This is a genomic window from Demequina subtropica (genome assembly GCF_000971235.1).
Classification (GTDB): domain Bacteria; phylum Actinomycetota; class Actinomycetes; order Actinomycetales; family Demequinaceae; genus Demequina; species Demequina subtropica.
Genome location: NZ_BBMB01000002.1, coordinates 1 through 227162, shown reverse-complemented (window position 1 = coordinate 227162; position 227162 = coordinate 1). Strand labels below are relative to the sequence as shown.

General features: G+C 71.9%; 208 protein-coding genes, 4 tRNA genes and 1 pseudogene (1 of these 213 running past the window's edge). 79 read left to right on the top strand and 134 right to left on the bottom strand.

Annotation, left to right across the window (positions count from 1 at the left end):
- Positions 1-26, bottom strand: partial view of a biotin--[acetyl-CoA-carboxylase] ligase gene (locus AOM06_RS02380; RefSeq protein WP_082105238.1) — the beginning only. Its footprint begins 817 nt before the window's first position; 26 of the gene's 843 nt are visible here — the first part of the coding sequence; its start codon is at positions 24-26; its stop codon lies beyond the left edge, outside the window.
- A 49-nt stretch (positions 27-75) separates the two neighbouring features.
- Between AOM06_RS02380 and AOM06_RS02375 the strand changes: the two genes are divergently transcribed.
- From AOM06_RS02375 to AOM06_RS02345, 7 genes are all read left to right on the top strand, one after another.
- The gene (locus tag AOM06_RS02375; protein ID WP_062302134.1) at positions 76-1656 is read left to right on the top strand and encodes an acyl-CoA carboxylase subunit beta; all 1581 of its coding nucleotides are present in this window, start codon (positions 76-78) and stop codon (positions 1654-1656) included.
- Complete coding sequence (locus tag AOM06_RS02370) at positions 1653-1898, top strand: acyl-CoA carboxylase epsilon subunit (RefSeq protein ID WP_228372819.1); 246 nt, start codon at positions 1653-1655, stop codon at positions 1896-1898. The genes AOM06_RS02375 and AOM06_RS02370 overlap by 4 nt, the downstream gene beginning before the upstream one ends.
- A 1-nt stretch (position 1899) precedes the next feature.
- Positions 1900-2526: a SanA/YdcF family protein gene (locus tag AOM06_RS02365; RefSeq protein WP_062302132.1), complete on the top strand. Its 627-nt coding sequence runs from the start codon at positions 1900-1902 to the stop codon at positions 2524-2526.
- Positions 2527-2533: 7 nt separating this feature from the next.
- Positions 2534-3145 (top strand): SanA/YdcF family protein, encoded by a 612-nt coding sequence (locus AOM06_RS02360; RefSeq protein WP_062302129.1) that lies wholly within the window; start codon positions 2534-2536, stop codon positions 3143-3145.
- Positions 3146-3217: 72 nt separating this feature from the next.
- Positions 3218-3439: a FeoA family protein gene (locus AOM06_RS02355; protein WP_062302127.1), complete on the top strand. Its 222-nt coding sequence runs from the start codon at positions 3218-3220 to the stop codon at positions 3437-3439.
- Positions 3436-5319 carry a ferrous iron transporter B gene (gene feoB / locus AOM06_RS02350; RefSeq protein WP_062302124.1) on the top strand — a complete coding sequence of 628 codons (1884 nt, stop codon included), beginning with the start codon at positions 3436-3438 and terminating at the stop codon, positions 5317-5319. Before AOM06_RS02355 ends, feoB begins: the two co-directional genes overlap by 4 nt.
- Positions 5316-5528, top strand: coding sequence for a hypothetical protein (locus AOM06_RS02345; RefSeq protein ID WP_062302120.1), 213 nt, complete (start codon positions 5316-5318; stop codon positions 5526-5528). The genes feoB and AOM06_RS02345 overlap by 4 nt, the downstream gene beginning before the upstream one ends.
- Before the next feature lie 7 nt (positions 5529-5535).
- On the opposite strand, the gene AOM06_RS02340 is transcribed toward AOM06_RS02345, so the two are convergent.
- Positions 5536-5985, bottom strand: coding sequence for a MarR family winged helix-turn-helix transcriptional regulator (locus tag AOM06_RS02340; RefSeq protein WP_062302116.1), 450 nt, complete (start codon positions 5983-5985; stop codon positions 5536-5538).
- Positions 5986-6141: 156 nt separating this feature from the next.
- Complete coding sequence (locus AOM06_RS02335; RefSeq protein WP_062302113.1) at positions 6142-6594, bottom strand: MarR family winged helix-turn-helix transcriptional regulator; 453 nt, start codon at positions 6592-6594, stop codon at positions 6142-6144.
- Between the two features lie 128 nt (positions 6595-6722).
- On the opposite strand from AOM06_RS02335, the gene AOM06_RS02330 reads away from it, so the two are divergent.
- From AOM06_RS02330 to AOM06_RS02290, 9 genes are all read left to right on the top strand, one after another.
- Positions 6723-8336, top strand: a complete 1614-nt coding sequence (locus tag AOM06_RS02330; protein WP_062302110.1) for an MFS transporter — start codon at positions 6723-6725, stop codon at positions 8334-8336.
- Between the two features lie 100 nt (positions 8337-8436).
- On the top strand, positions 8437-9075 hold the full coding sequence (locus AOM06_RS02325; protein ID WP_062302106.1) for a Maf family protein: 639 nt from the start codon (positions 8437-8439) through the stop codon (positions 9073-9075).
- A gap of 183 nt (positions 9076-9258) precedes the next feature.
- A complete protein-coding gene (locus AOM06_RS02320; protein WP_156163542.1) occupies positions 9259-11052 on the top strand; it encodes an acetyl/propionyl/methylcrotonyl-CoA carboxylase subunit alpha in 1794 nt (597 codons plus the stop codon).
- A 187-nt stretch (positions 11053-11239) separates the two neighbouring features.
- Positions 11240-12103 (top strand): iron uptake transporter permease EfeU, encoded by an 864-nt coding sequence (gene efeU / locus AOM06_RS02315; RefSeq protein ID WP_062302103.1) that lies wholly within the window; start codon positions 11240-11242, stop codon positions 12101-12103.
- A 47-nt stretch (positions 12104-12150) separates the two neighbouring features.
- On the top strand, positions 12151-13314 hold the full coding sequence (gene efeO, locus AOM06_RS02310) for an iron uptake system protein EfeO (protein WP_062302100.1): 1164 nt from the start codon (positions 12151-12153) through the stop codon (positions 13312-13314).
- A 10-nt stretch (positions 13315-13324) separates the two neighbouring features.
- Positions 13325-14677 carry an iron uptake transporter deferrochelatase/peroxidase subunit gene (efeB, locus tag AOM06_RS02305; RefSeq protein WP_062302097.1) on the top strand — a complete coding sequence of 451 codons (1353 nt, stop codon included), beginning with the start codon at positions 13325-13327 and terminating at the stop codon, positions 14675-14677.
- Between the two features lie 227 nt (positions 14678-14904).
- Positions 14905-15771 carry a hypothetical protein gene (locus AOM06_RS02300; protein ID WP_062302093.1) on the top strand — a complete coding sequence of 289 codons (867 nt, stop codon included), beginning with the start codon at positions 14905-14907 and terminating at the stop codon, positions 15769-15771.
- Positions 15772-15806: 35 nt separating this feature from the next.
- A complete protein-coding gene (locus AOM06_RS02295) occupies positions 15807-16370 on the top strand; it encodes a hypothetical protein (RefSeq protein WP_062302091.1) in 564 nt (187 codons plus the stop codon).
- Positions 16367-17053 (top strand): S8 family serine peptidase, encoded by a 687-nt coding sequence (locus tag AOM06_RS02290; protein WP_062302087.1) that lies wholly within the window; start codon positions 16367-16369, stop codon positions 17051-17053. Before AOM06_RS02295 ends, AOM06_RS02290 begins: the two co-directional genes overlap by 4 nt.
- Before the next feature lie 5 nt (positions 17054-17058).
- Here AOM06_RS02290 and AOM06_RS02285 read toward each other — a convergent pair whose 3' ends face one another.
- Entirely contained in the window at positions 17059-18444 is a 1386-nt protein-coding gene (locus tag AOM06_RS02285; protein WP_062302084.1) for an NAD(P)H-quinone dehydrogenase, read from the bottom strand.
- Positions 18445-18538: 94 nt separating this feature from the next.
- On the opposite strand from AOM06_RS02285, the gene AOM06_RS02280 reads away from it, so the two are divergent.
- A complete protein-coding gene (locus AOM06_RS02280) occupies positions 18539-19336 on the top strand; it encodes a purine-nucleoside phosphorylase (protein ID WP_062302081.1) in 798 nt (265 codons plus the stop codon).
- The gene (locus AOM06_RS02275; protein WP_062302078.1) at positions 19336-21042 is read left to right on the top strand and encodes a phospho-sugar mutase; all 1707 of its coding nucleotides are present in this window, start codon (positions 19336-19338) and stop codon (positions 21040-21042) included. Before AOM06_RS02280 ends, AOM06_RS02275 begins: the two co-directional genes overlap by 1 nt.
- A 240-nt stretch (positions 21043-21282) precedes the next feature.
- Here AOM06_RS02275 and deoC read toward each other — a convergent pair whose 3' ends face one another.
- The 10 genes from deoC to AOM06_RS02225 form a co-directional block, all read right to left on the bottom strand.
- Positions 21283-21954, bottom strand: coding sequence for a deoxyribose-phosphate aldolase (deoC, locus tag AOM06_RS02270; protein WP_062302074.1), 672 nt, complete (start codon positions 21952-21954; stop codon positions 21283-21285).
- A gap of 80 nt (positions 21955-22034) precedes the next feature.
- Positions 22035-23105 (bottom strand): adenosine deaminase, encoded by a 1071-nt coding sequence (locus tag AOM06_RS02265; protein WP_062302071.1) that lies wholly within the window; start codon positions 23103-23105, stop codon positions 22035-22037.
- Between the two features lie 49 nt (positions 23106-23154).
- Positions 23155-24129 (bottom strand): hypothetical protein, encoded by a 975-nt coding sequence (locus tag AOM06_RS02260; protein WP_062302068.1) that lies wholly within the window; start codon positions 24127-24129, stop codon positions 23155-23157.
- Positions 24129-25442, bottom strand: coding sequence for a thymidine phosphorylase (locus AOM06_RS02255; RefSeq protein ID WP_062302065.1), 1314 nt, complete (start codon positions 25440-25442; stop codon positions 24129-24131). Before AOM06_RS02255 ends, AOM06_RS02260 begins: the two co-directional genes overlap by 1 nt.
- Positions 25443-25838 carry a cytidine deaminase gene (locus AOM06_RS02250; RefSeq protein WP_062302062.1) on the bottom strand — a complete coding sequence of 132 codons (396 nt, stop codon included), beginning with the start codon at positions 25836-25838 and terminating at the stop codon, positions 25443-25445.
- 4 nt (positions 25839-25842) lie between these two features.
- Complete coding sequence (locus AOM06_RS02245; RefSeq protein ID WP_062302058.1) at positions 25843-27132, bottom strand: ABC transporter permease; 1290 nt, start codon at positions 27130-27132, stop codon at positions 25843-25845.
- Positions 27129-28355, bottom strand: coding sequence for an ABC transporter permease (locus AOM06_RS02240; RefSeq protein WP_062302055.1), 1227 nt, complete (start codon positions 28353-28355; stop codon positions 27129-27131). Before AOM06_RS02240 ends, AOM06_RS02245 begins: the two co-directional genes overlap by 4 nt.
- A complete protein-coding gene (locus tag AOM06_RS02235) occupies positions 28352-29866 on the bottom strand; it encodes an ABC transporter ATP-binding protein (protein ID WP_062302052.1) in 1515 nt (504 codons plus the stop codon). Before AOM06_RS02235 ends, AOM06_RS02240 begins: the two co-directional genes overlap by 4 nt.
- A 107-nt stretch (positions 29867-29973) precedes the next feature.
- Positions 29974-31077: a BMP family lipoprotein gene (locus tag AOM06_RS02230; RefSeq protein ID WP_062302049.1), complete on the bottom strand. Its 1104-nt coding sequence runs from the start codon at positions 31075-31077 to the stop codon at positions 29974-29976.
- A gap of 123 nt (positions 31078-31200) precedes the next feature.
- A complete protein-coding gene (locus AOM06_RS02225) occupies positions 31201-32289 on the bottom strand; it encodes a mannose-1-phosphate guanylyltransferase (RefSeq protein ID WP_062302045.1) in 1089 nt (362 codons plus the stop codon).
- Positions 32290-32378: 89 nt separating this feature from the next.
- Here AOM06_RS02225 and sdhC point away from each other — a divergent pair, with 89 nt between their 5' ends.
- The 5 genes from sdhC (at position 32379) to AOM06_RS02200 (ending at position 36654) form a co-directional block, all read left to right on the top strand.
- On the top strand, positions 32379-32714 hold the full coding sequence (sdhC, locus tag AOM06_RS02220) for a succinate dehydrogenase, cytochrome b556 subunit (protein ID WP_062302042.1): 336 nt from the start codon (positions 32379-32381) through the stop codon (positions 32712-32714).
- Entirely contained in the window at positions 32714-33184 is a 471-nt protein-coding gene (locus AOM06_RS02215) for a succinate dehydrogenase hydrophobic membrane anchor subunit (RefSeq protein ID WP_062302039.1), read from the top strand. Before sdhC ends, AOM06_RS02215 begins: the two co-directional genes overlap by 1 nt.
- Positions 33181-34950, top strand: coding sequence for a succinate dehydrogenase flavoprotein subunit (sdhA, locus tag AOM06_RS02210; protein ID WP_062302037.1), 1770 nt, complete (start codon positions 33181-33183; stop codon positions 34948-34950). The genes AOM06_RS02215 and sdhA overlap by 4 nt, the downstream gene beginning before the upstream one ends.
- Complete coding sequence (locus AOM06_RS02205) at positions 34950-35714, top strand: succinate dehydrogenase iron-sulfur subunit (protein ID WP_062302036.1); 765 nt, start codon at positions 34950-34952, stop codon at positions 35712-35714. Before sdhA ends, AOM06_RS02205 begins: the two co-directional genes overlap by 1 nt.
- A 157-nt stretch (positions 35715-35871) precedes the next feature.
- Positions 35872-36654: a class I SAM-dependent methyltransferase gene (locus tag AOM06_RS02200; protein ID WP_228372817.1), complete on the top strand. Its 783-nt coding sequence runs from the start codon at positions 35872-35874 to the stop codon at positions 36652-36654.
- 96 nt (positions 36655-36750) lie between these two features.
- Here the strand turns inward: AOM06_RS02200 and AOM06_RS02195 are convergent, their stop codons facing one another.
- The 6 genes from AOM06_RS02195 to sigE form a co-directional block, all read right to left on the bottom strand.
- Positions 36751-37773 carry a YihY/virulence factor BrkB family protein gene (locus tag AOM06_RS02195; protein WP_062302035.1) on the bottom strand — a complete coding sequence of 341 codons (1023 nt, stop codon included), beginning with the start codon at positions 37771-37773 and terminating at the stop codon, positions 36751-36753.
- A gap of 16 nt (positions 37774-37789) precedes the next feature.
- Entirely contained in the window at positions 37790-38797 is a 1008-nt protein-coding gene (trpS, locus tag AOM06_RS02190) for a tryptophan--tRNA ligase (RefSeq protein ID WP_082105237.1), read from the bottom strand.
- Positions 38798-38885: 88 nt separating this feature from the next.
- A complete protein-coding gene (locus AOM06_RS02185) occupies positions 38886-39212 on the bottom strand; it encodes a twin-arginine translocase TatA/TatE family subunit (protein ID WP_062302030.1) in 327 nt (108 codons plus the stop codon).
- Positions 39213-39216: 4 nt separating this feature from the next.
- On the bottom strand, positions 39217-40731 hold the full coding sequence (locus AOM06_RS02180; RefSeq protein ID WP_062302027.1) for a S1C family serine protease: 1515 nt from the start codon (positions 40729-40731) through the stop codon (positions 39217-39219).
- 21 nt (positions 40732-40752) lie between these two features.
- Entirely contained in the window at positions 40753-41595 is an 843-nt protein-coding gene (locus tag AOM06_RS02175) for an anti-sigma factor family protein (protein ID WP_062302024.1), read from the bottom strand.
- A complete protein-coding gene (gene sigE, locus AOM06_RS02170) occupies positions 41592-42179 on the bottom strand; it encodes an RNA polymerase sigma factor SigE (RefSeq protein ID WP_062302020.1) in 588 nt (195 codons plus the stop codon). The genes AOM06_RS02175 and sigE overlap by 4 nt, the downstream gene beginning before the upstream one ends.
- A gap of 116 nt (positions 42180-42295) precedes the next feature.
- Between sigE and AOM06_RS02165 the strand changes: the two genes are divergently transcribed.
- A complete protein-coding gene (locus AOM06_RS02165) occupies positions 42296-42925 on the top strand; it encodes an O-methyltransferase (protein ID WP_062302017.1) in 630 nt (209 codons plus the stop codon).
- 64 nt (positions 42926-42989) lie between these two features.
- On the opposite strand, the gene AOM06_RS14305 is transcribed toward AOM06_RS02165, so the two are convergent.
- The 3 genes from AOM06_RS14305 to dapE form a co-directional block, all read right to left on the bottom strand.
- Positions 42990-43157 carry a DUF3117 domain-containing protein gene (locus AOM06_RS14305; protein ID WP_082096586.1) on the bottom strand — a complete coding sequence of 56 codons (168 nt, stop codon included), beginning with the start codon at positions 43155-43157 and terminating at the stop codon, positions 42990-42992.
- 109 nt (positions 43158-43266) lie between these two features.
- Positions 43267-43992 (bottom strand): LOG family protein, encoded by a 726-nt coding sequence (locus AOM06_RS02160; protein WP_062302013.1) that lies wholly within the window; start codon positions 43990-43992, stop codon positions 43267-43269.
- A 9-nt stretch (positions 43993-44001) separates the two neighbouring features.
- Positions 44002-45093, bottom strand: a complete 1092-nt coding sequence (dapE, locus tag AOM06_RS02155; RefSeq protein WP_062302010.1) for a succinyl-diaminopimelate desuccinylase — start codon at positions 45091-45093, stop codon at positions 44002-44004.
- A 145-nt stretch (positions 45094-45238) separates the two neighbouring features.
- Here dapE and dapD point away from each other — a divergent pair, with 145 nt between their 5' ends.
- Both dapD and AOM06_RS02145 read left to right on the top strand, forming a co-directional pair.
- On the top strand, positions 45239-46186 hold the full coding sequence (dapD, locus tag AOM06_RS02150) for a 2,3,4,5-tetrahydropyridine-2,6-dicarboxylate N-succinyltransferase (protein WP_062302006.1): 948 nt from the start codon (positions 45239-45241) through the stop codon (positions 46184-46186).
- Between the two features lies 1 nt (position 46187).
- The gene (locus tag AOM06_RS02145; protein WP_062302003.1) at positions 46188-47063 is read left to right on the top strand and encodes a hypothetical protein; all 876 of its coding nucleotides are present in this window, start codon (positions 46188-46190) and stop codon (positions 47061-47063) included.
- On the opposite strand, the gene AOM06_RS02140 is transcribed toward AOM06_RS02145, so the two are convergent.
- The 8 genes from AOM06_RS02140 to AOM06_RS02105 all read right to left on the bottom strand — a co-directional run bounded on the left by AOM06_RS02140 (position 47054) and on the right by AOM06_RS02105 (position 55903).
- On the bottom strand, positions 47054-47347 hold the full coding sequence (locus AOM06_RS02140; protein ID WP_062302000.1) for a 2TM domain-containing protein: 294 nt from the start codon (positions 47345-47347) through the stop codon (positions 47054-47056). The genes AOM06_RS02145 and AOM06_RS02140 overlap by 10 nt on opposite strands.
- 47 nt (positions 47348-47394) lie before the next feature.
- Positions 47395-48693 (bottom strand): citrate synthase, encoded by a 1299-nt coding sequence (locus AOM06_RS02135; protein WP_062301997.1) that lies wholly within the window; start codon positions 48691-48693, stop codon positions 47395-47397.
- Between the two features lie 52 nt (positions 48694-48745).
- Entirely contained in the window at positions 48746-49855 is a 1110-nt protein-coding gene (gene dapC / locus AOM06_RS02130; protein WP_062301993.1) for a succinyldiaminopimelate transaminase, read from the bottom strand.
- 9 nt (positions 49856-49864) lie between these two features.
- Positions 49865-50185, bottom strand: coding sequence for a ferredoxin (gene fdxA, locus AOM06_RS02125; protein ID WP_042215085.1), 321 nt, complete (start codon positions 50183-50185; stop codon positions 49865-49867).
- A 108-nt stretch (positions 50186-50293) separates the two neighbouring features.
- Positions 50294-52465 carry a VanW family protein gene (locus tag AOM06_RS02120; RefSeq protein WP_062301989.1) on the bottom strand — a complete coding sequence of 724 codons (2172 nt, stop codon included), beginning with the start codon at positions 52463-52465 and terminating at the stop codon, positions 50294-50296.
- Positions 52462-52821, bottom strand: coding sequence for a hypothetical protein (locus AOM06_RS02115; RefSeq protein WP_062301986.1), 360 nt, complete (start codon positions 52819-52821; stop codon positions 52462-52464). Before AOM06_RS02115 ends, AOM06_RS02120 begins: the two co-directional genes overlap by 4 nt.
- Positions 52822-52844: 23 nt before the next feature.
- Positions 52845-54746 carry a translational GTPase TypA gene (gene typA, locus AOM06_RS02110; RefSeq protein ID WP_062301982.1) on the bottom strand — a complete coding sequence of 634 codons (1902 nt, stop codon included), beginning with the start codon at positions 54744-54746 and terminating at the stop codon, positions 52845-52847.
- Between the two features lie 77 nt (positions 54747-54823).
- On the bottom strand, positions 54824-55903 hold the full coding sequence (locus AOM06_RS02105; RefSeq protein ID WP_082105236.1) for an EamA family transporter: 1080 nt from the start codon (positions 55901-55903) through the stop codon (positions 54824-54826).
- A 39-nt stretch (positions 55904-55942) separates the two neighbouring features.
- On the opposite strand from AOM06_RS02105, the gene AOM06_RS02100 reads away from it, so the two are divergent.
- Both AOM06_RS02100 and AOM06_RS02095 read left to right on the top strand, forming a co-directional pair.
- Positions 55943-56476, top strand: coding sequence for a CGNR zinc finger domain-containing protein (locus AOM06_RS02100; protein ID WP_062301979.1), 534 nt, complete (start codon positions 55943-55945; stop codon positions 56474-56476).
- Positions 56477-56516: 40 nt separating this feature from the next.
- Positions 56517-57110, top strand: coding sequence for a hypothetical protein (locus AOM06_RS02095; protein WP_062301976.1), 594 nt, complete (start codon positions 56517-56519; stop codon positions 57108-57110).
- Positions 57111-57113: 3 nt separating this feature from the next.
- On the opposite strand, the gene AOM06_RS02090 is transcribed toward AOM06_RS02095, so the two are convergent.
- A complete protein-coding gene (locus AOM06_RS02090) occupies positions 57114-58550 on the bottom strand; it encodes a helix-turn-helix domain-containing protein (protein ID WP_062301972.1) in 1437 nt (478 codons plus the stop codon).
- A 134-nt stretch (positions 58551-58684) separates the two neighbouring features.
- Between AOM06_RS02090 and AOM06_RS02085 the strand changes: the two genes are divergently transcribed.
- Positions 58685-60538, top strand: a complete 1854-nt coding sequence (locus AOM06_RS02085; RefSeq protein WP_062301969.1) for a phosphoenolpyruvate carboxykinase (GTP) — start codon at positions 58685-58687, stop codon at positions 60536-60538.
- A 61-nt stretch (positions 60539-60599) separates the two neighbouring features.
- Here AOM06_RS02085 and AOM06_RS02080 read toward each other — a convergent pair whose 3' ends face one another.
- From AOM06_RS02080 to AOM06_RS02055, 6 genes are read right to left on the bottom strand one after another with little or no spacing between them, the layout of a single operon-like run.
- Positions 60600-62318, bottom strand: coding sequence for an amidase (locus AOM06_RS02080; RefSeq protein ID WP_062301967.1), 1719 nt, complete (start codon positions 62316-62318; stop codon positions 60600-60602).
- Entirely contained in the window at positions 62315-63355 is a 1041-nt protein-coding gene (locus AOM06_RS02075; protein WP_062301964.1) for an agmatine deiminase family protein, read from the bottom strand. Before AOM06_RS02075 ends, AOM06_RS02080 begins: the two co-directional genes overlap by 4 nt.
- A gap of 45 nt (positions 63356-63400) precedes the next feature.
- Positions 63401-63766 (bottom strand): Rid family hydrolase, encoded by a 366-nt coding sequence (locus tag AOM06_RS02070; RefSeq protein ID WP_062301961.1) that lies wholly within the window; start codon positions 63764-63766, stop codon positions 63401-63403.
- The gene (locus tag AOM06_RS02065; RefSeq protein WP_062301958.1) at positions 63763-64506 is read right to left on the bottom strand and encodes a class I SAM-dependent methyltransferase; all 744 of its coding nucleotides are present in this window, start codon (positions 64504-64506) and stop codon (positions 63763-63765) included. Before AOM06_RS02065 ends, AOM06_RS02070 begins: the two co-directional genes overlap by 4 nt.
- Positions 64507-64545: 39 nt before the next feature.
- On the bottom strand, positions 64546-64899 hold the full coding sequence (locus AOM06_RS02060) for a zinc ribbon domain-containing protein YjdM (protein ID WP_062301956.1): 354 nt from the start codon (positions 64897-64899) through the stop codon (positions 64546-64548).
- A gap of 9 nt (positions 64900-64908) precedes the next feature.
- Positions 64909-65724 (bottom strand): GNAT family N-acetyltransferase, encoded by an 816-nt coding sequence (locus tag AOM06_RS02055; protein WP_062301954.1) that lies wholly within the window; start codon positions 65722-65724, stop codon positions 64909-64911.
- A 235-nt stretch (positions 65725-65959) separates the two neighbouring features.
- Here AOM06_RS02055 and AOM06_RS02050 point away from each other — a divergent pair, with 235 nt between their 5' ends.
- Positions 65960-66298 (top strand): hypothetical protein, encoded by a 339-nt coding sequence (locus AOM06_RS02050; RefSeq protein ID WP_062301951.1) that lies wholly within the window; start codon positions 65960-65962, stop codon positions 66296-66298.
- A 303-nt stretch (positions 66299-66601) separates the two neighbouring features.
- Here AOM06_RS02050 and AOM06_RS02045 read toward each other — a convergent pair whose 3' ends face one another.
- The 4 genes from AOM06_RS02045 to AOM06_RS02025 all read right to left on the bottom strand — a co-directional run bounded on the left by AOM06_RS02045 (position 66602) and on the right by AOM06_RS02025 (position 69652).
- Positions 66602-66988 (bottom strand): hypothetical protein, encoded by a 387-nt coding sequence (locus tag AOM06_RS02045; protein ID WP_062301948.1) that lies wholly within the window; start codon positions 66986-66988, stop codon positions 66602-66604.
- A gap of 849 nt (positions 66989-67837) precedes the next feature.
- A complete protein-coding gene (locus AOM06_RS02035; RefSeq protein ID WP_062301942.1) occupies positions 67838-68191 on the bottom strand; it encodes a HepT-like ribonuclease domain-containing protein in 354 nt (117 codons plus the stop codon).
- Positions 68188-68517: a nucleotidyltransferase family protein gene (locus AOM06_RS02030; RefSeq protein WP_062301940.1), complete on the bottom strand. Its 330-nt coding sequence runs from the start codon at positions 68515-68517 to the stop codon at positions 68188-68190. The genes AOM06_RS02035 and AOM06_RS02030 overlap by 4 nt, the downstream gene beginning before the upstream one ends.
- Before the next feature lie 199 nt (positions 68518-68716).
- Complete coding sequence (locus tag AOM06_RS02025; RefSeq protein ID WP_062301937.1) at positions 68717-69652, bottom strand: aldo/keto reductase; 936 nt, start codon at positions 69650-69652, stop codon at positions 68717-68719.
- Between the two features lie 84 nt (positions 69653-69736).
- Between AOM06_RS02025 and AOM06_RS02020 the strand changes: the two genes are divergently transcribed.
- Positions 69737-70333: a TetR family transcriptional regulator gene (locus AOM06_RS02020; RefSeq protein ID WP_062301934.1), complete on the top strand. Its 597-nt coding sequence runs from the start codon at positions 69737-69739 to the stop codon at positions 70331-70333.
- A gap of 114 nt (positions 70334-70447) precedes the next feature.
- On the opposite strand, the gene ychF is transcribed toward AOM06_RS02020, so the two are convergent.
- Entirely contained in the window at positions 70448-71533 is a 1086-nt protein-coding gene (gene ychF / locus AOM06_RS02015; protein ID WP_062301932.1) for a redox-regulated ATPase YchF, read from the bottom strand.
- A gap of 105 nt (positions 71534-71638) precedes the next feature.
- Between ychF and AOM06_RS14680 the strand changes: the two genes are divergently transcribed.
- On the top strand, positions 71639-71794 hold the full coding sequence (locus tag AOM06_RS14680) for a hypothetical protein (RefSeq protein ID WP_156163540.1): 156 nt from the start codon (positions 71639-71641) through the stop codon (positions 71792-71794).
- A 143-nt stretch (positions 71795-71937) separates the two neighbouring features.
- On the opposite strand, the gene AOM06_RS02010 is transcribed toward AOM06_RS14680, so the two are convergent.
- The 4 genes from AOM06_RS02010 to AOM06_RS01995 all read right to left on the bottom strand — a co-directional run bounded on the left by AOM06_RS02010 (position 71938) and on the right by AOM06_RS01995 (position 77381).
- Complete coding sequence (locus AOM06_RS02010) at positions 71938-73671, bottom strand: dipeptide ABC transporter ATP-binding protein (protein WP_062301929.1); 1734 nt, start codon at positions 73669-73671, stop codon at positions 71938-71940.
- Positions 73668-74606, bottom strand: a complete 939-nt coding sequence (locus AOM06_RS02005) for an ABC transporter permease (RefSeq protein WP_062301926.1) — start codon at positions 74604-74606, stop codon at positions 73668-73670. The genes AOM06_RS02010 and AOM06_RS02005 overlap by 4 nt, the downstream gene beginning before the upstream one ends.
- Positions 74599-75525: an ABC transporter permease gene (locus AOM06_RS02000; RefSeq protein WP_062301924.1), complete on the bottom strand. Its 927-nt coding sequence runs from the start codon at positions 75523-75525 to the stop codon at positions 74599-74601. Before AOM06_RS02000 ends, AOM06_RS02005 begins: the two co-directional genes overlap by 8 nt.
- Positions 75526-75722: 197 nt before the next feature.
- Complete coding sequence (locus AOM06_RS01995; protein WP_082105235.1) at positions 75723-77381, bottom strand: peptide ABC transporter substrate-binding protein; 1659 nt, start codon at positions 77379-77381, stop codon at positions 75723-75725.
- Between the two features lie 285 nt (positions 77382-77666).
- Here AOM06_RS01995 and AOM06_RS01990 point away from each other — a divergent pair, with 285 nt between their 5' ends.
- Entirely contained in the window at positions 77667-78917 is a 1251-nt protein-coding gene (locus AOM06_RS01990; RefSeq protein ID WP_062301921.1) for a DNA recombination protein RmuC, read from the top strand.
- 12 nt (positions 78918-78929) lie between these two features.
- On the opposite strand, the gene AOM06_RS01985 is transcribed toward AOM06_RS01990, so the two are convergent.
- Positions 78930-79913 (bottom strand): 4-hydroxy-3-methylbut-2-enyl diphosphate reductase, encoded by a 984-nt coding sequence (locus AOM06_RS01985; RefSeq protein ID WP_062301918.1) that lies wholly within the window; start codon positions 79911-79913, stop codon positions 78930-78932.
- 31 nt (positions 79914-79944) lie between these two features.
- Between AOM06_RS01985 and xseA the strand changes: the two genes are divergently transcribed.
- Complete coding sequence (xseA, locus tag AOM06_RS01980) at positions 79945-81180, top strand: exodeoxyribonuclease VII large subunit (RefSeq protein WP_228372816.1); 1236 nt, start codon at positions 79945-79947, stop codon at positions 81178-81180.
- Positions 81181-81195: 15 nt separating this feature from the next.
- On the opposite strand, the gene AOM06_RS01975 is transcribed toward xseA, so the two are convergent.
- Positions 81196-81783: a hypothetical protein gene (locus AOM06_RS01975; protein WP_062301913.1), complete on the bottom strand. Its 588-nt coding sequence runs from the start codon at positions 81781-81783 to the stop codon at positions 81196-81198.
- 121 nt (positions 81784-81904) lie between these two features.
- Here AOM06_RS01975 and AOM06_RS01970 point away from each other — a divergent pair, with 121 nt between their 5' ends.
- The 4 genes from AOM06_RS01970 (at position 81905) to AOM06_RS01955 (ending at position 85966) form a co-directional block, all read left to right on the top strand.
- Positions 81905-82189 carry an exodeoxyribonuclease VII small subunit gene (locus AOM06_RS01970; protein WP_062302242.1) on the top strand — a complete coding sequence of 95 codons (285 nt, stop codon included), beginning with the start codon at positions 81905-81907 and terminating at the stop codon, positions 82187-82189.
- Entirely contained in the window at positions 82186-83103 is a 918-nt protein-coding gene (locus tag AOM06_RS01965; RefSeq protein WP_062301910.1) for a carbohydrate kinase family protein, read from the top strand. Before AOM06_RS01970 ends, AOM06_RS01965 begins: the two co-directional genes overlap by 4 nt.
- 30 nt (positions 83104-83133) lie before the next feature.
- Positions 83134-84522, top strand: a complete 1389-nt coding sequence (locus AOM06_RS01960) for a class II fumarate hydratase (RefSeq protein WP_062301908.1) — start codon at positions 83134-83136, stop codon at positions 84520-84522.
- Positions 84523-84652: 130 nt separating this feature from the next.
- Positions 84653-85966, top strand: a complete 1314-nt coding sequence (locus AOM06_RS01955; protein WP_062301905.1) for an NAD(P)/FAD-dependent oxidoreductase — start codon at positions 84653-84655, stop codon at positions 85964-85966.
- 201 nt (positions 85967-86167) lie between these two features.
- On the opposite strand, the gene AOM06_RS01950 is transcribed toward AOM06_RS01955, so the two are convergent.
- The 5 genes from AOM06_RS01950 to hemE form a co-directional block, all read right to left on the bottom strand.
- Positions 86168-86647, bottom strand: coding sequence for a hypothetical protein (locus AOM06_RS01950; RefSeq protein WP_062301903.1), 480 nt, complete (start codon positions 86645-86647; stop codon positions 86168-86170).
- Between the two features lie 241 nt (positions 86648-86888).
- On the bottom strand, positions 86889-88058 hold the full coding sequence (locus tag AOM06_RS01945; protein ID WP_062301901.1) for a ferrochelatase: 1170 nt from the start codon (positions 88056-88058) through the stop codon (positions 86889-86891).
- A complete protein-coding gene (hemQ, locus tag AOM06_RS01940) occupies positions 88055-88729 on the bottom strand; it encodes a hydrogen peroxide-dependent heme synthase (protein ID WP_174447459.1) in 675 nt (224 codons plus the stop codon). Before hemQ ends, AOM06_RS01945 begins: the two co-directional genes overlap by 4 nt.
- Before the next feature lie 47 nt (positions 88730-88776).
- Positions 88777-90057, bottom strand: a complete 1281-nt coding sequence (locus AOM06_RS01935; protein WP_062301897.1) for a protoporphyrinogen/coproporphyrinogen oxidase — start codon at positions 90055-90057, stop codon at positions 88777-88779.
- Entirely contained in the window at positions 90050-91135 is a 1086-nt protein-coding gene (gene hemE / locus AOM06_RS01930) for a uroporphyrinogen decarboxylase (protein WP_062301896.1), read from the bottom strand. The genes AOM06_RS01935 and hemE overlap by 8 nt, the downstream gene beginning before the upstream one ends.
- Before the next feature lie 45 nt (positions 91136-91180).
- Here hemE and AOM06_RS01925 point away from each other — a divergent pair, with 45 nt between their 5' ends.
- From AOM06_RS01925 to AOM06_RS01905, 5 genes are all read left to right on the top strand, one after another.
- Positions 91181-92485, top strand: a complete 1305-nt coding sequence (locus tag AOM06_RS01925) for a glutamyl-tRNA reductase (protein ID WP_062301895.1) — start codon at positions 91181-91183, stop codon at positions 92483-92485.
- A gap of 123 nt (positions 92486-92608) precedes the next feature.
- Complete coding sequence (locus AOM06_RS01920; RefSeq protein ID WP_062301892.1) at positions 92609-93604, top strand: FecCD family ABC transporter permease; 996 nt, start codon at positions 92609-92611, stop codon at positions 93602-93604.
- Positions 93601-94632 (top strand): FecCD family ABC transporter permease, encoded by a 1032-nt coding sequence (locus AOM06_RS01915; RefSeq protein ID WP_062301890.1) that lies wholly within the window; start codon positions 93601-93603, stop codon positions 94630-94632. The genes AOM06_RS01920 and AOM06_RS01915 overlap by 4 nt, the downstream gene beginning before the upstream one ends.
- Positions 94629-95423 carry an ABC transporter ATP-binding protein gene (locus AOM06_RS01910; RefSeq protein WP_062301887.1) on the top strand — a complete coding sequence of 265 codons (795 nt, stop codon included), beginning with the start codon at positions 94629-94631 and terminating at the stop codon, positions 95421-95423. Before AOM06_RS01915 ends, AOM06_RS01910 begins: the two co-directional genes overlap by 4 nt.
- 89 nt (positions 95424-95512) lie before the next feature.
- Positions 95513-96625 carry an ABC transporter substrate-binding protein gene (locus AOM06_RS01905; protein WP_062301885.1) on the top strand — a complete coding sequence of 371 codons (1113 nt, stop codon included), beginning with the start codon at positions 95513-95515 and terminating at the stop codon, positions 96623-96625.
- Between the two features lie 304 nt (positions 96626-96929).
- Here AOM06_RS01905 and phoH2 read toward each other — a convergent pair whose 3' ends face one another.
- Both phoH2 and AOM06_RS01895 read right to left on the bottom strand, forming a co-directional pair.
- Positions 96930-98288 carry an RNA 5'-3' helicase PhoH2 gene (gene phoH2, locus AOM06_RS01900; RefSeq protein ID WP_062302239.1) on the bottom strand — a complete coding sequence of 453 codons (1359 nt, stop codon included), beginning with the start codon at positions 98286-98288 and terminating at the stop codon, positions 96930-96932.
- Positions 98289-98646: 358 nt separating this feature from the next.
- Positions 98647-99411 (bottom strand): isoprenyl transferase, encoded by a 765-nt coding sequence (locus AOM06_RS01895; RefSeq protein ID WP_062301882.1) that lies wholly within the window; start codon positions 99409-99411, stop codon positions 98647-98649.
- A gap of 75 nt (positions 99412-99486) precedes the next feature.
- Between AOM06_RS01895 and trhA the strand changes: the two genes are divergently transcribed.
- Complete coding sequence (gene trhA, locus AOM06_RS01890; protein ID WP_062301879.1) at positions 99487-100143, top strand: PAQR family membrane homeostasis protein TrhA; 657 nt, start codon at positions 99487-99489, stop codon at positions 100141-100143.
- On the opposite strand, the gene AOM06_RS14895 is transcribed toward trhA, so the two are convergent.
- A complete protein-coding gene (locus tag AOM06_RS14895; RefSeq protein WP_169747707.1) occupies positions 100078-100374 on the bottom strand; it encodes a hypothetical protein in 297 nt (98 codons plus the stop codon). The two genes, trhA and AOM06_RS14895, sit on opposite strands and share 66 nt — an antisense overlap.
- Here AOM06_RS14895 and AOM06_RS01880 point away from each other — a divergent pair.
- Together AOM06_RS01880 and greA are read left to right on the top strand one after the other, a co-directional pair.
- Complete coding sequence (locus AOM06_RS01880) at positions 100367-100756, top strand: DUF4307 domain-containing protein (protein WP_062301874.1); 390 nt, start codon at positions 100367-100369, stop codon at positions 100754-100756. The genes AOM06_RS14895 and AOM06_RS01880 overlap by 8 nt on opposite strands.
- Before the next feature lie 87 nt (positions 100757-100843).
- Positions 100844-101326 carry a transcription elongation factor GreA gene (greA, locus tag AOM06_RS01875; protein ID WP_062301871.1) on the top strand — a complete coding sequence of 161 codons (483 nt, stop codon included), beginning with the start codon at positions 100844-100846 and terminating at the stop codon, positions 101324-101326.
- Positions 101327-101383: 57 nt separating this feature from the next.
- On the opposite strand, the gene rlmC is transcribed toward greA, so the two are convergent.
- The gene (gene rlmC, locus AOM06_RS01870; protein WP_062301869.1) at positions 101384-102541 is read right to left on the bottom strand and encodes a 23S rRNA (uracil(747)-C(5))-methyltransferase RlmC; all 1158 of its coding nucleotides are present in this window, start codon (positions 102539-102541) and stop codon (positions 101384-101386) included.
- 26 nt (positions 102542-102567) lie between these two features.
- Complete coding sequence (locus AOM06_RS01865; RefSeq protein WP_169747706.1) at positions 102568-103824, bottom strand: AI-2E family transporter; 1257 nt, start codon at positions 103822-103824, stop codon at positions 102568-102570.
- 94 nt (positions 103825-103918) lie between these two features.
- On the opposite strand from AOM06_RS01865, the gene msrA reads away from it, so the two are divergent.
- Positions 103919-104563 (top strand): peptide-methionine (S)-S-oxide reductase MsrA, encoded by a 645-nt coding sequence (gene msrA / locus AOM06_RS01860; protein WP_062301864.1) that lies wholly within the window; start codon positions 103919-103921, stop codon positions 104561-104563.
- Between the two features lie 49 nt (positions 104564-104612).
- Here msrA and AOM06_RS01855 read toward each other — a convergent pair whose 3' ends face one another.
- Entirely contained in the window at positions 104613-104963 is a 351-nt protein-coding gene (locus AOM06_RS01855; RefSeq protein ID WP_062301861.1) for a winged helix-turn-helix transcriptional regulator, read from the bottom strand.
- A 121-nt stretch (positions 104964-105084) separates the two neighbouring features.
- Here AOM06_RS01855 and AOM06_RS01850 point away from each other — a divergent pair, with 121 nt between their 5' ends.
- Positions 105085-105513: a hypothetical protein gene (locus tag AOM06_RS01850; protein WP_062301859.1), complete on the top strand. Its 429-nt coding sequence runs from the start codon at positions 105085-105087 to the stop codon at positions 105511-105513.
- A gap of 66 nt (positions 105514-105579) precedes the next feature.
- Here the strand turns inward: AOM06_RS01850 and AOM06_RS01845 are convergent, their stop codons facing one another.
- Positions 105580-106407, bottom strand: a complete 828-nt coding sequence (locus AOM06_RS01845; RefSeq protein ID WP_082105230.1) for a Bax inhibitor-1/YccA family protein — start codon at positions 106405-106407, stop codon at positions 105580-105582.
- A gap of 299 nt (positions 106408-106706) precedes the next feature.
- On the opposite strand from AOM06_RS01845, the gene AOM06_RS01840 reads away from it, so the two are divergent.
- From AOM06_RS01840 to AOM06_RS01815, 6 genes and pseudogenes are all read left to right on the top strand, one after another.
- Positions 106707-107468 carry a DeoR/GlpR family DNA-binding transcription regulator gene (locus AOM06_RS01840; protein WP_062301852.1) on the top strand — a complete coding sequence of 254 codons (762 nt, stop codon included), beginning with the start codon at positions 106707-106709 and terminating at the stop codon, positions 107466-107468.
- Positions 107465-108415 (top strand): 1-phosphofructokinase, encoded by a 951-nt coding sequence (pfkB, locus tag AOM06_RS01835; protein WP_062301848.1) that lies wholly within the window; start codon positions 107465-107467, stop codon positions 108413-108415. The genes AOM06_RS01840 and pfkB overlap by 4 nt, the downstream gene beginning before the upstream one ends.
- Positions 108416-108434: 19 nt before the next feature.
- Positions 108435-110513: pseudogene (locus AOM06_RS15215) on the top strand (PTS fructose transporter subunit IIABC).
- Positions 110514-110538: 25 nt separating this feature from the next.
- Positions 110539-110814: an HPr family phosphocarrier protein gene (locus AOM06_RS01825; protein ID WP_062301844.1), complete on the top strand. Its 276-nt coding sequence runs from the start codon at positions 110539-110541 to the stop codon at positions 110812-110814.
- Between the two features lies 1 nt (position 110815).
- On the top strand, positions 110816-112495 hold the full coding sequence (ptsP, locus tag AOM06_RS01820) for a phosphoenolpyruvate--protein phosphotransferase (RefSeq protein ID WP_062301840.1): 1680 nt from the start codon (positions 110816-110818) through the stop codon (positions 112493-112495).
- 69 nt (positions 112496-112564) lie between these two features.
- Positions 112565-113428 (top strand): methylenetetrahydrofolate reductase, encoded by an 864-nt coding sequence (locus AOM06_RS01815; protein ID WP_062301837.1) that lies wholly within the window; start codon positions 112565-112567, stop codon positions 113426-113428.
- Here the strand turns inward: AOM06_RS01815 and AOM06_RS01810 are convergent.
- From AOM06_RS01810 to AOM06_RS01740, 15 genes are all read right to left on the bottom strand, one after another.
- The gene (locus AOM06_RS01810) at positions 113425-114180 is read right to left on the bottom strand and encodes an ABC transporter permease (RefSeq protein ID WP_062301834.1); all 756 of its coding nucleotides are present in this window, start codon (positions 114178-114180) and stop codon (positions 113425-113427) included. The two genes, AOM06_RS01815 and AOM06_RS01810, sit on opposite strands and share 4 nt — an antisense overlap.
- Positions 114177-114938, bottom strand: a complete 762-nt coding sequence (locus AOM06_RS01805; RefSeq protein WP_062301831.1) for an ABC transporter ATP-binding protein — start codon at positions 114936-114938, stop codon at positions 114177-114179. Before AOM06_RS01805 ends, AOM06_RS01810 begins: the two co-directional genes overlap by 4 nt.
- Positions 114935-115294 (bottom strand): DUF1048 domain-containing protein, encoded by a 360-nt coding sequence (locus AOM06_RS01800; protein ID WP_062301828.1) that lies wholly within the window; start codon positions 115292-115294, stop codon positions 114935-114937. The genes AOM06_RS01805 and AOM06_RS01800 overlap by 4 nt, the downstream gene beginning before the upstream one ends.
- 2 nt (positions 115295-115296) lie before the next feature.
- The gene (locus tag AOM06_RS01795) at positions 115297-115626 is read right to left on the bottom strand and encodes a PadR family transcriptional regulator (protein WP_062301825.1); all 330 of its coding nucleotides are present in this window, start codon (positions 115624-115626) and stop codon (positions 115297-115299) included.
- 291 nt (positions 115627-115917) lie between these two features.
- Positions 115918-116457, bottom strand: coding sequence for a YaeQ family protein (locus tag AOM06_RS01790; RefSeq protein ID WP_062301822.1), 540 nt, complete (start codon positions 116455-116457; stop codon positions 115918-115920).
- Between the two features lie 16 nt (positions 116458-116473).
- Positions 116474-116547: transfer RNA gene (locus AOM06_RS01785), tRNA-Leu, on the bottom strand.
- 18 nt (positions 116548-116565) lie between these two features.
- Positions 116566-117519, bottom strand: a complete 954-nt coding sequence (locus AOM06_RS01780) for a Ppx/GppA phosphatase family protein (protein ID WP_062301818.1) — start codon at positions 117517-117519, stop codon at positions 116566-116568.
- Positions 117520-117528: 9 nt separating this feature from the next.
- Positions 117529-118047 carry a DUF501 domain-containing protein gene (locus tag AOM06_RS01775; RefSeq protein ID WP_062301815.1) on the bottom strand — a complete coding sequence of 173 codons (519 nt, stop codon included), beginning with the start codon at positions 118045-118047 and terminating at the stop codon, positions 117529-117531.
- Between the two features lie 9 nt (positions 118048-118056).
- On the bottom strand, positions 118057-118713 hold the full coding sequence (locus tag AOM06_RS01770) for an FtsB family cell division protein (RefSeq protein ID WP_228372815.1): 657 nt from the start codon (positions 118711-118713) through the stop codon (positions 118057-118059).
- Between the two features lie 130 nt (positions 118714-118843).
- A complete protein-coding gene (eno, locus tag AOM06_RS01765; protein WP_062301814.1) occupies positions 118844-120124 on the bottom strand; it encodes a phosphopyruvate hydratase in 1281 nt (426 codons plus the stop codon).
- A gap of 77 nt (positions 120125-120201) precedes the next feature.
- A complete protein-coding gene (locus AOM06_RS01760) occupies positions 120202-120861 on the bottom strand; it encodes a nucleoside triphosphate pyrophosphohydrolase (protein WP_228372814.1) in 660 nt (219 codons plus the stop codon).
- A complete protein-coding gene (locus tag AOM06_RS01755) occupies positions 120854-121465 on the bottom strand; it encodes a hypothetical protein (protein ID WP_156163539.1) in 612 nt (203 codons plus the stop codon). The genes AOM06_RS01760 and AOM06_RS01755 overlap by 8 nt, the downstream gene beginning before the upstream one ends.
- A 10-nt stretch (positions 121466-121475) precedes the next feature.
- Positions 121476-124964: a transcription-repair coupling factor gene (mfd, locus tag AOM06_RS01750; RefSeq protein WP_062301811.1), complete on the bottom strand. Its 3489-nt coding sequence runs from the start codon at positions 124962-124964 to the stop codon at positions 121476-121478.
- 183 nt (positions 124965-125147) lie between these two features.
- Positions 125148-125861, bottom strand: a complete 714-nt coding sequence (gene mtnN / locus AOM06_RS01745) for a 5'-methylthioadenosine/S-adenosylhomocysteine nucleosidase (RefSeq protein WP_062301809.1) — start codon at positions 125859-125861, stop codon at positions 125148-125150.
- The gene (locus tag AOM06_RS01740) at positions 125861-126331 is read right to left on the bottom strand and encodes an S-ribosylhomocysteine lyase (protein WP_439644713.1); all 471 of its coding nucleotides are present in this window, start codon (positions 126329-126331) and stop codon (positions 125861-125863) included. The genes mtnN and AOM06_RS01740 overlap by 1 nt, the downstream gene beginning before the upstream one ends.
- 72 nt (positions 126332-126403) lie before the next feature.
- Between AOM06_RS01740 and AOM06_RS01735 the strand changes: the two genes are divergently transcribed.
- From AOM06_RS01735 to AOM06_RS01710, 6 genes are all read left to right on the top strand, one after another.
- Entirely contained in the window at positions 126404-127879 is a 1476-nt protein-coding gene (locus tag AOM06_RS01735; protein ID WP_062301808.1) for an adenosylhomocysteinase, read from the top strand.
- On the top strand, positions 127876-129180 hold the full coding sequence (locus tag AOM06_RS01730) for an amidohydrolase family protein (protein ID WP_062301805.1): 1305 nt from the start codon (positions 127876-127878) through the stop codon (positions 129178-129180). The genes AOM06_RS01735 and AOM06_RS01730 overlap by 4 nt, the downstream gene beginning before the upstream one ends.
- On the top strand, positions 129177-129602 hold the full coding sequence (locus AOM06_RS01725; RefSeq protein ID WP_062301803.1) for a cupin domain-containing protein: 426 nt from the start codon (positions 129177-129179) through the stop codon (positions 129600-129602). Before AOM06_RS01730 ends, AOM06_RS01725 begins: the two co-directional genes overlap by 4 nt.
- A 134-nt stretch (positions 129603-129736) precedes the next feature.
- Positions 129737-130615, top strand: a complete 879-nt coding sequence (locus AOM06_RS01720) for an ABC transporter substrate-binding protein (RefSeq protein ID WP_062301802.1) — start codon at positions 129737-129739, stop codon at positions 130613-130615.
- Between the two features lie 33 nt (positions 130616-130648).
- Positions 130649-131497 carry an amino acid ABC transporter permease gene (locus AOM06_RS01715; RefSeq protein WP_062302228.1) on the top strand — a complete coding sequence of 283 codons (849 nt, stop codon included), beginning with the start codon at positions 130649-130651 and terminating at the stop codon, positions 131495-131497.
- Entirely contained in the window at positions 131494-132246 is a 753-nt protein-coding gene (locus AOM06_RS01710; protein ID WP_062301799.1) for an amino acid ABC transporter ATP-binding protein, read from the top strand. The genes AOM06_RS01715 and AOM06_RS01710 overlap by 4 nt, the downstream gene beginning before the upstream one ends.
- A 113-nt stretch (positions 132247-132359) precedes the next feature.
- On the opposite strand, the gene AOM06_RS01705 is transcribed toward AOM06_RS01710, so the two are convergent.
- Both AOM06_RS01705 and AOM06_RS01700 read right to left on the bottom strand, forming a co-directional pair.
- A complete protein-coding gene (locus AOM06_RS01705; RefSeq protein WP_062301795.1) occupies positions 132360-134879 on the bottom strand; it encodes a glycoside hydrolase family 65 protein in 2520 nt (839 codons plus the stop codon).
- Positions 134876-135628, bottom strand: coding sequence for an HAD family hydrolase (locus AOM06_RS01700; RefSeq protein ID WP_228372813.1), 753 nt, complete (start codon positions 135626-135628; stop codon positions 134876-134878). The genes AOM06_RS01705 and AOM06_RS01700 overlap by 4 nt, the downstream gene beginning before the upstream one ends.
- 197 nt (positions 135629-135825) lie before the next feature.
- Between AOM06_RS01700 and AOM06_RS01695 the strand changes: the two genes are divergently transcribed.
- Positions 135826-136446 carry a hypothetical protein gene (locus AOM06_RS01695; RefSeq protein WP_062301793.1) on the top strand — a complete coding sequence of 207 codons (621 nt, stop codon included), beginning with the start codon at positions 135826-135828 and terminating at the stop codon, positions 136444-136446.
- A gap of 213 nt (positions 136447-136659) precedes the next feature.
- On the opposite strand, the gene pth is transcribed toward AOM06_RS01695, so the two are convergent.
- Both pth and AOM06_RS01685 read right to left on the bottom strand, forming a co-directional pair.
- Complete coding sequence (gene pth, locus AOM06_RS01690) at positions 136660-137232, bottom strand: aminoacyl-tRNA hydrolase (protein ID WP_062301792.1); 573 nt, start codon at positions 137230-137232, stop codon at positions 136660-136662.
- A gap of 83 nt (positions 137233-137315) precedes the next feature.
- Positions 137316-137909 carry a 50S ribosomal protein L25/general stress protein Ctc gene (locus AOM06_RS01685; protein ID WP_062301788.1) on the bottom strand — a complete coding sequence of 198 codons (594 nt, stop codon included), beginning with the start codon at positions 137907-137909 and terminating at the stop codon, positions 137316-137318.
- Positions 137910-138084: 175 nt separating this feature from the next.
- On the opposite strand from AOM06_RS01685, the gene AOM06_RS14675 reads away from it, so the two are divergent.
- Positions 138085-138876 carry a DUF1206 domain-containing protein gene (locus tag AOM06_RS14675; protein ID WP_062301785.1) on the top strand — a complete coding sequence of 264 codons (792 nt, stop codon included), beginning with the start codon at positions 138085-138087 and terminating at the stop codon, positions 138874-138876.
- Between the two features lie 13 nt (positions 138877-138889).
- Here the strand turns inward: AOM06_RS14675 and AOM06_RS01675 are convergent, their stop codons facing one another.
- Both AOM06_RS01675 and AOM06_RS01670 read right to left on the bottom strand, forming a co-directional pair.
- Positions 138890-139942, bottom strand: coding sequence for a glycosyltransferase family protein (locus AOM06_RS01675; RefSeq protein WP_062301781.1), 1053 nt, complete (start codon positions 139940-139942; stop codon positions 138890-138892).
- Positions 139942-142437 carry a sodium-translocating pyrophosphatase gene (locus AOM06_RS01670; RefSeq protein WP_082105227.1) on the bottom strand — a complete coding sequence of 832 codons (2496 nt, stop codon included), beginning with the start codon at positions 142435-142437 and terminating at the stop codon, positions 139942-139944. The genes AOM06_RS01675 and AOM06_RS01670 overlap by 1 nt, the downstream gene beginning before the upstream one ends.
- Before the next feature lie 223 nt (positions 142438-142660).
- Between AOM06_RS01670 and AOM06_RS01665 the strand changes: the two genes are divergently transcribed.
- Positions 142661-143200 carry a sigma-70 family RNA polymerase sigma factor gene (locus tag AOM06_RS01665; RefSeq protein WP_062301777.1) on the top strand — a complete coding sequence of 180 codons (540 nt, stop codon included), beginning with the start codon at positions 142661-142663 and terminating at the stop codon, positions 143198-143200.
- On the top strand, positions 143197-144540 hold the full coding sequence (locus tag AOM06_RS01660; protein ID WP_062301772.1) for a hypothetical protein: 1344 nt from the start codon (positions 143197-143199) through the stop codon (positions 144538-144540). The genes AOM06_RS01665 and AOM06_RS01660 overlap by 4 nt, the downstream gene beginning before the upstream one ends.
- A gap of 84 nt (positions 144541-144624) precedes the next feature.
- On the opposite strand, the gene AOM06_RS01655 is transcribed toward AOM06_RS01660, so the two are convergent.
- The 3 genes from AOM06_RS01655 to AOM06_RS01645 all read right to left on the bottom strand — a co-directional run bounded on the left by AOM06_RS01655 (position 144625) and on the right by AOM06_RS01645 (position 147370).
- Positions 144625-145605, bottom strand: a complete 981-nt coding sequence (locus tag AOM06_RS01655; protein ID WP_062301768.1) for a ribose-phosphate diphosphokinase — start codon at positions 145603-145605, stop codon at positions 144625-144627.
- A complete protein-coding gene (glmU, locus tag AOM06_RS01650) occupies positions 145602-147188 on the bottom strand; it encodes a bifunctional UDP-N-acetylglucosamine diphosphorylase/glucosamine-1-phosphate N-acetyltransferase GlmU (RefSeq protein ID WP_082105226.1) in 1587 nt (528 codons plus the stop codon). The genes AOM06_RS01655 and glmU overlap by 4 nt, the downstream gene beginning before the upstream one ends.
- Before the next feature lie 110 nt (positions 147189-147298).
- Positions 147299-147370 (bottom strand) — tRNA-Gln (locus AOM06_RS01645).
- Positions 147371-147478: 108 nt separating this feature from the next.
- On the opposite strand from AOM06_RS01645, the gene AOM06_RS01640 reads away from it, so the two are divergent.
- Both AOM06_RS01640 and mscL read left to right on the top strand, forming a co-directional pair.
- On the top strand, positions 147479-148075 hold the full coding sequence (locus AOM06_RS01640; RefSeq protein ID WP_062301760.1) for a TetR/AcrR family transcriptional regulator: 597 nt from the start codon (positions 147479-147481) through the stop codon (positions 148073-148075).
- A 106-nt stretch (positions 148076-148181) separates the two neighbouring features.
- Complete coding sequence (gene mscL / locus AOM06_RS01635) at positions 148182-148577, top strand: large conductance mechanosensitive channel protein MscL (protein WP_062301758.1); 396 nt, start codon at positions 148182-148184, stop codon at positions 148575-148577.
- A gap of 10 nt (positions 148578-148587) precedes the next feature.
- Here mscL and AOM06_RS01630 read toward each other — a convergent pair whose 3' ends face one another.
- The 6 genes from AOM06_RS01630 to AOM06_RS01605 form a co-directional block, all read right to left on the bottom strand.
- Positions 148588-149520 (bottom strand): 4-(cytidine 5'-diphospho)-2-C-methyl-D-erythritol kinase, encoded by a 933-nt coding sequence (locus AOM06_RS01630; protein ID WP_062301755.1) that lies wholly within the window; start codon positions 149518-149520, stop codon positions 148588-148590.
- Positions 149517-150374, bottom strand: coding sequence for a 16S rRNA (adenine(1518)-N(6)/adenine(1519)-N(6))-dimethyltransferase RsmA (gene rsmA, locus AOM06_RS01625; protein WP_228372812.1), 858 nt, complete (start codon positions 150372-150374; stop codon positions 149517-149519). The genes AOM06_RS01630 and rsmA overlap by 4 nt, the downstream gene beginning before the upstream one ends.
- 5 nt (positions 150375-150379) lie before the next feature.
- Positions 150380-151123, bottom strand: coding sequence for an aggregation-promoting factor C-terminal-like domain-containing protein (locus AOM06_RS01620; protein WP_062301751.1), 744 nt, complete (start codon positions 151121-151123; stop codon positions 150380-150382).
- Positions 151124-151334: 211 nt separating this feature from the next.
- Positions 151335-152183 carry a TatD family hydrolase gene (locus tag AOM06_RS01615; protein ID WP_062301748.1) on the bottom strand — a complete coding sequence of 283 codons (849 nt, stop codon included), beginning with the start codon at positions 152181-152183 and terminating at the stop codon, positions 151335-151337.
- Between the two features lie 3 nt (positions 152184-152186).
- Positions 152187-153974, bottom strand: coding sequence for a methionine--tRNA ligase (gene metG, locus AOM06_RS01610; protein ID WP_062301744.1), 1788 nt, complete (start codon positions 153972-153974; stop codon positions 152187-152189).
- Positions 153975-154012: 38 nt separating this feature from the next.
- Positions 154013-154909: a M15 family metallopeptidase gene (locus AOM06_RS01605; protein WP_156163537.1), complete on the bottom strand. Its 897-nt coding sequence runs from the start codon at positions 154907-154909 to the stop codon at positions 154013-154015.
- A 260-nt stretch (positions 154910-155169) separates the two neighbouring features.
- Here AOM06_RS01605 and AOM06_RS01600 point away from each other — a divergent pair, with 260 nt between their 5' ends.
- A complete protein-coding gene (locus AOM06_RS01600) occupies positions 155170-156783 on the top strand; it encodes a DUF7937 domain-containing protein (protein WP_062301739.1) in 1614 nt (537 codons plus the stop codon).
- Here AOM06_RS01600 and rsmI read toward each other — a convergent pair.
- From rsmI to AOM06_RS01585, 3 genes are read right to left on the bottom strand one after another with little or no spacing between them, the layout of a single operon-like run.
- Positions 156780-157622, bottom strand: coding sequence for a 16S rRNA (cytidine(1402)-2'-O)-methyltransferase (gene rsmI / locus AOM06_RS01595; protein ID WP_062301738.1), 843 nt, complete (start codon positions 157620-157622; stop codon positions 156780-156782). The genes AOM06_RS01600 and rsmI overlap by 4 nt on opposite strands.
- A 40-nt stretch (positions 157623-157662) precedes the next feature.
- On the bottom strand, positions 157663-162591 hold the full coding sequence (locus AOM06_RS01590) for a VWA domain-containing protein (protein ID WP_062301737.1): 4929 nt from the start codon (positions 162589-162591) through the stop codon (positions 157663-157665).
- Position 162592: 1 nt separating this feature from the next.
- Positions 162593-163948 (bottom strand): PASTA domain-containing protein, encoded by a 1356-nt coding sequence (locus AOM06_RS01585; protein ID WP_156163536.1) that lies wholly within the window; start codon positions 163946-163948, stop codon positions 162593-162595.
- 140 nt (positions 163949-164088) lie between these two features.
- Between AOM06_RS01585 and AOM06_RS01580 the strand changes: the two genes are divergently transcribed.
- Positions 164089-165606, top strand: a complete 1518-nt coding sequence (locus AOM06_RS01580) for a dolichyl-phosphate-mannose--protein mannosyltransferase (RefSeq protein WP_062301730.1) — start codon at positions 164089-164091, stop codon at positions 165604-165606.
- Between the two features lie 4 nt (positions 165607-165610).
- Here AOM06_RS01580 and AOM06_RS01575 read toward each other — a convergent pair whose 3' ends face one another.
- Positions 165611-166054, bottom strand: coding sequence for an Lrp/AsnC family transcriptional regulator (locus AOM06_RS01575; protein ID WP_062301726.1), 444 nt, complete (start codon positions 166052-166054; stop codon positions 165611-165613).
- Between the two features lie 211 nt (positions 166055-166265).
- Here AOM06_RS01575 and AOM06_RS01570 point away from each other — a divergent pair, with 211 nt between their 5' ends.
- Complete coding sequence (locus AOM06_RS01570; protein WP_062301722.1) at positions 166266-166862, top strand: HdeD family acid-resistance protein; 597 nt, start codon at positions 166266-166268, stop codon at positions 166860-166862.
- Positions 166859-168058, top strand: a complete 1200-nt coding sequence (locus AOM06_RS01565; protein WP_062301718.1) for an AI-2E family transporter — start codon at positions 166859-166861, stop codon at positions 168056-168058. Before AOM06_RS01570 ends, AOM06_RS01565 begins: the two co-directional genes overlap by 4 nt.
- A gap of 49 nt (positions 168059-168107) precedes the next feature.
- Here AOM06_RS01565 and AOM06_RS01560 read toward each other — a convergent pair whose 3' ends face one another.
- Positions 168108-169055, bottom strand: a complete 948-nt coding sequence (locus tag AOM06_RS01560; protein ID WP_062301715.1) for an FKBP-type peptidyl-prolyl cis-trans isomerase — start codon at positions 169053-169055, stop codon at positions 168108-168110.
- Positions 169056-169248: 193 nt separating this feature from the next.
- Positions 169249-169983: an SDR family NAD(P)-dependent oxidoreductase gene (locus AOM06_RS01555; RefSeq protein ID WP_062301711.1), complete on the bottom strand. Its 735-nt coding sequence runs from the start codon at positions 169981-169983 to the stop codon at positions 169249-169251.
- Between the two features lie 230 nt (positions 169984-170213).
- On the opposite strand from AOM06_RS01555, the gene AOM06_RS01550 reads away from it, so the two are divergent.
- Complete coding sequence (locus AOM06_RS01550) at positions 170214-170948, top strand: TSUP family transporter (protein ID WP_062301707.1); 735 nt, start codon at positions 170214-170216, stop codon at positions 170946-170948.
- Positions 170949-170977: 29 nt separating this feature from the next.
- Positions 170978-172534 carry a MocR-like pyridoxine biosynthesis transcription factor PdxR gene (gene pdxR, locus AOM06_RS01545; protein ID WP_062301704.1) on the top strand — a complete coding sequence of 519 codons (1557 nt, stop codon included), beginning with the start codon at positions 170978-170980 and terminating at the stop codon, positions 172532-172534.
- A gap of 152 nt (positions 172535-172686) precedes the next feature.
- On the opposite strand, the gene AOM06_RS01540 is transcribed toward pdxR, so the two are convergent.
- The 11 genes from AOM06_RS01540 to AOM06_RS01490 all read right to left on the bottom strand — a co-directional run bounded on the left by AOM06_RS01540 (position 172687) and on the right by AOM06_RS01490 (position 188048).
- A complete protein-coding gene (locus AOM06_RS01540; protein WP_062301701.1) occupies positions 172687-174054 on the bottom strand; it encodes an aspartate aminotransferase family protein in 1368 nt (455 codons plus the stop codon).
- A 25-nt stretch (positions 174055-174079) separates the two neighbouring features.
- Positions 174080-175750, bottom strand: a complete 1671-nt coding sequence (locus AOM06_RS01535; RefSeq protein WP_062301697.1) for an amidohydrolase — start codon at positions 175748-175750, stop codon at positions 174080-174082.
- Positions 175751-175769: 19 nt separating this feature from the next.
- Positions 175770-176819 carry an ABC transporter ATP-binding protein gene (locus AOM06_RS01530; RefSeq protein WP_062301693.1) on the bottom strand — a complete coding sequence of 350 codons (1050 nt, stop codon included), beginning with the start codon at positions 176817-176819 and terminating at the stop codon, positions 175770-175772.
- Positions 176816-177823, bottom strand: a complete 1008-nt coding sequence (locus AOM06_RS01525; RefSeq protein ID WP_062301690.1) for an ABC transporter ATP-binding protein — start codon at positions 177821-177823, stop codon at positions 176816-176818. The genes AOM06_RS01530 and AOM06_RS01525 overlap by 4 nt, the downstream gene beginning before the upstream one ends.
- 84 nt (positions 177824-177907) lie before the next feature.
- Entirely contained in the window at positions 177908-179488 is a 1581-nt protein-coding gene (locus AOM06_RS01520) for an ABC transporter substrate-binding protein (RefSeq protein ID WP_062301686.1), read from the bottom strand.
- Between the two features lie 43 nt (positions 179489-179531).
- A complete protein-coding gene (locus AOM06_RS01515) occupies positions 179532-180488 on the bottom strand; it encodes an ABC transporter permease (protein ID WP_062301682.1) in 957 nt (318 codons plus the stop codon).
- Positions 180485-181429, bottom strand: coding sequence for an ABC transporter permease (locus AOM06_RS01510; RefSeq protein WP_062301679.1), 945 nt, complete (start codon positions 181427-181429; stop codon positions 180485-180487). The genes AOM06_RS01515 and AOM06_RS01510 overlap by 4 nt, the downstream gene beginning before the upstream one ends.
- 274 nt (positions 181430-181703) lie before the next feature.
- Positions 181704-183179, bottom strand: a complete 1476-nt coding sequence (locus tag AOM06_RS01505; RefSeq protein WP_062301676.1) for an MFS transporter — start codon at positions 183177-183179, stop codon at positions 181704-181706.
- A 196-nt stretch (positions 183180-183375) separates the two neighbouring features.
- Positions 183376-184605: an MFS transporter gene (locus AOM06_RS01500; protein WP_228372811.1), complete on the bottom strand. Its 1230-nt coding sequence runs from the start codon at positions 184603-184605 to the stop codon at positions 183376-183378.
- 226 nt (positions 184606-184831) lie between these two features.
- The gene (locus tag AOM06_RS01495; protein ID WP_062302217.1) at positions 184832-185623 is read right to left on the bottom strand and encodes a transglutaminase-like domain-containing protein; all 792 of its coding nucleotides are present in this window, start codon (positions 185621-185623) and stop codon (positions 184832-184834) included.
- Between the two features lie 64 nt (positions 185624-185687).
- Complete coding sequence (locus AOM06_RS01490; RefSeq protein ID WP_062301669.1) at positions 185688-188048, bottom strand: AAA family ATPase; 2361 nt, start codon at positions 188046-188048, stop codon at positions 185688-185690.
- A 99-nt stretch (positions 188049-188147) separates the two neighbouring features.
- On the opposite strand from AOM06_RS01490, the gene AOM06_RS01485 reads away from it, so the two are divergent.
- The 3 genes from AOM06_RS01485 (at position 188148) to AOM06_RS01475 (ending at position 191566) form a co-directional block, all read left to right on the top strand.
- Positions 188148-188993: a Sir2 family NAD-dependent protein deacetylase gene (locus AOM06_RS01485; RefSeq protein WP_062301666.1), complete on the top strand. Its 846-nt coding sequence runs from the start codon at positions 188148-188150 to the stop codon at positions 188991-188993.
- A 183-nt stretch (positions 188994-189176) separates the two neighbouring features.
- Positions 189177-190271: a fascin domain-containing protein gene (locus tag AOM06_RS01480; RefSeq protein ID WP_156163534.1), complete on the top strand. Its 1095-nt coding sequence runs from the start codon at positions 189177-189179 to the stop codon at positions 190269-190271.
- Between the two features lie 572 nt (positions 190272-190843).
- Positions 190844-191566 carry a hypothetical protein gene (locus tag AOM06_RS01475; protein WP_062301660.1) on the top strand — a complete coding sequence of 241 codons (723 nt, stop codon included), beginning with the start codon at positions 190844-190846 and terminating at the stop codon, positions 191564-191566.
- Positions 191567-191577: 11 nt separating this feature from the next.
- Here AOM06_RS01475 and AOM06_RS01470 read toward each other — a convergent pair whose 3' ends face one another.
- The 3 genes from AOM06_RS01470 to AOM06_RS01460 form a co-directional block, all read right to left on the bottom strand.
- Positions 191578-192414: a hypothetical protein gene (locus tag AOM06_RS01470; protein WP_156163533.1), complete on the bottom strand. Its 837-nt coding sequence runs from the start codon at positions 192412-192414 to the stop codon at positions 191578-191580.
- 159 nt (positions 192415-192573) lie between these two features.
- Positions 192574-192649, bottom strand: a tRNA-Ala gene (locus AOM06_RS01465).
- 59 nt (positions 192650-192708) lie between these two features.
- The gene (locus AOM06_RS01460) at positions 192709-194169 is read right to left on the bottom strand and encodes a glycoside hydrolase family 43 protein (protein WP_062301654.1); all 1461 of its coding nucleotides are present in this window, start codon (positions 194167-194169) and stop codon (positions 192709-192711) included.
- A gap of 220 nt (positions 194170-194389) precedes the next feature.
- On the opposite strand from AOM06_RS01460, the gene AOM06_RS01455 reads away from it, so the two are divergent.
- Positions 194390-196600, top strand: coding sequence for a glycoside hydrolase domain-containing protein (locus AOM06_RS01455; protein ID WP_062301650.1), 2211 nt, complete (start codon positions 194390-194392; stop codon positions 196598-196600).
- A 10-nt stretch (positions 196601-196610) separates the two neighbouring features.
- The gene (locus tag AOM06_RS01450) at positions 196611-197945 is read left to right on the top strand and encodes a glycosyltransferase (RefSeq protein WP_062301646.1); all 1335 of its coding nucleotides are present in this window, start codon (positions 196611-196613) and stop codon (positions 197943-197945) included.
- Between the two features lie 63 nt (positions 197946-198008).
- Here AOM06_RS01450 and AOM06_RS01445 read toward each other — a convergent pair whose 3' ends face one another.
- The 4 genes from AOM06_RS01445 to AOM06_RS01430 form a co-directional block, all read right to left on the bottom strand.
- A complete protein-coding gene (locus tag AOM06_RS01445) occupies positions 198009-199901 on the bottom strand; it encodes a pectate lyase-like domain-containing protein (protein WP_062301642.1) in 1893 nt (630 codons plus the stop codon).
- 285 nt (positions 199902-200186) lie between these two features.
- Positions 200187-201131 (bottom strand): hypothetical protein, encoded by a 945-nt coding sequence (locus AOM06_RS01440; protein WP_062301639.1) that lies wholly within the window; start codon positions 201129-201131, stop codon positions 200187-200189.
- Positions 201132-201183: 52 nt separating this feature from the next.
- Positions 201184-201762, bottom strand: coding sequence for a GNAT family N-acetyltransferase (locus tag AOM06_RS01435; RefSeq protein WP_228372810.1), 579 nt, complete (start codon positions 201760-201762; stop codon positions 201184-201186).
- Positions 201762-202994, bottom strand: a complete 1233-nt coding sequence (locus tag AOM06_RS01430; protein ID WP_062301638.1) for a molybdopterin molybdotransferase MoeA — start codon at positions 202992-202994, stop codon at positions 201762-201764. Before AOM06_RS01430 ends, AOM06_RS01435 begins: the two co-directional genes overlap by 1 nt.
- 67 nt (positions 202995-203061) lie before the next feature.
- Here AOM06_RS01430 and AOM06_RS01425 point away from each other — a divergent pair, with 67 nt between their 5' ends.
- Together AOM06_RS01425 and AOM06_RS01420 are read left to right on the top strand one after the other, a co-directional pair.
- Positions 203062-203691 (top strand): 5-formyltetrahydrofolate cyclo-ligase, encoded by a 630-nt coding sequence (locus tag AOM06_RS01425; RefSeq protein WP_062301637.1) that lies wholly within the window; start codon positions 203062-203064, stop codon positions 203689-203691.
- A 10-nt stretch (positions 203692-203701) separates the two neighbouring features.
- Positions 203702-203908, top strand: coding sequence for an FmdB family zinc ribbon protein (locus AOM06_RS01420; protein WP_062302211.1), 207 nt, complete (start codon positions 203702-203704; stop codon positions 203906-203908).
- Positions 203909-203944: 36 nt separating this feature from the next.
- Here AOM06_RS01420 and AOM06_RS01415 read toward each other — a convergent pair whose 3' ends face one another.
- The 19 genes from AOM06_RS01415 to AOM06_RS01325 all read right to left on the bottom strand — a co-directional run bounded on the left by AOM06_RS01415 (position 203945) and on the right by AOM06_RS01325 (position 227082).
- The gene (locus AOM06_RS01415) at positions 203945-208111 is read right to left on the bottom strand and encodes a PDDEXK-like endonuclease domain-containing protein (protein ID WP_062301634.1); all 4167 of its coding nucleotides are present in this window, start codon (positions 208109-208111) and stop codon (positions 203945-203947) included.
- A 242-nt stretch (positions 208112-208353) separates the two neighbouring features.
- Positions 208354-209694, bottom strand: coding sequence for an MFS transporter (locus tag AOM06_RS01410; protein WP_062301631.1), 1341 nt, complete (start codon positions 209692-209694; stop codon positions 208354-208356).
- Between the two features lie 157 nt (positions 209695-209851).
- Positions 209852-211147: an MFS transporter gene (locus tag AOM06_RS01405; protein ID WP_062301627.1), complete on the bottom strand. Its 1296-nt coding sequence runs from the start codon at positions 211145-211147 to the stop codon at positions 209852-209854.
- Positions 211148-211352: 205 nt separating this feature from the next.
- The gene (locus tag AOM06_RS01400) at positions 211353-212369 is read right to left on the bottom strand and encodes an amidohydrolase family protein (RefSeq protein ID WP_062301624.1); all 1017 of its coding nucleotides are present in this window, start codon (positions 212367-212369) and stop codon (positions 211353-211355) included.
- Positions 212366-213265, bottom strand: coding sequence for an NAD(P)-dependent oxidoreductase (locus AOM06_RS01395; protein WP_062301620.1), 900 nt, complete (start codon positions 213263-213265; stop codon positions 212366-212368). The genes AOM06_RS01400 and AOM06_RS01395 overlap by 4 nt, the downstream gene beginning before the upstream one ends.
- Positions 213262-214281 (bottom strand): VOC family protein, encoded by a 1020-nt coding sequence (locus tag AOM06_RS01390; protein WP_082105222.1) that lies wholly within the window; start codon positions 214279-214281, stop codon positions 213262-213264. Before AOM06_RS01390 ends, AOM06_RS01395 begins: the two co-directional genes overlap by 4 nt.
- Positions 214282-214311: 30 nt before the next feature.
- Positions 214312-215364, bottom strand: a complete 1053-nt coding sequence (locus AOM06_RS01385) for a PrpF domain-containing protein (protein WP_062301616.1) — start codon at positions 215362-215364, stop codon at positions 214312-214314.
- Entirely contained in the window at positions 215361-216056 is a 696-nt protein-coding gene (locus AOM06_RS01380) for a 4-carboxy-4-hydroxy-2-oxoadipate aldolase/oxaloacetate decarboxylase (protein ID WP_062301612.1), read from the bottom strand. The genes AOM06_RS01385 and AOM06_RS01380 overlap by 4 nt, the downstream gene beginning before the upstream one ends.
- Position 216057: 1 nt before the next feature.
- Positions 216058-216951: an ABC transporter ATP-binding protein gene (locus tag AOM06_RS01375; RefSeq protein ID WP_082105221.1), complete on the bottom strand. Its 894-nt coding sequence runs from the start codon at positions 216949-216951 to the stop codon at positions 216058-216060.
- 2 nt (positions 216952-216953) lie between these two features.
- Positions 216954-217733: an ABC transporter permease gene (locus AOM06_RS01370; protein WP_062301609.1), complete on the bottom strand. Its 780-nt coding sequence runs from the start codon at positions 217731-217733 to the stop codon at positions 216954-216956.
- Positions 217730-218569: an ABC transporter permease gene (locus AOM06_RS01365; RefSeq protein WP_082105220.1), complete on the bottom strand. Its 840-nt coding sequence runs from the start codon at positions 218567-218569 to the stop codon at positions 217730-217732. Before AOM06_RS01365 ends, AOM06_RS01370 begins: the two co-directional genes overlap by 4 nt.
- Positions 218570-218682: 113 nt before the next feature.
- The gene (locus tag AOM06_RS01360) at positions 218683-219705 is read right to left on the bottom strand and encodes an ABC transporter substrate-binding protein (protein WP_062301605.1); all 1023 of its coding nucleotides are present in this window, start codon (positions 219703-219705) and stop codon (positions 218683-218685) included.
- Between the two features lie 143 nt (positions 219706-219848).
- Positions 219849-220475, bottom strand: a complete 627-nt coding sequence (locus tag AOM06_RS01355; protein WP_062301602.1) for a GntR family transcriptional regulator — start codon at positions 220473-220475, stop codon at positions 219849-219851.
- Positions 220476-220607: 132 nt separating this feature from the next.
- Positions 220608-221924, bottom strand: coding sequence for an ROK family transcriptional regulator (locus tag AOM06_RS01350; protein WP_062301599.1), 1317 nt, complete (start codon positions 221922-221924; stop codon positions 220608-220610).
- 36 nt (positions 221925-221960) lie between these two features.
- Complete coding sequence (locus AOM06_RS01345) at positions 221961-223112, bottom strand: FAD-dependent oxidoreductase (protein WP_062301595.1); 1152 nt, start codon at positions 223110-223112, stop codon at positions 221961-221963.
- A gap of 6 nt (positions 223113-223118) precedes the next feature.
- Positions 223119-225422, bottom strand: coding sequence for a heavy metal translocating P-type ATPase (locus AOM06_RS01340; protein WP_062301591.1), 2304 nt, complete (start codon positions 225420-225422; stop codon positions 223119-223121).
- A gap of 46 nt (positions 225423-225468) precedes the next feature.
- On the bottom strand, positions 225469-225843 hold the full coding sequence (locus AOM06_RS01335) for a hypothetical protein (RefSeq protein ID WP_156163532.1): 375 nt from the start codon (positions 225841-225843) through the stop codon (positions 225469-225471).
- 45 nt (positions 225844-225888) lie between these two features.
- Positions 225889-225964: transfer RNA gene (locus AOM06_RS01330), tRNA-Arg, on the bottom strand.
- Between the two features lie 131 nt (positions 225965-226095).
- Complete coding sequence (locus tag AOM06_RS01325; protein WP_062301585.1) at positions 226096-227082, bottom strand: aldo/keto reductase; 987 nt, start codon at positions 227080-227082, stop codon at positions 226096-226098.
- Positions 227083-227162 lie beyond the last annotated feature (80 nt).

The window sequence follows — 227162 nt, the reverse complement described above, 5'->3', positions numbered from 1 at the left end:
ACCGCATCGGCTCCGGGGGTGCTCACCGGGCTAGGCTAGCGGCCAGTCCTACCCCCAAGGAGAACAGTGTCACCGATGAGGCCCGGCAAGACGACCGCGTCCGCGCTCGCGGACCTGCGCAAGAAGGTCGACGCCGCCGTCACCGCTCCCGAGGCCACGGCGCAGGAGAAGCAGCACGCGCGCGGGAAGAAGACCGCCCGCGAGCGCATCGAGCTGCTGCTCGACGAGGGCTCGTTCACCGAGCTCGACCGCCTCTCGCGGCACCGCAGCCGCAACTTCGGGCTCGACCGGAACCGTCCCTACGGCGACGGCGTGGTGACCGGCTACGGCACCATCGACGGCCGCCAGGTCGCGGTCTACTCGCAGGACTTCACGGTCTTCGGGGGCTCGCTGGGCGAGGTCCACGGCCAGAAGATCGCCAAGATCCAGGACTTCGCGCTGCGCACCGGCGTGCCGCTCATCGGCATCTCGGACGGTGGCGGCGCGCGCATCCAGGAGGGCGTCGCGGCGCTCACCCAGTTCGCGGAGATCTTCCGTCGCAACGTCGCCGCGTCGGGCGTGATCCCGCAGATCTCGATCATCCTCGGCCCCTCCGCGGGCGGCGCGGTGTACTCCCCCGCCCTGACCGACTTCATCGTCATGGCCGACGGCACGTCGCAGATGTTCATCACCGGGCCCGACGTCATCAAGTCGGTGACCGGCGAGAGCGTGACGTTCGAGGACCTGGGCGGCGGCCAGGCGCACAACGTCAAGTCCGGCGTCGCGCACTACCTCGCCCAGGACGAGGACGATGCGATCGAGTACGTGCAGCACCTGCTCCAGTTCCTGCCGCAGAACAACCTCACCGACGCGCCGTCGTGGGAGTCGGAGGCCGACCTCGAGCCGACGGACGAGGACCTCGCGCTCGACAGCCTGGTCCCCGACAGCGACAACCAGCCGTACGACATGAACACGCTCATCGAGGCGATCGTCGACGACGGCGAGTTCCTCGAGATCCAGCCGCTGTTCGCACCCAACGTCGTGGTCGGCTTCGGCCACGTCGAGGGCCACTCGGTGGGCATCGTCGCCAACCAGCCGATGCAGATGGCCGGCACGCTCGACATCAACGCCTCGGAGAAGGCCGCGCGCTTCGTGCGCACGTGCGACGCCTTCAACATCCCGATCATCACCCTGGTCGACGTCCCCGGGTTCCTGCCCGGCGTGAGCCAGGAGCACCAGGGCATCATCCGCCGCGGCGCGAAGCTCATCTACGCGTACGCCGAGGCGACGGTGCCGCTCGTCACGGTCATCACGCGCAAGGCCTACGGCGGCGCCTACATCGTCATGGCCTCCAAGCAGCTCGGCGCCGACGTCAACCTCGCGTGGCCCACCGCGCAGATCGCGGTCATGGGCGCGGGCGGGGCGGTCAACATCCTCCACCGCCGCACGCTCGCGGACGTCGAGGCCAAGGGCGGCGATGTCGAGGGCGAGCGCCAGGCGCTCGTCGACGACTACGAGGACCGCATCGTCAACCCGTACGACGCCGCCGACCGCGGCTACGTCGACGCGGTGGTCGAGCCGTCCGAGACGCGTGCCCAGATCGTCAAGGCGCTGCGCGCGCTGCGCACCAAGCGCGCCGCGCTGCCCCCCAAGAAGCACGGGAACATCCCGCTGTGACGGTGGACGATGCGGGGGCGGGCCAGGCCGCGGGGCTGAGGGTGCTGCGAGGCACGCCCGACGAGGCCGAGCTGGCCGCGCTCGTCGCGGCTGCCGCCGCGATGGCCTCGAGCGCCGCGGATGCGGAGGACCCGGCGAGCCCCCGCTCGGCGTGGATGGACCGCTCGCGCACGCTGCGCGGGCACCACGGCCCGCTCCCCCTCGGCCGCGGCGACGGCGCGTGGCGCCACTCGCTGCGCTGACATGGCCCGCACCCGGATCGATGCGCGGCATCGGTGGAAGATCGCGGCGCTCGTCGCGATCCCGAGCCTGCTCGCCCTTCCCTGGGTGCTCGTGACCGCGGAGACGTCGGCGGCCGTGCGCCCGGCCGCCGCGGAGGGCTTCGCGCACGCGGACGCGGCGCTCGTGCTCGGGGCGCGGGTGTACGCCGACGGCTCGCCGTCGCCCTACCTGCTCGACCGCGTGACCGTCGGAGTCGAGCTCTACCAGGCGGGGCTGGTCGACGGCCTGCTCATGAGCGGGGACGGCGACGACTCGTCGGGCCATGGCGAGACCGCGGTCATGCGCGCGCTCGCCGAGTCCATGGGCGTGCCCTCCGAGGCGATCGTCGAGGATCCGCTAGGGCTCGACACGTACTCGTCCTGCTTGCGTGCGCGCGACGCGTTCGACGTCGGCTCCGTGATCGTCGCGACGCAGCAGTTCCATCAGGCCCGCGCCGTGTGGCTGTGCGAGCAGGCGGGCCTCGACGCGCAGGGCGCCTATCCCGCTCCGACGCCGACGCGCCACACTCTCATGGGGCACGTCCGCGAGGTCCCCGCGATCGCGAAGTCGATGCTGGACCTGGCGCGCGGCCGGGTGCCCCAGGGGTGAGCGCATCGTGACCCGTCTGCTCCCCCTCGCCGCCGCGGGCCTCGCCGCCCTCGCCGGACCTCAGCTGTTCGCGCGCGCCTCCGCGGCGGGCGCGATGCACCCCGTCGCGTCGCCGCGGTTCCGCGCCGCCGATGCCGCGCTCGTGCTCGGGGCGCGCGTGTTCCCGGACGGGCGGCCCTCGCGCGCGCTGCGCCAGCGCGTGGAGACCGGCGCCGCGCTCTTCCACCGCGGCGTGGTGCCGCGCCTGGTGCTCACGGGTGCCGCCGACAACCGCGAGGGGCTCGACGAGACCGAGGCGATGGAGCGCACCGCGCTCGGGCTCGGGGTGCCCGCCGAGGCGATCGTCCGAGACGGCTCGGGACACGACACCCGTGCCTCGGCACGGAACGCGCGCGACGCGCTGGGGCTCGCCAGCGTGATCGTGTGCACCCAGGAGTTTCACGTGCCGCGCGCCATGTGGCTGTGCCGCAGCGTGGGCCTCGGCGCTCAGGGCGCGTTCCCGCCGGTGCTCGCGCACCGCGACACCGCGCTCGGCTACGCGCGCGAGCTGCCCGCGACGTGGAAGGCGGCGCTCGAGATCGCGCGCGACAGCGTGGCACCGGGCGATGCGCCTCGCTGAGCACCCCACGCCGGAGAGATCCGGGACCTAGGGACTTAGGGAAGCCTCACCTTGCGGAATTAGCATCGAGGTGTGCTGCTCACCATGCTCGAGCCCGGGGCCGTCGCCCGCATCCGCGCGATCAGCGCGGACGCCGCCGTGGCGCTGCGCCTGCGCGAGATGGGCCTGCGCCCGGGCACCCGCGTCCGGTTGGCCGGACGCGGCGCGGCGGGCGCCAGGGTGGTCGCCATCGGCGCGACCCGCATCGCGATCGACCGCGGCACGTCCGGGCTGATCGAGGTGGAGCCCGCATGAGCGCCGCCGTCGACACCGCGACCGTCCTCCTGGTCGGCAACCCCAACGTCGGCAAGTCGACGCTGTTCAACCACGTCACGGGCGCGCGGCAACGGGTGGTGAACGCGCCCGGCACCACGGTGGCGCTCACCGAGGGGACGTGGCGCGTGGACGGCGTCGACGTCACGCTCGTCGACCTGCCCGGCACCTACTCGCTGATCGCACGCTCGCCCGACGAGCAGGTCGCCGCCGACGCGGTGACACAGCCGGGCCAGGACCTCGCCGTGGTCGCGCTCGACGCCACCGCGCTCAGCCGCTCGCTCTACCTCCTGGGCCAGGTCGCACGGGCCGGACGGCCCATCGTGGCCTCGCTCACCATGACCGACCTCGCCCGGGCGCGCGGGCTCGGCCCGGACACCGCCGCGCTCGCCGCCGCGCTCGGCGTGCCCGTGGTCGAGGTCGACGGGCGCACGGGCGCCGGCACGCGCGCGCTGGCCGACGCGATCGCCGCGGCGCTGAGGACTCATCCGCGGGTCGCCGGGATCGTGCCGCGCGCCGCCGATCACGAGCTGGGAGACGAGCTCACCCACGCCCAGGAGCTCTTCGACTGGATCGAGGGGATCGCCGACGCCGCGCTTCCCGTCGCCGAGGTCCGGGAGTCGTGGTCCGACCGCGTCGACAAGGTCCTGCTCAACCCGTGGGCGGGGATCCCGGCGTTCCTCGCCGTCATCTGGGCCGTCTTCCAGCTCACCACCGCCGTCGCGGCCCCGCTCATGGACGGCGCGGCCGCCCTCGTCGACGGCCCCGTGACCACCGCGACCACGTGGCTGCTGAGCGCGCTTCATGCGCCGGCGTGGCTCGAGTCGTTCGCCGTCGGCGGGATCGTCGCCGGAGTCGGCGCCGTGGCCTCGTTCATCCCGCTCATGGCCATCATGTTCGCGTCGGTCACCGTGCTCGAGTCGAGCGGCTACCTCGCGCGCGTCGCGGTGGTCGCCGACCGGGCGATGCGCGCGGCCGGTCTCGACGGCCGCGCCATGCTCCCGCTCATCGTCGGGTTCGGCTGCAACGTGCCGGCGCTGTCCGCCACCGCCGTGCTTCCCCACGCGCGACAGCGGCTGCTCACCGGCCTCATGGTGCCGCTCACCAGCTGCACCGCGCGGCTCACCGTCTACCTCCTGCTCGCGGAGACGTTCTTCCCGCGGCACGCCGGCACCGTGGTGTTCGCCATGTACGTCGTGTCGATCGCGCTCGTGGTGCTGTTCGGGCTGGCAGCACGGCGCACCGTGCTGCGCGACGCGCGTCCCGAGCCGCTCATCATCGTGCTTCCCGACTACCAGCGCCCGCACCTGCGCACCCTCGGGCTGGGCGTGTGGGCCCGCACCGTGTCGTTCGTGCGCAAGGCCGGCAGCGTCATCATGGTCGCGATCGCGGTGCTGTGGGTCCTCCAGGCGATCCCGGTGCGCGGCGGGCACGACCTCGCTGACGTGCCGATCGAGGACTCCGCCTACGGCGCGACGGCGATGGCGGTCGCGCCCGTGCTCGCGCCGCTGGGGCTCGACGACTGGCACATCGCGGCATCGCTGGTCTCCGGTGTGGCGGCCAAGGAGGTGACCGTCGGCGCTCTCGCGCAGTCGTATGCGCTCGAGGACCCGGGCACGGGTTCCGCGCCGGCGCTCGAGGACCAGGTCCGCGCCACGGTCGAGGCCTCTTCGGGCGGCGAGGCAGGCGCCGCGGGTCTCGCGTTCATGGTCTTCGTCCTCGCCTACCTGCCCTGCATGGCGACGCTCGCGGAGCAGCGACGGCTCTACGGCTGGCGCTGGACGGCCGGTGCGGCCGCGGCTCAGCTCACGATGGCGTACGTCCTCGCCACCGCGGTGTTCCAGGTGGGGAGGCTCGTGTGAGCGGCGTGCTGGGCGCGGTCATGGAGCGCCTCGCGGCAGGCGAGACGCCGCGGGCCGCAGCGCGCGCCCTGCGCATCCCCGTCGACCTCGCCGAGGCGGCGGCAGCCGAGGGCGAGCGCCTCGGCATCGTCATCCGCGCCGGAGCGGCGTGCGGCACCTGCGCGCCGGGCCGTTCGGTCGCGTGCGCGGGCTGCCCGTTCGCCCGCTGAGCGCCGCTCAGACGGTGGCGCGGGATGCCGCGAGGCCCGCGGTCATCGTCTCGAGCGCGCCGCGGATCTGCGCGAGCTGCGCGTCGTCGAGCGCGGCGAGCTGCGCACGGCGCTGCACACGCGCGGTGCCCACGACCTCCTGGGCGAGCTCGCGGCCCTCGGCGGTCAGCGACAGACGCCGGATACGGCGGTCGTCGGGGTCCTCGTGCCGGTTGAAGATCCCGCGCTGGACCATGCGCTGGACGATGCCCGTCGCGACGGAGGGGTGGACGCCCACCGCGTCCGCGAGGTCCGTCGTGGTGCACCCGTCCTCGGCGTAGAGGATCACGAGCGCGCGGAACTGGTGGAGCGTGAGGCCCATGTGGGACACGGTCTCGGCGAGCGAGGGCACGGATTTGCGCAGGAACACGACCAGCGCCTCACACGCCTCTTCAAGAAGCTCGTCGCGATCGCTCATCGTGCACCCCCAGACGCCGCATCCCCTCGGCGATTCTCACTATAGACGGGCTGGCCAGGCAGTTTGCGCGGCCGTTGTCGAACACACGCCTATTTCACACGTATCAATGATATGCGGAGCGAGGAGGATTCTGCCGGGCGGCGCGCGGATGCGACCTCAGCCGTCACGGCCGTCGACCCGCGCCGCGCCGTCCGCGACGATGGTCGCGAGGATCTCGCGCAGCTGCCCGATCTGCGCGTCGCTCAGCGCGGCGAGATGCGCCACGAAGCCGCGCTCCGCCTCCCGGGTCACCTCGTCGACGAGCGCGACTCCCGAGGCCGTGAGGGAGAGCAGGCGCACCCGTGCATCGTCCGGGGAGGCGCCGCGCTCGATCCAGCCGCGGTCCACCAGGCGCTGGACCACCCCGCTCGCGATGTTGGGCTTGACGCCGAGCACCTCGGCCGCCTCCGCGGTGGGCACGCCGGACGAGCCGTGGAGGAACACCAGCAGGTGGAACTGGACCGGCGTGAGCGCCTCCGCGACGAGCGTGCGCGAGTGGTCGCGCATCGACCGCCGCACGAGGCGGTGCTGGAGCTCGAGGATCTCGGCGATCACGTCGTCCCGTGCCATCACGCCTCCTCGACCCTCGCGACATTAGTTCGCATGAGGCGAACTTGATAGTTCGCCGCACTTGAAATACCTTAGCCGATGTCCCATCGCCGGGACGTCCCCCTCCCCCTTCCTCCCAGGAGACCTCTGTGGCCAAGCCATCCCCCGCGTCGGCGTCGAGCCTCGACGACGCACTCGCCGAGGGCATCTCGGAGTCGACCTACCGCCGTCGGTGGGCGATCCTCGCGACGCTCTGCTTCGCGCTCATGACCGCGATGATCGCGAACATGAGCCTCAACCTCGCGCTGCCGGACCTTGCGGTCGAGTTCGAGCTCACGCAGCTGCAGATGACCTGGGTGGTCGAGGCCTTCGCGCTCGTCTTCGCCTCGCTGCTGTTCGTCGCCGCCGCCATCGCCGACCGCTACGGCCGCAAGCGCGTGATGATGATCGGCCTCGCGATCTTCATCGCGTCCTCGGCCTACGCGCCGTTCTTTGCTCAGACCGGCGGCGAGCTCATCGCGTCGCGAGCGATCATGGGCATCGGCGGGGCGCTCGTGATGCCCACCACGCTGTCGCTCGTCAACGTCGTCTTCCCCTCGAAGGAGCGACCCAAGGCGATCGCCATCTGGTCGGCGGTGGCCGGCGTCGGCATGATGTTCGGCTCCGTGCTCACGGGCGTGCTGCTGCACTTCTTCGACTGGCATGCCGCGTTCCTGCTCGGCGCCGTCTTCGGCCTCGTCGCGCTGCCCGTGACCGCCCGCATCGTCCCCGAATCGGTCGACGAGAAGCGCACGCCGGTCGACTGGCTGGGCGGCGCGCTGATCACGGCCGCCCTCGCCGGCATCGTCTACACGATCATGGAGGTCCCCTCGCACGGGTGGGAGGACGCGCTCACCATCGTCGCCGCGGTCACGGCCGTGGTCTCGCTCGCGCTGTTCGTCCTCTGGGAGCTCCGTGTGCCGCACCCGATGATCGACCTCGGCCTGTTCCGGCGCTCGCGCTTCTCGCTGTCCGTCGTCTCCGTCACGCTCACCTTCTTCGCGATGATGGGCGCGTTCTTCGGGATGACCCAGATCTTCCAGCTGGTGATGGGCTACGACGCGATCACGACGTCGGTGGCGTTCATCCCGTCGATGCTGCCGATGATGGTGGTCGGCCCGCTGGTACCCAAGCTGGTCGAGAAGGTCGGCACGCGCTGGACCGTGGTGCCGGGCCTCGTCATCATTGCGGGCGGCTTCCTGCTCATGACCACGTGGCCCACCGTGCCGTCCTACTGGGACTTCCTCATCGCGATGAGCACGGTCACGCTCGGCATGGCGCTCGTGATGACCCCCGCGACCAACATGCTGATGTCCTCGGTGCCGCGCAACCGCTCCGGCATGGGCTCCGCGATGAACGACACGACCCGCGAGCTGGGCGCCTCGCTCGGCATCGCGGTCCTCGGGTCGATGATCGCCAACGCGTACACGTCGAACATCGCGCCCATCGCGGAGCAGCTGCCCGCCGAGGTCGCGAAGGTCGTCGAGGACTCCCTCGCCGGCGCGATGGCCGCGACCGCGGAGATGGGCGACGCGGGTGCGCAGATCGCGCAGGCCGCCCAGGCCGCGTTCATGGACGCGAACCAGCACTCGATGCTCATCTCCGCGATCATCGCGGGCGTCACGGCCCTCATCATGCTCGTGGCGCTGCCGCGCGGCGAGAAGTCGCTGAGCGCGGAGCCCACCGAGGATGCCGACGAGGCCCTGGAGCCCGCGTCGGCGTAGCCCCCCCCCCCCCCGCTCCCTGGCGGGACATGAGGGCGGGATCCACCGCGGATCCGGCACTCATGTCCCGCCAGGGTGGGCAGCAACTACGCTCGACCGCATGCCCTTCCCCCTGCTGCTCGCCTCGCAGTCCCCCGCGCGCCTGTCCACCCTCCGCTCCGCCGGAGTCGAGCCCGACGTCATCGTGAGCGACGTCGATGAGGACGCTGCGCTCGACGCGGCGCGCGCCTCCGCGGCGGCCGCCGGCGAGACCCTCTCCCCGGCCGATGCGGTCCTCGCGCTCGCCCGCGCGAAGGCCGAGCACGTGGCCGCCGAGTACGAGACCGGGTCGATCGTGCTCGGCTGCGACTCGATGCTCGAGCTCGACGGGGAGATCCTCGGCAAGCCCGCGGACGCGCCGACCGCGGTCGAGCGCTGGCGCGCGATGCGCGGCCGCACCGGCGTGCTCCACACCGGCCACTGGCTCGTCGACGACCGCGAGGACGGCACCGGTGGCACGCTCGGCGCCACCTCCTCCACGGTGGTGCGCTTCGCGGACCTCACCGATGCGGAGATCGACGCCTACGTCGCGACCGGCGAACCCCTCAAGGTCGCGGGCGCCTTCACCGTCGACGGCCTCGGCGGCCCCTACGTCGAGGCCATCGAGGGCGACTACCACGGCGTCGTGGGCGTGAGCCTGCCCCTGCTGCGCCACCTCCTGGCCGAGCTCGGGGTCGCGTTCCACGAGCTTCGCGACTGACCCGACACCTCCCGGGGTTTGTAGGCGTGACACAACCTACGGGGCCGTAGGGCCGCATCGTTCCGCGAGTCGTTGTGGGGATCCCACAAACGGCGGGGCGTGCGCTTAGAGCCGTGCACAGACTTAGGTCCCGGTGCCGCCGCGTGCACGGGAGCGCAAGGAACCCCGCGCTACGGTTTCGGGGTGACAGCCTTCTCCTCCGTGCTCATCGCGAACCGCGGCGAGATCGCCGTCCGCATCATCCGCGCGTGTGCGGACGCCGGACTGCGATCGATCGCCGTCTACGCTGACCCCGACCGCACCGCGCCTCACGTGTCGCTCGCGGACGAGGCCTACGCGCTGGGCGGCTCGACCGCGCGCGAGACGTACCTCGACATCGCGAAGATCGTCGACGCCGCGCGCCGCTCCGGCGCCGAGGCGATCCACCCCGGCTACGGCTTCCTCGCCGAGAACTCCGACTTCGCCCGCGCCGTGATCGCTGCGGGCCTCACCTGGATCGGCCCCTCCCCCGACGCGATCGACGGGCTCGGCGACAAGGTCAGCGCGCGCCACATCGCTCAGCGCGCCGGCGCGCCGCTGGTGCCGGGCACGCCGGATCCCGTCGAGACGGCCGACGAGGTGGTCGCGTTCGCGCAGGAGCACGGGCTCCCGGTCGCGATCAAGGCGGCCTTCGGCGGCGGAGGCCGCGGGCTCAAGGTCGCCCGCACGCTCGAGGAGATCCCCGAGCTCTTCGACTCGGCCACCCGCGAGGCCGTCGCGGCCTTCGGGCGCGGCGAGTGCTTCGTCGAGCGCTTCCTCGACAGGCCGCGGCACGTCGAGACGCAGTGCCTGGCCGACGCGCACGGGAACGTGCGCGTGGTGTCCACGCGCGACTGCTCGCTCCAGCGCCGGCACCAGAAGCTGGTCGAGGAGGCCCCCGCGCCGTTCCTCACCGACGAGCAGAACGCGCGCCTCGTCGAGGCCTCCGAGGCAATCCTCAAGGAGGCCGGGTACCAGGGCGCCGGCACGTGCGAGTTCCTGGTCGGCATCGACGGCACCATCAGCTTCCTCGAGGTCAACACGCGCCTCCAGGTCGAGCACCCCGTGACCGAGGAGGTCACCGGCGTGGACCTGGTGCTCGAGCAGTTCCGCATCGCAGCCGGCGGCTCCATCGCTGACCTCCACCCGGTCACGCGCGGCCACTCGCTCGAGTTCCGCATCAACGGCGAGGACCCCTTCGCGGGCTTCATGCCGGCCCCGGGCCGCATCTCGACCCTGCGCTTCCCCTCCGGCCCCGGCGTGCGCATCGACGCCGGCGTCGTCGAGGGCGACACGGTCTCCGGCAACTTCGACTCGATGATCGCCAAGGTGATCGTCACCGGCGCCACGCGCGACCAGGCGCTCGCGCGCGCCCGCCGGGCACTCGCCGAGATGGCCGTCGAGGGCATCCCGACCGTGCTCCCGTTCCACCGCGCCGTCCTCGACGCGCCGGCCTATGCGGCCACCGAGGGCTTCGGTGTCTACACCACGTGGATCGAGTCCGAGTTCGCGTCGACCCTCGCGACGCTCGCTCCCCCCGCCGCTTCGCCCTCCTCGCCCGCGGACGACGACGAGCCCGAGGCCACGGAGCGCGTGGTGGTCGAGGTCGGCGGCAAGCGGCTCGAGGTGGTGCTCCCGGCGAACCTCGCCCGCGCGGGACGTGCGAGCGCGCGCGCCGCGGGACGACGGCCGATGCGCCGCACGGGCAACGGCGGCGCTCGCGGCTCGAGCAACGGCACCACGCTGAGCTCACCCATGCAGGGCACCATCGTCAAGGTCGCCGTCGAGGACGGCGCCGAGGTGGCCGAGGGCGACCTCGTGGTGGTCCTCGAGGCGATGAAGATGGAGCAGCCGCTGACGGCGCACCGGGCGGGCATCGTCCGCTCGCTCGCGGCGACCGTGGGCGGAGGCGTCTCGGCGGGCACCGCGATCTGCGACATCGTCGACGCCGAGTCCTGACCGCGCCCTTTCTTTTTTCGCGCCAGACCCACGGCGCATCGCGCTCCTGACCAGGGGCTTCGCGGCGACACCCGCCATTTACGCAACTGCGCTGTTCCGTATATTTGACACTGCTGCCGCAGGGACCTTAGTCTCACGTCAGCACGGGTAAGGGCCGCCTTACCGTCCCCGACCGGAAGGCGCGTCCATGCTCGCCAACTACCTCATCGGCCTGCGCGAGGGCCTCGAGGCGGCGCTCGTCGTCAGCATCCTCGTCGCGTACCTGGTCCGCACCGACCGTCGCGCGCTGCTGCGCCAGGTGTGGTTCGGCGTCGGGATCGCCGCGGGCGTCTCGATCGGGCTCGGCGCGATCCTCACGCTCGGCCCCCAGGGTCTCAGCTTCGAGGCGCAGGAGGCGATCGGCGGTGCGCTCAGCATCGTCGCCGTCGGCCTCATCACGTGGATGATCTTCTGGATGGGCCGCAACGCGCGCCACCTCAAGGGGCACCTCGAGGGTGCTCTCGAGAACGCGATCGCGGTGGGCAAGGGCGCCATCGTCGCGATGGCCCTGCTCGCCGTGGGCCGCGAGGGCCTCGAGACCGCGCTGTTCCTGTGGGCCGGCATCACCTCGGCGGGGTCGACCTGGGTCCCCATCGTCGGAGCGACGCTCGGCATCGCGACCGCGGTCGGCCTGGGCGTGCTCATGTACCGGGGCGCCGTCAAGCTCAACCTCCGCGTGTTCTTCCAGTGGACCGGGGTGTTCCTGGTCCTCGTCGCGGGCGGCGTGCTCGCCTACGGCGTCCACGACCTCCAGGAGGCCGGCATCCTGCCGGGCCTGCACACCCTGGCCTTCGACATCTCCGGCGCGGTGCCCGCCGGATCGGTGCACGGCACGCTGCTCAAGGGCATCTTCAACATCTCGCCGCAGACGACGGTCCTCGAGGCCGTCGCGTGGATCGCCTACGTGGTGCCGGTGATGTGGCTGTTCGTGCGCATGGCGTTCCGCTCCGGCCCGCCGCGCCCCCAGCCGGCCCGCGCATCGTCCCGCGACCTTGCGGCCGCCGGCGCCTGACAGACGTCCCAGCTCCACCCTTTCCCCGACCCGACGAAGGATCATCCATGCCCCGCCCTGCCCTCGCACGCCCTCTTGCCGCCTCCGGCGCCGTCCTCACGGCGCTCGCGCTGACCGCGTGCGTCCCGAACGCCTCCGCCGATGACGAGGCGATCGCGGTCGAGTCCACCGCCGACGAGTGCAACGTCGCCTCGACCGAGGTGCCCTCCGGCACCGTCGTGTTCGACGTGACGAACTCGGGCGACGACGTCACCGAGTTCTACCTGCTCGCCTCGGACGGCCTCCGCATCATCTCCGAGGTCGAGAACGTGGGCCCCGGCATCACGCGCCAGCTGGTGGTCCAGGTGGCCGCGGGCGACTACATCACGCAGTGCAAGCCCGGCATGACGGGCGAGGGCATCCAGGCCGCGTTCACCGTCACCGACTCGGGCGAGGACGTCTTCTCGGGCGACAACGCCGAGCGCCTCGCGGCGGCCGGCGACCAGTACCTGCTCTACGTGCGCGACCAGATCCAGACGCTCGAGGACAAGACCGACGCGTTCCTCGCGGCGTACACCGCGGGCGACGACGACGAGGCGCGCGCGCTCTACGCCGACGCCCGCGTCCACTGGGAGCGCATCGAGCCCGTCGCCGAGTCCTTCGGCGACCTCGACCCGATGATGGACGCCCGCGAGGCGGACCTCGCCGAGGGCGAGTCCTGGACCGGGTGGCACCGCATCGAGAAGAACCTGTGGCCGCCGGCCGAGGGGTACGACCTCACCGACGCCGAGAAGCAGGAGCTCGCGGAGAAGCTCGCCGCGGACACCGCCGAGCTCGCGTCGCGCGTGAACGCCGAGGACTTCGCGATCGACGCGTTCCAGGTGGGCAACGGCGCGAAGGAGCTGCTCGACGAGGTCGCCGCCGGCAAGATCACCGGCGAGGAGGAGATCTGGTCGCACACCGACCTGTGGGACTTCCAGGCCAACGTCGACGGCGCCTCGGTCGCGTTCGGCGTGCTGCGCGACATCGTCGCCGAGACGGACGCGGACCTGGTCGAGGAGCTCGACTCGCGCTTCGCCGAGCTGAACGAGCTGCTCGCGCAGTACGGCAGCATCGAGGAGGGCTTCGTGCTCTACACCGAGCTGACCGAGGACCAGATCGTCGAGCTCGCGCGTGCCGTCGACGCGCTCGGCGAGCCGCTGTCGCGCCTCACCGCAGCGGCCATCGCCTAAGGTTCACCGCATGACGCAGGACCGCACGGACGCCCCCGCCGCCTCGACCGAGGCGAGCGGGGGCGCTCCCGCGTCCCCCGCATCGTCCCAGGACGATGCGCAGGCGCGGCCCGGCCTCTCGCGTCGCGCGGCGCTCGGGACAGCGGGCGCGGTCGCCGGCGCCGCGGCGCTGACCGCGGGCGGCTTCGCCGCGGGCCGCGCCACCGCATCGTCCCTGCAGACGAGCGCCTACGACTTCTTTGGGTCGCACCAGTCGGGCATCGTGACCCCGCAGCAGGACCGGCTGCACTTCGCGGCCTTCGACATCACCACCGACTCGCGCGCCCGCGTGATCTCGCTGCTGCGGCGCTGGTCGGAGGCGGCCGCGCGGCTCATGACGGGCTCCGAGCTCGGCTCGGGCGCCGCCGGCGGCGCGTACGCGGCCCCGCCGGACGACACGGGCGAGGCCCTCGGGCTGCCCGCCTCGGGTCTCACCATCACGTTCGGCTTCGGACCCGGCCTGTTCGACGAGCGCTTCGGGCTCGCCTCGAAGCGTCCCGAGCAGCTCATCGACCTGCCCAAGTTCTCCGGCGACACCCTCGACGATCAGTTCGTGGGAGGCGACCTCTGCATCCAGGCCTGCGCCGACGACCCCCAGGTGGCGGTCCACGCGATCCGCAACCTGTCCCGCCTCGCGTTCGGCGACGCCGCGATCCGCTGGGCGCAGCTGGGCTTCGGCCGCACATCCTCGACCACGCGCGCGCAGGACACGCCGCGCAACTTCATGGGCTTCAAGGACGGCACCGCCAACCTCCGGGCCGAGGACACCGACCTGGTCGACCGGTGGGTGTGGGCCGATGCGGCCGACGGGCAGCCGTGGATGGCCGGGGGCTCGTACCTGGTCGCGCGGCGCATCCGCATCCTCGCCGAGATCTGGGACCGCACCTCGCTCCAGCAGCAGGAGCAGGACGTGGGCCGCACCAAGGGCTCGGGCGCCCCCCTGTCCGGCGGCTCCGAGTTCACGGAGCCCGACTTCACCGTGACCGGCCGCGACGGCGAGCCGCTCATCCGGCCCACGTCGCACGTCGCCCTCGCGCACCCGTCGGCCAACGGCGGCGCCATGATGCTGCGTCGCGGCTACAACTTCACCGACGGCGCGGACGCCTTGGGGCGCCTCGACGCGGGCCTGTTCTTCCTCGCGTACGTGCGCGACCCGCGCGAGCAGTTCGTACCGGTGCAGAACGCCTTGTCGAGCTCCGACGTCATGACCATCGAGTACCTCCGCACCACCGGCTCCGCGCTGTTCGCGGTGCCGCCGGGACTGCCCGCGGGCTCCGTGCTCGGTTCCGAGGGCGCCTACGTGGGCCAGGAGCTCTTCACCTAGCCCCCCCTCCGACACTCCCAACGGATCGAGTCCCAGGTCGGCGGCGTGTCGCGGCGCGACAGGTGCCGTCCGGCGGCGTGTCGCGCCGAGATCCGTTGGCACTGTCGGGCGTTGTCCACAGGTTCGTCGACCCCCGTTGAGCCCCTCCACCACCCCGGGTTAGCGTCGCCGCAACGGATCATCCAGGGGGGATCATGTGGCTTCTACCTCGTCTTTCGTGCGCCTTGGTGGCGCTCATCGCGCTCGTGGCAGGGGGCGGCGAGCTCGCGCCAGCGGCCGCCGTCGATGGCCACGGGCACCGTCCAGCGGCGCATGCGCCCACGCCTCGCGACCGGTTCGCCGGCATGTCCGGCGAGGAGATCGTCGAGGAGGGCCTCGCCGATGAGGGCTTCGCGACGGAGGCGGTCGAGATCGGGCTCGACGGCATCGAGATCGTCGCCGAGTCCGAAGGCGACGGCGACTTCACGATGCGGCTCGACCTGGCATCCGGGTCGAGCCGCGGGACGCTCACGGTGTCCGACACCGGTGACGGCGGCAGCCCCGCCGTGGACGTCTACGCGGTCGAGATCGAGGAGTCGACCGAGGAGCGAGCCGTGTTCGACCTCACGGACCTCGAGACGGGCGAGGTGCTCCACTACGACTCGGCTGCCGCGAGCCCGTCGATCGCGTTCGCGATCCCGATCGCGTTCGCAGCGGTCTCGCTCGGCACGGCCCTGTACTACCTGGCGGTCGGTGCCGCCATCGTCATCTCGGGGGTGCTGGCGCTCGAGACGGCCAAGGCGGTGTCGAAGATCCTCGAGGAGAACGCCCAGCGGTCGAGCACGCAGCGTCGCTACTACTACCCAGCCGTGCGCAAGAACGGCAAGGTGTACATCAGCGGGAGGTGTCTCACCACCTCGCAGGCGCTCGCACGGGGACGGAAGGGCTGGGACGTATGGGCGACGTCGAGGGGCTTCGCGCGGAGCCTCGCCCAGAAGCTGAACCCGTCGCGGAAGCCGATCCGACACCTCCCGCACAAGCCCACCTATCTCGAGCACTACCACCCGTTCCGACACTCGCCTGAGATGCACGCCTTCTACGGCTTGCCTTCGTGATGCCGGGCCGGGACAGTTCACGATCAGGAGGAGAGATGATTGAGAAGACGATCGGCGCTGCGGCAGCGGAGCACCGGGCGCTGCACGGCATCGCCTATGCACCGACGGTGGCCGAGGCATCGGCGTTGCTCGAGACCAAAGGCGCCCTGCGCTTCGACTTCGCCAAGCACTCGGGACGCCTGCGCGACGAATGGGTCGACCCCGAGCTGATCGTGGCGTGCTACACGCTCACCGATCGCGTGTTGCTGCGAGACTGCGCACGAGCAGAGGAGCTCGCGTTCGCCGCAGAGTCCGAGCTCGACGACTACGACCCTCTCGAGTACGGACCCGACATGGTGGAGGACACCGTGCTGGCTCACGAGCTCGAGTGCCTCGAGCGCATCATCGTCGCCCTCGAGCGCAAGCCCGACGACCCCGACACCGTCGGAGGCTTCCGCGTCTGGGGCTGCGGCCAGTGGCTTCGCGAGCTGCTGTGGGCGGCCACGGGCGTGGTGCCGCGGGAGCCTGGCTCTCCCACGCCGACGGGGACGCTCTATGAGCGTGCCTTCCAGGAGCTCGGCTTCGAGTCCTTCGAGGCGCGCCCCCTCGACTGGCCATGAGCACGCTGCACCGCGGACTCGCCACCACCGCCGCGGCGCTGCTGCTCGCCTCCTGCACCTCGGCACCGCCGAGCCCGACCCTGGTCGGCCTCGTCGACACGGGCGTGAGCGTCGACGCCCCGCAGCTCGACGGCTACGCGATCGAGCAGGAAGGCGGCCCACCCTCGGGTGAGCACGGCACGCTCGTGCTGTCGGTGCTGCTCGGCGCGGCGCACGACGATGCCCCGCTGCCGCCGGAAGACGTCCGCGTCGCCAGCTTCGACGTCGGTCCCGACGCGAGCGCCGACGACCTCGCCGAGGGGATCGAGGCGGCCCTCGACGCCGGCGTCGATGTCATCTCGATCAGCATGGGCTGCCGGCGCGGGAGCGCGGCGCTCGGGGCCGCGGTGGAACGTGCCGATGCGCTCGGAACGCCCATCGTCGCCGCCGCCGGCAACGTGCGCTTCCTGGCGCCCGACTACCCCGCGCGCTACGAGACCGTCGTCGCGGTCGGCGCGTTCGACGGGAGCGGCCGGCCGTGGGACGGGTCGCCATCGCTCGGGATCGACGCGACCGCGATCGGCGTGGACGTCGCCAGCGCCGACCGGGAGGGCGCGCCCCGCACGGTCACCGGCACGTCCTTCGCGGCCGCGCGCATCACCCGCGAGATGGTCGCGACGATGCGCGATGCAGCAGGCGCCTGACGCCCCTACCCCTCGGCCTCGATGCGGTGGAGGCGCCGCGCGGCCTCCGAGATGGTGCCGGACAGCGACGGGTAGACGGTGAAGGCCGCCGCGACGTCGTCGACCGTGAGGTGCTGGGCGACCGCGAGCGACAGCGGGTAGATGTGCTCGCTCGCCCGCGGTCCCACCACCACCGCGCCGAACACCTGCCCGGTGACCGTGTGGCCGAAGATCTTCACGAACCCCTCGTCGATCCCCAGCATCTTCGCGCGCGGGTTCCGCGCCAGATCAAGCCGCGAGACCTCGTAGAACAGGCCGCGCTCCTTGAGCTCGGCCTCGGATGCCCCGACGGACGCGATCTCGGGCACGGTGAACACGTTCGACGCGACCGTGCGGAGGTCGATCGGCGTGACAGCGTCGCCGAGCGCGTGCGCCATCGCGATGCGCCCCTGCGTCGCCGCGACGCTCGCGAGCGGCAGCACGCCGGTGCAGTCGCCGGCCGCGTACACGCCCCGCGCGGTGGTGCGGGAGACCCGGTCCACGCGGATGAGCCCGCGCTCGTCGAGCTCGACCCCGGCCTCCTCGAGCCCCATGCCGGAGGTGTTGGGCACGGACCCGACCGCCATGAGCGCATGGCTGCCCTCCAGCACCGTCCCGTCCTCGAGCGTGACCCGGACGCCCGCATCGTCCCGCGCCACGGTGGCCGCGCGGCCGCCGACGAGCGTCATGCCGCGCTCACGGAAGACGTCGGTGAGGTGCGCCGACGCGTCGGGGTCCTCGCGCGAGAGGACTCGGTCGCCCGAGGCGACCAGCGTGACGCGGCTGCCGAGCAGGTGGTAGGCGCCGGCGAACTCGGCGCCCGTGACGCCGGAGCCCACCACGATCAGGTGCTCGGGGAGCTCGGTGAGGTCGTAGAGCTGCGTCCAGGTGAGGATGCGCTCGCCGTCAGGCTCGCACCCGGGGACGATGCGCGGACGGGCACCGACGGCCAGCAGGACGGCGTCCGCCTCGAGGGCCGTGTCGTCGACCGCGACGCGGTGCGGCCCCTCGAGCCGTGCCGCACCCTCGATGACGCGCACCCCGGTGTGCTCGAGCCGTGCCGCGATGTCGCTCGACTGCTTTCGCACCAGGTCCTTGATGCGGGAGTTGACCTGGGCCATGTCGACCGTGAGCGACGATGCGAGGTCGGCGCCGTCGCTGCGACGGATGCCGAGCTCCGGCGCTCGGTGCGCGATGGTGAGCCACTCCGCTGTGGCGATGACGGTCTTGGAGGGGACGACGTCGGTGAGGACGGCGTTGCCGCCGAGGCCCTGACGCTCGACGAGCGTCACATCAGCCCCGGCCTTGGCGGCCACCAGGGCCGCCTCGTAGCCGCCCGGACCGCCGCCGACGATGACGACGCGTGAGGACATGCCCCCATCTCACCACACGCGGGACGATGCGCTGGGACCCGCATCGTTCCCGGTCCGCCCCGCCTCCGGGGCGCCACGCGACTAGGCTCGACGCATGACTTCTGCCACCCAGTTCGCCGCCGAGGCGGCCGCCACGCTCGCCACCGCCACCGGCGTCGAGAAGCACGACATCGCCCTGGTCCTGGGCTCCGGATGGGGCGGCGCTGCCGACCTCATCGGCGAGGAGGTGGCACGCATCGACGCCACCGACATCCCCGGCTTCGACGCGCACGTGGTGCCCGGCCACCACCCCGTGTTCCGCTCGCTCGTCGCCCCGACGGGCAAGCACGTCCTGGTGCTCGGCGCGCGACAGCACTACTACCAGGTGCGCGACGCCGGGAAGGTCGCGCACGCGATCCGCATGGCGTCCGCGGCCGGCTGCACGCAGCTGGTACTCACCAACGGCTGCGGCTCGACGCGACCCGAGGTGGGCCCCGGCTCGGTGGTGCTGCTCGAGGACCACATCAACCTCACGGGCCAGACCCCGCTCGAGGGTGCGACGTTCGTCGACATGAGCCAGGTGTACTCGCCCCGCCTGCGGGACCTCGCCCGGAGCATCGACCCGGAGCTCCCCGACGGGATCTACGCCCAGTTCACCGGCCCGCAGTACGAGACGCCCGCCGAGGTCCGCATGGCCGCGATCCTGGGCGCGAACCTCGTGGGCATGTCGACCGTGCTCGAGGCCATCGCCGCACGCGAGGCGGGGCTCGAGGTGCTGGGCCTGTCGCTCGTCACCAACCTCGCCGCGGGCATCGGCGGCGACACCCTCGACCACCAAGAGGTGCTCGACGCGGGCGCCGCCGCCGGGCCGCGCATCTCCGCGCTGCTCGCCTCGATCGTCAGGGAGATGTGATGGAGGACCTGCTCGCCAAGGCCGAGGCGTGGATCGAGGACGACCCTGACGCCGTCACCCGCGAGGAGCTCGCGGGCGTGCTCGAGGCCGCCGTCGGCGGCAGCGCCGAGGCCGTCGCGGATCTCGAGGACAGGTTCCGCGGCTTCCTCGAGTTCGGCACCGCCGGCCTGCGCGGACGCATCGGCGCCGGCCCGAACCGCATGAACCGCGCCGTGGTGATCCGCGCGGCCGCCGGGCTCGCGCGCTACATGACCGATGCGCTCGCGGAGCTGGGCGTCGACAGTCCCGGCCGCGTGGTGATCGGCTACGACGCGCGCCACGGCAGCCACGACTTCGCGCTCGACACGGCGGCCGTCATGACCGCCGCGGGCCACGAGGCGCTGCTGCTGCCCCGCACGCTCCCCACGCCCGTGCTCGCCTTCGCGACGCGACTGCTGGATGCGGACGCCGGCGTCATGGTGACCGCCTCGCACAACCCGCCTCAGGACAACGGCTACAAGGTCTACCTGGGCGGACGCATCGTCACCGACGAGGGTCAGGGCGCGCAGATCGTGCCGCCCTACGACGCGGAGATCGCGGCGCGCATCGCCGCCGTGCCCTCGGTGGAGTCGGTGCCTCGGGCCGCCGACGGCTGGCAGATGCTGGGCGAGGGCGTGGTCGACGACTACGTCGCCCGGGTGGTCGGGCTCGTCGGGCCTGCCGATCCTGTGGCGGGGCGCCGGGCGGCGACGCGCATCGTGCTCACCCCGCTGCACGGCGTCGGCGGCGACACCATGGAGCGCGTGCTGCGCGCCGCGGGCTTCGACCAGGTCCACACCGTGGTCGAGCAGGCCGAGCCCGACCCCGACTTCCCCACCGTCGACTTCCCCAACCCGGAGGAGAAGGGCGCGATCGACCTCGCGCTCGCCCTCGCGGAGAGCGTCGACGCCACCCTGGTGATCGCCAACGACCCGGACGCCGACCGCTGTGCGGTCGCGACCAAGGTCGACGGCCGGTGGACGATGCTCCACGGCGACGTGGTGGGCTCGCTGCTGGGCGAGCGCATCGCCTCGCGGACACCTGCGGGCTCGCACGTGCTCGCGAACTCGATCGTGTCCTCGCAGCAGCTCGGCGCCATCGCCGAGGCGCATGGGCTGGGCCACGCCAACACGCTGACCGGCTTCAAGTGGATCGGCCGCACCCCGCGCATGGTCTTCGGCTACGAGGAGGCGCTGGGGTACTGCGTCGCGCCCGACCTCGTGCGGGACAAGGACGGGATCTCGGCGGCGCTGCTCATGGCGGACTTCGTGTCGGACCTCCTCGCCGAGGGGCGCACGCTCGCCGATGCGATCGACGACCTCGCGCGGGCGTACGGCGTGTACCTGACGTCCCAGGTCTCGGCGCGCTACGCGGACCTCGCCGAGATCCCGGCGACCATGGCGCGCCTCATGGCCTCTCCCCCGGCGGCGCTCGCGGGCTCGCCCGTCGTCGCGACCGATGACATGTCGGCGGGTTTCCGTGGGCTGCCGGGCACCACCGGCCTGCACCTGGCGGCGGAGTCGGGCGCGCGCGTGATCGTGCGGCCCTCCGGCACCGAGCCGAAGGTCAAGGCCTACCTCGAGGTCGTGGTGCCGGTCGAGGGCGACGATGTCGCGGGCGCCAAGGCCGCGGCGGCGGAGACGATGGAGGCGCTGCGGGCCGATGTGACGACGGCGCTCGGGATCTGAGCGCGTCCGCCCCGCCCCCACCCCCACCCCCGCGGAAGTGGTAGGTCCTTGTCGGTTTCGGCAACTTGCCGTATCGCAGTGGTGGCTGAGTGTCGCATCGCACGCAGACGGGGCGCCGCCGGCCCGGCTGGTCGGCCAGCCGGCTGAGCGACAACAGTCGACCGCTGCGGAGCAGCGATCTGCTGAACCCGACACCCACCTACCACTTCGGGAGGGCGGGGGGCGGGGGGGGAGTGCCGCTCAGTACGAGCCGGTCGCCTCGCCGCCGTCGAGCACGGCCGCCGTCCCCGACAGCCCGAGCCTGGTGGCCCCGGCCTCGATCATCGCGACCGCGTCGTCCCACGTGCGGATGCCGCCCGAGGCCTTGATCCCGAGGCGTCCTCCCACGGTCTTCGCCATGAGCGCGACGGCGTGCACCGAGGCGCCGCCCGCGGGATGGAAGCCGGTCGACGTCTTCACGAAGTCCGCACCCGCGGCCTCGGACGCGAGGCACGCGCCGACGATCGCCTCGTCGGTCAGCGCCGCGGACTCGATGATCACCTTGAGGATCTTGCCCTCGGGGACCGCGGCACGCACGGCCGCGATGTCGTCCTCGACCGCGGCGAAGTCGCCCGCGAGCGCGGCGGCGACGTCGATCACCATGTCGACCTCGTCGGCGCCCTGCTCGATGCTGAGAGCCGCCTCGGCCGCCTTGACGGCCGAGTGGTGCTTGCCCGAAGGGAAGCCGCACACCGTGGCGACGGCCAGCCCGTCCGGGGTCGACACCGGGAGCATCGACGGCGAGACGCACACGGAGAACACCCCGAGCGAGGCCCCCTCCGCGATGAGCGCCTCGACGTCCGCCGGAGAGGACTCGGGCTTGAGAAGCGTGTGGTCGACGTACTGGGCCAGCTCGGCGCGGGTGAGAGTCATGGCACCAGCCTAGGCCGCGCGCGGGTTTGCGACCCGTCCGAGGGCGTACGAGCGTCGAGCACAGCGTCCGACGCGCCGCGTCACAGCTCGATGCCGTAGCCCTCGATCACGAGCTCCGCCAGGTCCGCCTTCTCGTCGTACGGCAGGAACGCGCCCCAGGCGGCGGCGAGCGTCGCCTCGAACAGGTCCTCCTTGTCCCAGCCCGCCTCGACGAGCGCGGCGAACTCGGAGGACATGGAGACGCCCGAGACCAGGCGGTTGTCGGTGTTGACGGTGACGGCGAAGCCGAGGTTGCGCAGCTCGTGCATGGGGTGGTCCTCGATGGACGATGCGGCGGCCGTCTGCACGTTCGAGGTCGGGCACATCTCGAGCGGGATCTGCAGGTCGAGCGCGTGCTGCGCGATCACGCCCAGCACCAGCTCCTCGCCGCCGAAGCCCTCGATGTCCTCATGGATCCTGACGCCGTGGCCGATGCGGCGAGCGGACCCCAGGCCCAGCGCCTCACCGACCGAGTCCGCGCCGTCCGCCTCGCCCGCGTGGATGGTGACGGGCATGTGGTGCTCCCGCAGCAGCTGGAACGCCGCGCGGTGGCGCGACGCCGGGAATCCCAGCTCGGGGCCGGCGATGTCGAAGGCCACGCAGCAGCGACCACGGTTCGCGAGCGCGAGCTCGGCGATCTCGACCGAGCGGTCGAGGTGGCGCATCGCGTCGAGGATCGCGGCGGCGCGGATCGCGAAGCCCGCCTCGAGCGCCTCGGAGACACCCTCCTCGATACCCTCCTGAACGGCCTCGACGACCTCCTGGAGGGACAGCCCGCCGGACACGTGCTGCTCGGGTGCGTAGCGCAGCTCGGCGTAGATCACGCCGTCGGCGGCGAGGTCGAGGACCGCCTCCTTCGCCACGCGGCGAAGGTTGGGGGCCGTCTGCATCACGGCGATGGTGTGGGCGAACGCCTCGAGGTAGCGCACCAGATCGCCCGAGCCCGCGTTCTCCTTGAACAGGCTCGCGAGCTCCTCAGGGTCGGTCGACGGGAGCTCGTGGCCGATCTCCGCGGCGAGCTCGATGAGGGTCGACGGGCGCAGGCCGCCGTCGAGGTGATCGTGGAGCACGACCTTGGGCAGGGCGAGGATCTCGTCAGCGGTGAGGGTCATGCGCCCAGGCTAGCCGTGGCGTGCCCGCAGCGGCATGACGAGCGGGCGCTCACGCGCGACGCGGCACCGGCAGCACCACCCACGACGCGCGCGACCAGTTCCCGAGCGCCGCCTGCCTGCCGGCGCCGGGACGCATGTCCGCGTCGGCGAGCGGCAGGATGCGCGCGGTGCCCGGCTCGTAGATCAGGAAGCCGTCGCCCGTGTCGCCGACGAGCAGGACCACATGCCGCGGGATCACGGAGTCGAGGCCCAACGACGAGTCGCCGGAGGCGTACAACGGCACCGGGATGCCGTCGGCGAGCGCACGGCGCGCGTGGGCGAGCACCGGCGCGAGCGCCTCCGGGGACGAGTCGTCGACGATCGCTCCGCGGAAGCGGAGCCCGGCGAAGCGCGTGTTGTCGTCCACCTTCCACGGCGGGGTGCCCAGCGACCGCGGCCACGCGACGGGACCGATCGCGGACGTCGTGGTCTGTGCGTGGAGGGCCCGCTGCAGCGCATGCCAGCGCTCGTCGAGGCCCCTCACCGGGGCGTCCTCGGCCATCACGGCGAGGACCTCGGGCGGGATGTAGTCCGCGAGCGTGCGCCCGGTCACCACCCACAGGGCGACGAGCGGGTCCCCCTGCATGAGCATCGCGCCCATCGTCGCGGCGCCGCACGTGGTCTGGTCGACCTGCCGGGCCTCGACATGGACCCAGCGCAGATAGCTCTGCGGCCGCATCACGGGGTTCGCGACGGCCTCGCGCGCCTCCGGGTCGAGCGTCTCCCACGCGGCCGCGAGCGCCGCGACCGCCGACACGGGCGCCCCGGACGCGACCGCGCGGAACAGGACGGGCGCATCGTCCCCCATCTGGTCCCGCGCGACGCCCAGCGCCTTCGCGTCGGCCGCGGACGCGCGGTCCACCGCGCGCTGGAAGGCGCGCGCGAACAGCGGTTCGCTCGTCACCGGCTCCTCCGCGGGGCGTCGCTCCGACACCCCGACGAGGCCCGCGATGCGGGCCACGGCGGAGGTGAGCGTCCAGGGCATCAGACGGTCTTCGCTCCCACCGAGTCGAGGATGATCTGTCGTGAGACCGAGCCGCCGGGCGTGATGTCGAGCGTCCCGGCGCCGCCGCAGGCCTCGGCCAGCGCCGCGATGCCGCGCGGCATGCGGTCCTCGGTCTCGGTGTGCAGCGTCATGATGACGTCGCCCGCCTTGACCTCGTCACCCACGACCTTGTGCAGGTACACGCCCGAGGAGACCTGGACCGGGTCCTCCTTGCGCGCGCGGCCGGCGCCCAGGCGCCACGCCGCGACGCCCACGCCGAGCGCGTCCATGCGCGTGATGACCCCGTCGCGGTCCGCGCGGACCTCCTCGACGTGCGGCGCGTCCGGCATGACCGCGTCCACGTCGCCGCCCTGCGCGGCGATCATGCGCCGCCACGAGTCCATGGCACGGCCGTCGCGCAGCGCCTCCGCGGGGTCGACATCGGTGATCCCCGCGCCGGCGAGCATCTCGCGCGCGAGGGCGACCGTGAGCTCGACCACATCGGACGGCCCGCCGCCGGAGAGCACCTCGAGCGACTCCGTCACCTCGAGGCCGTTACCGATGCCGCGGCCCAGCGGGGTCGACATGTCGGTGAGCAGCGCGGACGTCACGACGCCCGCGTCGGTGCCCAGGTCGACCATCGTCCGCGCGAGCTCGCGCGCCTGGTCGATGTCCTTCATGAACGCGCCGGTGCCGACCTTGACGTCGAGCACCAGCACCCCGGTGCCCTCCGCGATCTTCTTCGACATGATGGACGATGCGATGAGCGGGATCGCCTCGACCGTCCCGGTGACGTCGCGCAGGGCGTAGAGCTTCTTGTCGGCGGGCGCGAGGCCCGAGCCGGCCGCGCAGATGACCGCGCCCACGTCCTCGAGCTGGCGCAGCATCTCCTCGTTGGAGACGTCGGCGCGCCACCCCGGGATGGACTCGAGCTTGTCGAGCGTGCCGCCCGTGTGGCCCAGCCCGCGCCCGGACAGCTGCGGCACCGCGACGCCGCACGCGGCGACCAGCGGCGCGAGCGGGAGCGTGATCTTGTCGCCCACGCCACCGGTCGAGTGCTTGTCGGCCGTGGGACGCGACAGGCCCGAGAAGTCGAGCCGCTCGCCGGTCGCGATCATCGCCGCGGTCCAGCGCGCGATCTCCGCGCGCGACATGCCGCGCTGGAGGATCGCCATCGCGAGCGAGCTCATCTGCTCGTCGGCGACCACGCCGCGCGTGTAGGCGTCGACCACCCAGTCGATCTGGTCGTCGGACAGGGTGCCGCCGTCCCGCTTGACGCGGATGACGTCGACGGCGTCGTGGCGCTCGGCCATTCAGCCCTCCTCGAGGTGCTGGGGCCCGAAGGCCCACGGAAGAAGATCGTCCAGGGTCAGGGTGCGGTCGGGGCCGTCGATGAGCAGCCCCGGTCCCCCGAACTCGTACAGCAGCTGGCGGCACCGGCCGCACGGCTGCAGCGGCGCACCCGCCGCGTCGACGCACGCGAACGCCACCAGGCGGCTCCCGAGCCCGTCGGTGTGGAGCTTCGACACCAGCGCGCACTCGGCGCACAGGGTCAGGCCGTAGCTCGCGTTCTCGACGTTCGCGCCGGTGACCACCTCACCGGTGTCGGTCAGGGCCGCGGCGCCCACGCGGTACTTGGAGTACGGCACGTACGCCCGCTCGCTCGCCTGCCTGGCACGCGCGCGGAGCATCTCCCAGTCGACGTCCATGGTCCTACTTCTTGTACGGGATGCCCTCGGCGGCCGGCGGACGTGCGTGCCCGACCAGGCCGGCGACGGCGAAGATGGTCGCGATGTAGGGGAACATCGCCAGGAACTGCGACGGGATGGGCGAGCCGATCGCGCCGAGCTGCGCGCGCAGCGCGTCCGCGAAGCCGAACAGGAGCGCCGCGGCCAGCGCGCCGCGGGGGCTCCAGCGACCCAGGATCATCGCGGCGAGGGCGATATAGCCCTTGCCCGACGTCATCTCCTTGCCGAACGCCAGCCCCGACGCGACCGTGAAGAACGCGCCGCCCAGGCCGGCGATCGCGCCGCCCAGCACGGTGTTCCGCACACGCGTGCGGTTGACGTTGATGCCGACGGTGTCGGCCGCCTTGGGGTGCTCGCCGACGGCGCGGACGCGCAGTCCCCAGCGCGACTTGAACAGCATCACCTGCAGCACCGCGACGGTCACGTACAGGATGTAGACCAGCAGGTTCTGGTTGAACAGCACCGGGCCGAGGATGGGGATGGAGGACAGCAGCGGGATGGGCAGCTTCGCCATGCCGAGCGCCTGGTTGAGGTCGCCGTTCTCCGTCATCACCGTCGAGAAGAAGAAGCTGGTGAGGCCCACGACCAGCATGTTGAGCACCACGCCCACGACGATCTGGTTGACCCAGTACTTGGTCGCGAAGATCGCGAGCAGCAGACCCACGAGCGCGCCCGCGACGGGCGCGGCGATGAGGCCCACATAGGCGTTGCCGACCATCGACGCCACGAGCGCCGCGAGGAACGCGCCGGCAAGCAGCTGTCCCTCGATCGCGATGTTGATGATGCCGGAGCGCTCGCACAGGGTGCCCGCGAGGGCGCCGAAGACGAGCGGCACCGCGAGGAACAGCGACGACGTCAGCAGCCCCGTGATCTGGATGCTGGTCGCGTCGCGACCGGCGCCGGCCCACGTGAGCAGCGCGCCCATGATCGCCATGCCGTAGACCACGGGCAGCCAGATCCCCACCTTGCGGTGCTGGTTCGCGCGGTACGCGGCCCAACCGGCCAGCCCGAGACCCACGAGCGACAGCAGGACCGCCGCGAGGCGCGAGGGCGCGGTGTAGGCGGGCAGGTGGACGAAGTCGGTGCCGCGCGCCACGACGAAGGTGGTCGACGCGCCCGAGGGAGTGCCGATCCCGAAGATCACCAGCGAGAGGAGCGCGATCACGCCCAGCGCGATCGACGGCCCGAACTTCTTGGGCGGGATCACGGTGCTCGGGGCCGGTGCGGCGGGGGCGTCGGCGACGGTCGCGGTCATGCCGCCACCTCCTTCTCGTGAGCGGGAGCGGGCAGTCGGAACATGGCGCGCACCAGCGGGGGCGCGGCGATGAACAGCACGATGAGCGCCTGGATGACGACCACGATGTCCACCGGCAGGCCCGCGTTGACCTGGAGCGACGGGCCGGAGGCCTGGAGGCCGCCGAACAGGATCGCGGCGAGCACGATGCCGAGCGGTCGCGAGCGGCCGAGCAGCGCGACCGTGATGGCGTCGAAGCCGAGCGACCCGGCGACGGAGTCGGTGAGGAACTTCTGGGTGCCGAGCACCGGCGCGGAGCCGGCAAGGCCGGCGAGCGCGCCCGCGATCACCATCGTGATGATGGTCGCGGCGCCGATGCTCATGCCCGCGGTGCGCGCGGCGCTGGGGTTCGCGCCCACGGCGCGCAGGCGGAAGCCGAGCGTCGAGCGCTCCATGAGCCACCACACGCCCACGGCGCACAGCAGCGCGACCACGAACCCGAGGTGGAGGTTGAACTGCACGCCCAGGATCTTCGGGTACTGCGCGGTCTCGGCGACGACGGGCGAGATCGGGTTGTCGCTGCCCTCACGCTGGAAGGCCTCGAGCGACAGGAGCCACGCGACCAGGTAGAGCGCGACGTAGTTGAGCATGATCGTCACGATCACCTCGTGCGCGCCGCGCTTGGCCTTGAGCACGCCGGGGATGAAGCCCCACAGCGCGCCGCCGAGCGCGCAGCCGAGCACCGCGAGCAGCAGGTGGAGGCCCGCCGGGAGGTCCCACGCGAATCCGATGTACGCGCCGACCGTCGCGCCCATGAGGAGCTGGCCCTGCGCACCGATGTTGAACAGCCCCGCGCGGAAGCCGAGCCCGAGGCCCAGGCCCGCGAAGATCAGCGGCGTCGCCATGGTGAGCGTCTGGGTGAACGGCTTGATGGTGGCCGCGAAGGACTCGGCCTGGAGGTTGAGCACCGCGCCGTTGAACATCGCGGAGTACGCCGAGCCGAGCGCGTCGCCGATCGCGGAGAACGTGTCCGACGGCCGCGAGAAGAAGTACACCGCGGACTCGCGCACCGCCTCGTCCGCGAAGATGATGAGCAGGCCGCCGATGAGCATCGACGCCACGATCGCCATGAAGACGACCATGCTCGAGCTCTCGGCGATCTCCCTCAGGACCTGCCGCGAGCGGCTCTCCTGGGGCGCCTCCTCCTCCGGTGCCGCCTCGGTGGTCTGGCCCTGCTCGCTCACGCGACCTCCTCCTGGTGCGCGCCGGCCATCATGAGGCCCAGCGTGTCGCGGTCGGTCTCGGGCGGCACGATGCCGACGATCCTCCCGTGGTACATGACGGCGATCCTGTCGGCGAGCGCGACGACCTCGTCGAGCTCGGCGCTCACGATGATGACCGCCGCGCCGGCGTCGCGCTCGGCGACGATGCGCTTGTGGACGAACTCGATCGAGCCCACGTCGAGGCCTCGCGTCGGGTTCGAGGCGATGAGCAGCTTGAGCGGACGGGAGAGCTCGCGCGCGAGCACCACCTTCTGCTGGTTGCCGCCCGAGAGCGAACCCGCGGTCTGCTCGATCGAGGTGGCGCGCACGTCGAACTGCTCCACGTGCTTGCGGGCCTCGTCGGCGATCACCTTGGGCTGGAGCGCGAGCCCCTTCGCGTACGGCTGCTTGTCGTGCACGTCGAGGATCAGGTTGTTCGCGATCGTCATGGTGGCGACGATGCCGTCCTCGGTGCGGTCCTCGGGGACGAAGCCGATGCCGCTGTGCAGCACCTCCTTGATGGACTTCCCCGTGATGACGTCACCGTCGAGCACCGCCTGCCCGGCATCGGCCGTGACCACGCCGATCAGCGCCTCGGCGAGCTCGGTCTGGCCGTTGCCCTGGACGCCCGCGATCGCGAGGATCTCCCCGGCCTTGACCTCGAACGAGACGCCGTCGAGCTGGACCACCTCGGCCTCGTCGACCACCGTGAGGCCCTCGACCGTGAGCATCGTCTCGCCGGGCTGCGCCGGCGCCTTGTCGACGCGCATGGACACCGCGCGCCCCACCATGAGCGAGGCGAGCTCCTCCTGCGACGCGGTGGGCTCGGCGCTGCCGACCACCTTGCCGCGGCGGATCACGGTGATGGTGTCCGCGACGGCCTGGACCTCGCGGAGCTTGTGGGTGATGAGCACCACCGAGGTGCCCGCGTCGCTGAGGTCCTTGACGATGCCCAGGAGCTCGTCGGTCTCCTGCGGCGTGAGCACGGCGGTGGGCTCGTCGAGGATGAGGATCGACGCGTCGCGCGAGAGCGCCTTGATGATCTCGACGCGCTGCTGGGCGCCGACCGGGAGGTCCTCGACGACCGCGTCCGGGTCGACGTTGAAGTTGAAGCGGTCCGAGATCTCGCGGACCTTGGCACGGGCGGCGTCGAGGTCGAGCAGCTTCGCGGGACCGCGCACGTCCTCGTGCCCGAGCATGACGTTCTCCGCGACGGTGAACGGGTGGACCAGCATGAAGTGCTGGTGCACCATGCCGATGCCCGCCGCCATGGCGTCGCCGGGGCCGGCGAAGGCGACCGGCGCATCGTCGAGCAGCACCTCGCCCTCGTCGGCGTCGTAGAGGCCGAACAGCACGTTCATGAGCGTCGACTTGCCGGCGCCGTTCTCACCGAGCAGCGCGTGCACGGTGCCGGGCTCGACCAGCAGGTCGATGCGATCGTTCGCGGTGAAGTCTCCGAAGCGCTTGGTGATGCCGCGAAGCTCGAGTTTCACTGGGGTCCTCCCACGTCTTTGCCCGGACCTCACCGAGCCTACTAGCGGAGACAGCGAGGGGCGCGCCGCAGGTCAGCCCTGCGGCGCGCCCCCGTTGATGCGCTGTCTTAGGAGACGTCGACCGGGATCGTGCCGTCGATGATGCCGGCCTTGATCGTGTCGAGGTTCGCGAGGACCTCCTCGGGCACGGCGCCCTCGGCGAAGTCCGCGACGCCCACACCCTCGTTCTCGAGCGTGCCCAGGTACGGGGTGGCCGAGAAGCCGGAGTCGACGGTCTCGGCGATGGTGTCGAACACCGAGTTGCCGATGTTCTTCAGCACCGAGGTGAGGACGATGTCGGCGTAGTCGGTGGTGACGGTCCAGTCGGAGTCCACACCGATCAGCCACGCGTCGCCGGCCGACTGCACGGCAGCGGCGGCGCCGAGGCCCACCGGGCCCGCGACGGGCATGACCACGTCGGCGCCCTGGTTCAGGAACTCCTCAGTGACGTTCTGACCCTTCGACTGGTCGGAGAAGTCGCCGGTGAACTGGCCGTCGGCGCCGTCCCAACCGAGGACCTTGACGTCGCCGCCCATCTCCTCGTTGTAGTAGTTCGCACCCGCGAGGAAGCCATCCATGAAGATGGTGACCGACGGGATGTTCATGCCGCCGAAGGTCGACAGCGTGCCCGACGCCGAGGCGCCCGCGGCCGCGTAGCCCGCGAGGAACGAGGCCTCGTCGGTGTCGAACGTGATCGGCTTGATGTTCGGGGCGTCGGTCTCACCGTTGTAGTCGTTGTCGGCGAGGTCGTCGATGATCGCGAAGTTGACGTCCGGGTTCGCGATCGCGGCCTCGACGGTCGCGCCCGAGAGCAGGAAGCCGACGGTGATGATGAGGTCGCAGCCCGCGGCGACCTGCGCCTCGATGTTGGGCAGGAAGTCGGCCTCGGTGGTCGACTCGGCGGACGCGATCTCGATGCCGAGCTCGGACTCCGCGCGGGTCAGGCCCTCGTAGCCGGACTGGTTGAACGACTTGTCGTCGAAGCCGCCCGAGTCCGAGACCATGCAGGCCTTGAAGTCGACGGTCTCGGCGGGCGCCTCGGCGGTGGCGGTCGCGGTCGAGTCCGCGGTCGCGCCCGGCGTGGTCGTCTCTTCCTCGGGCGCCGAGGCGCACGCGGCAAGGGTCAGCGCCGACACGGCGGCAACCGCACCCACACGGATGATGTTCTTCATCAGGTGATTCCCTCTGTTCGATATCCGCCCGGCTGCCACCGGGCTGGCGTACGGGTCATCGTACGGCGGCAATGTTACGGAAAGTGAAGGCTTCATTGCGCCGCGGCTACGATTCCGCAACGTTCAGGCCTCGGAAAGGGCCCCCGCCGCATCCTTCACGCGCTGCGCGGCCGCGCGCACCGTGACCAGGATGGCCTCGTCCGACTCGACCACCACGGCATCGTCCACCCCCACCACGACGACGGGCTTGGTGCCGCCGACCACGAGCGGCGCGCTCGCGCCGACCGTCGCGACCGGGGCGTCGCGGCCGATGGCGACCGCGCCCGAGAGCTCGGCGAGCGAGTCGAAGTCGCCGACGTCGTGCCACTCGAAGGAGGCCGGCACCACGGCGACGCCGCCCGCCGCCGCGACGGGCTCCGCGATCGCATGGTCGATCGCGATCTTGGTGAGCGTGGGCCACACCCGCGCGAGCACCTCGGCGCGGTCCGGACCGTCCCATGCCCCGGCGATCTCGCGGGCGCCCGCCGCCAACGTGGGCTGCAGGCGGTCGAGGTGTCCCAGCAGGACGTCCGTGCGCATGACGAACATCCCGGCGTTCCACGCGTAGCCGCCCCGCTCGAGCATGCCGGCGGCGGTCTCCGCGTCCGGCTTCTCCGTGAACGCGACCACGTGGCGGGCGTCGCCGTCGAGGACCTCCCCCATCTCGATGTAGCCGAAGGCCGTCGAGGGCTCGGTCGGCGTGATGCCGATGACCACCACCTTGCCCGTCGCCGCGACGCGCGCGGCCTCGCGTACCGTCGCGCGGAAAGTCTCGGCATCAGGGATGACGTGGTCCGCCGCGAACGAGCCCATGACGCGCGCGCCCCAGCGCTGCTCGATGAGCGCGGCCGCGAGCGCGATGGCCGCCATCGAGTCGCGCGGGCTCGGCTCGGTCACCAGGTTCTCCGCGGGGACCTCGGGCACCTGCGCCGCGACGGCGGGCGCATGACGCTCCCCCGTGACGATGACCACGCGCTCCGACAGCGGGCTCACCCGCGCGACCGTGTCCTGGATCAGCGTGGCGCCCGTGCCGAGCAGGTCGAGCAGGAACTTGGGCCGATGCGGTTGGGACAGCGGCCACAGCCGCGAGCCCACCCCGCCCGCCGGGATCACCGTCACCAGATCGTCGACAATATTGGCCACAACTTCCCCCACCGTGTTCTCAGCCGTCATGGCGACCACACTAGGATGCGAGGCAAGCCCGGAGAAGTGCTGTGAGGAGTCCTGTGTCACCGACGACGTTGTACCGAGGCCATGAAGGCATGTGGATGTGGGTGGTCCACCGTGTCACCGGCGTGGCCATCTTCTTCTTCCTGCTCATCCACGTGCTCGACACCGCCCTGGTGCGCGTGTCGCCCGAGGCCTACAACGACGTGATCGGCAGCTACAAGACGCCGATCTACGGCCTGGTCGAGGCCGGCCTCGTCGCGGCGATCATCCTTCACGCCTTCAACGGCCTGCGGATCATCGCGGTCGACCACTCCACGTGGGCGCTGCGCCACCAGAAGCAGCTGGTGTGGGCCGTGTGGATCATCCTCGTCGTGCTCATGGCAGGCTTCCTGCCCCGCCACCTCGGCCACGTCTTCGGAGGTGCCTGATGACCGCATCGTCCCCCGAGTTCGTCCCCGGCCCCAAGATCAAGGAGCCGCGCATCCGCTCGGGACGCGTGCGTCCCGGCGCCGAGCAGTGGTCGTGGCGCTTCATGCGCATCTCCGGCCCGATCCTGGTGATCCTCATCCTCACGCACCTGTTCATCAACCTGATGACCGGCGACGGCGTGAGCCAGATCGACTTCGCGTTCGTGGCCGGCAAGTGGGCCGCGCCGCTGTGGCAGTGGTGGGACTTCCTCATGCTCGCGCTCGCGATGCTGCACGGCGGCAACGGCATGCGCCTGCTCATCAACGACTACGCGCACACGCCGTGGCTCCGGAAGCTGCTCCACGGAGCGCTCGGCGTCGCGGTGCTCGGCATCATCGTGCTGGGATCGCTGGTCATCTGGACCTTCGACCCGTGCCCCGTGGATGCCGACATGTCCCTGCTCCCCAGCTTCTGTGAGGATGTCCGATGACCCACCACGAGTACGACGTCGTCATCGTCGGCGCCGGCGGCGCCGGCATGCGTGCCGCCCTCGAGAGCTCCCAGCGCGCCCGCACGGCCGTGCTGACCAAGCTGTACCCCACCCGCTCGCACACCGGCGCGGCGCAGGGCGGCATGGCCGCCGCGCTCGCCAACGTCGAGGACGACAACGCCGAGTGGCACGTCTTCGACACCATCAAGGGCGGCGACTACCTGGTGGACCAGGACGCCGCCGAGATCCTGTGCAACGAGGCCATCGACGCGGTCCTCGACCTCGAGAAGATGGGCCTGCCCTTCAACCGCACACCCGAGGGCAAGGTGGACCAGCGCCGCTTCGGCGGTCACACCCGCAACCACGGCGAGGCCGCGGTGCGTCGCGCCTGCTACTCGGCCGACCGCACGGGTCACATGATCCTCCAGACGCTGTACCAGCAGTGCATCAAGCAGGAGGTCGAGTTCTTCAACGAGTACTACGTGCTCGACCTCATCCTCGACCAGGACCCGCAGGCCGCGGCGCCCGGCGAGGACGTCTCGGTCGCCGGCGTGGTCGCGCTCGAGCTGTCCACCGGCGAAATCCACACGTTCCGCGCGAAGTCGGTGATCTTCGCGACCGGCGGCGCGGGCAAGGTCTTCAAGACCACGTCCAACGCGCACACCCTCACGGGCGACGGCATGGGCATCGCGCTCAACGCGGGACTGCCGCTCGAGGACATGGAGTTCTTCCAGTTCCACCCGACGGGCCTCGCGGGGCTCGGCATCCTGCTGTCCGAGGCCGCGCGCGGCGAGGGCGGCATCCTGCGCAACTCGGAGGGCGAGCGCTTCATGGAGCGCTACGCCCCCACCATTAAAGACCTCGCGCCGCGCGACATGGTCGCCCGGGCCATGGCCAACGAGGTGCGCGAGGGCCGCGGCGCCGGCCCGCACAAGGACTACGTCCTCCTGGACCTCACGCACCTCGAGCCGGCGCACATCGACGAGAAGCTCCCGGATATCACGGAGTTCGCGCGCACCTACCTGGGCGTCGAGCCGTACACCGAGCCCGTGCCGGTGTACCCGACCGCGCACTACGCGATGGGCGGCATCCCCACCACGGTGCAGGGCGAGGTGCTGCGCAACAACACCGACACCGTCAAGGGCCTCTACGCCGCCGGCGAGTGCGCGTGCGTGTCCGTCCACGGCGCCAACCGCCTGGGCACCAACTCGCTGCTCGACATCAACGTGTTCGGCCGCCGCGCCGGCATCGCCGCCGCCGAGCACGCCGTCGCGACGGCGGAGGCCGCGGCCTTCCCGGACGATGCGGCGGCCCGGGTCGAGGGCATCGTCACCCGGCTCCTGGCGACCGTGGGCGGCTCCGGCACGGAGCGCGTCGCAGAGGTCCGCAAGGCGCTCCAGGAGACGATGGACCGCAACGTCCAGGTGTTCCGCGACGCCACGTCCCTCGAGGAGGCGACCCGCGTGGTCGCCGAGCTCAAGGAGCGCTACAAGGACGTCGCGATCCACGACCGCGGCCAGCGCTTCAACACCGACCTCCTCGAGGCGATCGAGCTGGGCTTCCTGCTCGAGATCGCCGAGGTGGTGGTGGCGGGCGCGCTCGCACGGCAGGAGTCGCGCGGCGGGCACTACCGCGAGGACTTCCCCACGCGCGACGATGAGAAGTTCATGCACCACACCATGGCGTACGCGACCGGCGAGGGCGTCCGGCTCGACACCAAGCCCGTGGTGGTGACCAAGTACCAGCCGATGGAGAGGAAGTACTGATGACGGCGACCGCCGAGTCCCCCGCTGTCGGCGAGGTCCAGGCCATGACGGTGACGCTGCGCATCCTGCGCTCGAAGCCCGAGGGCACGGACGAGCACAAGCCCGGCGAGCAGTACTGGCAGGAGTTCCAGGTCGAGGCGCACGCGACCGACCGCGTGCTCGACGCGCTCCACAAGATCAAGTGGGAGCAGGACGGCTCGCTCGCGTTCCGCCGCTCGTGCGCGCACGGCGTCTGCGGCTCGGACGCGATGCGCATCAACGCGCGCAACCGGCTCGCGTGCAAGACGCTGCTCAAGGACCTCAACCCGGCCAAGCCGATCATCGTCGAGCCCATCAAGGGCCTGCCGGTGGAGAAGGACCTCATCGTGGACATGGAGCCGTTCTTCGCCTCCTACCGCGAGATCATGCCGTTCCTCATGACCACGGGCAGCGCGCCCGCGCGCGAGCGCCGCCAGTCGCCCGAGGAGCGCCAGCGCTTCGACGACACGACCAAGTGCATCATGTGCGCCGCGTGCACCACGTCGTGCCCGGTGTTCTGGACCGACGGCCAGTACTTCGGCCCGCAGGCGATCGTGGGCGCGCACCGTTTCATCTTCGACTCGCGCGACGAGGGCCAGTGGGACCGGCTCGAGGTCCTCAACGACAAGGCCGGCGTGTGGAAGTGCCGCACCGCGTTCAACTGCACCGAGGCCTGCCCCCGCGGCATCGAGGTCACCAAGGCGATCTCGGAGGTCAAGCACGCGCTCACCACGGGCGAGATCTAACCCGCTGCGGCTCCGCCACACCGCACGCGGGCGCCGCTGGTGATCCGCAGCCCCGGACGTGCGACTCGCCGACGACACGCCGGACCGCGTGTGGCGGAGCCGCGAAACCGTGTGGCGGAGCCGCGCGGATCGCGGGGGCCCGGCCTAAAGTCGAACGGTGGACACCTGGGACGCGGGTGAGCTCTACGAGCGGTACATGGGCCGCTGGAGCCGTCGGCTCGCGCCCACGTTCCTGGCCTGGCTCGAGGCGCCTCCCGGCGCCCGCTGGCTCGACGTCGGCTGCGGGACCGGGGCGCTCGCCGCGGCGGTGCTCGGCGCCTCCCACCCGGCGCTCGTGGTCGGCATCGACCCGTCCGAGGCCTTCGTCGCGGCAGCGCGGCATGGTGTCCCGTCCGCCACGTTCGAGGTCGGCGACGCGGAGCTGCTGCCCTACCGGGACCGCTCCTTCGACGTGTGCGTGAGCGGGATCTCGCTCAACTTCGTGCCGGATCCCGCCCGCGCTCTCGACGAGATGCGTCGGGTGACCGCGCCCGGGGGGCGGATCGCGGCCTACGTCTGGGACTACGCGCACGGGATGGAGATGCTGCGGGCGTTCTGGGATGCCGCGGTGGCCCTGGACCCTGCGGCGGCGGGGCTCGACGAGGCAAGCCGCTTCCCCCTGTGCGCGGAGGTCGCGCTCGCATCAGCGTTCCGGGACGCGGGCCTGGTCGAGGTCGAGGGCCGCACGCTGCGGATCGAGACACGGTTCGCCTCGTTCGACGAGTACTGGGCGCCGTTCCTCGGGGGCCAGGGGCCCGCGCCGTCCTACGTCGCGAGCCTTCCGCCGGCGCGTCGGGCCGATCTGGAGGCGCGCCTCCGCGCGCGCATCGTCGCAGGGGCGGGAGGCGAGATCACGATGTCCGCACGCGCGTGGGCCGCCCAGGGCCGTGTGCCCGCCTGACCTGCGAGTAGCGACAACGATTGACCACTGCGGTGCACAGACCCGCGAGAACCGACCACCATCCACCACTTCCGGTGGGGGCGGCTCGGGCGAGGCTCAGTCGTCCGGGGCGTCCGGGTTGCGCACCGTGGCGCGTGCCGTGGTCACCGGGGTCCCGTGCCGGCGCGGCCCCTCGACCACCACCGTCGGCGGCTCGACGCTGTCGGCGTGGAACTGGCCCTGATGATGCTCGGCGTCATGGGCGCCCAGCCATGCCGCGCACATGAGGATGATGCGGTTGACGTAGTCGACGAACACCATGAGGGTGATGACGGCCGCCGAGGCGCCGAGCGCCGCATTCTTGCTCGAGCCGCCCACGATGAACGACACGCCGAGCCTCAGCACCCCGATCGCGAGCGCCGCGAGCACGATCACCCACAGCACCCGCCACGACAGGCGCGCGCCGCCCAGCAGCATGAGCACCAGCGCGACGTACAGCATGTCCGCGATCACGCCAGCGGTGTACCCGATCAGGCGGATCTCCCACGCGGGCACGGTGATGCCCACGGCGTCGGCGATGGTCCTGGCGGCGCTCGACGCGACCACCTGGATCGTGACGCCCACCAGCGCGATGATGACGAGCGCGAACAGGCCGCCGACGTCGCGCACCTTCCCGAGCACCGGCGACGCCATCTCCTTGCCCAGCATGGTGCGGGTCGAGGTCCGCAGCCCCCGGATGAACTTGGTCGCGGTGTTGATCAGCACGAGGAACGAGATGACACCGACGATGCCGGCGATCGAGGTCGCCGAGCCCGAGCCGAGGTCGTCCGGCTTGATGATGCCGCTCTGGCCGTCCTCGGCGATGAGCCCGGGGACCGCGTTCGCGAGGTAGTCCACCAGCTCGGCGCGGAGCTCGTCGTTGCTCGCGAGGAAGACCGTCGCGAGCGTGGTCGCCACCACCAGGCCTGCGGTCACGGAGGCCAAGGTGAAGTATGCGATCCCGGCGGACAGCACGGGCCCGTTCTGGATCGAGAAGCGCTTGATCCCGCGCCCCCAGGACGAGTTGTCCCACCACTCCTTGTAGCCCTTGCCCCGCTCGACGACCTCGGTGGCCTTGGCCTTGACGTCCTCCGTGGTCATGGAGCTCCTCAGCAGGTCAGCGGTGCATCGGGGGCAGCAGTCCCAGTCTGTCGTAAATGCGGTCGAGCGTCGCCTGGGCGAGGGCCGACGCCTTCGCGGCACCGTCCGCGAGCACGGAGTCGAGCTTCTCCGGCGACTCGATCCAGTCCATCGCGGAGTCGTGGAACGGGGTGAGGTAGTTCACCACCACCTCGGCGAGGTCAACCTTGAGGTGGCCGTACATCTTCCCCTCGTAGTCGGCCACGAGCGAGGCGACCGACTGCCCGGTGAGAGCCGAGTAGATGGTGAGCAGGTTGGACACCCCGGCCTTGGCCTCGCGATCGAAGGCGATCACCGTGTCGGAGTCCGTGGTCGCGGACTTGATGTTCTTCGCGACCTTCTTCGGGTCGTCGAGCATCTCGATGATGCCCTTGGGGTTGCCCGTGGACTTCGACATCTTCTTCGTCGGGTCCTGCAGGTCGTAGATCTTCGCCGTCTCCTTGACGATGTGAGGCTCGGGGACCACGACGGTGCCCTCCCCCAGACGCGTGTTGAGGCGCTCGGCCAGGTTGCGCGAGAGCTCGAGGTGCTGACGCTGGTCCTCGCCCACCGGCACCACGTCCGTGTCGTACAGCAGGATGTCGGCGGCCATGAGGATCGGGTACGTGAACAGGCCCACGTTCGCGCCGGACTCGCCGGTCTTCTGCGCCTTGTCCTTGAACTGCGTCATGCGCGAGGCCTCGCCCATGCCGGTGAAGGTCGACAGCACCCACGCGAGCTCGGCGTGCTGCGGCACGTGCGACTGCACGAAGCACAGGGAACGCTCGGGGTCGACGCCCGCGGCGAGGTACTGCGCCGCCGTGCGCCGCGTGCGCGCACGCAGAAGCTCCGGGTCGGGCGCCTGCGTGAGCGCGTGCAGGTCGACCACCGAGTAGATCGCGTCGTGGGTGTCCTGGAGCTTCACCCACTCGACCAGAGCGCCCAGGTAGTTGCCGAGGTGCAGGGAGTCGGAGGTGGGCTGCATGCCCGAGAACACACGAGTCATGGGGCCATTGTTCCAAACAATGCGCGCGCTCCCGCACCGTCACCCCCGACAGCGCCCGTTGCGACTGTCCGAGCGGAGGGACGATGCGTCAGGTGGCCTCGGTGTCGAAGGGCGCCTCGCCGGGAGGGGCGTCGGGGAGACGACGAGCCGTCGCCGTCCTGGTGGACGGCGACGGCTCGTTGAGCGCCTCGCGGACGATGCGGCGGGGGTCGTACTGACGGGGGTCGAGCTGCGACCAGTCGACGTCGTCACCGACCTCGGCCTTCAGCGTCGCCTTGCCCGACTGGAACATGTCCCGGCCGCGCACGACGAGGCCGCGCAGCTGCTTCGCGTATTCCGGCATCCTCTCGGGTCCGATCACCACGATGGCGACCAGCACGAGGATGAGGAACTCCCCGCCGTTGATATCGAGCATGCGCCTATTCTGACGGCTCCGGGAAGAGACGGCCGCCAAGCCCGCCGCCATCCTGGTTCTGCTCCTGGTCCTGGTTCTGCTGCGTGTCGTCCTCGGAGCTGTCCTCGAAGGTCACCTCGGTGTTCGCCACGAGCGTCACCGAGACCTCGCGCTCGTCGTCGCCGTGCGTGACGGTGAGGCTCACCGTGTCGCCGGGCGCCTTCGCGCGGATCGCGACGATGAGCTCGTCGGAGCGGGTGATGGGACGGCCGTCGATCGCGGTGATGATGTCGCCGGGCTCGATGCCCGCCTCATCGGCGGGACCGCCGGCGACCACGCCGCCCGTCACGTCCGCCACCTTGATGCCCTCGCCGGTGTACGAGCTGTCGAGGCTCACGCCGATCATCGGGTACGTCGCCTCACCGGTCGCGATGATCTCCTCGGCGGTGCGTCGCGCCTGGTTCGACGTGATCGCGAAGCCGAGCCCCACGGACCCGGCCGTCTCCGACGACGTCCCGAGCGAGGCGATGGCCGAGTTGATGCCGATCACCTCTCCGGACGAGTTGATGAGCGGGCCGCCCGAGTTGCCGGGGTTGATCGCGGCGTCGGTCTGGATCGCGTCGATGAACGCGGTCGAGCCGGTCTCCCCCGCGGTCACGGGACGGTGCAGCGCCGAGACGATGCCGGTGGTGACGGTGGACTCGAGGCCCAGCGGCGAGCCGACGGCGATGACGTCGTCCCCCACCACGAGCTCGTCGGAGTCGCCGAGCACGAGCGGCGTGAGGCCGTCCTTGTCGATCTTCACCACCGCGAGGTCGTAGTCCGCGGTCGCGCCCACGACGGTGCCGTCGTACTCGGTGCCGTCGCTCATGACCACGGTGACCGTGTCGTTGTCCGATCCCTCGACCACGTGGTTGTTGGTGAGGAGGTAGCCGTCCTCGCGGATGACGAAGCCCGAGCCCTCCGCGGCCTCCTGGCCGTTCTGGATGTTCTCGATCGAGACCACGGACGGCATGACCGCGGAGGCGATCGCCGCGACGGTGTTCTCGTCGGTGCTCGAGATGGTCGAGCTGCTCGAGGTCGGCAGGGTCGAGCCGGTCGACGTCGATGCCGTGCCGGTCGTGGACGAGGAGTCCGCGACGAAGGAGTCGTAGGCCCAGGCCCCGCCGAAGCCCGCGCCCGCGGCGAGCACGAGCGAGCCGACGACGAGCGCGGCGATCGCCCCGCCGCCGAGGCCGCGGCGCCTCTCGGGCGCGGCGCCGGCCTCCGAGGGGGCATCCGTCGGGGGCTCGTGCGGCGGCGCGAACACCGGGTCCACCGTCGGCGGCGCAGGCGGCGCCGCCTGCGCAGGGGCGGCGACGGTCGCCGCGGGGACGTAGGCCGGCGTGAGCTCCACGGTGTCGTTGATGGCGGGCGCGTCGGGCGCGGCAGCGCGCTCCGCGTCGTGCACGCGCACGGTGGTGGCCTCGTCCTGGTTGGCAGTCGGCTCGGAGGACGAGCCGGAGTCGTCGCGCGGGGGCGCGAACGGGTTGTCGGTCATGCGGGTGTCTCCCCTATCGGGCTAGCGACCGGTGAGGGCGTCGCCGAAGACGCCCAGGCCGGCGATGATCTGGTCGACGAAGCCGGGCTCGTCGTCCTCCGGGAACGCGGTGGCGACCTCCTCGAGGGTCTCCTCGGCGCAGTTGCACGAGAGGAGCACCACGACGTCACCCGTCTGCCAGACGATGCGCGTCGGGTCGGTGCCGACCACATACCCGTCGAGACCCTCGGTGCTGGTGGGCTGCAACGAGGCCACATCCTCGTCCGCGAGCCTTCCCTGCTGCTCGAGGACGAGCACGGGCTCGATGTCCGAGAGCAGGGTGTACGCGAGGATGCGGGCGCCCTGAGGCGTCTCCCGCACCGAGGCCTCCACGGGTTCGAATCCACTCGACTGCCAATCCGGGTGGATCCAGCCGTCCGTCGGGACCCAGCCACGCATGGTGCTGGAGTCCATCCGGGCGACGCTGAGCATGCCGGTCTCGGATGAGGCCGTGATGCCAGGATCGATGTCGTCAGGCTCGCCCGCGACGTACGCGGCGCCGAGCACGGCGACCAGGAGCAGGGCGACCGACAGCGACAGGACCACCGGTCGCCGGTCGCGGCCGCGCGCGGCGCGGGCGTCGCGGCGCGTCTCATGAGACGCGACCTGAGCCATGTGCTCGCGGTCGAGCAGGCGGCGCGCGAAGGTCATGTCGATGCCGGCCTCGGAGGAATTGAGGGCCTCGCGCGCGGCGCGCAGCTCGCGCCAGCGCCGGGTGCACTCGTCGCACGCCTCGAGGTGACGCATCGCCTCGGCCGCCGCCTCACGCGGGAGCCGGTTGTCCAGGAGGTCGTGGATCCGCTCGCCCAGGTGCCGTCCCGTCACGCGCCACCTCGCACGGGGGCACGGTGGGCGAGCGACTGGCGCAGGCGGGCGCGGGCCCGCGACAGGCGCGAGCGGACCGTGCCCATCTTGATGCCGAGCGTCGCGGCGATCTCCTCGTACGACAGGCCCTCGATGTCGCTCAGGACCACGGCCGCGCGGTACTCCGGCGGGAGGTCGGCGAGCGCCTCGATGATGTCGTCCCCCAGGTTCGCCATGTCGAACGCGTCCTCGGGCTGGCCCGAGCGCTCGTGACGGTCGAAGCTGTCGGACGTCGCGACGGCCGCGTCGTCGTCCGCCATGAAGTCGAAGCGGATGCGCTTCTTGCGGCGCATGCGGTCGAGGAAGAGGTTGGTGGTGATGCGGTGCAGCCAGCCCTCGAAGGTGCCCGGCTTGTACTGCGACAGCGAGTTGAACACGCGGACGAACACGTCCTGCGTGAGGTCCTCCGCATCGTGCTGGTTGCCCGTGAGGTGGTACGCGAGGCGGTACACGCGGGCGGAGTGCTGAGCGACGATGCTCTCCCACGTGAGCTCGGGCGCGGCCGCAGGGGCGATCGTCTCGGCCGGGACGGCGGTCTCGGTCATCGTGCTCCCCTCATGGCTTCCCTTGCTACAACGGGTCCTGACACGTCCATGTTCCCATGCACACCTGAGAGTTCGCTGGGACCGTGCGGCTAGGCTGGCCCCGTGAGGGAGGCGTCATGAGCATCGAGGCAGCGAACTGGGCGTATGCCGAGGACTTCGTCGAGGAGGATCGCGTGATCCTCGAGGCGCGCGACGTCGCCGACGAGCTCGGCTGCGTGCCCGTCCTCCCCGGCGCCTCGCGCGCGATCCAGGTGCTCGCGAAGGCGATGAAGGCGACCACGGCCGTGGAGATCGGCACGGGCGCGGGAGTCTCGCTCACGTACCTGCTGCGGGGCATGGCCCCCGGCGGCGTGGTCACCACGATCGACGTCGAGCCCGAGCACCACAAGGCCGCCCGCCGGACCATCGCGGCGGCCGGCTTCGCGCCCGAGCGCGCCCGCATGATCACCGGCCGCGCGCTCGACGTGCTCCCGCGGCTCACCGACGGCGGCTACGACATCGTCCTCATCGACGCGCGCAAGTCGGAGTATCCCGCGTACCTCGAGCACGCGATGCGGCTGCTGCGCCCCGGCGGCCTGCTGCTCATCGACAACGCCCTGTGGCACGGGCGCGTCCCGGACCCCGCGCAGCGCGACAAGGACACGACCGCGGTCCGCGAGACCCTCAAGGCGGTCCGCGAGGACGAGAGGCTCACCATCGCGCTGCTCGACGCGGGCGACGGCCTGCTGGCCGCCGTCAAGGAATGAGAACGACCCCGGCGCCGTCGAAGGACGATGCCGGGGCCGCTGAAGCGTGAAGTCGCGCCGAGCGCTACTGGATCGCGGCGTGGAGCGCGTCGCCGAGCGCCTTGACCTCGTCCGCGGTGATCTCGACGACGAGGCGGCCGCCGCCCTCGAGCGGGACCCGCATGACGTAGCTGCGACCCTCCTTCACGACCTCCATAGGGCCGTCACCGGTGCGGGGCTTCATTGCAGCCATCGTCTTGTTCTCCTCAGATGCGTCGCACGCCGTCCGTCGCGGCGTTGCCCCTGATTCTACTGCGGGCCTCAGACCGTTCCCAAATCCCTCCCCCGTGTCGCGCCCCTGCTCAGGCCTCGCGATGCGGTGCCGTCGCGAGCCGCACGGCCTCCTCAGGCGAGTCCGTGACGCGCAGGAGGTCGAGGTCGTGGGGCGCGACCTTGCCCTCGTGGGCGACGGAATGGCGCAGCCAGCTCACGAGCCCGCCCCAGTAGTCGCTGCCGAGCAGCACGATGGGGAACCGCCTCACGGTACGCGTCTGGACCAGCGTGAGGCACTCGAAGAGCTCGTCGAGCGTGCCGAACCCTCCCGGCAGCGCGATGAAGCCCTGCGCGTACTTCACGAACATCGTCTTGCGCACGAAGAAGTAGCGGAAGTGGATGCCGAGGTTGATGTACTCGTTCATGCCCTGCTCGTGAGGGAGCTCGATGCCGAGGCCCACGGAGACGCCGCCCGCCTCGGACGCGCCCTTGTTGGCCGCCTCCATGCACCCGGGCCCGCCGCCCGTGATGACGGCGTGGCCGGACTCGACGAGCAGCCGGCCCACCTCCACGCCCGCCGCGTACTCGTCCGAGTCGGGTGCCGACCGCGCCGAGCCGTAGACCGTGATCGCGGGACCCAGCTCCGCGAGCGCGCCGAAGCCCTCCACGAACTCGGACTGGATCCGGAGCACGCGCCACGGGTCGCCATGGACCCAGTCCGCGCGGTTGCGCTCGTCGAGCAGGCGCTCCGAGGTCGAGGTGGTCGGCACGTTGCGCCCGCGCAGCAGCACGGGACCCTTGCGGTACTCCTTCATCGGTCCTCCTCAGGACGTCAACCAGGCCTCCAGACCCGCACGGCAGTTGCGGATGTCTGACACGGGGCAGCGCTCGTCGTCGGCGTGCGCGAGCTCGGGGTCGCCGGGGCCGTAGTTGACCGCGGGGATCCCCAGCTCTCCGAACCGCGCGACGTCCGTCCAGCCCTGCTTCGCGCGCGGCGCCGCGACGCCCGTCGCGGCCACGGACGCGGCGAACGATGCGGCGAGCGGGGCGTCGAGACCGGGGCGGGCGGCGCCCGAGAGGTCGGTGTAGGTCAGCGCGTAGCGGTCGAGCCCCGCGGATGCGACCAGGCCCTCGAGCCGCTCCTGCGCCTGCTCGAGCGTCCAGCAGGGCGCGAAGCGGTAGTTCACGGTGACGATGCACTCGTCGGGGATGACGTTGCCCGCGATGCCCCCGGCGATGCCGACGGCGTTGATCCCCTCGCGGTACTCGAGGCCGTCGACCGTGATGGTCTCCGCCTCGTAGGCGGCGAGCGCGGCGAGCAGGGGGGCCGCGCGATGGATCGCGTTCTCGCCCTTCCAGGCCCGCGCGCTGTGGGCGGCGCGGCCCGGGATGCGGATCTCGGCGCGCATCGTCCCGTTGCACCCGCCCTCGATGACGCCGGACGTGGGCTCGCACAGCACCGCGAAGTCGCCGGCGACCAGGTCGGGGCGCTCGCGCGCCACGCGGCCGAGCCCGTTGCGCACCGCCTCGACCTCCTCCTGATCGTAGAAGACCCACGTGATGTCGCGCGTCGGGGACTCGAGCGCGGCGGCCAGCGAGAGCTGCACCGCGACACCCGCCTTCATGTCGACGGAGCCACGGCCGACGAGCTCGCCTTCGGGGCTCCACTCCCCCGGCACGTTGCCCTTGATGGGGACGGTGTCGAGGTGCCCGGCGATCACCACGCGCTCGGCGCGGCCCAGGTCCGTGCGGGCGACGATCGCGTTGCCCAGGCGGATCACGTCGAGGTGCGCGAGCGGTGCGAGCGCGGCCTCGACGGCGTCCGCGATGCGGTCCTCGTTGCCGGAGACCGACGGGATGTCCACCAGGGCCTTCGCGAGCTCTTCCACGGGGGCGGTCAGGTCGAGGTGCGTCATGGCGTCAGCCTATCCGCGTGCCGCAGGCCCCCTGGCGGGACATGCAGGCGCGTTCTGGCCCGGATCCGGCCCTCATGTCCCGCCGGGGCCCTCGGAGGCCCGACGGCGCGCGAGAGGCGCGGCGCGCCTGAACTACCCTGGATCCATGACTCGACCCGCCTTCGGATTCGGCCTCGCGACCATCGACAACAACGGCACCGTGCTCGACGCCTGGTACCCGTCTCCCGCCCTCGGCGAGCCGAAGGCCCGCGACGACGCTCCGGCGCAGCTCAAGGCGGCGGAGCGCACGGACGACCTGCGCGACGTGGTGGTCAAGGTGGTCAAGACCGTGATCGATCTCGACGAGGCCCCGGCGTCGGTCGAGGACGCCTACCTGCGGCTCCACCTGCTCAGCCACAGGCTCGTGCAGCCTCACGGGCTCAACCTGGACGGCATCTTCGGCGCCCTCACCAACGCCGTGTGGACCTCCGACGGCCCGTGCGCGATCGAGGGCTTCGAGCAGGTCCGCCTGCGCTACCGCGCCTTCGGCCGCCAGCTCACGGTCTACGGCATCGACCGCTTCCCGCGGATGGTCGACTACGTGGTCCCCACGGGCGTCCGCATCGCCGACGCCGACCGCGTCCGCCTGGGCGCCCACCTCGCAGAGGGCACCACCGTCATGCACGAGGGCTTCGTGAACTTCAACGCCGGCACGCTCGGCCACTCGATGGTCGAGGGCCGGATCTCGGCGGGCGTGGTGGTCCACGACGGCGCCGACATCGGCGGCGGCGCATCGATCATGGGCACGCTGTCGGGCGGTGGCAAGGAGGTCGTCTCGATCGGCGCGCGCTCGCTTCTGGGCGCGAACGCCGGCGTGGGCATCGCGCTCGGCGAGGACTGCGTGGTCGAGGCGGGTCTGTACATCACGGCCGGCACCAAGGTCACGCTCAAGGGCCGCGCCGACGAGGACGGCAACCCCATCGTGGTGAAGGCCCGCGAGCTCTCCGGCCAGGACGGCATCATGTTCTGGCGCAACTCGGTCACGGGTGTGATCGAGGCCGTCGCGCGCGAGGGCAAGGGCATCGAGCTCAACTCCGCCCTGCACGCGAACTGAGATGAGCACGCGGCGCTCGATCGCCGCGCTGACGGTGCTCACCGTGGCGGGCGGCGCGGCCGTGTACGGCATGTACGTGCTCGCGGCGAGCCCGGACCGGGGCGAGCCGAGCGGGTCCTGCACGGTCGCCCTCGACGGCGCGACTGCGACCCTCACCGCGGAGCAGGCCGGCAACGCCGCGCTCATCTCCGCCGCCTCCGCGCGCCTGGGCCTGCCCGCACGCGGCGCGACCATCGGCATCGCCACCGCGATGCAGGAGTCGAGCCTGGTCAACATCGACTACGGCGACCGCGACTCGATCGGGCTGTTCCAGCAGCGACCGTCGCAGGGGTGGGGAACGGTCGAGCAGATCATGGACCCCTACTACTCGGCGGACACGTTCTACGCGGCGCTCGTGAAGGTGCACGGCTGGCAGGACATGGCGGTGACCGTCGCGGCGCAGACCGTGCAGCGCTCGGCCTTCCCCGACGCCTACGCGACCCGCGAGGCGGGCGCGCGGCTGTGGGCCTCCGCGCTGCGCGGCTACTCGGGCGCCGTCGCGGTGGACTGCGACGTGGCCGCCGGGCCGGGCACCACCGCGGCGGCCTTCGTCGAGCGGCTCGAGCGCGACTTCGGCGCCGGCACCTACGCCGTGCGCCCGCTCACGGCCGACGACGACGCGATCTGGATCGACGTGGTGCCGGTCGACGGCACGCAGGCGTCTCGGGACGCGGCGGCGGCGTGGACGGTCGCGGTGGCAGGCACGGAGTCGGTCGAGGCCGTCGCGAACCGCGCCGAAGGGTGGGAGCGCGGCACCGGCCTCACGGCCGTGGCCGCGCCCGCATCGTCCCTGGGCGTCGCCGTGCGGCTCCTGCCGCTCGAGGCCGCTCAGGGCTGACCGGCGTCCGTCTCGCCCTTGAGCTTGCGGTACTCCCGCTCGATCCGGTCGTCGCTGGGCCGTCCCGCGCCGGGCAGGAACGCCGCCGCGGCCGTGAAGACGAGCGCGATCCCCATCCCGAGCATCGCCCACGCGGGCCAGAAGTAGCCGCCGCCGTTCATCCACCAGACGAAGGTGAGGATGCCCCACACCACGAGGCACACCACCAGGTACCAGTAGAAGCCGTTGCGCGCCTCGACGCGCCTCTTCGCCTCGCGCCGTAGCGCATCGTCATCGATGGGCATGGGATCCCCCTTCCGGTTGGCCACCGGATGGCTCTCCCAGCGTCATATCACGGGGTGTCGCGCTCCTGCATGGGCACATAGTCCCGCTCGACCTCGCCCGTGTAGATCTGCCGCGGACGGCCGATCTTGGTGCGCGGGTCCGCGAGCATCTCGCGGTAGTGCGCGACCCAGCCGGGCATGCGGCCCAGCGCGAACAGCGGGGTGAACATGGTGGTGGGGAAGCCCATCGCCGAGTACAGCAGCCCCGTGTAGAAGTCGACGTTCGGGTACAGCTTGCGCTCGATGAAGTACTCGTCGGACAGCGCGATCTCCTCGAGGCGCTGCGCCATCTGGAAGGTCTCGTCCGAGCCGCCGAGCGACGTGAGGAGCTCGTCGGCGAGCTTCTTCACCACGGCGCCGCGGGGGTCGTAGGACTTGTACACGCGGTGGCCGAAGCCCATGAGCCGCGCGCCCTCGGCCTTGTCCTTGACCTTGGCCACGAACTGCTCGACGGTGTCGCCCGACTCCTTGATCTGGTCGAACATGCGCAGGGCGGCCTCGTTCGCGCCGCCGTGAAGAGGTCCGGAGAGCGCCCCGACTCCCGCCGCGACCGAGGCGTAGATGTTCGCGTGGGAGGAGCCGACGATGCGCACGGTCGAGGTCGAGCAGTTCTGCTCGTGGTCGGCGTGCAGGATCAGCAGGACGTCGACCGCGCGACGCACCGCGGGGTCCATGTCGATGTCGCCCGAGGCGGGCGAGAAGGCGATGCGCAGGAACTCGTCGACGTAGTGGCCGCCACGACGCGGCTCGATGAGATCGCCTCCGCCTGCGCGTCGCTGGAGGTAGGAGATCACCGTCGCGGACTTCGCGAGGAGCAGCACGGTCGCGAGCTCGATCTCCTCGGGAGACCGGCCGATGGACTCGGGGTAGAACGTGCTGAGCGCGCTGATCGCGCCCGAGAGCACGGCCATCGGGTGGGCGTCGCGCGGGAAGGCCCCGAGGAACGACTTGATGCCCTCGTGCACGTGCATGTGGCGGGACACGCGGTTGTTCAGCGCCGCGAGCTGGTCCTCGCTGGGAAGCTCGCCGTGGATGAGCAGGTAGGCGACCTCGAGGAAGGTGGAGTGCTCCGCGAGCTGCTCGATGGGGTAGCCGCGGTACCGGAGGATCCCGTTGTCACCGTCGATGTAGGTGATCGCGCTCTCGCACGAGGCGGTGTTCATGAAGCCCGGGTCGACGGTCACCAGCCCGGTGTCGCGCAGCAGCGTCGCGACGGACATGCCGTCGTTGCCGATGGTCGCGCGCTCGAGCGGGAGCTCCCGCGTGCTTCCATCGACCGTCAGCCTTGCGTCCACCACTTGCGCCATGTTCTCCCCTTCGAAAACCCCTGCCACCGGAGCCCATTGTTTGAGAGCCGGTTTACTCGCGTTTTGCGAGCCTACTAGATGCACCAGACACTCCGGTATCGCTCGCGGTGAGCGCGATGCGCACGTGCCGACGCGCCGCCTCACCGTAGAACGCGCCCGGAGCCGCGAGGATGCCGAGGCCGGCGAGGAGGTCCAGGGTGTCCCAGCAGTCCTCGTCGCGCGTGGCCCAGAGGTAGAGGCCCGCGTCCGAGTGGTCGATGCGGAAGCCCGCCGCCAGGACCGCGGGCACCAGCATGTCGCGGCGTGCGCGGTAGCGCTCCTTCTGCTCCGCGACATGCGCGTCGTCGCCCAGCGCGACTGTCATGGCCGCCTGCACCGGCGCGGGGACGATGAGCCCGGCGTGCTTCCGCACCTCGAGCAGCGCCGCGATCACGGCGGGATCGCCCGCCACGAACGCCGCGCGGTAGCCGGCGAGGTTCGACTGCTTCGACAACGAGTAGACGGCGAGGACACCCTCGTGGCTGTCCCCGCACACCCGCGGGTCGAGGATCGACGGCACGGGCTCGCCCGTCCAGGACAGCTCGGCGTAACACTCGTCCGATGCCACAAGCGCGCCGATCTCGCGAGCCGCCGCGACCACCGCGGCGAGCTCCTCGACGCTCGCGACGCGCCCCGTGGGGTTCGACGGCGAGTTCACCCACACAAGCTTGACCGCAGGGTTACCGCGCCACGCCTCGACATCGTCGGTCGCAAGCGCAGTGGCGCCCACCAGACGCGCGCCGACGTCGTACGTGGGGTACGCGGCCGCGGGGTGCACCACCACGTCGCCCGCGCCGAGCCCGAGGTACGCCGCGAGGGTCGCGACGAGCTCCTTCGAGCCCACCGTCGGCAGGACCGCCGCCGGGTCGACGCCAGGAGCACCGCGCCGGCGAGCGAACCAGCCCGCCACCGCCTCGCGCAACGCGGCGGTGCCGTGCGTGGTCGGGTAGCCCGGCGCATCGGCCGCCGCCGCGAGCGCGTCGCGGATCACGGCCGGGGTCGGGTCCACCGGCGTGCCGACCGAGAGGTCCACCAGCCCGTCAGGGTGCGCGACGGCTCGCGCCTTGTACGGCGCGAGCGAGTCCCACGGGAAGTCGGGCAGGGAGCGAGGGCTGAGGCCCATGCGCCCGGATCAGCCGTTCTGGGGTGCCAGCGACTTGATGAGGTCGTGGTCGTGCTCGATCAGACCCATCTTCGCGGCACCGCCCGGCGAGCCGATCTCCGAGAAGAACTCGACGTTGGCGTTGTAGTACTCCGCCCACTTGTCCGGGACGTCGTCCTCGTAGTAGATGGCCTCCACGGGGCACACCGGCTCGCAGGCGCCGCAGTCGACGCACTCGTCCGGGTGGATGTAGAGCATGCGCTCACCCTCGTAGATGCAGTCCACCGGACACTCATCGATGCATGCCTTGTCCTTGACGTCGACACACGGCAGAGCGATGACGTAGGTCACTGCGCCTCCTCCAAGCTGGGATCTACGGGGGTCGCGGCCATCATACCGCCGGGGACGGGCCTGCCCGCCAGGGGTCGGAGGCGACTCTGACCAGGGGCGTCGCGCGCGTCAGCTGGCGGTGCAGGTGACGCCGTTGTCCGGCACGTACGTCCACGTGTACGAGGACTTGTCCACCTGCTCGCCGTCGAGGTACACCTCGCGCGTGTTGGTGATGGTGAAGCCGGGGTTCCCGTTGACCGTCGAGATGCACCCCGTGCGGTCCGACTCGATCTGCTCGGGCTGCACGAAGTTGGTCTTCTCGGACGCGTAGGTCTTCACGGTGTAGTACGGCGTGGACCAGATGTCGACGTAGAGGCGGTTGTTCTCGACGTACGAGTTCAGGACGAGCGCGTACGGCGTGTTGTTCTTGAACCTCATGTCGAGCTGGCCCACGTAGATCGTCGCCTCGCGGCCCGCCGGGTAGCGGTCGAACCACTTGGTGTGCGGACGATGCTCGACGTCCTCGAGCCCTGCGAAGTACGCGGCGTTGTACGACGTGGTGGCCATCTGCGACAGTCCTCCGCCGATGCCGTTGATGAGCACGCCGCCGGAGATGATGTGCGCCGGGTAGTAGCCGTTGGCCTCCGTGATGGGGCTGAGCGCCTCGATCAGCGAGAAGGTCTCGTCCGGCATCACGACCGTGCCCGTCACCATCTCCGCGCCGCGCACCAGGTTCTTGGTGCGGATGGGCTCGGCGGTGAGCGGGGTGTCGAACGAGGACACCTTCTTCTTGAAGTCGCTCACGCCGAGGTCGTCGCTCGTCACGGTCGCCTCGGTGTCGGCGTACGGCAGCACCCCGGAGCGCTCCGGCGTGTACGCGGCGGCGGCCACGGCCTCGCCGAGCGCCGAGCCGTCGATCGCCTGGCCGGGCGTCGACTCCTTGGTCTTGATCTGGTGGTCCGCGGTGAAGGAGAACGATGCGGAGGTGGGCTCGCTCCTGAGGCCCGGGTCCACGGCCTCGAGCTCGCTCGCGAGCGTCATCCCGTCCACCACGTACGTGAACGTGCCGTCGGCGGCCTCGATCGAGCCCAGCCGCGTGAGCTGCTCGGCCGTCACCGTGGCGTCCCCGTGCGGGCCCGTCATGGCGATGTCGCCGACGAGCACCTCGGAGTTGAGCTCGCTCACGAACGCATCGGCCGTCTCGGTGCTCACGGCGGCGGGCTTGGCGATCGTCACCGCCGGATACGTCTCGACGGGCCACGCGGCGCCGAGGCCCTCCGCGGTCGTCTCGGGGTCGATCCCGAGGCCGTCGACCGACGGCGTGGAGCTCGCGCCCGTCTGGGAGATCAAGACCGTCGCGTCCTGGCCGTCGATCTCCAGGGCGTCGCGGGTGCCGTCGATCGCGTCGACGAGCGCGTCCTGGTGGACCACGGTGACGATGTCGACCTCGACGCCGCGGCCCGTGAACGAGCGCAGGATGTCGTAGGGCGACAGGCTGAACGCGATGAGATCGTCGACCGTCGCACCGGCGCTCGCCACGAGCCCGGAGTCCTTCGGGTCGATGCTCGCCTCGCGGTCCTCCGCAGTGATCACGACCGGGGTGGAGTTGAGCTCGTCCACCGTGGGCTTGAGCGCCGCGACCGCCTGCTCGCGGTCGAGGCCGCCGAGGTCGACGCCGAGCACGGTGGTGCCGGCGGGGATGCGATCCGCGGCGTAGTAGGCGGCTGCGGCGTATCCGCCCGCGAGCAGCAGCACCACGAGCAGCACCACCCAGCGGCCCCAGTGAACGCGGCGGCCCGAGGCCTCCTCGGGTGCCTCCGCGGGGGCCGCGACGGCAGGCTCCTCGGCGAGGGGGGCGACGATGGCGGTCTCCTCCACGGTGTCGACGGCGGTCTCCTCCGCGGCGGGCACCGCGGGCAGGACCACCGTGGGCTGGTCGTCGGGGTCCGGCTCGATCGGGGCCTCGGCGAGGAAGGCCGGGACCGCCTCCTCCTCCTCGGGCTGCGCGTCGCCGGGCTCGTCGTCCGCGGGCTCGTCGTCCGCGGGCTCGTCGTCCGCGGGCTCGTCGCCGTCGAGGTCGGCATCGATCTCCGCCTGCGCCTCGTCGATGTCCTGGTCGTCGATGTCCTGGTCGTCGTCGGCCTCGTCCTCAGCGACGTCCTCGGCCTCGTCGGTCTCGCCGTCCTCACGCACCTGAGGCGCCTCTTCTGCCTCGGCGGCGTCCGCATCGTCCCCGGGCTCGGCCAGGGTCTCCTCGGGCTCGACCTCGTCGACCGGCTCGTCGTCGTACCGGTCGCTCATGCGGCCGCCCCCTCAGCGCCGACGAGCACCCGGCGCGGCAGGAGCCCGACGGCCACGATCACCGCCGCGCCGCCGTAGACCCAGGTGAGGCCGTGGGCGTCGGCGACGATCAGCGGAGAGGATCCGCCGGGCCCCGCGGTCGACAGGAGGGTGGTCAGCACCACCCACGTGAAGGCGAAGAAGCCCAGGCCCAGGAACCCGCGCCAGGCGCGCGAGAAGGTGCTCGCCGCCGCGACGAGCAGCAGGCACGCCACCACCCCGAACCAGCCGTAGGCGCGGTGCGATCCGGCGCCGACGAGCGCGACGAGCGCGCCCACGAGCGCGATCGCCAGACAGGACGAGACGATGCGAGCCATGCCGCCCATCGTAGGGCGAAGGCTCAGGCGTTCTGACGCTTGAGGCGCGACGCGGCGCGTGCGCGCTCGGTGCCGTCCAGGATCACCTTGCGGATGCGCACCTTCTCCGGCGTCACCTCGACGCACTCGTCCTCGCGGGCGAACTCGAGGGACTCCTCGAGGGTGAGGCGGCGCGGCGGGGCCAGGCGCTCGAGCTCCTCCGCCGTCGACGAGCGGATGTTGTTGAGCTTCTTCTCCTTGGTGATGTTGACGTCCATGTCCTCGTTGCGCGAGTTCTCGCCGATGACCATGCCCTCGTAGGTGTCCTCGGTGGGGCCCACGAAGAAGGTGCCGCGGTCCTGGAGCGCCATGAGCGCGTTCGAGGTCACCGCACCCGCGCGGTCCGCGACCAGCGAGCCGTTGGTGCGGTACTCGATGGCGCCGGCCCACGGCTCGTAGCCGTGCGCGATGGACGAGGCGATGCCGGTGCCGCGCGTGTCGGTGAGGAACTGGCTGCGGAAGCCGATGAGGCCGCGCGCCGGGACGATGAACTCCATGCGGACCCAGCCGGTGCCGTGGTTCGACATCGACTCCATGCGGCCCTTGCGGGAGGCGAGCAGCTGCGTGACGGCGCCGAGGTGCTCCTCGGGCACGTCGATGGTCATGTGCTCCATCGGCTCGTTGAGCTTGCCGTCGATCTCCTTGGTGACCACCTGCGGCTTGCCCACGGTGAGCTCGTAGCCCTCGCGGCGCATCTGCTCGACCAGGATCGCGAGCGCGAGCTCGCCGCGGCCCTGGACCTCCCACGAGTCGGGACGGTCCGTCGGGAGCACACGGATCGACACGTTGCCGATGAGCTCCTTCTCGAGGCGGTCCTTGACCTGGCGCGCCGTGACCTTGGCGCCCTTGACGCGGCCGGCCAGCGGCGACGTGTTGATGCCGATGGTCATCGAGATCGCGGGGTCGTCGACCGAGATGAGGGGAAGCGGGCGCGGATCCTCGAGGTCGGTGAGGGTCTCGCCGATGGTGATCTCCTCGATGCCCGCGACGGCGACGATGTCGCCGGCCTTGGCGGACTCGGCGGGGACGCGCTCGAGGCCCTTGGTCTCGAGCAGCTCGGTGATCTTCACCTGCTTGGTGGTGCCGTCCTTGCGCGCCCACGCGACCTGCTGGCCCTTGCGGATCTCGCCGTTGAAGACGCGCAGGAGCGCGAGGCGGCCGAGGAACGGCGAGGCGTCGAGGTTGGTGACGTGCGCCTGGAGCGGGTGGCCCTCCTCGTAGGACGGCGCGGGGATGCGCTCCATGATGACCTTGAACAGCGGCTCGACGGAGTCGCCCTCGGGGAGGGTGCCGTCGGCGGGCTGCGTCAGCGACGCGATGCCGGCCTTGGCCGACGCGTAGATGACGGGCACCTCGAGCAGCGCGTCGACGTCGAGGTCCGGGACCTCGTCCTCGAGGTCGGAGGCGAGACCGAGCAGCAGGTCGTGGGTCTCCTCGACGACCTCCTCGATGCGCGAATCGGGGCGGTCGACCTTGTTGACGACGATGATGACGGGGAGCTTCGCGGCGAGCGCCTTGCGCAGCACGAAGCGGGTCTGCGGGAGCGGGCCCTCCGACGCGTCGACGAGCAGCACGACGCCGTCGACCATGGACAGGCCGCGCTCGACCTCGCCGCCGAAGTCGGCGTGGCCGGGGGTGTCGATCACGTTGATGGTCGCGCCGCCCTCGGGAGCCGCCTCACCCGTGTAACGGATGGCGGTGTTCTTCGCGAGGATCGTGATGCCCTTCTCACGCTCGAGGTCGCCCGAGTCCATCGCGCGGTCCTCGACGTGGGCGTGGTCGCCGTAGGCGCCGCCCTGGACGAGCATGGCGTCGACGAGGGTGGTCTTGCCGTGGTCGACGTGGGCGACGATGGCGACGTTGCGCAGATCGGAGCGCAAAGGCATGCGGGAACTCGATTCCGTGTGGAGGGGGGAGAACGGTCCGACATGGACCGCCGGGCCATTCTACCGGTGCACGGGCGTCACGCGCGCTCGGGAGCCGCCTCCGGCGTCGTGAGCCCCTCCTCGGGGGACGATGCGCGGGTCACCTCGTCGACGATGCCCGCAGGAACCGTGTCCGGGACCACGTCGGCACCCGGGAGCGCGGCCTCCGGCGCGGCGGCGAGACCCTCGTCGGGCTCGCCGAGCTTGACCAGCACCACGCCTGCGAGGACGAGCCCCGCACCCGCGATCTGGATCGGGGCGGGCGCCTGGCCCACGAGCGCCCAGGCGAAGAGCGCGGCCGCGAGGACCTCGGTGAGGGCGATGAACGAGCCCAGGCGCGCGCCCAGGCGGCGCGTCGCCGCGATGCCGACCACGTAGGCGACGGCGGAGGTGATGATGCCGAGCAGCAGCACCGCGACCCACCACGGCATGTCGCCGGGCACCAGGTGCACCGTCCGGGTGGTGAACACCACAGGGAGCACTCCGGTGGCGGCCGCGACGCCGAGGATCGCGGCGGCGACCACGAGGCCGCCCCACGCGAGCGTCACGGGCGGCAGGCCCGTGGAGGTCGAGCCCGAGATGACGAAGTAGACGGACGCGCCGACCATCGCGCCGAGCGCCCAGCCGATGCCGACGATGCTCACCTCGGCCGCGCCGCCGATGAGATCGAGCAGCAGCACCAGCCCGGACATCGCGACCACGGCGCCGAGCAGGGTCAGACGCCCGGGCTTGTGGCCGCGCGTCGCCCACAGGTACCCCACCACCACGATGGGCGACAGGTACTCGATGAGCAGCGCGACGCCGACGTCGAGGTGCCCGACCGCGAAGAAGTAGAACAGCTGCGCGCCCGCGACGGCGAACGCGCCGTACGCGATGACCGTGCCGGCGGCGCGGCGCAGCAGGGACCACCGGCCGCGCAGCGCGATGAGGGCGGGGACGGTCAGGACGACCGCGGCGATCGCGACGCGGACGAGCGTGGCGGCGCCTGCGGTCCAGCCTGCGTCCATGAGCCCGCGGGCGAGGCTGCCCGAGAGTCCGAAGGAGGCGGCGGAGAGCAGCGCGAAGCCCAGGCCCTGCGCGCGGTTGACGCGCGCGGCGTCATGAGTCAAAGCGGTCATGGCTCATGACTCTAATCGGGCGTTTGGTAATGTGTCAAAATGACGTTCGCACATGACACGGCCGAGGCCCTCGAGTCGGGCGTGTTCCTGTCCAACTCCGAGCTCGAGCCCGACACGCTCACGTCGCTCGACGAGCTCGTCGAGTTCTTCGACCGCTTCGGCTACACGGGGAGGCGGCCCACCGCCGAGGACCTCGAGCCGGTGCGCGCGATCCGCACCCCGCTGCGTCACCTGTTCCTCGCGAGCAGGGACGATGCGGTGCCGCAGGTCAACGCGATCCTCGCCGAGCAGCACGCCCTCCCCCAGCTGGTCCGCCACGGCGACGTCGACTGGCACATCCATGCGACCTCGGACGACCAGCCGCTGCACGTGAGGATCCTGGTCGAGACGGCGATGGCGATGATCGACGTCATCCGCAGCCACGAGCTCCAGCGCTTCTCGCGCTGCGCGATGGACGACTGCGAGGGAGTGGTGCTCGACCTGAGCCGCAACCGCTCGCGCAAGTACTGCACCGTCACGTGCACCAACCGCGCCGCGCAGGCCGCCTTCCGCGCGCGGCAGTCCGAGGACTGACCGCCCCGTCGCGCATGCCTGCCCGTGGGACGATGGGCGCATGCAGACCTTCCGCGCGCGCTCGTCCGTGATCTGGGGCTGGGGCGCCGTCGCGCTCGGCGTCGCGGTGGCGACCATCCACGTCGTCACCGTCGGGTTCGGCTACGCCACGGGCGGCCTGGGGCTCGGCACGGGCGCGGCGCTGTTCGGCTACGCAGCCTTCCTGCGCCCCCGCGTCACCACGCGTGAGGACCACGTCGAGGTCCGCAACATGATGCAGATCGCGACCGTCGAGTACGCGCGCCTCGCGGACCTCGAGACCCGCTGGTCGCTCGAGCTCGTCGGGGACGACGGGCTCAAGATCGGCGCGTTCGCGGCGCCGGCCCCCAACACGGCCCAGGTGCGGGCCGCGCAGCGCGAGGCGCAGCACGCCCGCGGCGACGAGAAGGCGCAGTACGGGCGCGCCGGCGACCGCCTGGGCACGCCGTCGGGCGACGCCGCCGCGATGGTGCACGCCGCATCGTCCGCATGGAAGGCGGACCACCCGGACGCCGCCGGCGGCGAGGGACCGTCCGTGGTGCGGCGCCCCGACTGGACGGGGATCGCCATCGTGGTCGTCGCGACCGCCGCCGCCGTGTGGGGGCTGTTCGGCTGACCGCTACCGCGGGTCGCCCGCGTGGGACTCGAGGAACTCGTAGAGCTCGCGGTCGTCGACCCCGGGGTACGTCCCCTGCGGCAGCGGAGAGAAGATGTGCGCGTGGACGCGCGCGCTCGCCCAGGCGCGGCCGCCCCAGCGCTCCGCGCTCTCCGCGTCGGGACGCCGGCAGCAGCTGAGGTCGGGGCACCGTGACGCCGCGCGGTTCTGGGTCTCGCGGCCGCGGAACCACCGCGACTCCTCGAACGGGACGCCCAGGGTGATCGAGAACTCCTCGGCCTCGGTGGTGCCGGTCTGGGTCGCCTCGAAGAAGGTGCCGACGGGGGTGTCGGTGTACTGGAAGTACTCGGTGGTGCGCGTGGTGCGCGCGAACGCCCGCCGCGCGCTCCAGTAGCGGCACAGGACCTGCCCCTCCGCGGCGCCGGTGACGTCCACGGGCAGCGGCAGGCCGTCGTTCTCGTACGCGCGCACGAGCGCTCCGTCGCCGCCCGCGCGCAGGAAGTGCAGGCGGATCCCGAGGTGCACGGTCGCGAGGTTGGAGAAGCGCAGCGCCGCGGCCTCATGCGTCACGCCGAAGGCGTCGCGGAAGTCCTCGATCGCGATGTCCCGTGCGCGCTTGGCGCTCTCGAGGAATGCGACCGCGGCCGTCTCGGGCATGAGGCACGCGGCGGCGTAGTAGCTCGCGTCCTGCCGCTGGCGCAGGAAGTCCGCGTAGTCCTTCGGCTCGCCGTGGCCGAGCCGGATGTGCGCCATCGCCTGGAGCGCGAGCGAGCGCAGGCCGTGGCCGCCGGGGATGGAGGCCGGAGGGATGTAGATGCGGCCGCTCTCGAGGTCGAGCACGCAGCGCGCCGAGTGCGGGAGATCGTCGGCGTGGACGATGCTGAGCCCCAGCCGCTCCGCCATGAGGCTCACCGAGCGGTGCGTGAGGGCGCCGCCCGCATGCCCGACCGCGGCCACGTCCTCGGAGGCGAGCGCCTCGATCTCGGGCACATGGTTGTCCACTTCCTCCATGCGCAGCCGCTGTCGCGTGTTGGCCCGGCGGGCCTCCTCCGGCGTCGCGATCGCCTGACGCGCCCGCCGATCGAGCTCGCGATGCAGGCCCACGAGCGTGCGCAGGACGTCGTCCGGCATCGAGCGCGTGGGCCGCAGCGCGGGCAGCCCGAGCTCGCGGTAGGCGGAGCCCCCCTGCGCACGCTCGAGGGCGATCTCCAGGGCCGCGCGTGGGCTCGGCGGCGCCTCGTCGAGCAGGTCGCCGACCGTGACCCCGAGCCGCGCCGCGATCGCGGTGAGCAGAGAGATGCGCGGCTCGCGTCGGCCGTTCTCGATGAGCGAGAGCTGGCTCGGCGCGACGTCGACGTCGCGGCCGAGCTGGTCGAGCGTGAGCCCCGCCTGGGTGCGGAAGTGGCGCACGCGGCGCCCCAGGGTGGAGAGATCCGACATGGAATTCACGTTAGCGAAAGAATCGCCAATCTTCACGAGAAATGTGCCACCAAGACGCGCGGGCGTCCCCATAGTGTCGAGAGCAGGCACCAAGTTTCACGCCGGTCCCCGTCCCCGAGTTCCAAGGAAGAACCATGGCGATCATCGACCAGCCGCTCCGCGAGCCCGCCGCATCCGTCTCCGTCCCGTCCCCCGACGGCGCCGACCCGCGCATCGTCGCGTGGGTGGAGCGCCTCGCGCTCCACGCGACCCCCGACGAGGTGGTCTGGTGCGACGGCTCGCAACCCGAGCGGGCCCGGCTGATCCGCGACATGGTCGACGCCGGCACGCTGGTCGCGCTCGACGACGCCAAGCGCCCCGGGAGCTACCTCGCACGGTCGAACCCGGAGGACGTCGCACGGGTCGAGTCGCGCACGTTCATCTGCTCCGAGAAGGAGGAGGACGCCGGACCCACCAACAACTGGGTGCCGCCGTCCGCCATGCGCGAGACGCTTCACGGTATGTTCCGCGGCGCGATGACGGGCCGCACCATGTACGTGATGCCGTTCGCGATGGGGCCGATCGGCGGCCCGCTCACCCGGTACGGCGTGCAGGTGACTGATTCGCCGTACGTGGTGGTGTCGATGGGCACGATGACCCGCATGGGGCACGCCGCGCTCGCCGAGATCGGCCCCGACACCGAGTGGGTGAGGTGCGCCCACACCGTCGGCGCGCCGCTCGCGCCTGGCCAGGCCGACGTGCCGTGGCCGTGCAACCCGATCAAGTACATCTCGCACTTCCCCGAGACGCGCGAGGTCTGGTCCCACGGCTCGGCCTACGGCGGCAACGCGATCCTCGCCAAGAAGGCCTTCGCGCTGCGCATCGCGAGCGCGATCGGCCAGGACGAGGGCTGGCTCGCCGCCCACATGCTGCTGCTCAAGGTCACCAACCCGCGCGGACGCGTCTTCCACGTGGCGGCCGCGTTCCCGAGCGCGTGCGGCAAGACCAACTTCGCCATGCTGCAGCCCACGATCCCGGGCTGGAAGGTCGAGACGCTGGGCGACGACATCGCCTGGATCGCGCCCGGCCCCGACGGGCGCCTCCGAGCGATCAACCCCGAGGCCGGGTTCTTCGGCGTCGCACCCGGCACCGGCTGGTCCACCAACCCGGTCGCGATGGACACCCTCACGCATGACGTGGTCTTCACCAACGTCGCGCTCACCGACGACGGCGACGTGTGGTGGGAGGGCATGACCGACGAGGCCCCGGCGCACCTCACGGACTGGCTCGGGCAGGACTGGACGCCCGACGCGGACCGCCCCGCCGCGCACCCCAACTCGCGCTTCACGGTCTCGGCCGCGCAGTGCCCGACCATCTCCGACGACTGGGACGACCCGGCGGGCGTGCCGCTGGACGCGATCATCTTCGGGGGGCGCCGCGCGACCAACGTGCCGCTCGTGTCGCAGGCGGCTTCCTGGGAGCACGGCGTGTTCATGGGCGCGACCCTCGCCTCCGAGCGCACGGCGGCGGCCGAGGGAACGGTCGGCGAGCTGCGCCGTGACCCGTTCGCGATGCTCCCCTTCTGCGGCGTGAACATGGCCGACCACTGGCAGCACTGGCTCGAGGTCGGCGAGAAGGCCGAGGCGGCGGGCGGGGCCCCCGCGATCTTCCAGGTCAACTGGTTCCGCAAGGACGCCGACGGGAAGTTCCTCTGGCCCGGCTTCGGCGAGAACATCCACGCGCTGGCATGGATGCTCGACCGCATCGAGGGCCGCACGGGCGCCGTCACCAGCCCGTTCGGCCTGGTCCCCGAGGACGGCGCGATCGATCACGCCGCCGCCGGGGTCTCCGACGAGCAGTGGTCCGCGCTGTTCGGCCTCGACAAGGCCGCGCTCTCCGCCGAGGCGGACGATGCGGCCGCGTTCCTGGACTCCTACGGCGCCAAGGTCCCCGTCGAGGTGCGCGAGCAGCTCGCGGTGATGCGCGGCGCCATCGACTCGCTCGACTGAGGGGGATCGGGCAGAGGCGGGGCCCCGGCCGGAGCGCTACCTCCGGCTGGGGCCCTTCGCGCTACAGGCGCGGGGTACGCGGAGGCTCCTCCCTCCGCCGCCCCGCGCCTTCGCCCTGCGTCGCCTCGAAGCCCGCGGCGAGCCGCAGCAGCCGCACGTCGTCCCAGCCCCGACCCGCGAAGGTGAGGCCCACGGGCATCCCGATGTCGCGCATCGTGCCCATGGGCACCGTGACCGTGGGCACGCCGAGGTGCCGGATCGCGAGGTTGCCGTTCGCGACCCACACGCCGTTGCGCCAACCGGCCTCCGCGCTCGCGGGGTTGACGTCCATGTCGGCCGCACCCACGTCCGCGACCGCGGGGAACACGATCGCGTCGAGCCCGAGCCCGTCCATCCACTCCTCGAGGTCGAGGCGGCGGGTCTCCTCGAGCCCGCGCAGGCCTCCCTCGAGCTCGGGGATGTCCTCGAAGCGCGCGGGGAGGCCGGCGCGGACCACGTCGGGGTAGACCGCGATGTCGTCGTCGAAGCCGGTGTAGCGGTCCGGGAGCGCGCCCACGGGATGCGGGAAGATCCGCGCGCCGTCGATGGACGTGAGGTCGGGAAGCGCCGGGTCGCCGTTGGCGCGCAGGAAGTCGTCCCAGGCCCACGCGGAGAGGTCGACGATCTCGCGACGCAGGTATTCCGGCGAGACCAGGCCGCGCGTCGCGATCGTGGGCGCGCCCGGGCGATCCCCCTCGTAGTTGCTGATCATCGGGAGGTCGACCTCGACCACGGTGGCGCCCGCAGCCTCGAGGTCCCGTCGCGCCGCGTCCCACAGCTCGAGCTCGCTGGGCCGGGGCACGATGCGCGTGCCAGTCGGGCCGCCGATGCCGCCGCTCCCGGTGCCGGCCTCCGGGTCCGAGCCCAGGTACATGCGGGGCACGCCGATGCGCGCACCCGCGAGCGCCGCGCCGGCATCGTCCCCGAGCGCGGGATAGGAGGCGGGACGATGCGCGGACGCGGCGGGGATCTCGATCCACGGCTGGGCGCGCCACAGGTCGCCGCGCGGTTCCGCGTCGTCGGCGACGATCACGTCGAGCACCTCGAGCAGGTCCGCCATGGTGCGCGCGTGCGGCACCACCACGTCCATGGTGGGCACGAGCGGCCAGTTGCCGCGGACCGAGATCACGCCGCGGCTCGGGGTGTAGGCGCACAGGGCGTTGTTCGACGCGGGCCCTCGACCGGAGGACCAGGTCTCCTCCCCCAGCCCGAAGGCGGCGAACGACGCCGCGGTCGCGGTGCCCGAGCCGTTCGAGGATCCCGAGCCGAAGGGCGCGGTGAGGAAGTCGGCGTTGTACGGGCTCTCGGCGCGGCCGTAGACGCCACGCTGCATGCCGCCGTTGGCCATCGGCGGCATGTTGGTGAGCCCCAGGCAGATCGCGCCCGCCGCGCGCAGCCGCTCGATGGTGAACGCGTCGCGCTGAGCGACCAGGTCCGCGAACGCCGGGCTGCCGGCTGCCGCGGTCAGGCCCTTCACCAGGTACGAGTCCTTGGCGGTGTACGGGATGCCGTCGAGCGGGCCTCGGATCTCTCCCCTGGCGCGCCGCGCATCGGACGCGCGCGCCTCCGCGAGCGCCTCGGGGTTGTCGACCACGATCGCGTTGAGGGCAGTCACGGTGCCGGGGCGGTCGTACGCCTCGATCCGCGCGAGGTACGCGGTCACCAGCTCCTCGCTGGTGGTGCGGCCCTCCTCGAGCGCGGAGCGGAGCTCCGCGATGCCCGCCTCGACCACGTCGATCATGCGCGCTCCCCCACCGCCGGCTGCTGCTGCGTGATGCAGTGGATGCCTCCGCCTCGCGCGAAGATCTCCCGCGCGTCCACGGTGACGACGGCGCGCCCCGGGTACGCCTCCGCGAGGATCTCCCGCGCCCGGGCGTCGGCCGCATCGTCCCCGAAGCCGCACGCGACCACGCCGCCGTTGGCGACGTAGTGGTTCACGTAGCTCCAGTCGACGGGACCGTGCTCGTCGGTCAGCTGCGTCGGCGCCGGGAGGTCGACGATCTCGAGGCTGCGTCCCGCCGCGTCCGCCTGGCCCTTGAGGAGGTCGCGAAGGTCCGCGCTCACCGTATAGTCCGGGTGCGCGGGGTCGGTCTGCGCGTGGAGGAGCAGCCGCCCGTCGCCGACGAGCGTCGCGACGATGTCCACGTGGCCGTTGGTGCCGAAGTCGTCGTAGTCGCGGGTCAGGCCGCGTGGCAGCCAGATCGCGCGCGTGGCCCCGAGCCGCGCCGCCATCTCCGCCTCGACGCTCTCCCGGGTCGCGGTGGGGTTGCGGCGCGGGTCGAGCTGGACCGTCTCGGTGAGCAGGACGGTGCCCTCGCCGTCGACGTGGATGCCGCCGCCCTCGTTGGTGAGGTCGCTCGGGACCAGCTCCGCGCCCGCCGCCTCGGCGACGATGCGGCCGAGCCGCGCCGACTTCTGCCATTCCGCCCAGGCGGGCGCTCCCCAGCCGTTGAAGACCCAGTCCACGGCGCCCAGCGCGCCGGGCCGCGCATCGTCCACCACGAAGGTGGGGCCCACGTCGCGCATCCAGAACTCGTCGACGGGAGCCTCGAGGATCTCGATGCCGCTGCCGAGCATGCGACGTGCTCGCACGGTCTCGGACGGGTCGACGACCATGGTGACGGGCTCGAGCTCGGCGATCGCAAGGGCGACGGCCGTCCAGGCCGCGTAGCCGGCCTCGCGCTCGGTCCCGGTGTCGCCGAGCGTGGGTCCCTCGCAGGGGAAGGCCATCCAGCAACGTTCGTGGGGCGCGGTCTCGGGGGGCATGCGCCAGGCCATGGGTCCTCCTCGGGGTGGGATGCCGAGACTAGCGCGGCGCACGCGTCAGCCGCGGTAGGCGGTGACCTCGATCTCGATCCGCATGGCGGGGTCGATGAGGCCGCACTGCTGCATGGTCGCCGCGGGCCGGATGTCCCCGAACCACCGCCGCAGCACGGGCCAGCACTCCTCGAAGTCGGCGGTGTCGGGCAGGAGGTAGCGGACACGCACCACGTCGGCCATCGAGAACCCGCCCTCCTCCAGCGCGGCGGCGATGGTCGCGAGCGCCGCGTCGGCCTGCGCGGCGGGCTCGGGGCTCGTCGTGCTCGTGGTGCCCGAGACGTCGCACCAGTCGCCCTGGACCACGGCGCGCGAGTACGCGACCTGGTCCTCCCAGGGGCCGCCGCTGCGGATGAGGCGCCGCTCGCTCACGCGCCGTGCTCCGCGACGCGGGCGCGGAAGCAGTGCGTGACGTACGGCATGCGGTACTCGCCCCCGTCGGCGAGCTCGGGCGTGCGCGCGATGAGGTGCTCGAGCGCGACGTCCAGGTCCGTGCGGTAGATGTCCGATGCGGTGATGTAGCTGCTGCGGGAGTGGACGAGCGCGCGCAGGCCCTCGGCGGTGACCGGACGCTTCCACGTGAGCTCGTTGATCTCGAGCGGGCCGAACGGAGCCGGGACCCGCGGCGGCCCCGCCGCGATCATGGTCTCGGCCGACGAGTGCCCGATCACGCGCGTGAGCGCCGACACCCAGTCGCTGCGCTCGTTGCGGATGTTCCAGATGAGGCCCAGCACCCCGCCCGGCGCGAGGACGCGCGCGATCTCCCGCGCGGCGGCCTCCGGCTCGACCCAGTGCCACGCCTGACCCATGACCACGGCGTCGACGCTCGCGTCCTCGAGCGGGATCTCCTCCGCCGTGCCGCGGAGGGTCGGCACCCGCGGCACGTGGGCCTCGAGCGTCGCGAGCATGACGGGGTCGGGGTCGACCGCGACCACCTCGGCGTGGCGGCACCGGAGGATCGCCTCGGTGAGCTTGCCCGTGCCGGCACCCAGGTCGAGGACCCGGCCGGTCACGCCCTCGAGCAGCCAGTCGACCGACTGGAGGGGGTACCCCGGGCGGCCCTTCGCGTAGTCGGATGCGGCCTTGCCGAAGCTGAGCGATCTCTCGTTCACGCGACCACGGTAGCGGGCGGTCGCCGGGACCCGGGTCCGTCAGGCCTTCTTCACCACCGAGGACTTGAGCTGCATGGGCCCGAAGCCGGGCACCGTGCAGTCGATGTCGTGATCGCCGACCCCGTCCACCAGGCGGATGCCGCGCACCTTGGTGCCCACCTTGATGGGCTGCGACGAGCCCTTCACCTTGAGGTCCTTGATGACCGTCACCGTGTCGCCGTCGGCCAGGACGTTGCCCACCGCGTCCTTGATGACGCGCACCGCATCGCCCGCGGCATCGTCACCGGCGTCGGGCGACCACTCGTGGCCGCACATGGGGCACACCAGGAGCGCGCCGTCCTCATAGGCGTACTCGCTGGCGCACTCGGGGCACGGGGGCAGGGCGTCGCTCATGGTTCGAGCCTAGGACGCGTCGGGGCCTCGCGCGGGCTGATCCCGCCTCCACTCGTACGGGGTGGTCGTCGAGGCCCGGCGCAGGCCGGAGCGTTCGAGGATCGGTCGGGAGTGCTCGGTCGAGTCGCTCATGATCAGCGTCCTGCCCAGCGCGAGCGCTTCGCGAGCGCGCGCGGCCGTGAGCGCGCGGTAGACGCCGCGGCCCCGCCAGCTCTCCACGGTGGCCCCGCCCCAGATCCCGGCGAAGTCCGTGCCCGCGACGGGCTCGAGGCGGCCCGCGCCGATGATCTCACCACCGGCCTCCGCGACCCAGAGCTGCATGCCCTCGTGGGTCGCGAGCCTGGTCAGGATCATCTGCGCGTGCGAGTCCGAGATCGCGCCGTCGAACACCAGGTCCGTCATGGCGGACATGGCCCGCACATCGGCCTCATCGTGCACCCGACGCAGGGTCACGCCGTCGGGGAGAGGGACGTCGACCGCAAGCGCCGCCGCGTCCCCAAGCATGATCCACTCGACCTCGCCGGCGACGAAGCCATGGGCGACGAGCGCCTCCTCGAGACCCGGCGCATGATCATGCCCGCGGGTCTTCCACTCCACGTGCGTGATGACCGGATCGGAGGCGAAGAGCTCGAGCGCGCCCGCGACCAGTCTCCTCACGTCCGCCGCATCGGCCCCGTCCAGGTCGCGATAGGTGACGAAGCCCTGGCCCTCACCGAAGCTCACCAGCAGGAGCGGGCCCATCCGGGTGATCCCGCTCGCACCGACCGCCTCGACATCGCCGCGCAGCTGGTCGTCGTACAGGCGGAGCAGGCCGGCGGTGTCCATCCCGGTCACGGTACCGCTTGCCGGAACCGCGTCCTAGCGGGACATCAGGGCAGGATTCGCGGCCGATCGCGCCCCCATGTCCCGCCAGGCGCCAGGCATGGTCAGACGTTGAACCTGAACTCGCCCGCGTTCCGAAGCCGAACAACTTCAAGGCCGCGTCCGCGGTCGGGCGTACCCATGCTGGAACCTTTAAGCCTTCCCGTCGACGGTCCCGACCGCAGGCTAGGGTGCCGGCATGGACTGGTCACCTGTACCCCGAGAGGACGAGATCCCGTGGGTCGCCGACGTCGACCACTACCGCATTCGCATCTGGGGCAGGCCCGTCGACGCCGGCTACGCCTGGAACCGCGACGACTGGAAGGCGCCCGCATCGGCAACGTTGGACGATGTGCTCGCGTGGGCGCGCCAGAGGGGCGTCCATGCCGTCATCGAGGTGTTCGCGGTGCTCGTCCCGGCTGGCGGGCCGATGCTCGACGCGCGGCAGAGTGCGGCCGTACGCGTCTACGGTGCGCCGCCCGCCGGGGCGGACGTCAGTGACGAGGTGATGATCGTCGCTGAGCGGGACGCTCTCTAGAGCGGCCGCATGCCGAAGCGATCCGAGCGCCAGCGGGACATCAGTGCAGGATTCGCGGCCGATCGAGCCCTCATGTCCCGCCAGGCGGCAGACGTGGTCAGACGTTGAACCTGAACTCGACCGCGTTCCGTAGCCGAACAGCCTCTCGCAGAGAGCAGCAGAACACCGGCCTCTTCGTCCGGCGTCGCCTGGACCGAGCGGATCATCGCACGCGCTTCCCAAGTGTGGTCAGCTTCCGGCTCCCACGCCACCGGCGGGTGCGATCTGGTTCTGCCGTGCGCGCCTTCCAGTGTGGTTGAAGGCCTACGTCGGCTGCGAGCCCTTCCGATTCATCCACCAGTCTTCGTCCCGGTCCGCACCCTCGACCGACTCGATCATCGAATGCACATGGTCGATGAGCTCCTGCGGTGGTCGCACCTCGTGGTCCGCGATGTAATGCGAGAACCCTTCGGGCCAGACGTACACGCCGTCGGTGAACTCCACGCTCCCGTTGTTGCAGCCGCACATTCGGCAAGGCGTGTACCCCATATAGGCACGCGCGACGATCCCGGTCTTGAGGTACAGGGCGACGGCGCCACGCTCGTCGGGGTCCCACTCGCGATCCACGAACTCGTCCGGTACCGGCCATTGCGCGGAAGCCTGGTCCCCAGCCCAGTAGCCAACGAGTCTGAGTCGGCCGATTTGCGTCACGAGTCCTCCATCTGCGCGAATGCACCAGCGCCGGAGGGTCAAATGAGTTCAGGGTGCCTCGCACCGTGGGCGCACCCAAAGGTTACTGCCGAGGAACTCGACACGGGCGGGACGCGAGCCTGAGCCCACCAACCGTACGCAGGCCTGGCCAGCGAGGAATTGCCAGTTCAGGCCTGCAAGGTGGAACCGGAACTACACATTGAACCTGAACTCGACCGCGTTCCGTAGCCGAATAATGTCTGGACTGCGCGAACTCACCCGATCGAATGCGGCGCGATTCCCGCATCGTCCTCCTTGATCGCGTAGCGCTCAAGCCTCACCTCCCCGTGCGACTGGAGGGCTTCCGCAACGGCCTAGACTGCCAGCGCCATACGTGCGATCCGGATCAGGCGCTCGCAATAGGGGCGTGCATCCTCGGGAAATGCCCCGAGCGAGCGCTCCAGCTCGTCGCGCGCGTGACGTAGACCAGCACGGTCAGACTCGGTTAGCGACCCGGCCCTCGAGGCCCAACCGAAGATATCTGCGTCGATCATCACGGCATCCACTCCGCCGTAGTCCCTGCCCATGACCACAGAGTCCGGGAACGGCTCCCCCAAATGGCGGCGCAGCTCGTCTGCAAGGGTTGTCGGCACCCTCGGAGCATAGGTCACGACCAGGTGCGCGCGCGGGGAGCACGGCGGCTACCATCGCTCGACCTGCAGCGTTGCTCACGGGCAGAATTCAGCGTGCCACCCGCGATCGAGGGAGAACGGCAACCTACTCACCACGTCCGTTCAAAGGTTGAACCGGAACTACACATTGAACCTGAACTCCACAGCGTTCCGTATCCGCATAACCTCACCGCAGACTTCAGACCTCTGCCGCCGGGTCACCCTCGACGTGCTGCCGCAGTGCGTCGGCCAGCGGTGGGAGATGGTTCTCCACCACATCCCGGATGACGTCAAGGTCGACGCCGAAGTACTGGTGTACGAGGATGTTCCGGAAGCCACGGATCTCGGGCCAGGCGATCTCGGGGTGGGCGTCGATCACGTCAGGCGTCAGGTGGTTCGCCGCCTCGCCGATGATCTGGAGGTTCCGCTCGATCGCGTCCTCCGCCATCCGCACGACGTCGACAGTTCCTGCGTCGAGGAGAGCGATATATCGACGACACCGCTCCACCGACTCGAGGATGTCCGCGATCCGCTGCTCGACGCCTCGCGTCACAGGGCAACCGAATCCTCGACGGCCGACCTCGAGATGGGCCTCTTCAGCAGCTGCACGGGGAACACATCGATGTCGTCGCGGCCGAACAGCACCCGCACCTCCTCAAGGAGACCGGAGGCCCGCATGAAGACGTTGCCGTCCGCGGGGTCCATGTCCACGAGGATGTCGATATCGCTGCCCTCGTGTGCCGTTCCACGCGCGACCGATCCGAACAGACGCGGATGAGTCGCTCCGTAGCGCGCGAGCAGCGCGTCGAACTCCTCGCGACGCGCGTCGATGAGCCCGCGCAGCGCGAGCGTCTCGGGCGTCACGTCGACCTCGGCCATAGCCCCAGGATAACGAAGCCCACCCAGACGGGTGAGGGTGCTATCTCGAGCGGCCAGAGGCTGAACCGGAACTACACATTGAGCCTGAACTCGACCACGTTCCGTAGCCGAATACCCTGTGACAACTCGCGAACGAAGGAAGCGGGCACCTCGAGCGTCGCACCGCTCGAGGTACCCGCCCGTCACGTCGGAGCCAGGATCAGCGTCCCGCGACCACTCCTCCGGTCGGTGCGATCTCAGCGATGCGCGCGAGGTCAGCGTCGGTCAGGACGATGCTTGCGGAGGCGATGTTCTGCGCGACGCGTGCAGGGTTGCGCGAGCCGGGGATGGGGACGATGTAGTCCCGCTGCGCGAGCAACCAGGCGATGGCGAGCTGCGCGAGGGTCGCACCCTTCTCATCGGCGAGCGCGGTGAGCGCCTCGACGATGGCGACGTTGGCGTCGTAGTGCTCGGGGGCCCAGTACGGGATGCGCTGGCGGAAGTCGGTCGCGTCGTAGGCGGAGCGGGGCTGGACCGCGCCGGAGAGGAAGCCGCGCGCGAGCGGCGAGTAGGCGACGAGGCCGATGCCGAGCTCCTCGAGCACGGGCAGGAACGCCTCGGACTGGCGGGCGAAGATCGAGTACTCGGTCTGGAGCACCGAGATCGGGTGGACGGCGTGTGCGCGCCGCACATTGTCGGGCGTCGTGTTGGACAGGCCGAGGTACCTCACCTTGCCGGCGTCGACGTACTCCTTCATCACGCCCACGACGTCCTCGACGGGCACGGCCGGGTCGTGGACGTGCTGGTAGAGCACGTCGATGTGGTCGACACCGAGGTTGCGCAGGCTGTTGTCGACCACGTTGCGGACGTGGTCGGGCTGCGAGTTGGGGGCATACGTGGGCGTGAAGCCGAACTTGGTGGCGATGGTGACCTGGTCACGGATCGGCGCGAGGGCCGTGCCGAGGAGCTGCTCGCCGACACCCCAGCCGTACATCTCGGCGGTGTCGAAGTGCGTGACGCCGAGGTCGTTCGCGCCGCGGATCGCGGCGATGGACTCGGTGTCGTCGCTCGGGCCGTAGCCGACTGCGGTACCCATCGCGCCGTAGCCGATGGCGGAGACGGCGAGGCCCTGACGGCCGAGGATGCGCTGTTCCATGGGGTGTCCCTTCTCGTGTGACTTTACGACAGAATACGCCTGATCTGTCAGTCTCTGCCACTTGTGGCGCGCTATGATGGATCTATGAGCGAGGTCACCAAGCCCGGAGGCACGCGCGCGATCGCGCGCGACGCGGTCCGTGCGCGCATCTCCGAGGTCGCGGTGGACCTCTTCGATGAGCATGGGTTCGACAACGTCACCGTCGAGCAGATCGCCGCCGCGGTCGGCGTCTCGCCACGTAGCGTTCACCGGTACTTCCCCGCGAAGGAGGACACGGTGATCGGCGATCCTGCTGGCTGGGGCGAGCATGTGCGGGACCAGCTCGTAGCTCGCCCCTCAGACGAGCCGATCTGGGACGCGCTCCTCGCGTCCTACGAGGCGTTGCTCGCGACCCCAGGCCGGAACGAGGCGCAGGGTAGGAAGGCGATGCGCATCCTCGGCAGCACGCCGGCCCTGCGGGCGCGAAACCTTGAGAAGCACCTGCTGTGGGCACACCTGCTCACGCCCATCGTCGCCGAACGCCTCGAAGGCGACCACCGGGGCCTGCGCGCCGAGGCCATCGTCCAGGCCTCCCTCGCCTGCTTCGACATCGCGCTCACCGCATGGGCGGAAGCCGATGCGGTCGAGAGCTCGGTGGAACTCCTCCGCCGCAGCTTCGGCGCGCTCCAGCCCACCGCGTAGTCGACGCGCGTCAGTACCCGACTCTGCATGCGCGTATGGCGCGGTCACAGTCCGCCAACAAAGGCGAGACCCCGCCGCTCACGTGGAGCAGCGGGGTCGTAGCGGCAGCCGGAGCTAGACGTTAAACCTGAACTCGACCACGTCGCCGTCCTGCATGACGTAGTCCTTGCCCTCGATGCGGACCTTGCCCTTGGCCTTCGCCTCGGACATCGAGCCGGTCTCGAGCAGGTCGTGGAAGTGGACCACCTCGGCCTTGATGAAGCCGCGCTCGAAGTCGGTGTGGATCACGCCGGCCGCCTGCGGGGCGGTCCAGCCCTTGTGGATGGTCCACGCGCGAGCCTCCTTGGGCCCCGCGGTGAGGTACGTCTGCAGGCCGAGCGTGTCGAAGCCGACTCGCGCGAGCTGGTCCAGCCCGGACTCGTCCTGGCCGTTCTCCGCGAGCATCTCGCGGGCCTCCTCCTCGGTGAGCTCGACCAGCTCGGCCTCGAACTTCGCGTCGAGGAAGATCGCCTCGGCCGGCGCGACCTGCGCCGCGAGGGCGGCCTTCTTGGAGTCGTCGGCGAGCACCGCATCGTCCACGTTGAAGACGTAGATGAAGGGCTTGGCGGTGAGGAGGTTGAGCTCCTTCACGTCCGCGAGGTCCAGCTTGGCCTCGGGAGCGCCGGCGCTCAGCGCCTTGCCCGACTCGAGGATCTCCTTCGCGGTCTGGACAGCGGCGAGGAAGTTCGGGTCGGCCTTCTTGGCGCGCACCTCCTTCTCGAGACGCGGGATCGCCTTCTCGACCGTCTGGAGGTCGGCGAGGATCAGCTCGGTGTTGATGGTCTCGATGTCGGACGCCGCGTCGACCTTGCCGTCGACGTGGATGACGTCGGGGTCCTCGAAGCCGCGGGTCACCTGGCAGATCGCGTCCGCCTCGCGGATGTTCGCAAGGAACGCATTGCCCAGGCCCTCGCCCTCGGACGCACCCTTGACGATGCCCGCGATGTCGACGAACGACACCGTCGCGGGGACCTCGCGCTCCGAGCCGAAGACCTCGGCGAGCTGGCCGAGGCGCGCGTCCGGCAGCGGGACCACGCCGACGTTGGGCTCGATCGTCGCGAACGGGTAGTTCGCGGCGAGCACCTCCGCGCGGGTGAGGGCGTTGAAGAGCGTCGACTTGCCGACGTTGGGGAGACCGACGATTCCGATAGTGAGTGCCACGGGCGACAAGTCTACCGGCGGCAGGTCCTGCCGCCTGTCGGGACGATGCGGCCGTCGCCCGGGCGCGGCGGTGACACGCGCATCGTCCCGCCGTAGGCTTCCCGGATGAGCTTCGAGGAGCTGTTCAACCAGGGCGCCGCGCACATGCGCGCGCAGAAGGACCTGGACAAGATCAGGCCCGCCACCGAGGTGGTGGGCGAGGCGCCACCCTTCGACGAGGACTCGCCGCTGGCGGGCCTCGAGATCCCGGCGCCGGAGTAACGCGACACAGCGACCGGGGCTGCCCCATGGGGCGCACGGGCAGACCGGAGACGACGGTGGGTGCCCCATTCGGCGGGTCTGCCCCACGCACAGGGCCCCGGCCTCCCTCGCGGGAGAGCCGGGGCCCTGTGCTGTCTCGGTGCTTACGCGCCGAGCGGGATGTTCGCGCCGGGGATGGCGTCGAGCAGCTTCTGCGTGTACTCGGTCTTCGCGTTCGCGAAGATCTCCTCCACGTTGCCCTTCTCGACGATCTTGCCCCGCTCCATCACGGCCACGTCGTCGGCGACGACGCGCACGACGGCGAGGTCGTGGGTGATGAAGAGGTACGTGAGGCCCAGCTCCTCCTGGAGGTCCGCGAGGAGCTGCAGCACCTGCGCCTGGACCAGCACGTCGAGGGCGGAGACCGCCTCGTCGAGGATGACCACGTCGGGCTTGAGCGCGAGGGCGCGGGCGATCGCCACGCGCTGACGCTGGCCGCCCGAGAGCTCGTTGGGGTAGCGCGACGCGATCATGCGCGGCAGCGCGACCTCGTCGAGCACCTCGTTGACGCGCTGCTGGCGGGACTTCTTGTCGCCCACCTTGTGCACGTCCAGCGGCTCGCGGATGATCGCGCCGATCGAGCGCATCGGGTCCAGGGAGCCGTACGGGTCCTGGAACACCGGCTGCATCCGGCGGCGGTGCTCCAGCATCTCCGCACGGCCGAGCGCGGTGGCGTCCTTGCCCGCGATGAGGATCTCGCCCTCGGTCGCGGTCTCGAGGCCGAGCACCATCTTGGCGACGGTGGACTTGCCCGAGCCGGACTCGCCCACGAGCGCCATCGTGGTGCCGCGCGGCACCTGGAAGTTGACCTTGTCGACTGCCGTGAACGGCTCCGAGCGGAAGCCGCCCTTGCGGATCGAGAAGACCTTGGTGAGGTCCTTCACCTCGATCGCCGGCGCGCCGGCGTGGTCGGCCTTGTCCACCACCGCGTGGCGGTGGGCCGATGCGGCCGCGAGGTCGATCTCATCGCCCTGCGGGGCCTCCGTCACCGACACCTTGGTCGACTTGAGGCGCTGCGACGCGAGGCTCGGGGCCGCCGCGATGAGGCGCTTCGTGTACGGGTGCTGGGGGTTCTGGAGGATCTCGAGGCTCGGACCGGCCTCGGCGATCTTGCCCTGGTACATCACGATGACCTTGGACGCGCGCTCGGCGGCGAGGCCCAGGTCGTGCGTGATGAGCAGCAGCGCCGTGTTCTTCTCACGCGTGAGCGACTCGAGGTGGTCGAGGATCACGCGCTGCACGGTGACGTCGAGCGCCGAGGTGGGCTCGTCCGCGATGAGCAGCTTGGGATCCGCCGCCAGGCCGATGCCGATGAGCACGCGCTGACGCATGCCGCCGGAGAACTGGTGCGGGAACTGCTTCATGCGACGCTCCGCGTCGGCCAGACCGGCCTCCTGGAGCACCTCGATCGCGCGCTTGTCCGCGTCCTTCTTGCTCTTCGCCATGTTGTTGGCAAGAACAGCCTCACGGACCTGGAAACCGACGTTCCAGACCGGGTTGAGGTTGGACATCGGGTCCTGCGGGACGTAGCCGATCTCGCGGCCGCGAACCTCGACGATCTCCTTCTTGGAGGCCTTCGTCAGGTCCTTGCCGCCGAACATGACGGAGCCGCCGGTGATGCGGCCGTTGCTCGGGAGCAGGTCGATGATGCCGGTGGCGGTGGTCGACTTGCCGGAGCCGGACTCGCCGACGATCGCGACGGTCTCGCCCGGGAAGATGTCGAACGAGACGCCCTTCACCGCCTGGACGAAGCCGTTACCGGTCTGGAAACCGATCTCGAGGTCCTTGATGGAGACGAGCGGCTCCGCGTAATCGGTCACATTGGTCTCCTGGGTCATCCGCGGGCCCTCGCCTTCGGGTCGAGGGCGTCGCGCACGAGCTCGCCGAGCGTGATGAAGGCGAGGACGGTCACGGTGAGGAAGATCGACGGCCAGATCAGGGTCATCGGCGCGGTGCGGATGCTGGTCTGCGCCGCGCTGATGTCGTTACCCCAGGACATGACGTCCGGGCCGAGGCCCACACCGAGGAAGCTCAGGGTGGCCTCCGCGACGATCGCACCGCCGAGCGACAGCGTGAGGTACACGATGACCGGGGTGATCGAGTTGGGCAGCACGTGCGAGATGAGCGTGCCGAACTTGGTCCGACCGGTCGCGGTGGACGCCATCACGAAGTCCCCGGACTTCACACGCAGGATCTCGGAGCGCAGGATGCGGGCCAGGGAGGCCCACGCGAATCCACCGATCGCGAAGGCGAGCGTGAGGACGTTGCGGTAGTCCGAGAAGGTCGTCATGATCACGACGGCCGCGAGGATGTAGGGGATCGAGAAGAAGATGTCGCCGAGGCGGGACAGGACCGAGTCGACCCAGCCGCCGTAGAAGCCGGCGAGCGCGCCCATGATGACGCCGAGGACGCCGGAGATCAGGGTGGCGAGCAGGCCGACCGCGAGCGAGGTGCGGGCGCCCCACACCACACGGGCGTAGACGTCGCAGCCCAGGCGCGTGAAGCCCATCGGGTGGCCCTCGGTCGGGCCGCCGTTGGAGTCCACCAGGAAGCAGTCCTTGTCGGGGGCCACATCGGTGAACAGCGTGGGGAACAGCGCCATCAGGAGGATGACGAACACCGCGGCGAGAGAGATGTAGAACAGCGGGCGGCGACGCAGCGAACGCCACGCGTCGCGCCACAGGTTCGAGGGCTTCTCGTCGAGCTTGATCTTGTCGACCTCGGCCATCTCGTTCTCGTCGAACGGCGCGACGTAGTGCTCGGGCTTAGGCATAACGGATCCTCGGGTCAAGAACGGCGTAGAGCAGGTCGACCAGGATGTTGATGGCGACGTACGCCAGCACCATCACGGTCACGAAGCTCACGACCGTGGGCCCCTCACCTCGCACGATCGCCTGGTAGAGCGTGTTGCCGACGCCGGGAATGTTGAAGATTCCCTCGGTCACGGTCGCGCCGACCATCAGCACGCCGAAGTTGGCGGCCGAGTTGGTGACGACGGGGATGAGCGAGTTGCGCAGCACGTGCACGGGGATCACGCGGCGCGCAGGGAGGCCCTTCGCGTACGCGGTGCGGACCCAGTCGCGGCTGCGCGTGTCGATGACGGTACCGCGCATCAGGCGCATGGACGTGGTGAACAGGCTCAGCGCGAGGACGATCGCCGGCAGCAGCATGTTCGAGAAGCTCGTGTCCGCGCCGACGGTCGGCGAGGCCCAGCCCCACTTGATCGCCACGAAGTACTGGGCGATGAAGCAGAGCACGAAGATCGGCACCGACATCAGGATGAGGCCGATCACGAGCGTGATGTTGTCGAACAGCTTGCCCTTGCGGAGGCCGGCGAAGAGGCCGAGCACCACCGCGGTGATGAACTCGAACGTGATCGCCATGGCTGCGAGCTTCAGCGTGACCGGGAAGGTGCGCGCGAGCACGGTGCCCACGTCCTCACCCGAGAAGGTCGTGCCCAGGTTTCCCGTGAACAGATCCTTCATGTAGAGCCCGTACTGCACGATGAACGGCTGGTCCAGGTGGTACTGGGCCGCCAGCGCGTCGTACACCGCGGGGCTCGGCGTCTTGTCGCCGAACATCGCGAGGATCGGGTCTCCCGGCATGGAGAAGACCATGAAATAGATCAGGAAGGTGGTGCCGATCACGACCGGGACCGCCTGGAGGAGGCGGCGGACCACATACATCAGCATGGGCGCGCTCCTCGGATGTGCTTCGTCTGGAACATATGGTGGCCGATTCTACTCTGCGTGCCGAGTGCATCCGTCCCCACGGTGGGGTTGGCCGCGCTCAAGGCCCCGTCGGGCGTGAGCGAAGTCACGTCCGACGGGGCCTTGAGGACAGACGCACTTTGCCCGCCTCGCGGTCGCGAGGCGGGCAAAGGTGGCGCTTACTTCTTGGTGATCTCGTAGAACAGCGGGACCGAGTGCCAGTCGAACTGGACGTTCTCGACGGTGTCCGCGTAGCCACCGGTCACGTTGGAGTACCAGAGCGGGATGGCCGGCAGGTCCGTGAACAGGACCTCCTGCGCCTGCTGGAACTTCTCGATGGCCTCCTCGGGCGTCGAGGCGGTCTTGCCCTCGTCGACCAGGGTGTCGAACTCCTCCGAGGAGTAGTCGCCATCGTTCGAGCCGGCACCGGTGTAGTAGATCGGGCCGAGGAAGTTCTCGAGCGACGGGTAGTCCGCCTGCCAGCCGGTGCGGAACGCGCCGGTGATGGTGCGGTTCGTCACGTCGGTGCGGAAGTCGGCGAAGGTCGCGTAGGGCAGGCCCGACGCGTCGATGCCGAGCGTGTTCTCGATCGAGTTGGTGACAGCCTCGACCCAGGTCTGGTGACCGCCGTCCGAGTTGTAGCCGATCGAGAAGGTGCCCGACCACGGCGAGATCGCGTCGGCCTCGGCCCAGAGCTCAACCGCCTTCTCGGGGTTGTACTCGAGGACCTCGGAGCCGGGGATCGAGTCCGACCAGCCGTCGATGACCGGCGACGTGAAGTCGGAGGCCGGCGTACGGGTGTCCTGGAAGATCACGTTCGTGATCTCGTCGCGGTTGATCGCCATCGAGAGCGCCTGGCGACGGAGGTTGCCCTCCTCGCCCGAGAAGTGCTCGAGGTTCTGCGGGATGGTGAAGGACTGGAAGATCGCGGCGGGCTGGTTGACCGCGCGCTCGCCGAGGTCGTCACCGAAGGTCGCGAGGTTCGCGTCCGGGATGCCGTCGATCACGTCGACGTTGCCCGCGAGGAGGTCCGCGTAGGCGGCGTCCTGCGACGCGTAGAAGACGATCGAGAGGCCGTCGTTCATGACCTCGCGCTCACCGGCGTACGAGTCGTTGACCGACAGGTCGATCTGGACATCGTGCTTCCAGTCGTCCGCCGAGGCGAGCGTGTAGATGCCGTTGCCGACCGGGGCCTTGCCGAAGGCCTCGGGGTCCGCGAAGAAGGACTCGGGCAGCGGGTAGAAGGCCGAGTAGCCGAGCGCGAGGGGGAACTCCGCGTTCGGCGCCGCGAGCGTGATGGTGAAGGTCGAGTCGTCGATGACCTTGAGGCCGGACATCTCGGGGTTGGAGGCGCCCTCCTCCGAGTTGTAGCCGTCGAAGCCCTCGATCTGCTCGAAGAAGTAGCTGTTGAGCGCGGTGGCGGAGTTCGCCGGGTCGGCGCCCCAGTTCCACGCGTCCACGAAGGAGCTCGCGGTGACGGGCGTGCCGTCGGTGAAGGTCCAGCCGTCCTTGAGCGTGACGGTGAAGGTCTGCGAGTCGTCGGTCTCGATGGACTCGGCGACCTCGTTGTGCGCGGCGCCGGTGGCGTCGTAGTACACAAGGCCCGCGAAGAGGGCGTCGATGATCTTGCCGCCGCCGGTCTCGTTGGTCGCGACCGGGATGAGCGGGTTCTGCGGCTCGGAGCCGTTGGTCTTGATGATGGCGGCGCCGGTCGATGCCGAGTCGCCCGCCGTCGCGGTCGAGTCGGACTCGGAGCCCTCAGGCGAGCAGCCGACCAGGACGAGCGCGGACGCCGAGGCGAGGGCCGCACCGCCGATCACGGACTTGCTGAACTTCACTTTTCCTCCTACATGCGCCCGCCGAGCGGCGGGCTTGGATAGGCGCCGGACCGGGGTGTCGGAGCGGCGACTCGGATGCACGCTGATGACGTGCAACCCGGACAGGCTAAACAATCTCTGATTACCGGAGTGTTTCTCCGGCTGAATTGCCCCCCTTTCGTGACCAAACAGTAACCACCCGTCTCATGATGCGAGACTGATGTGGTGTCCATCACATGACATTCGGGATGATTCGGTCAAGGCGTCTCAGTACTCGATGTCAGTGCCCCCTGCGATGCTTGCGCCATGACCGAGATCCTCATCGCAGTCCTGTCCCTCGCCGTCGGCGTCGCGCTGGGAGCCGCGCTCATGGTCGCCCGGGGCGCCGGCATCCGCGCCGAGTTGGCGGAGGCTCGCGCGAGCCTGCGCGCCGCGGAGGCGCGCGAGGCGAGGGCCGCCGCCGACCAGGAGTCCCTCCGCGACCAGTTCCGCGCGCTGGCGGCCGATGCCGCCCGCACCCTCGCGGAGACGCAGGAGCGCCGGCTCGCAGCCGAGCGCACCGCGCAGAGCGCCGAGGCGCAGCGGCGCGAGGAGACGATGCGCCGGCTGGTCGACCCGATGGCGCGGGCGCTGGACGAGGTCCGCCGCTCCACGGGCGAGGCGGACAAGGCGCGGCTCGCGTCCGAGGCGCGTCTCACGGAGCAGGTGCGCGCGCTCATGGACGCCTCCGACAAGGTCGGCCGGGAGACCGCGGGGCTCAGGACCGCGCTGCGGAGGCCTGAGGTGCGCGGCCGCTGGGGAGAGCTCCACCTGCGGCGCGTGGTCGAGGTGGCCGGGCTCGTGCACCACGTCGACTTCGTGGAGCAGGCCACCGACACGGACGAGGACGGGCGGAGGCTGCGTCCCGACATGCTCGTCCACCTCGCGGGCGGGCGCACCGTGGTCGTCGACGCCAAGACCCCGTTCGACGCGATCCTCGACCTCGACGACGAGTCGGTCGACAGGGACGCGACGCTCGACCGCCACGTCGACGCGGTCCGCAAGCGGGTCCAGGAGCTCAGGGGCAAGGCGTACACCAGCCAGGTCGACTCGCGGCTCGAGTTCGTCGTCCTCTTCATGCCCGCGGAGTCGTTCCTGCAGCTCGCGCTGGAGCGTGAGCCCCGCCTGCAGGAGTGGGCGTGGGAGCAGGGCGTGGTGATCGCGACACCGACCACCCTCGTCGCGCTGCTGCGCACCATCGCGCACGCGTGGCGCGAGACGGCGCTGGCGGAGAACGCCCAGCAGGTGCTCACCACGGGGCGCGAGCTGTACGACCGCCTCACCACCATGGGCGGGCACCTCGCGAGGCTCGGCAAGCAGCTCGACTCCGCGAGCAAGGCCTACAACGACACCATCGGCGCCTTCGAGCGCCGCGTGCTGCCGTCCGCCCGCCGCATGGGGACGCTCCAGCAGCTCGACGGCGAGTTCGCGGCGTCCCCGATCGACACCGAGGTGCGCGAGCTCACCGCGGCCGACGTCCCGCTCGAGGAGCAGGGAGAGCTGCTCGACCGTCGATGACCCCGAGGAGGCTCACGCGCGGACGGCGCGCTCGGCCTCCTTGGCCTTGAGGTCGGCGCGAATCTCGCGCGGCAGGGAGAACATGAGGTCCTCCGTGGCGGTCCGGACCTCCTCGACCGTCTCGTAGCCGCGGCCTGCCAGGTCCGCGAGCACGTCGCGCACGAGGATCTCCGGAACCGACGCGCCGGAGGTCACTCCCACGGTCGTGACCCCGTCGAACCACTCGTCGCGGATCTCGGTCGCGCGGTCGACGCGGTACGAGGTCCGCGCACCCGACTGGAGGGCCACCTCGACCAGGCGGACGGAGTTCGACGAGTTCGCGGAGCCCACCACGACCACCAGGTCGCACTCGGGCGCGAGCTTCTTGACCGCCACCTGGCGGTTCTGGGTGGCGTAGCAGATGTCGTCGCTCGGCGGGTCCTGGAGCGCGGGGAAGCGCTCGCGCAGGCGTCGCACGGTCTCCATCGTCTCGTCCACGGACAGGGTGGTCTGGGACAGCCACACCACGTTCTCGGGGTCCGGGACCTCGAGTCCGTCCACATCGTCGGGCGAGTTGACCACGATCGTGTGCTCGGGCGCCTCGCCCGCGGTCCCCTCGACCTCCTCGTGACCGGTGTGGCCGATGAGCAGGATGGTCCGCTCGTCGCGCGCGAAGCGGATGGCCTCCTTGTGCACCTTGGTCACCAGGGGGCACGTCGCGTCGATCGTCAGGAGGTTGCGCGCATCGGCCGCCTCGCGCACCGCGGGCGAGACCCCGTGCGCGGAGAACACCACGCGGGCGCCCTCCGGGACGTCGTCCGTCTCGTCGACGAAGATCGCGCCCCGCTCCGAGAGCGTCTCGACCACATACTTGTTGTGGACGATCTCCTTGCGCACATAGATAGGTGCGCCGTGCAGCTCGAGCGCCTTCTCGACCGCGATGACCGCGCGGTCCACGCCCGCGCAGTAGCCTCGCGGCGCAGCCAGCAGGACGCGCTTGGTGGGGGTGTCAGGCATGCGCTCCATCCTACGTGGCAGGCTGAGGCCCGTGACCGAGAGCCCCGCGCCCCACACCCTGCCCGCGACGGCCGGCGAGACGTCGGCCGAGCGGCCCTGGCCCGTCCGCCACCTCTCCCCCAAGATCGGCGACTTCATCTCCCGCCTGCCCGCCGTGTGGGTCGAGGGGCAGGTGCTCAACGTCAAGCGCTGGCGTCACCTCGTGTTCCTCACGCTGCGCGACACCGACGAGAACATGTCGATCAGCGCGACGCTGCTGGCGCGCGAGGCCGAGGCGCTCGGCATCGACCTGGTGGACGGCACCCGGGTGGTCATCCACGCCAAGCCCGAGTGGTGGACGCGCTCCGGCTCCCTCCAGCTCGCGGGGCGCGAGGTGCGGCAGGTGGGGCTCGGCGACCTGCTCGCGCGGCTCGAGGCTCTCAAGGAGGCCCTCGCCCGTGAGGGCCTGTTCGACCTCGACAGGAAGGTCCCGCTGCCGTTCATCCCGCGCAGGGTCGGCCTCGTATGCGCGACCCAGGGCGACGCGGAGCACGACGTGGTCGAGAACGCGACCCGGCGGTGGCCCGGCGTCCGCTTCGAGATCCGCCGCGTGACCGTCCAGGGACCCCGCGCGGTCCCCGAGACCACCACGGCGATCCGCGAGCTCGACGCGGTCCCGGACATCGACGTCATCGTGGTGGCGCGCGGCGGAGGCTCGTTCGAGGACCTGCTGCCGTTCAGCGACGAGGCGCTCGTGCGCGCCGCCGCCGCCTGCGTGACGCCCCTCGTGAGCGCGATCGGGCACGAGAAGGACTCGCCGCTGCTCGACCTGGTCGCCGACTACCGCGCGTCGACCCCCACCGACGCCGGCAAGCGCATCGTGCCCGACGCCGCCGCGGAGGCCCAGGGCCTCGCCCGCGCACGGCGGACGATGGCCGCGGCCGTCGAGCGGTACGTGGCGCGCGAGATGCTCGGCCTGCGCACGATGCGCTCGCGTCCCGTCCTGGCGCGCCCGGAGGCGATGCTCGCGCCCTACGCCGAGGCGGTGGCGAGGGGCCGCGAGCGATCGACCCGCGCGATGACGGGCGTGCTCGACCGCGCCGGCGCGCGCACGCGGGAGCTCACCGCGTCGCTGCGCGCGCTCAGCCCGCTGAGCACGCTCGAGCGCGGCTTCGCCGTGGTGCGCACGCCCGAGGGCGCCGTGATCCGCGACGCCGCCGAGGTGAGCGCGGGCGACGCGCTGCGCATCCGCGTCGCACGCGGCGAGATCGAGGCCACCGCGCGCTGACGCGCGGGACCCCTGTCAGCGCTTGTTGTTGCCGAGCAGGATGTCCAGCGCGTCGGCGCGCGACGAGTTGTTGTGCGGCGCGGTGGTCTCGGTGCGGCTCGGCGCCTGGACCGTGGGCGGGAACGCCGGGACCTGCGGCGCGGCCGCGGCGGCGGCGGGCTGCGCCGCGGGCGCCGGAGCGGCGGACTCGGGAGCCTTCCACGTGCCGGCCTTCACCGCGGCGCTGCGGGCGCGCGCGGCCTTGGCGTACTCCTTGTGGAGCTGGCGGCCCAGCTTCGCGATGAGCGACTCCGGCACGGCAGGGTTGTCGATGAGCGCGTAGATGACGTCGACGTTCTTGTCCTTCGCGAGATCCTCGCGGACCTCGAGCGGGATCGACTCGCGACGGTTGCGCGCGAGGCCGATGCGGACGTCCGGCGCGGAGTCCTCGGCGAGCTTCAGCAGCGTCATGAGGGGCGTGCCCGCGTGCGCGGCGACGGCGGCACGGACCTTGACCTCGGGCGAGCGGGCGAGCGAGGCGAGTTCGCCATCGGTGACCCCGTCGGGGATCGCCTTGAGCGCGCTCTGTCGGGCCGTCTGCTGTGCGTTGCTGTCGCTGAACATGTCCACCTCATCGTGTTGTTCCGGGAACGTACCCCATGAGAGGGCCGTATGTCCCGGGTATGACGACGTTCTCGGCACTATTCGCGAAGTTCTTGAGAGCGCGCCCGGTAGCGTGGTCGGCATGAGTGACGCCGCCGCACCTTCCGAGCGCCCTGTCGAGTCGCTGTCGTACGAGGAGGCGAGGGACGAGCTCATCGCGATCGTCGCGCGCCTCGAGGGCGGCAGCGCGACCCTTGAGGACTCGCTTGGCCTGTGGGAGCGGGGCGAGGCGCTCGCCACGCGCTGCCAGGCGCTGCTCGACGGCGCCTATGCCCGCATCGCCGAGGCGGGGGACGACGGCGAGGCCGCCGACGCCGGGATCGTCGGCATCGTGCCCACCGAGGAGGACGAGGAGCCGGGTCGATGAGCGATCACGTCCTCGTGATCGGGGAGGCGCTGGTCGACGTGGTCGTCCGCCCGGACGGGACCGCGACCCACCCGGGCGGCTCCCCGGCGAACGTCGCCCTGGGCCTCGCGAAGCTGGGCAGGGACGCCGACCTCCTCACCCACCTCGGGCTCGACCCGCACGGCGTGCTCGTCGCCGACCACCTCCAGGATGCGGGCGTCCGCCTGACCCCCGGATCCGCGGGCCCGGGCGCGACCTCGGTCGCGACGGCCACCATCGGTGCCGACGGCTCCGCCACGTACGACTTCGCGATCGACTGGCACCTCTCCCCCGGAGTCCGGATGCGCAACGCGCCGCTCGCGGTCCACACCGGCTCGATCGCCGCCGTGCTCGAGCCCGGCGCGAGCGACGTGCTCACCGTGGTGCGGGCGCTGCGCCACGGCGCGACGGTCACGTACGACCCGAACGCACGCCCGACCCTCATGGGAGAGCCCGCCGCCGCACGCGCCGCGACCGAGAGGTTCGTGAGGATCGCCGACGTGGTCAAGGCCTCGGACGAGGACCTCGAGTGGCTCACGGCCGGCGGCGACGTGGACGATGCGGCGCGGGCCTGGGCGGGCATGGGCCCCGCCCTCGTCGTGGTCACCCGGGGCGCGGAGGGCGCCAGCGCGTTCCTCCACGACGGCCGCGAGATCCACGCGCCCGGCGTCGCCGTGGACGTCGCGGACACCGTCGGCGCGGGCGACTCGTTCATGTCCGGGCTGATCGACGGCCTGTGGACCGCGGGACTCCTCGGCGGCGCGCGGCGCGCCGCGCTGCGAGAGGTCGACGACGCGACCGTGACCGCCATCCTCGAGCGGTGCGTGCGCATCGGCGCGCTCACCTGCTCGCGCCCCGGAGCGAACCCTCCGACCGCGGCGGAGCTCGGGACATAGGTCCTCGGCACCCGTGCCACACTGGGCGCCATGACAACGGAGTTCCGCATCGAGCACGACACCATGGGCGAGGTCCGGGTCCCCGCCGACGCCCTCTACCGCGCGCAGACCCAGCGCGCCGTCGAGAACTTCCCCCTCTCGGGGATCACCCTCGAGCGCCGCCATATCGAGGCGCTCGCGCGTGTGAAGAAGGCCGCCGCCCGCGCCAACGCGGAGCTCGGGGTGCTCGATCAGGACATCGCCGATGCGATCGTCGCCGCGGCCGATGCCGTCGCCTCCGGCGTCCATGACGCGCACTTCCCCGTCGACGTCTTCCAGACCGGCTCCGGCACGTCCTCCAACATGAACACCAACGAGGTCATCGCGACTCTTGCGACCCGCACGCTCGGTCGCGACGTCCACCCGAACGACCACGTCAACGCGTCGCAGTCCTCGAATGACGTGTTCCCCACCTCCGTGCACGTCGCCGCGACCGCCTCGCTCGTGGGCGACCTCATCCCCGCGCTCGAGCACCTGGCCACGTCCCTCGAGGCGAAGTCCGAGGAGTTCGCAGACGTCTACAAGTCCGGCCGCACGCACCTCATGGACGCGACGCCCGTGACGCTGGGCCAGGAGTTCTCGGGCTACGCCGCCGCGATCCGCTACGGCGTCGAGCGCCTGCTGGTCGCGCTCCCCCGCGTCGCGGAGGTGCCGCTGGGCGGCACGGCCGTCGGCACCGGCATCAACACGCCCGAGGGCTTCCCGCAGCGCGTGATCGCGCTGCTGGCCGAGGACACCGGGCTGCCGATCACCGAGGCACGCAACCACTTCGAGGCGCAGTCCGCGCGCGACGGCCTGGTCGAGGTCTCGGGCGCGCTGCGCACCATCGCGGTCTCGCTCACCAAGATCTGCAACGACCTGCGATGGATGGGCTCCGGCCCGAACACCGGCCTGGGCGAGATCCAGCTGCCCGACCTCCAGCCCGGCTCGTCGATCATGCCCGGGAAGGTCAACCCCGTGGTCCCCGAAGCCGTGCTGATGGTCTGCGCCCGCGTGATCGGGAACGATGCGACGGTCGCGTGGGCCGGCGCGTCGGGCGCTTTCGAGCTCAACGTGCAGATCCCGGTGATGGCGCTGGGCACGCTCGAGTCGACCCGCCTGCTCGCGAACGCGAGCCGCGTGCTCGCCGATCGCACGGTGGACGGCATCGTCGCCAACGTCGACAAGGCGCGCCGCCTCGCGGAGGCCAGCCCGAGCATCGTCACCCCGCTCAACCGGGTCATCGGCTACGAGAACGCGGCGAAGATCGCCAAGCACTCGGTCAAGGCCGGCCTGACGGTGCGCGAGGCCACGATCGACCTCGGCTTCGTCGAGCGCGGCGAGATCACGGAGAAGCAGCTCGACGAGCTGCTCGACGTCACCACGATGGTCGGTCGCTGACAGCGAGCACGCGGGTGCGAGCGGCCGTGCGCGTCACGTAGAATCCTCGCGTTCTGATCGCACGGCCGCGGGACGGCCGATGCGGGAACAGCGCACGGACGCCCGTGGTTCCCTCCCTGGAGGTGTCACCATGTCACGCACTCGCGTCCTCATCCTGGGCGGAGGCTACGTCGGCCTCTACACCGCCCTCACCCTGATGCGGAAGGCGTCCGACCGAGTCGACGTCACCGTCCTCGACCGGCGCCCGTACATGACCTACGCGCCCTTCCTGCCCGAGGTGGGCGCGGGCTCGATCGAGCCCCGTCACGCCGTGGTCCCGCTGCGCCGCGAGCTCGACGGCGCGCGGATCCTCCAGGGCAAGGTCGAGGGCATCGACCACGGGTCGCGCCGCGTCACCGCGACCACCGACCTGGGCGAGGTCATGGAGATCGACTACGACGAGATCGTGATCGCGCTCGGCGCCGTGTCGCGCACCCTGCCCATCCCCGGCCTGGCCGAGTTCGGCATCGGCTTCAAGTACGTCGAGGAGGCCATCAGCCTGCGCAACCGCGTGCTCGGCCGCATCGCACGCGCCGCGACCACGGACGACGAGGAGCTGCGTCGCAAGCTCCTCACCTTCGTGTTCGTGGGCGGCGGCTTCGCGGGCGTCGAGGCCTTCGCGGAGACCGAGGACATGGCCAAGGCCGCACTGCGGTACTACCCGGAGCTCTCGCGCGACGACCTCAACTTCGTCATGGTCGAGGCGATGAACCGGATCCTGCCCGAGATGGGCCCCGAGATGGGCGACTACACCGTCGAGGAGCTCGAGCGCCGCGGCATGCGCGTGCTGCTCGAGACCCGGCTTGAGAGCTGCATCGACGGGCACATCGTCCTGTCGAACGGCGAGTCCTTCGAGGCCGACACCCTGGTGTGGACCGCGGGCGTGAAGCCCTCCCCCGTGCTCGCCACCTCGGACCTGCCGCTCGGGCCGCGCGGCCACGTCAACACCGCGGCGACCCTCCAGGTCATCGACGAGTCCGGCGAGCCGATCGGCGGCGCGTGGGCCGCCGGCGACTGCGCGCAGGTCCCCAACCTGGTCGAGGACGAGGGCGACTGGTGCGCCCCGTCCGCGCAGCACGCGGTCCGCCAGGCGAAGCACCTCGGCGCGAACATCGCGCGGTCGCTCAAGGGCGAGGCGCTCACCCAGTACAAGCACAAGCACCTCGGCGTCGTGGCGTCGCTCGGCCTCAACAAGGGCGTCGCGACCACCATGGGGTTCAAGCTGCGCGGCTGGCCGGCCTGGTTCATGCACCGCACGTACCACCTCATGGCGATCCCCACCTTCAACCGCAAGGCGCGTGTGGCGATCGACTGGGCGACGGCCGTGTTCTTCCGCCGCGACCTGGTCTCGATGGGCCGCATCCACGAGCCGCGCCGCGCCTTCGAGGAGGCCGCGCGCTCCTGACCCGCCCCCTCTCCTGACAGCCACAACGGAGTTCGGCGCGACACGCCGGGTCGACGGGGACGATGCGCCGGTTCCGCCGGCGTGTCGCCTCGAGATCCGTTGGAGGTGTCGGGGTGGGCAAGCATGACGAAGGGCCCCGGGGATCACCCCGGGGCCCTTCGCGTGCCCTCTCCGACCGTCCCAAGTGCCGGGAGGACGTCCCTACGCCGCCGACACGTCGCGGCACAGCTCCTCGACCAGGCACGCGGCCTGCGCGTCGCGCGCGGCCTCCTCGAGCGCGGGCTCGTCGAGCTCCGCCGAGAGCACCTGGACCACGCTTACGTCCAGCAGCAGGTCCTCGCGCACCACCGCGTGCGCCTGCTCGGGCCAGTCGCCGCGCTCGCGCAGGCAGGCCGCGGTCTCCTGTGCGCTGAGGCGGGTCGCGAAGTAGTGCATGCCGCCGCACGAGAGCATCCCGCCCGCGTAGCTCGCGCCCACGAAGTCGACGGACTCGACGTGCGGCTCGTAGCCCTCGACCCACGCGGCCATGAGCCGGCGGAAGCCGTCGACGCACATCGCTCCCGCGGGGTGCTCGCCGATCACCACTGCGTTGCCGTGCGTGGTGGCCAGCCGCATCTGCGAGAGCGGCGCGGCACCGGCGATCGCGGCGACATCGGTGAGGGCCTCGCGGGTCATCGTCATGGCGGCTCCAGGGGCGTCCGGCGCGGCGGGCGCCGCGGTCTGCGCCCACTGTAGAGGCCAGGAGGCGATTAAGGCAACACCATCGTTGCGTTATCCGAGCCGCCGCCGCTGCTGCGGCTCCGCCACACACCGCGGCGCCGAACGGCGCGGCCGCGACCGGGTCGCTCGCGACACGCCGACGACACGCCGAGGCGTGTGTGGCGCAGCCGTCGATCGGTGTGGCGGAGCCGCCGGGCGGCGGTCAGGCGTTGGCGATCGTGTCCTTCTTGAGGCGGCTCGCGCAGCAGTCCGTGGGGCACACGTCCTGCCACGGCCCGAGGTCGGTAAGCGCCTCGCGGGAGCGCGGCGTGCCGCCGGGCGCGACGTGCCGCTCCTCGACGAGGTCGACGAGACCCGACACGAAGACGGGGTCCACACCCACGGTCGGCACGCGCACGGGCACGATGCCGCGGCCCTGGCAGGTCTCGACCGCCTCGTTGTCGAGGTCCCACACGACCTCCATGTGGTCCGAGACGAAGCCGATGGGCGAGATCACGAGCCCCTTCACGGCCGGGTCCAGCGCCTCGATCGCGTCGTTGATGTCGGGCTCGAGCCACGGGATCTCGGGGGAGCCCGAGCGCGACTGGAACACGAGGCTCCACGGCATGCCGGGGAACTCGTCCGCCAGGCGGTCCATGATGAGCGAGGCGACCGCGCGCTGCTGCGCGACGTACCAGCCGCCGCCGGCGTACCACTCCTCGCCGCCGCCGGTCGGGACGTCCTCGCCGGACGGGAGCGCCTCGCGCGGTCCGGAGACGTCCGCGGCCGCCGTCGGGATCGAGTGCGTCGCGAACATCACGTGGGCGCCCTCGAGGAGGCCCTGCTCGCGCAGCGACGCGAGCCCGGAGCGGACGGCCTCGACGTTGGGGTTCACGAACCCGGGGTGGTCGAAGTACTGGCGCACCTTGTCGAGCTCGAGCTCGCCCGCGAGACCGGTCTCCGCGAGCGCCTCCGCGAGGTCCTCGCGGTACGCGCGGCAGCCCGAGTAGCTCGAGAACGCGGTGGTGACCAGCACGAGCACCTTGCGGTGGCCGTCTGCGTGGATCTCCTTGAGCGCGTCTCCCAGGTAGGGCGCCCAGAAGCGGTTGCCCCAGTAGATCGGAAGCCCGAGCCCGCGTGCGGCGATCTCGGCCTCGAGCGCGGCCTTGAGGTCGCGGTTCTGCTGGTTGATGGGGCTGATGCCGCCGAAGTGCCGGTAGTGGTGCGAGACCTCCTCGAGGCGCTCGTCCGGGATGCCGCGGCCGCGCGTGACGTTGCGCAGGTACGGGATCACGTCCTCCTGGCCCTCGGGGCCGCCGAAGCCCGCGAGGAGGATCGCGTCGTAGGTGGTCGCGTCGAGGATGCGGGACGATGCGGCGAGCGGCTCGGTCATGAGGCGAGCACCTCCACGGCCTCCGCGGTGGTGACGCGGCGACCGGTATAGAACGGCAGCTCCTCGCGCACGTGGCGACGGGCCTCGGTGTAGCGCAGCTCGCGCATCATGTCGACGAGGTCGGTGACCTCGTCCGCCTCCATGGGCAGGAGCCACTCGTAGTCCCCCAGCGCGAACGCGGCGACGGTGTTGGCGACCACTCCCTTGAACGCGGCTCCCTTCATGCCGTGGTCGCGCAGCATCGCGGAGCGCTCCTCCTCGGGCAGGAGGTACCACTCGTAGGACCGCACGAACGGGTAGACGGTCAGCCAGTTGCGAGGGTGCTCGCCCCGCAGGAAGCCGGGCACGTGACGCTTGTTGAACTCGGCGTCGCGGTGGACGCCCGCGGCGGACCACGTGAGGGTCGTCTCCGCGAGCAGCTCGGTCGCACGGAGCTCGCGCAGCGCGAGCTGCAGGTCCTCGAGGCGGGGTCCGTGCAGCCACAGCATCACGGTGCCGTCGGCGCGGAGGCCCGACACGTCGTAGATGCCGCGGAGGACCACCTCCTGGTCGGCCATGTCGGCCACGGCGGCGTCGAAGTGCTCCACCACCTCGGCCAGGTCCTCGTCGGGGGCGTCGAGCATCCCATCGAGGACAGCGAACAGGGTGAATCCGTCGTGAGTCTCGGTCATGCGCACCATCTTCCGATGGATTCGTGCCCGTGGGAAATCGCTAGGACCTAGGTCCTGGGGCTCTCCGCACCCACGATCGACGCCAGTCCGGACAGCCCCGCGGCCGCCCCGACCAGCTCGAGGCCGGGCAGCGGACGACGGTCGGCCACCGCGGCGGGCGACGCGTCGGGCCACTCGACCAGGGCGGACTCGAGGACCCGGTCCGGAGCAAGGTCGACGCCCAGCAGGCGGTTCGCGTCGGCGAGCGCGCAGCCCAGCAGGTCCTCGGCGGGGTCGGCGACGGAATACGACAGCCGCACGATGTGCCGGCCGTCCGCACGCCGGCGCAGCCATCGCCACTTCGCGGTCGCGTGCGTGAGCGCCTTCGCGCGCGTCACCCCGCCGAGCGCCAGCACCCCGGTGCCGCGTGGCGCCGAGTCGAGCTCGGGCGCGCGCAGCACGAGCGTCGCGAGCGCGACCGTGCGCCCGTCGGGAGGCTCGGGCAGCTCGGGCACGAGGCGCTGCGCCTCGGGCTGCGGAACGGCGAGCACGAGGGTGTCGGCGACGAGCGTGCCACCGCCGGCCCGCACGTGCCATGCCCCGTCGCGACGCTGCGCCGACTCCGCCGCCGTGCCGACGACGAGCCGCACGCCCGCCTCACGTGCGGAGTCCGCGAGCGCCGCGGTGATCCTCCAGATGCCGCCCTCGAGCCCGAGCACCGCGGAACCCGCCGGGGCGAGGCGCCGCCGCCGCTCTGCGAGCGCGATCAGGCTGCCGGCGTCGCGCAGCTGCTGCGGCAGCGTAGGGTCGATCGCCGCGAGCGGGAGCTCGTCGAGGGGCCGCGAGTACACGCCCTGAAGGACCGGCGCGACCAGGAGGTCCGCGACGCGCTCGCCCAGCCGCGAGCGCACCAGGGACCCGACCGTCGCATCGTCCGCGACCTCGCCGAGCGGGCGCGAGCGCTCGAGCGCCGCCTCGGCGGCGGCGCCCCAGCCGATGATGCGCCGCACCTCGTGATGCAGCGGGCGCGTGGGGATCCCGAGCCAGCCCGTGGTGGGCAGCGGGTAGGCGCGGTCGGGCGTCACCACCCAGGCGGGTGCGCGCGTGGGTGCCACGAGCGATCCGCCGAGCCCGAGCTCGCGCACGAGCGCCTCCACGGCGGGCGTCCGGGTCGCGAACGACTCCGCGCCCGCGTCGAGCGTGAGCCCCGCGATCCGCACGGGGCTCACACGGCCGCCCCAGCCGGGACCGGACTCGAGCACCGTGACCACCGCGCCGCGGCGCGCGTGCCGACGCGCGGCGAGCAGACCCGCGATGCCCCCGCCGACGACGAGGACGCGTTCAGCCACGCGCGTGGACCAGGTCGACGATGCGGTGGAGCACGTCGGGGTCCGTCTCCGGGGGCACGCCGTGGCCCAGGTTGACCACGTGGCTCGGCGCCTCGGCGCCGCGAGCGAGCACGTCGAGCACATGGGTCTCGAGGACGTCGGCGGGCGCGGTCAGGCGTGCGGGGTCGATGTTGCCCTGGAGCGGGAAGGCGCCGCGGAGGATCCGGTTCGCCTCGTCGAGCGGCAGCCGGTAGTCGACGCCCATGGCGGTCGCGCCGGCATCGGCCATGGGGCGCAGCAGGTGCGAGCCGTGCGCCGCGAAGTGGATCCGCGGCACCGGGAGGTCCGCGACCGCAGCGAGCGCGGAGGCCGAGCCTGACTGGCAGTGCGCGACGTAGTCCGCGGGCGCAAGGGAGCCCGCCCACGAGTCGAAGAGCTGCACCGCGGACGCGCCAGCAAGCACCTGCGCGCGCAGGAACAGCCCCGCGGCCCTCGACGTCCACGCGGTGAGGGCGTCCCAGACGTCCGGCGCCGCGATCATGAGGCGACGAGCGCCCAGGTGGTCCCGCGACGGGCGACCCTCGACCATGTAGGCGGCCAGGGTGAAGGGCGCGCCCGCGAAGCCGATGAGCGGCGTCCCGCCGAGCTGGTCGACCGTGAGGCGCACGGCCTCGCGGATCGCGTCGAGCCCCGCGTCGAACGTGCCGCGGTCGCCCTCCTCGCCCAGGTCGGGCAGCGCCTCGATGTCCTCCATGCTGCGGATCGGGCGCGCGAACACGGGACCGACCCCGGGGGCGATCTCGACGCCCACGCCCGCCACCTTCATCGGCACCACGATGTCGGAGAAGAAGATGCCGGCGTCGACGCCGTAGCGGCGCACGGGCTGCAGCGTGATCTCCGCGGCGAGCGCCGGGTCGAGGCACGACTCGAGCATCGTGGTCCCCTGGCGCACCTCGAGGTACTCGGGCAACGAGCGGCCGGCCTGGCGCATGTACCACACGGGACGATGCGCGGGGGTGTCGCCACGCAGCGCGGCCAGCAGGGGCGCGTCGGCGACGGCGCCGGAGGTGAGCGGGTGGGCGGCGGGCAGGACGGACATGAACTCGATTCTGCCCTGTCGTGGTCCCGTGTCAGAATTGAGGCCGTGTCCTTCCTGTCCCTTGTCGCGTCGCACCGCAACCGCGAGCTCGCCGTGCTCGAGCAGCTGCAGGTGGGCGCCGACACCCTCGCCTCGGAGCTGATCGACGCTCACGGGGCGGTCGTCGGCGCGGTGGTGCTCCCGACGTGCAACCGCTTCGAGGTCTACGTCGAGACGGACGACACCGAGGCCGCGCGCGCCGCCGTGGTCGACGCGATCTCGCGCGCGAGCGCGCTGGACCGCGAGACCGTCGAGCAGGCGCTCGTCCCCTACGAGGACGACGACGCGATCCAGCACCTCCTATCCGTGACCTCCGGCCTCGAGTCGATGGTCGTGGGCGAGCGCGAGATCAGCGGTCAGGTGCGTCGCGCGCACATCGAGGCGCAGAAGCGCCAGCAGATCACCCCTCGGCTCGACCGCCTGTTCCAGTCGGCCCTGCGGACGTCGCGCGTGGTCGCCGCCTCGACCGGGCTCGGAACGTCCGGGCGCTCCGTCGTGTCCGTCGCGCTCGACCTCGCCGACGCGACCGTCGACTGGGATGGCGCGCGCGTGCTGATGATCGGCACCGGCGCCCTCGCGGAGACCGCGGTCGGGACGCTCCACGGCCGCGGCGCACGCGTCGACGGCGTCTTCTCCCCCTCGGGGCGCGCGCAGGAGTTCGCCCTGCGCCACCGCATCGACGCGGTCGACCTCGACGGGCTCGAGCTCGCGATCCGCGAGGCCGACGTGGTGTTCGCGTGCTCCGGCGGCGAGTCGGTGGTGGTCACCCCCGCGCTCGTCGCCTCGGCTCGGCACGGCCTCGACGCCCCGCTGACGCTGATCGACCTCGCCCTCCACCGCGACATCGCTCCCGGCGTCGGCGAGCTCCGCGGCGTGACCGTCATCGGTCTCGACGACGTGGGCGCCTCCGCCCCGGGAGAGTCCGTGGGGGCCATCGACGCGGCCCGGTCGATCGTCGCGCACGCCGTCGCGCGGTTCGGCGACGGCGAGACCGCGCGGTCGCTCGACCCCGCCGTGGTCGCGCTGCGCGAGCACGTGTTCGGCCTGCTCGAGCGCGAGGTCGCCCGCATCCGCCCCGGCGCCGGCGCTGCGCAGGAGGCGATCGACCGCGCCGACGAGACCGAGGCCGCGCTGCGCCGCTTCGCGAAGACGCTTCTGCACACGCCCACGGTGCGCGCGCGCGAGCACGCCCAGGCGGGCGAGGCCACGCAGTACCTCGAGGCCATCCGCGCGCTCTACGGCATCGACGTCGCGGTCCCGGACGACGCCTGCCCGGTCTCGGAGATCGACTCCGAGGCCCCTCAGGGCTGATCGCCGCCTCCCGCAGGCTTCATTTACGGAACGAGGGCGTTCCGAAATAGCCCCGGGATGCGCTAGGTTAGGTGGGCCTTACCCGCGCACACGCCTGCGCACCACCCGAGCCTGAGGAGCCCGATGCGCACGCGCGCCCTGATCGCGATCGCCGCAGCCGCGGTGCTCGTCGTCGCGATCGCGCTGTCGCTCGCGATCGGCGCGCGGGCGATCGACCTGGGCACGGTGTGGCAGGCGCTCACCGACCTCGATCCGAACGACCCGGAGCAGCTCATCGTGAGCGACCTTCGCGTGTCGCGGACCGTGATCGGCATCCTCGCGGGCGCGGCGCTCGGCGTCGCGGGCGCGCTCATGCAGGCGCTCACGCGGAACCCGTTCGCCGATCCCGGCCTGCTCGGCATCAACGCGGGCGCCTCGCTCGCGGTGGTGATCGCGCTGAGCACGGGCGTGGCGACCGGCTTCGCGGCACAGGTGCCCGTCGCGTTCGTGGGCGCGGGCGTGGCCGCGGTCATCGTCTACTCGATCGGCGCTCGTGGCGCCGCCGCGGGCGCCCCCGTCCGCCTGGCGCTCGCCGGCGTCGCCTTCACCGCGCTCGTGTCCTCCGTGACGTACGCGATCCTGCTGCTCAACGACCAGACCATGGAGCAGTACCGGCTCTGGGTCGCGGGTTCGCTCACCGGACGCCAGGACTACGACGTGACCGCCCTCGCGTGGATCGTGGTCGTCGCGATCGCCGCGGGCCTGCTCGCGTCGCGTCAGCTCCAGGCGATCGCGCTCGGCGAGGACGCGGCCCGCGCGCTCGGGGTGCGCATCGGCGCCATCCGCACGGTGATCATCGTCATCGTGACCCTGCTCGCGGGAGCGGCGACCGCCGCCGCGGGCCCCATCGTCTTCGTCGGCCTCGCGGTGCCGCACCTCGCCCGCGCGCTCGTCGGCGCCTCGCTGCCGTGGCTGCTCGTGGTGAGCGCGCTCGGCGGCGCGGCGCTCGTGCTCGTGTGCGACGTCATCGGCCGCGTGGTCGCGCCTCCGGGCGAGATCGGGGTCGGCATCAGCACCGCGTTCATCGGTGGCCTCATCTTCGCGCTCATGGCGCGGCGCATGAAGGTGGTGGAGCTGTGAGGATTCTCCGCATCGGGCCGCTCGGCATCTCGACTCATCGGCGGACGTTCGCCGTGGGCCTGGTCATGCTCGTCGCGCTCGGCGCGCTCATGGTGTTCGCGCTCTCGCACGGGCAGTCGAGCATCACGGTCCTCGAGTCGCTCAAGGCGGCCGTCGGGATTCCCGTCGGCGCGCCCGCCGACTTCATCGTCGGACAGGTCCGGGCGCCGCGCGCGCTGACCGCCGTGCTGGTCGGGGCCATGCTCGGGCTGTCCGGCGCGATCCTGCAGTCGCTCACGCGCAACCCGCTCGCCTCCCCCGACTTCATCGGCATCTCGGCGGGCGCCGGCACGGGCGCCGTCCTCACGCTCTGGCTCATCGGCGCGGGCTCGCTGTGGGTGACCGCTGCCGGAGCGGCCGCGGGCGCGCTCGCCACCGCGGGACTGATCCTGCTGCTCTCGTGGCGCCACGGCATCGTCCCGCTGCGCATGATCCTCGCGGGCATCGGCATGGGCTTCGTCGCCAACGCGGCCACGCAGTACGCGCTCACCCGGATGGACATGCACGAGGCCGGCAACGCGCTGGGATGGCTCGTGGGCTCCGTCACGGGCCGCACGTGGACGCACGTGAGCGTGGCCGCAATCTGCCTCGCCGTGCTGCTCCCCGTGGTCCTGTGGAACGCGCGGTCGCTGCGCACCATGGAGATGGGTGACGACACGGCCCGCGCGCTGGGCATCGCGGTCGGGCCTGCGCGCATGGTGCTCGCCTTGTGCTCCGTGCTGCTCGCCGCCGCCTCGGTCGCGATCACCGGCCCCATCGGCTTCATCGCCCTGGTCGCCCCCGCGATCGCGCTCCGGCTCACACGCAACGCGGGCGTCACGCTGATCCCGTCGGCGCTCATAGGCGCGCTGCTGCTGCTCGCGGCCGATCAGGTCGCCCAGCTCATGCCCACCACCGTCCAGCTTCCCGTCGGCGTCTTCACCGCCGCCGTGGGCGCCCCGTACCTGCTGTGGCTCGTGTGGCGCGCATCCCGAGGAGGTCCCGCATGACCAGGCTCCAGACCCGGAAGGCCGTGATCGGCTACGGCGGCACGCCGATCGTCCACGGCGTGGACGTCGAGGTGCCCGACGGCAGGATCACCGCGATCGTGGGCCCCAACGGCTGCGGCAAGTCGACGCTGCTGCGCGCGCTCGTGCGCCTCCTCCCCACCTCGCAGGGCAACGTGCTGCTCGACGGCGAGGACATCCACCGGATCCCCACGCGCGAGGTCGCGCGGCGCGTGGGACTCCTCCCGCAGTCGCCGATCGCCCCCGCGGGGATCACGGTCAAGGAGCTGGTCGCCCGGGGCCGCACCCCGCACCAGAAGGTGCTGCGCCCGTGGAGCGCCACGGATGAGATGGCGGTGACCTCGGCGCTGCACTCGACGCAGCTCACGAGCATCCAGGACGCCGTGGTCGACGAGCTGTCCGGTGGTCAGCGCCAGCGCGCGTGGATCGCCATGACCCTCGCGCAGGACACGCCGCTCATGCTCCTCGACGAGCCGACCACCTACCTCGACATCGCGCACCAGTACGACGTCATGGACCTGCTCCACCACCTCAACACGCGCCAGGAGCGCACCATCGTCATGGTGGTCCACGACCTCCAGCAGGCCGCGCGCTACGCGCATCACGTCATCGCGATGCGCGACGGCGTGGTGGCGGCCGCCGGCACGCCGCGCGAGGTCTTCACCGAGGAGCTCATCCGCGAGGTGTTCGCGCTCGAGGCACGCGTCCTCGAGGACCCCGTCACCGGCACGCCCTTGGTGGTGCCCGCGCACGGACCAGGCGGCGCGCGATGAGCCGGGCGCCGCACCCCCGATCGTCCCAACCGGTCGCGCACCCCGCGTCGACCACCCGACCCGACACTGATCCCCACGAAAGGACCAGCATGTTCACCACCTCCACCCAGCGCCGCGCCGGCGCCATCGGCATGGCGGCCGCCGCGGCCCTCGCGCTCGCCGCGTGCTCGCCCTCCGAGACTGCGGAGGAGCCCACCGCGGGCGCCTCGGCCGAGCCCACCGCGGCCGAGCCCACCGCCGCGGAGACGGCAGCGTTCCCCGTCACGCTCGACACCGTCATGGGCGAGGTCACCGTCGAGGCCGAGCCGCAGCGCGTCGTGACGCTCGGCTCGCACGAGCACGAGTACCTCTACGCGCTCGGCGTCGCGCCCGTCGCGGTGCCCGAGTCGTGGCAGGGCTACGCCAACGGCACCGGCCCGTGGGCCGAGGACGACCGCCTCGCCGCGGGCGCGGAGCCCGAGCTGTTCGTGCCCGGCTCGACCGTCTACGACGCCGAGCTCATCGCCTCGTTCGAGCCGGACCTCATCGTCGCGACGTACCCGAACCACACCATGACGCAGGAGGAGTACGACCTCCTCTCGGGCATCGCCCCCGTCGTGACCCGTCCCGCCACCGACGCGGACGGCAACGAGACCGCCGAGTGGAACGTCTCGCTCGCGGACGAGCTCACGCTCCTGGCCGAGGCGACCGGCACCACCGACGAGGCCGAGGCGATCATCGCCGAGATCGACGCGGCCTTCGCCGAGGTGCGCGACGCGCACCCCGAGTGGGCGGGCATGACCTCGCAGGTGGGCGGCTTCTACGAGGGCCAGGCCTTCGTCTACAGCGCGAACGACACCCGCAACCAGTTCCTCGCGAACGTGGGCCTCGACGTCGCGTCGATCGAGGGCACCGACGAGGCGTGGATGCAGATCAGCGCCGAGCAGCTCGACGTCCTGGGCGACCTCGACTCGATCGTGTGGCAGGTCGCGACCACGCCCGAGGCGCGCGACTCGCTCCAGTCCCTGCCGCTGTTCGACTCGCTGAACATCTCTGCGGTGGGCGGCAGCATCTGGCTGTCCGACCCGGTCCTCGAGGGCGCGTTCTTCGCGAACTCCCCCTCGTCGGTCTTCTACTCGATCGAGGCGTTCGTGCCGATGCTCGAGGCCGCGCTCGACGGCGACCCCGCCACCGAGGTCGTGGAGTTCTCCTCGGAGGGCTGATCCGACACGCCGACCGAGCCCCCGTCGCCCTCGTGGCGGCGGGGGCTCCGTCATCCCCTCCGCCTGTGCCCCCGCCCTGGTGCCGGTCGGGACACTCACCACTCCTGAATCCGTGAGGGCCCCGTCTCGCGGGACATTGACCTCCGGCGATCGCAACGGCGCGGAGGTGAATGTCCCGCGAGACGGCACCCGACGAGATCGAGGAGTGGTGAGTGTCCCGACCCAGGTGGTGGCGGGGCCCACGTGGACGGCGGACGATGCTCACGCATCGTCCGCCGTCCACGTTCGGGGCGCGGGGGCCGGGTCAGAGGTCGAGCCGCTCCAGCATGTCGGTCACCAGCGCCGCCACCGCGGAGCGCTCGGAGCGCTCGAGCGTGACGTGCGCGAAGAGCGGGTGGCCCTTGAGCGCCTCGATCACCGCCGCGATGCCGTCGTGGCGGCCCACACGCAGGTTGTCGCGCTGCGCGACGTCGTGGGTGAGGACCACGCGCGAGTCCTGGCCGATGCGGCTGAGCATGGTGAGGAGGACGTTGCGCTCGAGCGACTGGGCCTCATCCACGATCACGAAGGCGTCGTGAAGGCTGCGGCCGCGGATGTGCGTGAGCGGGAGCACCTCGAGCATCCCGCGCGCCATCACCTCCTCGACCACCTCGGAGCTCACCATCGCGCCGAGCGTGTCGAAGACCGCCTGCGCCCACGGGTTCATCTTCTCGCCCGCGTCGCCCGGCAGGTAGCCGAGGTCCTGGCCTCCGACCGCGTACAGCGGGCGGAACACCATGATCTTCTTGTGGAGGCGGCGCTCCATCACCGCCTCGAGGCCCGCGCACAGCGCGAGGGCGCTCTTGCCGGTGCCCGCGCGACCGCCCATGGACACGATGCCGATCGACTCGTCGAGCAGGAGGTCGATCGCGATCCGCTGCTCGGCGCTGCGGCCGTGGATCCCGAACACCTCCTGGTCGCCGCGCACCAGGCGCACCGAGCCGTCCTCGGTGACGCGGCCGAGCGCGCTGCCGCGGGCCCCGTGGATGACCAGGCCCGTGTGCACCGGGAGGTCCGCGAGGTTCTCACCGGACAGCGCCGGGTCGGGTGCGGGAAGCGACTCGTGCTCCCACAGCGACGACATCTGCTCGTCGCTGATCTGGATCTCACGCATGCCGGTCCAGCCGGACTCGACCGCGAGCTCCGCGCGGTACTCCTCCGCCTCGATGCCCAGGGCCGAGGCCTTGACGCGCATCGGCAGGTCCTTGGAGACGACCACCACGGACTCGCCCTCGGCGGCCAGGTTGGCCGCGACCGCGAGGATCCGCGTGTCGTTGTCGCCCAGGCGGAAGCCCGAGGGCAGCACCTCCTGGTCCGTGTGGTTGAGCTCGACGCGCAGGGTGCCGCCGACCTCGTTCACCGCGACCGGCTCGTCGAGCTTGCCGTGAAGGACGCGGAGGTCGTCGAGCATGCGCAGGGCGGATCGCGCGAAGTAGCCGAGCTCCGGGTGGTGCCGTTTCGCCTCGAGCTCCGTGATGACGACCACGGGCAGGACCACCGCGTGCTCGGCGAAGCGCTTCATCGCGCGCGGATCCGAGAGCAGGACCGAGGTGTCGAGGACGAACGTGCGCACGTCCGTGGACTCGGCGTTCTCGATCGCGGTGGCGGGGACGGAGCGAGGCATGGTGGTCAACAGGGCTCCCAGCGGTCTGGCCGCAGGGCGCCGATCGCCCTACGGCGTTCGGTTACGTCGACATCGGTCCGATGTGACGGCGTTGTGCTACCACGGTCCCGACGCTACGCCCGTTCCCCTGCCTCGCGGGAGACACGCCGCGGAAAGTTCACATAGATGTAACTCTCGTCCCGCGCTCGGGCGTGTCCGGTTCGCCACCCCGCAGGGACGGACCAGCGACGATGCCCGCCACCGCCCCGCCACACGGTTGCGCCGCCTCTCGACGCCGCGGGCGGCGTGTCGCGCGCGACACGCCGCGACACGGGGCGAGGCGCACCCCGTGCGTGTGGCGGAGCCGCTGCTGCTGCGGCTACCGGCCGAGGCGACGCTCGCGCTGGGAGAAGTCGCGCAACGCGCGCAGGAAGTCGATGCGCCGGAAGTCGGGCCAGTACGCCTCGCAGAAGTAGAACTCCGAGTGCGCGCTCTGCCACAGCAGGAACCCGCCCAGGCGCTGCTCGCCCGACGTGCGGATCACCAGCTCAGGGTCCGGCTGACCCTTCGTGTAGAGATGGTCGGCGATGTGCTCGACCGAGAAGCTCTCCGCCACCTCCTCGAGCGAGTGCCCGGCCTCGACGCCCGCCTTGAGGAAGCTGCGGACCGCCTCGGCGATCTCATGACGGCCGCCGTACCCGACCGCGACGTTGACGTGGAGCCCCTCGGCGCCGGCGGAGCGGTCCACCGCCGCCGCGATCCGCGCCGAGGTCGCCTCCGGCAGCAGCGACGCGTCGCCGACGTGGCGCAGGCGCCAGCGGCCGTCGTCGGCGAGCCGCTCGATCGCGGTGGCGATGATCTCGAGGAGCGGCGCGAGCTCCTTCGGGTCCCGCGCGAGGTTGTCCGTGGACAGCATCCACAGCGTCACCACCTCGACGCCCGCGTCCTGCGACCACTCGAGCACCTCGGTGATCTTGTCGGCGCCCCGTTGATGCCCGTGCGAGGCCGAGTTGCCGCTCTGCTTCGCCCAGCGACGGTTGCCGTCGAGGATGACCCCGATGTGCCGAGGCGACGATGCGGTCCGCTTGAGCTCGCGCGCGAGGCGCTTCTCATACGTCCCGTACAGGAGCGCGCTCAGGCCCATCGACATCCTTCTGACTTAGCGGCAACGGCTGCAACAACCGTACCCCGGCGCCATAACCTACGGTATCGTAGGTTCATGGTCGAGAATCTCCCCGTCCCTGGTAAGCCGCTCATGCGCGGGTGGCTTCACCTCGGCGCGGCGCCGCTCGCGCTCATCGCAGGGCTGGCCCTCACCGCCATCGCGCCCACGCTCGCCGGAAGGGTGTCCTTCGCGATCTTCACCCTGACCGCGGTGATGCTGTTCGGGACCTCGGCGGTGTACCACCGCGGCAACTGGTCGGACAGGACCCGCGCGGTGCTGCGCCGCATGGATCACGCGAACATCTTCCTCATCATCGCCGGCACGTACACGCCGCTGACGGTGCTGCTCCTCGAGCCGCCGACCAGCGTGTGGGTGCTGGGCGTCGTCTGGGGCGGCGCGCTGCTCGGCCTGCTGTTCCGCGTGCTGTGGCTCGGCGCGCCCCGGTGGATGTACGTCCCGATCTACATCGCGCTCGGCTGGGTCGCGATCGGCTTCATCAAGCCGTTCTACGAGGCCGGCGGGATGGCGGTGGTGGTCCTCATCATCGTCGGCGGGCTCTGCTACACCGTCGGCGCGATCATCTACGGCACCAAGTGGCCCCGTGGATCCCAGAAGTACTTCGGCTTCCACGAGATCTTCCACGCGCTAACGATCGCCGGCTTCGCCTGCCACTTCGTCGCCGCTTCCCTCGCTGCCTTCGCCGTCGCCTGACGGTCCGGCCTCCGGCGGGGCCGCCACAGCATCGTCCGCGCGCGCCTCGGCCTCCTCGCGCGCCTGCTGCACACGCATCTTGCGCAGGTGCTTGCTGAGCGAGCGCATGAGCAGGATGGTCGCGCCGACGAGCGCGAACGTGGCGACGAAGGCGAGGAAGCCCGGGCCGCCGGTGAAGTTGGAATCCATGTCCGCCTCTCTGACCGGACTATCCTGCCTCATCATGACCACCGCGGAACCCCACGAGCGCGACGGCGCCCTCCCCCAGCTCAGCCGACGGACGTGGGCGCTCGTCATCGGCGGCCTCGCCGTGCTCGTGGGCGCGACCGCGTGGTACGCCTTCGTCGCCTCGCACGAGGAGGTGCACTGGAAGGACGTGGGCTTCTCCGTGGTCTCCCCGACCGAGATCACCCTGACCTACGACGTCTACCTCTACGACGACGTCGACGTCGACTGCGCGCTGCGCGCCCTCAACCCGCGCTTCACGGAGATCGGCGTCACCACGCAGCGCATCGCTTTCGCCGACGGCCGCCAGCAGCGGCTCGAGGCCACCATCACCACCACCGAGGAGGCCACCACGGCGCAGGTCCAGTACTGCGTCCCCGTGGAGTGAGCCGTCCGGCACGACGCGGTGCCGGCTTGGGCGGGCTTGCACGGGCTTGGTAAGGTGGCGCACCTTGTCACATGAGGAGGTAGCACCGTGACCGAGACCACTGGAACCTGGCTGACCCAGGAGGCCTTCGACCGGCTCCAGGCCGAGTACGACCACCTGGTGAACGTCGGCCGCGTCGAGATCGCCAAGGAGATCGACGAGCGCCGCCAGGAGGGCGACCTCAAGGAGAACGGCGGCTACCACGCGGCCCGCGACGAGCAGGCCAAGATGGAGGCCCGCATCCAGGAGCTGCGCCGCAAGCTCGAGACCGCCCAGGTGGGCGAGGTCCAGTTCTCCGGCACCATCGCCGCGGGCACCGTGGTGACCGCCGAGGTCATGGGCCGCGAGATGAAGTTCCTGGTCGGCTCGCGCGAGATCGCCGAGGGCACCGACCTCGACGTCTTCAGCGCCGAGTCCCCGCTGGGCGCCGCGCTGCTCGGCCACGTCGCCGGCGATGAGACGTCCTACGTGGCGCCCAACGGCAAGGAGATCTCCGTCAAGGTGGTCGCCGCGGAGCCGTTCAACGGCTGACACCCTCGCACGCTTCGACGATGCCCTCGGGAAGGACCCCGGGGGCATCGTCGCGTCTCAGCCTCGCTGGAGCAGCACCACGGCCTCGTAGTGCGAGGTATGGGGGAACATGTCGAGCAGCCGCCCGCGCACGGGTCGCAGCGACGGCATCGCCGCCAGGTCCTTGGCGAGCGTGACCGCGTTGCAGCTCGAGTAGACCACGGTCCCGGCCCCGGACGCCTCAAGCCACCCCGCGAGCTCCGCCCCGATCCCCCGCCGCGGCGGGTTCACGATCACGACGTCGGGCACCAGCTCCTGCGCGAGCGCCCAGGCGGTCGCATCCGCGGCGACGAACACCGCATCGTCCGCGCCCTCGCGCCCGGCGCGCCCGAGCTCCTCGGCGCTGAGCCGCGCGCTCTCGATCGCCTGCTCGCTCACCTCGACGCCCACGACGGCCCGGCCGCCCGCCAGGCAGTGCAGCGCGAAGCCGCCCACGCCGCAGTAGAGGTCCCACACGGTGGTGGGCGCGGCATCGTCCACCCAGCCGGCCACCTGCGCGTAGAGCTCGCGCGCGATCGCTGTGTTGGTCTGGAAGAAGCTCTGCGGGCGCAGGTGGAGGACCACCTCGCCCATCTCCATCGCGAGCGACGCGCGCTCGGTGAGCACGATCTCCCGCTCCCCTTCGACCACGGCCTTGTGCTCGGGAAGGATGTTGGCGGTCACCACGGCGAGGCTCGGGAGCTCGTCGAGGAGCCACGGCAGGTGCTTCTGGATGCGGGTGAGCGCCTCGGTCGAGCGCAGCACCAGGCGGGCCATCAGCTCGCCGTTCGGCGCGAGGGTGACGATGACGTTCTTGAGCTCGCCGCGACGCGCCGGGACGTCGTAGGGCTCGAGCCGCGCCACCTGAACGAAGCGCGCGAGCACGGGGAACGATGCGGCCAGAGGCTCGGGATAGAGCGGGCACCCGCGCAGGTCGACGCCGTGGCCCGCATCGTCCAGGATGCCGATGGTCGGGGCGTCCATCGTGCCGCCCACCACCATCTTCGCCTTGGTGCGGAAGCCCTGCTCGGCGCTCATGAGCGGCGCCTCCCAGGCGATGCCGCCCGCGCGCTCGCCGATAGCCTCGCTCAGCAGCGCCTCGAGGTGCGCCTGCTTGTCCGCGACCTGGACGTCATGCGCCGTCTCGATGAGGGTGCACGAGCGGCACACCCCCGAGTCGTAGTAGGCGCAGCGCACCTCAGGAGTGTAGGCGCGACCGCCGCTCAGGTGTGCGGCGCATCGTCCCCGCTGTCGTCGTGACCCTCGGGGTGGCGGCGGCGTACGCGGATCTCGCCGGTCTTGGCGATCGCCTCGCGCGCACGCTTGATCGCCTCGCGTGGATGCTCGGTGAGCACCGCGCCCGTGTCGGGAGGCACCTCCGCCTCCGCCGTCATCTGGGCGTGGAGCGAGCGGCCGAACGCATAGACGAAGGACACGATCGGGACGGCGATGACGGCGCCGATGAGGCCCAGCAGCAGGGTGCCCATGGAGACCGTCAGCAGGATCACCAGCGGATGCAGCGAGGCGGCCTTGCCGAACAGCCACGGGTACAGCACGTTGCCCTCGATCTGCTGGACCAGCAGCACGATCGCGAGCATCCACAGCGCCGTGGGCCAGCCGCCGTCGAACAGGCCGACGAGGACCGCGATCGCGCCGGACAGGGTCGCGCCGAACAGCGGGATGAAGGACAGCAGGAACACGAAGATCGCGATGGGGAACGCGAGCGGGAGCCCCAGGATCCATGCGCCGGTGCCGATGCCGACGGCATCGATGAACGCGACGAACACGCTCGTCTCGGTGTAGCGCCGCAGCGTGAGCCACGCGGTCATGCCGGCGTTGTCGACGCGCTCGCTCCGGGACCGGGGAACGAGCCCCACGAACCACAGCCACAGCTTCCGGCCGTCCTTCATGAAGAAGAACAGCGAGAACAGGGCGACGATCGAGCCGGCGAAGAGCGATCCGATGGTCCCTGTCACGGAGAAGGCGCCTGTCGCCACGCCCCACGCATTGTCCTGCACCGTCTTCTGGACGTTGCCGAGCATGTCGTCGATCTGCTCGCGGGACAGGTGCACGGGACCGTCCACGAGCCAGTCGAGGAACTGGTCGAAGCCCTTGACGGCCGCCTCCTGGAGGTCGCCGAAGCCCGCCACGATCGAGCTGCCGGCCGCGACCGCAAGACCGAGCACCACCGTGACAAGCGCGAGGATCGCGAGCGCTGCGCCGAGCGCGCGGGGGACGTGCCACTTCTCGAGCCTGCTCACCGCCTGCTCGAGGGGCGCTGCGATCAGCATGGCGATGGCGAGCGGCAGGATGATGGACGCGAAGTTGGTGAAGCCCGCGAACATGACGTACGCGATGATGCCGACGATGATGAGACGCCACGACCATGCGGCGGTGACGCGCAGCCACAGCGGCACGTACTCGGACGCGACGTCGGCAGGCGCTTCGTCGGTGTCCAGGGGACCGGGCTCATCTGCCATGCTTCGGAGCCTAGCCGTCGGCGCGCCCGGGCCCGGGGACGTGAGGAACACGGCGGGGCGCATCGGCGTTCGTCTCAGCGGAAGGGAGCAACGGATGCTCGGAATCGACAAGACCGTGATGATCAAGCCGGACCAGGCCCTCTCGGGCCGGGACGCGGAGATGCAGATCGCGGACAAGCACGTGGTGCTTGGCACGGACCTCAAGGGTCCCTGGCCCGAGGGCCACGAGGTCCTCTACGTCGGGATGGGCTGCTTCTGGGGTGCGGAGCGCATCTTCTGGCAGATCCCCGGCGTGCACGTGACCGCCGCCGGCTACATGGGCGGCTGGACACGCAACCCCAACTACCAGGAGACGTGCACCTCGCTCACGGGTCACACGGAGACCGTCCAGGTGGTCTACGACCCCGCGGCCGTGTCGCTGGACACCCTGCTGGCCGCGTTCTGGGAGAACCACGACCCGACCACGGCCAACCGCCAGGGCGGGGACATCGGCACGCAGTACCGCAGCGCGATCTTCGCGACCACGGACGCCCAGCTCGAGGCCGCCGAGGCCTCGCGCGAGCGCTACCAGGCCCGCCTCACGGAGCAGGGTTACGGCGCGATCACCACGCAGATCGCGCGCGCGGACCAGGCGGGCGACGGCACGTTCTACTACGCCGAGGACTACCACCAGGGCTACCTGCACAAGAATCCTGGCGGCTACTGCAACCACGGCTTCTGCCAGGTGAGCTTCTCCTAGCGGCGCACCGCGGACGGGGCCCCGACCTCCGGGTCGGGGCCTCGTCGCGTCACGGGCGTGCGCGCGTGGCCTCGGGAACGCGCACGGCACCGCCGGCTCCGGGGTTGGCCTCGCCCCACGCACGCAGCGCGTCGATGACGGGGGCGAGCGTGCGCCCAAGCGGCGTGAGGCTGTACTCGACGCGCGGCGGGATCTCGGGGAAGACCTCGCGCGCGACGACCCCGTGCGCCTCGAGGGCCCGCAGGCGGTCGGTCAGCGTCTTGGGGCTCGCGCCGGGGAGCGAGGCGAGCAGCTCGCCGAACCTTCGCTTGCCGTCGAACAGCTCCCGCAGGATCAGCAGCGTCCACTTGCCGTCGAGCACGCGCACGGCGCGCTCGATGGGACATCCGGGTGCACCCACGGCCTAACTTCCCTTCTGGATACTACTTTCATCATAAGTGCGTACTTCCGCAAGTGAAGCGATCCGGCGACAGTGGTGCTGTCGCCGACCGACGGCGACACCACCGACGAGAGGTCCGACCATGCGCACCCTGCTGCTCCGCATCACGCTCACCGTGGTGATCGCCTTCCAACTCTTCTTCGCCGTCCTCCTGCTCGCGGCCCCGGCGAGATTCGCCGAGATGCTCGACCTCCCCGCCGCACCCGCGTGGACGGCGTTCCTCTTCGCCCTCTTCAGCGCCCGCGCCCTGGGCTTCGCCTACGGCCTCGCGCTCGCGATCCGGGACCCCTTCCGCCATCGCTCGTGGATCGTCGCGATGATCGGCGTCCAGGCGATCGACTGGATCGCGGCGATCGCGACCGTCGCGAGCGGCGTGGTCGCGCTGTCGCAGGTGTCCACGGCCTCCTACATGCCGCTGGTGTTCATCGTGGCGATGATCGGGCTCTTCCCCCGCCGCCGCGACGGAGCGACGCGCGCGGAGCTCGCCCGGCCGCACGCGCGGACCGCGTGACCCGTCGCGGCCGAGGACGACGAAGGCCCCCGACCGTGAGGTCGGGGGCCTTCGTGGACGCCGGGATCAGTCGCGACCGGAGAAGATCGCGATGAGACGCAGGAACTCGGTGTAGAGCCACACGAGCGTCACGATGAGGCCGAACGCGGCCTTCCACTCGATCTTCTTGTCGAGGCCGCGCTTCACGCCGTTGTCGATGAAGTCGAAGTCGCCGATGAGCGAGATGCACGCGAGCAGGATCGCCACCAGGCCGATGATCGCGCCGAGCGGGACGCCGATGCCGGCGATCTCGACCGAGTAGAGGCCGAACATCTGGTTCGAGTCGCTGAAGATCATGTAGCCCAGGTTGACCAGGCTGAACGCGAGGTACGAGATCGCGCCGATCATGAAGATCTTGTTGAGCTTCGCGGTGTAGCGGACCTTGCCCGAGCGGTACAGCCACAGGCAGATCATGAACGTGAGGCCGGTCGCGAGCAGCGCCTGCACGCCCGCGCCGGGCACGTCCGCCCAGGTCTCGATGGCGACGGTGATCGCGCCGAGGAACACGCCCTCGGCCGCCGCGTACGTGGCCACGAGCGCGGGCCCGGGGGTCCGCTTGAAGGCGGCGACGAGGCCGACGATCATCGCGAGGATGCCCGCGCCGAACGCGAACAGCAGCGCCGAGGGCTGCTGCGCGACGTACACGTACGTCGCTGCTCCCAGGCCCAGCGTGACGATGCCGAGGCCGGCGGTCTTGTTGATGACGCCCTGATAGCTCATCCGCTCCGTGACCACGTAGCCCGGCGCCGCGGACGGCGCCTGGTACTGGCGCTCCAGGTCGGCTGCGCTGGGCTGATCCGCCAGCAGCGGGTCGGCCTTGAACTCCTGGGCGTTGCTGAACACCGGACTTGCCACGTTTCCTCCTCAGTGGATGACCGCCCCAGTCTAGACACGCGCCATCGCGCGGCGGCGGGGCCGTCGTGGGGACAACGCGCCAGGCACCGCCAGCGCTCCCACCCCTCCCCTCCTGACAGCCACAACGGAGTGGAGCCCGACACGCCGCCGCGGAGCGCACGATGCGCGGGGCGGCGCGGCGTGTCGCGGCGAGATCCGTTCGCAGTGTCGGAGGGGAGGGGCGCCCGTTTTTCTTTGTTCCTGTTGCAATCCCTTTGTTTCTGTGTTTTTATGTGGAAATCCGGACAAAGGAGTCATCCATGTACGCGACGGAGCGACAGCAGCGCATCCTTGCGGAGGCGCGCACCGCGGGCCGCGTCGAGGTCGCCTCGCTCGCCGAGGCGCTGGCGGTCACCACCGAGACCATCCGCCGCGACCTCACGGTTCTCGAGCGGCGCGGATCGCTGCGCCGGGTCCACGGCGGCGCGATCCCCGTCGAGCGGTTCGAGCTCGAGCCCACGCTCGCCTCGCGCTCGACCCTGCGTCCCGACGTCAAGCGCCGCATCGCGTCGCGCGTCCTCGCCGAGCTGCCGGCGGGCGGCACCGTCATCCTCGACGCCGGCTCGACCACGCAGGCGCTCGTCGACGCGCTCCCCGTCGACATCGACCTCACGGTCATCACCGACTCGCTTCCCGCCGCGAGCGCCCTGTCGACCCGGCCGGGCATCTCGCTCTACGTGCTCGGCGGCCGCGTCCGCGGCGTCACCGCCGCCGCGGTGGGCGACTGGGCGACCGATGCGCTCGCCGGCATCGTCGCCGACGTCGCGGTCGTGGGCACCAACGGCTTCTCCGCGGCGCGGGGTCTCACCACCCCGGACCAGGACGAGGCGCGCGTGAAGCGCGCGATGGTCAAGGCCGCACGGCGCGTCGTCGTCGCCGCCGACTCGTCGAAGGCCGGCGACGACCATCTGCACCGCTTCGCCGCTCTCGACGAGGTGGACCTCATCGTCACCGACGCCGAGCTCGCGAACGACGTCGCGGACGAGCTCCGCGCGGCCGGCACCGAGGTCGTGGCGGCATGATCGTCACCCTCACCCCCAACCCGAGCGTCGACCGCGCCATCACGCTCGCCGCGCTCGAGCGCGGCGAGGTCAACCGCGCCGCCGAGGTGCGGGTCGACGCGGGAGGCAAGGGCGTCAACGTCGCACGAGCCATCACCGCGCAGGGCGGGGACGCCGTCGCGGTCCTCCCCGTCGGCGGCCCCGAGGGCCACCTGCTCGAGGAGCTGCTCACCGCCGCCGGGGTGGCCCACCGCCCGGTTCCCGTGGCCGGCAGCGCCCGGATGAACATCTCGGTGCTCGAGCCCGACGGCACCACGACCAAGCTCAACGAGCCCGGACCCGAGCTCTCGGCCGCGGAGGTCGATGCCCTCCTCGACGCGACGTCCGCGAGCGCACGCGGAGCGGCGTGGGTGGTCGGGTGCGGCAGCCTCCCTCCCGGCGCCCCCGACTCTCTCTACAGCGACCTCATCGCGCACGCCCGCGCCAGGGACGCCCGCGTCGCCATCGACAGCTCCGGCGCGCCGCTCGCCGAGGCGGTGGAGGCACGCCCGGACCTCATCAAGCCCAACCACGAGGAGCTGTGCGAGCTGGTCGGCCGCGCACTCCCCACCCTCGGCGACGTCCAGATCGCCGCGGGCGACCTGGTCGCCGTGGGCGTGCGGACCGTGGTGGTGAGCCTCGGCGGCGACGGCGCCCTGCTCGTCGACGCGACCCACGCCATCCATGCACGCGCGTCGATCCCGGCGCCCGTCTCGACCGTCGGAGCCGGCGACTGCATGCTCGCCGGCCTCCTCCACGGCCTCACCCGAGGCCTGCCCCCCGCCGACGCCCTCGCCGAGGGCGTCCTCTGGGGCTCCGCTGCCGTGACCCTTCCCGGCAGCCGGGTCCCCTCCCCCGCGGACCTCCGCGGCATCACCGTGCAGCTCTCGCGCACGCCCCCTGCAGGCCTGGCCCTCGGTCAGCGCTGACCCCGAAAGGAACACCCCCATGTCACTGATCACCGCTGATCAGGTCATCCTCGACCTCGCCGCGGAGGACCGCCACGCGGCCACACGCGCGCTGGCCGGAACACTTGTCGCCTCGGGGCGCTGCACGGACGTCGAGGCCTTCGTCGCGGATGTCCGCAAGCGCGAGGAGACGATGGCCACCGGGCTCCCGGGCGGCATCGCCATCCCTCACGCGCGCAGCGCCGCCATCACCGAGCCGACGCTCGCCTTCGCCCGCACCGACGGGATCGACTGGGGCGCGAAGGACGGCCCCGCCTCGCTCGTGTTCCTCATCGCCGCGCCCGAGGGCGCCGGAGAGGCGCACATGAAGGTGCTGCCGCGGCTGGCCAAGGCGCTCATGAAGAAGGAGTTCACGGGCGCGCTCCGCTCCGCGACCACCGCGGACGAGGTCGTCGCGATCGTCGAGGCGGAGGTGGGGGACGTCGTCGTCTCGCCGCCGCCGGTTCCGACCCCGGCGGCCGAGGCCCCCGAGCCCGCGCCCGAGCCCGTCGCGCCGGCGCCGGTTCGCGCCGCATCGTCCGGCCTCACGCTCGTGGGCGTCACGTCCTGCCCCACCGGCATCGCGCACACCTACATGGCGGCCGAGGCGCTCGAGCGGGCTGCCAAGGACGCGGGCCACACCATGAAGGTCGAGACGCAGGGCTCCGCAGGCGCGACACCGCTCACGGCGGAGGAGATCGCCGCGGCCGATGCCGTGATCTTCGCCCACGACGTCGAGGTGCGCAGCGCCGAGCGCTTCTCCGGCAAGCCCATCGTCGACGTCGGCGTGAAGAAGGCCATCTCCGACGGTCCCGCGCTGATCGCCCAAGCGGTCGCGATGTCCTCCGAGTGGAAGACCAACCCGCACGCCGAGGCCGCGGCACCCTCCGCATCGTCCGGGCTGGCGACCAAGGTCGACAAGGAGGCCGGGCTCGGCACCCGCCTGCGCCAGTGGCTGATGACGGGCGTGAGCTACATGATCCCGTTCGTCGCGGCGGGCGGCATCCTCATCGCTCTGTCCTTCATGCTCGCGCAGTTCGCGCTCGGGGAGAACGGCGCGATCGAGATCACCAATTACCACGCGAGCTACGTCGACCCGAGCGTCACCGAGGTCGACCCGTACAACCTCGCGCAGAACTTCGACTTCACCTCGCTGACCGCGTGGGCTGCCCTGCTGTTCGTCATCGGCGGCGCGGCGTTCGGCTTCCTGGTCCCGATCCTGTCGGGCTTCATCGCCTTCGCGATCGCCGACCGACCGGGGCTGGTGCCCGGCATCGTGGGCGGCTCCGTCGCCTAAGGGATGGGTGCCGGCTTCCTGGGCGGCATCGTCACCGGTCTGCTCGGCGGCCTGGTCGCCAAGTGGATCGCCTCGTGGAAGGTCCACAAGGGCGTGCGCGGCGTGATGCCGGTGGTGGTCATCCCGCTGCTGTCGAGCCTCATCAGCGTGGGCCTGTTCATCACGCTCCTGGGACGCCCCATCACCGCGCTCTCCGACGGCCTCAACGAGTGGCTCACCGGCCTCCAGGGCGGCAGCGCCTTCATCCTCGGCGTGGTGCTCGGCGCGATGATGGGCTTCGACCTGGGCGGCCCGGTCAACAAGGTCGCCTACTTCTTCGGCACCGCAGGGCTGGCGGCCGCCGGGACCGCGACCGACTCGACCGCGCTCACCATCATGGCGGCCGTCATGGGCGCCGGCATGGTCGCCCCGCTCGCCATGGCGCTCGCCACCACCGTCCGCCCGAGGCTCTTCTCGGAGCCCGAGCGGGAGAACGGCAAGGCTGCGTGGCTCCTCGGCGCCTCGTTCATCTCCGAGGGAGCGATCCCGTTCGCGGCGGCCGACCCGGTCCGCGTCATCGTCTCCTCCGTGATCGGCTCGGCCCTCACCGGCGGTCTGATCATGGTGTTCGGCGTGACCCTGCGCGCACCGCACGGCGGCATCTGGGTCCTGCCCCTCATGGGCGGCTTCCTGTGGTTCCTGGTCGCCCTCGCGGCCGGCGTGCTGCTCATGACCGCGATCGTGGTCACCCTCAAGTCCCGCGACAAGAAGCTCGCGACCGTCGACGCGGTCGCGACCGTCTGAACCCCCTGTTCGAAGGAGAACCACCATGTCTCAGCGCACCGTCACCATCGCATCGTCCGTCGGGCTTCACGCCCGCCCCGCCGCCCTCTTCGTGGAGGCGGCCCAGGAGACCGGGCTCGACGTCGAGATCGGCCGGGCCGGCGAGGACGCCGTCGACGCCACCAGCATCCTGGGCGTCATGGCCCTGGGCGCCAAGCACGGCGAGGAGGTGATCCTCACCGCCGAGGGCGACGGCGCGGACGCCGCCCTCGAGTCCCTGGTCGCGCTCCTGTCGCGCGACCTGGATGCCGAGGAGGGCTGACATGTCCGGCGACACCCGTCACGGCGTCGGCGTCAGCCCCGGCACGGCGGTCGGGCCGGTGGTGCAGGTCGCGCCGCCGGTCCGGCCCCCGGCCGACGAGCCCGCGCCGGACGATCCGGACGCGGCCACCTCGCAGGTGCTGGAGTCGCTCGCTGCCGTCGCTGTCGACCTCGACGCGCGCGTCGAGGCGGCCGACGAGCACGCCAAGCCGATCCTCAAGGCCACCGCGATGATCGCTCGCGACAAGGGCCTCGCGAAGGCCGCGGGCAAGCACATCGCCGCCGGGCTCGGCCCCGCCCACGCGATCGAGGCGGCCGTCGCGGAGTACGCGGCGCAGTTCGAGGCACTCGGCGGATACTTCGCCGAGCGCGTCGCGGACCTCAAGGACGTGGGCGACCGCGCGATCGCGCATGTGCTCGGGGTGCCGTCGCCCGGAGTTCCGCCGCTCGACGGGCCGTCCGTCATCGTGGCCGTGGACCTCGCGCCAGCGGAGACCGCGACGCTCGACCGCGCGCACGTGGTGGGCATCGTCACCGCCGCGGGCGGGCGCACGTCGCACACCGCGATCCTCGCGGCGCAGATGGGCATCCCGGCGGTGGTCCAGGTGCACGGCGCCACGGACATCCCGGCCGGCACCACGGTCGCCGTCGACGGCGAGGCGGGCGAGGTCACGCTCGACCCCGACATGGCGCTCCTCGAGGCGCAGCGCGAGCGCCGCGAACGGCGCGCCGCCGCGCTCGCCGGCGTGTCCGGACCGGGCGCCACCAACGATGGCCACGCCGTCGCCCTGCTCGCGAACATCGGCGGGGTGGACGATGCGGTCGCGGCCGGCGCGCAGGACGTCGAGGGCGTCGGCCTGTTCCGCACCGAGTTCCTGTACCTCTCCGCGGCCGCGCTGCCCAGCGTGGAGGAGCAGGCCGAGGTGTACCGCAAGGTGCTGGAGCCGTTCGGGACCCGTCGCGTGGTGGTCCGTACGCTCGACGCGGGTGCCGACAAGCCGCTCGCCTTCGCGAGCCTGGGCGAGGAGGAGAACCCCGCGCTCGGACGCCGCGGGCTGCGGCTGTGCCAGGCGAAGCCGGAGCTCATCGACTCGCAGCTGGAGGCGCTGGCCCTCGCCGCGCGGGAGACCGGCGCGGACGTCCGCGTGATGGCGCCCATGGTCGCGACGGCCGAGGAGGCCGCCTGGTTCGCCTCGCGGGTCGCGGCGGCGGGGCTGCCGAAGTCGGGCGTGATGATCGAGGTGCCGGCGGCCGCGCTGCGGTCGCGGCACGTGCTCGCGGAGGTCGACTTCGGCTCGCTCGGCACCAACGATCTTGCGCAGTACACGATGGCCGCGGACCGCATGGAGGGCGAGCTGTCCGATCTGCTGGATCCGTGGCAGCCGGCGGTGCTCGACGTGGTCGCGGCGGCGTGCGACGGTGGGGCCGAGACCGGCAAGCCGGTGGGCGTGTGCGGCGAGTCCGCGGGCGATCCCTTCCTCGCGCTGGTGCTCGCCGGTCTGGGCGTGTCGAGCCTGTCGATGGCCCCCAAGAAGGTCGCGGCGGTGCGGTTCGCGCTGTCGCTTCACAGCCTCGACGAGTGCCGTGCGCTCGCGGTGCTCGCGCGGGACGCGCCATCCGCGCCCGAGGCCCGCGAGGCCGTGCGCGCGGCGGCGAGCGAGGAGCTCACGGCGATCCTCTGAACCCGCGCGGGAGACCCGCCGTAGAATGGTCTCGCTCTCCTGCTTCAACGGACCGAAGGGGGCCCGTCGTTGCACCGGACCACCGCATTGCTCCATGACCTCTCCGTCGAGGTCACCGCACGCGACCGCACCGCGCTCGCCCGCGCGGGCCTCGCCGCAGGCACGCGGGTGAGCATCACGCACCTGGGAACGGAGACCGCGCAGGACCGGCTCGACGCCGCAGCCGCGGTCGGGGCGGCGGGCCTGGTGCCGGTCCCCCACCTGTCCGCGCGGCGTTTCGCGGACGCGGACCAGGTCCGCGACGCGCTCGCGGGGCTGCGCGAGCACGGCGCCCACGAGCGCGTGTTCGTGATCGGCGGGGACCCGCGCACGCCCGCGGGTCCGTACTCCTCCGCGCTCGACCTGATCCGCTCGGGTCTGCTCGCGGACCACGGCGTGCGCGAGGTCGGCATCGCCGGCTACCCCGAGGGCCATCCGGCGATCCCCGAGGCCGAGCTGTGGGAAGCGCTCGCCGCCAAGACCGCCGCGATCGCGGAGCAGGGCATGGCCGCGACGGTCACCTCGCAGTTCTCCTTCGACGCCGATGCGGTGGTCGCCTGGATCTCGGGGGTACGCGAGGCGGGTGTGATCGCGCCGATCCGCGTGGGTGTCCCGGGCCCGGCGGGGGTCGGGCGCCTGCTCGCCTTCGCGCGACGATGCGGGGTCGGGTCCAGCGCGGGCATCGTGCGCAAGTACGGCTTCTCTCTCACCAACCTCATGGGCACGGCCACGCCCGACAGGTTCGTGGCCGACCTGGCGGGGCGGCTCGACCTCGCGCACCACGGCGAGGTGCACCTGCACGTCTACGCGTTCGGCGACGTCGCCGCGACCTCCAGGTGGATCGCGGGGGCCGCCGTCCGGGCGCTGCCCCTCGACGCCTCCAAGCCCGCCTAGCCGATCCGCCGACGATAGGCCGCCTTCGCCAGGGCGTACGCCACGACGAGGATGCCCGCGATCCAGGCGAGCGCGACCGCGAGGTCCGCTCCCACCGGCTCGCCGGCCAGCAGCGCGCGCACCGAGTCGACGACCGCCGTGACGGGCTGGTTCTCGGCGAACCAGCGCACCGGTCCCGGCATCGTCTCCGTCGGCACGAAGGCGGAGCTCACGAAGGGCAGCAGGATGAGCGGGTACGCGAACGCGCTCGCGCCCTCGACCGTCGTGGCGGTGAGGCCCGGCAGGATCGCGAGCCACGTGAGCGCGAGCGTGAGGAAGGCGAGGATGCCCGCGGTCGCGAGCCATGCGCCGAGGCCGGCGCTCGAGCGGAAGCCCATCGCGAGCGCGGCGAGGACCACCACGCCGAGCGAGACGAGCGTCGCCACCAGCGACGTCAGCACGTGGGCCCACAGCACCGCGGGCCGAGCGACGGGCATCGAGTGGAAGCGCTCGAAGATCCCGCCCTGGAGGTCCACGAACAGCCGGAACGCGGTGTACGAGACGCTCGACGCGATCGTGATGACCAGGATGCCCGGCAGCAGGTAGGTCGCGTAGCGGTCCGCGCCGGCGTCGATCGCGCCGCCCAGCACGTAGACGAACAGCAGCAGGAACGCGATCGGCATAAGCGCGGTGGTGATGATGGTGTCCGGGCTGCGCGTGATGTGGCGCAGCGAGCGGCCGGTGAGGATCGCGGTGTCGGCGATGGCGGTCATGGCATCTCCTTGGCGCCGACCACCGCGAGGAAGACCTCCTCGAGGCTCGGCTGCTTCTCGACGTACTCGACGGTCGGCGCGGGGATGAGCGCCTTGAGCTCCGCCAGCGTGCCGTCGACGATGATGCGGCCCTCGTGGAGGATCGCGATGCGGTCGGCGAGGTGCTCCGCCTCGTCCAGGGTCTGCGTGGTGAGCAGCACGGTGGTGCCGCCGTCGGCGAGCGCGCGCACGGCGGCCCACACCTCGCGACGGGCCTCCGGGTCCAGCCCGGTGGTGGGCTCGTCGAGGAAGATCACCCGCGGATCGCCGATGAGGCTCATCGCGATGTCGAGGCGCCTCCGCATGCCTCCCGAGTAGGTGCTGGCGCGCCGCGCTCCCGCCTCGGTGAGGCCGAACCGCGCGAGCAGCGCATCGGCGACCGCCCCCGGATCGGGGACGCGCCGCAGGCGCGCGATCAGCACGAGGTTCTCGCGCCCGCTCAGCACGTCGTCGACGGCGGAGTGCTGGCCCGTGAGGCTGATCGCCGCGCGGACCTCGGCGGGCGCGGAGGCGACGTCGTGCCCCGCCACCCGGGCCTCGCCCGCATCGGCCTTCAGCAAGGTGCTGAGGATGCGGATCAGGGTGGTCTTGCCGGCTCCGTTGGATCCCAGCAGGGCGTGGATGGTGCCGGGAGCGACCTCGAGGTCGACTCCCTCGAGCACGTCGAGGTCGCCGTAGCTGTGGCGCAGCCCGCCCACCGCGATGGCCGGCGCGGTCATGTCGCGTCCCCCGCGGCGCGGTCCATCGCCTCGACCAGCCGCGCGCGCTCCTTGTCGATCCAGCGACGGCCCGTGTAGGCCTCGGCGAACGTCTCGGCGAAGTCCACCGGGTCGGCGCCGACGATGTCGCGCACGGGGGTCCCGTCCGCGGCCGCGCGCTCCCAGAGGTCCGCGAGGTCGCCGACCATGGTGATCATCGTGTCGCCGTCCGTGACGCCGCCGTAGTACATGAAGTACCGCAGCAGCGCGGCCGCCGCCTCCGAGTACGGCGCGGGCAGGGCCTCGATGCGTCGTCTGTCGGCCTTGAACTGCTTCTTCTGCTCCAGCGAGCCCGTGAGCTTCTCGATCCAGGACATGACTACTCTCCTTCTGCCTTGAGGTGGGCGAGCCGGTCGGCGAGGAAGCCCCAGCTGCTCCAGAACTCGTCCAGCGCCTCCCGGCCCTGGGCGTTGAGGGTGAACACCTTGCGTGGCGGGCCCTTCTCCGAGGGCACCTTCTCCACGTCGACCAGGCCGCGCTGCTCGATGCGGACCAGCAGCGCGTACACGGTGCCCTCCGCGATGTCGGCGAAGCCCTGGTCGCGCAGCCTCGCGGTGATCTCGTACCCGTAGGCCGGGCCGAGGCCGAGGAGCGCCAGGACGATGCCTTCCAGCGTGCCCTTGAGCATCTCCGTCATCTGCTTGCCCATGCGGGCCTCCCGTGGCTACTCAGTATTGCTGACTACCACTAGATAGTAACACTGAGTAGTGAGGGCGCAAGGGGTGAGGAGGCGTCGTCGGCATCACGAACCCAGCGCTCCGCGGCGCAGCAACGCGTGCTGATCGTGTCGATGACGGGGCGCGTGAGGGGTCAACGCGTGCTGATCGTGTCCGCACTCCCTGTCGGGATCACACGATCCGCACGCGTTGACGGCGCACGAAGCCGCCGATCAACACGATCCGCACCAATTGCGCGAGAGATGCGCGTGCGAAGGCGCGGCTCAGCCGAGCGGCACCGAGTGGATCGCGGAGTCCACGGACGCGCCGTTGAGCTCGAGGTACAGGTGGCGCTCGGTCACAGAGACGGTCATGGCGTTGCGGCGCTCGATCAGTCCGGCGGCCGCCTCGATGAAGCCCGGGTCGAAGCTGTGGAGCGTGATGCGCTCGCGCTGATGGATCTTCTTGCCCTCCCAGCGGGCGAGCACCTTCGCGGGATCGTGCTGGGTGTACACCGCGGCACGGTCTGCGAGCCTGGAGCCCCGGTGCAGGCGCTCCGCCTCGGGCTGCCCCACCTCGATCCACGCCGCGATGAGACCGGTGAGGTCGCGCACCAGGACGGCAGGCTCCTCGGCGGTGGAGATTCCCTCGGAGAACGTGATGCCGTCCTCGTGCTCGAGGCAGTACGCGAGCACCCGCGTGATCATGAACAGCGCGGTCTCGGAGGGATGACGCGCGACGCGCAGCGACAGGTCCTCGTAGACGCCGCGGTCCACGTCCGCGAGCGTGATGTCGAACGTGTGAACAGTCGCGCCGGCAGCCATGACGCACCAGCGTACGTGCCCCCGGCGGGGTTCGAACCCGCACTGGGCCGGGTTTAAGCCGGCTGCCTCTGCCAGTTGGGCTACGGGGGCGGCGGGACGATGCGCCCGTCAGCCCCGCTCGGCCGCCGAGAACGCGATGCCGTCGAGGATGTCGTGCTCGCTCGTCACCACGTGCGGTAACGCTCCCCCGGCGGCGACCACCGAGTCGCGGACACGAGTCATCACGGTGCGCCACACCAGCGCGCCCGCACCGATCACGTCGACGCGGCCGGGGTGCATGAAGCCGAGCGCGGACTTCTCCGCCCGCGAGGCCGCGAGGAGCTCGTCGCAGGCGCGGATGGCGTCGTCGATGTCGATGATCGCGCCGTTGATCGCGTCGCGGTCGTACTCGGGCAGCCCCAGCGCGTGCGCCGTGACGGTGGTGATGGTGCCCGCGAGCCCCACGAGCGTGGCGGTGCGCTCGACCGGGACGCCCGCGAAGGCGAGGTCGATCGCATCGTGCACGTCGGCCTCGGCCGCCGCGACCTGCTCGTCGGACGGAGGGTCGCCCGCGAGGTGGCGCTCGGTCATGCGCACGCAGCCGACGTCCATGGAATGCGCGAACTCCGGGCGCTCCACGCCCAGCACCACCTCGGTGGACCCGCCGCCCAGGTCGACCACCAGGAACGGTGCGTCGTGCGCGGCGTCGAGCGCGCCGGTCGCACCGCGGAAGGACAGCGCGGCCTCCTCGGCACCGGAGATCACCTCGGGGACCACGCCGAGCCGCGACTCGATCCCCGACAGGAAGACGTCCCGGTTGCGGGCGTCACGCGTCGCGGAGGTCGCGACGAAGCGGATCGCCTCCACTCCATGCGACCGGCACGCCGCCGCGTACTCGTCGGTCGCCGCGAACGTGCGCTCGAGCGCCTCCTCCGCGAACTCGCCGGTCCGGTCCACGCCCTGCCCCAGGCGCACCACGGTCATGGTGCGCACCACATCCGTGAGGGTGCCGGAGGCGAGGTCGACGTCCGCGACGAGCAGGCGGATCGAGTTGGTCCCACAGTCGATGGCGGCTACACGCATGGCTCGAGACTATCCGTCGATCTCGACCGCGCACGTGCAACGGTCGGGGCTGAACGAGTCGGAGATGAGCGCGAGCGCCTCGTCTCCCAGCGGGTTCACGCCGGGACCGGCGGCGAGCGCGTGACCCACGAGCACGTGGAGGCACTTGACGCGATCGGGCATGCCGCCCGCCGAGATGCCGTGGATCTCGGGGACGTCGCCGAGCGCGTAGCGCTCCTCGAGGTAGCGCTCGTGGGCGGCCCGGTAGGCGGCGACCAGCTCAGGCTCGTCGCCCGACTGCAGCCGCTCCTGCATCGTCTTCATGACGCCGTTCGCCTCGAGCGTCGAGACGGCCGCGACGGCGTCCGGGTGCGTGAGGTAGTACTGCGTAGGGAAGGGCGTGCCGTCCGGCAGGCGCGGGGCGGTGTGCACCACGGTCGGGTTGCCGCACGCGCAACGCGCGGCGATGGCCACGATGCCTCGCGGCTCGCGTCCCAGCTGGGCCGCGAGGACGGCGACGTCGCGCTCGGTGGCGGGGGTGTCGTTCACCCCGCGAGTCTAGTCGGCGTCGCCCTCGGACGATGCGGGGGCCGCCGCCTCGTCATCGACGCCGGCATCGACCGGGGCCTCCCCGGCCTCCTCGACCGATCCCCACAGGCGCGTGTACCAGGTGCCGTCGTCCTCGAGCGTGCTGCCCGTCTCCGCGGCCTGCGACCCCTCGACGGCGTCCTCGACGGTCTCGGGGTCGATCACGCGGTACGCGGTCTCGCCCGGGTAGACGTACGCGAGGCGCTCACGCGCCTGGGCCTCGACGTACGCGGGATCGTCCCAGCGCGCGAGCTCCGCCGTGAGGTCGTCGACCGAGTCCTGGGCCGCGACGGCGTCCGCACGGAGGTCGGCGAGCTCCTCCTGCTGGCGGAAGTATGCGCGCAGCGAGGGCAGCACCACGGCGGCGGCGAGCACCACCACACCGACCAGCACGAAGGCTCGGACCGACACCGCGGTGAGCCAGGAGCCGCGGATCTGCACGGGCTCGATCCGGTTGCGCGCGGGCGCCGACCGGCCGCTGCGGCTCGCACCGCCGGGACGGCTCGAGGCGCGCGCCTTGGGGATCCGCACGCCGCCGGTCGACGGCGCGGTGCGGGAGGCGGTCGAGCGGGGACGCGCCGAGCCGCGCACGCCAGGGGCGTGGGGGCGGCGGGTCGGGTCGGTCACGCCGCTATTGTCCCCGGTCGCGCGCCCTCCGCCGGACCGTCGCGCCCGCGAGTCGCGCAGATCCTCCCGGAATGCGGAACGGGCGCGCCTCCCGAGGGAGACGCGCCCGTCCTGAGCCTTGCGCCGCTGCTTACTTGTAGCTGCGCGGGAAGGCCGCCTTGCCGGCGTACTTGGCGGCGTCGTCCAGCTCCTCCTCGATGCGGAGCAGCTGGTTGTACTTGTTGATGCGCTCGCCGCGGGCGGGCGCACCGGTCTTGATCTGGCCGGCGTTGTAGGCCACCGAGAGGTCCGCGATGGTGACGTCCTCGGTCTCGCCCGAGCGGTGCGACACCATGGCCGCGAAGCCCGCGCGCTGCGCCATCTGCACGGCGTCCGAGGTCTCGGACAGGGTGCCGATCTGGTTGAGCTTCACCAGGAGGGCGTTCGCCGCGGCCTCGTCGATGCCGCGCTTGAGGCGGACCGGGTTGGTGACGAAGAGGTCGTCGCCGACGATCTGGGTCTTGGTGCCGACCTTCGAGACGAGGTCGCTCCACGACGCCCACTCGTCCTCCGACAGCGGGTCCTCGATCGAGACGAGCGGGTAGTCGTTGACCAGGCCCTCGTAGAAGGCGATCATCTCCTCGGGCGTCTTCACGCCGCCCTCCCACTGGTAGCCGCCGTCCTTGAAGAACTCGGTCGCGGCCACGTCGAGCGCGAGCGCGACGTCCTCGCCGGGCTTGAAGCCGGCCTTCTCGATCGCGACGAGGATCAGGTCGAGCGCCTCGCGGTTGGAGCCGAGGTTCGGCGCGAAGCCGCCCTCGTCGCCCAGGCCGGTGGCGAGGCCGCGCTCCTTGAGCACGGACTTGAGCGAGTGGTAGACCTCGGCACCGGTGCGGAGCGCCTCACGGAACGTGGGGGCGCCGACGGGGGCGATCATGAACTCCTGGATGTCGACGTTGGAGTCGGCGTGCGACCCACCGTTGAGGATGTTCATCATCGGGACCGGCAGGACGTGCGCGTTCGGGCCGCCGACGTAGCGGAACAGGGCGATGTCGGCCGAGTCGGCCGCCGCCTTCGCCACCGCGAGCGAGACGCCGAGGATCGCGTTCGCGCCCAGCTTGCCCTTGTTGTCGGTGCCGTCGAGGTCGAGCATGATCTGGTCGATGATGCGCTGCTCGGTCGCGTCGAGGCCGACGACCTCGGGGGCGATCTCGTCGATGACCGCGTCCACGGCCTGCTCGACGCCCTTGCCCAGGTAACGGCCCTTGTCGCCGTCGCGGCGCTCGACTGCCTCGAACGCACCGGTCGATGCGCCGGACGGGACGGCTGCACGCGCGAACGTGCCGTCCTCGAGGGCGACCTCGACCTCGACGGTGGGGTTGCCGCGCGAGTCAAGGATCTCGCGGGCTCCGACGGCCTCAATGCTGGCCATGATGCTCCTTCGCTTGGATGGATGAACCTCTTGGGAGTCTAACGATGCGCACGGGGGTGCGCTGAGCGACGTACGTCCTACGCCGATGAACCTTCGGTGTCCCCGCGTCGTGCCTGCTCCGCCGCGCGGGCGGCCTGCTCGACGCGGCGGACGGCGGCGCGCAGCTCGGTCTCGGCGTCCACGCCCTCGGCGCGCGCGCGGGCGACCAGGCCGAGCAGCTCCTCGCCGATGCCGGTGGACGATGCGGGGGCGTCGGCGACGTCCGCCGGGAGCCCCGCGCGCTCGGCGCGGCCGAGCACCTTCTGCGCCCTCGCGAGCGCGGACAGGGTCGCGGGGATGCCGTCGAACGCGCTGTCGCGGTTCGACGTCTCCGCCTTGATGCGGTCCCAGCGACGCAGGTGCTCGTCCATGTCGCCCGCGTCCTCGTCGCCGAAGACGTGCGGGTGGCGCGCGACCAGCTTGTCCGCGCACGCCTGTGCGACGTCGTCGAAGCCGAACGGCTCGGTCGGATGCTCCTGCGCAACCCGCGCGTGGAACACCACCTGGAGCAGCACGTCGCCGAGCTCCTCGCGCAGGTGCGCGCGGTCGCCGGACTCGATCGCCTCGACGAGCTCGTGGGCCTCCTCGAGCGCGTAGGGGGCGAGAGACTCGTGGGTCTGCTCCGCGTCCCACGCGCAGCCACCCGGCGAGCGGAGGCGGTCCATCACCTCCACCAGACGGTCGGACCCGTCAGCCACGCGCCGCCCAGGAGCCGGTTCCCGCGGTGAAGCCGTTGACGTCGATGAACGCGGTGAACGAGTAGTTGCCCAGGCCCATCACCTCGGCGTCGCCGACGGCGCCCTGCGCGGACGTCACCAGCGTGTCGGCGTCCAGCTCTCCCAGGCGGGGCGAGATCACCGTCGACTCGGGGAGCTCGGCCACCGCCGCCTCGAGGATGGTGCCGTTCGTATCGGCGTAGGTGGCGACGTAGAGCGCGAGCACGTTCTCGGTGGATGCGATCACGGCGTCGCTGGGCTCGGGGTCCTCGATGCCGACGTACCGCAGCCACTCGGTCGCGAAGGTCCGGGCCACGCCCTCGTTGATCACGGCGCCGTTCTCGGCGGCCGCCGCGAGGAGGCCGGGCCCGAGCAGCTCGGCGGTCGCGAGCGCCTGGCGGTCGGGGACCACCGCGCCATCGCTGTCCTCCTCCCACGCCGCGGCGATCGCGTCGAGGTCGGCGGTGGTGACGGTCGCATCGTCCGTCTGCAGGGCGACGCCCGGGGCGCCGTCCTGGCCCGGCACGGCGCAGCCGGCGAGCAGGAGGGACGATGCGGCGAGGACGGCGAGGCGAGACGAACGCATGGCCGCCATCCTAGTGTCGGATCGCCGCGAGCAGATCGCGCACCCAGTCCAGCACCGGGAGGCCCTCGACGGGCTTGCCGCCGAGGCGCGCCGTCATGGGCGCGGGCACCAGGATCTGCCGCACCGCCGGCTTGATGAGCGTGCCCGGGTAGAGGCGGTTCAGGCGCATCGCGGCGGAGTCCGGGAGCTCGACCGGGCTGAAGCGGATGTACTTGCCCTGGGCCACCACGTCGTGGACGCCCGCGGCACGCAGCTCGAGCCGCAGGCGCGCGACCGCGAGGAGGTTCGCGACCGGCTCGGGCAGCGTGCCGTAGCGGTCGTCGAGCTCCTCCTCGACCTGGTCGAGCACGTCCGCCGTGTCCGCGTCGGCGACCTTGCGGTAGGCCTCGAGGCGCAGCCGCTCGTGCTCGATGTAGGACGTGGGGATGTGCGCGTCGATGGGAAGGTCGACCGTCATCGGCGCGCGGTCCTCGACCTCCTCGCCGCGGAAGCCCGCGACGGCCTCCCCCACCATGCGGATGTAGAGGTCGAAGCCCACGCCCTCGATGTGGCCCGACTGCTCGGCGCCCAGGAGGTTGCCCGCGCCGCGGATCTCGAGGTCCTTCATCGCGACCGCCATGCCGGAGCCCAGGTCGGTGTTCGCCGCGATGGTCTGGAGGCGGTCGTGCGCGGTCTCCGTGAGCGTGCGCTCCGGCGGGTAGAGGAAGTACGCGTAGGCCCGCTCGCGGCCGCGGCCCACGCGCCCGCGGAGCTGGTGGAGCTGGGACAGGCCGAACGTGTCGGCCCGCTCGACGAGCAGGGTGTTGGCGTTGGAGATGTCCAGGCCGGTCTCGACGATGGTGGTGCAGACGAGGACGTCGTACTTCTTGTCGTAGTAGTCGACGATCACCTGCTCGAGCTGCTTCTCGCTCATCTGGCCGTGCGCGACCGCGACGCGCGCCTCGGGCACCAGCTCGCCGATCTTGAGCGCGGCGCGCGTGATGGTCTTGACCGAGTTGTGGATGTAGAACACCTGGCCGTCCCGCAGCAGCTCGCGGCGGATCGCGGCGATCACCTGGGCGTCCTCGTGCGGTCCCACATACGTCAGGATCGGGTGGCGCTCCTCGGGCGGGGTGGCCAGCGTCGACATCTCACGGATGCCGGTGACCGCCATCTCGAGAGTGCGCGGGATCGGGGTCGCGGACATCGCGAGCACGTCGACGTCGGTGCGCATGGCCTTGAGCGTCTCCTTGTGCTCGACGCCGAAGCGCTGCTCCTCGTCGATGATGATGAGGCCGAGCTTCTTGAAGCGCACCGAGCCGGTGATGAGGCGGTGCGTGCCGACCACCAGGTCGATCTCGCCCTTGCCGAGCTGGTCGATGATCTCCTTGGCCTCCTTGTCCGTCTGGAAGCGCGACAGCGCCGCGACCTTGACGGGGAACTGCGCGAAGCGCTCGGAGAAGGTGTCGACGTGCTGCTTCACCAGCAGCGTGGTGGGGCACAGGATCGCGACCTGGGTGCCGTCCTGGATGGCCTTGAAGGCGGCACGCACGGCGATCTCGGTCTTGCCGAAGCCCACGTCGCCGCAGACCAGGCGGTCCATCGGGACCGCCTTCTCCATGTCCGCCTTGACCTCGTCGATGGTGGAGAGCTGGTCGGGGGTCTCGACGTACGCGAAGGACTCCTCGAGCTCGCGCTGCCACGGGGTGTCGGGGCCGAACTCGCGGCCCTTGGTGGCCATGCGCGCGCTGTAGAGCCGGATGAGCTCCGCGGCGATCTCCTTGACCGCCTTGCGCGCGCGACCCTTGGTCTTCGACCAGTCGGCGCCGCCCATCTTGTTGACGCTCGGCGCCTCGCCGCCCACGTACTTGGTGATGAGGTCCAGCTGGTCCGTGGGGACGGAGAGCCTGTCCGCGGGCCCGCCGCGCTTGGACGCCGCATACTCGATCACCAGGTACTCGCGCTCGATGCCGCGCACGGTGCGCTTGGTGAGCTCGACGAAGCGTCCGACGCCGTGGGTCTCGTGGACCACGAAGTCGCCGGGGCGCAGCTGCAGCGGGTCCACCGCCGTGCGGCGACGGCTGGGCACCTTCACCTTCGGACCGGCGGCGGACGCGGATCGACCTGTGAGGTCGCTCTCGTGCAGCACCAGGAGCCTTGCGTCCGGCACCTGGAACCCGCGGGCGTCGACGCCCGCGAGCACCGCGACGACCCCGGCGTCCGCATCGTCCCCGTGCGACGCGGCCCGCGCCGGGATCGAGCGCTCGGCGCACTGCTCGACGATGCGGTGGGCGGAGCCCGTGCCTGCTGCGGCGATGACCACGCGCCAGCCCTCCGAGAGGCGCGCGTTGATGAGGTCGAGCACCGCCGCGAGCCTGCCGCGGAAGTCCTCGATCTCCGCGATGCCCGGCACCTCGGCCGCCACGGTGCCGAACGGCCCGATCGCGGTCCAGCCCAGGCCACGCTCGGCGGCGGAGACCTCGACATCCTCGAGCCCCAGGAACCCGCCGTGGCTCTCAGAACCGTGCGCCTCGATGGGCGAGTCCGCCCCGGCGGCGGCGCTGACCCACGCGGCCTGCAGGAACTCCTGCGCGGTGTGCTGGAGATCCTCGGCGCGGCGGGCGAGGCGCTCGGGCTCGAGGGCGACGATGCGCGTCCCCACCGGCAGCACGTCCGTCACGGGCGTGAGGCGCGTGAGCAGCACGGGGATGAGCGACTCCATGCCCTCGACGGCGTGGCCGTCGGCGATGCGGGCGAGCATGTCGCCCGCCGCGGGGATCTGCTCGGCGAGCTGCGCGGCGCGGGCACGCACGTCCTCGGTGAGCAGCAGCTCGCGGCACGGCGGCGCCCACAGGCGACCCACGGAGTCCAGCGAACGCTGGTCCGCGACGGAGAAGAAACGCAGGCTCTCGACCTCGTCGCCGAAGAACTCGACGCGGATCGGGTGCGGGTCGGTGGGCGGGAAGACGTCGACGATCCCGCCGCGGACCGCGAACTCGCCGCGCCGCTCGACCATGTCGACGCGCGTGTACGCGGCCGCCGCGAGCGCCTCGGTGAGGTCGGTGAGGTCGCGCTCGTCGCCCTTCCTCACGAGCACCGGCTCGAGGTCGGCCAGACCGGGGACGAGCGGCTGGAGCATCGCGCGCAGCGGCGCGACCACCACGCGCGGGACGGGAAGCCCCGACTCCGCGGCGGCCTCGGCGGGGTGGACCACGCGTCGCAGCGTCGCGAGGCGGCGCGCGACGGTGTCGGAGCGCGGGCTGAGGCGCTCATGCGGCAGCGTCTCCCAGCTGGGGAACGTGGTGACCTCCGCCGGGTCCAGGTAGGCCGTGAGCGCCCGCGCGAGCTGCTCGGCGTCGCCGGACGTCGCCGCGACGGCCACGATCGGGGCGTCGTCGGTCAGCGCCGCACGAGCGATGAGCGGCGCCGCGGCGGCGCCGGGTGCCTGGATGCTCGTGACGTCCCCGAGGCGCGAGTCCGCCCAGTCTCCGAGCAGGGGGGCGAGCGGCTGAGCGGTCACAGGAGGTCCTCCAGGGCACGACGAAGAACCGGGAAATCCGGCACAGACATCCTAGGCACGCCCGTCCCCCCGGACAGTGCCAACGGATCTCGAGTCGGCACGCGGGGCTCCGGCGCCACGACGCGCCCGACACGCCGCGGACCCGGGACCAGCTCCGTTGGGAGTGTCAGGGAGGGGCGGGACTCAGGACGCGGCGGGCGCGGCCTCCGAGGCGACGCGGGCGAGCAGATCCAGCGTCGCCTTCGCGGACCGGGCCGCGGCATCGTCCAGGTGCTCGTCGAACTCGACTCCCCCGTCGCCCTGGCACATATCGGACACGCAGCGCAGCGACAGGAACGGGATGCCGGACGCGGCCGCGACCTGCGACACCGCCGCGGACTCCATGTCCGTCGCGATGACCTTGGGGAACCGCTCGCGGATGAGGTCGACCGTCTCGGCCACCGCGAATGCGTTCGCGGAGGCGAGGTAGCCCTTCTTGGCGCCCATCTCGACGGCGAGGTCGACCAGCGCCTCGTCGGACTCGTGGAACTCCGCATGACCGGGCACCTGCCCGTACTCGTAGCCGATCGACGTCGAGTCGGCGGACCAGTCGAGCGAGCAGCACGGCGCCACCAGGTCGCCGACGCTCACGTGGCCGGGGATGCCGCCGCACGTGCCCGCGGAGACGATGGTGGTGGCGGTGATCCCGCCGATGACCCCGTGCGAGACCAGCGTCGCCGCGCGCGCGGCGGACACCATGCCGATGCCGGTGACCACCAGCAGGTAGGTGACGTCGCCGGCCGTGACGATCCACGCATCGTCCGGCGCGTTGAGGCCCTCGTGGGTGTCCGAGAGGTCGAGGAAGCCCTGCGCCTCCTCCGCCATCGCGACCAGGACCGCGGGCATCGCGCCGGGCATCAGCGCATCACCGCGAGCAGCTCGTCGGCGTGCGCGGTGAACTCCTCGACCGCGGCACGCATCGCGTCCAGGGAGTGGTGCGCGCCCCAACCGCACTGCACCTCGTTGGCGGCGGGGACCTCGGTCAGCTCGAGCATCTGGGCCATGGTGGCGAGCACCAGGTCGCGGATGTCCTCGGGAGCGTGATCGCCCGACATGATGAGGTAGAAGCCCGTCTGGCAGCCCATGGGGCCGAAGTCGATCACCTGCGCGCTGTGGTCGCGCACGCACTCCGCGAACGAGTGCTCGATCGAGTGCACCGCGTCCATCTCCAGGTGCGCGACGTTCGGCTGCGTGAAGCGCACGTCGAACTTGGTGAGCACGTCGCCGTGCGGCAGCTCCTTGCGGTCCGCGAGGCGGATGAACGGTGCGGCCACCGCGGTGTGGTCGAGGTTGAACGACTCGACGTTCATCTTGCGGGGCTCGGTCACGTGGGTTCCTTCGGCTGGTCGACGGCTCACCAAGCGTAATGCGGCAAGCGATGCGCTTCTAGACTTCTGCCCATGACCGACCCGCACGCGACGGCCGAGCGGATCCTCCGCCGCTTCGCCCGCGACACCAACCTCCTCATCGCAGGACGGCCCATCCGCGTCTCCGCCGAGGCCGAGGACACCGCCACCGCCCTCGCCGTCGCCGGCATGGCCCGCGCGCTCGGCGCGCGGCTCGTGGAGGACGATGCGACCGGGCCCGATGTGCTCGACATCGAGATCGACGGCGACAATGCCGCGCTGTCGCTGGGCGGCGCTCCCCTGGCGCCGCGGGGGGACGCCGCGGGCCGGCTCGACTTCGCCCGCGCGCACATGCCCGTGTCCAATGCGCTCGCCACGGAGATCCGCGAGGCCGGGACCGTGCGAGGGCTGCGCATCGGCGTCTCCATGACGCTCGAGCCCAAGACCGCCAACCTCGCCCTGCTGCTCGCGGACGCCGGCGCCGACGTCGCGGTCTACGCGCATCCGGACGAGACGGACCCCGCGGTCGCCCAGGCGCTCCGCGAGCGCGGCGTGCCCGTGGACGCCGACCCCGACCTGTCCGGGACCGCGGAGCGCGAGGCCGCCCTCGCGTGGCTGCGCCGCGGCTTCGACGTGGTGGTCGACGACGGCAGCCACCTGGTGCGCCTCGCGCACGAGGCCGCGCCCGAGCTGATCGAGGGCTGGATCGGCGTGACCGAGGAGACCACCTCGGGGCTCACCCCCCTGCGGGCGTTGCACGCGGCGGGCCTGCTGCGCACGCCCGTGGTCGCAGTGAACGACGCCGCGACCAAGACCGGCTTCGACAACCGCTACGGCACCGGCCAGAGCTGCGTGCTCGCGATCGCGGACCTCATCGAGCACGTCGACGCCACGGTGCGCGACCTGCCCGTGCTGGTGATCGGCTACGGGCCGGTGGGCGTGGGCGTCGCGGCGCACCTCACGGCGCTAGGCGCGCACGTGAGCGTCGCGGAGATCGACCCCCTGCGCGCACTGCTCGCCACGCACGACGGCTACGAGGTCGGTCGCGCGGAGGACCTCGCGCACGGCGCGCTCGTGGTGTCCTGCACCGGCGTCGCGGGCACCGTGACGCGCGAGCTGCTCGAGCTCGCGGGCATCGTCGCCGTCGCGGGCGGCGTGCCCGGCGAGGTGGACCTCGACGAGTCCTCGCTGCAGCCCGTCGTGGTGGCCGGCGCGCCCGTGCCACACCTCGACGTGGACGTCGAGCGCGGCACGCTCGTCCTGGACCGCGGCGGCTGCATCAACGTCACCGCAGCCGAGGGCAACCCCATCGAGATCATGGACCTCAGCTTCGCGACCCAGCTCGCGGCGATCCGAAGCCTGGTCGAGGAGCGCCCCGGCATCGGCGTCCACGCCCTCCCGGACGATGCGGTGGGCCATGTCGCGGCGACGGCCGCCCACGTGCGGGGCGTCGCGCTCGACGCGGCGCCCGCATCGTCCGCGGCGGACGCGGACTGGCGGTCCCGCCGCTACCGGGACATCGACGCATGAGCACGATCGTCTACAGCGCCGCCCTGGTGCTGCCCATGACCGCGCCCCCCGTGCTTGACGGCGCGATCGCCGTCCGTGGCCGGCGCATCGTCCACGTGGGCGAGCGCGCGTGGGTGGTCGCGGCGCTGCGCGAGAGCGGCCACGCCTTCACCGAGCACCGGTGGGACGGCGTGCTGATGCCGGGCCTCATCAACGCCCACACGCACCTGCAGTACACGGGCATGGCCGAGGTGGGCCAGGGCCGCTACCAGGGCTTCGAGGACTGGGCGACGGCCTTCAACCCCGTCTACGAGCGCGGCCAGGACTGGCGCGCCGCCGCCGCCGCAGGCGCGCGCATGGCGGTCGAGTCCGGCACCACGTCCGTCGCGGACATCGTGACCGACCTCGAGGCCATGTACGCGTTGGCCGACGCGGGCCTCCACGGCATCACCTACTGGGAGGTCATGGACTGGACCAACGCCGACTGGCGCGAGCGCGGTCGCGCGCAGGTCGAGGCGGCGCTCGATGCGCTCCCCACCCCGCCCGGCACCGGGCTGAGCCCTCACGCGCCGTACTCGCTTGAGATCGTGCCGCTGCTCGACATCCCCGACATCGTCCGCGAGCGCGGCAGCCGGATCCACATCCACCTGGGCGAGTCCGCGATCGAGCGCGAGTTCTCGCACACGGTGGACGAGCCGTGGCAGGCGAAGAACCTGGGCTCGCTGTCCGAGCTGCGCTCCGCGGGCTACGGCACCTCGGCGACGGACTACGTAGATCACCTGGGCGTGCTCGGACCCGACTGCCACATCGCGCACGGCGTCTACCTGAGCGCCAAGGACCGGGCGATCCTCCGCGCCCGCGGCACGTCGGTGGCGCTCTGCCCGCGCTCGAACGAGGTGATCGGCCTCGACGAGCCTCCCGTCGCCGCGTACCTCACCGAGGGCAGCCCCATCTCGGTAGGCACCGACTCCCTCTCCAGCGCGCCGTCCTTGGACCCCATGGGGGACGTCGCCGCGCTCTACTCGATGGCCCGTGGCCAGGGCTACGCCCAGCCCGACCTCGCGGAGCGCCTGCTCGCGGCCGTCACGCTGGGCGGCGCGCGCGCGATGGGTCTGCACATGGGTCCCGACCGCACGGGTCACCTCGCGGTGGGAGCCCGGGCCGACCTCGCCTTCCTCGACGTGCCCGTGGGCGACCTCGCGACGGCGATCGACGACCTCGCGCGCGCCGGCGACGGCCACGCCGCCGCCACCGTCATCGGCGGCCGCCTGCGCCACGCCACGCCCGCCTTCACCGACCAGACCGGAGCGTCCCTCGCATGACCACCCCTGCCACCGCGACCCTGCTGGGCCTCGAGCCCCATCCCGAGGGCGGCTGGTTCCGCCGCTACTACACGTCCCAGGTGCCCGTCGAGACCGCGGGCGGCGCGCGCCCCGCGGCGACGATCATCCACTACCTCCTCACCCCCGGCGAGGAGAGCGCGTGGCACGTCGTCACGTCGGACGAGGTCTGGCTGTGGCACGGCCCCGGCACGCTCGAGCTCAGCCTGGGGGGCAGCGGCGACGCGCCGGACGATGCGCCCACGACCGTCACGCTCGGGCCGGACCTCGCGGCCGGACAGGTCGCGCATGTCCTGGTGCCCGCCGGCACGTGGCAGGCGGCGCGGCTGGGTGGCGACCAGGAGGTCCTCGTGAGCTGCGCGGTCTCGCCCGGCTTCGACTTCGCCGACTGGAGGCTCGCCTGAGGCGCGACGCCGACTGGAGGCTCGCCTGAGGCGCGACGCCGACAGGAGCCGCCCGGCGCGCGAGTAGACTGTGCGCGCGTGGCCGACGACGGCCCCACCATCCCCCCCCTTTTTGGACTCTGATGAGGAGCATCATGATCAGCACACGTGTGCGCGCAGGCCTGTTCGCGACGACCGCCTTCTCGGCGATGATGCTGGCGGGCTGCTCCTCCTCGTCCCCCGAGGCCGAGCCCACCGCCGCTTCGTCCGCGGACGCCACCGCGACCGCGCCGGTCGAGACCGCGCTCGAGACCGTCACCGAGGGCAAGCTCACCATCGCGACCGGCGAGCCCGCCTACGAGCCGTGGGTCGTGGGCGACGCCCCCGAGACCGGCGAGGGCTTCGAGGCGGCCGTGGCGTACGCCGTGGCAGAGGAGCTCGGCTTCGACGACTCCGACGTCGTGTGGGTCCGCACCGGCTTCGACGAGGCGATCGCACCCGGCGCCAAGGACTGGGACCTCAACATCCAGCAGTTCTCGATCACCGACGAGCGCAAGCAGGCCGTCGACTTCTCGAGCCCGTACTACACGACCACGCAGGCCGTCGTCGCGACCGGGGACTCGCCCTTCGCGGGCGCGACCACCATCGCGGACCTCGCGGGCGCCAAGGTGGGCGTCGCGGTCGGCACCACGTCCTACGACGTCGCCGTCGAGAAGCTCGGCGACGACGACCTCGCGGTCTACAACTCGGTCGCCGACGTGGTGGCGGCGCTCAACGCCGGCCAGATCGACGCGTTCGTGACCGACCTCCCGGGCGCCTTCTACTCGGCCTACGTCGAGGTCGACAACGGCGCCATCCTGGGCCAGTTCGCCGGCTCCGAGGGCGGCGACGAGTTCGGCATCGTCCTCCCGAAGGACTCGGCGCTGACCGAGCCCGTCACCGAGGCGGTCGACGCCCTGCGCGACAACGGCGTCCTCACGTCGCTCGAGTCCGAGTGGCTGTCCGAGGCCGTCGACGTCCCGGTCCTCGGCTAAGACGTGACGCAGGACCGGACGGCGGTGACGACGATGGAGGCCTGGCAGCCCAGCGAGCTCGAGCTCGACCGCAGGCTGCAGCGCCGCCGCGCGTCCCGCCGTTCGGTCCTTGTCGCGCTCGTCTCGACGGTCGCGTTCGCGGCCGTCGCCGGCTGGCTCGTCGTCAGCTCGCCCGACTGGGAGACGGTCAGGAACACGTTCTTCAACGTCGAGATCGCCAAGAGCTCGTTCCCCAAGATCCTCGAGGGCCTCTGGCTCAACATCCGCGTGCTGTTCTTCGCGACCATCGCGGTCGCGGTGGTCGCGACGCTGCTGGCGACGATGCGGTCGCTGCGCGGCCCTGTGTTCTTCCCCCTGCGCGCGCTCGCCACCGGCTACACCGACCTGTTCCGCGGCCTGCCCGTGCTGATCGTGCTGTACCTGGTGGGATTCGGGATCCCCGGCCTCAACACCGAGGTCCGCATCCCCGTCGCGGTGCTCGGCACCATCGCGATCTCGCTGTGCTACTCGGCCTACGTCGCCGAGGTGCTCCGCGCCGGCATGGAGGCCGTCCACCCGTCGCAGCGCATCGCGGCCCGGTCGCTGGGCCTCTCGCACGCGCAGACGCTGCGCATGGTGGTGATCCCGCAGGCCCTGCGCAAGGTGGTCCCCGCGCTCATGAACGACTTCGTGTCGATGCAGAAGGACGTGGGCCTCATCTCGGTGCTCGGCGCCGTCGACGCCGTCCGCGCCGCGCAGATCGCGCAGGCGCAGACCTACAACTTCACGCCGTACGTGGTCGCGGGCCTGCTGTTCGTGGCGATGAGCTTCCCGATGATCCGCCTCACCGACGCGGTGTCCGCCCGCATGGCCGCGCGCGAGCAGCAGGGAGGGACCGTATGACCGCCGCCGACCGCGCGACCGTGCTCAAGCTGGACGGCGTCCACAAGCTCTTCGGCGACAACCACGTCCTCAAGGGCGTGGACCTCGAGATCGCCAGCCACGAGGTGGTCGTGGTGATCGGCGCCTCCGGCTCCGGCAAGTCCACCCTCATGCGCACGATCAACCTGATCGAGCGCGTCGACGACGGCCGCATCCTGCTCTCGGGCGATGACATCACCGACCCCGCGGTGGACGTCGACAAGGTGCGCGCGCGCATCGGCGTGGTCTTCCAGCACTTCAACCTGTTCCCGCACATGCGCGTGATCGACAACGTCACGCTCGCGGCGCGCAAGGTGCACGGCATCGAGCCCGACGTCGCGCGCGACCGCGCGATCGGCCTGCTCGAGAAGTTCGGGCTGGGCGAGAAGGTCGACGACTACCCGGACCGGCTCTCGGGCGGCCAGCAGCAGCGCGTGGCGATCGTGCGCGCGATCATGACCGAGCCCGAGCTGCTCCTGCTCGACGAGATCACGTCGGCGCTCGACCCGATGCTCGTGGGCGAGGTGCTCGACCTGGTCCGCGACCTCAAGGAGCAGGGCTCCACCATGCTCATGGCGACGCACGAGATGAGCTTCGCGCGCTCGGTGGCCGACCGCATCGTCTTCATGCACAGCGGCCGCCCGCTCGAGGTGGGCACCCCCGAGCAGATCTTCGGAGACCCGCAGCAGCCCGAGACCCGCGAGTTCCTCGCGCGCGTCACCCACCGTTAGCGCCCCCACGCTGACAGTTCCCACGGATCTGCTGGCGGCACGCCGCGATTCGGGGCACGATGCGCCGATGACCCGGCGTGTCGCGGTGAACTCCGTTGGAACTGTCAGGAGGGCTAGTCGAGCTCGACGTCCTGGTCCACCACCGCGGGAAGCGACGCCGTCACCACCGAGCCGTCCGAGCGCATCGTCCCGTGGAAGGCGGCCGCGTCGGGCGCGCCCGGGAGCCGTGGACCCTGATCCGCGAGCGGCACCACCACGTCCTCGCCCCGCAGGACGCTCACGCGCTGTCCCCGGACCATGACCGTGAGGCCCTGGCCCTCCTCGACCGTGAAGGCGATCTCCTCGGGCCGCACCGTCACGCGCAGGCGCGTGCCCTTCTGGGTGAGGCGGAACCGCATCTCAGGCCAGGGCTCGGGCAGGCGCGGGTCGAAGGACAGCACGCCGCCGTAGTCCCGCATGCCGCCGAAGCCGTGCACCAGCGCGGACCACACGCCGCCCGCCGAGGCCACATGCACGCCGTCCGCGGTGTTCGAGTGCAGGTCCGCGATGTCGACGAACAGCCCGTCCCAGAAGTACCGCAGCGCGAGCTCGTGGTACCCGACCTCCGCCGCCATGATCGACTGCACCACGCCCGACAGCGTCGAGTCGCCCGTGGTGATGGGGTCGTAGTAGTCGAAGTCCGCCTTCTTCTCCTCGAAGGAGAACTGATCGCCCTGGAGGAACAGCGCGAGCACCACGTCCGCCTGCTTGAGCACCTGGAACCGGTAGATCACCAGCGGGTGGAAGTGCAGCAGCAGCGGCCGCTGCTCGGGCGGCGTGTTCTCGAGGTCCCACAGCTCCCGCTCGTGGAACAGCGCGTCCTGCGGGTGGATGCCAAGGTCGTCGTCCCACAGGATCGCCATCGCCTCCGCGGCGGACTCCCACTCGATGACCTCGGCCTCCTCGAGCCCGAGCCGGGCGACCATGCGCCGGTACTGGTCGGGCCACATCGAGGCGAGCTTGCGCACGGACGCCGCGGCGGCGCGCAGGTTGAAGCGCGCCATGACGTTCGTGTAGAGGTTGTCGTTCACCACCGTGGTGTACTCGTCGGGACCGGTGACCCCGTGGATGCGGAAGCTCGAGCCGTCGCCGCGGAGGTTGCGCCAGAACCCCAGGTCCGCCCACATGCGCGCGGTCTGGACCAGGATGTCGATGCCCTCGCGCGCGAGGAACTCGTCGTCCCCCGTCGCCTTGACGTACTTGTCGATCGCGAAGGAGATGTCGGCGTCGATGTGGTACTGCGCCGTGCCGGCCGCGTAGTACGCCGAGGCCTCCTCGCCGTTGATGGTGCGCCACGGGAACAGCGCGCCGTGCTGGGCGAGCTCGCCCGCGCGCTCGATCGCCTTGGGCAGCATGCGGTAGCGGTACCTCAGCGCGTTGCGCGCGATGCCCGGCGACGTGTAGACGAAGAACGGCACCACGTAGATCTCGGTGTCCCAGAAGTAGTGGCCGCTGTAGCCGGAGCCGGTGACGCCCTTGGCCGCGACCCCCTGGCCGTCGCCGCGCGCCGCCGCCTGCGCGAGCTGGAACAGGTTCCAGCGCACCGCCTGCTGGATGCGGTCGTCGCCGTCGACCTCGACGTCCGACCTGTCCCAGAAGTCCGCGAGCCACTCCTCCTGGTCCGCGAACTGCTTCTCCACGCCCTCCTCGCGCACGCGCGCCAGCGTGCGGTGGCAGCGGTCGCCCAGCTCGCGCGCGGGCACCGCCCGGGACGTGTGATACGTGACCACCTTGGTGAGCGAGAAGGTCCGGCCGGGAGCGGCGCGGAACCGGAACACCGACTTCGCATAGTCGGGCTGGACCTCCGACTCGGTCTCGACGTCGCCGTCGAACTCGTACATGTGCTCCATCGCGACGGCGAGCGTCATCTTCGAGTTCACGCACTGGTACCCGAGCAGCTGGTGGTCGTCGTGGGCACGATGCAGGCGGGGCTCGAGCACGCGCTCCTCGAAGGCCTCCGACTTGCGCGGGTCGAACCCCGCGGAGGTGCCGGGGCTCGAGCGGTACTCGTCGGCGCCGGCCTGCCGGTTGAGCAGCTGCGACGAGATCGCGACGGGCGCCTCGTGGTCGAGCAGCGTCACCTCGAACTGCATGATCGCCAGGTGGCGCTGCCGGAACGAGACCATGCGCCGCGAGCGCACGCGGACCCGGTTGCCGGCGGGCGTGCGCCACAGCAGGTCGCGCGTGAGCACCCCGGTGCGCATGTCGAGGGTGCGCGAGTACTCGGGGAGGTCCGCGATCGACAGCAGCAGCGGCTCGTCGTCGACGTAGAGCCGGATGATCTTGGGATCCGGCACGTTGACGATGGTCTGGCCCGTCCGCGCGAAGCCGTACGCCTCCTCGGCGTGGCGGATGCGCCACGTCTCGTGGAAGCCGTTGATGAAGGTGCCGTGCGCGTGTGCGTCGTGGCCCTCCTCGATGTTGCCGCGCAGGCCCAGGTAGCCGTTCCCGACCGAGAACAGGGTCTCCGTCGCGCCGAGGTTGTCCTCGTCGAACTCGCTCTCGATGAGCCGCCACGGATCGGCAGGGAAGCGCAACCGGTCCACGTAGTCGGGCGCGCTCATGTCCCCGAGCGCGCGCTGAGCCGCCTTCATCGCTCCACCAGCTCCTCAAGGTCCTGGACCACGATGTCCGCGCCGCCCGCAGCCAGGTCCTCAGCACCGGCGCCGCGATCGACGCCGACCACCAGGCCGAACGCTCCCGCGCGGCCCGCGGCGACGCCGGACATCGCGTCCTCGAGCACCACCGCCTGCTCCTTGGGCACGCCGAGCAGCTCGGCGCCCCGGAGGTAGGTGTCGGGCGCGGGCTTGCCCGGCAGTCCGGTGTCCGCGGCCACCTGGCCGTCCACCACCACCTCGAAGCGGTGGGCGAGCCCCGCCGCCTCGAGCACGGCGGGCGCATTGCGCGAGCTCGACACGACGGCCATCGCGCACCCGACGCTCTCGAGGTGGTCGATCAGCGCGACCGAGCCGGGATAGGGCTTCACGCCCTCCTCCCGCAGGATCGCCGAGAACATGTCGTTCTTCGCGTTGCCCAGGCCGCACACGGTCTCGGTGCCCGCCGCATCGTCCGGCGTCCCGTCGGGCAGCGTCACGCCGCGCGACGCGAGGCACGAGCGCACGCCGTCGTAGCGCGGCTTGCCGTCGACGTAGGCGAAGTAGTCGGCGTCGGTGTACGCGGGCGTGATCCCGTGCGACTCGAAGTAGTCGGTGAACATGCGCCTCCACGCGTCCATGTGCACGTCCGCGGTCGGGGTGAGCACCCCGTCCAGGTCGAACAGGGCGGCGGCGAAGCTCGCATCGGGCACCTGGGGAAGGTGCCACGGGCCGTTCTCGGTCGTCACGGTTCTCCCTTCAGCTCGTGGATCGGTCGAATGCCTGGCATCCGGTCGAACGCGCGCACCCCGAGGATTGTTTCGGCGGCACGCGCGGCACGTCACCTCGATAGTAGCCACGGGGGTGGGGGCGGTGTCGAGGAACCTCGAGGCACCGAGGACGATGCGCCCGGCCCGCCGCCGCGCCGCTCACCTAGAGTGGTGGCATGGACAGCGCGGGGCTCGAGCCGATGCTCGCCGAGGACCTGACGCCCGGCGCGGTGCTCGAGCAGCGTCACCTCGACGGCGGCGTGCTGGGCGATGTCGAGGCGGCGGATGTCGAGCTGCTCGAGTGCGTGGTGAGCGACACCCAGGCCGGCGAATGCAGGCTCCCGAACCTCCGGATCACGGGCACCACGGTGATCGGGTCCTCGGTCGCGATGTTCGCGGCGCCCGGCGCGACCGTGGTCGCCGGAAGGCTCGAGGGTGTGCGGATCGGGGCGCTGCTCATGGACGGCGCCGACGTCTCCGTCCATCGGATCGCCTCGTCGCGTATCGACGTGCTGTCGCTGCGCGATGCGAAGGTGCGCAGGCTCGAGATCGTCGACTGCCAGATCGGGCTGCTCGACCTCACGAACGCACGGATCCGCGAGCTCTCGGTCGAGGGCGGCTCCATCGAGGAGCTGGCGCCGTCGCGCGCCGACGTCGAGGGATGCGACGTGTCCGGCACCGAGCTCGGCAGGATCCTCGAGCCGCGCGCCATGCACGGGCTCACGCTCTCCGCCTCCCAGGCGATGACGCTCGGACCGGACCTCGCCGCGCACCTCGGCGCGACCGTGGTCGACTGAGACCGCCGTCACGAAAGTGGTACGTCAGCGTCGCTTCTGAGAGATCGATGCACCCCAGTGGTGGCTCATGGTCGCCTCCCCGCGCCGGGCGACCAAGAGCCACCACTGCGATGGCGAAACCTCGCAGAACCGACCACCATCAACCAATTCGGGGGCGGGAGGGGACGGGACGGGACGAGCCGGGCGAGGCGGGGCGGGATTGCCCGCGGCGGCTCAGCCCTTGGTGTGGAAGCGCATCTGCGCGGCCTCCACGCCGTGCTCGAGGATCGCCTCGACGGCGTCCGCCGCATCGTCCACCAGGAACGGCAGGTCCTTGCGCTCGGCGGCGCTGAACGGCTTGAGCACGAACGTCGCGGCCTCCATGCGGCCCGGCGGGCGGCCGATCCCGACGCGCACCCGGATGTAGTCGGGCGTGCCGAGCGCCTTGGTGACGTCCTTGAGCCCGTTGTGGCCCGCGGAGCCGCCGCCGCGCTTGATCTTCACCGTGCCGAACGGGATGTCGAGCTCGTCATGGACCACGATGACGTCGGTCGGGGCGACCGAGCAGTACTTCATGAGCGAGGACGTGGGGCCGCCGGAGACGTTCATGTAGGACATCGGGACGCCGACCACCACGGGGCGACCGGCGAGGCGGACGGTCGCGTTGCGCGTGTGCGTCTTCTTCTGCACGGACAGCGAGGAGGCGCCGCGGCGCGCGAGCTCGTCGATCACCATCTGGCCGATGTTGTGACGCGTCTCGGCGTACTCCGGCCCGGGGTTGCCCAGGCCGATGACCAGGTTCTCCACGTGTGCTCCCTCTTCTCCCTGTCCCACAGACGACGACGCCCGGCCCGCCCACAGTCGGGCGAGCCGGGCGATCATCGGTGAGATTACTCCGCGGCGGCCTCGGTCGCCTCGGCGGCCTCGGCCTCGTCGGCACCGGCGCCGCGCGGGACGGAGATGGTGACGATGGTGATGTCACCGTCGGTCACGAGCTCGGCGCCCTTCGGGAGGACGACGTCCTTGGCGTGGACGACGGAGCCCTCGGTGAGGCCCTCGATGGAGACCTCGAGCGACTCGGGGAGGTGCGTGGCCTCGGCCGCGACCTGGATCGAGCCGTGCTCGACCACGTGGATGGTGCCGGCGAAGGACTCGCCCACGACGTGCACGGGGACGTCGACGGTGACCTTCTCGCCCTTCTTCACGATGAGGAGGTCGACGTGCTCGATGATGCGGCGCACGGGCTCGGTCTGGACGTCCTTGGCGATGACCATCTCGGACTTGCCGTCGAGGTCGATCGTGAGGAGCGCGTTCGAGTGCTTGAGCGCCATCATCGTGTCGTGGCCCGGGAGCAGGATGTGGACGGGCTCGGTGCCGTGGCCGTAGATGACGGCGGGGATCTTGCCGGCGGCGCGGGCGCGGCGGGCGAAGCCCTTGCCGAACTCGGTGCGCTTCTCTGCGGCGAGCGTGATCTGGTCGGACATGCGGTTCTCCTCTTACGTCAGATGGGGCCAGGGCAAGGCAGGCTGCACGCATCTGCCGCGTCGATCACGGAGAGCCGCGTGGCCTCCCTCGCCGAGGAACCGGATAACTATACCTGGGTCCGGGGACGATGCGCCACACGGGAATGGCGCGGTCGCGCCTCCGGTTGGGGCTGGCATGTCCTCACCCAGCCTCAGCGCCGCCCGCACGGGCCGGAGCGGCGACGCGTGGGAGCGCGCGGCGCGCGCCGGCTACGCGGTCTCGGGGCTGCTTCATGTCGCGCTCGGCGCGGTGATCGTGCGCATCGGGATCGGCGCCGGCGGCGAGGCGGACCAGTCGCGGCTGCTCGCGAGCGTCGGCGACGGCGCGCTCGGACGCGTGCTGCTGGTGGCCGCCGGAGCGGCGCTGCTCGCCCTCGCCGCGTGGCAGGCGGCCGATGCGGTCCGCACCTCGGAGGCGCGCGACCGCGTCAAGGCGGCGGGCAAGGCCGCGGTCTACCTCGCGCTCGCCGCGACGGCCGTGTCGATCGCGCTCGGCTCCGCGGCCCAGGACCAGGACAGCCAGGCGCACGGCATCGCCGGCACGCTCATGGGAGCGCCGGCGGGCCGGATCCTGGTCGGCGCCGTCGGTCTCGGGATCGTCGCCGCCGGGGCCTTCCATGTGGTCAAGGGCGTGACCCGCCGCTTCGAGGAGGAGCTGCGCTCCCCCACACGCCGGGAGGTCGGCCTGGGGATCCGCTGGCTCGGCACCGTCGGCTACGTCGCTAAGGGCCTCGCTCTCGGCGTGGTCGGCGCGCTGTTCACATTCGCCGCGATCGCCGCGGACCCCGACAAGGCGGAGGGCATCGACGGCGCGGTCGAGCGGCTGCGCGACGCCCCGGGTGGGCCCGCCATCGTGATCGCGGTGGGGCTCGGCTTCGCCGCGTACGGGCTCTTCGCGATCGCCCGCACGCGCTACGCGCGGATGTGAACCGGGGCGGGTCTCACGCCTCCGGGAACCATCGGGCGACGGCCGCCGCGAAGCGCTCCTCGAACTCCGTGTCGTCGTGCCGGCTCCGCAGCCAGCCCACGAAGTCGCCGCCCACCAGGCGGTCGAGCTCGGCACGGCACGCTGCCGGCTCGGTGACGGCCCGCACGAGCAGGTCCTCCGCCTCCGCGGCATCGGCGTAGAGGTACGGGTACCCCTCGGGCAGGATCGCGCGGGCCCAGGGCCGGTCGGGCAGCACCCCGATGGCCCCCGCGACCATCGCCTCGACGTACTCGAGGCCGTAGGACTCGTCGCGTGCCGTCGCGAGGAACGCCGTGGTGCGCGCGAGGCGGTAGTAGTAGTCCTCGCGGGTCGCGGTGAGGGGGCCCACCCACGCCCAGTCCTTGCGCGACAGACGGATCGCCCGCTCCGAGATGAGGTGCGACTCCTGGAGGCGCATCTCCACCTGGATGGGCGTGCGCTTGTGCACGCGCTCGACCACGTCGAGGAACAGCTGCGGGTCCTTGCGCTCCGAGAGGCGGATGGCCGGGTAGAGCACCACCGGGACCGCCGGCTCCTCGCGTGGCTGCACGTGGTCGAGCCGGATGCCCAGGTTCGCCCAGTCGATGCGCGCGCGCTCCGCGAGCTGGGGCACCGTGAGCGCGAAGACGATCTCGCGCACCTCCGTGGCGGTCCTCAGCGAGTTCGCGAACGTGGGGAACAGCGCGCACGAGAGCGCGAGGGACGCGCGCTGCACCGGATGCGTGAACTGCGAGGTGTTCCACCAGACGAAGTTCATGATCCGGGGCTCGGCCCCGCCCGCGGCCAGGGTGCGCCACACCGCGGGGGCGTTCACGACGTCCATCGTGATGACCACCGTCTCGCGGGGGTCGATGAGCTCGAGCGGGACCACGTCGAAGCCGTCGGCCCGCTGCGCGCGCGGCCCCACGAGCGAGGCCCCGGGGAACAGCCGTTGGAGGCGGCGCACCAGGGTCGCCCCTGCATCGTGCCCCGCGACACGACCCTCCACGACGGTCACGCCGTCGCAGAGGATCGCGAGCGCGGCCATCAGTCGACCGAGATCTTCGCCTCGGCGCGCGGGGCGACCGGGGCATCGTCCGTGACCGGCGCCTCGTCGTCGCCCTCGAGCGACGCCTTGATGCGCATGCCGTAGAACGAGCGGTGGACGAAGAAGGCGGAGATCACGAAGAACACCGCCGAGAGCGAGTAGACGAGCACGTGGCTGCCCTGCTCGGCGAGGCCCACCGCGAGCTCGACGGCGAGGAGGCCGAAGAGCGTGGTGAACTTGATGACCGGGTTGAGCGCGACGGACGACGTGTCCTTGTAGGGGTCGCCCACGGTGTCGCCGACGATCGTCGCATCATGCAGCGCGGTGCCCTTGGCGTGGAGGTCCACCTCGACGATCTTCTTGGCGTTGTCCCACGCACCACCGGCGTTCGCCATGAAGATCGCCTGGTAGAGGCCGAACAGCGCGATCGAGATGAGGTACCCGATGAACAGGTAGGGCTCGACGAACGCGAGCGACAGCGTCACGAAGAACACCGCGAGGAAGATGTTGAGCATGCCCTGCTGCGCGTACTGCGTGCAGATCTCGACCACCTTGCGCGAGTCCTCGGTGGAAGCCTTGGTCTCGCCGTCGAGCTTGATGGTCTCCTTGATGTACTCGACCGCGCGGTAGGAGCCGGTGGTGACCGCCTGGATCGAGGCGCCCGTGAACCAGTAGATGGTCGCGCCGCCCGCGATGAGGCCCAGCAGGAACGGCGGGTGGATGAGCGAGAGGTTCTCGATGCCGGTGGTGAGGCCGTCGGTGAGCGAGATGATGATCGAGAAGATCATCGTGGTCGCGCCGACCACCGCCGTGCCGATGAGCACCGGCTTCGCGGTCGCCTTGAACGTGTTGCCGGCGCCGTCGTTCTCCTCGAGCATGCGCTTGGCGCTGTCCCAGCGGGGCGCGAAGCCGAAGTCCTGCTCGACCTCGGCGTCGATGCCCTCGATCTCCTCGATGACCGACAGCTCGTAGACGCTCTGCGCGTTGTCCGTGACCGGGCCGTACGAGTCGACCGCGATGGTGACCGGGCCCATGCCGAGGAAGCCGAAGGCGACGAGCCCGAAGGCGAAGACCGCGGGGGCGAGCATGATCTGGTCGAGGCCGAGCCCGGAGATCAGGTACGCCGCGCCCATGAGGGCGACGATGCAGATGCCCAGCCAGTAGCCCGAGAAGTTGCCCGCGACCAGGCCCGACAGGATGTTGAGCGAGGGTCCGCCCTCGCGCGAGCTCTTCACCACCTCGCGCACGTGGCGGCTGTTGGTCGAGGTGAAGACCTTGACGAGCTCGGGGATGAGGGCGCCCGCGAGCGTGCCGCAGCTGATGATGGTCGCGAGCTTCCACCAGAGGCCGTCGCCCAGGTCGGAGATGAGCCACGCGGCGCTCGCGTAGGTCGCGGCGATCGACACCGCGGAGGTGAGCCAGACCAGCGACGTCAGCGGGTGCTCGAAGTTCATGCGGTCGGCCGTGGCGAAGCGGCGACGGACCCACAGGTCGTTGGCGGCGTAGGACAGCACCGAGGCGATGAGCATCACCGCGCGCACCGCGAAGATCCACACGAGCAGCGTCGCCTGGATAGCCGGGTCGTGGACCGCGAGGAGCAGGAAGGTCACCAGCGCGACGCCGGTGACGCCGTACGTCTCGAAGCCGTCCGCCGAGGGGCCCACGGAGTCGCCCGCGTTGTCGCCCGTGCAGTCGGCGATGACGCCGGGGTTGCGGGCGTCGTCCTCCTTGATCTTGAAGGCGATCTTCATGAGGTCGGAGCCGATGTCCGCGATCTTGGTGAAGATGCCGCCCGCGATGCGAAGCGCCGCCGCGCCCAGGGACTCGCCGATGGCGAAGCCGATGAAGCAGGCCCCGGCGATGTCGCGCGGCAGGAAGAGCAGGATCACCAGCATCATGAGCAGCTCGAGGCTGATGAGCACCATGCCGATGCTCATGCCCGCCTTGAGCGGGATGCGGTGCACCGGGAGGGGCTTGCCCTCGAGCGCCGCGAAGGAGGTCCGCGAGTTCGCGTAGGTGTTGACGCGGATGCCGAACCACGCGACGGAGTAGGACCCGGCCATGCCGATGAGGCTGAAGGCGATCACGACCGCGACGCGGCCCCACGAGAACCCGACCAGGACGCCGTAGTAGAGCACGATGACCGCGGCGATGACCGCCCACAGGCCCAGGAGGAACTTGCCCTGCTGGATCAGGTAGGCCTTCGACGTCTCGTAGATGAGCTCCGAGACCTCGCGCATCGAGCGGTGCACGGGGAGGTTGCGCACCTGGCGCAGGACGGCGACCCCGAAGCCCAGCCCGAGCACCGTGACCAGCAGGCCGACGATCAGCAGCGCGGTGCCGGAGATCCCTCCCCCGACGGCGACGCCCGACAGGTCGGGGAGCTCGAGGCTCGCCTCGCCCCCGTCGATGTGGCCGGTGCAGCCGGAGAGGACGAGCACGCCCGCGCCGATCGCGCCGGCTCGGAACAAGGTCGGGTTCCGCCTTTGGAACATTCTTTTACCCCTGGGAGATCACGGTCTTGGGGACCTTCTCGCAGGCTAGGGCCGGCACGCGGCGCGCCGCGAGTGACCAAGGACCCAGGAGCCGCGCGCGACCGCGGCCGGCGCGCGCGGCGCGCCGTCTGGCCCTGCCGCGAGGCGCGTCGCATCGCTGGCAGGATGCGACCCAACCGATCGCGGGGCGGCTCCGTTATCGGGGCATGACTGGGGGATCAAGATGAGCGTGACGTGGCAGCCGATGCTGCACGAGCTGGCCGGGCAACGCATGGGACGCCTCACGGCGTTCGCGACGATGCTCGCCGGGCCGAGCGAGGCCGACGACCTCATCCAGGAGGCCGTGATCGCGGTGTTCTCCCGCCAGCGGCGCTTCGACAGCGTCGCTCAGGCCGAGCAGTACGTGCGCCGCGCGATCGCGACACGCTTCATCGACGCCAAGCGCAAGGAGAAGGCCGATCGCGAGCGGGCCCGCCGCAACGCCCGCCCCGAGGCCGTGCCCGATGCCACCGAGCGCATCGTCGCCGCCCACACCGTGGACGCCGCGCTCGCGCAGCTCCCGCCCCGCGTCCGCGCGTGCGTGGTGCTGCGCTACCTCGAGGACCTCTCCGTCCACGAGACCGCCCACACGTTGGGCCTGTCCGAAGGCGCCGTCAAGCGCTACGTCTCCGACGGCCTCAAGGCCATGAACGCCTACCTGGGCACCGGGTTCAGCGACGTCACCACCGAGACAGCCTCCACCGCAGAGAGGAGCGCACGATGAACGAGCAGCCCGACCTGCGCCACGTGCTCCACCAGCGCCACCACGAGCTCGCCACCTCGATGCGCCACGCCGACGAGTTCGACGAGGCCGTCGCGCTGCGCACCGTCACCGGCAAGCGGCGCGGACGGGCGATCGTGCGCTCCACCACCACCGTCGCGTGCGTCGCCGTGCTCGCCGCCGGAGCCTTCGTGCTGTTGGGTCAGGAGCCGGCCCCGATCGCCCCGGCGGTCCCGGTCACCACGCCGAGCGAGAGCCCCACGCCCACGCCCAGCGCGACCCCGAGCGCGACCCCGTCCCCCGACCCGATCGTCAACGAGGCCCGCAACCCCGACATGAGCGACGAGGAGGCCCTCTACCGCGCCGAGCACCCGGCCACCGGCGAGGTCTGGCTCGATGAACCGGTCGAGGTCGAGCCTCCGGTCGACCTGCCGTGGAATGACGAGGGCATCACCTGGTACCTCGTCGGATCGCGAGGCGACATCGAGATCTACAGCGTCGAGCAGGCGGTATTCATCGGCTGGACGCTCCTCGAGCTCGCACCCGACGGGACGCTCAGCGGCGTCTCGTCGCCGCGGCCCTCGGATCCCATGCCGGAATGGCCGGACGGCGTCCCGGACGCGCAGCCCTACCTCGACGGCGTCGAGGAGAGCGACGTCTACTACGACTCGCTTGCCCTGCCCTCGCGCTGGACGTCGCCCGAGGGCCTCGAGCTCACCCTCGGCTGGGGCGGCGCGCCGGTCAACCTCTACTGGGGCCTCACCAACACCCAGGTAGGGACGGCAGGGAACGCCAGCATCATCAGGCTGGACAACAACATGCTCGGGACCCAGGTGCCGGAAGGGGTCTCCTCGACCACGCTCGGCTACGCGATCCTCGACCCGAACGGTCAGGCGTTCTCTCTCGCCTCCGCCGACCCGCTCGGTACCGAGACGAGCGACGTCACGCTCACCGACGGCACGGTGCTCGGCTCTGAGGACCGCTTCCACGAGCTCTCGGACGGCTCGTGCGCGGCGACGCCAGAATGGACCACCTACGTGCAGGGCACGGCGGACGGCTGGTGGACCGAGATCGGCTCGACCTCGCGCGGCGCCGTCTATGCTCCCACCGCCGACAACACGCTGGCACGTGCGGTGTACGACGAGTGGCTGTCCCGCCATGAGGGAGCGCTCGAGTACTACCAGGAGGAAGGCGGAGACCTGCCCTTCGGCCCGTTCGGTGAGGTGGAACCCACGTTTCAGGACTACCTCGACCTGCCGGCAATCCTCGCGGCACCAGCACCGACCGCCGACGGCTGGTTCGTCGAGATCGACCGTGACCTGTCCATCGTCGCCGGTTGCTGACCCGACCGCACCGCACACGCAGAACGGGGCCCGCGCATCGCGACGATGCGCGGGCCCCGTTCTCGCGTCAGGCGCCGTGGAGGCTCAGACGTGGCCGTCGAACAGCGAGGTGACCGAGCCGTCGTCGAAGACCTCGCGGACCGCGCGCGCGATGAGCGGCGCGATCGACAGGATCGTGAGCTTGTCGAACTGCTTCTCCTCGGAGATGGGCAGCGTGTCGGTGATGACCACCTCGGACACGCCCGACTTCGACAGGCGCTCGACCGCGGGGCCCGACAGTAGGCCGTGGGTCGAGGCGACGATGACGTCCTTGGCGCCGTTCTCGAACAGCGCCTCCGCGGCCTGGACGATGGTGCCGCCGGTGTCGATCATGTCGTCCACCAGCACGCACGTGCGGTCCTTGACCTCGCCGACGAGCTCGTGGACCTTCACCTGGTTGGGCACCGAGGGGTCGCGACGCTTGTGGATGATCGCGAGCGGCGCGCCCAGGTGGTCCGACCATTGGTCGGCGAGGCGCACGCGGCCGGCATCGGGCGACACGATGGTGAGGTTGCCGGGCGAGACGCGGGACTTCACGTAGTCCGCGAGCAGCGGCATGGCCCACAGGTGGTCGACCGGGCCGTCGAAGAAGCCCTGGATCTGGGACGTGTGGAGGTCGACCGACATGACGCGGTCCGCGCCTGCGGTCTTGAAGAGGTCCGCCATGAGGCGAGCGGAGATCGGCTCGCGGCCCTTGTGCTTCTTGTCCTGGCGGGCGTAGCCGTACATGGGGATGATCACGGTGATGCGCTTGGCCGACGCGCGCTTCATCGCGTCGATCATGATGAGCTGCTCCATGATCGCCTCGTTGATGGGCGCCGCGTGGGACTGCAGGACGAAGGCGTCGGCGCCGCGCACCGACTCGCCGAAGCGCACGTAGAGCTCGCCGTTCGCGAACGTGTACGCCGTGGTCGGCAGGAGGTCGATCCCGAGGTGCTCGGCCACCGACTCGGCGAGCTCGGGGTGGGCCCGACCGCTCGCGAGGACGAGTCGGCGCTCGCTCGGGTTCGAGATCACGGCATTCATGCTTCTCCCTTGTGATCGGCGGCCGCGGCCGCCTCGTGCTCGGCGGCGGTGGCCGCTCGCTCCTCCTGTGCCCCGGACGATAGCCCGCGTGCAAGATCCTCATCCTTCGCGGCGCGTGCCGCGGCGGCGGACGGCGTCCCGGGCCGTCGACGCTCCACCCAGCCCTCGACCACGCGCTGCTGCACCGCGTTGAGCGCGAGCGCCCCCGCGGGGACGTCGTGCCGGATGGTCGCTCCGGCGCCGGTGTACGCGCCGTCCCCGATCTCGACGGGCGCGATCAGGGTGTTGTCGGAGCCGATGCGCACGTGGTCGCCCACGCGCGAGCTCGACTTCGCGACGCCGTCGTAGTTGACGAAGATGGTGCCCGCTCCGACGTTGGAGTGCTCGCCCACGGTGGCGTCGCCGACGTAGCTGAGGTGCGGCACCTTCGAATGGGCGCCGATGCTCGCGTTCTTGGTCTCGACGAAGGCGCCGATCTTGCCCTTCTCCCCCAGCACGGTGCCCGGGCGCAGGTAGGTGAAGGGGCCCACCGTCGCGCGGGGGCCGATGACCGCGCTCGAGCCGTGCACGCGGGTCACGGTCGCCCCGTCGCCCACCACCACATCGGTCAGCGTCGAGTCCGGGCCGACGGTCGCATGCGCGCCGATGCGCGTCGCGCCGTGGAGCTGGGTGCCGGGCAGCAGGGTCGCGTCGGCCTCGAGGGTGACGTCGACATCGATCCAGGTGGTCGCGGGATCCACGACGGTGACACCGGCGCGCATCCACGACTCGACGATGCGGCGGTTGAGCGCCGCGCCCGCCGAGGCGAGCTGGACGCGGTCGTTGACTCCCTCGACCGCCGAGGCCTCCGGGGCGACCATGGCACCGACGCGGCCGCCGGCCTCGCGGGCCAGGGCGAGCACGTCGGTGAGGTACAGCTCGCCCTGCGCGTTGTCGGTGGTGAGCCGCGCGAGGGCCTCGCGGAGATGCGTCGCGTCGAAGACGTAGATGCCAGCGTTGATCTCGCCGATGAGGCGCTCGGCATCGGACGCGTCCTTGTGCTCGACGATCCGCAGCACAGCGCCGTCCTCGGCACGGACGATGCGCCCGTAGCCGGTCGCGTCGGGCACCTGCGCGGTGAGGACCGTGACCGCGTTGCCCTGACGCTCATGGGTCTCGACGAGCGAGCCGAGCAGCGCCCCGTCGACGAGCGGGACGTCGCCGCTGGTCACCACGATCGCGCCGTGCACCTGGTTGTCGAGGTGCGCCTGGTCGGCGCCGCCGGCGGCGACCGCCGCGGCGATGGTGGTGGCGTCGAGCGTCGAGAGCCCGCAGCGCACCGCGCTCCCGGTGCCCGGGACATCGTCCTGGTCCGCGATGAGCGCATCGGGCGCGACCTCGGCCACCTGTGCGGCGACGGCCTGACGCTCGTGGCGCACCACCACGACGGTGCGGCCGGGGTTCAGCTCGGCGGCGGCGGTCAGCGCATGCGCGACGAGCGTGCGGCCCGCGATCCGGTGAAGGACCTTCGGCGTGGCCGATCGCATCCGCGTGCCAGCACCTGCGGCCAGGATCATCACGGCTGCGGGTGGAGTCGGGGACACACGATCTCCTCACGTGGCGCACCCTTGCAGGGGCATGAAGGCTGGACTCGGCAAGTCTAACGTTCGGTGAACACCGCGCAGGCCGCACAGGGTCCCGGTCGCGATCGCGGCTCCGCCCAGAGGATTCGAACCTCTACCGCAGGGCTCCAAAGGCCCGCATGCTGCCATTACACCAGGGCGGAACTGGTGCGACATGCGCAAGGCTCGCCGCACCCGGGCGTCAAGTCTGCCAGGATTCACGGCACACTTGAGCCGTGACCCTCGAACCGCGCCGCGCCCCCCGCTCCCGCATGACCGCGCGCGAGCGCCGCGAGCAGCTCCTCACCGTGGGACGTGCGCTGTTCGCGGAGAAGGGCTTCGAGGGCACCTCGGTCGAGGAGATCGCCTCGCGCGCCGACGTCTCGAAGCCCGTGGTCTACGAGCACTTCGGCGGCAAGGAGGGCATGTACGCCGTCATCGTCGACCGCGAGGTCGAGGCGCTCCTGGGGGCGCTCACGGGCGCTCTCGCGCAGAAGGCTCACCCCCGCCAGCTGGTCGAGCGCGCGGCGCTCGCGCTGCTCGGCTACATCGAGGACTCCCCCGACGGCTTCCGCATCCTCGCGCGCGACTCGCCCGTCGCGCAGGCCTCCGGCACCTTCTCCTCGCTGCTCGGCGACGTCTCCGCGCAGGTCGAGGGCCTGCTCGCGGACCAGTTCCGCAAGCGTGGGCTCGACCCCGTGGTCGCCCCCTTCTACTCGCAGATGCTCGTGGGCATGGTCGCGCTCACCGGTCAGCACTGGGCGGAGGTGCGAGAGCCGTCGAAGCAGGTGGTCGCCGCGCACCTGGTCAACCTCGCGTGGAACGGGCTGTCCTCGATCGAGCGCCGGCCCGACCTCCCCTCGAGCTGAGCCGATCCCGCATCGTCCCTGGGAATGCGGGGACGACGCCCGGCGTCGTAGGGTGCGGAACAGGACGCCCGCCGGGCGTCCCCAGCATCTCCGGGGAGGGACCGCCATGCTCAAGGGCTTCAAGGACTTCATCATGCGGGGCAACGTCGTCGACCTCGCGGTCGCCGTGGTCATCGGCGCGGCCTTCGGCTCGTTGGTGACGTCGGTCGTCGACGGTCTGATCAACCCGCTCATCGCCGCGATCTTCGGCGCGCACGACATCAGCGGGGTGATGGCGTTCACCATCAACAACTCGACGTTCAGCATCGGCCTCATCCTGCAGGCGCTCATCAACTTCCTTGCCGTGGCCGCCGCGGTCTACTTCCTCATCGTCACGCCGCTCAACAAGCTGGCGGAGATGCGCAGGAAGGACGAGCCCGCGCCCGACGAGCCCGTCGCCCCCACCGAGATCGCGCTGCTCACCGAGATCCGCGACGCGCTGCGCGAGAAGCCGTCCGCCTGAGCGGACGCCCCTAGTCCTGGATCAGCACGGTCCCCGAGGCGGGTCCGGACGCCGTCACCACCGCATCGGCCAGGCGGGAGGCGCGCAGATGCGCGGCGATGGTGAGCGCGTGCTGGCGCGAGCGCGCGAGCACCGCGACGGTCGGGCCCGAGCCGGACACGATCGCGCCGCAGGCGTCGGCACCATCGGCGACGTCGAGCACGTCGGACAGGCGCGGCATCAGCGAGATCGCCGGCCCCTCGAGGTCGTTGGTGAGGCAGCGCCCCAGCTCGACCGCGTCACCGGCCATGAGCGCCGCCATGACCTCGCGATCCACCTCGAACTCCGACCACACCTGCTCGCGCACGGCGATGCGGCGGTCGAGCTCCGCGAACACGGTGGGCGTGGACAGGCCCGTGGTCTGCGTCGCGAGCACCCAGTGGAACTCGCCGTGGGACATCGCGGGCGTGAGCTCGTCGCCCCGGCCGAGCCCCACAGCGGTGTGGCCGTGGAGGCTGAACGGCACGTCGGCGCCGAGCTGCGCGCCGAGGGCGGCGAGCTCGCTGCGCGTCGCCCCCGTGTCCCACGCCTCCGCGCACGCGACCAGCGCGGCCGCGGCGTCCGCGGACCCGCCGGCCATGCCTCCCGCGACGGGCACGCCCTTGATCACGTGCAGGTCGATCCCATCGCCGATGCCGTAGTGCCGCGCGAGCAGGTCCGCCGCGCGCCACGCGAGGTTCGACTCGTCGAGCGGCACCCCGCTGACATCGACCGGGGCCCCCGCCGCGACGTCCACGGTGATGCGGATCTCGCCGTCGTCGCGAGGCGTCGCCTCGACCACCTCCCACAGGTCCAGCGCCTGGAAGACGGTGACAAGGGGGTGGTAGCCGTCCTCGCGGGGAGGCCCCACGGTGAGCTGAAGGTTCACCTTCGCGGGCGCCTTCGCACGGACGGTACGGGTCATGCCCCCACTGTGCCAGAGCGAAGCGCTTCGGCGATGCGGGAGAAGTCCTCCACGGTGAGCTGCTCGCCGCGCGTCAACGGCTCGATGCCGGCGGCCCTGAGCGCGTCCTCGGCCGCGGCGGCGGAGCCCGCGATGCCGGACAGCGCGCCGCGCAGCGCCTTGCGTCGCTGCGAGAACGCCGCGTCGATCACGGCGAACACGTCCTCGCGCGTCGCGGTCGTGGTCGGCGGCTCGCGCCGCTCCATCAGCACCAGCCGGCTGTCGACGCGCGGCACGGGCCAGAACACGGCACGCCCGACGTCGCCCGCGGTGCGCACGGCGCAGTACCAGGCGGCCTTGGCGGACGGCACGCCGTACGTGCGCGAGCCGGGCGGCGCCGCGAGCCTGTCCGCGACCTCGGCCTGCACCATCACGAGCACGCGCTCGAGGCTGGGGAAGATCTCGAGGAAGTGCAGGATCACCGGCACGGAGACGTTGTAGGGCAGGTTGGCGACCAGCGCGCGCGGCGCTGACGGGAGCGCCTCGACCTTGAGCGCGTCCTGGTGGATCACGTCGAAGCGGGACGCCGCCTCCGGGGCGCGCTCCGCGACGGTCGCGGGGAGGGCACCGGCGAGCACCGGGTCGATCTCGACCGCGGTGACGTCAGCGCCGGTCTCGAGGAGCGCGAGGGTGAGCGAGCCCAGGCCGGGCCCGACCTCGACCACGCGGTCGCCTTCACCGACGCCCGACAGGCGCGCGATGCGCCGCACGGTGCCGGCGTCGACCACGAAGTTCTGACCCCACTTCTTGTGCGGGGCGGTGTCGAGCGACTGGGCCAGGAGCCGGATGTCGGTGGGACCCAGGAGGTTCGCCACCGGGCTCAGTACCAGCCCTTCGACTGCGAGTGGCCCCACGCGCCGCACGGCGTGCCGTAGCGGCCCTTGATGTAGCCGAGGCCCCAGCGGATCTGCGTAGCCGGGTTGGTCGCCCAGTCGGCCCCGGCGCTCGCCATCTTCGAGCCCGGGAGGGCCTGCGGGATGCCGTGCGCACCGGAGTACGGGTTGTGGGCGTTGGGGTTCCAGCCCGACTCGCGAGCCCACAGCGCGTCGAGGCACGACCACTGGTCGCCCGACCAGCCGTAGATGTCGGCGGCCATCTGCTGGCCCAGCGCACGCGCGGTGCCGGGCGAGACGTTCGAGGTGGCGGGGACCGAGGTGCTCGCGACCTCTTCCTCCTCCTTGGTGCCGACCGCGATGACCTCGTCGGTGGGCTGGGAGACGGTGAGCTTGAGCGACTCGACGCGAGAGACCTCGACGCCGTCGACGTAGGTGACGTCGTAGGTGATGACCTGCTCGCCGGGCTCGCCCTCGGTCACGACCTCCTCGACACCCTTCTCGAGGTCGGGGTCCTCCTCCTTGACGGAGTCGGGCTTGATGGCGACGGACTTGGTCTCGGTGGTCACGACGGGAGCGTCGTCGACCTGCGTCTCGATCTCCGGCAGGGCCGCGAGATCGGCCTGGACGGTGGTGCGGCTCGGCGCGTCGAACGCCGGGGTGGCGGCGGCTGCGAACGAGCCGATGGCGAACGAGCCGAGCGCGACGGCGGTGCCGACCTGGGTCAGCACGCGGGTTCGCGCACCGCGCCGGGTGCGCCGCTCGCGGCGGCCTCCCGGCAGGGGGTTGGAACGTCGGTAGCTCACGTGGTCCTCTCGTCTTGCGGACCGATGCCTGGGGGGCGAGGCCGCGCTGTCTGACGCCTTTTATCTCATATTGATAACGGCGTCGTCCAACCCCGCTTGAGACCAACGTCCTGTGACATGCGTCACACCCCGGCGACTACCAGGGACCATAGATCTTTTCCGACGTTGTAGAGATCGCCGCGCAGGCCACCGCCAGGTCGATGTCGAGGACGGTCGCGACGGTCCGCATCGTCAGCGGCACCAGATACGGGGCGTTGGGAGCGCCACGGTGCGGGTGCGGGGTGAGGAACGGCGCGTCAGTCTCGACCATCACCCTGTCGAGCGGCGTGACCGCGAGCGCCGCGCGCAGCCCCTCGGCGTTCTTGAACGTCACGGTGCCCGCGAAGGACAGGTAGTACCCGCGGTCGACGCACAGCCGCGCCATGCCGGCGTCCCCCGAGTAGCAATGGAACACCGTGCGCTCGGGAGCGCCGTCGCGCTCGAGCACCTCGAGCACCTCGGCGTGCGCATCGCGGTCATGGATCTGCATCGGCAGGTCCAGCTCCTTGGCCAGCGCGATGTGGTCGCGGAACGAGCGGACCTGCGCCGCGCGCCCCTCCTCCCCCGTGCGGGAGAAGTCGAGGCCCGTCTCGCCGATCGCGCGGATCCGTCCGCGGCGGGCGAGCGACGCGATCTCCGCGAACGCGTCCTCGTAGGAGATCCCGCTCTCGTGCTCGCCGGAGGCGTGCAGGGGCGCCTCGTTGGGGTGGAGCGCCACGGCGCCGAGCATCGACGGGTGGCGCTCGACGGCGTCGGCGGTCCACCGCGCCGAGGCGAGCTCGCAGCCGACCTGGACGATGCGGTCCACCCCGACGGCGGCCGCGTCCGCGAGGCGCTGCTCGACCGTGAGCTCGGGCTCCCCCGCGGGGAACTCGAGGTGGCAGTGGTTGTCCACCACCGGGACGGGCAGCGCCTCAGGCGCGGGGGGCCAGGCTCCCGGACGCATCGTCTACTCGTCCGCCATCCGCTCGAGCTCCGCCTCGACCATCTCGTCGTCGAGCTTCTGGAAGATCGGGGACGGCGCGGGGACCGCGGTGCCGGCGACGAGGTCGCTGCGGCCCCAGCCGGTCACCGACGAGTAGTCGCCCTGGATGACCGGGTAGCTGCGGTCCGCGAGGTCGAGGTCCTGGACCTCGTTCATCTGCGGCATGGGCGCGAGCACCCCGGTGCCGCCGAGCGCCTCGTGGACCTTCTGCGCGCTGTGCGGCAGGAACGGCGACATCATGGTGTTCGCGTCCGACACCAGCTGCGCCGCGACCGCGAGCACGGTGCGCATGCGCTCCGGGTCCTCGTTCTTGAGCTTCCACGGCGCCGTGTCCGCGAGGTACTTGTTCGCGTCGCCGATCACGCGCATCGTCTCGCTGATGGCCGCGCGCTGGCGCTGGGTGCGGATGTGGTCGCCGACCGTGCCGAACGCCGCCTCCGAGGCCGCGAGCGCGGCGCGGTCGATGTCCTGGAGATCGCCCAGCGCGGGGATCTCACCGACGTTCTTGTGCAGCAGAGACGCGGTGCGGTTGACCAGGTTGCCCCAGCCCGCGACGAGCTCGTCGTTGTTGCGGCGCTTGAACTCCGACCACGTGAAGTCGGCGTCGGAGGTCTCCGGCCCGGCCACCGCGATGAAGTAGCGCAGCGCGTCGGGCTGGTAGCGGGAGAGCATGTCGCGCACGTAGATGACGTGGCCGCGGGACGAGGAGAACTTGGCGGACTCCATCGTGAGGAACTCGCTCGAGACCACCTCGGTGGGCAGCTGGAGGTCGCCGAACTCGCTCAGCTCTCCCCCGCGCGCGCCGCGACCGTTGGCGGCGATGAGCTCGCCCGGCCAGATCTGCGAGTGGAAGGTGATGTTGTCCTTGCCCATGAAGTAGTAGGACAGCGCCTCGGGGTTGTTCCACCACTGGCGCCATGCGTCGGCGTCGCCCGTGCGGCGGGCCCACTCGATCGAGGCGCTGAGGTAGCCGATGACCGCGTCGAACCACACGTAGAGCCGCTTGTTGGGGTTGTCCGACCAGCCGTCGAGCGGGACGGGGATGCCCCAGTCGATGTCGCGCGTCATGGCGCGCGGACGCACGTCCACCAGCAGGTTGCGCGAGAAGTTGAGCACGTTGGGGCGCCAGCCGTGGCGCGCGCCCAGCCAGTCGGTGAGCGGCTGCACCAGCGAGGGCAGGTCGAGGAAGAAGTGCTCGGTCTCGATGAACTTGGGAGTCTCGCCGTTGATGCGGCTCACCGGGTTCTTGAGGTCGATCGCATCGAGCTGGTTGCCGCAGCTGTCGCACTGGTCGCCGCGCGCGCCGTCCGAGCCGCAGATGGGGCACGTGCCCTCGATGTAGCGGTCGGGCAGCGTGCGGCCGGTCGACGGGGAGATCGCGCCGCGCGTGGTCTCCGAGATCATGTAGCCGTTCTTGTGCACGGCCTTGAACATCGCCTGCGCCACCGCGTAGTGGTTGCCGGTGGTGGTGCGCGTGAAGAGGTCGTAGCTGAGGCCCAGCTGCGTGAGGTCCTCGACGATGACCCGGTTGTAGCGGTCCGCAAGCTCCTGGGGGCTCACGCCCTCGCCCTCGGCCTGCACCAGGATGGGCGTGCCGTGCTCGTCCGTGCCCGAGACCATCAGGACGTCGTGACCCGCGAGGCGCATGTAGCGGCTGAAGACGTCCGAGGGGACGCCGAACCCGGCGACGTGACCGATGTGACGAGGGCCGTTGGCATACGGCCAGGCGACCGCGGACAGGATGCGTGACATGGCGTCCATCCTAGTGTTCGAGGAGGACCCCTCCCCGCTCAGCCGTACTCGGGCGCCGCCTTGAGCGAGAACAGCTCCTCGAGGGTCGCGATCCCCTCCTCGTGCATGTGCGCGGCGAGCCGCGCGCCCACGTAGCGCAGGTGCCACGGCTCGTAGATGTAGCCCGTCACGTCCTCCGCGCCTTCGGGGTAGCGGATGATGAACCCGTGCTCCCACGCATGCTCGGCGACGTAGAGCCCCGCGGCGGTGTCGGCGAAGCACTGCTGGAGCTCGCAGCCTCCCGCGCGGATGTCCACGGCGAGGCCCGTCTGGTGCTCCGAGTACCCGGGCCGCGCGGAGAAGCGGTCGGCCGCATCCTTCCCGCTCTCGGCGACGTAGCCGTCGTAGAGGTACTGCTGCAGGCCGCGGTCGCGGTAGCCCGTGGTGATGGAGAACGCCGCGCCTGCCTCCTCGGCCGCGCGGTAGAGGCCCTGCATCGCGGCGGCCGCCTCCTCGCGCATCGTCGCCCCGCCCGGGACGCCGGTCACGTCGACAAGGTCCGCGGGCGCGTAGTCGGCCGGGTCGAGCGGGCGGCGCTTGTTCACGACGACCCAGGGCGAGTCCGGATCGTCCACCGAGAAGGCGGCGAGGTCGAAGGCGGGCTCCGGCGTCGTGCTCGGCTCGGGCGTCGCGGCGGCAGAGACCGTCGCCTCGGCGGTCGCCTCGGGCGTCGGGCTCGGGTCCGGGGTGGACGAGGCGGGGGTCGACGATGCGGGGGTGGTGCCGGCGGCGGGGGACGTCACGAGCGCGGCCACGGCGGGCTCGTCCGTGCCGAGGACCCGGCTCGCCAGCTCGGCCGAGCCGAAGCCCGCGAGGGTCCCCACCACCATGACCGCCACGGTGGCGCCCAACCTCCGCCGGCGGTAGACGTAGACCGGCTCACGCGAGACCCTCATGCGGCACCGTCCGTCCGGGGCGCACGAGGGCGGGTCACGTCGATCACGCCTCGACTGTACGTGCGGCCCGGCGGCTCCCCGCGCAGGCCGCACGCCGCAGCGACCTTCCGGACGTTCCCGAGATATCCGGCACGGCCTCGCGGAACCACCGCCGGAGCCCGTCTACGAGGTCTGTCGCCGCCGATATAGTCGGCATGGCCGGGGCGTCCCGAAGGCGCGCGGCCACCACCCAGGACCATCAGAGGGGAGGCCCGCGGGCCATGGAACAGCAGCAGGGCTACGGATACGGGCAGCCGCAGGCGGCGCCGCCGGGGCACGCGCAGGCAAGCATCTTCAGCGGGATCCCCGTCGCGGACTACGTGCGGGACGGCGCGGCGCTCGTGCTGCTCCTCACGTCGCTCGCGCTGCCGTGGAACGCGGCCGACCAGGCGAGCGACCGCATCGAGGTGCTCCTCCTCACCATCCTCAGCGTGCTGTCGCTGTCGGCGATGTACCTGCACCGGTCGGGCGTGATCCCGCCGACGCTGACCGCGGACCGCGTGGGGATGCTCCGTGCGCTCGCCAACGCCCCGTACCTCGTGGTGGTCGTGATCCACCTGATCCTCGACTTCGCGAGCGCGTTCGGCGAGGACAGCGCCTACGACTACGTCGGCGTGGGCCCCGGCCTCGCGCTGGGCCTCGCGGGTGCGATCCTCGCGGCGCAGCCTCGTGAGTGCGAGCTCGCCGCCTCGACGGATCGGGCGCGGATCGCCGAGCTGTGGCGCCGCGTCGGCCTCGGCGTCGCCGGCCTTGCACTCGTGAGCTCGACCATCGCGCTCATCGCGCTGCTCGTGCACTCCATCGGAGACGACTACCGGTGGTTCGGCGGGTGGCTCATCACGCTCATCTGGGTGCGCGCGCTCACCAGTCTCGCCATGGTCCTCGCCATGTGCGCGCCGTTCGTGCTCCGCACCGCGCCCGCACGGACCGCGGCCATCGCCTTCGCCGGCGCGCTCCTCGGCGCTCAGCTGATCTCGCTCATGAGCGAAGGCTCCGGCAACGGCATCGAGTCCGTCAGCGCGAACATGCCGGCGCTGTGGGCCGTGCTGGCGCTCGGAGCGGTGCTCGTCGCGCCGTCTGCGCGCGACTTCGTGACGCCCGCCGAGGGCCCGCACCTGTACCTTCCCGCCGCGTCGATCCTGCTGCTGGGGTTCTCGGTGCTGGCGTTCGCCGAGGCGTTCACGTACGTGCTCATCCTTGCCGCGGGCGATACCGCGACGGGCACCATGGCGACGATCCTGGTGCTGACCGCCGTCATCGGGATCGCGCTGCTCGTGGCGCGCGCGGCGCTGATGCGTGACGGCGGCACCAACCGGAACACCGTGCTCGCGGTGCTCGGCGCCGTCGCGGTGCTCGGCATCGTGCTGCTGGTGGTCACGGCCAACGCGTCGGACGGCTACGCGGCCGTCGACCGCACGCAGCTGCTGCTCGCCTTCGGCGCGCCGATCGCGATCGCCGTCATGCTGCTGGTGCCCGCGAGCGTGCGCGCCTACTACGGCCAGTTCGCGCCGGCCCGTCCCGTCGCCGCACCGGCCACCGGGCCGATCCCGACCGTGCCGACCTCGGCTCCGGCCGCGGCCGCTCCGCCCGCGCCTCCGGCTCCCCCGGCACCGACCGCTCCCCCGGCGCCGCCGGCACCCGCGGTCGACCCGGCGCTGGTCGCCGCGGCTCACGACCCGGCGACCGACGCGGCGACGCTCCACCGCATCGCCGCCGAGGCCCCGTCGCTGCGGGCGGCCGTGGCCGCGCACCCGAACGCCTACCCGGACCTGCTCCAGTGGCTGGGCTCCCTCGGTGACCCCGAGGTGGACGCGGCCCTCGCGCAGCGCTCCTAGGCGGTAGCGTCCCGAGCCGCGAGCACGGCTGCATAGAGCTCGCGGCTCGGGACACCCGCGGTGGCCGCCACATCGGCCACCGCCGACTTGGCCCGCTCGCCCGTCGCGACGCGCGCGAGCACCTCGGCCACGAGCGCCTCGACGGTGAGCGCTGCGGCGGCCCGGCCCGCGACGGTGACGACGATCTCGCCGCGCGGCTCCTTCTCCCCGGCCCATGCGGCGAGCTCGCCGAGCGTGCCGCGCCGGGTCTCCTCGTAGGTCTTGGTGATCTCACGGGACACGGCCGCGGGCCGGTCGGCTCCGAGCGTCTCCCCCATCGCCGCGAGCGTCGCGGCCAGACGGTGCGGCGCCTCGAAGAACAGCATCGTCCGCTCCTCGAGCGCCAGCGAGGCGAGCCGCGCCGAGCGCTCGCCGGGCCTGCGAGGGAGGAAGCCCTCGAAGCAGAACCGATCGGTGGGCAGCCCGGAGAGCGCAAGCGCCGCGAGGGCCGCGGACGGCCCCGGCAGCACCGTGACCTCGACCCCCTCGCGGACGGCGGCCTCGACCACGCGGAAGCCAGGGTCGGACACCGCCGGCATCCCCGCATCCGAGACCACCACGATCATCGCGCCGTCGCGGGCCCGGGCGACCAGCTCCGCCGCGGAGGCGGCCTCGTTGTGGTCGTGATGCGCCACCACGGAGCCGCCGATGCGGATCCCGAGCCGCGTCGCGAGGTCACGCACGCGGCGCGTGTCCTCCGCCGCGACGATCTCCGCGGTCTCGAGCGCCTCACGCAGGCGTGGCGACGCATCGTCCACGTTGCCGATCGGAGTCGCGGCGAGGACGATGCGGCCAGTCATGGCTCCAGCGTCCCACACGGGTCGCGCGGTCCCGGGCCGGTCAGCCCTCGGCCGGCTCGCGCCGCGCGACCGCCGTGCGGAAGGCGAGGAACCCGAAGATCAGGGCCACGGCCGCCGCGATCACCGAGACGATCCCGGCGTAGCCGATCCACCACGGGTACGGCGAGCCGACCCGCAGCACCCCGGTGAGCGTGCGCGCCCCGTCCGGGTCGACGCCTGCCACGGTGAGCTCGTGAGACCCGTTGGCGAGCTCCGCCGGGAGGGTGACCGATGCATCGAGCGCGCCCGCGGAGTCCACGCGGAGCGTGCCCAACGGGACCGTGCCGCCGTCGAGGGACACCAGCACGGACGAGCCGGGGGTGAAGCCGTCGCCGCTCACGGCGAGGGCGCCGCCCGCCGTGGCCTGCGCCTCGACGGTGTCCTCCGCCTCGAGAGCGACCGCGGCGTCATCCGGGAGCACGTCCGCGAGGGCGTCGCCCCAGCCGTGCGCGAGCTCCACCAGCAGCGGCTCGTCGACGGGCTCCGCGGCGGTGCCGCGGATCGCGTCCTGCGTCCCGCTCCACTCCCACGCCGCCGTGAGGATCGCCTCGGCCCCGTCAGCGGTCGGCACCGCGGTCCAGGCGCCGGCGCCGCCCACCTCGAGCGCCGGGGACGCGTCGCACCACGTGTGGTTCGGCTGGAACGCGGCGGACGTGGCCGCGATGCGCACGGGAAGGCCCTGCGCGGCGAGCGCCGCGGCGGCGTCGGCGAGCGCGCGGTCGAGCTCCGCGACGACGGTGTTGACCACCTCGACGCGCGAGGCCGACCACGGCGCGGCGCACGACGCCGCGACGCCGCCGGGCAGCAGCTGCGGATACTCGAGCACCACCACGGGGACGGCCGCGCCGCCCGCGGCGTCCTGCGCGGCCTTCACGATCTCGCGCAGCACGGCGCGCAGGTCGATCACCTGCGCGGCCGTCATGGCGCGGACCGCGAGCGGGTCCGCCCACGTGCATGACAGGGCGTCGGCGTCGGGATCGGCGCAGGTGGCGAGCAGGTCGCCGAGGCCGATGTCCGCGGCGCCGAGCGTCGCGATCACCAGGCCAGGCTCGACCTCCTCGAGCACATCGAGCTGGGCGGTGCCGCCCGGCTCACCCTCGAGGATCGCCGCGATCGTCGCGCCCGCGCAGGACTCGTCGCGCACGCGGTCCGGGCCGATGACCGACGCCAGCGCGTCCCCGAGGGCGTCGGCGCAGCCGTCGACCTCCCCTGCGGCGAGGCCCACGCCGTCGCCCACGAGCACCACGTCCGCGCCCGCGCCCAGCGCGTCCTCGAGCGCGGGGCCCGCGGTGTCGACGGCCAGGGTGGTGCGCGCCGCGACGGGCACGTCGGCCTCCGACACGGTCTGGCGCACACCGGTGCCCCACGTGTGGAGCGTGAGCGCGACCGTGCCCTCGCGGTCGCCGGGCGAGGCGAGCGTCCACCGGAACGTCACCTCACCGCCCACGGGGATGTTGCCCAGGCTCGCGGTGCGGCCCGGCTCGGTGGTGATCTCGACGCCGGAGCCCTCCGCGTCGAGCGCGACGCGGACGTCCTCGGCGTCGCGACCTGCGGCGTTGCGCACCGTCACCTCGACGACCGCGGAGCCGTCCGCGGGGATCCGCGACGGCAGCGAGACCTCGGTCTCGAGCACCGGGGCGGCGAGCTCCTGCACCTTCTCGAGCAGCTCATCGCCGTCCTCGACGCTGTAGGTCTCGCCGCCGGTCGCGTCGCTCACGCACTCCAGCTGCTCGCGGCCCGCGTCGCTGTTGTCGAGCGCGATGCCGATGACCTGGAGGTCGAAGCCGCTCGCGCGGATCTCGGCCGCCGCCGGGCACGGGTCCTCGCAGCTGTACTCGCCGTCGGAGACGAGCACGATGGTCGCGCCCTCGATGCCCTGACCGCGAAGGTCGTCGGCCGCGGCGCGCAGCGCCTCTGCGGTCGGGGTGTCGCCGTCGGGGGTCAGCCCGTAGACCTCGCCCATCGCCTCACCGGTGCTCAGGACGCGCTGCACGGGCATCGCCCACTGGCCAGGCGCGCAGCTCGCGTTCGAGCTCGGGTAGGTGTAGATGCCCAGCTCGGAGCCGAGCGGCTGCTCGTCGAGCAGGGAGCCGATCGCGGCCTGCGCGGCCGCCATCTTCACCGTGCCGTTGCCGTCCTCGTCGCCCATCGAGCCCGACGTGTCGACGATGAGCACGAGCGGCCTCGAGCCCGGACCCGTGGTGGCGTCGGTATCGACGAAGCTCGCGGTCGGGGCATCGTCCTCGCCCCACTCGCCGCTCGCGATCGGGATCGTGAAGACCGCGATCTCGACGGAGTGCTCCACGAGGACATGGTTGAAGGCCTGCGCCACGACGCCGACCTCGGCACCGACCTCGGCGTAGAACTCCCACTCGCCGCCCTCGCCGACGTCGACCTTGACCTCGACCACGGCGCCCGCATCGATGGTCGCGGTGACCCCGACCACGTCCCACAGGAGGAACTTCACGGTTCCGGCCAGGCCGACCTTGCCCTCGAGGTCGATGGTCACGCTCGGGACGTCCGCGGTGGACTCGGAGGAGACGGGCTCGTCGACCGGCTCCCACCGTCCGTCGCGGTAGCTGATGCCGATGGTGTCGGTGTAGGTGCCCTCGACCTTGAACCCGACCTTGCCCGTGATCTCCGCGGAGGCATAGACCTCGGGCAGGAGCTTGAGCGTGACATAGGTGGGCACGGGCGCGGGGATCGGCACCGTGCCGAGCAGCACCTCCGGGAGCGGCTTGGTGACCTTCGCCTCGACCTTGGCGTAGGTGAAGATCGAGGTCTTGGTCTCGAACGTGGTCGTCTGCGCCATCTCGAACGTCTCGATCACCGACTCCTCGGTGAACCAGCCGCGCGCGAAGTCGATGTCGATGGTCGCCGAGAGGGTCGTGGTGAGGGTGAACTCGTACCCGATCTCCCAGCCGAGCTCGCCCTCGACGGAGAGGCCGTCGTCGCGCTCCTCCTCGCCGGTGTACTCGCCCTCGTCGAACTCGCCGGACTTGAGCGCGCCCGCGAGGCTCACCGACACCTCGGCGACGTCGCGTCGATCGGACTCCTCGCCGTCGGCGGGCAGCACGAGCGACGGCGCCGAGCGGCGCACCGTGCCCAGCGCGCCCCTGCCCCCGGCGGTCGCCGCGGCGGCCTCGATGTCGTCCTGCACCGGCAGCACCGGCTCGTCCTCGATCGCGACGTGGAGCTGGAGGAACACATCGGTGAGCGCGGCCTGCTCGGTCTCGTAGACCACGCTGTCCCCGTCGACATGGACCGCGCTCACGCGGCGCAGCGCGCCGGTGGGAAGGATGTCGGAGCGGTCGACGACGATGACGTCACCCACCGCGGCCGCGATCGGCCCGCTGGTCTCGATGGCGGTGTCGCTGCTCGCGAGGACGGCATCGCCCTCGATCACCTCGACATCGGCGGCCACGACGTCGGCCTCCGGCTCGGGAGCGACCAGGTCGACGGTGACCCGAGCCTCCCCGGTCGCGCCGGCGAGGTCGCGGGCTCGCGCGGTCAGCGTGACCTCGCCGTCGGGTGCGGGGACGGTGAGCGCGAAGGCGGGCTCGTCCTGCGTGGCGTCGACCGCCGCCGAACCGACGTACCTGTCGCCCACCATGATCTCGACCACCGCCACGGGCGCGGAGGACCGCGTGATGCGACCTGCGATCGTGAGCGTCGCGCCCGTCTCGGCGAGGTCGATCGACCCGCCCTGCTCCGGGGTGTCGATGACCACCTCGACCGCATCGTCCCCGGCGGTCGGCTCGCCCGGCAGGTAGGCGACCACGCGCGCCGACTCGACCGTCGCCGCGCCGTCGACCGCGAGCGTCGCGGAGCCGTCGGCGACCGCCGCCGTCGCAAGCACGCGATCGGTCCCGCTGACCGCGTGGGCGCTCGCGAGGTCGCCCTCTCCCGCGGCGCGGCCGCCGTCGACCATGCCGTCGCCCGAGGTGTCGAGGTCGAGCACCAGGGCGCCGATGCCGGCGCTCGGAAGTCCGTCGATGTCCTCCGCGCCGATGGAGATGTCGCCCGGGCCCGAGCCGAGCGTGACGTCGCGTGAGCCGACCGCGACCGTCGAGCCGACGAGCGCCGACGCGTCGTCCGTCGCGGCTGAGGCGCCGACCCACCCGAGCACGGTGATCTCCACCGCATCGGGCGACCCGAGGACCTCCCATGTGGCGAAGCCGTCGGCATCGAGCGGCACGAGCGCGAGCGCCTGCGCATCGCCCGCGGGGAGCTCGACGTAGGCGCGGTCCCCGTCGCGCGAGGCGATGCGCGCGCCTCCGTCGCCCCCGGTCGCCACCGACACCCAGACGGCGCTCACACCCGTGGTCGGCACGGCGCCCTGACCGAGCGGCGTGAACGGCTGCGCCTCGCCGGTACCGCCGAGCCCGAGGGCTGTGTCGACCAGCGGCTCCGGCGCGACCGCGACCGTGCCGCCCGGCGCGGGCCGCTCATCGGCGCCCACCGCGGTGAACGTGCCGACCGCGGTCGCGGTGACCGTCGCAGCGGTCGAGGACTCGAGCGTCAGGGCCTGGTCCGCGTCGATCACGAGCTGCGCGCTCGAGGTCCCCGCGGGGAAGCGCGCGACCGCGGTGCCGTCGCCGGTCGCGAGGGAGCCCGGCTCCTCGGCCTCGATCGCGAGGTCGACCATCACGGCGCCCGCATCCGCCAGGTCGGGGAGCGAGACGCGATGCGCGGACGAGGCGGCGAGCGTCGCCCGCGCGCCCGCGGCCGGCTCGACCGCCCGCCAGAGCCCGCCATCCGGTGCCGCGTCGAGCGCCTCGAGGAGACCCGCATCGTTCGCGTCCTCCGCCAGCAGCGTCATCGCACCCCAGCCGAGGCCCGATGCGACCAGGGCCCCGGCGACGGCCCACGCCGTGACCTTGAGACCCCGGCGACGACGCGCGGGAGGCCGCGGCGCCTCGTCCGTCATCTCACAGCCCCGCTCGGAGCGCGCTCACCGCGTCGACGCTGCCGGAGCCCGCCGCGCCGATCAGGGTCACCTCGTACGGACCCTCGTACGAACCCTTCACCACGATGGTCAGCTCTTCTGCGCCGGAGGTGTCGAGCGAGAAGTCCGTCGCCTTTCCAGCGGAGACCTTCCACGTGTCGACCTTGGATCCGTCGAGGAACACCGTCACCGTTACGGTGCCGCCCGCCTCGCCATCCTGGATGCCGTAGGAGCCGTCGACCAGGTCGATCGCGCCGCCGAGCGTGAAGCCGTAGATGGCACCCGACTCGTCGACGCCGCATTCGAGCGCGCCATCGAGCGGCTGTCCGCCGATCAGCACGTCGTCGTCCTCATCGCACCAGCCGCTGTCGCCCTGCTGGATCTCCGAGAGCTCGACGGTGGACGGCGTGTCCGCGATCACCAGGGTGACCGCATCGGGGAGCTCGGTCCCGGGCTTCGCGGACAGCTCCGCGACGGCTCCCGGGTCCACACCGGGCACGTAGCGACGCTCCTGGGTGACGCGCGTGCCGAGCGCCTCGAGGTCCGCGAGGACGTCGACGGCGTCGCGTCCCTCGTACTCGGGCACGGTCGCCGCCTCGGAGACGATGATCTGCACCGCGCTCGGGTTGGTGGACCCGAAGACCGGCGTCTGCTCGACCACCCGGCCGCTGCCGCCCGCCGCGGGGCGCGTGGCCACGGACACCGCATCGACCGGGATACCCGCATCGGCGATGGTCTGAAGCGCGCGATCCTCGTCGAGGCCGCGCACGTCCGGCATGAGCGCGACGACGTCGGCAGCGTAGGCGGGCACGTCGACGGCGACGACCTTGGTGGTGCCGACCGCCTCGCCGCTCACCACGGTGCGGTTGGCGACAGACCAGCCGGCGACGGCGCCGAAGGCACCGGCCGCGACGATCGCGGCCACCACGGCGACGACCGTGAACGTCACGAGCGAGGCCCGGCCGCCGCGAGCGCGAGGATGCGCTGCAGGCTCGACGTCGCCGGGGGCGACGTCCGCGGCGACGGGCGCGGGGGCGACGGGAGCGGCCGGCACCGGGAAGGCGGTCGCGGGCGCCGGCGCCTGGGATGCGGCGGAGACCTGGGGGGCGGGCGTCTGGGGTGCGGCGGCAGCCGGGGCAGCCGGGACGGCCGGCGCGGCGCTCTCAGGCGTGGGGGTCGGAGGGATCGCATCGGCGCGCGGCGCGCGCTTGCGACGAGGCTCGCGCACGCGCGGTGCGCCGAAGACGGTCTGAGGCGCCTCCGCGGGCGCTCCGCATGCGGGGCACGCCCCGGTCTGCGCGGCGTCGAAGGACGCGCCGCACCTGCTACATGTCCTCATCGAGCCCCCAGCCCCATGCGCAGTAGTGAGTCGGTCCGGAGGCTAGCACAGCCGGATCCCGCGCTTCGGCACCCGGTGCCGCCACAGTCGTCACGCGCGTCCCCGCAGGCTCCGCGAAGGCTCGCCACTAGGCTTCGCGTGTGAATCTCGCGACGCTCTGGCGCTGGCGCGCCACCCTCATGGCCGTCGGCGTGGGCCTGCTCGCGGGCCTCCTGCGGCTCGCGTCGCTCGCCGACCCTCACGCGCTGGTCTTCGACGAGGTCTTCTACGCGCGCGGCGCGTACTCGCTCACCGAGCTCGGCTACGAGGGCGATTGGGAGGGCGACGACGGTGCCTTCGCCACCGGCGACACGTCGGGGCTGAGCACCGAGGGCGACTTCGTGGTCCACCCCATGGTGGGCAAGCTGCTCATCGCGCTCGGCATCGAGCTCTTCGGGAACGAGCCCTTCGGGTGGCGCGTCGTGGGAGCGGTGCTCGGCTCGCTGCTCGCCGTGCTCGTCGCGCTCACCGCGCGTCGACTGTTCCGCTCGACGGTCTGGGGCGCCGTCGCGGGCGTGCTCGTCGCGATCGACGGCGAGCTCATCGTCCTGTCGCGCACCGCGCTGCTCGACGGGTTCCTCGCGTTCTTCGTGGTGCTCGGCTTCTGGCTGCTGGTGGTCGACCGCGACCGCACCTTCGCGCTGCTCGAGCGGCGCACCGCCGAGCATCGCGCCCGCGCCGGCCTCGCGGACGACGCGCCCCTCGCCGGCGCCGGGCCGAGCACCGGCATCCGGTGGTGGCGTCTCGCGGCGATCGTCGCCTTCGCCCTCGCCGCCTCGACCAAGTGGAACGGCCTGTACTTCGCCGCCGCCTTCCTGGTGCTGTCGGTGGTGTGGGACGCCCTCGCACGCCGCTGGCTGGGGTGGGACCTGTGGCCCGTCGGCGCCTTCGTGCGCGCGATCCCGGCCGCCCTCGCCACCGTCGTCCTGGTCCCCGTGATCTACGTCGCCACGTGGGCGAACTGGTTCCTCACCGACGGCTCGTACGACCGCTCGTGGGCGCAGCAGCACCCGGGCGAGGGGATCACGTGGCTCCCGGATGCGCTCAACTCCCTGGTCCACTACCACCAGCAGATGTGGACCTTCCACACGGGCCTCACGTCCGAGCACAACTACATGTCGAACCCGTGGACGTGGCTGGTGCAGTGGAGGCCCACGGCCTTCTACTTCGAGGACGCCCCGGACGCCGCGTGCGGCGCCGACCGTTGCGTGAGCGCGATCCACGCGCTCGGGAACCCCTTCGTCTGGTGGCTCGCGACCGCCGCGCTCGCCTGGGCGCTCTGGCGCGTGATCCGCCACCGCGACATTCTCGCGCTGACGGTGTCGCTGGGCGTGCTCGCGGGCTGGGTGCCGTGGCTCCCGTACGCGTACCGCACCATCTTCACCTTCTACACGGTCGCGTTCGCGCCCTTCATGGTGCTCACCCTCGTGTGGGCGATGCGCAGGATCGCGCAACCCGATCACCTCGAGGGCGGATGGTCGCGGCGCGGCACCTTCGGCGTGGGCCTGGTCCTGGCGGCGATCCTCGTGATCTCGGGATTCTTCGTGCCCCTGTGGGTGGGCACACCCATCCCGTTCCAGTACTGGCAGGCCCACATGTGGCTGCCCAGCTGGGTCTGACGCGTCAGTAGTCGCGGCTCTCCACCAACCGCGAGAGCACGATGGCGCTGCGCGTCTTGTCCACCTGGGGCGCGAGGCGCACCTGCTCGAGCGCGAGCTCGAGGTCGGGCATCGTCGCGGCGCGCAGCCGGACGATCGCATCGGCCTGACCCGTGACGGTGAACGCCTCGACCACGTTGGGGATCGACGCAAGGATGCGCCGCAGCTCCTCGGGCGCGACGGTGCCGCGACAGAACACCTCCACATAGGCCTCGGTGCCCCCGGCGTCGAGCGCGGGGTCGAGGCGGACACGGAAGCCTTGGATCACCTTGTCCGCAAGCATGCGGTCGACCCGACGTTTCACCGCCGAGGGCGACAGGCCGATGCGCAGTCCCATCTCCGCGTAGGACGCACGCCCGTCGAGCCGCAGCTCGTCGATGATCCGTCGGTCCAGGTCGTCGAGCGACATTCTTCTCCCCCCTCGCAAGCAACCTGCACCAGGACGGCCAGTCTCGCACGTATTCGCCGGATCAGACACCACCTGCCAGCGATTTCTGCCGATCAAGGCTGTTCGGCATCGCAGACGACGGCACACGCGACGTGACCCGTGCGCCGGCACCTGCGCCGCAGTAGCGTGTGAGCAGCCGCCTCGCAGGGCCGAGGCGCGAGAGGAGCCGGTGATGCAGGAGCAGAGACACCTGGGGTTCGAGCTGGACGCACGCGCGCTGACCGCGCGCGCGATCACCTTGGTCAGGGTCATGTTCGCGGTGCTGGGCGCGGTCGCGCTCGCGGTCGGGGTCGCGCTGATCGTGTGGCCCGGGCGGACGCTCGCGGTCGGCGCGGCGCTCGCCGGCGTGTACTTCGTGATCGCGGGCGTCGCGCGCATCGCGATGGGCGTCCTCGGCGCGGCGGTCTCCGCGGGCCTGCGCTCGCTGTCGATCGTCATGGGCGTGCTCATGCTCATCGCCGGCGTGGTGATGCTCCGCAACCTCGAGGCCTCGACCGCGGTGCTGCTCATCGTGGTCGCGCTCACCGTCGGGATCGGCTGGATCATCGACGGGATCATGGTGATCCTCGAGTCGGGGAAGGCACGCTCGCGCGCGTGGGCCCTCGCCTACGGCATCGTGGGCCTGCTCGCGGGCATCGCGGTAATCGCCTTCCCGGCGATCACCGCGACCGTGCTCGTGTGGATCGCGGCGGCCGTCTTCGTGGTGCTCGGCGTCGTGGGGCTGGTCCGCGCGTTCACCTTCGGCCGCGAGCTGGAGGCGGCCCTGTGAGCGCGCAGGACGCGCCCGGGGTCGAGCCGGTACCCGAGGACGTCGCGCGCGCCATGGCGGCCGAGGCCGCGCTCGCCGAGGAGCAGCCTCCCCCGCCGTGGCTCGACGCGGCCATCAAGCGCGCGCTCTGGAGAGCCGTGCGCGTGGTGCTCGTCGTGGTGCTCGCGATCTGGATCGGCTTCCAGATGCGCCACCTGCTCGGCCTCATCGTGTTCGCGCTCTTCATCGCCCTCGCGATGCTGCCCGGCGTCACGGGCCTGCATCGGCGCTACGGCATCCGCCGTGGCGCGGCGGTGGGACTCATGTACCTCGCCGCCGTGGTCCTCTCCGTGTTCATGATCGGCGTCCTCATCCCCGCGATCGCACGATTCGCCGACTCGGTCCGCGAGTCGCTGCCCGAGTGGTCGTCGTCCCTCACCGAGTGGAGCCAACGCGTGCTCGGCGTCCCGATCGACACCTCGGGCGCGGACAGCGCGCTGTCGAGCCTGTCGCTCGACCTGAGCAGCTGGGCGGACGAGGCGCTCGGCCTGGTGACCTCGGGCATCGGCCTGGTCTTCGACCTCTTCACGGTCGCCACCTTCGCGTTCTACATCGCCGCGCAGTGGCCGCAGATCATGCGCGCCCTCATGTCGCGCATGCCCCCCGAGCGGCAACGCACGTTCGCGTGGATCGCGGACACCTCGATCGAGCAGACGGGCGGCTACTTCTACTCGCGCCTGCTGCTCATGGGGGTGTGCGGCGGCCTCGCGTTCGTCGTGATGCTCCTGGTCGGGCTGCCGCTCGTGTACGCGATCCCGCTCGCGCTCTTCATGGGCTTCGTCTCGGAGTTCATCCCGTTCATCGGCACCTACATCGGCGCGGCGCTGCCCATCGTGATCATCCTGGCGGTCCAGGGCCTGGTGCCCGCGCTCGTGCTGCTCGCGTGGGTGCTCGTCTACCAGCAGGCGGAGAACTACTGGCTGAGCCCCAGGTTCTCGTCCCAGACCATGGAGCTCAACGGCGCGATCGCGTTCGGCGGCGCGCTCGCGGGCGGCGCGATCGCGGGCCCGCTCGGCGCGTTCATGGCGCTCCCTGTCGCGGCCCTCATCACCGCGATCGTCAAGAACTCGGGCCGCAAGTACGAGGTCATCGAGATCGACGCGCGGAGCGCGGCCGCGGAGGATGCGCCGCCGCCCCCGGCGGGCGAGGACGGATAGACGACGAGGGCCCCGGCATCGCCGGGGCCCTCGTCGTGAAGCGTGCCTGTCAGGCGGCCGCGACCACGTCCACCACGAAGGCGAGCGTCGAGCCCGCGGGGATCGCGTCGAGGTCCTGGTCGCCGTAGCCGAGGTCCGGCGGGACGATGACGAGCACCTGGCTGCCGACCGTCACGCCCTCGAGGCCCTGGACCCAGCCCTCGATGAGCTGGTCCGAGGTGAGGCGGAACATCGCCGACGAGCCGGTGCTCCACGAGGAGTCGAAGGTCTCCTCGCCCTTCCACACCCAGCCGCTGTAGTTGACCCACACGAGGTCGCCCTTCTCGACGGTCTCGCCATCGCCCTCGATGAGGGTCTGCGACACCAGCTCCGAGGGCTTCTTCGCGTCCGTGAAGTCGATGCTCGGCGCGCCCGTGTCGTCGAGCGTCACCGTCGGCAGGCCCTCGACCGCGTCGACCGACGCGCCCTCGGCACGGTCGAGCGGGGACACCGCGGCGGAGGCCGTGACGGCCATGACGCGCGTCGGGACGTCCTCCGAGGAGGTGTCCGGGAAGGCGTAGAGGAACTGATCGCCCACGTTCGCGCCCACGATCTCGGTGAAGAGCTCGTCGATGACCTGGCCCTCCTCCATCGGGACGGCCTCGGGCATGCCCGTGTCGTACGTCGAGTAGTAGACGGAGGCGTCCGAGCCCGTGTAGACCACGTAGTCGAGCACCACCTGCTGGCCCTCCTCGATGACCTCGCCGTCACCGTCGGCCACGTGCAGGAGCGCGGTGTCGCCGACCGTCAGCGGGCTCTCGAAGGTCAGCTCGGGGATGCCGTCGGTCTCGGCCCACTCGATCGACGCGAGCGCGGCGAGGTCCGCCTCGGACGTCTGCGACTCCGCGGCCGCCGACGCCGAGGGCGACGGGTCCGCGTCCGAGGCGGGGCTGCATGCGGCGAGGCCGAGCATGGCCACCGAGCCGAGCGCGACAGCGGCCAGCGTGTTCTTCTTCATGGATCTCCTCACGGGGGGTGTCCAGGGCGTGCACGCCCTGGACGGGCGTGCGGGTTCGCCATGGGAACCGATGGGCGTCCGCGAGGGTTCCCGGTCAGGCCGCGTCCTGGTGCGGCCGTGACCCCGTTCGCGGGCACCCGTTCAGGGTACCCGGCCCCCGATGGGCCCCTCGCCTGTGCGCCTGGGAGTTTGCTCAGAGTTCGCGATGCACCACCTGCGCGGAGGTCTGCGCGGTCGCGAGCATGAGGATCTGGTCGATGTTGACGTGCTTGGGGCGCGACGCGACCCACCGCACCGCGTCCGCGATGTCGTCGGCGCTCATGGGCGTGACGCCCTCGTAGACCTTCGCGGCCTTGTCGGCATCGCCACCGAAGCGCACGAGCGAGAACTCGGTCTCGACCATGCCGGGGTCGATCTCGCTCACGCGGACCGGCTGGCCCAGCAGCTCGATGCGCAGCACGCGCGTCATCGCGGCGACCGCGTGCTTGGCGGCGTTGTACCCGCCGCCGCCCTTGTACGGCTCGCGCGCGGCGATCGAGCCGATGTTGATGACCTGGCCGTCGCCGGACTCGACGAGCTTGGGCAGGAGCGCCTTGGTCACGCGGAGCGTGCCGAGCACGTTCACGTCGTACATCCACTGCCACTCGTCGATGTCGCCCTCGGCGATCGAGGTGGTGCCGAGCGCGCCGCCGGCGTTGTTGAGGAGCAGGTCGCAGGACTCGATCTGCGCGGCGAACGCGTCCACCGACGCCTGATCCGTGACGTCGAGAGCGATGGCCGTGCCGCCGATCTCCGCCGCGAGCTCCTCGAGACGGTCCACGCGACGGGCTCCGATCACCACGTGCCATCCGTCGGCCGCGAGGGCGCGCGCGCTGGCCGCGCCGATCCCGCTGCTGGCTCCCGTGACGACCGCCGTGCGCTGTGACATCTCTACCTCCTGTCGGGCCGCGCCGGATGCGCGGCGTACCCCTCAAGCCTGGCTGGCCCCCGCCCCGGGAGCCAGGTCCAGACGATGCCACAGCCCGGGTGCCACCGTGTTTCCCCGACGTAACTTCTGGCCGCCGTCTTCGCCTCGACGTGGACCTGGCCGGCAGGACGCGGGTCCAGGACGATGCCTGACATGCTCCACTTCCCCTGCCCGCCGCCCGGAGAGGCACGATGACGGCGTTGGCCTGGGCGGCCGCCTCGCTCATCGTCGTGCTGGCCACCGTGGTACAGGCCGCGACGGGGATGGGGTTCGGGATCGTCGCGGTGCCGCTGCTCGTGCTCGTCGCGCCCGAGCTGGGCATCGGCGCGGTGCTCGCCGTCACGGTGGTGGTGATGTGCGCGGTGGCCTGGACGGAGCGCCGATGGCTGAGCGTCCCCGACCTGGTGCGCACCTCCGTCGCCGCGGTCCCCGGCATCCTCGTCGGGACCGCGGTCGCACGCGTGACCCCTGAGGCCGCGACCCAGGTGACGGTCGGAGCGGTCGTCGCCGCCGCATCGGCCCTCTCGCTGCTCGCCTGGAAGGCGCGCATGACCCCCGCGTCCGTCGCGGCGGCCGGCGCGCTCGGCGGGGCGCTCACCCCGATCGCCGCGCTGCCGGGTCCCCCGATGGCCGTGGTCTACCGGCCCGACGACGTACGGACGATGCGCTCGACCCTGTCCGCGTACTTCGCGGTGACGTCGGCACTGTCGCTCGCGTCGCTATCCTTGGCGCGAGCCGGCGAGGGCGCCGTCACCCTGGGAGCCGATGCGCTCTCCGGGCTCGCACTGACGCCCGCCGTGATCGTGGGCGCGCTCGTGTCGGCGCCGCTCGTGCGGCGGCTGCCCCCCGGCGTGGTGCGGACCGGTGCGCTGGTGCTGTCGCTCGTGTCGGGCATCGTGCTCGCGGCGCGAGGGGTGGCGGCATGACGCCGGCACGTCCCTCAGGAGGTTCCCCGGTGATCGACGACCTGCACGGCGAGACCGACGCCGCGATCGGCGCGCGCGCTCGCCAGTACATCGACCCGGACAGCCGCGAGCCGCTGTTCCAGCAGGTGCGACGGTTCCTCGAGCAGTCCCTGCTCGAGGGTCGCTTCAAGCCCAACCGCCCGCTTCCCTCGTCCCGCCACCTCGCGGGCGTCCTCGGGGTGTCGCGCAACACCGTCTCCGCCGCGTACCAGGAGCTCACGGCGCTGGGGCTCATCGAGTCGCGTCCGCGGTCCGGGCTGTACCCCGCCACCGAGCGGATCACCGCGGCGCCGGTGAGCGGGCCGGCATCGGCGGCCCCGGCGCGCCCCTCGCGCTCGCGGCCGGTCCCCACCGGGCAGGTCGACTGGGCCGCCCGGCTGCCGCGGCCGCTCGGCGAGGACCTCCAGCACGCCGCCGCGCACGCCGACTGGCACCGCTACCCCTTCCCGTTCCTGCCGGGTCAGCCCGAGCTGGCGACCTTCCCCGCGCGGGCCTGGCTGCGCTCGCTCAACGATGCGCTCGCGGGCCCGCACCTCGCGCCGAGCCTCCGCGACTCGGTCGACGGCGACGACGAGCTCCTGGTGCAGGCCCTGTGCCGCGAGATCCTGCCGCCGCGCGGGATGTCGGTGACGCCGTCCGAGGTCATCATCACCAACGGCGCGCAGCAGGCGCTCTCGCTGCTCGCCGATCTGCTGATCCACGAGGGCGACACCGTGAGCGTGGAGAACCCCGGCTACGTCGACGCGTGGCACATCTTCAGGAACGCCGGCGCGACGCTGCACCCCCTCGAGGTCGACAGCGGAGGCGCACGCGTCTCGCGCGCCGACGCGGCGCGGTCCGAGTTCGTGTACCTCACGCCGAGCCACCACCACCCGACCGCGGTCACCACGACGTACGCGCGTCGCGCCGCGATCCTGCGTGCCGCGCAGAGCGAGGACGCGCTCGTGATCGAGGACGACTTCGACTCGGAGGTGCGGTTCAAGGGCCGCCCCACGCCGTCGCTCAAGTCGCTCGACCGCACCGGCCGCGTCATCTACGTCGGCACCTTCTCGAAGTTCGTGGCGCCGGGCCTGCGGCTCGGGTTCGTGGTGGCCGATGCGGCGCTCATCAGCGCGCTGCGCGAGCGCCGGCGCTACCTCACCAAGCATCCGTCCGGGCATCTCCAGCGCGCGCTCGGCCTCTTCATCGAGTCCGGCGAGTACCACCGCGCCCTGCGTCAGCATCGCCGTCACCTGGCGCGGAAGTACGAGACGCTCATGGAGGAGCTCGAGCGCCACCTGCCGTTCGAGCTGCCGCCGGTCCCCGCGGGCGGCCTGAGCGTCTGGCTCAACGGCCCCGAGGGCTTCGATGGGACCCGCGTGACGGAGCTCGCGCGTCGACGCGGCGTGATCGTCGACGCCGGCGAGCGCTTCTACCTGCAGGACGCCCGCCGCGACGCGATCCGCATCGGCTTCAACGCGATCGCCCTCCAGGCCATCCCGCGGGGCGTCGAGCTCCTGGCGGAGGCCATCCGCGAGCAGCTGGCGGAGCCGCCCTCACCTTCCTGACACTGCCAACGGAGCTCGGCCCGACACGCCGGTCGCCACCCGCGCATCGTCCCGTCCCACCGGCGTGTCGCCGCGAGATCCGTTGCGGCTGTCAGGGTGGGGATGCACGAAGGGGGCCGGCGTCGCGCCGACCCCCTTCGCCTGGACCGCGGCTAGACGAGCACGGGCTCCCGCACGCCCTCGTATGCGGCATCGGCCACCTCGAGCGCCTGGTCGAGGATCGCCAGGCCCTCACGCGCCTCCTCGTCGGAGAGGTTGCACGGGGGGCAGATGTGGATGCGGTGGAACTGGTTGAAGAGCAGCAGCCCTGCCTCCTTCGCAGCGGCCAGGACGCCGGTCACCGCCGGTGCGGCGCCGCCGTACGGCGCGAGCGGCTCCTTGGTCTCGCGGTCCTTGACCAGGTCGAGCGCCCAGAACACGCCCAGGCCGCGGACGTCGCCCACGGAGGGGTGGCGCTCGGCCATCGCGCGCAGCTCGGGCCCGAACACCTCGGAGCCGATGCGGGCGGCGTTCTCGACCACCTGCTCCTCATGCATCGCGGTGATGGTCGCGACCGCGGCGGCGGCCGCGAGCGGGTGGCCCGAGTAGGTGAGGCCGCCCGGGAACGCACGCTCGTCGAACGTCGCCGCGATCTCGTCGCGGATGATGACGCCGCCCATGGGCACGTAGCCGGAGTTGACGCCCTTGGCGAACGTGATGAGATCGGGCGTGATCCCGTAGTGGTCGATCGCGAACCACGCGCCGGTGCGCCCGAAGCCGGCCATGACCTCGTCGCAGATCATCACGATCCCGAAGCGGTCGCACAGCTCCCGCACGCCCGCGAGGTAGCCCGGGGGCGGCGGCATGATGCCCGACGTGCCCGGCACGGTCTCGAGGACGATGGCCGCGATGGTGCCAGGCCCCTCGAACGTGATCATCTGCTCGAGGTGCTCGAGCGCACGCTCGCACTCCTCCTGCTCGGTGGTCGCGTTGAAGACCGTGCGGTACAGGAAGGGCCCGAAGAAGTGGACGGTGCCGGCCGGCACGAACTCGTTCGGGAAGCGGCGGGGGTCGCCCGTGACCTGGATGGCCGTCGCGGTGGACCCGTGGTAGCTGCGGTACTGCGACATCACCTTGGTGCGGCCGGTGTGCAGGCGCGCCATGCGGATCGCGTTCTCGATCGACTCGGCGCCGCCGTTGGTGAAGAACACCTTGTTCATGCCCTCGGGCGCGAGATCGGTGATGAGCTTCGCCGCGAGCGAGCGCTTGTCGTTGGCGTGGGCCGGGGCGATGGTCGCGAGCGTCGCCGCCTGCTCCTGGATCGCCGCGACCACCTTGGGGTGCTGGTGACCCACGTTCGTGTAGACCAGCTGCGACGAGAAGTCGAGGTAGCGCTTGCCGTCCGCGTCCCACAGGTACGAGCCCTCGCCCGCGGTGATCACCATGGGGTCGAGCGCCTTCTGCGCGGACCACGAGTGGAACACGTGGGAACGGTCCAGGGTGTAGGTCTCCTGCCCGGCGGGGCTGTTCGGGATGGGCATCTCAGTCTCCTTCGGAGGTACCGGGTCAGACGGTCGCGGGGACCGGCGACGGGAAGTGGACGCCGCCGACGACGGTGCCGAGGACGGTGATGTCGCGCAGCTCCTGGGGCTCCGCGACCTCGAACGGGTCGCGGTCGAGCACCGCGAAGTCCGCGAACTTGCCAGGGACGATCGAGCCGACGAGGTGGTCGAGCTTGAGGACGTACGCCGGGCCGATGGTGATCGCCTCGAGGGCCTCCTTGACGGAGATCCGCTCCGCGTCGCCCCACGAGCGTCCCGTCGGGGTGCGACGCTCCGCCGCGTACGAGGCGGTGGCCAGCGGGTCGAGCGGCGTCACCGGGGTGTCGCAGTGCAGCGCGATCTTCACGCCGGCGTCGAGCGCCGTGCGGGCCGCGTTCATGCGCTGGACGCGGTCCTGGCCGACGGTGAGGTCGATGTGCTGGTCGCCCCAGTACCAGATGTGGTTGGAGAAGATGTTGGCGCACATGCCGAGCTCCGCCATGCGCTTGTACTGCGCACGGGTGGTGAGCTGCGAGTGGGTGACCGTGTGGCGGTGGTTCCAGCGCGGGGCCTCCGCGAGCACGGACTCGACGGCGTCGCAGAAGACCTCCGTGGCCTCGTCGCCGTTGCAGTGCACGTGGATGTTGAGCCCCGCCTTGTGGAAGGCGCTCACCTGCGCGCGGAAGGTGTCGGCGTCGGTGTTCCAGATGCCGTCATCGTGGCCGCAGACGTAGCCGGGGTCCTGCAGCTTGGCGGTGTGCTGCTGGATCGAGCCGTCGAGCATGAGCTTGACCGTGCCGAGGTGGAGCTTGGCGTTGCCCTTGTCCTGGATCGACTTGACCAGGCCGGCCATCTGCTGGGCCTCCTCGGCGGACTTGGTCATGCCGCCGAAGGTCGCGGGGACCAGGCGGAGGGAGAAGTCCTCGCGCGAGGTGACCTCGGTGAGCAGGCCCAGGCCGCCGGGGCGGACCGCGTCGAAGCTCGCGAGATCGGTCGCGGTGGTGCAGCCGTGGTTCCGGGCGTCCGCGGCGAAGTCGTACATCCCCTTCTCGCTGGTCATGCCCTTGCTGAAGTCCATGCCGAGCGCCGCCATCACGGGCATCATCGCGCCCATCTCCTGCAGCTCGCCCGTGGGCAGCCCGTCCTCGCCCTTGACCACGCCCTCGATGTCGGTGTCTGCACCGTAGCCGGCCTTCTCGAGGAGCACCGAGTTGGCGGTCGCGACGTGGCCGCTCGCGTGGATGACGTAGACGCCGCGGGTCGAGCTGACGGAGTCGAGCGCGTGACGGTCGAGTGCCTCGCCGGGGAAGAAGAGCATGTCCAGGCCGCGCGCGTTGAGCACCTCGCCCTCGGGCAGCTCGGCGTCCCACGCCTTGAGCGCGTCGAGCACGCCCTGCCACGTCTGCGCGCCGGGAAGCGGGGTGCCGTCGGGCATCGTGCGCGGGAAGTACCCCAGGTAGAACGGGCTGTCCATGCCCGCGCCCATGTGGGAGTGGGCCTCGACGAAGCCGGGCGTGAGGACCTGGTCGGCGTAGCGGTCGTCGACCTCGGCGCCCGGGTACGCGGAGAGCAGCTGCTCGACGTCGCTCACGGCGAGGATCTTGTCGCCGCGGATCGCGACCGCGGTCCCGGTCGGCACGGCGTCGTCGAGCGTGCGGACCAGCTTCGCGGTGAGGATGGTGACGGTGTCGGTCATGACTTCTCCTTCGGTTCTTTCAGGACGATGCGGGGGTCAGGCCGAGGCGCAGCGCCTCCTGGCCCTCGCCGGGACGGTGGCAGGCGACCAGGTGGCCCCCGGTGGGGTTGGCCGCGACATCGGTGCGGACCAGCGGCGGCGCCTCCGTCCGGCACTGCTCGGTCGCGAGCCAGCAGCGGCTCGCGAACGCGCAACCGGCGGCGCGCTGGGTGGGGCTGGGCGGGTCGCCTTGGAGGATGATGCGCTCACGCTTGCCGGCGTCCGGGTCGGGCACCGCGGACAGCAGCGCCGCGGTGTACGGGTGCAGCGGGTCCGCGAGCACCTGCGACGCGGGCCCGACCTCGACGATGCGGCCCAGGTACATGACCGCCACGCGGTGCGAGAGGTGGCGGATCACCGCGAGGTTGTGCGAGATGAACATGTAGGTGAGCTGCTTGCTCTCCTGCAGCTCGAGGAGCAGGTTGAGGATCTGCGCCTGGATCGAGACGTCGAGCGCGCTGGTCGGCTCGTCGAGCACCACCAGCTCGGGCTCGGTCGCGATCGCGCGGGCGATCGCGATGCGCTGGCGCTGACCGCCCGAGAACTCGTGCGGGAAGCGACCGGCGGCGCCGTCGGGCGCGCCCACGGCCTCGAGCGCCTCGAGCGCCTTGGCCCGGGCCTCGCCGCGCGGGACGCCGGCCGCCAGCAGGGGCTCCATGACGGAGCGCAGCACCTTGTAGCGCGGGTCGAGCGAGTCGTTGGGATCCTGGAAGACCATCTGGGCGCGGCGACGATGCGCGCGGAGCCGCCCGCCGCGCATCGCGAGCGCGTCCTTGCCGTCGAAGCGGATCTCCCCGGCCGTGGGCTTCCGCAGCAGGAGCGCGGCGCGTGCGAGGGTCGACTTGCCGCAGCCGGACTCCCCCACGATGCCGAGCGTCTCGCCGCGCTGCACCTCGAGGGTGACGCCGTCGAGCGCGTGGACCGTGCGGCCCCCGGCGGCGGGGAACTCCTGGCGGACGCCGTTGAGGACCATCAGGGGATCGTCGACCGGGCGCGGCCGGGGCGTGATGTCGAGGTCCGTGAGGGTCATGCCGTCACCTCCGTGAGTGCGGTGAGATCGAGCTCGGTGCTGCGCCAGCAGCGCGCCGTGTGCGATGGCTCCACCTCGACCAGCGCCTGAGGCGAGGAGCAGGTCTCGACCGCGAACGCGCATCGTGCGGCGAAGCGGCAGCCGGAGGTCTCCCGATCGGCGTCACGGACGCCGCCGGGGATCATCGGCAGGTCCTCGCGCGCGGCGGTGGTGGTGGTCGGGATCGAGGCGACGAGCGCCGCGGTGTAGGGATGCGACGGGTTCGCGAGGACCTCCGTCGGGACGCCCTCCTCGACGATCTCGCCGGCGTACATCACGACGACGCGGTCGCACGTCTGCGCGATGACGCCCAGGTCGTGGCTGATGAGCAGCACGCCGGCGCCGGTCTCGCGCCGCATGCGGTCGAGCAGGTCGAGGATCTGCGCCTGGACCGTGACGTCGAGCGCCGTCGTGGGCTCGTCGGCGACCAGGAGCTGGGGGTTGGCGGCCATCGCCATGGCGATGACGATGCGCTGTCGCATGCCGCCGGACATCTGGTGGGGGAACTGCTTGGCGCGCAGCTCGGGCTCGGGCACCTGCACCAGGCGGAGCAGGTCGAGCGCGCGGGCGTGGGCCGCCTTCTTGTCGGCGAGGCCGTGCACCAGCAGCACCTCGGCGATCTGCGCCCCCACCCGCATGCACGGGTTGAGCGCGGACATCGGCTCCTGGAACACCATCGACGCGACGCGGCCGCGGACCTGGTTCCAGTCGGACTCGTCGGCGTCGAGCATCCCGTGCTCGCCGACGTCGAGCCGGTCGGCGTCGACGCGCGCGCTCGCGGGCAGCAGGCCCAGCACCGCGAAGCCGATGCTCGACTTCCCGCAGCCCGACTCGCCGATCACGCCCAGGATCTCGCCGGGGCCGACGCGCAGGTCGACCCCCGAGACGACCGGGGTGCCGCCGCCGTAGCTGATGGTGAGGTCCTCGACGGCGAGCGCGTCGGTGGTGGCGATCGTCGCGGTCATGGCGTCCTCCTCGTTCGTGAAGCGGGTGGGTGTGGGGTGCGGGTCCCCGGCGGGCGGTGTGCGCCGCCCGCCGGGGACCGCCGGTCAGGAGGTCTTCGCCGTGGTGGCGAGGCCCTCGCGGTAGGTGTACGGGTCGACCTCGTAGCCGGTGACCGTGTCGCCCCAGACCTCGTAGCGCTGGGGGCCGGTGTACGCCACCAGCACGTTGACGTTCTCCGCGACGGCGGTCTCGAGCTGCGCGAGGACCTCGGCACGCTCGGCCTCGTCGAACGTGGAGCGCAGCTGCATGTACAGCGCGACCTCGGGCGACTCGGCGGTCACGGTGGTCACCATCGGCAGACCGGGGGTGAGCACGGTGGCGAAGTACGCCGACGGGTCCGGCATGTAGACGCCGGGCACGAGCACCAGGTCGGTCCAGGTGCCGCCGATGTACGACTGCAGCACCTCGGTCCAGGGCTTGCCCACGAGCTCGAGGGTGATGCCCGCCTCGGCGAGCTGCTGCTTGAGGACCTCGACCATCGGCACGTCGAGCGCGAAGGCCGCGTCCGACGCGTAGGTCAGCGTGATGGTCGGGCTCTCCTGGCCAGCCTCGGCGAGCAGCGCCTTGGCGCCCTCGACGTCGTGCGCGTAGTTCGGGGTCGACTCGTCGGGCGCGATGCCCCACGGGTCGCCGACCGGGACCACGAGGCTGGGCTCGGCCATGCCGCCCATCGCGAAGTCGATCAGCGCCTGGCGGTCCATGGCCTTCGAGACGGCCCGGCGCACCTTGACGTCCGCGAGCGGGCCGTCCGAGGCGTTGACGTACATGGTGAGCGAACGGGTCTCGGCGTTCTCACCGACGGTGTAGCCCTCGGACTCGAGCGACTGGACCTGGATCGGGTCGCGGAACCACGCCATGTCGGTGCCCGAGCCCTGGCGCAGCTGCGCGGCACGCGCGTTCTCGTCGCCGATGAAGTCGAACTCTAGCGTGTCGACGTCGGGGCCCTCGCCCCAGTAGACCTCGTTGGCGGTGAAGGTCATCGAGACCTGGTCCTGCCACTCGTCGAGCACGAACGGGCCGGTGCCGAGCGCGGTGGTCTGGCGGTCCTCCTCGGAGGTGGACTCGTACCAGGCCTGGTTGACGATCGCCATGGCGCGGTAGGACAGGATGTTGAGGATCGTGGCGTCGGGGACGAGCGTGGTGAGCTGCACCGTCGCCTCGTCGAGCGCCGTGATCTGGTCCACCGTGGGGAAGTAGCTCGCACCGGCGGACGAGGCGCGGATCTGCTCGAGAGAGAAGACCACGTCATCGACCGTCAGCGGCGTGCCGTCCGAGAACGTGACGCCCTCGCGGAGGGTGAACGTGTAGGTGAGGTCGTCGACCTGCTCCCACGACTCGGCGAGCCACGGGATGATGGTGCCGTCGGCGTCCTTGGCGAGCAGGGGCTCGTAGATCTGGACGAGCGCGTTCGAGTTCGCGAAGGCCTGCGCGACGTACGGGTCGAGGCCGCCGGCGAGCGGCTGGACGTCGCTCGCGTAGACGAGCGCGCCGCCCTCGACCGCGGGCAGCGGCTCGGACGACTCGGTGGCGCCGGTGTCCACCGTGCCGCTGGAGCATGCGGCGAGCGTGAGGCCGAGCATGGCGACGGCGGCCGCTGCTCCGATCCCTCGGGTGATGGTCCTCATGATGCGGGTCTCCTCCTTGGATGGGTGGACGGTGCGCGGCGGGTCAGACCCGGGCCGGGGATGCCTCGTCCTGGGGGGTGTCGGCGGGCACGGGTCCCTCGCCCGCCACCACCGTCGTGCCGGCGGCGGCACTGCCAGCCGCGCCGGACGTCTTCTTCCGCCGCCGACCCCGGGTCGGCACGGCGAGGTTGCCGGCCTTCGGGGACAGCGCCAGCTGGACGCCGTCGGCCAGCAGGTTCCACGCCACGGTGAGCAGCGTGATGAGGATCGCGGGGAGCACGATGAGCAGCGGGTCCAGCTGCATGTAGCGCATGGACTCGGAGATCATGCGGCCCGCGCTCGGGTCGGGTGCCTGCACGCCCTGGCCCAGGAAGCTGAGGCTCGACTCGATGAGCACCGCGAGCGAGGCGGTCGAGGCGAAGTTCACCAGCATCGGCGTGGTCGCGTTCGGCAGCAGGTGGCTGAGCGCGATGAACGGCTTGCGCACGCCAGCGATCTCCGCGGCGACCACGAAGTCGCGGTCGCGCAGCACCAGGATGGGCGACCGCATGATGCGGGCGAAGCCCGGCGCCCCGATGATCGCCATCGCGATGATGAGCGGGATGAAGCCGGGGCCGATGATGACGCGGATCACCAGCGCGAACAGGATCGCGGGGATCGCCATGATGATCTCGGTGCCGCGCATGAGCACGTTGTCGAGGCGGCCGCCCGCGTACCCGGCGACGAGGCCGATCGCGGTGCCGATCACCATCGAGATGACTGAGGACACCAGCGAGATCACGATCGCGTACCGCGTCGCGATGGCGAGGCGGACGAAGTTGTCGCGGCCGATGTTGTCGGTGCCGAGCCAGTGCTCCCCCGACGGGCCCTCGAACGGGCCGCCGGTGGTGAGGTTGGGGTCGTAGCCGCCGACGAGCGGGCCGAGGAGCGCGTACACGGTGAGGAGCGCGAGGATCGCGGCTCCGCCGATGAGGGCGCCGTTCTTCTTCAGCTTGATCATGAGGCACGCACCCGGGGGTCGATGACGGGGTAGAGAAGGTCGACGATGAGGTTGATGATCACGAAGCACGCGCCGAGCACCAGCACACATGCCTGGATGGTCGGGTAGTCGGAGCTGTTGATCGCCTCGATGAGCATCGAGCCCATGCCGGGGATGGTGAAGATGCTCTCGATCACCACGGTGCCGCCGATGAGCGCGGCGAGCTGGATGCCGACCACGGTGGTCACGGGGATGAGCGCGTTGCGCAGCGCGTGGCCGCGGACGATGCGCCCGGTGGGCACGCCCTTGGAGCGGGCCGTGCGGATGTAGTCCTGGGAGAGGGTGTCGAGCACGGTGCCGCGCGAGTAGCGCGAGATCACCGCGGACATGGCGAGCGACAGCACGAGCGCCGGCACCAGGAGCGACAGGATCGACCCGAGCGGGTCCTGCGCCCACGGCGTGTAGCCGATGAGCGGAAGCTTGAGCGTGAGCGCGTTGACCATGATGAGCACGGCGCCGATCGCGAAGGCCGGGATCGACAGCGCCAGGAAGGATCCTCCGCGGATCACCGCGTCGAGGGGCGTGCCCTGGCGCACCGCGGAGACCACGCCGCTCGGCAACCCGATGACGAGGCCGACGATGACCGCGATGATCGCGAGCTGCAGCGAGACCGGGAAGCGGTCCCCGAGCATCGTCCCGATCTCCTGAGACTTGGTCATCGAGGAGCCGAAGTCGCCGGTGAGGACGCCGCCCGCCCACTCGAGGTACTGCGTGGTCCAGGGCCGGTCGAGCCCGAGCTCGGCGCGCACCTCGGCGAGCTGGTTCGGATCCGGGTTGTCGATGTTCAGGTACTGCAGCGCGGGGTCGCCGGGCATCATCCGCACCATCCCGAAGGACAGCAGGGAGAGCGCGAAGAGCACGAGCAGCGCCGACCCGAGCCGCTTGGCCAGATACTTCGCCACAGTCACCTCCTCGGTTCGTTGTCGACTTCTGTGACGACATCGATCCTGCTAGGCGGGGGCTGGCCCGGTAAGCGCCACGGACCGGGGTTAGGTCCGGGCCACCGTTAACCGGCACGACACCTGCGTGTCGCATGTGTCACGGCGGTGGTGCCAGCGTTAACGCGCCCGACACACGGTGCCGCCTCCCGGTCCGGCCCTGCGTGCGCGCTGTGCCGGGGAGCACACGACGGAGGGGCCGGACCTCGCGGTCCGGCCCCTCCGTCGACGCACGCGATCAGGCGGTCACGAGCTCGGGCTCCGGCTCGTCGGAGGTCGCCGCCGACGCCGGCGCGCTCACGTCCTTCGGCAGGCGGAGCACGAGCGCCACGACGACGAGCGACAGGACCACCGCGCATCCCCACACCACGGCGTAGCCCGTGAACGAGGTGACGCCGGCGGTCGAGCCGGTACCCGTGCCCTCGACCAGGAAGGCCGCCATCACCGCGGTGAAGGCGGCGCCCGCGGCCGCTCCCATCGCGGTGCGCAGCGTGTTGTACAGGCCCGAGACGACGGCCACGGCGTCGGGTCGCGCTCGCTTGACCACGATCGCAGGCAGGACCGCGGTCATGACGCCGATGCCGATGCCGCAGAGCACGAGCCACACCGTGAACGGGCCGACGGATCCGGGCGCGAGGATCATGAGCAGGTACCCGGCTGCCGAGGACAGCGAGCCTGCGACCATCGTGGGACGGTAGCCCCACCGCGCGACGGCGCGCGCGCCGACGAGCGATCCCATGAAGCCCGCGAGCGCCATGCCCGACAGGGTGAGACCCGCCTGAGCGGCGTCGAGACCCAGCCCGAACCCGTAGACCTCGGGATCCACGCGCACGTACAGCGCGGCCAGGGTCGCGGCACCGAGCGACTGCGAGCTGAAGACCAGCCCGATGACGATCGGCAGCCCGATGCCTCCGCGCAGCAGGACGTCGAAGTCGATGAACGGCTCGGCGACGCGCCGCTCGACGGCCACGAAGGCCGCGAGGGCGGCGAGCCCGACGACGATCAGCGCCGAGACGAGCGCGTTCCCCCAGCCGATCTGTCCGCCCAGGGAGATGCCGCCGAGGACGGAGGCCACACCCAGGCCCAGCAGGCCGATCCCCGCCCAGTCGATGCTCCCGGTCCCCGAGGTCTCGGTCTCGGGCACGAACACGGCGATGAGCACGAAGCACAGCGTGAAGTAGATCCCGGGAACCGCGAGCGCGACGGTCAGGCCCGCCGCGGTGACGAGGAGCCCTGCGCCGACCGCGCCGATGACGGCACCGATCGCGAGCGAGGCGATGAGGGCGCCGATGCTGCGGTCCACCGTCTCGGGCGAACGCTGGCGCACGATCGCGAACTCCAGCGGCAGGAACGCGACGAGCGCGCCCTGCAGCACCCGCCCGAGCAGCAGCACGCCGAAGCTCGGCGCGAACGTCACGATGAACGAGCCCGCGGCGGTGATCGCGACCGCGACCAGGAGGAGCTTCTTGTGACCATGCTTGTCGCCGAGCTTCGTGAGCAGCGGCACGAACACCACCGACGAGAGCAGGTACGCGACCGCGACCAGGTTGAGCGACGCCGCGCTCGCCTCGTACCGCTCGCCGATGGTGGCGAGCAGCGGCCCGTACCACCCCTGGAGCAGGCCGCTGCCGACCTCGGTCGCGACGAGGAGCCCGACGGCGCCCCCGGCGGTCGCGCGCGCACCCTTCGGCAGCGCGGATGATGCCTTGCTCATGGCGTCCCCTCCCCGGGGTCGATCGACAGCGGTGGATGAGATCGATCGTTCCCGAGGAGTGTCCGCACGGTAAGCGCCACTCCTGCGCGGGAGGCATGGGCCACCGTTAACCCCGCAGACATGTGCGGACGCGTCCCGAAATGCGGGGGTCACACGGCGTCGGCTATCGCGCGGGCGCGGGCACGCCTCGTCGCGCTCACGCGGTAGGCGCGACCGCCCGCCCACGGACCCGCGGCAGCACGGTGCTGGCCGCGGCGGCCGCGACCGCGAGCGCCCCCGCGAGCAGCCAGGCGGAGGTGTACGAGCCCGAGGCGGAGCGCATCGCGCCGCTCACCGCGGCCGCCGCCCCGGCGCCGACCATGTGCGCGGCGAACACCCAGCCGAACACGATGCCCCCGCGCTCGGGCCCGAAGGCGGCCTGGCACAGGATCACCGTCGGCGGCACGGTCGCGACCCAGTCCAGCCCGAACAGCGCGACCACCACGAGGATGGGGGGTTCCACCTCGGTGCCGAGCAGCGCCGGTACCGCGAGCAGAGCCGTCCCGCGCAGCCCGTAGTAGACGGCGAGCAGCACCCGGGGCTCGAACCTGTCGGTGAGCCATCCGGAGCCGATGGTGCCGACGATGTCGAAGACGCCGACGACCGCGAGCAGCCCCGCCGCGACCGTCGCCGACATGCCGTGGTCATGCGCCGCGGGCACGAAGTGGCTGCTGATGATGCCGTTGGTGGTCCAGCCGCAGATGAAGAACGTCCCCGCGAGCAGCAGGAACGGCCGGGTGGGAGCCGCCGCGCGCAGGACGACGACGGCGCGCGCGACGGCGGCGCGGGCGCTCGGCGGCGTGTCCTCCTGCTCGGGCGCCTCCACGGCCCCGTACGGCAGGAGCCCGACGTCCGCGGGCCGGTCGCGGAGCACCAACGCGACGAGCGGCACGAGCACGGCGCACCAGACCGCGATGAGGAGCGATGCGGCGCGCCAGCCCCATGCCTCGGCCGCCGCGGCGAGCAGCGGCAGGAACACGAGCTGCCCGGTCGCCCACGCGGCGCCGATGATGCCGAGCACCAGGCCGCGCCGCTCGGCGAACCACCGGTTCACGACGATCGCGCCGAACACGAGCGCGACGGCTCCGGTCCCGAGGCCGATCACGATCCCCCATGCCACCCACAGCGGCCACGGCTCCACCATCACGACCGTGACCAGGCAGCCCGCGGCGATGAGCGCGAGCGCCACGATGGCGGTGCGCCGCACCCCCGCGCGCTCGAGGATGGCGGCGGCGAACGGCGCCGCGACGCCGTAGACGATGAGGTTGACCGAGACGGCGAGCGACGTGTCGGTGCGGGACCAGCCGAGGTCCTCCTCGATGGGGACCAGCAGCACGCCGAGGCTCGACCGGAAGGCAGCCGAGGCGAGGAGCACCAGGAATGTCACGCCGGCGACGATCCACGCGCGATGGACGCGTCGAGGAGGCGCGCCTCCGTCGCGACGCACGGACACCGATGCGCTCATGACCCCACCCCCGCGGGGACCTGCGGCGACGCGCCCCCGGTGCTCACCGTAACCCGCCCGCCTCGGGATGGCGCTCCGATCGCCGTACGCTCCGCGCACCCGACCCGGGGGGGCGGCGCGGCGCATGACCGCGCCCGGGCCGCGCGGGTCAGCCGAGCGCGACGGGCGTGCGGACGTCGTCCTCCGGCAGCGCATCCGCCGTCGCGGAGACCTCCATCGCGACCAGCTCGACGGCCTCGCCGATCGTGGTGAGGAACGCCGTGTCTGCGGCGTCGCGACCGGTGGCGATGCGCACGAGGGTGGACCGCGGCGCGAGGGTGGTCGCGTCGACCACGAGCCAGCGGTCACCGACGAGCGCCTCGGCGACGGCGTGGAAGTCCATGGGTGCGAGTCCGGGCGCATAGACGGCGACCACGCGCGCGGGCACGTCGAGCGCGCGCAGGAGCGCGACCACCAGGTGTGCGAAGTCGCGGCACACGCCGCGCCTCGACAGCAGGGTCGCAGCGGCACCGTCCGTCGGATCCGTGGAGGTGCCGTCGTACGTGAGGCGCGTACCCACCCAGCTCGAGACCGCCGCGAGCACCTCGGCTCCCTCGAGACCCGCGAACTCCGCCGCCGCCACGGCGGCGAGGGTGTCCGACTCGCAGTAGCGGCTGGGACGCAGGTAGCGGACGCGATCGATCTCGTCGACCGGGGCGGCCTCGGCGCGCCCCTCCAGCCGCGCGGCGTACCGCACCTCGACGCGGCCACCGGTCGCGTCGACGGAGTGGAGCCGTGTGCCGTGCTGATCCGCGAGCTCGGTCGCGTCGAGCGGCGAGCCGTCCTGCGTGACGGAGAGGGACTCGTCCAGGGCGAGCCCCTCGGCGACGGCGATGGCGAGCACCAGGCGCGCCGGCCCGGCGACGTCGAGGGTCAGGGAGCTGGTCACGTCGCGTCTCACCGACGCATCCTCGCACGGAGCCGCGGCGACCCACCAGGGCGAGCTCACCGCACGGAGCCGCGCCTCAGGCCTGGACCGTCGTCGCCCCGCCTGCGCCCATATCCAGCCATGCGAGGAAGTCCTCCGCGGCGATCACGGGCTTGCCCCACTCGAGGGCCTTGCGCGCCTTGCCCGACTGCGTGCCTCGCTCCGCGACGACGAGCACGTCGGTGCGCGTCTTGGTCACGCTCGGAACCGGGACCAACCCCGCCTCCACCGCGAGCCGCGTCATCCGCTCGCGGTCCACCACGCCGCGCCCCGCGGCCACCACGGTCCCGGTGAAGCACACGCGCGCGCCCGGCACCAGCACCACGGCGGGATCAGCAGGCCCGGCGAGCACCAGATCCCCAGGCAGGACGTCGACCCCGAAGTGCCGCTCAGCGGCGCGCACGCGCGCGAGCGCCGCGGCGTCCTTGTCGATCACGCGCCCCCAGGCGAGGGCGAGCAGCTCACCGAGCACCGCGCCCGGGTCGTCCTCGGCCGAGAGGTTCCCTCCCACCACGAAGCCCTCGGGCCCGGCGCTGTCGACCCGCGCCTGCAGGAAGCCTCGCCCGCGTGGCCACGACGCGAACGGGGTACCCGCCGCGAGCGCATCGTCCCCGTGCCGCTCGAGCCACCGCTCGCCGGCCTCGCGGAGCGCACGCGCGCGCTCGAGCGCCGTCGGCGCCGCCAGCGCCTCCCGCGCCCCCGCGTCGAACGCCGCCGCCGGCAGCTCCGCGCCGAGCGCCATCGGCTCGACCACGCCGTTGCGCTTGAGCTCGAAGTCGATCCATCCGAGCGTCCGATCGATCCCGACCCCCACCGGGACGCGGCCCGCGAGCAGCGGCGACAGGCACGCCCACGCCTCGGCGAGGACGGGCGCGAGCTGCACGTCCCGCGTGGTCAGGCCGTACTCGGTATGCGCCTCGTAGAGGTCGCTCGTGGGGTTGACCACCGTGGTGGCCTCGTCGCCCTCGTCCGTCACGACCGCGATCTCCACCGGACGCGGCCGGTACCGGTCCCCCACGGTCCCCACGGTCAGGGCGCTGAGGTAGACGTGCCCGGACCGCGCATCGTCCCCCGCGCCGGCGCGGGACGCGGCGAGGAAGCGGCGGATCCGGCCGTCCGTCTTGAGGTCGCGCGGCAGCACGTCGCGCCGGAGCACCAGGCCGTCGAGGGACGTGCAGCGGCTGAGCGCGACGTAGAGCTGGCCGTTCGCGAAGGTGCCGCCGGTGAGGTCCACCACCACGCGGTCGAGCGTCTGGCCCTGCGCCTTGTGGATGGTGATGGCCCAGGCGAGCTTCATGGGCAGCTGGGTGAAGGTGCCGACCACCTCGCGCCCCAGGCCGCCGTGCTCGACCACCGGGCGGGTGACCTCCAAGGTGTACGGCCGCACCCGCACCTGGCGGCCGTCGCGCAGCAGCACGGTCGCGACGGGTCCGTCCTCGTCGCGCTGCAGCAGGACGACGCGGCCGAGCGTGCCGTTGACCCAGCGGTCGGCAGGGTCGTTGTTGAGCAGCATCACCTGCGCGCCCACCGCGAGGTCGAGGCTGACCTCGGCGGGCAGCTCGAAACCGTCGGTCTCTCCGGTGAGCGTCGCCTCGTAGGACAGCACCGGGCTCGGAAGCCTCTCGAGCTCGCGCCGGTTGCGCGAGCGGACGATGCGGTTGGTGGTGGCGAGCGTGAGCCAGAACTCGTCAGCGGGAGGATCGAAGCCGGGATGGGTGCGCGCGTTGAGGGCCGCCCGCGCGCCCTCGAGCAGCGCGCCGTCGCGCACCGCGTTGAGGATGTCGACCAGCTGGGTGTCGCCCACCTGGCGGAACACGGTGGTGAGCTCGACCACGGGGAACGTGCCTCGCTCGAAGCGGCGCGCGGAGAAGAAGTACGGGGTGCCGTAACGCTCGTCGAAGAAGTCGACCTCGTCGTCGCGCACCACGGGCGGGAGCTGGTGGAGGTCCCCCACCAGCACCAGCTGCACGCCGCCGAACGGCTCGCCCTGCCGGGGCCCGAAACGCTCGAGCGCGGCCACCAGGGCGTCGAACAGGTCCGCGCGCACCATGGACGCCTCGTCGACGATGAGGGTGTCGAGCCCGGCGAGGGTGCTCGCGAAGCGCCCGGGGTAGTAGCCGGGCCCGCGCACCATGTCCTCGTTGACCCCCATGGGGAAGGAGAACAGGCGGTGGATGGTGTAGCCGTCGACGTTGAGCGCGGCGATGCCCGTGGGCGCGACGGTGACCGTCGTGCGGTCCGTGGTGGCCAGGAAGTGCCTGATGAGGGTGGACTTCCCGGTCCCCGCGCGGCCGGTGAGGAACAGGTGGTCGCCGCCATGGAGGATCTCCAGCGCGCGCTCGAAGTCCTCGGTGAGGGTGATGCCCTCCCAGGGGCGCCGCGCGCGCTGCTCGCTCATCGTGGAGAGAGCCTACCCAGGGGCGCAGACGCCCGAGCGCGGCCGTCGTGCGACCATCGTGGTCACGGCATCGCGCTGAGCATCGCAGGGAGGAGACGCGTGACCACGGTGGAATCATCGGGCACTGAGCCCGCAGCGCCGTCGGTCTCGCGGGCGCTCGAGCTCCTCGCGGGCCGAACCATCGCGGTCCTCACGGGCGCCGGTCTGTCGACGGACTCCGGCATCCCCGACTACCGGGGCGAGAGCTCGCCGCGCCGCACGCCGATGACCTTCCAGGACTTCGTGGGCGACGAGGCCAAGCGACGGCGATACTGGGTCGGCTCGCACCTGGGATGGAAGACCTTCTCCGCCACGCACCCGAACGCGGGACACCGTGCCCTCGCGGCGCTCGAGGCCGCGGGCGTGGTCACCGGCCTGGTCACGCAGAACGTCGACGGTCTCCACCTCCAGGCCGGCTCGCGCGAGGTGGTCGAGCTGCACGGGAACATGCGCGGCGTGACGTGCCTCGCGTGCCGCGCCCGATTCTCCCGCGAGGAGGTCGCCGCACGCCTCGAGAGCGACAACCCGGCCCTCGTGCTCGCCGATGGGGTCCGGCTGGGACCCGACGGCGACGTGCTTCCGGAGTCCTGGGAGCACGTCGCCGTTCCCGCCTGCACGGTGTGCGGCGGCATCCTCAAGCCCGATGTCGTCTTCTTCGGGGAGCTGGTGCCCGCCTCGCAGACCCAGGCCGCTGAACGCTTCGTCGACCGTGCCGAGGCGCTCCTGGTCGCCGGCTCGTCGCTGGCGGTGAACTCGGGAATGCGGCTCGTGGAGCGCACTCATCGCCGGGGGGTCCCCATCGTCATCATCAACCGGGGTGCCACCAAAGGGGACCGCCGTGCGGCCGTCAAGATCGACGCCGGCACCTCGGAGACGCTCGAGGAGCTCGAGTCGGCGCTGATGTAGCCGGTGGGCCTCGCATCGAGCGTCACGCCGGTCGTGGGCAGTCTCATCCGCGACATCTCGACCGTATCGCGAGCGATTCTCGCGAGTCTGTTCGCATGCTTGACCGGCCCGCTGCCACGGGCCGAGCATGGAGGACGACGGGCGGGGACATCCCCGGGCCCCGCGCCGCCGCGGGGAGGGGTCATGGCAGATTTCTCGATGGATGCCGCAGTGTGGCAGGTCCAGCTGTCGCACGGCGAGGTGCAGACGGTCACCGACGGCGTCGACGGCGCGTCGAAGATCACGTCGACGTTCGGCCCGCCCGGCGTGTTCGTCGCGGTGGTGCTGGACGCCATCTCCGGCACCCTCAAGGTGGTCGGCGCGATCGGCGGCAACGAAGGCGTCAACGTGGTCGGCGTCGTCGGCGCTCCGTTCACCACGGTCACTCCGCGCGGAATCTCGCCGGTCGCCCTGATCGCGACGTTCGCCGAGGCGCTCCAGGACGCGACGGGGCTCCCGGACGAGGCGATCGGCGCCGGCTTGGGCGCCGGCCTCGCCTTCCTCGCCGCGGGACCGGGCGGCGTGGTGGTCGGCGGGATCGCCGGAGCGCTTGGCGCGGCGCTCCTCGACTCCGACGACACCCGACCCGGCGATGTCTTCGCGGACCGCGACCGCGTGGGCCCCTGGGAGACCTTCGTGCTCCTGGATCTCGACGCACCCGTGGTTCCCCGGCGATCCGTCGCCGACGAGAAGCACCGCCCGTTCGTCGCAGGGCACGTCGACGACGTCCGCGCGAACAGCACCCTCGCCGAGAAGGTGCGGGACGAGTTCGATCCTGCCGCGGCACGGCCGGCCGGGCTCCCAGGCGCGTCGCTGGTCGGCGGATTGCGGACCACGCCCGCCGAGGCGGGCATAGGCCGCCTTGGCGCGGCCGAGCCGGCTGCACCCCCCGCACCTGCGCCAGCACCCCCGCCGGTGGTCCCGTCGCGAATCGCGCTGAGCTCGTGGCGCGGGTTCTTCAGCGCCGAGGACGGCGGCGGGGGTGCGGTGCATGCCAACCGCGGTGCCGTCCAGGAATGGGAGACCATCACGGTGGTCGCTCACGGCGACGGATCGGTGAGCCTCAGGTCCACCCGTGGCTTCTTCCTCACCGCCGAGCACGGCGGGGGCTCAGGCTCGGTCTGCAACTGGGATCGGACCAAGGCCGAGGAGTGGGAGAAGTTCTGGCTGGAGCCGCAGGAGTCGGGCGCCTACGCGCTCAAGACCTTCGTCCACGGCACCTACGTGAGCGTGCAGTAGGCGCTCGCACAGCAGGGCGCCGCCATCCCCGACTGGCCCTTCTCGGCGGTGGCCCTTTCCACAGCGGACGCAGATGAATGGCTTGTCGCGGTTGTGGGTGTGGGCCGGTGGCGGGGTGGAGTTCGAGGTCTCGCAGGATGGGGATTCCTCCACCGAGCCATCGACCTGCTCGACGCTGCCTGGGGCGCGTCCGATCTCACGACCTTGTGCAACCTCGACGCCACTCTCGGCTGGCGCTCACACCCAAGATCGATGGCGCCCCGACGTCCCCTGACGCAGCACGGGTGGGGACTCTCGCGGGAATCGTGCGTTGCGCGGCGTCCGTGTTGCCCGTGTCGCTTGTGCGACGGACACTGAGCGGGTCAGCCCCGTGCGACGGGGCCACCGAGCCGTTCGATGAGTTCCGCCGCATGGGACTCGCGTGGCCACGAAGGTCTCCTGACGCGCGTCGCGGCCCCGCACCGTCCCCAGCCCCGGGACCCCGGGCACCAGCGCCGGTCCCGCGGAGCCCGGCGAACGCGACCTGGTCGCCCACTCCGTGCGCGTCAGCACCTTCCGAGGAGAAGAACATCATGGGCGCTAGCGCGAAGCTCGCCACCACCCACGCACTCGTCGCGGCGTGCGACTACTGGATCGCGAAAGGCGGCCGCGTCACCGAGATGCAGCCGTACGGCGAGGTCCACAAGGGCCACAGCTCGACCTCCTTCCACTACGACACGGACGGGGTCTACGGCCAGGCCGCAGACCTCAACGTGGGCACCGCCGGCGCACCGGCGAGCGAGCGCGCACTCATGGTCGCGTGCCGGCGCGTGTTCGAGTCGCTCGGCCTGAGCGTCCTCTACGACTACACGGGGAACGGCGTGGCCGTCGCGCGCGCCCACCGCGACCACGGGCATATCGACGTGGGCTCGTACTCGAACTTCGGCGACGGACCCGTCAAGCACGGGCGCGGCTCGACCGCGGTGGTGGATACCCAGGTGGCGCTCCATCAGCCGCCCGCGATGCGCGACAACCTCCTCGGCGACACGACGGCCGGCGACCTCGCAGCGGTGCGCGACGCCTCGGTCTTCGGCGGCGAGAAGTTCGATGCCGGCCTCGAGCGCGCCCAACGGGCGGTCGGCGTCGCGACCGGTGGCGACTGGGACGCGAAGTCCCGCGCCGCGCACGATGCCACCGTGGCGGCGCTGCAACGCGTCTGGCACGACGCGGGTCTCTACAAGGGCCGTGTCGACTCGGTCTGGGGACCAGGCACCGACGCGGCCTACGATTCGCTGCTCTCCCGCTTCAAGCTCTAGGCGGAAGGTCTTCACTCCGTCCACCGGTTCCGTGACTGCGCCAGCTGGCTGTCCATCCACGCCGGGAGGACCTGGGACAGGGGGTAGGCGAGCCCCGACTCGAGCTGCTCCAAACGTGTCCGTAGCACCGTCCCGTCCACGAACGGCTCTTCGAGGTCGGGACGCACAATCATGTCGGCGACCGCACCCAGGCATGCCAACCGGGCCATCACGACGATCCCGCGCGGCTCGCCGGACCCGGCCTGGCCCGCCGCGCCGAGCCAGGTGCGCAGGGCGAGGAGCGCACGGTCCCGCCCGTACGCGTCTGCGAAGGCCTCGTTCGGAATCGTTCCGCCATGCTCGTGGCGCGCAACAGTCCCGAGGTCAGCGAGCTCGTCGACGGTCCCGGTGAACAGATGGAAGCCCTCGCGCTCGGTGACATATCCCGGGAGGTCCAGCAACACCTTCGTGTCCGTCAGCACCTCCCCGCACAGCTCGATGAGGGCGTATTGGCGGCGCAGGTCGCGCCGCGCCGCGAGCGTCTCGGGAGGAAGGGCGTCGAGGTTCTGCTGAAGCGCCGCACCCCACGCGACGAAGGCGAATACCCGTTGCACCGACGAGGTGAGGAAGTAGCGGTCATGCTGAGGTTCGTCCTCGGCCAGCAGCCACCGCCGGAGCCTGTCCTGGTCCCGGAAGAAGCCGTCGACCCGGTCCGTCAACCTGAGCGCAGAACGTCGGAGCTGTCCGGGACCGTTGCCCAGCACGGTCGTGATCGCGGCCCGTTCGTCGAGTTCGAGGCGGCGCTTCGCCAACCGGTAGTCGAAGATGTACTTCCCCGCGAAGGCGCCGATGGTGCCGAGGATGCCCACCAAGAATCCGAGCAGCACGCTCGCATCTGATCCCATGCGCACCCCCGGGGGCAGCCGACTATGGGCGGGCTGCCAACTGCAGTGTCAGCCCGAGCGCGGCGCGACGACAAGACCTGGACATAGCAGAAGGGGCCCGCCGACCGGCGGGCCCCTTCTCACTGGTGGAGCTGAGGGGAATCGAACCCCTGACCTTCTCATTGCGAACGAGACGCGCTACCAACTGCGCCACAGCCCCAAGTGCCTGAATAGATTAGCACCTCCGGGAGCGCCGCAAGTACACCGTCCGCGGCCATGTCAGTCGCGGGGGTCCTCCTCGTACGCGACCCGCACGACCACAGCGGTTCCGCCGAGCGCCTCGACCGCCAGCATGCGCCCGGTGAACCCGCCCGCGACCTCGGTGGACACGTAGCGCCCGTCGATGGCGCCGAGGGGCACGAACCGGCCGTCACGGACGATGCCCGGCTCGAGCAGGTCGGGACCCAGCCGGCCGTACAGTTCACGGGACGGGGTCGAGCGCACGGCCAGCAGGTCGCCAGGAAGCAGCGGGAGCGAGTCGAGCCGCTGGTCGAACGGGCCCGAGACCGCACGTCCCTGCACCACCTCGCCCACACGCTCGACGCCGACCCACGCGCGCGCATCCATCCGCACGCTCAGGCACGCGTCGCCCTCGAGCACCTCGGCGGTCGCGAGGAAGCCCACGGCAGGGATGCGGGCGCACAGCGGGGCGATCTGCTCCCCGCTCGCAGGACCACGCCCCGCGGCCAGCGCGATCCCATCGCCGAGCACGGCGGCCAGCGCGCCGGGAAAGACCCCCGGAGCGACCCATCGCGGGTGGAGCGCGGACCCCGCGAAAGCATCGTCCCAGGAAAGGTCGCGATCGGGCACCGCGAAACGGTCCTCGACCACCACGGGCCAGCCGTCCACCCAGTCGATGCCGGCGATGAAGGTCTCGCGCCCGTTGACGTGGAAGCCTGGATACGCGCCGGACGGGCGTGTGCCCAGGTAGACCATCGCCCAGCCGCCGTCGGCCAGCTCGATCAGGTCCGGATGCCCCGTGGCCTGGACCGGGTGCGGCAGGCTGCGGTGGCTGAAGATCGGGTTGACGGGATGCGACGCGAACGGGCCGCGCGGGTCGCGCGAGCGCGCGACCGAGACGCCGTGACCCACGTGCGTGCCGCCCTCGGCGACCGTGAGGTACCACCAGCCGTCCTTCTCGAAAAGGTGCGGCCCCTCCGTGTCCTTCATCTCCGTGCCGCGCCACAGCTCGACGCGGTCCGTGAGCCGCGCACCCGTGCGAGGATCCACCTCGACCTGATAGATCGCGGGCGGGTGGTGCCCGCACCACGTCATGACGCACGTGCCATCGTCGAGCCACGCAAGATCGGGATCGATGCCGTCGGTGTCGGGCACGTACACCGGCGTCGACCATGGGCCGGCGGGATCGGACGCGTGGACGATGAGCTGCCCGCGGCCCGCGTCGCGGATGCTCGTGGTCACCATCCAGAACAGCCCATCGTGGTGGCGCAGCGTAGGTGCGAAGATGCCCGAGCTCGCCCCGTCGATCCCCGTGGGCGCGTTGATCACCGCGGCGTCGGTCAGCGCATGCCCGACGAGCTCCCACGTCACCAGATCCGTCGAGCGGTGGATCGGCACACCTGGGACGTACTCGAAGGTCGAGCTCGCAAGGTAGTACCACTCCCCCACGCGGCAGATCGACGGGTCCGGGTAGAAGCCGGCGAGGATGGGCATCGTCATTGTTGCGTCTCCCAACATTCATGGTCGGAACCCACTGTAGGGCGCGCCGCGGGGCGGCGAGACCACCGGGCTCCGAGCGATCTCGCGGCGAAAGTTAAAGAGTCCGTCACATTTGCGCAATGGACGCGACACGAGGCCCGCCTAGGTTCTCCTCAAGGACGCACACCGACGTGCGTCCCCCGCTCGTCAGGAGCAGGCTTCGGGGAAGGGAGGTGCCGCCGTGTACGACGACGTCGATCCGTTCATCGGAACCGAGGCGACCTCGCTCCCCGCCCCGACGGGGATCGCCGCCACGTGGTGGTGGCCCAAGCCCCAGGTGGGCAACACCCACCCCGGTGCGTGCTTCCCGCTCGGCATGGTCTCCGCCTGCGCCTACTCGGGCGCGTACCCCACGGGATACGGCCTCTACGACCTCTCGACCGAGGGCGTCCCCACGCGTCTCCACGACCGCAACGTCGCCTCCGGCTTCACCCACTTCCAGCAGTCGGGTACCGGAGCGATCCGCAAGTACTACAACTACTTCCGCGTCACGCCGATGCTCGAGCCGCTCGACGAGCTGGACCGCGCATGGGAGATCCTCGACGAGGAGGCCCACCCGGGCTACTACCACGCGGTCCTCGAGAACGGGATCGAGGCCGAGCTCGCCGCGGGCCCCAAGTCGGTGGTGCACCGCTACACGTTCCCGGAGCACCCGTCCGCGCGCCTGGTGGTCGACTTCTCGCTCGGCGGCCTCGAGATCCCCTACGGTGCGACGCTGCCGCTGCGCGCCCGCCTCGAGTCGGTCGAGCCCGGCGTGGTCCAAGGCGAGATCGTGGTCGAGGGCGTGCCGCTCGCGGTCTACATCGAGTGCGACGCCGAGGACTGGCGCCAGATGCTCTGGTACGACTCGCGCCTCATGCCTGCGGGCACGAGGCTCGACCTCGACTCCATCCGGCCGAGCACGCTGCGCCCGTTCGGCCTCATGTGGAAGGGCCCCGCGGCTCCCGGCAAGCAGGTCGAGCTCCGCATCGGCTTCTCCCTGCGCGGCGTGGACCAGGCCCGCAGGAACCTCCGCGCGGACCTGGGCGAGCTCGGCACGTTCGCGAGCCGCCTGGCGGGCACACGCGAGACCTGGCGAAGCCTGCTGGGCGCCATCAGGGTCGAGACCGAGGACGAGTCGCGCCGCCAGGTGTTCGCAAGCGCGCTCTACCACTCGCTCATCAAGCCGTGCTTCGCCCCCGACGAGAGCCCGTTCTGGTCTCAGAAGGGCCCCTTCGTCTTCGATGTGTCGACCATGTGGGACATCTACCGGACGCAGCTGCCGCTGCTCACCGCGCTGCTGCCCCACCGCGCCGTGGAGTTCGCCAACGCGATGCTCACCATCGCCGAGCAGGAGGGCAACCTCCCCATCGGCTACCGCATGGCGCGCGGCTCCGACCGCTTCAGCCGCCAGGGCAGCGCCCTGGTCCACACGCTGCTCGCGGACCTCGCGCACCTGGGCGCGCACGGCATCGACTGGGACTGGGCGCTGGTCCACATGCAGACCGACCTGCGGCGGGCCTACGGCGAGGAGTTCCTGCTCCAGGGCCACGCGCAGCCGATGAGCCACACGCTCGACCTCGCCTACGGCTACTGGTGCACGGGCGTGGTCGCGGAGCTGCTCGGCGACCGCACGCAGCTCAACGAGAATGTCGAGCTCGCGTCGCGGTGGCGCAACGCCTTCGACGCCTCGACCGGGCTGCTCAAGGAGTCCACGTACTACGAGGGCACGCGCTACAACTACTCGTTCCGCCTGCTGCACGACATGGCGGCCCGGATCGCGCTCGCCGGCGGCGACGACGCCTTCGTCGCGCTGCTCGACGCCTTCTTCGGCTTCGGTGCGGAGCCCGTCATGCAGCCCGCCGAGCGTCCCTCGGCGGAGGAGATGATCGCCGGCTACTCGCTGGGCCGCTTCGAGGGCCTCAACAACGAGCCGGACATGGAGGCGCCGTGGGCCTACCACTACGCCGGCCGTCCGGACCGGACCGCCGAGGTGGTCCACGGCATCGTCCACCAGATGTTCGGCCCGGGTCGCGGGGGCCTCCCTGGAAACGACGACTCGGGCGGGTTATCGTCGTGGTACGTCTGGGCCAGCCTGGGCCTGTTCCCCGTCGCAGGGCAGAACGTGTTCCTGCTCCATCCCCCGGCCTTCGCATCAGCGACGATGCGCATGGCACGCGGAGAACTCCACATCGTGGCCGAAGGGTTCGTCGAGCCCCGGCCAGGCGGACCGGTCCAGTACATCCGGTCCGTCACGCTCGACGGCTCGCCCGTCGAGTCCTCCTGGATCAGCGGCTCCGAGCTCCACCAAGGTGGCGAGCTGCGCTACGTGCTCGGGGACTCCCCGAGCGATTGGGGACGCGAGCACCGTCCCCCGTCCACCCCTCGCCCCACCGTGGGGCTGCTCCCGTGAAGGAGGTGTCATGAACACCGAGGTCAACCGCAGGCTCGTCATCATCGTCAGGGCCGATCCCGTCATCTGCGGGCACAGCGGCGAGGCGCGCAACCTGGCCGAGGTCGCGCTCACGCGCGGCTTCGACGATGTGCGCATCGTCACGTGGCCGCTCGAACGCCTCGAGGAGACCGGGCTGCCTCTCAAGCCCCTCGACACCGTCCTTCCCTACTCGCCGGGCATCACCGTCGAGCGTCCGGGCCCGGTGGGGGGCTACAAGATCCCCGACGGCCGCTACCTCGCCGGCATGACCGGCCGTCTGGTCGAGCTCTTCACCGACGGCGTCCCCACGGTCGCGATGTCGCTGTACCTCCACCCGCACACCACGGCGGTGGCCGATGCGCTCCGCATCGCCCGCTCCACGGGGCTGCCGGTGAACGTCACCACCATCGCCGAGGCGGTGGGCTCGGACGTCACCGACGTGGTGCGCTCCGCGGTGGACCACGGCGAGTTCGGCGCCGCGGCCGCCGTCCTCTCGACCTACCTGTCCCAGGACTGCTGCGTCGCGGTCTCCGACTACACCAAGCGCGTCATCGTCGAGTCCGCCGCCGAGCTCGACGCGATGTACGGCACCGCCTTCGCAGCGCAGTGCGAGGCGCGCGTCGAGATCTCGTACCCGGCGATCGACACGTCGGCCTACCTGGACCTCGACGGCTCCGAGACGGACCGCGTGCTCGAGGCGCGCGGGCTGCGGCGCGGCGAGTACGTCCTGTACCTGTCGCGCCTCCAGAAGGCCAAGGGGGTGGACGACCTCATCCGCGGCTTCGCCGCAGCGGAGGGCTGCGAGGGCCAGACGCTGGTGATCGCGGGGCGCGGCCCCGACCTGCCGTACTTCCAGCGGGTCGCGAAGCGCACGGCGGCCGCGGACCGCATCGTCTTCCTGCAGGACGTGGGGGACGAGGAGAAGCCGCACCTCATGGCCGCGTGCAGCGCGTACGCGCTGCCGTCGAGGCCCGCCCCGGAGTTCACGGAGACGTTCGGCATCGCCCTGGTCGAGAAGATGCTCGCGGGCGGCGGACCGGTCATCACGTGCGACACCGGCGGCATCCTCGAGGCCGTGGGCGACACCGCGGTGGTGGTGCCGTCCGGAGACCCGTCCGCGCTCACCGTCGCGCTCAACGTGTGCGCCGCGGGCATGGACGACGCGGACCGCGAGTGGTGGGAGCACCGGGCGCGCGAGCACGCGATGCAGTTCGACCGCGTCAACGTGTTCGACCGGCTGTTCGCGCGGCTCGAGCCCGTCGCCGCGCCCGACACCGCGGGGGTGCCGACGCTCATCGCGAGCCCGCGGCGGGTGCGGATCTAGCCGACCACGCAGGACGATGCGCGGGTCCCGGGGGGCGGGACCCGCGCATCGTCGTTCCCGGCGCTACGGCGCCGGGTAGTCGATCACGAACTGCGGGGTCCCCGTGTTCGTGTTGTCGGCCGTCCCGCCCACGCCGTTGACCACGTGCTCGATGGTCCCCGCGCTGAGGTTGACCGTCATGATGTGGTGCAGCTGCACGCCCGCGGCCTCGGGCACCTCGAAGCCGTTGGCCGTGACGATCGACGGGTTGTTCTGGTTGAACACGTAGACGCCCGCGCCGTAGAGGTGGTGCCTCGCGACATCGTCCGCGACCTTGTAGCCCGGGTAGCCGAGCGTGCCGTCGGGCTGGGTCCAGTCCGCCTGCGTCGGGGGGTCGTAGGGCAGCTCGTTCTGGTAGAGCGTGACCGAGCCGTCCTCGCCGTTCCACTGCAGGTTGTACCGCTGGAAGTGCTCGACGAACAGGCCCGTCGCGGTCACCCGATCGCCGTTGACGATCACGCCGTTGCGACCCGTGTTGGTGGCCCACCGCTCCGTGTCGCCGTTGACCCCCTCGGTGAAGCCCTCGACGCCGTGGTCGCCGCGCCACACCCACGTGTGGTCGATGAGCACGTCGTCGCTGTTGACCACCAGCGCGGTGTCCGCCTTGCCGATGTGGGGCCCGCCGACGCGGAAGTAGACGTCCGAGAGCGTGGTCGGGTTGCTGCGCGCGGCGCGCGCGTGGTGGCCGTGGTTGCCGTTCCGCTTGCCGACCTCGAGGAGCACCGCCGACTCCTGCTCGCCCGCGTCGATGGTGAGGCCGGCGATCACGGCGCCCGGCACGTCGGCGACCTTCATCGCCGTCGCGCCGCGGTGCGCCGTGAGGGTCGCGTGCCCCAGCCCGAGCACCACGGTGTCCGCGCGCTTGACCTCGATGGGCCGGTCGACGTCGTAGACGCCGGGCGTGAGCAGCAGGTGCTTGCCGCGCGCCAGCGCGTTGTTGATGTCCTTGACGGAGTCGCCGGGCTTGGCGATGAAGAAGTCGCCGATCGGGATGTCACGCCCCGGTGTCATGCCGTCGGCCCAGCTCACGCCGCTGGTGTCGCGCTGCGCCGCCGGCACGCGGACCAGGTAGCGGCCGTCGTCGTCGACGTAGAGGTAGGGCTTCTCGCGGCTCACCGAGGTGGTGTCGAGCGTCGTGTAGGTCTCGGCGGGGAAGGCCGCCTCGCTGGGCGCCCCCTCCACGCCGGAGAACACCTGGTTCCACACCCCGTTGCTCCAGCCGGCGACCTCGGAGTCCCGCACCAGCCACTGCTGCTGCGAGCCGTTGATCGTGTACGGCAGGCGCGAGTCGGCGATGAATCCGCCGCTCGCGTACTGCGGCCCCGCCGTGCAGTAGTCCATGAGCGAGAGGTTGCCGCCCGAGATGTCGAGACGGCGCATCGACACCGCCTGCGACACGGCCCAGATGTTGGCGCTCGCGCGGCAGCCGTCCTGGCCCGTGCCGTCGACGTGGATCGCGAGGTTGGACAGCGTGCGCCAGAAGTTGACGAGCGCGATGCAGTTGGGGTTCGCGTCGTCGCCGAGGCAGCGGTTGTAGACCTCGACCGTGCCGGTGAGCGTGACGTCGTCGGGTTGGGCGCCCAGGCCGGCGACCTCCGTGTAGTAGCCGACCTCGACGTGCAGGGGCGCGCCGGGCTCCCCGTACTCGCCGGGCAGGAACAGCACCGCGTGGCGCGCGGTGGTCATCTCGGCGTCGCGCTGCTGGTCCGCGAGGCCGTCCACGATGCCCTGGATCTCCTCGGTGGACATGCTCGGGTCGAGGATGGTGACGTTCGGTCCCAGGTCCGGCGCCGTGGGGTCGTGATGCTGCGGGCATGCGGCGGCGGCCGGTGCTGCGACCGCCGCCCCGATGGCGAGCGTGAGGCCGGCGGCGAGCGCGATGGCGCGCCCCGTCCGACCGGCATGCGTGTGCGTCATGCGGGTGTCCTCCTCCTTGAGGCGCAATGGACGGCGTTGTCCATTACTGACCAGACGGTAACCAATGGGAGGAAGCGGTGCAACAGGGACGGATGCCCCGACGCCCGCGCCGCGTCGCACCTGGAACAGGTGCGGATCGTGTCGTTGTCTCGCGAAGCGAGGGGTCAACGGGTGCGGATCGTGTCAGCACCCGTTGATGCGCCACGGCACCTCTACGCCACACCATCCGCACGCATGGCGTGGGGGCGCCGGCGACGGCAACGCCGCGACGGCGCCGGCGTCAGCTCACGCGGAGGCGCTGCGGCGACGCTCGAGGATCGAGTCGAGCGCACCGGTCGCCGGACGCTCCTCGCGGTACGAGGCCGCGGCGATGTCGCCGTCCTCGAGCGGACGCGCCTGCGCCTGGCGGACCTCGGCCTTGAGCGTGTAGCTCGGGGCCGGCAGCTCGCGCGGGCTCCACGCGGCGGACTCCTCCACCGCGGGCTCCTCGGCCACGGGCGCGGCGTGCGTGATCACGGGCACCGGCACCGAGAGCGGCGCGATGTCCTTGGCCGTCACGACCTTGATCGCCTGGGTCGCCACGTCGGAGGGCTGCGAGTCGATGCCGGCGGCACGCTCGCGGGTCACCGTGCGCAGCGCCTGCGTCGCGGTCGCGGCCGCGCCGACCTCACGCGCCACCATGGCCAGACGCGCGTCGACACGGCGCTGGGCCGCAGCGGCGCGCGCTCCGAGGACCAGCACGCCCGCGAACAGCGCGGTGGTGACCGCGGCGACAGCCGCGGGAAGCGCGGTGAACGGCACCAGGACCCACGTCGCAACCGCGAGCGCGGCGGCGGCGAGGGCGACACGGGCGCGCCGACGCGCCCGGGCCTTGCGCTCGGCGATCGCGACGGCACGGTCCTTGCGCATCGCGAGGTACTGGCGCTGCGCCGACGTCGCCGCCTTGTCGATGGGACCCGCGGGACGGGACATCGAGTCGGCGCCGAGGCGCGCGATGGTGGCCCGAGCCGCGCCCGTCACCAGAAGGGGAACGTCGGCCGCGTCGGACGAGGCGCGCGAGACGGCGCGCTTGACGCGCTCGGCGGTGGTCTTCACCACGCGCATCTCGGCGGAGTAGCGGTCCTCGGTGCGGACCAGCGCGTAGTCCGCGCGCTCACGGATCCGCTGGGGGATGACATAGGCGAGCACCATGCCGAGGGCGATGATCGCGAGCAGTCCAGCGGGAGGCATGGCACGACGGTACGGCCGCGCAGGCCCGCACCCGCGGAGGGCGCGCGGCGTGTCAGCCGTCGCCTCCCCAATATCGACCGATGCGCGGCTCGTCTTGAGTGCGGGCGAACACGATGTGGTCGCGCCACCCGCCGTCGATGAAGAGGTAGGAGCGCCGGAGCCCCTCCTCGGTGAACCCGAGCTTCTCCGCGATGCGTCGGCTCGCGGCGTTCTCCGGGCGGATCGCGATCTCGAGACGATGCAGCCCGATCGCGAACGCGTGCTCCGCGGCGAGCGCGGCGGCGCGGGTGACGATCCCCCGCCCGGCGTGGGACTCGTCGATCCAGTAGCCGAGCGAGGCCGAGCGCTGCGCGCCCCACTGGATCCCCGCGACCGCCACACGCCCCTGCAGGGCGCCGTCCACCTCGATCGCGAACGGCAGCGCCGAGAGCTCGCGCCGCTGCCGCCGCTCGAGCCGCGTGAACGCGCGGAACGTCATGTCGGGCGCATGCGCCTCGGGCGGCAGCGTGGCCTCCCACGGCCGGAGCCAGTCGCGGTTGCGCGACCGCAGCGCGAGCCACTCGGACTCGTCCCGGGGCCGCAGCACGCGCAGGCGCAGCCCGGGCGCGACGAGCTCCGGGTCGCGCGCCATCAGTCGTCCCAGACGGTGCAACGCATCACGTCGCCCGGGCTCACCGATGTGACGGACGGATCGACCCACGCGATCCCGTCCGCATCGCCGAGCGCGGCGAGCGTGACGTCACCGGGATCGCACGCAGGCGTGGCCGTGACCGCGCCGGAGGCGTCGAGCCCCAGCCGCACCGGCACCGCCTGGGTGATCCCCACGGGCGAGGACCAGCCATGGTCGAAGCGGGCGCGCACGCCGGGCCGCACCGCCTCGGAGAAGCCGCACATGCGGCGCAGCGCGGGCCGCACGTAGGCCTCGAACGCGAGCGCGGCCGCGGCGGGCGCGCCCGGCAGCGCGATGGTGGGGACGCTTCGCGAGCCCTCCTCGCCCAGCATCGCGAACGCGTGGTGGGAACCCGGCGAGAACGCGAGCTCGACATCGTCGACCGCGCCGAGCTCGCGGAGGACGGACACGACCGTGTCGTTCTCCCCCTCGCTCAGGCCCCCGGTGACGATGAGCAGGTCGGCGCGCACCAGCTGGTCCTCAAGAGCGGTGCGCAGCGCGGTGCGGTCGTCCGGGACGGGTCCCACGCGGAAGGCCTGCGCTCCGGCGTTGCGCGCCGCGACCGCGACGAGGTGCGCGGTGGCCTCGGGCACGCCCGGCCGCCCCGAGCCGGCGTCGACCAGCTCCCCGCCGGTCGCGACGACCACGACGCGGGGCACGGGGCGCACCGTGAGGCGCGCATGCCCGAGCGAGGCCGCGAGGGCGAGCTCGCGCCCGCCAAGCCTGCGTCCCGCGGGCACCAGCAGCCGCCCGGCCTCCGCATCGGCACCCGCCGCCCGGATGCCGGAGCCCGGCGCCACCTCGGCGTGGATGGCGACGCGCGCCACGCCGCGATCGGTGGACGCCAGCGGAACCACCGCATCGGCACCGGACGGGACCGCCATGCCCGAGGACAGCCTCGCGGCCGTGCCGGGAAGATGGCGGCGCGGCCCGCGATCCGCGAAGGAGACCTCGTGCGCGACGGGCATGACCGGGACGTGCGCGAGGTCGGCGGACCGCACCGCGTAGCCGTCGCATGCCGCCACATCGTGCGCGGGGAGGGCCGACCCTGCCACGAGGGGCTCCACCAGGGTGGCGCCGGCAGCGTCCCCGACCAGCACGGTGAGCGGCGGGATGGGAGCGAGCGCCTGGGACACCGCCGCGCGATGCTCGTCAAGGGTGCGGGTGAGCAGCTCTCCTCCAGGCTGATGCATGGGGGAAGCCTAGGGACATGCCCGAGGGTGGAACAAAGATTTACCGAACTTTGGCACAATGGAGCCCATGACGCCGATGTCCGACAGCTCAGTGCGATCGCTCGAACCGGACGAGGCGAAGGCGCACCTCAGGGCAGTCATCCGACGCGAGAGGCTCCAACGGAGCGAGCGGCGGCGCCACGAGGCGGCCGCCGCCTTCCGCGACCATGTGCTCGCGCTCACCGCGATCCAGTCCGCGCGCTGCGTGTCCGTCTACGCCTCCCGCCCGCACGAGCCCGGCACGGGGCCGCTGATCGAGGCCCTGCATCGTCGCGGTGTGCGCGTGCTGATCCCGCTCCTCGGCGATGGGCTGCAGCGCGGCTGGGGCGTGTACCGCGGCGTCGAGGACCTCATCGAGCGTGCCCCGGGCCGTCCGCCCGAGCCCAGCGGCGACTTCCTCCCGTCGGGCGCGCTCGCCGAGGCCGACGTCATCATCGTGCCCGCGCTTGCGGTGGACACGAGCGGCACGCGCCTGGGCCAGGGAGGCGGCTGGTACGACCGCGCGCTGATGGAGGCGCGACCCAGCAGCCCGGTCATCGCGCTCACCTTCGCGAACGAGGTGCGTGACGGCGCGAGCGACCCGCTTCCTCGCGAGAGCCACGACCTCGGTGTCGACATGGTGATCACCCCAGAAGGGGCCCACTCGCTTCCCGCGTAGAATGGCCCGCATGCCTACGTACTCCTACGCGTGCACCGCGTGCGACCACGCGTTCGATGCCGTGCAGTCCATCCACGATCCCGCGCTCACCGAGTGCCCCGAGTGCACCGCGCCCGTCCGCAAGCGCTTCGGCGCCGTCGGCGTGACCTTCAAGGGATCGGGCTTCTACCGCACGGACTCGCGCTCCGAGTCGAAGGCCTCGTCGAGCGCCTCGTGACACGCGGGGGTGCGACGCACCCCCGCCTTCACCGGCTCACCAGTGCGGGGGCCTCTCCCTCTTGATCTCGTCGTCGCGGCTCGACCCCCCGTAGCCGCCGCCCCAGCCCTCGTCGAGGTCCTCGCTCGAGCGCGTGGGGATGAGCGGGCGCCCGGCGGTGCGCGAGGCGGGCCGGATGACCGGCTCGGACGATGCGGGGGCGGCTTCAGCCTCGGCGTCGCCCTCCTCGGGCGCGTCCTCGGCCTCCTCGGGCGCGGCGTCGGTCTCGGGCTCCGCGCCGTCCTCCTCGGTGGGCTCGTCGGTCATCTGCTCATCCTCCGCCTCGATCGCGAGCGCGTCGAGGTCGAGCTCCTGCTGCACGGCGAGCGCCCTCGTCTCGACCTTGTCGGCGAGGATCTGCTCCGCGAGCATCACGGAGATGCCGAGCGTGATGTCGGGCGCCTCGACCAGGGGCTCGGTCGCGGGCTGCGCGGGGACCTCGAGGAGCGGCTCCGCGTCGGGCTCGTCGGCGTCGGCCGTGACATCGGCCACCGTGTCGACATCGAACACGTCCTCGAGCGGCACACGGATGGCGGAGGTCTCCACGCCCAGGTCGAGCGCGGGCTGCTCCCACACGAGCGGCTCGCGCCGCCCCTCGACCGCATCGACGATCGACGCGACCGCGGCGTCCGGGTCCATGAACACGTCGAGCGTCCACAGCGACACCACGGACCAGCCGAGCGCCTCGAGGCTCGCGTACTGGTGCCGCATGCGATCGCGCACGCTGGCGCCTCCGAGGCGCGCCGCCTCGTCGGTCACCACCGCGACGCTGTAGCCGCGGTCGTGACGCCCGCCCACGACGAGCGGGATCGCGTCCGCGCCGGCGCCGTACCGCACGTGGACCGCATAGCCCTCGGCGCGCAGCCGGCCCGCGATGTCCGCGAGCAGCCAGTCCCCCGGCGCCGGCTCGGGGCGCTCCGCCGGGACGGGCTCGGTCGCGGAGGCGACCAGCAGGTCGCGCAGGCCGTCGACGCCCTCGGCGTCGACGCCCTCGGCGATGGCTCCCAGGTGGTCGACGCCGAGCGCCGTGACCACCGTGAGGCGCTCATGCGTCGCGACGAGCGCCTGCGCGAGCGCGTGCGCACCCCAGTCCTCCGACAGCACGCCGAGGCGCGCGGGCAGCGTGCCCTCGGCGTCGCGTGCGTAGCCGAGCGTGAGGATGACCTCGTCCACGTCGAGACCCGCGGCGTTGCCGAGCGTCACGACGGCGACCGTCTCCGCGAGCCGCGCGCCGCGCTCCTCGAGCGCGTCCCGCATCCGGGCGGCGTGAAGCTCGTTGCCCGCGACGATGGCCAGCGTGCGGCGCGGCATCTCGTGCACCAGGCGGTCGGCGTGCTCGACCACGGCCATGACCTCGGCGCGCGTCGACTCGACCGTGCGCGAGCCCGCGACGGGGGCGCCCTGCGCGTCGAGCACCGTGACGGCGAGCGCATGCGGCTCTCCGGCGGACGGCAGCGAGCTGAGCGCGCGACCGTACGCCAGCGTCCCGAGCACGCTCGTCACGCGGGGGTCGCGCGGCTGCGGGATCGCGTGCAGCGGCACGCGGGGCAGCAGGCGGGACAGCGCGGTCACGGCGCCGCGGGTCGCGGCCTCGCCGTCGCCCACCACGACCACCTGGCGTGCGCGGGCCAGCGTGGGCACGGTCTCCGCGAGAGCCAGCGACTCGGCGCCGAACACGATGGCCAGGTCGACGCATCGTGACGGCGGCGCGAGGCGCGACACCTGCTCCGCGGTCGCGAGGACCGCGGGGCGCAGGGCGGTGACGAGCGCCGGATGCGCGCGCCACAGGTCGCGGTACGGCGCATCGGCCCCCTCGACCAGGGTCGCGAAGAGGTCGCGCGCGGACTCGGGGTGGCGTGCGATCGCGAGGCGGCGTCGCTCCGCGACGGCCCGCATGAGGGGACCCACGCGCGACTCGGCGAACTCGCGGTCGCACACGAGGAAGCGCTCGACCACCCGGCCCATCGCGCCTTCCTCGGTGAGGCGGGGGTCCGCCGAGACGACGGCGTCGAAGGCCGAGGCCCACCATGCGAACTCGAGGTCCCGCCGGACCTGCTCGGGCGCGGCGTCGCGGTCGCGCAGCTCCTCCAGCAGCTTGCCCAGGCCCGCGGACTCGAGATCCCGCTCGATCGGCATGGCCTCGGCGGCCTCGAGGGTCCCGGGCACGCCCTCGGCGAGCTTCTCGAGGATCTCGCGGACGCGGTCCCAGGGCTGGTCCAGCAGCTCGCTCTCGCCCGAGACGGTCGCGACGGGGATCGCGATCCGCGACCACAGGCGGATCGCCTGCTCGACGCGGTCCGCGTACAGGTCGAAGTCGTCGGGCACCAGCGGCCAGCCGCCGGCCGAGCAGTGCGCGCGCCAGCGCAGGGCCTGCGCGTGGGCCGCCACGAGGTTCTCGTGAAGATCGTCCTTGGAGCGGCCGGGGCGCAGCAGCTCGACGGCGCGGCGGCGCAGCGCACGGCGATCGCGACGCGCGAGCTCGCCCGCCTGGGGCGTCCCCGGGGGAGCGGTCGCCGCGACCAGGTCGTGCAACGAGCGGTGGAACACCGCCGGCGAGAAGATCTCGAGCGTCACGCGCAGGTCGGTGAAGAGCCCCACCTGGTCCGCCCAGGCGGAGATCGTCGGGGCCTCGTCCATGCCCGTCTCGTGCGCCGCGATCTGGGCCTCGGCGCGCATCTTGGGCAGGTGCCTCACCACGAGCGTGGCGAGCGCCTCGTCGAGCTTCGCGCCCTCCGCCGGGTCGTCCGTCACGGTGGACCACCACGGCACGAGCGTGGTCTGCTCGGGCTCGGGCGCCGGTGCGGGCTCGTCCTCGGGCGCATCGGGGCGGAGCCGCTCGACCATCGCGTGCGCCACCGAGGAGAACCCGTGCTCCGCGACGAGCGCCGCCGCCTCGGCTCCGAGACGCAGCTGCGTCTGCGGCGCGGGCGGGGTCGAGATGAGCCGCACCACGGCCTGCACGGCGTCGTAGGCGCTCACGTCCCACGGACGATGCGGGCGGTGGAGGGCGTCGAGCCGCGCCTGGAGCTCGTGGCGGGCGGTGAGCAGGCTCTCGCCGGAGCTGCGCAGCGCCTCGTCGTCGACGTCCTCGACGCCCATGGTCATCGACGTGAGGAGCCTGCGTCGGGCGGTCTCGTTCCACGAGCCGACCGCGCCCGAGATGAAGGCGTCCGAGGCGCCGACCCTGTCGAGCCTGCGCGCCACGGCGCGCACGGCCTGCTCGGTGCCGCCCACCGCCATGACGGCGCGGCCCGAGGCCGCCGCATCGGCCACGATCGCGGCGACCGTTCCCGCGGGGTCGGATCCCGGAGGCGCCTGCAGGAACACCGACCGTCCGGTCGCGATGAGGTCGAGGGCCGCGAAGCCGGCGTCGTCGAGGTCGCCCACGCCGCGCTCGGCGAACGGGTCGCGGTCGCCCACCGGGAACGCCGGCAGCGGCTGCGCGAGCATCGCCTGGGCCTCCCGATCGCCCGCGGTGGCCGCGAGCACGTCGGAGGCGCCGATCACCGCGTCCATGTCGTCGAGGTCGTCCAGGAGGCGCTGCTCGGGGTCGTCGAACACGCCGACGAACAGGCGGTCGACCACCTCGATCCCCGGGAACGCTGCGTCGAGCGATCGCACGTGCTGCCACAGCGGCCTCGGATCGAACTCGACACCGGGTCCGGCGGCGGGCGTGACGCCCGTGAGCCCCGCGGATGCGCCGCGCTCGCGCGCCTCGGAGATGAACACCGGATTGAGCGCGACCTCGTCGAGCATCGTCACGAGCACGTCGCCCTGACGCGCGGGCTCGAAGTGCACGGGGCGCATGAGAAGCGGGAGCTCGCGCCGCCTGCCGTCGTCGGTCCACACGACGGTGCCGATCACCATCGCGGCTGTCCACACGCCGGTCGCCGCCTTGACGCGATCGGCGCTCTCGCGGATCACGCGGACCCGGTGCAGCGCCTGGGCGTACTGCTCCGGATCGCGGATCAGCGACGAGATCGCGGTCGCGCGGCCGGCGAACAACGGGGCGAGACCGCCCGGGTGGGAGCCGCGCAGGTCGACGATCGTGGCCTCGCTCGCCGCGAGATCGCGCAGGGGTGAGACGGTCGCCAGCTGCTGGAGCTGCTCCCTCCATTCGCGCAAGGCGTCCGCGACGAGCGCGCGCCCGATGTAGTCGACCACCGTCCTACGGTAACGGTCAGGTCACGGCGACTCGATGCACCACGCCGCCTCCCCAGGGGTGCGGGCGCGTGCCGGAGGGGGACGATCCGGACCAACCAGGACGAACGCCGACGGGACTGCGGAGGCGCCCGGAAAAGAGACAGTGCGCGCCGACTTGTGCAGCCGACACGCACTGTTGGCAGGATTGTGGGACCACGCAGGCACCCGCGTCAAACCGGTGTTGTGAACGTCATCATCGCCCCTTATCGGGGGCGCCTGAGCGCCTCGCGCAGCGGCGGGACCACCACGCCCGCGGCCGCCATGTCGGCGCGGGTGCGACGCCTGTTGCGCAGCACCCCGGCCACCCCGATCGCCCACGGGATGAGCAGCGTGGCGAACGCGATCCGGTACTCGTCGAGCGTGTAGGTCGAGGCGCCCGCGGGCGACACCAGCTGCAGCGTCACGCCCACGAGCGCGATGCCGAGGATGGTCGACGCGAAGCCGCCCACGTTGACGAACCCCGTCGCGGTGCCCATCGCCTCCTCCGGGCCGAAGGTGCGCGCATAGTCGAGCGCGATGAGCGAGACGGGCCCGCCGGCGCCGATGACCGCCATGAGGACGCCCAGCTCCCACACGGGCCGCGGCGTGGACGGCACCAGGATCGCGGCCCATGCGACCGCCGTCGCGACCGCCGAGCCCAGGACCAGCCAGCTGCGCCGCAGCGGGTGCCGCGCGGTGAACGCGCCGGCGAGCGGGCCTGCCGCCATCTTGGTCAGCGTGATGATCATGAGCAGCGCGCTCGCCTCGCCGAGGTCGAGTCCCTGCGTGCTCACGAAGAAGGGCACGCCCCACAGCAGCGCGACCGTGTTGGCCGAGCACAGCGACAGGAAGTGCGTCCAGAAGCCCAGCCGGGTGCCGGCGGGGCGGGTCGCGGTCCGGATCGAAGCGCGCAGGGACGATGCGGGCGCTGGGCGGGGTGGCGCGGGTGGCGCACCCGGAGCCGCCCCTGTGGGCGGCGACGGCACGCGGATGCTGCGTGCCGCGAGCGCGCCGACAGCTACGGTGGCGACCGCGAGCGCGCCGAACGTCCAGGCCCAGCCCAGGTCGCGCAGCAGCCACGCCACCGGCACCGAGGTGGCGAGCTGGCCCGCCTGGCCCACGAGCCCGGTGACCTGCACGAGCACCGGCACCCGACGCGCGGGGAACCACAGCGGGATGAGCCGGCAGGCCGAGATGAAGATGGGCGCGTCGCCGGCGCCGATGAGCACGCGCGCGGCGATCGCGACCGGGAGGCTCGTGGTGACCGCGAGCATCGCGGTGCCGACGGCCATGAGCACCGCGCCGCCCACCATGAGCCGCCTCGCGCCCCAGCGGTCCAGGAGCGCCCCGGCCGGGAGCTGCAGCGCCGCATAGGTGGCGACCTGCGCGATCGCGAGCATCGACAGCCATGCCGCCTCGATGCCGAACCGGTCGAGCGCGGCGACGCCCGCGACGCCGAGCGCGGTGCGGTTGACGATCGCCACGAAGTAGAGCGCCATGCCGGCGATGAGGACCATCCAGGCCGCACGCGACGCGCGGGCGTGAGGCTGCGCGCGCGTGGTCATGGGTCCTCCCAGGGTCGGTTCACGCTAAGCGGTCGACGCTGCGGCCGCTCCGGACCTCCGGCCCAGGCACCCCCTCGCCCCGCCCGGAAAGTGGCAGGCCAGTGTCGGTTCTGGGCGAGAGCCAAGGGCATGGCCGGCGCCCGCCACCGCGCGCGGGTCAGCGCCGACGGCGCCGCATGACCTCGCGCAGCGGGGGCACCACCACACCCTCGCGCGCCATGTCCTCGCGGGTGCGGGCGCGCGACGCGAGCACACCGACGGTGCCGATCACCCAGAGGATCAGGAGCGAGCCGAACGCGACCCGGTACTCGTCGAGCGTGTACACGGTCGCGCCCGCCGGAGAGGTCAGCTGGAGCACCGCGCCCACCATGAGGACCGCGACGATGGTCGCCCCGAAGCCGCCCACGTTGACGAAGCCGCTCGCGGTCCCGAGCCGATGACGCAGCGAGAACGTCCGCGCGAAGTCGAAGCCCACCGCGGACGCGGGCCCGCCGAGCCCCACCGCCACCATGAACACCACCAGCTGCCACATCGGGCGCGGGGTGTCGAAGACGAGGAGCACCGCGAAGGCCGCGAAGGACAGGCCGGCCGATCCGAGCGCGAGCCATGAGCGCCGCAGCGGGTGGCGGCCCGTGAGCCAGCCGATGATCGGGCCGCCCGCCATCGCCGATACGGTGAGGCACGTGAGGAGCGCGCTCGCCTCCCGCGGGGACTTGTCCTGAGCCGTGATGAAGAACGGCACGGCCCACACGAGCGCGAGCGTGTTGACGGGGAACAGGGTGACGAAGTGCACCCAGAAGCCCAGCCGCGCGCCCGCGGTGCCGGTGGTGCCCCGCACCGCGGCCCACATGCTCTCGCGCTCGACCGGCGCATCGTCCACGACGGGCGCGCGGAGCCCGAAGCCCGCCGCGACCGCCACCGCGACCCCGAAGGCTGCGATGACGGAGAACGTGATGGTCCAGCCCGCGGCGTGCAGCAGCGCGGCGACCGGGATGGCGGTCGCGAGCTGGCCGGCCTGGCCCACCAGCCCCGTCACCTGCACCAGCACGGGCGCCTGCCGAGGCGGGAACCACAACGCGATGAGCCGGTTGGCGCCGATGAAGATCGGCGCATCGCCCGCCCCGATGAGCACGCGCGCGAGCACCGCGACGGTCATCGAGTGGGTGACGCCGAGCAGCACCTGGCCGAGAGCCATCACCACGAGCCCCGCCGTCATCACGGTGCGCGCGCCGAAGCGGTCGAGCAGCCGGCCGGCGGGCACCTGGAGGCCTGCGTACGCCGCGACCTGCGTCACCGACACGACCGCGAGGCCCGTCGCCTGGAGGTCGAAGCGCTCGATCGCCTCGACGCCGGCGACGCCGAGCACCGTACGGTTGACGATCGCGACGAAGTAGGCCGCGAGCGCCGCGGCGTAGACGAGCCACGCAGCACGGGGCGGTCGCGCGTCGAGCATGGGACTCCTCGGGGGTGGGAGCCCAGTATCCCGCGCTGTGCCACCCAGACCCGACCCGCCCCGCCCGCCCCGCTCGCGGCTCCGCCACACGCCGCGCGTCCGTGCGGTGCTGATCGGGGCACTTCAGGCGCGACACGCCGACGACACGCCGGGCGCGGTGTGGCGGAGCCGCGGATCGGTGTGGCGGAGCCGCAGCGGGACGGGGTCAGGCCGCCGCGCGCTCCAGCGCCGCCGCGAGCCGCGGGTACACCCGCAGGGCGTTGCCCGACAGGATCGCCTCGCGGTCCTCCGCGGAGAGCGCCGCCGCCTCGACGTACCGCAGCGTGTCGTCGAAGAAGTGCCCCGTCTCCGGGTCGATCCCGCGCACGGCGCCCACCATCTCCGACCCGAACAGGATGTTGCGGTGGTCGATCACCGACAGCAGCAGGTCGATGCCCGGCTGGTGGTACACGCACGTGTCGAAGAACACGTTCTGCATCAGGTGGGAGGACAGCGCCGGCTGCCCCAGCATGTCCGCGAGGCCCCGGTAGCGGCCCCAGTGGTACGGCACCGCTCCCCCGCCGTGCGGGATCACCAGGCGCAGCGTCGGGAAGTCCGCGAACAGGTCGCCCTGGAGCAGCTGCATGAACGCGGTCGTGTCCGCGTTCATGTAGTGCGCGCCCGTCGCGTGGAACGCGGGGTTCGCGGACGCGGACACGTGGATCATCGCGGGGACGTCGTGCTCGACCAGCTTCTCGTAGACCGGGTACCAGTGGCGGTCCGTGAGCGGCGGCGAGGTCCAGTGGCCACCGCTCGGATCGGGGTTGAGGTTGAAGCCGATGAAGCCCTCGGCCACGCGACGGTCGATCTCGCGCAGCGACGCGTCGAGCGGAGCGCCCGGCGACTGCGGCAGCTGCCCCACGCCCACGAAGGTCCCCGGGAACAGGTCCACGACGCGGCCGATGAGGTCGTTGCACGCCGCGGTCCACGCGATCGACGTCGCGAGGTCGCCCTGATGGTGGCCCATGACGGACGCGCGCGGCGAGAAGATCGTGACGTCCGCGCCGCGCTCGCGGATGAGACGCAGCTGGTTGGACTCGATGGTCTCGCGGATCTCGTCGTCCGAGATCTCGGGATAGGCGGGCGCGGCGGTCCCCGCCTCCCACGCCTCGAGCTGCGCCGTGCGCCAGGAGGCGTGCGCCGCGGGGGCCGTGGTGTAGTGCCCGTGGCAGTCGATGATCATCCTTGCTCCTCCTCCGCCGCGGAGCCGAGCCCCGCCGCCTCTCTCACCGCATCGACCAACGCGAGCGTCGTCTCCTGGGGGAGCACGTCCCTGAACTGCGCGGCCCACCGCTGGCGCTCGACGGTGGCGCGCGCCATCCAGGGCTCGACCCCGGCATCGGCCACGGTGGCCGCGGCCTCCTCCATCTCCTCCGCGCGACGGCCGCCGTGCTCGAGCGAGCGCGACATGAAGTAGCCCGCGACCGCCTCCCAGTCCGCCTCGGGAAGGATGTTCGACAGCGAGGCGAGCACCTCGCGCTCGACGCCGTAGGACCGCGCCGCGAGGAGCGACTCGGACATGAGCGCCTCGAGTCCCTTCACCACCACCGAGCGGCACAGCTTGGTCGCGGCGGCCACGCCCACCTCGGGCGAGCCCACGCGGGCGCCGGCCATGCCGTATCGCCCCGCCGCCGCACCGAAGGCCTCCGCGTGAGGTCCGCCGAGCAGGAACGGGGAGGCGAGCCTGCGCGGCTCGATCGGCGACATGAGCGCCGCCTCGACGTAGCGGCCGCCGGCGCCGTCGATCGCGGCCGCCGCCTCGCGCTTGTGGCCCGGCGAGCTCGAGTTGAGATCGAAGAAGTACGCCCCGGTCTCGATGCCCGCGGCGGCGGACGATGCCGCGTCGACGCAGTTCATCGCGGTCACCGCCGACACGACGAGGTCCGCGCCCGCGACGGCGTCCGCCGCCGATCCCGCGGGCTCGAGACCCAGCTCCCGGGCGTTGCGGCGCGCCCTCGACTCCCGGTCGGCGAACGCCGTGTCCCACGCCGCGAGGTCCGTGATCCCCACGGCCCGGAGCTCCTCGACGAACACCCGCCCCACCTCGCCCAGCCCGATGAGGGCCACCCGCGCGCTCATCGTCGTGCGTCCCCGCTGGGACGCGTGCCGAGCATCCCCGTCGGACGGTAGACCTGCGTGTCCTGGCCCTCCAGCGGCGGCGTCCCGTGCGTGTGGAACGTCTCGATGGTGCCCAGCCCCCACGCCTGGCCGCGCAGGCGCTCGGTCTGCGTCCAGGTCACCACCGGCCAGTCCGGGGCGAGCACCAGGCGCGTGAGCGGGTTGCACATCTCGATGCGGTTGCCGCCGGGCTCGAACACGTAGAGGAAGAACGTCTGCTGGATCGCATGCTTGTGAGGGCCCGTCTCGATGTGCACGCCCAGGTCGAGGCACAGGTCCGCGGCGCGCAGGATCTCCTCGCGCGTGTCGGTCGCGAACGCGAGGTGGTGGAGGCGGCCGCTGCCGCCCGTCCAGTCCTCGGTGTAGACCACGTCGTAGGACTTCTGGCCGAAGGTCAGCCACGTGGCCGCGATGCGCCCGTCCTCCATCCGGATCTGCTCCGTGGGACGGGCACCGAGCACGCCACTGTGGAAGTCCGCGTTCTCCGACGGGTCGGCCGCGAGGAAGTTGATGTGGTCGAGGCGGCGCACGCCGATGCCGCGGTTGGGCTTCGCCTGCGCCTGGTTCTTGAGACCGGCGGCCAGATGCTCCGGCGCCTCGTACCAGACGGTGTCGTAGTACAGCGCGAGCTCGTGGCCGTCGGGGTCCGTGGTGACGAACGTGCGCCCGCGGCCCGCGATCCCGTCCTCCCACCGCCCGCCGCGACCCGCGTCCTGGATCGCGACCACGCGCTCCTCGAGGGCACGCTCGCTCGACGCGCGCAGCGCGGTCCGCCCCACTCCGGCCCTCGGCGCCTGCGTCGCGATGATCGAGCACTCCTCGTAGTCGTCGTACGCGCGCAGGAAGGACATGCCGTCCACGCGACGGGTCTCCGTCATCCCCAGGATGTTCTCGAAGAACCACACGGTCGCGTCGAGGTCGGGGGTGTCGAGCTGCGCGTAGCCGAGGTGGGCGATGTGCCCCTGCGGCATCGTCATGCGGGGACTCCTTCCGAAGGTCGGTGGCGTTCAGGGACGGGGATGGACCTTGCCGTCCATGATCATCCGCGCGGTGCGGACCACACGGGACTCCCCCACCCGCGAAGGGTCGCCCGGCACCGGGTCGACGTACAGGTCGAGGAAGCCGGTGGGGTGCTCGATCCTCAGCGGCGCATCGTCCGCCGGCAGCCGGGCCAGGCCGTCCGCCACGGTGCCGGCGAGGCGGGCGCCGGCCGCGACCGAGGCCGCGCCGAGCACGCCGATCGCCTCGTGCACGCGGTACGGGATGAAGCTCCGCGTGCGCAGCGTCCCGCCCTCCGCGGGCGGGGACAGCAGCACGATCTTGGGCGTGGTGGTCGTCTCCGGGGTGCCCGCGATGCCCATGAGGGGGAACGCGGCCGCACGGATCTCGGCGATCCGGCGCACCACCTCGGGATCGCCCTCGAGGTTCGCGGGGATCTCGCCGCCGGTGAGGCCCAGGTCCTCGGCCCGCACGAGCACGGACGCCATGCCGTTGTCGATGAGCGTGGCCTCGACGCCCGCGACCTTGTCGATCACGTTGCCGGTGGGCAGCAGCGCGCCCGCGGCGGGATCGAGCGCGACCTCGATGGGCGCGGCGGTCCCTGGCACGCCGGAGATCCCGGCATCGCCCTGGTACGTCACCTCGCCGCCGGGGGTGCGGACGGTGAGGGCCGCGATCGTCCCGGTGTTGACCATGCGGACGCGCACCACGGTGCGCCCCTCGAGCGCCGGCACCAGCCCGCGCTCGATCGCGAACGGCGCGACGGCCGCGAGGATGTTGCCGCACGTCTGCGAGGTCGACACGACCGGCTGGTCCACAGCCACCTGCAGGAACAGGTAGTCGATGTCCGCCTGCGGGTCCTCGGAGAGGCTCACGACGCCGACCTTGCTGGTGAGCGGGTGCGCGCCGCCGAGCCCATCGATCTGCCGCAGGTCCGGGCTGCCCATGATGCGCAGCAGCAGATCGTCCCGGGCGGCCTCGTCGGCGGGGAGGTCCGAGGCGAGGAAGACCCCGCCCTTCGACGTCCCTCCCCTCATGAGCGCGCACGGGATGCCGGTCATGACGCGTCGGCCTCCGGGTGCCGCCGGTAGGTCACGCCCAGGTCCGCGAGCACGGGACGCATCCCGTAGCGGTCGAGGCCCAGCTCGCCGCCCAGAAACGCCTGGCGCGTCGCCTCCTCCTTGTCGAGCCGCGCGCGCGACTTGACCAGCGCATCGTCCGCCCCGGCCCGCGGGACCACGACCACGCCGTCGTCGTCGGCGACGATGATGTCGCCGGCGTCGATCACCTGGCCGCCCACGACGATCGGCACGTTGATCGCGCCGGGCGTGCTCTTGACGGTGCCCATGACGTTGACGTGCCGCGACCACACGGGGAAGCCCATGTCACGCATCTCCTGCGTGTCGCGCGCACCCGCGTCGATGAGCGCACCCACCACCCCGCGCCTCTGAAGGCCGGTCGCGAACAGCTCGCCGAACATCCCGTGCGAGGACGGCTCGCGCGTGGTGACCACCAGGATGTCGCCCGGACCGCACTGCTCGATGGCCGCGTGGATCATGAGGTTGTCGCCGGGCCAGCTCATGACCGTCACCGCGGTGCCGGCCACGCGCACGCCCTGCTGGATGGGGCGCAGCGCGGAGATCGAGCCGGTGCGCCCCATCGCCTCGTGGACGGTCGCGACGCCGATGCTCGCGAACGCCTCGACCGTCTCGCGCGCGGGGCGCGGGGGGTCGGTGAGGATCACGGTCTCCACGTCACGCCTCCGTCGCGCCGTGCGAGCCCGGCATCGGGGCGTCGGGACGGTCGCCGCGCTTCGCGCGCTGGATGAGCGAGTACACGTGGCCGCGCAGCTCGCCGAACCGCGGGTGCGACCGCGTGGTGAGCTGGTCGCGCTCGACGGGCAGATCGACGTTGACGTCCTCCATGAGCACGGTGGGGCGGTTGGACAGGACGATGACGCGCTCGCCCAGGTAGACCGCCTCGTCGATGTCGTGGGTCACGAAGAGCACCGTGACGCCCAGGTGCTTCCACAGCGAGCGCACCAGGTCCTCGAGCTCGGCGCGGGTCTGCGCGTCGACGGCCGCGAAGGGCTCGTCCATGAGCAGCACGGTCGGCTCGAACGCGATGGCGCGGGCGATCGCGACGCGCTGCTGCATGCCTCCCGAGAGCTGCCACGGGTGCTGCTCGGAGGCCTCGGTGAGGCCCACCTCCTCGAGAGCGCGGTTGACCTTCTCACGGCGCGCGGCCTTGTCGAGGCCCTTCTCCTTGAGGGGCAGCTCGACGTTCTGACGCACCGTCATCCACGGGAAGAGGCTGCGCCCGTACTCCTGGAACACGACGGCCATGCCCTGCGGCGGCCCCGTCACCACGGTGCCGTCGAGGACCACCTCGCCGGCGGTGAGGTCGAGCAGGCCCGCGATCGAGCGCAGCAGCGTGGTCTTGCCGGCGCCCGAGGGGCCGACGACGCACACGAGCTCGCCCTTGCGGATCGAGAAGTCGAGGTGACGGATCGCCTCCACCTGAGGACGCCCAGGGGTGTCGTAGGTCTTCTGCACGGCGCGCAGGTCGAGCGCGACCGCCTGGTCCCGCGGCGCGGCCGCCGGGGCGTCGGCCTTGAGACGTGACGTCAGATGGGTGGTGATGGACATGCTTACTCTCCTCGCTCGATCTGACGCTGGCCCAGGTACCAGGCGAGCATCCGGTTCTCGACCACCTTGAACACGGCGGCGAGCAGGACACCGATGAGGCCGAGCAGGATCACGCCCGTCCACATCTGGGGGATGGCGAAGCTCCTCTGGAACTGGACGATCGCGGCACCGAGGCCGCGGTTGGCCCCGAACAGCTCCGAGATGACCATGAGGATCACGCCGATGGACAGGGCCTGACGGGCACCCGTGAAGATGCGCGGGCTCGCCCCGGGAAGGACCACGAACACGAGGCGGCGCCACCTGCTCAGGTGATAGCTGCGTGCCGTGTCGCCCAGCACCGGCTCGAGCCCGCGGACGCCCTCGACCGTGTTGAGGAGGATGGGCCAGAGGCAACCGAGCGCGATGGTGATGATCTTGCCGAGCCAGCCGGTGTAGCCGGCGAACAGCGCGATGATCGGGACCAGCACCGGGGGCGGCACGGCGCGGAAGAACTCGAGGACCGGCTCCGACAGGGCACGCAGGGTCGGCGACAGGCCGATCGCGGTGCCGAGGACGATGCCGACCACCACGGCGATGCCGAAGCCGATGCCCAGACGGGCGAGCGACGGGAACACGTCGGCGACGATGCGGTCCCAGGTCCACGTGGTGGGGAACGTCTCGATGATCGTGGACAGCGGCGGCCAGAAGGGGTCCGTGGAGTTCGCCGAGCCGAACCACCACGCGGTCAGCAGGATCGCCGGGAGCCCGACGGCGTAGCCCGCCGCCTTGAGGAACCTGGTCATGAGTTCTCGCTCCTCACCGAGGGGTGCCACCAGAGGGCCTTGCGCTCGACGAACCGTGCGAGCAGGTTGACGGCCACGCCGATGAGACCGATGGCGATCACGAGCGCGTAGGTCTCGGGGACCGCGTTGGAGCTCTGCGCGATGCCGAGCTCGCGGCCCAGGCCATCCACGCCGATCACCAGCTCCGCGGTGATCTCGAGGATGAGCGCCACCGCGGCCCCGAGCCTGAAGGCCGTCATGATGTAGGGCAGCGCCGTGGGGTAGATGACGGATCGCGCGACGCGGAGGGGCCCGAACTGGTACGAGCGCGCCGTGTCGCGGGCCACCGGGTCGACGTCGGCGACGCCGTAGAGGACCTGGACCAGCACCTGCCAGAAGGCGGCGTAGACGACCAGCACGAACGCCGACTGCGGCTGCGCGCCGAACAGCAGGATCACCAGCGGGATCAGCGCGACCGAGGGGATCGGGCGCAGGAACTCGATCGTCGAGCTGGTGAACTTGCGCAGGAACGGGACGGAGCCGATCACGAAGCCGACCACGATGCCGAGCGTCATGGCCGCCGCCAGGCCGATCGCCCAGCCGCGCACGGTGAGCCACAACGCCTCCCAGAACCAGCCCTCGCGGAGCATCTCGAAGAGCGCCGCGTACATCGCGGTGACGGGCGGGAGGAAGTCGGGGTTGACGATGCCGGTGCGCGACAGGGTCTCGGCACCCGCGAGGACGATGACGACGCCGACGACGCCTAGCCAGAGATCACGGCTGCGGCGCGGCCGGCGAGGGCGAGCGCCGGCCCGCGGTCGGGCGGGCGGTGCCAGCGTGGATGGGCTCGAGGACACACGGGCCTCCGATCCGACGGCGGACCGTCGGTTGGGGATGAGAGGGGGGGGAAGGCGGACGATGCCGGGGATGACCCGGGGCCGCGGCGTGGGATGCCGCGGCCCCGGTCCCGCTACTTGAGGTTGGACAGGTCCGGGATCTCGGTGAGCGTCCCGTCCGTCACGGCGAGCTCGGCCTGGAGGTCGACCGACGCGGCGTCGATCTCGCTCGGCCAGCCCGGGAGCCGCACGGCGTTGGCCGTCTCCTCATCCATCTGGGTGTACTCGAGCACGATCGCGCGAACCTCGTCGGGGTGCGCGGTGGCGTACTCGAACGACTTTGCGAGCGCGGCCTCGAAGGCTGCGACGACCTCGGGGTTCTCGGCCGCGTAGTCGGACGAGGTGAAGTACTCGGCGATCATGAACGTCGGGCTCATCGCCAGGAAGTTCGATCCGATGCTCACCAGGTCCTGGTTCACGCCGGCCGTGCGGAAGGGCTCGACCACCTGGCCCGCGTCGATGTCTCCCGACACGATCGCGGGGACGATGTCCGGGAACGGCAGCTCGACGTAGGTGATCGTGGTGGGGTCGCCGCCGTCGTCGCGCACCATCTGGTTGATGGTGGCGGTGTTGACGTTGGCGAGCGCATTGACGCCGACCTTCTTGCCCTCGAGGTCCTTGGCGGAGGAGATGCCGGAGTCGGCGGTGGTGAGCACCGCGGCCATGTCCTCCTCGGTGCCGTTGGTCGAGGCGCCGGGGCCGACGGCCTCGAGCCCCACGCCGTTGGCGGTGGCAAGGATCAGCGAGGTGACGTTGCTGAACCCGAACTCGTAGTCCCCCTGGCTGACCGAGGGGATGATGAAGGCGCCGCCCTGGGCGAGCTCGAGCGAGAGGTTGAGGCCCTCCTCCTCGAAGAAGCCCTTCTCGACACCGAGGTAGATGGGCCCCACGTCGAGGATCGGGATGAGACCGACCGTGACGTCGGTGATCTCCATGGGCTCCTCCATGGCGGTGTCGCCCGTGGTGGGCTCGGTGGCCGGGGACGTGGTCGTCTCGGCCGGGCTGTCCGAGCTGCACGCGGCGAGCGCGAGGACGCCGAGGGCGGCCACCGCGCCGAACGCGGCGCGCACGCGGAGCGTCGGGGACTTGATCTGCATGGGCTCCTCCTTGAGACCAGCACCCTCACCTTTGAGGGCGCCGCATGCGTCACGTTAGCAAGATTGTTGACAATTCTGTAGACGAAATTGGCAACGTTTGTGTCACGAGCCTTCGAATGGTGATCTACCAGCGAAGTTGACGTTCAGACGATCGCCCGGAGCGCCTCGATCACGGAGACGATGTGCGCGCGCATGGCCGCCTCGGCCGCATCGGCGTCGCGTGCGATCACGGCGTCGATGATCGCCTGATGCTGGTGCACGGACACCTTGGAGCGCCCCGGCACGCGCGACAGCGCGAACTGGTGACGCACCATCTGGCCGTGCAGGTGCGCGATGATGCCGTTCGCCTTGTCGTGGCGCGCGATGTCCCGCAGCAGCGCATGCAGGCGCGCGTTGAGGTCGCTGTACTCGCCGACCTCCCCCGCCGCGACGGCGGCGTGCATCGCGCGCCCGATCTCCGCGAGCGCCTCCGCCTCGGCGTCGTCGACGCGCTCGGCGGCGCGACGCGCGATGAGCCCCTCGACCACCTCGCGCACCTGGGTGATCTCGACGGCCTCGTCGATGCCGATCTCGCGGATGCGCGCGCCGCGGTTGCGCTGACGCTCGACCAGCCCGTCGGCCTCGAGCGCCTGGAGCGCCGCCCGGACCGCGAAGCGGCTCGCGTCGAACTGCTCGCACAGCTCGATCTCCACGAGGCGCTGACGCGGCGCGAACTCGCCCCGCAGGATCGCGGCCTTGAGCTCCTCGGTCACCCGGGCGTCCGCCACCATGGTTCTCCTCCCCTGACGCCGAAGCGCCGCAACCGGCGGGACGGCCACGCTGCCGCGCCCGCGAGTCATCGACAATATTGTTGACAATACAGGTACCCGGGGCGAGCCGGCGGCAACCGCGCGGAGAAGGGCTCAGCCCACGGCAGCATCGTCGGCGCGCAGGAGCGGGACGATCGTGGGGTCGTCGAAGACCGGCTGGAGCCCATGCCGCGCCGCGCCGACCATCCCCGCGCGGCTCCCGAGCCGGCCCGACTCGATGGTCAGGGGCGCGAGCTTCTCGCTGCGCGGCGCGAGCTGCATCTGGATGCCGGGCTCGAGCCAGCGCCGCAGGCTGGCAAGGTAGCCCCCCAGGACCACGGCGGACGGGTTGACCACGTCGTACGCGCTGCGCAGCGCGGCACCGAGGATGTCGCCCGCTCGCAGCGCGACGTCGAGCGCGCGCTTCTCGCCACGGTCGAGCCGCGCGCGGAGCTCGTCGAGCGCCGCGGCGCGTCCCGCCATGTGGGCCAGGTCCATGAGCCGCGCCGAGGCGAGCAGCGCATCGGGACCCACATACGTCGAGACGCAGCCGATCGACCCGCACTCGCAGGACCGTCCCCTCCAGTCCACGGTGATGTGCCCGATCGCACCGGCGTACCCCCGCCCGCCGGCGAGGATGCGCCCGTCGGCGACGAGCCCGCCGACGAGGCTGGGGCCCGAGCCCGTGCCGATGTACAGGGTCACCCCGGGTCGCGGCCGCGGCAGCGCCCAGTGCTCGGCGAGCGCCGCGGCGCACGAGTCGCTCACCACGTCGAGCCGCAGGGACTCCGGCGCACCCGCGGCACGGATGAGGCCCACGAGGTCGAGGTGACCCCAGCCGAACTCGAGCGTGTCGGCGATCCGGTTGTCGGAGCCCACGGGGCCCGGCACCGTGACGGTGCAGGCCAGCAGGATGCCGCCGTGCGCATCGGCGAGGGTTGCGGCGCGCGCGATGAGCGCCGCGATCGCCTCCGCGACGTCGCCGGGCTGACCCCAGCCGTGCGTCACCGTCCGCGACGCGGAGTCCAGCAGCAGGCCCGCGCTCGAGTGGAGCTCCGCGGTGAGCCGCGCACGCTCGATGCGGACCGCGAGGCCCAGCACCCGGTCGGGCACCTGCTCGACCGTGACGCGCGGCCGGCCGCGCCCCCTGGCCTCCCCGAAGCCGCCGCGCTGGTCCCTCACGAGTCCGCGCGCCGCCAGGTCCGCGACCAGGTTGGTGACGGAGGCCGGCACCAGGCCGGTCGCATGCTCGATGTCCTTGCGGGTCAGCGTGCCGTGATCCCGCAGCATGCGCAGCACGATGCCGAGGTTGTGCGAGCGCAGCGTCGACAGGTCCGCGGCTGCCTCCCCCGGGAGGTGTCCGGGCGCCACCGCCGGGCGTGCGCCACCGCGCGCGGGAGCGCCGCGGCGCGCATCAGGCACGTCACCCATGGGGAGCAGGGTAGCGGCGCGCCGCCGCGACACGCCTCATCGTCGCCGCGCGCCCGCGCCCCTCAGGCGCGTGACGAGCGTCGCGCGCGCGAACTCGGGGAGCGACGCGAAGAGCCGTGCCTGCGCGAGCGGCGAGGCGTCCTCGTCGAGGAACGCGAGGATGCGCTCCGGCGGGTTGCGCCGCAGCAGGGCGCCCAGGACCTCGCGCGCGCCGTCGGGATCGTCGCGGATCAGGCGCATGAGCGATGCGTCGAGGGCGCGAGCCCATCGCCGGGCCGGCGCCGCCCCCGCCGGGTCCTCTCCTCCCGCGAGGGCACGCGCGAGCGCGGCGCTGTGGCGCTGGATTCGCGCGAACCCGTACCCGGTGCTCTCCCGCACCAGGCCCGCACGCGCGCCGATGGGGACCACGGCGCCCTCCGCCCGCGTGGGCGCGCGGGCCAGGAGCGGGATGCGCCCGTGCTCCCGCCCCGTCTCGACCGCGGCAGCGGCCCCGATCTCCCCGATGTACTGCGCGAGATGCGGTGCGTGGTCGGGCGAGGCCCCCGGGGCGGAGAACACGGTGCGCTCGACCAGGGCCTCCCGTGCGGAGACCGGCAGCACGTACATGAACGCGACGCCATCGTCCTGCCCGGTGCGGAAGTCCATGAGCGTGACGGCGCCGTGGTCGAACACCGGCTCCCGCGCCCGCAGCCGCAGGCCCAGGAAGTCGAGCGACGAGGTGTCCGGGCGGTCCTCGCCGGGCCCCACGGAGTCGAGCACCCACCGCGCCCTCACCTCGACCGGCCCCGCGTCGGTCTCGACCGTGACGCTCGCGCCCGCATCGTCCGGCACGACCGTCGTCGCCCGACCCCAGAGGCGCCGCCATGCGGCACGCGACGCGAGCGCGGCCTCGGCGGCGGCGTCGAGCGCGGCACCGGGCAGCACGCGGTACGCGTAGGGCGAGAGATCCATGCGGCGGCGCCACCCCGGCCCGGCCACCGTGGCGCAGCTCAGCGCGGTAGCGGCCCGCGGGTCGAGCAGCGCGTCGCCGCGCGACCACCACGCCCATGCGCGCCCGGCGGCGGGGTGCGCGCCGTCGTCGACGAGCACCAGCGAGCCGTGCCAGCCGGTTCGTGCCAGGTGGCACACGAGCGACAGGCCGGCGGCACCGCCGCCCAGCACGGCGATGTCCACACGCGCGACGTCCACTCCCCGTCACGCCCCGGACGCTGGGATGAGCCCGAACGCGTCCGCGTCCTCCTGCGCGTTGTGCAGGCGCAGCACCGCGTAGAGACCGTAGAGCAGCCGCCGCGCCTCGACGACGGACTCGGCGTCGGGCGGCTCGGGGGCGCCGTCGAGCAGGCGTCGCAGCAGCGCCACCTGATGCTCGATCTCGGCGTGCGTCCGGCTCAGCGCGGCGACGGCCTCATGCGTGCCGAGCGCACGCGCGACGATGGGCACCAGGCGCTCCTCGTCGGCGCGCTCGTGGGGGATCAGCTCGGTCTCGAGCGCATGCACCAGCTCGCGCGCGGCCGTGAGGTCGGGATGCCCTGTCGACAGCCCGTCGGCCACCGTGGCGACGCTCTCGACCAACGGGCCGAGCCCGTCGTGCTCGATCCTCAGGGCGTCGAGGACCGCACGGTCGTCGGGGCTCAGCGAGGGCCCGGACTCACGCCCGGGCAGCACCGCGCGCAGGGCGATCGCGATCGCGAGGAGGTCGATCACCTCCTGGAGGGCGGCACCCACCGTCGGGCTCAGGAAGCCGAGCGCCGCCGCGATCATCGCGACGAGCGACAGCCCCATGCCGACCCCGACCGCCTGGAGCGCGATGCGTCGCGAGCGGCGCGCGACGCTCATCGCGTGCGCGAGCGCGTCGACCCGGTCCACGGTGAGGACCACGTCGGCAGCCTCGGACGATGCGGTGGCTCCCCGTGCGGCGAGCGCGACGCCCACGTCCGCGGCCGCGAGCGCGGGCGCGTCGTTGATGCCGTCGCCCACCATGACGGTCGCACCGGCGGCGCGCTCACGTGCCAGCGCCGCGAGCTTGTCCTCGGGAGTGCAGTCCGCGAGCACCTCGTCGACCCCGACGATGCGTCCGACGGCGTGCGCGACGTCCGCGCGATCGCCCGTCGCGAGGACCACGCGGGTGATCCCCGCCGACCGCAACGCCCGCATCATGCGCGGCGCGTCCGGGCGGACGGGGTCCTGGAGCGTGAGCACCGCGGCCGGAGCGCCGTCGACCTCGACGAGCACGGTCATCGAGCCGTCGAGCTCGGCACGGCGGCGTGCGCGCGCGACCCACCCGGGCGGCGGCCCGTCGATGATCCAGCTCGCGCGCCCGAGCCTCACCCGACGGCCGTCGACGGTCCCCTCGACCCCCTGGCCGTGGACCTCGCGGCTCTCCTCGGGCACCGTGAGGGGGAGCCCACGTGCGAGCGCCGCCTCGACGATCGGCCCCGCGAGCACGTGGGCGGAGAGCTGGTCGAGGCTCGCGGCGAGGCGCAGGGCCTCATCCGACGCGTGCTCCCCTGCGGCGGTGTCCGACACGACGTCCGCGAGGGCGGGGCGGCCGCGCGTGAGCGTGCCGGTCTTGTCCACGACCATGACGCGGGCGCGCGCGAGGCGCTCGAGCGCGCCTCCTCCCTTGATCACCACGCCCAGGCGCGCGGCGCGCGACAATCCGGAGACGAGCGCGATGGGCGCCGCGAGCAGCAGCGGGCACGGCGTGGCGACCACGAGCACCGCGACGGCCCGCACGGGGTCGCCGGCGGCCCACCAGGCGGCGCCCGCGAGCGCAAGCGTAACGGGCACGAACACCAGGGCCCACCGGTCGGCGGCGCGCACGAAGGGCGCGGACGTCGCCTGCGCCTCCTCGACCAGGCGCACGAGCGCGGCGTAGGTCGAGGACTCGGCGGTCGTGGTGGTGACCATCTCGACGGGGGTGCCGGCGTTGACCACACCCGAGCGGACGTCCTCGCCCGCGGCGCGCTCGACGGGAGCGGGCTCTCCGGTCAACGCGCTCTCGTCGAACGTCGCGCTCGTCGCGATGCGACCGTCGACCGGCACCACCTCGCCCGGCCGCACCAGGATGCGGGAGCCCACCGTGACCTCGGCCACCGGCACCTCGACCAGGCCTGAGTCGACGAGCAGGCGCGCCGTGCGCGGGGCACGCGCGGTGAGCAGGCTCAGCTCGCGGCGGGCGCGCGCATCGGCACGCGCCTCGAGCACCTGCCCGGTCGCGAGCATGAGGGTGATGATCGCTCCCGCGAGCGGCTCGTCCACCCAGAGCGCGCCCGCGAGCGCCAGGACGGCGATGACGTCAACCGTGGGACGCTTGTGCCGCGCCGCCTCGAGCGTCGCGGCGAGCGCGAAGATGAGGCCGAGGATGGTGCCGGCGACCCACAGCACCGTGGCGGCGTCGGGGGCGGAGGACCACCAGGCGACGGCGCCCCCGGCCAGCAGGAGGCCCGAGACGACCAGCACGATCATCTCGAGGTGACGCCGGACCATCCCGACCATGACAACCACGTTATGGCGCGGATCGGCGCGCGCGCCGGGGCGAAGGTCACGGACGAGGCGTGTGCTGCACCTGCCAGGTCAACGACCCATCCTGGCCGAGCACGATGACGTCCCCGTCGCAGACCGCGTCCTCACCGAAGTCGTTGACCGCGAACACCTCGCCCTCGGGGTCACGCACCTCGAAGCGCCCGTCCTCCGCCACGTAGCACTGCAGCTCGCGATCCATGAACTGCGTGTCGAGGTAGGCCTTCTCGCCGATCGCCAGCGACACCCGGTCTCTGCCCTGCGCGTCGACGACGACCAGCCTGAGGTCCTCCCTGCCGGATTCGTTCACCAGCTGCGCCTCGCCCCCCTCGGGCCGGCACCCGCTCGCGAGCACGAGCACGAGCGCCGCGGTCACCACGCGTGTGCGCCGATCCATGCGGCGACGGTAGCGCGGGCGCGTCCGGCGGACAACGGCCTGGTGTGGTGCGCCTGGCGCGATTCGAACGCGCGACACCCGCTTTAGGAGAGCGGTGCTCTATCCCCTGAGCTACAGGCGCCTGCAACGGGGTGCGCACACCAGGGTACCGGCTGCATGCCGCGCCCCCTCCCACCCTCACCGGTCGGGACGCTCACCTGGCGTGCTCGGACCTCGCCGTGTCATGCGGGACCGTCACCTGCGCGCCGCGGCTCAGAACACGCCGTGCACGTGCTCCCGGCAGTACGTCTCGTAGATCTGCTCGAGCCGGTCCATGGTCTCCGCAGGAAGCTCCGGGAACTCGGCGGCCGCGGCGTTGGACTGGGCCTGCGACACCTTCGAAGCGCCGGGGATCATCGTCGCGACGCCGATCTGCTTGAGCCAGCCGAGCGCCATCTGCGCCGTGGTCCAGCCCTCCGGGGTGAGCGCCGCGACCTCGCGGGCCGCCTGGACCCCGACCTCGAACGGGATGCCCGAGAACGTCTCGCCGATGTTCATCTTCGAGCCGTCGCGGTTCCACGTGCGGTGGTCCTCGGGGGCGAAGGTGGTGTGCTCGTCGTACTTGCCGGAGAGGAGCCCCGAGGCGAGCGGCAGGCGCGCGATGATGCCGACGCCCCTCTCCGCCGCGAGCGGCAGCACGCGCTCGAGCGGCTTGCGGCGGAAGATGTTGACGATGATCTGGATGGTCGCGAGGTCCGGCTGCTCGAGCGCCGCGAGGGCCTCGTCCACCAGCTCGACGCTCACGCCCCAGCGCGCGATGCGTCCCTCGTCGACCAGCGTGCGGAGATCGTCGTAGACCCGGCCGTCGGAGAACACGGGCGTGGGCGGGCAGTGCAGCTGCACCAGGTCGAGCGTCTCGACGCCCAGGTTCTCCCGCGAGCGGTCCGTCCAGCGCCGGAAGGCGTCGAGCGTGTACGCCTCGGGGACATGCGGGTCGGCGCGGCGGCCCATCTTGGTGAAGACCACGAAGTCGTCGCGGTCCTCGCGCCCGGCGAGGAAGCGGCCGATCGCCTTCTCGGAGCGGCCGTCGCCGTAGACGTCCGCCGTGTCGAAGAGCCGCGTGCCCGCATCGGCAGCGGCGTTCAGGACCTCCTGCGCGGCGTCGTCGCCCACGGTGGCCCAGTCACCACCCAGCTGCCAGGTCCCCAAACCCACCAGCGAGATCTCACGTCCCAGGTTCGGCACCATCGTCGTCCTCATGGCTCCCACCGTAGCCCGGTTGGCGCCGGTGAGAGGACTCGCTGGAACGCCTCGCGAGGCGCGCAGCGCCCGATCACGCC

Excerpts from the sequence above, each read along its gene's own strand:
- AOM06_RS02375 (WP_062302134.1), top strand. The coding sequence starts at position 76 with ATGAGGCCCGGCAAGACGACCGCGTCCGCGCTCGCGGACCTGCGCAAG.
- AOM06_RS02365 (WP_062302132.1), top strand. The coding sequence starts at position 1,900 with ATGGCCCGCACCCGGATCGATGCGCGGCATCGGTGGAAGATCGCGGCG.
- feoB (WP_062302124.1), top strand. The coding sequence starts at position 3,436 with ATGAGCGCCGCCGTCGACACCGCGACCGTCCTCCTGGTCGGCAACCCC.
- AOM06_RS02340 (WP_062302116.1), bottom strand. The coding sequence starts at position 5,985 with ATGAGCGATCGCGACGAGCTTCTTGAAGAGGCGTGTGAGGCGCTGGTC.
- AOM06_RS02335 (WP_062302113.1), bottom strand. The coding sequence starts at position 6,594 with ATGGCACGGGACGACGTGATCGCCGAGATCCTCGAGCTCCAGCACCGC.
- AOM06_RS02325 (WP_062302106.1), top strand. The coding sequence starts at position 8,437 with ATGCCCTTCCCCCTGCTGCTCGCCTCGCAGTCCCCCGCGCGCCTGTCC.
- efeU (WP_062302103.1), top strand. The coding sequence starts at position 11,240 with ATGCTCGCCAACTACCTCATCGGCCTGCGCGAGGGCCTCGAGGCGGCG.
- efeO (WP_062302100.1), top strand. The coding sequence starts at position 12,151 with ATGCCCCGCCCTGCCCTCGCACGCCCTCTTGCCGCCTCCGGCGCCGTC.
- efeB (WP_062302097.1), top strand. The coding sequence starts at position 13,325 with ATGACGCAGGACCGCACGGACGCCCCCGCCGCCTCGACCGAGGCGAGC.
- AOM06_RS02295 (WP_062302091.1), top strand. The coding sequence starts at position 15,807 with ATGATTGAGAAGACGATCGGCGCTGCGGCAGCGGAGCACCGGGCGCTG.
- AOM06_RS02290 (WP_062302087.1), top strand. The coding sequence starts at position 16,367 with ATGAGCACGCTGCACCGCGGACTCGCCACCACCGCCGCGGCGCTGCTG.
- AOM06_RS02285 (WP_062302084.1), bottom strand. The coding sequence starts at position 18,444 with ATGTCCTCACGCGTCGTCATCGTCGGCGGCGGTCCGGGCGGCTACGAG.
- AOM06_RS02280 (WP_062302081.1), top strand. The coding sequence starts at position 18,539 with ATGACTTCTGCCACCCAGTTCGCCGCCGAGGCGGCCGCCACGCTCGCC.
- AOM06_RS02275 (WP_062302078.1), top strand. The coding sequence starts at position 19,336 with ATGGAGGACCTGCTCGCCAAGGCCGAGGCGTGGATCGAGGACGACCCT.
- deoC (WP_062302074.1), bottom strand. The coding sequence starts at position 21,954 with ATGACTCTCACCCGCGCCGAGCTGGCCCAGTACGTCGACCACACGCTT.
- AOM06_RS02265 (WP_062302071.1), bottom strand. The coding sequence starts at position 23,105 with ATGACCCTCACCGCTGACGAGATCCTCGCCCTGCCCAAGGTCGTGCTC.
- AOM06_RS02260 (WP_062302068.1), bottom strand. The coding sequence starts at position 24,129 with ATGCCCTGGACGCTCACCTCCGCCGTGGCCCGCATCGCGGGCCTCGTC.
- AOM06_RS02255 (WP_062302065.1), bottom strand. The coding sequence starts at position 25,442 with ATGGCCGAGCGCCACGACGCCGTCGACGTCATCCGCGTCAAGCGGGAC.
- AOM06_RS02250 (WP_062302062.1), bottom strand. The coding sequence starts at position 25,838 with ATGGACGTCGACTGGGAGATGCTCCGCGCGCGTGCCAGGCAGGCGAGC.
- AOM06_RS02245 (WP_062302058.1), bottom strand. The coding sequence starts at position 27,132 with ATGACCGCGACCGTCGCCGACGCCCCCGCCGCACCGGCCCCGAGCACC.
- AOM06_RS02230 (WP_062302049.1), bottom strand. The coding sequence starts at position 31,077 with ATGAAGAACATCATCCGTGTGGGTGCGGTTGCCGCCGTGTCGGCGCTG.
- AOM06_RS02225 (WP_062302045.1), bottom strand. The coding sequence starts at position 32,289 with ATGACGGCTGAGAACACGGTGGGGGAAGTTGTGGCCAATATTGTCGAC.
- sdhC (WP_062302042.1), top strand. The coding sequence starts at position 32,379 with ATGTGGATGTGGGTGGTCCACCGTGTCACCGGCGTGGCCATCTTCTTC.
- AOM06_RS02215 (WP_062302039.1), top strand. The coding sequence starts at position 32,714 with ATGACCGCATCGTCCCCCGAGTTCGTCCCCGGCCCCAAGATCAAGGAG.
- sdhA (WP_062302037.1), top strand. The coding sequence starts at position 33,181 with ATGACCCACCACGAGTACGACGTCGTCATCGTCGGCGCCGGCGGCGCC.
- AOM06_RS02205 (WP_062302036.1), top strand. The coding sequence starts at position 34,950 with ATGACGGCGACCGCCGAGTCCCCCGCTGTCGGCGAGGTCCAGGCCATG.
- AOM06_RS02195 (WP_062302035.1), bottom strand. The coding sequence starts at position 37,773 with ATGACCACGGAGGACGTCAAGGCCAAGGCCACCGAGGTCGTCGAGCGG.
- trpS (WP_082105237.1), bottom strand. The coding sequence starts at position 38,797 with ATGACTCGTGTGTTCTCGGGCATGCAGCCCACCTCCGACTCCCTGCAC.
- AOM06_RS02185 (WP_062302030.1), bottom strand. The coding sequence starts at position 39,212 with ATGCTCGATATCAACGGCGGGGAGTTCCTCATCCTCGTGCTGGTCGCC.
- AOM06_RS02180 (WP_062302027.1), bottom strand. The coding sequence starts at position 40,731 with ATGACCGACAACCCGTTCGCGCCCCCGCGCGACGACTCCGGCTCGTCC.
- sigE (WP_062302020.1), bottom strand. The coding sequence starts at position 42,179 with ATGACCGAGACCGCCGTCCCGGCCGAGACGATCGCCCCTGCGGCCGCG.
- AOM06_RS02165 (WP_062302017.1), top strand. The coding sequence starts at position 42,296 with ATGAGCATCGAGGCAGCGAACTGGGCGTATGCCGAGGACTTCGTCGAG.
- AOM06_RS14305 (WP_082096586.1), bottom strand. The coding sequence starts at position 43,157 with ATGGCTGCAATGAAGCCCCGCACCGGTGACGGCCCTATGGAGGTCGTG.
- AOM06_RS02160 (WP_062302013.1), bottom strand. The coding sequence starts at position 43,992 with ATGAAGGAGTACCGCAAGGGTCCCGTGCTGCTGCGCGGGCGCAACGTG.
- dapE (WP_062302010.1), bottom strand. The coding sequence starts at position 45,093 with ATGACGCACCTCGACCTGACCGCCCCCGTGGAAGAGCTCGCGAAGGCC.
- dapD (WP_062302006.1), top strand. The coding sequence starts at position 45,239 with ATGACTCGACCCGCCTTCGGATTCGGCCTCGCGACCATCGACAACAAC.
- AOM06_RS02145 (WP_062302003.1), top strand. The coding sequence starts at position 46,188 with ATGAGCACGCGGCGCTCGATCGCCGCGCTGACGGTGCTCACCGTGGCG.
- AOM06_RS02140 (WP_062302000.1), bottom strand. The coding sequence starts at position 47,347 with ATGCCCATCGATGACGATGCGCTACGGCGCGAGGCGAAGAGGCGCGTC.
- AOM06_RS02135 (WP_062301997.1), bottom strand. The coding sequence starts at position 48,693 with ATGGCGCAAGTGGTGGACGCAAGGCTGACGGTCGATGGAAGCACGCGG.
- dapC (WP_062301993.1), bottom strand. The coding sequence starts at position 49,855 with ATGGGCCTCAGCCCTCGCTCCCTGCCCGACTTCCCGTGGGACTCGCTC.
- AOM06_RS02120 (WP_062301989.1), bottom strand. The coding sequence starts at position 52,465 with ATGAGCGACCGGTACGACGACGAGCCGGTCGACGAGGTCGAGCCCGAG.
- AOM06_RS02115 (WP_062301986.1), bottom strand. The coding sequence starts at position 52,821 with ATGGCTCGCATCGTCTCGTCCTGTCTGGCGATCGCGCTCGTGGGCGCG.
- typA (WP_062301982.1), bottom strand. The coding sequence starts at position 54,746 with ATGCCTTTGCGCTCCGATCTGCGCAACGTCGCCATCGTCGCCCACGTC.
- AOM06_RS02105 (WP_082105236.1), bottom strand. The coding sequence starts at position 55,903 with ATGACCGCTTTGACTCATGACGCCGCGCGCGTCAACCGCGCGCAGGGC.
- AOM06_RS02100 (WP_062301979.1), top strand. The coding sequence starts at position 55,943 with ATGACGTTCGCACATGACACGGCCGAGGCCCTCGAGTCGGGCGTGTTC.
- AOM06_RS02095 (WP_062301976.1), top strand. The coding sequence starts at position 56,517 with ATGCAGACCTTCCGCGCGCGCTCGTCCGTGATCTGGGGCTGGGGCGCC.
- AOM06_RS02090 (WP_062301972.1), bottom strand. The coding sequence starts at position 58,550 with ATGTCGGATCTCTCCACCCTGGGGCGCCGCGTGCGCCACTTCCGCACC.
- AOM06_RS02085 (WP_062301969.1), top strand. The coding sequence starts at position 58,685 with ATGGCGATCATCGACCAGCCGCTCCGCGAGCCCGCCGCATCCGTCTCC.
- AOM06_RS02080 (WP_062301967.1), bottom strand. The coding sequence starts at position 62,318 with ATGATCGACGTGGTCGAGGCGGGCATCGCGGAGCTCCGCTCCGCGCTC.
- AOM06_RS02075 (WP_062301964.1), bottom strand. The coding sequence starts at position 63,355 with ATGGCCTGGCGCATGCCCCCCGAGACCGCGCCCCACGAACGTTGCTGG.
- AOM06_RS02060 (WP_062301956.1), bottom strand. The coding sequence starts at position 64,899 with ATGAGCGACGCCCTGCCCCCGTGCCCCGAGTGCGCCAGCGAGTACGCC.
- AOM06_RS02055 (WP_062301954.1), bottom strand. The coding sequence starts at position 65,724 with ATGGACACCGCCGGCCTGCTCCGCCTGTACGACGACCAGCTGCGCGGC.
- AOM06_RS02050 (WP_062301951.1), top strand. The coding sequence starts at position 65,960 with ATGGACTGGTCACCTGTACCCCGAGAGGACGAGATCCCGTGGGTCGCC.
- AOM06_RS02030 (WP_062301940.1), bottom strand. The coding sequence starts at position 68,517 with ATGGCCGAGGTCGACGTGACGCCCGAGACGCTCGCGCTGCGCGGGCTC.
- AOM06_RS02025 (WP_062301937.1), bottom strand. The coding sequence starts at position 69,652 with ATGGAACAGCGCATCCTCGGCCGTCAGGGCCTCGCCGTCTCCGCCATC.
- AOM06_RS02020 (WP_062301934.1), top strand. The coding sequence starts at position 69,737 with ATGAGCGAGGTCACCAAGCCCGGAGGCACGCGCGCGATCGCGCGCGAC.
- AOM06_RS14680 (WP_156163540.1), top strand. The coding sequence starts at position 71,639 with ATGAGCTTCGAGGAGCTGTTCAACCAGGGCGCCGCGCACATGCGCGCG.
- AOM06_RS02010 (WP_062301929.1), bottom strand. The coding sequence starts at position 73,671 with ATGACCCAGGAGACCAATGTGACCGATTACGCGGAGCCGCTCGTCTCC.
- AOM06_RS02005 (WP_062301926.1), bottom strand. The coding sequence starts at position 74,606 with ATGCCTAAGCCCGAGCACTACGTCGCGCCGTTCGACGAGAACGAGATG.
- AOM06_RS02000 (WP_062301924.1), bottom strand. The coding sequence starts at position 75,525 with ATGCTGATGTATGTGGTCCGCCGCCTCCTCCAGGCGGTCCCGGTCGTG.
- AOM06_RS01990 (WP_062301921.1), top strand. The coding sequence starts at position 77,667 with ATGACCGAGATCCTCATCGCAGTCCTGTCCCTCGCCGTCGGCGTCGCG.
- AOM06_RS01985 (WP_062301918.1), bottom strand. The coding sequence starts at position 79,913 with ATGCCTGACACCCCCACCAAGCGCGTCCTGCTGGCTGCGCCGCGAGGC.
- AOM06_RS01975 (WP_062301913.1), bottom strand. The coding sequence starts at position 81,783 with ATGTTCAGCGACAGCAACGCACAGCAGACGGCCCGACAGAGCGCGCTC.
- AOM06_RS01970 (WP_062302242.1), top strand. The coding sequence starts at position 81,905 with ATGAGTGACGCCGCCGCACCTTCCGAGCGCCCTGTCGAGTCGCTGTCG.
- AOM06_RS01965 (WP_062301910.1), top strand. The coding sequence starts at position 82,186 with ATGAGCGATCACGTCCTCGTGATCGGGGAGGCGCTGGTCGACGTGGTC.
- AOM06_RS01960 (WP_062301908.1), top strand. The coding sequence starts at position 83,134 with ATGACAACGGAGTTCCGCATCGAGCACGACACCATGGGCGAGGTCCGG.
- AOM06_RS01955 (WP_062301905.1), top strand. The coding sequence starts at position 84,653 with ATGTCACGCACTCGCGTCCTCATCCTGGGCGGAGGCTACGTCGGCCTC.
- AOM06_RS01950 (WP_062301903.1), bottom strand. The coding sequence starts at position 86,647 with ATGACGATGACCCGCGAGGCCCTCACCGATGTCGCCGCGATCGCCGGT.
- AOM06_RS01945 (WP_062301901.1), bottom strand. The coding sequence starts at position 88,058 with ATGACCGAGCCGCTCGCCGCATCGTCCCGCATCCTCGACGCGACCACC.
- hemQ (WP_174447459.1), bottom strand. The coding sequence starts at position 88,729 with ATGACCGAGACTCACGACGGATTCACCCTGTTCGCTGTCCTCGATGGG.
- hemE (WP_062301896.1), bottom strand. The coding sequence starts at position 91,135 with ATGTCCGTCCTGCCCGCCGCCCACCCGCTCACCTCCGGCGCCGTCGCC.
- AOM06_RS01920 (WP_062301892.1), top strand. The coding sequence starts at position 92,609 with ATGCGCACGCGCGCCCTGATCGCGATCGCCGCAGCCGCGGTGCTCGTC.
- AOM06_RS01910 (WP_062301887.1), top strand. The coding sequence starts at position 94,629 with ATGACCAGGCTCCAGACCCGGAAGGCCGTGATCGGCTACGGCGGCACG.
- AOM06_RS01905 (WP_062301885.1), top strand. The coding sequence starts at position 95,513 with ATGTTCACCACCTCCACCCAGCGCCGCGCCGGCGCCATCGGCATGGCG.
- phoH2 (WP_062302239.1), bottom strand. The coding sequence starts at position 98,288 with ATGCCTCGCTCCGTCCCCGCCACCGCGATCGAGAACGCCGAGTCCACG.
- AOM06_RS01895 (WP_062301882.1), bottom strand. The coding sequence starts at position 99,411 with ATGGGCCTGAGCGCGCTCCTGTACGGGACGTATGAGAAGCGCCTCGCG.
- trhA (WP_062301879.1), top strand. The coding sequence starts at position 99,487 with ATGGTCGAGAATCTCCCCGTCCCTGGTAAGCCGCTCATGCGCGGGTGG.
- AOM06_RS01880 (WP_062301874.1), top strand. The coding sequence starts at position 100,367 with ATGACCACCGCGGAACCCCACGAGCGCGACGGCGCCCTCCCCCAGCTC.
- AOM06_RS01865 (WP_169747706.1), bottom strand. The coding sequence starts at position 103,824 with ATGGCAGATGAGCCCGGTCCCCTGGACACCGACGAAGCGCCTGCCGAC.
- msrA (WP_062301864.1), top strand. The coding sequence starts at position 103,919 with ATGCTCGGAATCGACAAGACCGTGATGATCAAGCCGGACCAGGCCCTC.
- AOM06_RS01850 (WP_062301859.1), top strand. The coding sequence starts at position 105,085 with ATGCGCACCCTGCTGCTCCGCATCACGCTCACCGTGGTGATCGCCTTC.
- AOM06_RS01840 (WP_062301852.1), top strand. The coding sequence starts at position 106,707 with ATGTACGCGACGGAGCGACAGCAGCGCATCCTTGCGGAGGCGCGCACC.
- pfkB (WP_062301848.1), top strand. The coding sequence starts at position 107,465 with ATGATCGTCACCCTCACCCCCAACCCGAGCGTCGACCGCGCCATCACG.
- AOM06_RS01825 (WP_062301844.1), top strand. The coding sequence starts at position 110,539 with ATGTCTCAGCGCACCGTCACCATCGCATCGTCCGTCGGGCTTCACGCC.
- ptsP (WP_062301840.1), top strand. The coding sequence starts at position 110,816 with ATGTCCGGCGACACCCGTCACGGCGTCGGCGTCAGCCCCGGCACGGCG.
- AOM06_RS01810 (WP_062301834.1), bottom strand. The coding sequence starts at position 114,180 with ATGACCGCCATCGCCGACACCGCGATCCTCACCGGCCGCTCGCTGCGC.
- AOM06_RS01805 (WP_062301831.1), bottom strand. The coding sequence starts at position 114,938 with ATGACCGCGCCGGCCATCGCGGTGGGCGGGCTGCGCCACAGCTACGGC.
- AOM06_RS01800 (WP_062301828.1), bottom strand. The coding sequence starts at position 115,294 with ATGTCCTGGATCGAGAAGCTCACGGGCTCGCTGGAGCAGAAGAAGCAG.
- AOM06_RS01795 (WP_062301825.1), bottom strand. The coding sequence starts at position 115,626 with ATGGGCAAGCAGATGACGGAGATGCTCAAGGGCACGCTGGAAGGCATC.
- AOM06_RS01790 (WP_062301822.1), bottom strand. The coding sequence starts at position 116,457 with ATGGCTGCCGGCGCGACTGTTCACACGTTCGACATCACGCTCGCGGAC.
- AOM06_RS01780 (WP_062301818.1), bottom strand. The coding sequence starts at position 117,519 with ATGCGTGTAGCCGCCATCGACTGTGGGACCAACTCGATCCGCCTGCTC.
- eno (WP_062301814.1), bottom strand. The coding sequence starts at position 120,124 with ATGGCCAGCATTGAGGCCGTCGGAGCCCGCGAGATCCTTGACTCGCGC.
- AOM06_RS01755 (WP_156163539.1), bottom strand. The coding sequence starts at position 121,465 with ATGCGTTCGTCTCGCCTCGCCGTCCTCGCCGCATCGTCCCTCCTGCTC.
- mtnN (WP_062301809.1), bottom strand. The coding sequence starts at position 125,861 with ATGCCCGGCGCGATGCCCGCGGTCCTGGTCGCGATGGCGGAGGAGGCG.
- AOM06_RS01735 (WP_062301808.1), top strand. The coding sequence starts at position 126,404 with ATGACCGACCCGCACGCGACGGCCGAGCGGATCCTCCGCCGCTTCGCC.
- AOM06_RS01730 (WP_062301805.1), top strand. The coding sequence starts at position 127,876 with ATGAGCACGATCGTCTACAGCGCCGCCCTGGTGCTGCCCATGACCGCG.
- AOM06_RS01725 (WP_062301803.1), top strand. The coding sequence starts at position 129,177 with ATGACCACCCCTGCCACCGCGACCCTGCTGGGCCTCGAGCCCCATCCC.
- AOM06_RS01720 (WP_062301802.1), top strand. The coding sequence starts at position 129,737 with ATGATCAGCACACGTGTGCGCGCAGGCCTGTTCGCGACGACCGCCTTC.
- AOM06_RS01715 (WP_062302228.1), top strand. The coding sequence starts at position 130,649 with ATGGAGGCCTGGCAGCCCAGCGAGCTCGAGCTCGACCGCAGGCTGCAG.
- AOM06_RS01710 (WP_062301799.1), top strand. The coding sequence starts at position 131,494 with ATGACCGCCGCCGACCGCGCGACCGTGCTCAAGCTGGACGGCGTCCAC.
- AOM06_RS01705 (WP_062301795.1), bottom strand. The coding sequence starts at position 134,879 with ATGAAGGCGGCTCAGCGCGCGCTCGGGGACATGAGCGCGCCCGACTAC.
- AOM06_RS01695 (WP_062301793.1), top strand. The coding sequence starts at position 135,826 with ATGGACAGCGCGGGGCTCGAGCCGATGCTCGCCGAGGACCTGACGCCC.
- AOM06_RS01685 (WP_062301788.1), bottom strand. The coding sequence starts at position 137,909 with ATGTCCGACCAGATCACGCTCGCCGCAGAGAAGCGCACCGAGTTCGGC.
- AOM06_RS14675 (WP_062301785.1), top strand. The coding sequence starts at position 138,085 with ATGTCCTCACCCAGCCTCAGCGCCGCCCGCACGGGCCGGAGCGGCGAC.
- AOM06_RS01675 (WP_062301781.1), bottom strand. The coding sequence starts at position 139,942 with ATGGCCGCGCTCGCGATCCTCTGCGACGGCGTGACCGTCGTGGAGGGT.
- AOM06_RS01670 (WP_082105227.1), bottom strand. The coding sequence starts at position 142,437 with ATGTTCCAAAGGCGGAACCCGACCTTGTTCCGAGCCGGCGCGATCGGC.
- AOM06_RS01665 (WP_062301777.1), top strand. The coding sequence starts at position 142,661 with ATGAGCGTGACGTGGCAGCCGATGCTGCACGAGCTGGCCGGGCAACGC.
- AOM06_RS01660 (WP_062301772.1), top strand. The coding sequence starts at position 143,197 with ATGAACGAGCAGCCCGACCTGCGCCACGTGCTCCACCAGCGCCACCAC.
- AOM06_RS01655 (WP_062301768.1), bottom strand. The coding sequence starts at position 145,605 with ATGAATGCCGTGATCTCGAACCCGAGCGAGCGCCGACTCGTCCTCGCG.
- AOM06_RS01640 (WP_062301760.1), top strand. The coding sequence starts at position 147,479 with ATGACCGCGCGCGAGCGCCGCGAGCAGCTCCTCACCGTGGGACGTGCG.
- mscL (WP_062301758.1), top strand. The coding sequence starts at position 148,182 with ATGCTCAAGGGCTTCAAGGACTTCATCATGCGGGGCAACGTCGTCGAC.
- AOM06_RS01630 (WP_062301755.1), bottom strand. The coding sequence starts at position 149,520 with ATGACCCGTACCGTCCGTGCGAAGGCGCCCGCGAAGGTGAACCTTCAG.
- AOM06_RS01615 (WP_062301748.1), bottom strand. The coding sequence starts at position 152,183 with ATGCGTCCGGGAGCCTGGCCCCCCGCGCCTGAGGCGCTGCCCGTCCCG.
- metG (WP_062301744.1), bottom strand. The coding sequence starts at position 153,974 with ATGTCACGCATCCTGTCCGCGGTCGCCTGGCCGTATGCCAACGGCCCT.
- AOM06_RS01605 (WP_156163537.1), bottom strand. The coding sequence starts at position 154,909 with ATGAGGGTCTCGCGTGAGCCGGTCTACGTCTACCGCCGGCGGAGGTTG.
- AOM06_RS01600 (WP_062301739.1), top strand. The coding sequence starts at position 155,170 with ATGGAACAGCAGCAGGGCTACGGATACGGGCAGCCGCAGGCGGCGCCG.
- rsmI (WP_062301738.1), bottom strand. The coding sequence starts at position 157,622 with ATGACTGGCCGCATCGTCCTCGCCGCGACTCCGATCGGCAACGTGGAC.
- AOM06_RS01590 (WP_062301737.1), bottom strand. The coding sequence starts at position 162,591 with ATGACGGACGAGGCGCCGCGGCCTCCCGCGCGTCGTCGCCGGGGTCTC.
- AOM06_RS01585 (WP_156163536.1), bottom strand. The coding sequence starts at position 163,948 with ATGAGGACATGTAGCAGGTGCGGCGCGTCCTTCGACGCCGCGCAGACC.
- AOM06_RS01575 (WP_062301726.1), bottom strand. The coding sequence starts at position 166,054 with ATGTCGCTCGACGACCTGGACCGACGGATCATCGACGAGCTGCGGCTC.
- AOM06_RS01570 (WP_062301722.1), top strand. The coding sequence starts at position 166,266 with ATGCAGGAGCAGAGACACCTGGGGTTCGAGCTGGACGCACGCGCGCTG.
- AOM06_RS01560 (WP_062301715.1), bottom strand. The coding sequence starts at position 169,055 with ATGAAGAAGAACACGCTGGCCGCTGTCGCGCTCGGCTCGGTGGCCATG.
- AOM06_RS01555 (WP_062301711.1), bottom strand. The coding sequence starts at position 169,983 with ATGTCACAGCGCACGGCGGTCGTCACGGGAGCCAGCAGCGGGATCGGC.
- AOM06_RS01550 (WP_062301707.1), top strand. The coding sequence starts at position 170,214 with ATGACGGCGTTGGCCTGGGCGGCCGCCTCGCTCATCGTCGTGCTGGCC.
- AOM06_RS01540 (WP_062301701.1), bottom strand. The coding sequence starts at position 174,054 with ATGCCCATCCCGAACAGCCCCGCCGGGCAGGAGACCTACACCCTGGAC.
- AOM06_RS01535 (WP_062301697.1), bottom strand. The coding sequence starts at position 175,750 with ATGACCGACACCGTCACCATCCTCACCGCGAAGCTGGTCCGCACGCTC.
- AOM06_RS01530 (WP_062301693.1), bottom strand. The coding sequence starts at position 176,819 with ATGACCCTCACGGACCTCGACATCACGCCCCGGCCGCGCCCGGTCGAC.
- AOM06_RS01525 (WP_062301690.1), bottom strand. The coding sequence starts at position 177,823 with ATGACCGCGACGATCGCCACCACCGACGCGCTCGCCGTCGAGGACCTC.
- AOM06_RS01520 (WP_062301686.1), bottom strand. The coding sequence starts at position 179,488 with ATGAGGACCATCACCCGAGGGATCGGAGCAGCGGCCGCCGTCGCCATG.
- AOM06_RS01515 (WP_062301682.1), bottom strand. The coding sequence starts at position 180,488 with ATGATCAAGCTGAAGAAGAACGGCGCCCTCATCGGCGGAGCCGCGATC.
- AOM06_RS01505 (WP_062301676.1), bottom strand. The coding sequence starts at position 183,179 with ATGAGCAAGGCATCATCCGCGCTGCCGAAGGGTGCGCGCGCGACCGCC.
- AOM06_RS01490 (WP_062301669.1), bottom strand. The coding sequence starts at position 188,048 with ATGAGCGAGCAGCGCGCGCGGCGCCCCTGGGAGGGCATCACCCTCACC.
- AOM06_RS01480 (WP_156163534.1), top strand. The coding sequence starts at position 189,177 with ATGGCAGATTTCTCGATGGATGCCGCAGTGTGGCAGGTCCAGCTGTCG.
- AOM06_RS01475 (WP_062301660.1), top strand. The coding sequence starts at position 190,844 with ATGGGCGCTAGCGCGAAGCTCGCCACCACCCACGCACTCGTCGCGGCG.
- AOM06_RS01460 (WP_062301654.1), bottom strand. The coding sequence starts at position 194,169 with ATGACGATGCCCATCCTCGCCGGCTTCTACCCGGACCCGTCGATCTGC.
- AOM06_RS01450 (WP_062301646.1), top strand. The coding sequence starts at position 196,611 with ATGAACACCGAGGTCAACCGCAGGCTCGTCATCATCGTCAGGGCCGAT.
- AOM06_RS01445 (WP_062301642.1), bottom strand. The coding sequence starts at position 199,901 with ATGACGCACACGCATGCCGGTCGGACGGGGCGCGCCATCGCGCTCGCC.
- AOM06_RS01440 (WP_062301639.1), bottom strand. The coding sequence starts at position 201,131 with ATGCCTCCCGCTGGACTGCTCGCGATCATCGCCCTCGGCATGGTGCTC.
- AOM06_RS01435 (WP_228372810.1), bottom strand. The coding sequence starts at position 201,762 with ATGGCGCGCGACCCGGAGCTCGTCGCGCCCGGGCTGCGCCTGCGCGTG.
- AOM06_RS01430 (WP_062301638.1), bottom strand. The coding sequence starts at position 202,994 with ATGCATCAGCCTGGAGGAGAGCTGCTCACCCGCACCCTTGACGAGCAT.
- AOM06_RS01425 (WP_062301637.1), top strand. The coding sequence starts at position 203,062 with ATGACGCCGATGTCCGACAGCTCAGTGCGATCGCTCGAACCGGACGAG.
- AOM06_RS01420 (WP_062302211.1), top strand. The coding sequence starts at position 203,702 with ATGCCTACGTACTCCTACGCGTGCACCGCGTGCGACCACGCGTTCGAT.
- AOM06_RS01410 (WP_062301631.1), bottom strand. The coding sequence starts at position 209,694 with ATGACCACGCGCGCGCAGCCTCACGCCCGCGCGTCGCGTGCGGCCTGG.
- AOM06_RS01405 (WP_062301627.1), bottom strand. The coding sequence starts at position 211,147 with ATGCTCGACGCGCGACCGCCCCGTGCTGCGTGGCTCGTCTACGCCGCG.
- AOM06_RS01400 (WP_062301624.1), bottom strand. The coding sequence starts at position 212,369 with ATGATCATCGACTGCCACGGGCACTACACCACGGCCCCCGCGGCGCAC.
- AOM06_RS01395 (WP_062301620.1), bottom strand. The coding sequence starts at position 213,265 with ATGAGCGCGCGGGTGGCCCTCATCGGGCTGGGCGAGGTGGGGCGGGTG.
- AOM06_RS01390 (WP_082105222.1), bottom strand. The coding sequence starts at position 214,281 with ATGACGATGCCGCAGGGGCACATCGCCCACCTCGGCTACGCGCAGCTC.
- AOM06_RS01385 (WP_062301616.1), bottom strand. The coding sequence starts at position 215,364 with ATGACCGGCATCCCGTGCGCGCTCATGAGGGGAGGGACGTCGAAGGGC.
- AOM06_RS01375 (WP_082105221.1), bottom strand. The coding sequence starts at position 216,951 with ATGTCCATCACCACCCATCTGACGTCACGTCTCAAGGCCGACGCCCCG.
- AOM06_RS01370 (WP_062301609.1), bottom strand. The coding sequence starts at position 217,733 with ATGACCAGGTTCCTCAAGGCGGCGGGCTACGCCGTCGGGCTCCCGGCG.
- AOM06_RS01360 (WP_062301605.1), bottom strand. The coding sequence starts at position 219,705 with ATGCAGATCAAGTCCCCGACGCTCCGCGTGCGCGCCGCGTTCGGCGCG.
- AOM06_RS01355 (WP_062301602.1), bottom strand. The coding sequence starts at position 220,475 with ATGGTGGCGGACGCCCGGGTGACCGAGGAGCTCAAGGCCGCGATCCTG.
- AOM06_RS01350 (WP_062301599.1), bottom strand. The coding sequence starts at position 221,924 with ATGGGTGACGTGCCTGATGCGCGCCGCGGCGCTCCCGCGCGCGGTGGC.
- AOM06_RS01340 (WP_062301591.1), bottom strand. The coding sequence starts at position 225,422 with ATGGTCGGGATGGTCCGGCGTCACCTCGAGATGATCGTGCTGGTCGTC.
- AOM06_RS01335 (WP_156163532.1), bottom strand. The coding sequence starts at position 225,843 with ATGGATCGGCGCACACGCGTGGTGACCGCGGCGCTCGTGCTCGTGCTC.
- AOM06_RS01325 (WP_062301585.1), bottom strand. The coding sequence starts at position 227,082 with ATGAGGACGACGATGGTGCCGAACCTGGGACGTGAGATCTCGCTGGTG.